This window comes from Acinetobacter haemolyticus (assembly GCF_003323815.1).
In the GTDB taxonomy this organism is placed as follows: Bacteria; Pseudomonadota; Gammaproteobacteria; order Pseudomonadales; family Moraxellaceae; genus Acinetobacter; species Acinetobacter haemolyticus.
In genome coordinates this window covers 1,038,085-1,268,770 of the sequence record NZ_CP030880.1, presented here as the reverse complement: position 1 = coordinate 1,268,770, position 230,686 = coordinate 1,038,085, and the positions used below count along the sequence as shown (strand labels likewise).

Here is a 230,686-nt window from a genome sequence, read left to right as displayed (position 1 = left end):
CTCATGGTCCTCAAGTTCATTCAATTGCGCAATAACAATTGATTCATTTTCTTCTTGATCCTTTACCCTTACCGTGACCTTATTCATATTCATGAGTAATTCTCCCGATTCCCAATTTTATCTGTATAGAACTATGTAAAAATTTCGAATGCTTGTCGACTATGGCGTTGTAACAAGAGTTATAAGTATTATATTTTTATTGCCAACCCACATAAGGCATTGAATTTTATTATTTAAAAATAAAATAAGTTGTATCTTTATTTAACCATCGGGTTACAAAGAAATGCTTTGTTTCACAAACACAAAAGTACATCCCTAAACCATATATCGATGCAGCTAACTTAATTCAACTTATGGAGTGACGATCAATTTTTCTTATCTAAACGAGTAATCGGCTAGATGCAATCTCCATATAACCAAGGCCATCGTAATTCAAAATAATTCATAGCAATAACAACAATGTCCGCAAATACAAACCCAAAGAGTTGAAAGTAATCTTTTCCATAATCATAAAAAAGGTCAGGAATCCTGACCATTAAAAGAGCTTATTTCCGCATTTGTCTTTTGACAAATAAGTATTTTCTGACAAATGGTAAAATCAGAAGCAATCCTGACATCACCCACAAGCCTATACTTATATTGCTATCCCACAGAATGTTTAGCTCGCCATGAGAAATAGAAAGAGCACGACGTAGATTGGACTCCATTAACTCACCAAGGACAAAGCCTAAGATTAAAGGAGCCAATGGAAAATCAAATTTTCTTAATATATAGCCGACAACACCTAAACCAATACACAGTAATAAATCAAAAATCGTACTATGAATTGCATAAACACCGACGAAACTAACTGTTGCAATTACAGGGATAAGAATATAGTTAGGAATATTAAGTAGTTTGGCAAAAAAACCAACTAATGGTAAGTTTAAAACTAAAAGAATAATATTCCCAACCATCAGTGAAGCAATCAAAGCCCAGACTAATACAGGTTGTTCTGCAAACAGTTGAGGGCCTGGTGTAATGTTATATAACGTCAAAGCTCCCATCATAACGGCTGTTGTACCCGATCCAGGTACACCCAAAGTTAGCATGGGAATAAATGATCCACATGCAGCGGCATTATTTGCACTTTCTGGGGCAGCCAATCCTCGTAGGTCTCCTTGACCAAACTTACCTTTTTCACCTGCCAGCTTACGCTCAGTGGTATATGCCATAGCACTCGCTACACTTGCCCCCGCCCCAGGTAAAATTCCTGAAAAAAATCCAATGAATGAACTTCGAATAATGGTTGCTAATGAGCTCAATAACTCTTTTAAATTAAATAAAGATCTTTTGCCTTGAGCAAGTACAACTTTTCCAACGGTTGTTCTTTCCAATAGTAGAAGAATTTCACTGACACTGAATAAACCAATTACGATGGTTGTAAAAGCAATACCATCACTTAACCCCACACTATCAAAAGTAAAACGATATACGCCTGTAATTGCATCCATACCAACCGTGGACAAACCCAACCCAATCAAAGCCATGATTAATGTTTTAAAGGGCTGCGTGCTCACCAAACCAGTTAGACACACAATCGCAAAAACCATCAAAGCAAAGTATTCTGCTGGCCCAAATGCAATCGCCCAGTTCGCTAAAATCGGTGCAAAAAAAACAATTCCAATAAAAGCAACCATACTTCCAATAAATGAACTCACTGAGGAAAGTGATAAAGCAATACCAGCTTTACCTTGCTGAGCTAAAGGATAGCCATCCATCGTGGTCATAATGGCACCAGCATCACCTGGAACATTAATTAAAATTGCCGAAATTCGCCCTCCATACTCACAACCCAGATAAACTGCAGCAAGTAAAATTAATGCGCTCTCAACTGGCAAACCCAATGCATATGCAAAAGGTAAAAGTATCGCAACACCATTAATTGGCCCCAAACCAGGAAGCAATCCCACAATAGTTCCAACAAATGCACCAATAAATGCAATTAATAAATTTTGTGGCTGCAGTGCAACTTCAAAGCCAGTCATTAAGAAACTTAATACGTCCATAAATTTGTCATCCTTAACCCAGCAATCCCATTGGTAATGGCACATCTAAAACACGATCAAATAAGTAGTAGGTTGTTACACCCAAAATACAGGCGGTGATAATGGTTGGTCTTGTTTTTCCTTTGAATAATTTGCCTATAGCTATTGCCATCAATGTTGTTGCAATAATGACCCCTAGTAACTCAAATAAAGCTGCATATAAAGTCAACGCAAATACACATAATGTAATTCTAAAAAGCAAATGCTTAGTCCAGCCTAACTCAACAGGTTCAAACATGATCGTGGGTCTAACAGTCAAATAGACAGCACTCACCGTGATCAGTCCCATAATCAAAAGAGGAAAGGCTTTTGGTCCCACAGAGTCATAGGAGATTGGCGCATCAAAGTTACTTGCATAAATCACCAAACCCAAACCACAAAGGGCAATAATCCCCGTTAGGATACGTTCTGATTTCATTGTTATTCCTTAACACGACGAAAAGTGCCAAATCATCGATTTGGCACTCATTCATTGATTATTTAGATAATTTATATTCAGCAGATAATTGACGCATTTGATCAGTTTGCTTATAGACATAAGCTGTGATCTGATCGCCAGTCAGTGCAAATGGCAACAAATCCTGATTATTACGAACGGTTTCAAATTTTTTGTTTTCCATCATTTTATCGAATGATTTTTTCCACCATTGATAAGCATCATCACTGACTTTAGGTCCCATGTAAAAGCCACGAATCACAGGCCATTCAATATCATAACCCTGCTCTTTCGCAGTTGGTAAGTTTGAAAATTTGCCTTGTAAACGCTCATTTGCAAATACAGCAAGTACTCGTATTCTGCCAGCTTCTAAATTTGAACTGACTTCACTAATATTTCCAACTGCCACTTTGACATGCTGACCTAAAAGTGCAGTTAAAACTTCGCCCCCTCCCTCTAAAGCAACAAAACTCATTGTCGAAGGATTTATTCCTGCTTTTTTTGCAAGCATTGCTGATTGCATCCAATCCTGACCACCAACACTACCAGCTCCACCAAAACTGATTCCCTTAGGGTCTTTTTGTAGATCTTTTATCAGATCACCCAAGGTTTGATAAGGCGAATCTTTATGTACGGCAACTAAACCATAATCAACCGCAACACCTGAAAGCCATCTCACATCTTTTTCTGTGAAATTTCCAAATTTACCTTGGGCTAGATTGAGTAATGATCCAGTGGAAAATGCAACTACAGCTTCATTATTTGAAGAATCATTGCTCACAATTTTATTGTAGGCAACTGCACCTACTCCACCTGGCATATACGTTACGCGGATTGGATCATTTAAAACCTCTGTTTCTTTCAAACCTGCTTGGATTAATTTACAAGTCATATCCAGACCACCACCAGGCTTTGCTGGGGCAATGCATTCAGGACGTTTAGGTTGCCCTACCTCTTTTGCACCACTAGTATTACATCCAGTGAAAATCAGACTCGAACATGTAACTAGAGCAAATGAAAGTTTTTTCATTACAAAAATATCCTTATTGTTTAAGTGATCCATTAAAGTTTTCCCTACTACCATTGCAGAACCTCCTTGGTCGTTGTTTAGCCTTGGTGATTTGAAAAATTTTTATAAACAGCGAGTTTCAATGTAAGTGTTGTGAGATAGAGCCTCACCCCAAGAAAAACCTACGTTATTACATAACTTTAGACACAATCTAAGACAGCAAACACGATAAAATTCGTATGCATTTCAAAACTAACTTGTTGTTATTTTTAGATGAGAATTCAAACCCAATTCATGTGATGATGAATATTCAAAAACAAGCAAACATTTCTGATACAACGCGGCATTCCTGTTGCCAACAATGAGAACATCGTCCATCGATCTCACTCCTCTCAAATTTTCCTTACTTTAATTTGAAACAGCGAGCTGCTGTGATAGCGAAGAATTAAAGGGGTATTTAATTATTTTAAATAGTATTGAATTTCAGAGTGTTTTAGCTCCAAATTGCATATACGTAAAAAACAATTTAAACCATTGTTTTGATTGAAATAAGATTAAAAACACTTGCTAAGGTATTTAAAAAAAATATAGGCTAAATCTTTAAAACTCAGAATTACGTTCTCTCTCCACCCAAGATCAATATATTTTTTGCTTGAATAAGCATTAATTTTGTAGACACTATTAAAATAATATTACTTGATATGTTTAGTAATATTTTTAGAAATATTCAACATGGATGCTTAGAGAACTTTTTCATGGAAATTAAACAAATAAAATACTTTTTAACGGTAGTTGAAGCAGGAAGTATTGGAAAAGCAGCCCAGAAACTTGATATTGGTGCTTCGGCGATTAGTCAGCAAATTAGTAAGCTTGAGCAAGAATTAAGTATACGTTTATTACAGCGAAATGCTTTTGGAGTATCGCCAACACCAGCAGGACTCGCATTTTTAAAACATTCACAATTAATTCTAAGACAGATCAACTTTGCAATTGATGCAGCACACTCAGCAAGGCTCTCAGGTCATGTCAGTATTGGTTTACCCCCCACAATTACAGCATTATTGGGCATACCATTAATGAAATTGATGTCAGAACGCTATCCTGACATTCGTCTTGAAATGATAGAAACCCTATCTGGCAATCTGATACAAGCAATTAACTCACGTCAACTTGATCTCGCTATTATTTTTACCAATGAAGTAGACAGGCAATGGTCTATACAACCGTTAGTTCGAGAGCAAATGTATTTAATGGGACGTAGAGAAATCTTAGAAAAACATCATCTTCATGACTGCCTCAAGAGCGGTGTGATTCAGTCTCAATACATTGGTGATATTCCCTTAGTTCTACCTCGCCAAAGACATAGTTTGAGAAAATTCTTAGAACATAAGATTGGTGTAGTAAAGGTTGCTTATGAGATTGATGGGTTACATTTACTCATGGATAGTCTGATTCACCTAGATCTTGTAAGTATTCGTCCTGGGAGTGCTTGTCTACAAGAATATAAACATAAATTACAGCTACTTAAAATCGTAGATCCAGAAATTGAACGTATCAATTATTTAGTGAGCATCGCCGAAGAACAATTATCACCTGCTGCGTTAGCCGCTAAATCAGCAATCAAAGCCTGTGTTAAAGCGCTTGTACAGAACAAAAGCTGGCCATGTTCTGAATTAATTTTCTAGAACGCCATTAGTTTTTTTAAATACCTCATTAGATTTGACCTATCACTCCTTACTTTTATTTGGGTTTACATTCTTTATTGAGTCAAAGAGCTATTTCTAATTATTGAAATATTGATGGCATGTTCATCCTAAGCATAAAACATCTCTCTTCTACTCAAAAGATTATCTTTGATCTCAGCTAAGTTGAAACTAATTAACTAAGAACCAGATCAGGTAAAACATAACAATATAGAACAAGGAGGTTTCTAAATGCCAATATATAAGAACTCAAGCTAATTTCCAGTCTGTGTCAGATCTCACACCTATTTTTCTTGTGCTATTCCATAACAACAGCGCTATGTCATAACATCGCCCAGAAAATAGCATCTGAAACAAGAAATTCTTTATTCATCAACAATATGGTGCTCTGTAGTCATTTTCCATACTGTACTCAATTTAAGCGATCTAACATGAAAAAATCTCCATTCTTAACAATTGTTTGCTTAGTAAGTTTTAGCTTCAGTCCGATTAAAGTTTATGCAGATACACTCAAAGTAATTAGTTCTGGTGGGTTTTATTCTTCTATGGAAAAACTCATCCCTCTTTTTGAGGAAAAAACAGGTCATAACATTGAGCTATCCTCAGGTTCATCTATGGGAGCCTCAAGTACATCTATCCCAAATCGGCTGGAGCGTGGCGAACAATTCGATGTCGTCATTCTAGCCTCACCTGAACTCAACAAACTAATAGACAAAGGTTATCTCAACTCAAATACGCATGTAGATTTAGTCAACTCTAGCATTGGCATGGCGATACCTAAAGGTGCCAAAAAACCAGATATCAGTTCTGCTGAAAATTTTAAAAAAGCATTATTAGATGCACGACAAATTGGATATTCTGCAAGTGCGAGTGGTACACACCTTGAAAAGGATGTTTTCCCAAGTTTTCAGCCCGTGGAATATAAAGTAATTCGTGCTAAAGCCGAAAAGGTTGTCGGTGATCGAGTTGCTAAACGTGTTGCGGAAGGACAATTTGACATTGGTTTCCAACAAATCAGTGAAATCAAACCATTTACAGGTAAATATGGACAGGTTGAATTAGTAGGACCTATTCCAGCCCCCTATCAAAAAGTGACTATATTTTCTGCAGGTATCGGGAAAAACTCTAAAAATGAAGTATTGGCTAAGGAGTTAATTCAATTTGTGAAATCACCACAAGCGAAACATATTATCGATGATCAAGGTTTAGAGCAGATCAAATAAAATTTTATGATCTTGGACAAAATCAAGGTTAAATTAAAAGGACTGAGCCCTGTAGAGTACAGAGCTCAGTCCTCAGAATAACCATCCAGCTTATTAGGCTAAGTCCAGATCGGGTTTTATAGCTGATAGAATTTAATTTATATCTACAATATCAACAAATTGGTAAATACGTCCATCTTTAGGGTTTTCGAAAAGTAATTCCATATTCGGTCTTAAGATTTCCCCTTCAATTTCAATATGCTCTATGCGCTTGAATAAAGGAATGTCTTGTTCATTCACTTTTTTAATAAACGCAACTGCAATATTTTCGGTTTCAAATTGGTCCTTCACTTTAATTTGTATATTATTCATTGAAACACTTCCTTTTTTAAATTAGAAAAACATAACTGCACTGAGTCTAAATGGTGTAATTGCCACAAAATGTATCGCAAAGTAAGAGAGTTACCGTAAAAGCAGTTATGCGTTATAAAAGTACACCGCTAACAACAAAAATAAGATGTACTAAGTTTTTGCTAGCAAAATATGACAAATATACAATAAGTTTGTCGACAAAAGCCTTGTAACCAAAAATGTAAAAAACAATTAAAATATTATAAATCAAATCTTTATAATAAAAACTATAGCGTACACTTTATGAAGAATTTGCTTAAAGTTAAATTTAGATGAGTAAATAACACGCATATTGTCAAACCCATTTTTACCTTATCTCTCTTTTTGTTGTTTATTTCTTCAGCTGAACAAGGAATCTTTTTTTGTGAATCCAATCCGATTTGCTAAGATGTCAAACATGAGAAAATCACCTCATTTCTCATACTCGGTTGAAGAGTTTTTTGACATAAAAGAGGTACACTAAAACGTAAACTTTTTTGTTTTTGTTTATTCATATGTACATCAAAGTTATTCACGTTTATTAGAAACCAAAATCTCATACTCTCATATTGACGCTTTATTTTTAAGGATTTAATACGCATGAATAGTGACACAGTTATGGCTGATCTTTCATCCCACACGCCGATGATGCAGCAGTATCTTACATTTGATATTAAACAACTTTTCCACAAAACATATAAAAAGGTATACAAAAAGGTACACTAAATTAAAATTTATAATTTACGTATTTAATTTTTCAGTTCGACAGAAGCGGTGTCCGTCTAACAATAATCCTAAGCAATCCAAATAAATATTATAAACAGATATATTTCAATGTTTTAACATTTTAATCATCCTAACACATCTTGTCTCATTCTACCAGTTCCAGTATTTTATGAGGGGTAGGTTGTGGGGTAAAAAAACATGCCAAAGAAATCTAAAGAGCTATCTGCTCTAAGTGTAGCAAAAATTAAGGCGACTGGACGACATTCTGTTGGCGGTGTTGATGGCCTCTGCCTGAACGTCGAAGGTAATTCTCGTGTTTGGATTTTGCGTGCTGTTGTTGGCAAACGGTTAGATAAAGAAGGAAAACTAAAACCTCATCGACGTGATATTGGCATTGGTCCCTACCCTGAAGTTTCTTTAGCCGAAGCCCGTGCCAAAGCAACCGAATTGAGATTACAAATACGAAGTGGCATTGATCCTATTGCACACAAACAAGAACAGCTTGAAAAGCTTCTTGTTCAGCAACTACGGAACAAAACATTCATGGAATGTGCGAAAGTTGTTATTGCCAATAAAACCCGTGAACTCAAAAATGAAAAGCATATTGGGCAATGGTCATCAACACTGGAAACCTATATCTATCCAACGCTGGGTGATCTCACTATTGGCACCATTACCAAAGTAGCTATTGCTGAAGCTCTCAAACCGATCTGGATTGAGAAGAATGAAACAGCCAGACGTATTCGTGGTCGTATAGAAACCATCTTCGATTATGCTAAAGCGATGGGATATTTTGTGGGTGATAACCCAGCCGCTTGGAAAGGTAATCTTGAGCCTATCTTAGGTAACTTAAAGCAAGAATCCCGCCCACACCCATCCCTACCTTATGAACAGGTTGCTGAGTTTATCCAGCATCTGAGACAGAAAAAAGGAATTTCACCAAAGGCACTAGAATTTACAATTTTAACTGCATGTCGTTCTGGGGAAGTTTTTGGGGCCAAATGGCAGGAAATTGATTTTAAGAATAAAGTTTGGATCATTCCTAAAGAGCGTATGAAAGCAGACAAAGAACACCGTGTGCCCCTATCTCAAGAAGCGATTAACTTACTTGAATCCATCCAAGAATATACTCAGCCGCAAGATTTTATTTTTCCAGCACCACGCAATGGCAGAATGCTATCTGACATGTCATTGACTACTCTGATCAAGCGTATGCATGAACAAAAGCTTAAAGAAAATGGCTTAGGCTATATTGATCCTAAGCAGAATCGTGTGATTACTACACATGGTTTTAGATCAACCTTCCGAGATTGGTCAGCAGACAAAACCGATTACCCTCGTGAAGTTTGTGAACATGTACTTGCACATAAATTGCCAGATGAAGTTGAAGCTGCTTATTTACGCGGAGCTTATCTTGAAAAACGTAAGAGTTTGATGGCAGATTGGGCTAATTTTTGCACTTAAACCAACTTAATGTATTTAAAGCATTAAAATTAAAGCAAGTCAGGCACTCTAATCAAACTAAATCGAGTGATTTCCTCAATTGATCAATACAATTAACTTTCAATACGATATTGGAAAGTATTTTTAACATTCAACACGCTAGTCGGTTTGCCATCGACGAGACGAGGCTGATATTTAAAAGTGAGAGCAGCCTGAATCGAAGGTCGTACAAACATCGGATGGCAGTCGCCTTGTGCCTTTGGATTTTCTACCCGTCCTTTTTCGTTCACGCTATACACCACCGTACAATCCCCCTCCAGCTTACGATCCAAAGCTTGTTCAGGATAAGCTGGTGCTATTTTTGTAACAGGTTGATAATTTTTAACATCAAATGATTCAGGATGAGTTTGTGCTTTAGGTTCTACTGATTTCTGGGTCTTGGTCTGAGTTGGTATATCCGCTTGAGACTGCGTATCTACTGTTTTCTGAGATTCCGCTACTGCCGTTTGCTTTTCCGTCACGACTTGCTGTGTCGGTTTAGACGCTGTAGGTACAATTTTGTTGCTCTGTGACTCTACAAACTTCTTGGTGGTTTTCGGTTGGACTTCAGTAGGTTTCTCAACCTGTTTCTTGACAGGCTCATGTAAGGGTTTTTCTTCGACTATCGGCTCAGGCTTTTTAGGTTCAGGTTGTTGTTTGGCTGGAGGGGGTATTTGCACAAATTGTAATTGAATGGTTTTCGGCTTGGGTTCCGCCAATGTTTCATGCATCTCAACCGTACATAACCATGCAATTAGCGCAATATGCAATCCAGCCGTGACCGAAAGTGCTAGGCCTTGATCACGAAACCTAATTTTGGAAACGGTTGTCATCATGATTGTGGTTCCTCTGTCACTAGCCCCAAGTTCGTTACCCCACTTTTTTGCAAGGATGCTATGGCCTGTGCAACCAGTTGATAATCAGCATCCTGATCGGCACGTACATAAAACTGTAAGCTTTTATCTTTTTGAATAATCGGAACGAGCTTTTGTTGCATAGTGGCTAAATCAATGGCCTGATCCGTAACTTTCTCGGTATTCACTTCTGATCCAATATTCCAGTAATACTGGCCATTGGCTTGAATAGATAAGGTTACAATACGCTGCTGTTGTGACGCGGGCATGACATTGGCATCCACTTTAGGCAAATCAATTTGAATGCCTTGCGTCAACATTGGTGCAGTCACCATAAAAATTACCAACAACACCAACATGACATCAATATAAGGAACCACATTCATTTCAGCATTGGGTTTTAATTTTTGAGGACGCTTAATCATGGTTCTTGCTCCTTAACGCGAAGTGCGCTCAGTGTGCCCCAACAAACGATAAATACGCGTTTGCAACTCATTGGCAAAACCGTAATAACGACTGGAAAGCTTGTCAGCACGTGCCGAAAAGCGGTTATACGCCACGACCGCAGGAATAGCGGCAAATAAACCAATAGCTGTCGCAATCAGCGCTTCTGCAATCCCTGGTGCAACTGTATTGAGGGTTGCCTGTTCAACGGCAGACAGTCCAATAAACGCATTCATAATGCCCCAGACCGTTCCAAATAAGCCTATATACGGGCTGACTGAACCGACTGTTGCAAGAAAGGTCAGATTTTGCTGAAGCTTTTCTTCTTCTTCACTGATGCTGCTGAGCAAACGACGTTCTACCCCATCAATCACATCACTTGTAGTGAGTTGGTCATCTTTGATCAATTGATGGTATTCATCCACCCCATGTTGAAAAATGCTGACTACGCCTTTCTGTTGTTCAGGCTGTTGGTAATCTTGCTGTAAAAGATTGAGATCTTTTTGCTGTCTAAAATTCTTTAAAAAGCGGTTCCAAAGCTGCTCTTGTCCACGAAGTAACATACCGTGACGCACGATTAAATACCAACTTACGACTGAGGATAAAACCAAAATCAACATCACTACTTTCACCAACACACTGGCATGGCTAATCAACATCCAAACCGACATTTGATCCATTGTTGCTTGCATAACGCACTCCAATTTTTTACTGCATGGTGCAGTACATGTATATTTTTAAAATGGGCTGTGACTCTTTGCCCCAGCCTATGTACTAAAGCGCTATTTAGTCCAAATGCAGGGCTTGAGCGATTTTTTCCCACGGCACATATTTAAAGTTCTGATTGGTTTCAGGCATCCGTTTACGTCCATCTTGCACCACCAACATGCCTTGCTTCCATTTGCCACCAAAATTTAGGGAACTCACATCTAGTCCATCTGTTTCAGACACAGCGTCAATGCCTTTGTCGATATTGATGCCTACACGAAATGCGCCACGAACCGTATAAGGTGCTGCGGCATCAAGCACCACAAAGCTGTCATTGCCTTGGCTTGAAACTACCAAATAACTTTGCTTTTTACCGTGATAAAGTCCCATTCCCTCAATGTCATCATGCATCACCTCTCCTACACCTATCACCTGCTGCATAGGGAGCTGAGTTTTTGGATTGAGATCTTTTACCCACACCGCGACATCTTCTTCACCCAAGAAAATACGTCCTGTGGCATCGTCTACGACACAGCCTTCAGGTTGGGTTTGAACTGAAAAACGTTGTACTTCTTCAGCCCGTAATTTTTGCTGTGCAGCCGTGATGTGGTATTGAACAAAAGTCCCGTTTTTATCGTTGGGAATGGCATAGATTTCCCCTTGAGCATCGCGGTACATACAAATGCCATAAATATCATCCAATGTAGTTGCTAGCTCGCCGAGCACAGAAACCTTGCCCGTTTTGGGTTGAATCGCAAAGAGATGCAGACTGTTATGATCTCGGTTCGATGCCACAGCCAAATCGACCGTTTGATTGCCCCATTTAAAACCGTAGCGTACATCAACATTATTCAATCGCCCTACTGGCAAATACTGCACGGTTTTGCCCTGTAAATCGTTAACCTGTAAACCACCTTGTTTATCTGTCGCTAAAATGCGGGATTGACTCGGTTGTGTAGCGTTATGCCAAATCGCAGGATCATCAGCCGCGTCACCTGTACTTGGCACACCCTCCGTCTGCACTTCTGCTGGAATGGTGATGATATTCTGAGCTTTGGTCTGGGTCTGAGTTTCCCATTCCGCATCCGCCACTTTTACGGTTTTATCATCTAAAATCAGCAAGGATTTGTCGGTTAAATTACCTTGAACACTCAAAGTCTCTGCTTCTTTCACCGTGTCTAATTGTAAAGGTGGCTGTGCTTTCCATTGCTTATCTTGCTTTTGATAACGATAAAGCAAAGGTTTTTCTGCATCGAGTACAGCGATATGATCATCTACAATCGCAATTGCAGAGGGTGAACCTTGCATCGAACCAAAGGGTTGCACGAGATCTACCGCTTGACGCACCATGTCAGCTTCAGAATGTGCTGGATATGCCCAAACCCCAACATTCTCTTCATTAATGAACAGCTCTGCGGTGCTATCATTCACTTTGCATACACTGCTGGCAGGTGGAAAACTAAGACGACGTACCAACTGTGGTTGAACCAAAGCCTTTTCATGCTGAGCCACCAACCATTGCTCACCAAGCCCCTCTTCACCCACTAAAAAAGCAAAACTCAGCCCTTGAGCATCGGTATATAGGCAAACATCTTCAGACTTAAATGAACGCTTTGGAATGAAGCTAGGTTTGTCCCATGCTTTATTTTTTAAGTTCATGCTCATCAGTTGAATTTGCTGTTGTTGCACATTTGACGCAGCAATCAATAATCGCTCCGAACCAATCCGATAATCAAAACGCCCAAACTGACCTTGAATTTGATGTAGTACATTTTGTTGATCATCTAAAATTTGTAGCCCTTTATTTTTACTGCTCAACAGTGCGGCAACTTCAGGCCATGCACTCAAGGTTAACCATTGCACATCCTCAGTTTTCGCCCCATTCATGTCGACTTCACGTAATTGCAACTTCGCTGCCATGGGCTGATCTATTGGTATTTCAACTGGGCTTAACAACTGGCTACTCTGCGTAGGCTGAGGCATACTGTGTTGACTACATGCTGCTAGTAACAGTAAGCAACTGCTTAAAGCAGACAATTTAAAAGATGAAAATTTCATAGAGACACTCAAAATTGGGCAAGGAAACTCAGGTCTGCTTCTGCTGAGCAAACCTGAGAACTAAATTTAATTCGACTTAAAAGTGGGTGTAGGTCAGTGCAAGTTTGTATGCTGGGCCATATTCTTCATATTGAGCGTTATAAGCCTTAGAGCCTGCATAGTTGTAATAAGTTTCATCGGTGATGTTTTGCACATCAAACTTCAATTGTAAGTTTTTAGATAAATTCACATGACTACTGAAATCAAGGAAGATTTGATCATCGGTATAAATGTCTTTTTCTGGCGTGTCGATATCACCTAATGCATACAAATAGTTCGATTTATAATTTGCTGAAAGTCGTACACCAAAGCGCTCATTTTCCCAACCAATCATGGCATTACCGACCACATCCGACTGGTTTGGTAAATGAATACGACGGCTCAGAAGTTCGCCATCTTTCATCGAATCAATATCTGCTTCTGACTTACTAAAGGTCGTATTAAAGCCCAGCAAGAAACCATTCCAAGGCGCTCCTAGATGGTCAAACTTTTGTGAGTAGGCAAACTCCATCCCGTACAGTTTTGCTTCATTACCATTTTTATAGGTAATAGCTTCATCAAAGTCAGCCCATTGCCCTGTTCCTGCAATATTGGTGTTATAAATAAAGTTATCGATATCTTTATAAAATGCGTAGAAACCCACCATACTGGCTTTGCCAAAATACTTTTCTACACCCAGATCAAAGTTAGAAGACTCTAAAGGCTTTAACATTGGGTTACCAAACTCAGCTTCATCACCATCGATATAGACACCTGGTGCACTTTGCGCAAAGCTTGGACGGACCACACTATTGGTCCAAGCGGCACGGAGGTATGCGTTATCGGCCAATTGATAACGCAAATGTAAACTCGGCAACCAATGATCATAGTCATTTTCATATTTAGTCGCAGTAATCACATCATCATTGAACTCAAAACCACGTGCTTCAAAGTTGGTATTTTCATAACGTAAGCCTGCAATCACACGCAGTTGATCCAAATCAACGGTATTCATGACATAAGCCGCTTGTATGTCTTCATTCGACTTAAAGTCATTAATGATTGAACCGTCAGCAACCACATAATCATTTGGATTTAATCCACTGATTTTATCTTTAATAGCGTTTTTATTAATGGTTGGACCAAACTGACCCAGTTCATAATGGCTGTTTGAATTGAAATCTGAACTTGACGTACTGAGATCTTCATATTTCCATTCATCGGTATTGTTGGTTTTTTCACGTTGACTGATTTTTCCGCCGAACTTCAATGCAGCAGCATAATTCCCCAGCATATAGTCTTTCAAAAAGTCTAATTTACCGTTGTATTCTTTATCGGTGGTTTTAGATTTTTCCCACGACACCGAATCTAACTCATAGTTGGCCGCATCATAAAAATCTTGGTCTGCCGTAATTACAGGTTTTTGCGTATTATTAAATCCAACATTACTAAAATCACCTTGGTATTTTGCCCCCGAAATTCCCCCTGGATTTTCCTCCGATGCTTCGCTATAACCGAGCTGACCTTCCACCGTCCACGTGCCAAAACCTTGCTTACCTCCGAGGACAAAAGACTGTATTTCTTGTGTTTCTTCACGGCTCTTCAGTGAACGAGTCACTTCTGCATCACCACGCTGGCCTGCAAGTTGTGGATCAGAAAATTCAGCCGCCACTTCCTGACGTGATTCAGTGTCTTTAAAGCGACTATATAAAGTTCTTAAATAGTATTCGCCTGTGTCATTCGGACGGTAATCAAAGTTTAAACCCGCACCAATGCGCTCACGTTCGATGTCATATTGACGCATTGCGGTTTCTTCAAGTGCGTCACCATCCCAAGCCCCACCCGTTTCAACATTGTCCGAGCCAAATTTTCGGTTTTGATAACTCAGTGCCAGTGCCACCCCAAGGTTGTCTTGCCCCTCACCAACACTGAAACGATTACTGATAGCACCAGATGCTTTAGGGCTATATTTTTCCCGTTTTTCATCATAACCACCTTCAATCGTTCCCGTATAAAACAAACCGTCATGGTCAAAAGCCGATAAACTTTCAACCTGCACCGTACCACCTAATGAGTTGGCATCCATGTCTGGTGTCAGCGTTTTCACCACAGCCAATGACTGTACTAGGTCTGAAGGTAAGACATCCAATGCTACGCCACGGCGATCGCTTTCAGGCGCGGGAACCAAAGTACCATTGATGGTTACTGCATTTAAGTCAGCGCCTAAACCACGAACGGAAACAAAACGTCCTTCGCCTTGGTCACGCTCTGTAGATACACCTGGTATCCGTTGCAACGCTTCTGCGGCATTGTCATCGGGTAATTGTCCAATGCCATCGGCATGTACCACACTGCTGATTTGGTCGGCACGTTTTTGTTCTTTGAGTGCTTTATCCATACTTGCGGCTTGTCCAATGACCTGCACGTATTCAACATTATTTTCTTCCTGCGCATAAACATGTGTCAGGCTTAACATTGACAAGACCAGTGTGCTGAGCTGAAAGCCCGCACGTTTATTTCTGCCTAAACGGCTATTCAGATTGCTCATTGTATTCTTCCCCTCAGGCCAAAGTGGCATGGTTTGAGCGCACAATAAAAAGTGAATATGAACATGATGTGACAGTGCCTTTTACGATCTGCCCTTTTTATTTGTTTTTGGCCATTTTCAGCAAAAAGTGAGCTAATTTGATCTGTATAGAGAAAATACTGAGCATACAGAATGATGCATATTCACCTCAAAGATAGGGTTTTTCAGCATTTTTATTCTTAAAAATCAAAAATACACTGATCTATTTTGACCCTAGCCATTGCCATCAAACTGTCATCTAAATCTGTTTAGCTTGGGCGAAAATAAATCATTTCAAAAAATGCTATGCCTAAATACTTTGCTTACTACCGCTGGCCTTTATTATGTGTAGCGACTGCCTGCAGCTTATCCCTTTGGTTGTTTATCTTACTTGGGCAGAGCAAGTCATTTGCTGAATGGAACTGGGTCGATATTTTAGGTGAAGGGGGAGCAACTGTTTTTATTGGTATTTGGATTTTCTTTATTATTAAAAGCCGTCCTTTGGGTCGTGTAACCAACTATATCTTTTATGGACTGTGTTTTATTTTTTTCCACATGTGGATGGACAGCTTAGATGAGTTTATTCGCCTGCCTAAAGAAATCATGTGGGATGCATGGCTTGAGTCCATTCCTTTTCCAATTGGACTGTATCTATTTACCATCGGGATTTATTTTTGGCATCAAGAAGAACAGGCAATTTCTAAACACATGCAAAAACGAGAACGTATTTATCGGGATCATCGCTTATTCGATGCACTCACCCCTTTGGCCGATGCTCATTATTTTAAAACACAGCTCAAAGCCGCAATCGAGCAAAACTCGCATGAACCCAGCGACATGTCCGTCATACTGCTAGATATGCATAATTTTAATCAGATTAATCAAGCACATGGCTTTGATGAAGGCACATCTATTTTACAACATGTTTCACAATTGATTAGCTTAAACTTACGACCACAAGACCTGCTCTGCCGCTTCGCAGGAGATCGTTTTATTATGCTGTTACCAGAGACGAAGCTACAACAGGCTGAAAAAATGGCTGCTCAACTTGAACGCATGCTTATGGTCAGTGCTTATTATCAACGTGATTTGTCCGTGCACATTCCTCTAAAAGCACTCACGACCTGCTGCGCTGTCGGACAATACCAAACTGCCCAACAACTCTTGAGTGCCTTAAATCAGCAATTGCTCCAAGTGAAGCAGTACTACTCACCGAAGCGAGTCATGGTATGAGCTTTGAATGCGACTACAGCTACATTCCTGCGCATCATCAATTGTCTATTTTAATTGATTTGGCAGCGAGTCATGAAGTCGAACATCACGTCCTGCTCAGTGGCAGCAGTATTTTCTTAGAAGATATCTTTTCGGGGCAAAAACTAATTAGTCAACAACAGTTACAACAGGTTTTAAAAAATGCTGAACAGTGTTTTCGCAATCAGGACATCAGTTTTTTATTTGGTCAACGCAGCCTAACCACCCCCTTTAATGACGCCATTAAATCCATGCTTTATGCATCGACCTTCGATGAGGCACTTAGCCGTTATTTAACATTTTCCGCGTCCGTTTCACCTTGGTTATGCCCTCGACTCATGTACAGTCAAAGCCATATTCATATTTATTGGTTAGATGAAAACAAGCTTGAAAATCGCTTTTTAATCGAAAGCGCAATGAGTGCAGTACAAGCGTTTAGCCGTCAACTGTACCAAGCCAAATTAGCGTGGAAATTCGAGTTTAATTTTTCTGAACCGGATTATATTGAACAATATTGGACACATTTAGGCAGTGCTTTAGAGTTTAATCGCCCGATCAACATGATGAGCCTACCTCGCGATTTGATTTATGAAAAACTTCCCAATGCCTCTTCGATCTTAGCTTCAATCAGTTATCAATATGCGCTGAAAGAAATGACAGCTCAAAATATTCAACAGAGTTTTTTGCTCAGTTTGCACCAATATTTAATGCAGAATATTCAAAATAATATTCAACTTGAACAAACCGCTGACTATTTTCAAATGAGTTCTGCCACCTTAAAACGTAAACTGAAAAAGCATCAGACCCATTTTCAGGCACAACTCGATCAAAGTCGTTTGCATACTGCCATCATTTTATATCGTGTACATGGTTTTAAAACTGAACAGATTTCTCAGTATTTACAAATTAACGATGCCACTAATTTTCGACGTGCGTTTAAGCGGTGGAGTGGTTTAACCGTACAAGCGGCACAGTCCTAAGCGCTTATTTTTCCCAAAAAAATCACGGGTATTTCTATTGTAACGTCGAAATTAAAAGTCAAAAACTCATCGGCTAATCACTAAAGTCTGCATAGTCACGTTCGCTGTATTTTTCTGTTTGTGTCCAAGGTGTAGCAACATGTTGGCCAATTTTGCGCACGGTAAAGGTTTTGGCATAGCCTGAGGTCGGTTTGAGCAATTCATATTTTTGAACCAGTTGATCCTGTTCACTCCATATAATATTCAACGTTTGCCCAGCACTGCGTATTTGATAATGCACTAACTTCGGATCACGTTGAATCAATTGTGCTCGCTTTAAAATGTCAGGATGAATCAAACTATATTCACAGCGCCAACAGTTTTTCATCCCTAGCATTTCTTGATCGACATCCTGCAATTGCACCCGCATTTTTTCATCTGGCAAAATATAAAAACGCTGAAACGGACTTTCTACGTTTGCTTGCCCGACTACATCTTTGCGCTGCATCCACTGAATTGCACTGTCAAAACTCACATGCTCATGGGTGTCTGTTTTGGCAGACACATGAGCGTTGCTATGTGTCTGGGCTTCGTCAGCATGCGTTTGTGTGTTTAAACGTTCAATCCAAATATTTTGCTCATCTCGAATTATTTTCTCACTGTATTTTTGAATTGTCGTGACCCCATTGGCATCCAACCGTTCAATCTGATAATCAATACGATATTCATCGGCCGACCATACCCATGGACTGAGCAAACTGAAAGACAATGCTAAGAATTTCATTTTGAATTTGAACGGCCGTATAAATATTGTATCCATTAGAATCCAAACGCCTTTTTCAATTGCTCAAATACCCATGTATTTTCTTGTGTGCCTTTGAATAGATTTGAATTCTTTCCTTCAGCAAACAGCATCACATCTCCGCCGCCATGTGTTTCGCTTTTCGTCAGTTGTACCCCGACTTCTTGTTTATAGTCGTCAGCAAAGGCTTGCTCGTTGCTAATACTGTCACGAATATCTAAACGTTTACCCGTACCATTTCCAAAAACAAGCGTCGTTCCTGTTGCCCCATTTACATCGCGGTATGGATTATGTACTTGGCCATCAGCCAGCACTTTGCTGTAAGCATTTTGCTCTTTTGCAATATTATAGTCATAGCTCAGCCCCAAAATACCTGGATTAGTTTCCGTCGTTTGACCCGTTCGTGCGGCATAACCATTAAAGGTCATCACATGGTCATGGTCTGCCGTCACTACAATCAAGGTATTGCTCAAATCCACTTTATCCAGTGCAGTTTGAATTGCATCATTAAATGCCTTGGTTTCCTGCAATGCCCGTTTGGCATTATTGGCATGTAGCGCATGGTCAATACGCCCACCCTCAACCATCAAGAAATAGCCTTGTCCATGACTCTGTGCTTGCAGTGCATCAATCGCTTTACTGGTCATCGCCGCCAGACTCGGTTCAGTCTCTATATTCTTCTTGAGTCGATCCAAATCAAAATTTAAATGCGACTGTGTGGAGAATACGCCGAAAATTTTCTGAGTATTGACCGTCTGTGCCAAATCACTTTGGCTTAAAACGGTTTGATAACCCTGCTGTTTAAACTCTGCCAATAAATCACGACCATCCAAGCGCCCTTTGGGGTTAGAGACTGCATCATAAGGCGTCCAATGATTTAAGCCGCCTCCCATAAGGACATTAATGCCATCCAATAAGTTTGGATTATAAGCTTTACCTTTTGGAACAGCTTGAAGCGCGATATCGTATTGCGCATCACGGTGACAGATATGTGCATAGGTTGCCGCAGGTGTGGCATGGGTGAGTTCGGTCGTCGTCACTACGCCAACCGCTTTACCCTGCTTTTTTGCCAGTTCTAAAATACTTAAGGCAGGCATCCCTGCGACCATACTACTGCCCTGTTCTGGACAACGGTTGATGGCTTTCGCTAAGCTTTTGCCATTCGGCAATTTTCCTTCTTCAGGTTCGACCGCAACCGTTCCTGTTGTCATGGCAATCACTTCATTTTTATTTTTCTGCCCAGTCATATAGGCGCCCATAGAGGGAGCGCTATCTGTGGTTTGACCATCCTCAGAATAGGTTTTAATCCTTGCTGCGTGCTTCATGCTGTCCATGGCCAGTTTGCCATTTTCCCCCACAGCATAAATACGACTTGCCGTCACTGTGGTTGGTCCCATGCCATCGCCTAAAAAGAATATAACGCTTTTCGTCGGTGTAACTGTGGTGTCCGCAGCATACAAAGCACTTGAAGAAATCGACGCTGTAAGCAGAAGCATCATGTATGGGATGGTTTTTAAAGTATGTTTCATGTGATATCCCTCTGCTATAAGCCTGTGATCTTACGAATGAGGTGATTGACCTCAATATTTTCAAGGCTACCTGAGAACTGATCGGCTCCCTGACCAATCGCACCTAAAAACACATCTGCACCGCCATGCGTTTCTTTATCTTTATAGCCCGTTTGAATCACAGCTTCTTGTTGGAAATCATCCGCAGCAGTGCCCGTACACCAACCCGTTTCAGCCAAAGGATAAGTGAAACTATATTTTTCACCTTGTGGTGCCCTTGGCCCTTGTACAGGATGACAGACATCAGTGTCTTTTAAGTTCAGTACCAAGTCATCCATACGGTTTTGAGTGGGGCGTTTTTTGCCCGTACCAAAACCGATAATCGGATAAGGTTGACCATGAATATCTTGAGCAAAGCCCGCTTGATCATAGTTTTTTACCAATCCAAGCACACTGGTTTCCTTACCTTCGACGTATTTTCCTGTACGCTTGGCATAACCATTTAAAACCAAGGTGTGATCATGGTCGGCTGTGATTACAATCAGTGTATTTTTAAGTTCAGGATCACTTTGTTTAAGCTTTTGAATGGATGCTTCTAAAGCATCATTTAAGGCAATCGTGTCTTGTAAAGCACGTTTGGCATTGGTGTCATGCAGCGCATGATCTATACGCCCTCCCTCCACCATCAGGAAAAAACCTTTTTTATTTTGCGTCAGGATGTCTAAAGCGGACAGCGTCATTTGCTTAAGACTCGGCTCTACCAAGTTTTTCTTGGTGCGATCCAAGTCGTAATTTAAATGGCTGTTATTAAATAAACCCAATAATTTTTCATTTTTCGCCAGTTGCACTTGGGACAGTTGGTTTTCATCAAAAACCACGCGGTAGCCTGCCTTTTGCATCTCGGTAATTAGATTGCGCCCATCAGTACGTTCTCCACCTGCATCTTTAGGCAAAAATTGACGCTTACCTCCACCTAAAACCACATCGACTCCATCTTTGAGTTTGAGGTTATAGCGTTGATAATCATCGCCTTTTGAACTCGGGACCAACTGTGATGCAATGTCATTTTCAGCATCACGGTGGCATATATGCGCATAAGTCGATGCTGGTGTGGCATGCGTGATCCGCGTTGTGGTCACAACCCCTGTCCCCCAGCCCTTTGCTTTGGCTAATTCAAGTAAAGTCTGTGTGTTTTGCTTATTTTTGTTTTGTGGGTTACTAGCGCACTGGTTATTCCCTACTGAGTCAGGTTCAACCGCAATTGTCCCTGTCTGCATCGAGATCACCTCGTTTTTCATCTTCACACCGGTCATGTACGCGCCCATCGAAGGTGCGCTGTCCGTGACTTGCGCATCTTCAGAAAAGGTACGAACAAAAGCAGACTCAGGCAGCCGATCAATCGCCAACTGACCATCTTCACCAACAGCATAAATACGTGAAGCGGTAAGCGTGGTGATGCCCATACCATCACCCAAAAAAAAGACCACACGTTTCGGTTGTTGGACTTTTTCTTGTTGGAGCTGTTGCTCTGTATTGGCTTGTTGATTTCGCGTTATCGTAGTAGTTTGACAAGCGGTAAGCAATAAAGCGCTGAAACTTATACATACCACGCTGATTGTTTTTAATTGGAATTTTTCAAGAGAACCGAGCATGGCATCAACCCATCTAAAGATGGCTGAACCATACGCCGCAGATATTTAAATAAGATGACATTTAACTACTTTTTCATTTACTTGCTAAAATAGTTCAATCAGCTTCCATATACTTTCTATATTTGACTGAAAATACTGTCTGAAACATATTTAATAAAATTGATCAAACCAATGCATAAATTAAAAATCAAAGAAAATAGCTTAGGCGGTACTATCCCCAATGACATTCGTTTGCATGGTTCGAACAAATGAGATTTTATTGGTAAAACGAAGATTGCGATCTAAGATTTGGAAATCTACAGGTTTTACTTCAGTACGTTGTTGTGTCAGTAATGATCTAAACTCTAAAACAGGTACACAAACTTCCTGTAATGATGCACCACAATGAACAAATTTCTCACCACCGACAAAATGGAAACGCTGAGTCCTGTTTGGCGCATATTACACGCAGATTTTTGTGATCACAGATCGGAATTTAATTTTTACTAAAAACTCAATATTATTAGATCCAAATCAGAGTGCAGGGTTTAGTTAAGCAATAGAACACTCTACGTATATGTTTAAGGTGAACACAGATCCACTTGATATACATGGTTTAGATGGTTTTGATCAAGAATTTGTCAAGCAGTCATTTCAACAGTTCTTATCGAGTTATCTATATCTCTACTATCACTCGAAAGAAATTTCACCAGACATCATCATCGTGAAGTGACTATAAGAAGGAGGCGAAAGACTCCTTTTTCATGTTTTACTCTTTATATCGCATTTGGCTTGTGGCAAAGTAACCGCATTCTAAAACAATGATTTTGATTGATTTTTAACATGACCCAAGTACAGCTTCAAGAATTGCAAAAACGATTATGGAACATCGCAAATGACCTTCGAGGGAAAATGGGGGGCAGATGAATTCCGTGACTATATTTTAGGATTAATAGACCTCTTGCGAAAGTATAGTTTTATCTAATTTTTGAATTGGCTAAAACCTTATTAAATATAGCTTTTGACTGCTTAAAATTTGACTAACGCAAGAAGTCTAATCTTCTATAATTACTTGTCTGAAAAAGTTTTAAATAGTGCAAACCATGAGCTAAAAGAAGAAGGCTTACAGTTTACTGATTTTGAATGCCGAGAACGCAGAGCATCAAGAATTCTCAGAAGCACTATTTAATTAGAAGCCAGTGTATTTACAGGTTTCTGATGACTATTTTAATTCAATGATGCAATCAATAAAAATGTTAGGTGTATATGATGTTAGATTGGCAAAAATGGAAATACGAAAATCGATACAAAATTCAGCATATCGTCGGATATGAAGAAAAATTTGTCGATGAAATTTTAAGCCAAATCCCAGAAATTACGCCCAATGATGTTGTTGCTCAATTTCCATTTAAAGACAGTAATGCAGGTAATCGCTATATCGATTTCATGATTATCAACGAAACAAAAGGTTATAAACTACCGATTGAACTAGATGGTTATGCCAAAATCAATAATAAAGGTTATGAAAAGTTTAACGATTTCCTAGAACGCCAAAATGATTTGATCCAACGGTTTGGTATTGTGTTGCGTTATACGAATAAAAAAGCATTTAACCAACAGCAACGAGTCATTTCTGAAATACGTCAAGCTTTAAAAACACAAGCAAATCGACAAATTACTGATGCTTCAAAGCAGAAGCAGATTCAAAGTCTCATTCAAGAATATGAAGCAAAAATTGCAGAATACGAAAGACTCCGAGTCAAAGACAGTCAAGATCAATCAGTTGATATAACAGGTGAGCTGGGCCAAGTCCGTAGTGGGCTTAACACCTTCAAGCAGAACCATATGAAAGAGCTCGAGAGAGTTCGGAAAGAATTAACGGATATCAAAGTTCAACAAAATGAACAATTAGGCTCAGTCAAAAAAGAAATACGTAAGTATGTTCTTATGGGTGCTGGCGTAATGGCGTCAATTGTACTCGGTGCTGTAGTCTATGTTCAGTCAAAAACAACAACTCCAAACAATGAGATTTTAGCACTTCAGTCTTCTGATGGTTTTTCAGAACAGGAAAATGACTTAAGTGCTCATCGTCCTGCTCAGAACTATATTGAAGCTTCACAAAGCTCACAATATGTCGGTGAGCATAAAGTTGTGTGTGGTCAAGTTGCACAATACAAAAAATTCTCTAAAGGGGTCTATTTGAATTTTGATCGACCTTATCCTAATCCGACCTTTACTGTTGTTATTTGGAATAATAATTCGGATGTCAGCCAACAACTTCAAAACGTAGAAAATAATACACTCTGCGTGAAAGGGATGATTGAAGAGTACAAGGGCAAACCACAGATGATTTTGAATTCTTTACAGCAGATTATGTAGAGGTATGTGATGGGTGTAATAGGTACGATAGTCGTTATCTTTGTGGTTCTCTTTCTGATATCTGTTTTTGCACAAGTTGAGCATGATAATGAGCTCGAGAACAAAAAGAAAAAGGATGATTTAGAACTGCAAAAAAAACAAAAAGAATATGAGCTAGAGCTTAAGAGAAAAGCTGGGTTAGATCCACTCTATCAAGAGCAAATGCGTAAGAATAAGCAATACAAGGCTATGATTGCTTGCCTAATTTTTTTCATCGTTTTGATAGTAGGTTACTTGATAGTTTCGAAAAGTGATTCGAGGTCTGAAGCAGATTATGGTACTTCTTCCATAGATGATGAAATTAATACTCTGTCTCAAGAAGAATCATCAATTGGTCAGGAAAATCCAAATTTATCTGAGAGATTTACTCCTATAGTAGCCAATAAACATGTAGAAAGTACACCATCTGAAATTCAACCAGTCGCTAAACCAAGAGAGATTGTTGAACCAACTGTCGCAAATTCATTTGAAGGAAATATGAACGATACAAATTTATCGTCATCCAGTCAGATTTCAATCTATGAAGCCGATGCACACATTGGGGAAAATACGACAGTCTGTGGTGAAGTCAGTCAAATTTCACAAACAGCAAAAGCAACATATATCAATTTTGGTGGACAATATCCAAAACATAAATTCAGCGCGGTGATGTGGTCAAACAACATCATGCCAGCATCAGAGGGTAGCAATATTTGTATCTCTGGCTTAATCGAAAGCTACAAAGGCATTCCTCAAATTGTTATTCGTTCTCCAGAAAATCAGGTTTCTAATCATTAAATAAGTAAGGTGTATCTCATGCTAAAAAAAATTTTAGTCACGTCTCTACTGTCTTTAGCAAGTGTCAGCACTATCGCTCAGGAAGCTAAAATTGAGGCAATTAAAGCACCGTTCCATGTTGGTAAGACAGTCATGGCTTGTGGTCAATTGGCAGAAGTTAAACATTTTGAAAATCGCCATTATTTGAATCTTGATCGAAAGTATCCGAATCAAACGCTAACGCTTTTAGTTTGGGACAATAACTACAAATGGTTTGAAGAGCGTTTTGGTCGCATTGATGGCATGGTTGGTAAACGTTTCTGTGCTCGAGGAACGATTGAAGAATACAAAAATAATCTGCAAATGAAGGTGAACAATCCTCAGTTCTTACGCTTGATGAAATAGTGGATTTTCATGTGTCTGAGTTGTGGATTCGAATAAAGCAGGTCTTAGCAAAGGCTTGGGAAATCTTCCAAATGCTTGTAGGATTGGCTTTTATCCTCTTTTTGTTGGTTTCATGTTTTTCATCGGACGATAAAGACGATGATTATCAAAAAGATAATTATGAGCCTTATAGCTATGAGCATAACGATGTATATCAAAATGAGCCTTATTACGAGCAGGATACGTATTATGATCAGGATGATGACGAGTATCCTAGTTATGAAGAAAAATGGTCTCCTGAAGGTGACTATATTGGGTCATGAATGATAGAGATTAAAAAAATCAGAGCTTTAGAGCTCTGATTTTTTATCGTTCTATTGAGAGCGTTCAAAATTCTGTGTAAGCCTAATTGGCTAGAGTTTAATTGATCCTAGACAAAATAATGGACAGCACGTCCCTCTAAAGATAACGTAACTTTAATCTATGGAGATTCAAGAAATGGCGAAACGCTTTAGCACCGAATTTAAACAACAATCGATAGAGTACGCACTAGCAAACACACATGAACCATTAGCTGCCATAGCTAGGAAGTTAGGTGTGGGGTATTCAACACTAGATAAATGGGTACGTGAAACGAATCTGGCTGGAACCAGTAAACGACAACTTACACCAGAACAACAACGTATTGTTGAACTTGAGAAGGAAAACAGACAACTCAAGGAAGCCAATGATATTCTAAAAAAGGCGCATGTGTACTTTCTGACCGCCGATCAAACCAAGAAAAGTACACGGTAATAGCGGATTTAACGATGAAAAAGGCAGTCACTATATCTTCCGCCTGTAAATACTTAGCCGTCAGCCCTTCTGGTTATTATGCTTGGCGTAAGCGACGAGTTGATACTGCTCAGAAATATACTGATTTAAAAGCAGTGTATTGGCACCATCATGCTCGCTTAGGTGCCCCATCACTCGTTCATGATATGCATGATTTGGGTTATAACCTGAGCGAACGTACGGTAGGAAGAATGCTCAAGCATCTCGGGTTACGCAGTAAGATTTCCCGTAAATATAAACATACGACAGATTCAAAGCATCGTTTGCCTACAGCTCCCAATCTATTGGATCGCCAATTTACCGTCACAAAGCCGAATCGGGTATGGACGACAGACATTACCTACATTCGAACCAAAGTAGGCTGGTTATATTTATGCGTGATGTTAGATCTATTTAGCCGTCGTATTGTGGGTTGGCAAACCAGCTATCGAATAGACCGTCAATTGGTGTGTGACGCATTTAATTATGCAATGGCACGTCAGGGTTATCCAAAGGGTGTGATGGTTCACTCGGATCAAGGCAGTCAGTATTGTAGTCGTGATTTTAGAGCGATACTATTGATGAATGGATGTATTCAAAGCATGTCACGCAGTCTTGCGCAGTACACTGCTCATGTTGGGATAATGCTGTAACCGAAAGCTTCTTTCATACATTGAAAGGTCATGTGGTACACGGTAGTGTGTTTACTACCAGAAAAGAAGCCAATGCTGTTTTGTTTGAATATATTGAGATTTACTACAATCGAATCAGGCGACATTCTGCCAATGGTTAGTTAAGCCCAGAAGCTTTTGAGCAGAAATATTTTAGAGCTTTAGAGGGATCGACTGTTCACAATTCTGTCTAGGATCAGAGACATAGTTTTCCCCTTTATAATTATCAAATAGGCTTTGTTGCACAAAGCTATTCTTGAAGGCTTCTTCAGTAATATAATTTCCAGATGAAGAAGCCTACACCTAAAATCTATCGTACAACCAATTGGTCCTCGTATAACCAAGCTTTAATCAAGCGAGGAAATATTTCAATCTGGTTTGATCCTAAGACGCAATGGTATGCACAACCACAAGGCAAGCAAGGACGAAATCAAACTTATTCCGATACAGCGATTCAATGCTGTTTAATGATCAAATCTCTATTCCGTCTTTCTTTACGTATGGTTACTGGCTTTGTTCAAAGCCTGATTAAACTCTGTGGCTTGAATTGGACAGCACCAGATTACTCCACCCTTTGTAGACGACAAAAGCATATTGATATTGCGATAAGCTATCAGAAAAGTCATGATGGGTTACACCTACTTGTCGACTCTACGGGTTTAAAGTTTTTAGGTGAAGGCGAATGGAAGCGTAAAAAACATCAGCCTGAATACCGTCGGCAATGGCGTAAACTGCATATTGGTATAGATGCTGAAACACTGCAAATACCTGCCGTTCAGCTTACGAAAAATAATGTCAGGGATTCACAATTACTAGGTGATTTACTGGATCAGATCCCACCAGATGAGCGAATCTGTATATACCGATGGGGCGTACGACACGAAGTGCTGCAGACAAGTGATTTTTAGATCATCAAGCACATGCAGTAATTCCTCCCAGAAAGAATGCCAAGCACTGGAAAGATTCTAAAATCAGTTCAATAGAACGAAATGAGTTACGTGAAACGGTTAAACATTTAGGCAGAACACTATGGAAAAAATGGTCGGGCTATCACTGTCGAAGTTTGATGGAAACCAAAATGCATTGCATCAAATTATTAGGAGATAAGCTGACGGCATGACCTTTTCAAAGTCAGGTCAATAAAATTCATGCGCGTGTGGCAGTTCTGAATAGGTTTACGGAATTAGGTAGATCTCATACCCAAGTTGTCACTTAAATTTGAATAGATTGGAGAAAACTCAGCTTTTGAATGTTTATGCATCAAAGCCACACTCATTCATGATAATAAACTATGGATAGGTCATAAAAGTGGCAATATTAAATTCAAAGTACCTAGTCACTATGAATTTGAAGAAACATGCTACTAGCAGGACCATACTGGACAAAAATGACCTAGTTTTGGAATTCTTTATTGGTGTCACAATCTTGAACATGCCAAACGGTATGAAGAATTGATCTTGTACTGTAATTATAATTAGCAAGATTCTCCCAAATATAACAATTATGATGCAATTGACATCTACTTAGGGATTACAATATTGACATTGCCCCTGCGTCGCTCTGGTATCGATAGTTTGAATCTGCTCAAACTGGCAAAGTGGACAATGCCACACCGAGGCTTTGGGCATGGTGGTGGGCAGGTGACAATATTCACAGAGTGCGCCTGCAATATGCTTTGTGATCGCAAATCCCGCGGCATGGCATTGTGGACAGGCACAATTTAATTTTTGTGCCAGTGCCTCGGCACAGCGTGCAAGCATTAGTCTGCGTGTAGGGTTACGGTTGGCACGCATGTCCGTGTTTAAGTCAATAGGATCGCCGCTTAGTAATAATGGGGTCAGATAGGCTGCTAACGCTGCATCGCTATTGAGGTCTTTATTAAAGATGGGTTGGTTAGCCTGACCCACAATAATACCATGCGAGGGAAAACCGATCCTGTTGGCAAACTGCTGTGCCTGCTGCATGGTGGTTACTGTGGTATGGTTATAGTTTGTTTGTGCACCCTGCACCCAGCCATAAATCGCATAGTTGAGTTCTGCATCCCAAAATGCGAGCACTTCAGTACCCCACGGTAGCATCCCCAGCATGGGGTCAGCACCAAAACAGCCTTCACTGCCTAGTCCAAAACGGTTGCCACTAAGCTCACAGGCCATCTGTGCTTTTTTAAGTGCCGTGTCTGATTGCGAGTCAAGCCGTGCAATTTCGCCAGTAAAAGTACCAAATGTATCAGTATCAAAATCGTCAACCTCATACACCAGATACCCCGTATTAGCCAGTGCAATAGCCACCGCCTGCTGTTTACGGTGCTGAGTTAAAAACGCTAGAGAAAGCATATTAAAAGTACCCCTCTTGTTTTTTCTTTTCCATGGAACCAGCCTGATCATGGTCAATCATGCGGTTTTGTCTTTCACTGGTGGTACTTTGCAGCATTTCACAAATAATTTTAGGCAAGGTATCTGCGCTGCTGTCCACCGCACCCGTCAGCGGATAACAGCCCAAAGTACGAAAGCGGACTGAGCGGGTTTGAATGGTCTGCTGCTCTTTAGGACTTAAATGGCTTAGAATCCGCTCGTCATCAATACAAATCCAGGTATCATCCTTCCATACCACTTGCCGAGGTTTGGCAAAATACAGTGGCACTATGTCAATATTTTCCAACATGATGTATTGCCAGATATCAAGTTCTGTCCAGTTGGATAAAGGAAACACGCGAATATTTTCACCTTTGTTCAGCTTGCCGTTATAAATATTCCATAATTCTGGACGCTGGTTTTTGGGGTCCCAGCGCTGTCTATTATCCCGAAAGGAAAAAATACGCTCTTTTGCACGGCTTTTTTCTTCGTCACGGCGGCCACCACCAAAACAGGCATCAAACTGATAGAGGTCAAGTGCCTGTTTTAATGCTACCGTTTTCATCATGTCGGTGTATTTGCTGGAGCCATGTTCAAAGGGGTGAATATTTTGTGCAAGGGCTTCGGTATTGACGTGCACCAGAATATCAAGCCCCAGCGTTGCGGCAAGGCGGTCACGAAACTGTGCCATTTCAGCAAATTCCCAAGTTGTATCCACATGCAGCAAGGGAAAGGGAACTTTGGCGGGGAAAAAGGCTTTGCGTGCCAAATGCAGCATTACGGTAGAGTCTTTGCCGATAGAATAAAACATGCACGGATTACTAAATTCGGCGACTACTTCACGCATGATAAAAATAGCTTCTGCTTCAAGCTGACGTAAGCACGACAGCCGATGAAGGTCAATAGGTGCCAAGTCTGGAGCGCGTGGTGCGGGTTGCTTTAAATTCATCATTCATTGTCCTAAAGCAGAGTTTTAAATAATCAATATATTAGTGTGTTAGACAGCGCTTCATAGTCTCATACCACAAGATGATGTTGCGTATGCCATTGCCATGTATGATTTTCAAACATCAAACGGTCAATTTGACCGCCATCAGGGTCAATAGCGTTTAGATAGAGCCACTCACCCGCCACCAGTTGCTGTAGGCTGGTATGCTGTTGCACAACTTCCAAAATGTTGGTTTTAGGGGCTTCCACCCACACGCATAGGCGCTGCGGCGTATGTATCCACTGTTCGCCATCATGTAGTGATTGCATGGGCAACCCAAGGCGCAAATCGCCGCCATTGCCTTCAAATACCCCAATATTACCGCCAACAATGTTGTGCAATACCTTATTGCCGCTGCCCCAGTGCTGGTTATCCACGGTTGAGGTGTAATACTGCATGTTGATCCAGTGCGCCACGATCATGGGTGCGGTTAAAATCAGCTCAAGCAGTTTTAAATCGCTATCGGTTTGATAATTATAGTCATGTAAAAAGCAGCGACCTTGTAGGTCAATATGCTTGCTACGCTGACGTGGTGCGGCAATAAAGCCTGCATTGTTAGCCAGCCCCCATTCTGGTCTTACCTGTGCCCAGTCCTTTGCCCGTTGTTGCAACTGCGGTAGCAATGACGTACCTGTTTTTAATTTAAGCTCACTGCTACGTTCTATCCGTACCAGCTCGCACGCCTGATCAAGCCAGCCAAGCAGTTGTTGTAACTGTTGCTGGGGAAATTCGGCTGGCACATCAAAAAGCTGGATATGATCGGTGGTGGTGTCGTGCAAGGCAGCAATAAACTGCGTTGAAGCCGGAATGTTGATGTGATGATTGTATTTCAGCGTCACCTGAATATCGGGATGATTGAGCAAACTGGCCAGCAAGCGTACGTTGACTTCACCACTATGACCACAACATGCTCCGCAATCCAGTCCGGCAGCATGCGGGTTGTTGGTGCTGCTGCTGGCATGTGCCGTTAATAATACCACAGGCGCAAGCTGATGGTTTAAGCCCATGGCGACCAGAATATTGGCACATAAAGCCGCTTTATCCTTTAGATCAAGGTCATTGAGTGCAGGTGCAGTTGCCGGATTGCTGATGGAAGCTAATGACTGAGCCGATTGTCTGGAAATGCTGCGTTGAATTAGTTTGAACGCATAACCCAACCCCAGCGTTTCTACAAAGCCAAAACCGCTACTGGCAGATTGCTTAAACTGCCGTAACAGAGCAAGCTGGCTGGCTTGAGTTTCTCTATACTGCGACAAGTCATGCAGGTGTGTCACTGAGGTGCTATGTTCCTTCACCTGAAGGCTTGCGCTCAACAAACCTGGCAGTTGCGGGCTAAACTGGCTGGCACCTGCTGCCTTGTATTCAATCGGCAAACCAAAAAAACCAGCAAAACCATGAGTACTAATCGCAGATGATTGTTGTTCAAGTGCACGCCGTACCCGCTCAGAGCGCACATCAATACAGAATACGGCTTGCAGTGCGACTGCTGTGTTAGCCTGTAGCGTACTGGTTGGCGCCAACAGTTGCAAATTGATGTCCTGCTGCCAGCTTAATTCCAGTGCGGTCTGGTATAACCACTGGGTTTTTGCCTGATCGACAGGTGGGCAAGACAGCTGATCGTACCACTGTTGTAATAGTGGCTCGCTGGCGAGCTGCTGTGACAAAATCCAGTCCCATGCCAGCCGCATCGCCAGTAAATCAATTAACGTCGATGGTGGCAAATTTGATGGTTGCAGATGGTCTAATGGTAAATTCCCGATTACATTACCTGCCTGCTGATCGTGATAAGCGGCAAAACTGGCCCAACCCTTAATACTCAGCAATAACGCCATAAAATAAGGCATTAGCTGGTCGGTATTGAGTTTTAGCTGCTGAATCACGCTAACAATCAGGCTGCCCGGTTGTTGGGGTAAATGAGCAATGCATTGACCAAGATCATCTATGCCAGTGCTTAGGGCCAGACCTGCATCATGCTGTGCGGTGACTTGCCACGCCTGATACAGTGAAAGATGCGCATTATTTTTCCACAATGCCTGCCCTTGATCAAACCATGAACCACAGTGCTGGCCAATATGCTGTAAACCCAACTCGGTTAAGGTGCTTAAGCGCTTATGTGGGCTGTTTTGATCCAGCCACTGGCTGATCAGCAAGTTTGACAATGGATTAACATTTTCAGGGTATGGATAGTTGTCCTGCTGTTGCTGTAGTCTGGCAACAATGGCTGGTTTAATTTTTCCTTTACGCATAGCCTGCTGATACCATTCAGGCGACATGGTGCATTGCCCTCCATTCCACTGCATCAGATTTGTTGCAGCCTGCGTGAGTGGCTGGTCAATCAGTCCCCACCAGGGGTTAACCGCAATAAAGCGGTCAAGTGGCCAGGTGGGTGCAATCCGTGCACAGGCTTGATAGGCGTGCTGTAAAATCTCATGGGCACTTACACAAATATTGGCTTGCAGGTTAACAGTCGTATTCATGTGAGCACTCCATTTTTTGCTGAATAGTGTTTTGCTTAGGATCATTTGGCTTAGGGCTGGTTTGTTTAACGCTTAACCCATACAGGCTGTAGCGAATAATCGGCGAGATGATTCGGGTGATGTATTCATCCAGATAAAATCCTGCAAAGGCATGTGGATGTAACCAGCTTGCTAGCTTACCCTGCGTGCGTAGTAATACACTTTGTTGTAACCAGAGCAAAATGCCAAAACCAATCAATGGCAACACCAGATGAATGATAGGTGGTGTAAGGGTTGAAGATGTAACTACTTCGGCAAAGATAAAATGCAGCAAACCATAACCGATGATGGCAACAACTGCCACGAGGATAACAGTTTGCATGGTGATCTGGTGCTTGGCATGGCGGCTATGCTGGCTGGTCAGTACCGAAACTAGACCTGCCGCAAAACACAGACCAAGTACCTGACTGGCTGCACTGATAGGTAAGTACCAGATAAGCAAGCCTGCCACCAGCAGAACAATCAGGCTGCCTGCAAATGTCTGTAACTCTGTCTTTAACTGGCTCTGTACCTGTAAAGGTGACTGGTTTAAAGGTGCACCAGAATCACGTTTTTGATAATTGTTTAAATGGCTGACCTGCTGGCTGGTTTGACCTGCATCCAAAAATGTATAAGCCTTATAAAGTGCATGAGCAATCAGGTGTAGTAGTGCCAGTGAATAAGCACCCAGCCCGATTTCCAGTAGCATAAATCCCATTTGCGCACAGGTTGACCATGCCAGCATGACTTTGACGCTGATGCGCGTCATCATGACCAGACTGGCAATACATGCCGTTAGCGTTCCACTGGCTACCAGCAACAACTGCACATCAGGCAAATGATCAAGCACGCTGCTTAAGCGCAACAACAAAAAACCGCTTAAATTAATAATACCCGCATGCAGTAGTGCCGATACAGGAGTTGGTGCTTCCATTACCTGTAACAGCCAACCATGCAAAGGCAACGGTGCACTTTTAAGCACCATGCCAGCAAATAATGCGAACAATCCGATATGCGTGCCAAGCGATAAGTGAGGCAAGCCTTGCAACTGCTGCAACAATACATCAATGTGCAGGGATAAGCCTTGCTGAAGCAGCAACAAAGCGCCACCAAGCATCAAAGCATTGGCAAACATGCAAAATATAAGGCGCTTGGCAGCCGCCACAGCCGCCGCTTGACGTTGGCGATAAAAGGTCAGTAGCCGATGCAGCGCCAGATCATTGACCAGCCATAACAACACCAGCACTAGCACATGATTACTGATAACAATTAACCAGATACTTAGCAAAGTCAGGGTTAAGGCATTTAAGTACTGTTCAAGCTGTTTTTCACCCTGCAAATAATGATCAGAAAATCTGGTAATCACCCAGCCAATTAAACTGGTTAGCGCCAGCATTAGAGAGCTTAATGTATTTAACTGAACCAATTGCAGCCAGAGGTCAACTGGCGCTAAAACATGCGCTGCACGACCAAAAAACAACGATACGATGGCAAGCCCAAACATGCTGAGGCAAAACACCGATAACACATGGCATTTTTGGGCAAAACCTATACCGCGTTTGGCACTTAAACCAATGCTTATGGCGCATAGCAACACGATTACCAGTGCGCCATAAGCCAGGAGTTGACTGGATATAAATAACTCATGTGGCACAATGCTTAGCATGATCAACTTCCTATTCTTGACATTTGATTAGTTTGAGATCATTTTTTTATTCTGTAAAATTCATAATAAAGACCAAAACGTTCTTTTTATTAGAACAATTAGGAGACCGCATGGCTTACTTAAATTATCATCACTTAAATTATTTTCGTGTTGTGGCAAAAACAGGGCACTTGAGCCGTGCTGCACAGCAATTACATATTGCCCAATCGGCACTATCGAGTCAGATTAAACAGCTTGAGCAGCAACTAGGACAGGCTTTATTTTTACGTCAAGGCAGACGGCTGGAACTTACCGAAGCTGGACGGATTGCGCTAAGTTACGCCGAAAATATTAACGCGCAAGGCAGTGAACTATTATCCCTGTTTCAGGAGGGTGATGCAGTCACGCGGCAAATCCTGCGTATTGGTGCTGTTGCCACCTTAAGCCGCAATTTTCAGGAAAGTTTCATTGAACCTTTATTGCACCGGCAGGATGTCAGGCTGGTCATGCAATCAGGCGGCATAACTGACTTGTTAAATCGTCTTGCTGCCCACCAGCTTGATGTTGTGTTATCCAATCGGGAGGAGTATGCCAGTAGTGTGCAGGCGTGGCGTTGCCAGCGTATTGCCAGACAAACCGTTAGCCTGATTGGCAAACCTCGATCGGTTAAAACTCCATTTTGCATCACCAGTGATCTACAACATACAACATTGATTGTGCCGGGTCATGAGAACGCCCTGCGCGGTCATTTTGATTTAATGTGTGAAAAATTGCAGGTTAAACCAACCATTTTGGCGGAAGTGGATGATATGGCCATGATGCGGGTGCTGGCACGCGCCAGTACTGCCGCCATCTTGGTACCCCCTGTGGTAGTACGTGATGAACTCAAACAGGGGGCTTTACAAGAGTACACTGTGTTTCCTGATTTATATGAAGATTTTTTTGCTATTACTATACAGCGCCAATACCAGCATCCGCTGCTGACCGACCTACTAGCACGCAGCGAAAAAGATATATTTGGTTAGATGGGTACAATCATGCTATCTATTGATATTTGCACTTTACTGATATTAACGATATTAAATCGTAACCGCACAAAAATATAATAATCAATCACTTATAGCTAGAAAAAGCCGAGATTAACTCGGCATTCTTGTACAGAAATCAATAGCGAAATCAGATTCATCTCTAGGATCAGTATTATAAAATTTAAATCCTAAACATTTAATCTCTTTATAACCATGCGATTTGACTTCATTTAAGAACTCAACGTAGTTTTGTGAATCATCTTGTTCTGCATCAAAAGCAATTTGGCTTTCATCATCCAAACTAATCAATACTTCCTCTTTCCATGTATCCTTTTCAAGTAAATGACCGCCTTTAGGCTCAATTAAGCATTGATAGTACATTTCACTATTTTCAGCATCATTAATGATCAGCATGTAGTCAGGGCTGAATCTTCGGCCATCTTTAGGACTAAACAACCAATAATCGAGTTCATTGCGAATAAGGTAAATCTCTGCACCCTTGTAGCGTGATTTAAGCTCATCAATTTGAGTTGCAACAAACTTAACAAAGCGTTTTTCTTCACTTGTGCCATAGTTTTCACTGTAGGCATACCAATCGGCAGTTTCAACATCAAACTGTAGATCTGGATTGTCATGGCTTGACTGTGGTTTTGCACGTTCATCAGGTGCATGATCACTTGTTTCGCTATCTAAGTCTTGGATAGGGAAGGAAACCAAGTAGATGTTCTTTTCTTGCTGAAAGATGGACGATAGTGATTTGGGTTTAAAAATATGACTACCTGTAATCTTCGGCATGTGCCGATCTATGGCTTTACGTACTTCGGGTAGAATCACACCGACCAATAATTGCAGTTTTTCATGCGCTTCAAGTTGATGAATGTCCTTGCCTTCTGAATAAGAATATTTAATTTCATATAAAGGGAGGTATTTTTCAATCAATTCATCAATGCTTTTTATCCCGACAATATGATTTTTCAGATGGTTAAATCGAAAGAAATTATTTTCCGCTGACATTAATGCCTTACGGATGATCAACGGTGAAAAGTATTCATCGGTTAAATGAATGGTTTTATACTGAATCCCTGCCTGAATTTTATTTTGCTCTTTGTCCGTTAAACTTCTTGTGTGAAGTCGGTAGGTACTGGCTTTGATTTCCTTTTTAAAAGTGGCATCAATTTCTGTATCCGTTGTTTTACTGCGGTATAGTTGCTGATTCACCAATACAAAACCTTTTTTATAGGTTTCACTATTGAGGAATTCGGACTTGAGCTTAATCGTCCGTTTTTCCATACTTTTATTGACAATTCCCTCATCGAGTAAGGCATATTGCAAGTTATCTAAGAACGTACCTGTTTTAACAAAGTGGTAGAAGAAAGTTTCTAAAATACGTCCATGCTCATGCGGTGCATTATCAAATTTACGTTTGAATGGATCGAACTCATAACTATGTTCTTCATCAAATAGCCCTCCACTTTGAGATATCTTATAAGCTCTTGGCAGTTTGTATGGACACAATCTTGCACCACGACCAATCAACTGAATATCTTGTAGCGATACTTTTTTTGTTTCTGAAATATCAAAATGAATAATGTCAAATAGGCTAAGTACATCCCAACCTTCATTAAGGGCATTAACAGAAAAGATTGCCCGAATGACATTTCTTGGGCTATCTAATAAAGGTAGTAAATCGGCTTTCTCTTTTTTCTGACTGTTATACGTCATACTGTTGTCTTCACGGAAACGCATCTTAATTTCCGCAATAAATGCATTTAAACCATTAGGGTCTTGAGTTGATACCAATCCTGATTTTCGTGAAGCAAGCCAACTGAACATTTGAGAGATAAATCGGTTTCGATCTTCTTCTATGAGGGATTGCTGTGTGCCTGAACTTAAGTTTTTTAAATGATCTAAATCACTTACTTTGAGTGAACTAATCACTTTATGGAAAAACGCCCGATCTTCCTCACTCTTGGCAATTTTGGTTGATTTAATCAAAATAATAGGATTAACCTGAACATTCATTTCTCGTTCAGCTAGTAATCTACGGTATTCACTCATCACGACTGCATTGATAACCAATAAACGCTTTTGATCTTCAATCTGTGTTTCTTCGTTATAGAGGAAGCCGACTTCTTTACTGTATCCATCCTTATTGAATTGCAGAAAATCGTAACGATGAATCAACTTATCACGGTATTTTTTATGAATGAGTGGATTTTCTAAATCTACGGTAGCGGTAAACTCTAACAGTAAATTATCGGGACGAGCATAGATTGCAGATTGAACAGCCGTTTCCCAATTGCGAATATCTTCGTCTTCGGTTTTCTTGAGTTTTTTACGGGTATCCACATTTAAACGGTGTGCTTCATCGGCAATAACAACAACAGCATTGTCCGCAAAATCCTGGGAAGTCAGGCTATTTTCATTGTATTCTGTCAGGCGATTATATAAAAGTGCTGTGCTGAAAAACATGAAGTTAATCGCATCTTTTTGGGCATCTTGAAACCGATCAATCGCACGAATATTAATGGTTTTACCGTTTAATTTAACCCCTTTAGGATTAAATAGATATTTGGCAAACTTATAATCTGTGAAGTTTTTTACCGCCTGATTTTTAATTTGCAACTGGTGTACCAGGAACACAAAATTGCGATAGCCTTTTTGATATAGATACAGGATAGCAGCAGCCATTGTGAGCGTTTTACCTGTACCTGTCGCCATATTAAACAACAAATGCTTAGCTTGACTTGGGTCTTGCTCAAATAGCCAAATAAAGTGCTTGATGGCAACTTCCTGATAATCTCGTAATGTCTTTGAAAGATTATCGGTGATGTAAGTCGGGAGTTGATAATCTCTGACCCACTCCTGATATTCAGGATTCGATTCAATTTGATTAAACAAGAACTGCGACAATGTATCCTTGACTTTGGTTTTTGTGCTTTTAGTCATTGTTCGCCCCATAGAATAGATCGGTTAAAGCCATTTCTTCATCTGTGACATGGTAACGGCTATCACGCATATCTGCATGATTCAGATAAAGTTGGTTTTCATCCAAAATGCCAATCAGTAATTCTTTGCGTTGATCTAAATCTAGTGAACGGAAGTTTTCATCTTTTTCAAATTCGTTTTTCTCGAACCAAAACTTCAAGAAGGCATTTTTAGCCATTTCATTGTAGACTTCATCTAGCTCACCTTTACTATTGGCAATCATGATTTTATCTAAAAAGTCTTGGTTATATTTTTTAAGCTCAAAATAAACAAATGAACCACCACCTTGCCAATTCAAGGCCTTAGAAATACCGCTTTGCTCACCGTCAATAACTTTTGTTAATCGCTGTAATGTAGTGTCTTCGATATAGTCCATTTGTTCAATGCCAATCCAGCGACGATTCATTTTGTGGGCGACAGCACACGTTGTTCCTGAACCTAAATGGTAGTCAAGAACGATATCGCCTTCATCAGTTGCTAGTTCTATTATTTTCTTAAGTAATTGCTCTGGTTTCTTTCCATTAGGGAAAAGAACGTCACCTTCTTTTGTTAGGTTATTTAGTGGAAATCCATCCCAATAAGTTCCTAATTTTTCTAATTTGATAAGTTGTCCATTTTTCTTAACAGCTACATCTTTAAGCCATGCAATGAGGTCACAATTATTTCCTTTATAATATAGAGTTGTTCTTTTTCCTTTACTTTTCCCTGATATTGGAGTGTAGTCAATACTTACGAAATCATATTCACCATTAATAGCATCCATTACTCTTGTTCTAATAGAGCTTTGAGCATTTGTATCACGGAATATAAAATCAAAATATTTCAAATAACATTCTTCTTCTGAAATATTTTCTTCTTTACTTATTTTAGATATTGGTTCAATAACAACATTATCGTGTGTGTATAAATCAATAGGTTGACCTGAACCATCATGGATGGTCTTTAAGAGTTTTCTAGTTCCTAAGCTCTTTATTACTCTGGTATATTTCCAACTTTTACCTTCATCACGCATTTGCTTAATTACGCTAAAGAGGTCTTCTTCTTCATACACCTCATTAAATTTCTTAAAACCCGAATCACCATCCATGTTTTTTGTATAGATAATAATATACTCAATATTTTTTTTTAACTTTTTGTCCTCACCACCACCTGATGCGCCTGAGGTTTGTTTCATTTTTACTGAAATCTGGTTTAAGAAATTGCTACGTCCAAAAACCTCATCCATTAACACTTTTAAATAAGCTTGTTCATTGTCATCACATTGAACAAAAATTACGCCTTCTTCTTTTAGTAAATCTCTTGCCACTTCAAGGCGATTTTTCATAAAAGTTAGCCAAGATGAATGGTTAAAACTATCATTATATGTAAAGCTATCACTTTCAGTATTATATGGTGGGTCGATATAAATTAACTTTACTTTACCCGCTAATCGTTCACGTAATGAATATAAAGCAAGTAAATTATTACCTTTAATTAATAAATTCTGTTGTAAATTTCCATTTTCATCAAAAAAAATTATTTTATTTTCAGATTCGTCTGTGCTGTGCTGTGCTGTGCTGTGCTGTGCTGTGCTGTGCTGTGCTGTGCTGTGCTGTGCTGTGCTGTGCTGTGCTGTGCTGTGCTGTGCTGTGCTGTGCTGTGCTGTGCTGTGCTGTGCTGTGCTGTGCTGTGCTGTGCTGTGCTGTGCTGTGCTGTGCTGTGCTGTGCTGTGCTGTGCAAGGGTGCGAATAATATTGGAAATTAGTCAATGCTTTTGGTTCAAATAAAGTATCAATATCAGAACCATCAGCTTCAAGATGAAGAAAACGTTCTTCACGCCCTAAATCTTCTTTGTTCATTCCAGCTTCAAGAACAGCATCTTTAAAGGGAAAGCTAAGTACAACATCATTATTATTGCTTAAAAAGCCTATTCGTTCCTGGCTGGTTGAATAAAGCCCAATTTTGTTGCTGTGGCGTGTATATCTGCCTTTTTTCAGTGAATTATCAGTCATGAAGAATATCCTATTTAGGTGTGGTAAGTGGTTATAGTCGAATTTCTTTACAATCAATCGCTTTAAGTATCTGAAGCATAAAAATAGCCCCAAATGTACCACGATTGATCTTATTGCTAATGTTTTGTGGTGTTTCGGATATACCCATTACTTCAAGTTTTTTGGATAGATCAATAAGACTTATATTTTTTCGGGCAATTTCTGCCTTAATTAAGCCTTTGGCATATTCTTTCCATTCATCGTCACTCACGGTTTGACCTCATAAAAAATTAACGACATAATATGTCGCTATAATATTTTAAATCATTATATTTGATGATGGCTTTGTTGCATAAATAAATTTCATCCCCATACATGTTAGATGAATACAGAATCAAAAAGCCGATACAAAACAACGAACTGGTCTGAGTACAATCAGGCTTTACGTCAACGGGGTGCTTTCACCATTTGGTTTGATCCCCAAATGCAATGGTCTGCAACACCTACTGGAAAAAAAGGACGTCAACCTACCTACACTGATATAGCAATTCAATTTGCCCTCACGATACGAAACCTGTTCCAACTGGCTTTACGCCAAACACAAGGTTTCATTCAAAGCCTTTTTCAAATGGCTCACCTCGACTGGAATGTTCCAGACTTCTCAACATTGAGTCGGCGAGCAGATAAGCTCCAGCCACTTCTACATAAATCAGCAAAAAATCCACAGGAAGACTTGCATATTTTAGTTGATAGCACAGGGATCAAAGTTACAGGTGATGGGGAATGGGTGCGTAAAAAACATGGCGTAAACCAACATCGTCAATGGCTGAAATTACATCTTGCGACAGATGCAAACAGTGGAGAAATACAAGCGGTTGAAGTCACGACCTGCCAATATGGTGATGCTGAAATCCTCCAACCTCTTTTAGATCAAATTGATGAACCCATTGCATCTGTCACGGCTGATGGTGCTTATGACACAGTGAATTGTTATGATGCGATTTTAAAACGGCAAGCAAATGTAATTATCCCTCCTCGTTCCAATGCTGCTTTATGGGCAGAAAATGAAATTGGTAAAGCAAGGAATCATGCAGTACAAGGCTGTTGGGACAAGGGTCAAAAGCAGTGGAAACGAGATATTGGTTATCATCGACGATCCCGAATAGAGGCTAAAATGTTTGCCTTGAAACGACTTGGACAAGGTGTATCTAGTCGATGCTTTAATCGTCAGGTGGTTGACTTGCAAATAAGAGTCGATATTTTGAATAAATTTACTCAACTTGGTACAGCTAAAACGGTGGCTGTTGCATAAATATCTGAAGATTAGAACAACTCTATCTTTCGTCTATTTGTGCAACAAAGCCAATTTAAAGTATTGATTGTCTTCTGGGTCTACACCTATAAACAAAGAAGGTCTAGAATTTTCTAAAATCAAAGCTAACTCTCGATTAGAATTATTTCTAAATCCAACTATTTTCTTAGTTGCTTCCTTAATTTTCTGATATTTTGTTTTTAAAAAATTGTAAGCTTCTAAAGTTGTAAAATAGTCTTCTACTTCATAATTTACAGGGTATAAATCTTCACCTGAATAATCTAAGTCTAACTCCTCAGTGAATGTCTTTACCTGATCTAGCCAGTCCTTTAAATTTAATTCTTTTTGTACAGATTGATCATATCCTTGTGGTAGGACATCCTCATCAACACGTAATAATCTATATGTTTGATCTGCGATGTACAGTATAAAATTTCCATTCTTTTCTAAATGAAGTACAAATAAGAAATCTTCTACTCTCTTCGCTTGAACTCTTTTTCTACCAAAACCTAAATACCCATACTTAGATGCTCCAGCATGGTAGATATCAATATTTGGAAATACTTGCTTTATTTCCATCAATTGTTCCCAAAACCAATTCTTCTGTGATTCCGATAAAAGTGCTACATAATCGTTAATACGAGGCAAGTTAAACTTCTGCTTAAATTTTTCTAATTCCATGAATTCAATAACCTTTAGCTTTATCTATTGTCATCTTGTTTTTTGCTGACTCACCAACACATCATAAATAATATTGGCAAACTGCTTCATTTTGGCTGGATCACTCATCAGCTGTGTCATTTGTTCAGTATGCGCAGTATTACTATCAAGTACCGCATCATCTAAAGCACTATCAAACTCCCCCAACATCGCTTGTTCACGGGTATTGTTTTGAATCTGCTTCATCATTTTGGTGTTTTCAGACATCTTGTCTGCCACGGTGTAGACATAATTAATCATGTCCTGATCTGTCAGCTTATCGGTAATAAAAACATCATTTACACGCTGTAAGATGACCGATAAAAAATCCTCTTGTTTATTTTTTGCTTTTGCCGAACCCAGATCATTGGCTGGTTCTAATTTATGTTCAGTACTATCCGCTTTAAGTTGAATATCCTGTTGACGGATTTTAGAGAGCCGATAATGACTCATTGCCACATTACTCAAATCAATCACATCTTCATCTGCCGCTTGCTCACGTAATAACGGACGCAAAGTACGGGCAAACAAACTGATTTTTTCGAGTTCTTTATCATCATATTCCACAATTTGTGACATAAACTCATAAAAACGACTAAAACTACCTAAATCCTTTTTAAAGATTTCTAGTGCATCACGTGCCTTTTTCGCTTCTGCAAATTCATTTTCAGCATTTGCAATCAACACAGGTTCACCTGTTCGTTTGGTAATTTCCAAACGATTCTTGGTCACGTCATAATCATTGATTGCTTGCGTATAACGTTGCTGCCAACGTTGCATCGCTGGTTTACAGATATTGGCAAGTGCTGCATTAGATTTGTTTTTGCTATAGAAAGCATCAACAAATTGCTCGACTTCAGCCATAAGAAAAATGCGTGCAGCTTTCAACTTTTCAGCAAGGTCATAGACAATATCAGGATTAGAAACATCTGCCAGTTCAGCTGTTTGGTAGTAAGGCTGGAATGCATCCAAGATTTCTTGTGGTTCGTTAAAGAAATCTAGAACAAATGTGCCTGATTCTGCTTTGCCAGGATAGGTTCGGTTTAAACGCGATAAGGTCTGCACGCACTCAACACCACCCAGTTTTTTATCGACGTACATAGCACACAATTTTGGTTGGTCGAAACCTGTTTGAAATTTATTGGCAACGATCATCACCTGAAAGTCATCGCTATCAAATGCCTTACGCATTTCACGCCCTTTCAAATTTGGATTCATATTAGTTTCAGTAAACTTCTGCCCGACCAAATGGCTGCTGTCCGCATCATGATCAGCAAATTCGACTTCACCAGAGAAAGCCACCATCGCTTGGATATTGGCATAGTTTTGCTCTGCCACATATTTATCAAAGGCTTGTTTGTAGCGTATGGCTTCTTTACGTGAACTAGTCACTACCATGGCTTTGGCTTGACCACCTAATAAGCCCATCACATTCTTTTTAAAATGCTCAATAATTACACGCACTTTTTGCGAGATATTGTGGTCATGTAGTCGTACCCATTGATTGAGCTTGATCTTGGCTTTTTTGGCATCGACCTGATCGTCTTTTTCTTCGATCTTTTGTTTGAGCTTATAAATCACTTTGTAGTTGGTATAATTTTTTAAGACATCCAAAATAAAGCCTTCTTCAATCGCTTGGCGCATTGAATAGACATGATAGGCTTCAGGCTTATTGGTCTTGGATGGAGGTAGTTCAGGATTCGGCAAACGCCCAAACAGTTGTAATGTCTTATCTTTTGGTGTTGCCGTAAAGGCGTAGAAACTTAAATTCTCACTCCCTTTACGTGAAGCCATCACCGCATCGAGTACATCTTCTGAAGTCAGCTGATCATCCTCATCACGCTCCTCAAGCATCAGCGTTTCTTTGAGCTGTCGTGCTGTTGAACCACTTTGCGAAGAATGTGCTTCATCTGCAATTACAGCATATTTACGTTCCTTTAAGCTGGTACTGTTTTCAATTGCGCGTAATACATAAGGGAATGTCTGAATAGTAACAATAATAATCGGCTGTGCCATTTCCAATGCTTTTGCCAATTTTTCAGATTTAGAGCCATCGCCCTCTTTATTGTTAATCCGCCCCACCACGCCATCCGCGTGTTCAAACTGATAAATCGTGTCCTGTAACTGTGCGTCGAGAATAGTTCGGTCTGTGACTACAATCACCGAATCAAACATTTTGTTATTGTTGGCATCGTATAAGCTAGACAGTTGATGTGCGGTCCATGCAATTGAATTAGATTTACCAGAACCTGCACTGTGTTGGATCAGATATTTTTGACCTGTGCCTTCTGCTAAGGAGTCTTCGACTAATTTCGTCACGACTTTCCATTGGTGATAACGTGGGAAAATCAGGCTTTCTTTTTTATATTTACGCCCTTCCCAGTCTTCTTTTTCTTCAATCTGTAAGTGAATAAAATTACCAATAATATTCAGTAAGCTGTCTGGGGTTAGAACTTCATTCCACAAATAACCTGTGGCGTATTCATTCACATCTTCAGGCACATCATTGCCTGCACCCTGTTCTTTAGTGCCTTTGTTAAAGGGCAAGAAATAGGTGTTGTCGCCATTAAGATGGGTTGCCATATAGACTTCATACTGACTCACCGCAAAATGCACCAATGCACCACGTTTAAAAGTCAGTAATGGTTCTGGTTTATTGGTTTCAGGGTCTTTTGGCAGGCGTGTTTTTTTGTACTGTGCCATAGCATTTTGCACAGCTTGTTTAAACTCTGACTTGAGTTCCAGCGTTGCCACAGGAAAGCCATTAATAAACAGCACTAAGTCGATGCGCCATTTTTTTGCTTGTTTACCTGTGGCTTCGAGTTCGGCTTTGTTGGCATATGGGCTATACACCAACTCAGGTACAACACGGCAAATATTCTGTTTGTAAATTTCATTGAGTTCAGGGTTTAGACCATGTTCAGGTTTAAACTGGCAAAATGAAAAACGTGTACCACGGGTTTTTAGCCCATGACGTAATACACCCAAAGTCCCATAACTACGAGATTCAATATCGGTGGCATTAATATCCGCCTTTTTAAGCTGCGCCACCACAGTATCTAAAAAATGGCGTTCAGTATCATTGGGGAAAATGCTTTTAAATTTCTGCCATTCTTTGTCTTGAGTGTTTTGTACAAAATCCAGAACATCTTGTTCATATAAGGCTTTTTCACGGTGATAGCCTTGCGGTGAACCGACCTGCCAACCGTGGCTTTGCATTTGCGTAATAATATCTTGTTGAAAATTCGTTTCTAACGTTACATCAGATCTCATTTTTCCCGTCACCCCTTTAAATTCTAAATATTTTTTCTATTTTTTAATCTGCCAGATTGGATAAGTTTGCCAATCTTCAGGAAAGCCCATAAATGCTTTTGATATGTTATTATGCGACAACAAAAGGTCTATCAAACGCTGACGCCATGTATGTTGTAGCGTAATTTTATCCATAAAGTACAGTAGAAAAACCAAGCTATTATACAATTTACGATCTGCCGAAGTCGTTTGATCAAAATTGCACTGCTGCGCCAAGCCCAAAGGTTTGTTTCGAGGTTTCGCAATGGTTTTGGTAAATTTACGATTCCATAGCCGCGAGTGATGTGCACAAGTATTTCGCAAATATACGAGATGCTGTAATAAACCTTCAAATTGCTTTTCATCGCAATCAAAATGACTCGAAATTGCTGCGCGTGTTTGTTTGGGAGCAAGTGACTGATACCATTTGGAAAGCTGACCAAAACTCATCACCTCACAAGTTGCCCAAATCGGTGGTAGCTCTGGATCATCATAAGTACGTTGATAATGCTCGATAAACACTTCATCGGCTCGGTCTATTTCTCCCTCTAACGACTCTAATAGCTTTTCCCATCTACGCAGCGGTTTAAAATATTGCGGATGCATAAATGCATGCGCACCATGCCGATGCGCAAGTTCATAGGCAAATCGGGTTCGAATAGCCACTTCAATCCGTTCGATTGCATCGAGTACCAATAGTCTGAGTTCACGGTCAAAAACATAGATTTCCCACACCTGTTCAAAATGAGTATTTGCTTTAAAATAATGGGGTGAATGGGTCTGTTCAAAGGGTAGCCAATAGGCACCTAAACGGTAATAGTTGACTTGGGCTAAATGAAAAATGGCATTTTTTTCATCAGAAACGACCATACCACGAGATTTTAAAATCTCTAGTTGTTCGGAAAATGTTTTAGGGGATTTATTAAATGCTTTCATATGGCATGACCTGCACATCGAGGTAATTGCCTGCATGTAGAGCTATTATTATGTTTTGGTATAGCAGAAAAAAGTAACCCGACAGTTTGAGGATGCAATTGCTTGCCTAGCCTTGTCGGGTGTTGTTGAGCGTATTGTGCAACTTTGTGCGTTTTTGTGCAATGACTTTTTGTTCGCATTTGCGACCAGATTTGTATAGGAGGAGTAGATAGAGTCATGCACTTAACTCCACATCCGCTTCATTCTTTTGATTCGGATGTTGCCAGTTACGGACATCTATCTTGCCTGTCACGGCGGCTGAGATAAGTGCTGTACGGCGTTCTTGCATGAGTTGAATTGCTGATTCAGCTTTATAAATTAGAGTATTGAACTTATTTTTTTGATATTGAATAAAATTATAAATTTCGTCCTGCTCTAAACAAGGAGGAATGACTGCAATAATCTCATTCAATATACCAATATTAATGACCCCCATAGTCCCCCCTCTAGACAATTGCTCAAACTGTTTAAAGACAGCATCACTTTTAAGATACTCTCTAAAAAAATTAGGATTGAAATTATTAGATACTGTTGCTTTTATTAGACGTGGATTAATAATTCCTTTTTCTGCATTCTCTGGAAATACAGCAATTTTTCCAAATGTACCCACACAGCTAATCAAAATATCTTTTGGGTACACTGCATAACGGTTTAATTCTATGTAGTTTTTCTCTGAAATATAATAGTCCCCAATTTCAAAATCATTAGGAATTACTTGTTCTTGACCGTAAACTTTAAAGCCACTTGGTACATACATATCTTTTGTAATACTCGAACCAAAAGGCCCTGCGATAATATTTATACAGACATATTTAAACCTTGAGACATCCCAATGCTCAGGCACTTCTCCCAACCATTCCACACCTGAATTTTTCATCGGTACATTTGGATTTAAACCTTTTATTACCGCATGACTAATCACTGCTTGGCGTTTTTCTTTCAGCAGTTCAATCAACTTTTCTTGTTTGGCAATAAGGTTGTCTATTTTTGCGGTTTCGTGGTCGAGGAAGTTGATAACTTGCTGAATATCTAGAACTGACTTTGGTAAAGCAATTTTAATATCACCAACTGTGTCAGTATTTAAATTAAGTTGCGTTCCCATTTTACCAAGCCCTTTATACGCTTGTTCGCCTGCAAACACATAAAATAAATATTTATTTGGAATTTTTAGATCAGGAAAATATACAAAACCATCGTGAATGCATGCCTTAATTTTATTAATACATGGTTTGCCTACAGTTCCAGCAATGCTCAAAAATAATTCATTAGGTTCTAATTTTACACTCAAAGAGCTACCTAATTCAGACATAGTTTGTGTAGTCTTTAAAAGATATATATCCGAGGCTGAAACATCTGCAATTCTGACCCAAGCATATTCACCATCCTCATCAAAATATTTGGGATCATCGATTGGTCGTGGACTTGCACCTCTCTTCACGGAACTAAGGTGCTTAATTTTAATAACATCCCATTCTTTAGGCACTTGTTCTAACCACTCAACACCCGAATCTTGATATTCAGCATATTTCTGATACTTTGCCATTACGAATGCACCTCTTGCAGAAGCGCCATAATTTCACGGCTCACCGCATCCAAGTCCGCATCAATCTCCGCCAAATCACGCGGCGGCTCATACACATAAAAATGACGGTTAAACGGAATCTCATAGCCCACAATGCCAATTTCGCCATCCTGAGCATCACGCTTATCGGCATTGATCCACGCATCTGGCACATGTGGTTGTACTTCACGCTTAAAGTAAGACTCAATTAAATTGGTGGTGTTTTGGCTTGGGTCAAGCGCAATATTTTCCGCATCACGCAAGTCACCATCCTGTACAAACTCAACCACTTTGCCTTGGTAGCTAAACTGACCATATAGCGGATTTTCTTTCGCTTTAACAACCTTATTCATCACAGGTTCAGCTTCATGATTTTTCCAAGTCACCGCATCCAAGAACTGCTTTTTCTCTTTGGCTTCGAGTTTAATGCTGGTGTCTTTTAAAGTCTGTTTGAGCAGCTCATCAAAGGCATTAAAGTCATCATGCTGCGCCGTACCAATTTTAGCTTGCAAGGCTTCTGCTTTACGAATTAAGGCCCGTTGTTCTAACCAAAGTTTTGGCTCTAGTACCGTTTTAATGTCTTTTTCTTTGAGTTCGCTAAATTCAGCTTTGATCAATGCACGAATTTCAACGTGTTGATCATCACTCAATTGACCATAGCTTGCTTCAGTCCACTCTTTGCCATAGCTGTCATAGATTTTTTGCATCACCGTATTAAATGGCTTTGGTGCAAAACGTAAACTCGCAATTCGTTCATCAGACAATTGAGCAGATAAACGTAATGGGCGTTCAATGGTGACGCGACGGTAGCCAAATTCATAACTATTAAAAATTTTGCTTGAGAATGGTTTTTGCTGTTCACTTTCACCATCTAAAGTCAGCGTATCTACCGCTTCAAATGCACCATAGTTTTGGGTAATGGTCTTAATTTCTGCATCAGTCAGGTAATTACGCTTTGAGCCAAGCGACTTACGCATTTTCGAACTAAGGCTCGCGGCATTAATTAAATGTACTTTGCCTTTACGCTCAATATCTTTTTTATTACTGAGCACCCAAACATAGGTCGCAATGCCTGTGTTATAGAACATATCAGTTGGTAAGGCGATAATCGCTTCGAGCAAATCCGCTTCTAAAATATAACGGCGGATTTCACTTTCACCACTGCCCGCACTGCCTGTAAACAAAGGCGAACCATTTAAAATGATACCAATTCGACTGCCTTGACCTGTGCTATCCACATCACGCATTTTACTGATCAAATGCATTAAGAATAATAGCGAACCATCAGAGACACGCGGCAAACCTGCACCAAAACGGCCATTAAAGCCCTTTTGTTCATGCTCATCTTTAATCTCTTGTTCGATCTTTTTCCAATCGACACCAAATGGCGGATTTGACAGCATATAGTCAAACTTTTCATAGGCAAGCTGGTCATTAGACAATGTATTCCCTAACTTGATACGACTGACATCTTGCCCTTTAATCAACATATCCGCTTTACAAATGGCGTAGGATTCTGGATTCAATTCCTGACCAAACACACGCATCACTGCTTCTGGATTATGCTCATACACATATTCCGTACCTGATGATAGGAAACCGCCTGTCCCAGCAGTAGGATCATAAATCGTTCGAATCACACCTTCTTTATTAAGGGCATCATCATCTTGGCTAAAAATTAAACCTGTTGTGAGTCGCACAATATCTCGTGGGGTAAAGTGTTCTCCTGCTGTTTCATTTGAACTTTCAGCAAAACGACGAATCAGCTCTTCAAACGCTAAGCCCATATCATGGTTAGAAATCTTCTGTGGACTTAAATCAATTTCAGGTTTTGTAAAATATTGTACTACTTTATACAGTAGATTAGCGTCATCAAGTAAACCAATAAACTCTTCAAATTTAAAGTGTTCAAAGATTTCACGCGCATCTTTTGAAAAGTGTTGAATATAGCTGTTTAAATTAGCTCGAATATCATTCTTACCCAATTTGGTTAAATCAAGCTCAGAGGTATTAAAAAAAGTTAGACCCTCTGTCGCCTTTAGCAACATTTTTTCTTTTGCTTCTTCTGGCAAAGGCATTGCCTTCACTTTTTCATTCGCTTCAAGCACTTTAGCTTTGCTTGGCTCAAAAACACACTCTAAACGACGTAATAAAGTGAATGGTAAAATCACACGTCCGTATTGAGATTGTTTAAAGTCACCACGAAGTAGGTCTGCGACTGACCAAATGAAAGCTGCAATTTGAGAAAAATTGTTATTTGTCATTGAAATATACCGCTTGCTTTACAGCTTGAAACTTAAAATTTATGCGGCTAATTGTGCCTGATTTACAATGGGTTTTACCACCCGTAAAATAAGTTAAAAATTAACTAATTCGTATAAAAATGGGCTTTCTAAGTATTATCGAAGAAAAAGAAATTTATAGCTTTATGCTTGATGATGAACAATGGTCAAGATTAAAAGAGAAATATAAAAATCTAAATATGTATATGCCATGCTGCGATACCAAAGCAATTCCCAAAAAAAATAAATTGGGTACTCAGTTTTTTGCTCACCATCCATCAAGTACATGTGAGTTTAGCTCAGGAGAAAGTCGTGAACATCAACTTTGCAAATACTTGATCCTAAAGCATCTACATGAAAATGGTTGGAAAGTTTTTCCTGAATATCGAGGTCAAACACCTGATGGTGAAATATGGATTGCTGATATTTATGCAGAAAAAGAACAATCAAAAATTGTAATTGAAATTCAATGGTCCTACCAAAGTATAGAAGAAACAGAACGTAGACAAGAAAAGTATAAAGCTTCAGGAATCCGTGCAATTTGGTTCATGCGCACAACTTTAAAAAACAAATGGGATGTAATAGATTATCAAAGTTATGAATTGCCTATCTTTTCAATTTCCTTGGACAAAGAATCTCACCAACTTATTGCAAGTGGTGCTTTTAAAAATTGTGACAGTTTTGATTTAGTAGAAAAAGAATTTATTCAGTTCTTCCAGCACCTTATGAGCGGTGGTATTCAGCACTCATTAAAACCCAACGCTCAAAGATTTTTACAGTTAGGATTGAATCAAGTCAGATGTTGGAAATGTAACCAATTAACCAATACTATTATGGAAATCAACTACTTCATACATTACAAATCAGACTTAACCAAAATAGCTGAATTAACTATCGAACACCTCTCTAATTCTCATAGTGAAATTTTAAATAACCCTAAACTTATGCAAAAATATACATATGGTTTTATTATTAAACGTTTTAGTAAAACACGTGGTACAGCCTATTTATCCAATGGCTGCTTTCATTGTGATGCTTTACAGGGGGCTTTTTTTGCTCACCATGAAAAGGACCCTAATAAAATGAAATATAGTGAATATATAGAGGTAAGATTAGATAAGGATAGTAAGGTTGATGATCTTTGGTACTACCTTTAAATAAGTTAAAGAATTAATTTATATTACTCCAAAAGAGATATCCATTCTCCTTTGCCTGACTATACGCCCAACTTGCAACACTATGTGATCTTTCAATATTTGCAAGAAAACCCAGCTTTGATAACTGCTCTGTAATGAGGTGATCAAAGTTTTGGTTGCGCTCTTGCCATTGGAACAAAAACTCTTCTGACGCCAAGAAATCACTTTTTGCCGAATTGCATTTTTCATCTGCAAGCACAAAATTATGACCTGTATCTGCTGGGTACATTGCCCAAGGTATGAAATGATCCACAGCCCATTTATTTTGTTTAATTGGCTTTTGGCAGTAAAAGCACTTATATGCTTGTAGGTCAACTAGGAACTTCCCTACTTGTCGAAGCTGATTTCGGCTTGGCTCAAACATGAATGTTGCAAGATCAGGTAAACCATCCAGAACCAATAAATTACATTTATTTAATCTGACAAAATCAACCCATTTTTTCTGACATAACTCTTCAATGATTTCGCTAAACTGACGTAAGCAATACATGACATTTGGCAAAAGTATAAGTTGTTTTCGAGAATCTTCTAAACGATATAAAAACTCAACATTTTGACCTTTCAAATTCTGTAGGTAAGTTACAGGCATTTTCTTTACGATATCTGCTACTTTCTTTTTCAATTGTAGCCAGTACACATGATCTCGTCTGGCTAAGGCAAGGGATTTATAACTTTGCTGAGCAGTGTAAATTAAGCTGATAATTCCTGCTTGCTTGCCATTATTCTGTTGTAATAGGAACGGTTCATTTTCATTAAAATGAAATGGTAGAGTCTGTTTCCAATATAAATCTATGAATTTCTCTGCAATATCCAGATAGTCTAACGTTAAGCTTTCCCCAGTATCATCTCCTTGCTCAATCGCTAAGCGAGAAAGACTCATCAACAAAGCAAATTTATAAGTGGAAGAAAAACTTCCTGAATGTAAAATTTGCTGGATCTGTTTCAGAAACTTGAGTTGCTGCTGTGGTGTAGGTATGGATACTGACATTATTTATTCAAATTCGTTTTTGAAATACGATATTGAGCCAATCTTCATTATGATTGGGACGTTTATCAATCGTAATCCATTGTTGTAACAGTAAAATATTATCAAATTTTTTTAATAAACTCTGTGTTTGTGATTCATCCATATCGGTAAATTGTCTTCCATCCTTGTAACGGTCCCCCGCACCATATTTAAATGACATATAGCAGATACCATTCACTTTTAATGCTTTCAGTATTTTTTCCAGTACCTCCGGCAAACGTTTTCTTTCACAATGTAATAGTGAAGCACATGCCCAAATACCATCATACTTATTTAGCTCAGACAACTCATAGAAGCTTTCAAAACGTACGTTGATTCCTGTCAATTGACATGCTTTATCAACCAGTTCTTTTGAATAATCTGTTGCTGCAACCTGATAACCTTTATTATTAAAAGCTAAGGTATCTCTACCTGAACCACAACCTAAATCAAGTATAAAAGCCTTATCTGGTAGGTAACGTAAAAATGGTTGGTATAGACTCTCCATATCTACCCTAATTGTAGACTCAAAGAACCCCAGTGCATTTATATCGTAATAATCTAAAGTTTGTTTCATTAATATCATGAATAGTTTTTCTCAATTCTATCAAAAAAATAAGGGAGCAAAAGCTCCCATTATTCTCATTCTTCCATCTTAGACTTAATCCTTTGATGGATTTCCCAAGCAGACCAACCGAAATGCATCTCTTTTAACCGTATCGGCTGAGGAAATGTCGGATCATAATATCTTGAATTTTTTTTAATCGCCTCTACCCTCTTTTATCTTTCAATAACTTTTGATTCAATCCATGCATTTACTTCCCTAGCTATCCATCCCACGCGGTTTGCTGATAATTTGATTTGCTTTGGGAATGTAGAATCATAACTAACGTTTTTAGGATCTAGCATATTGTAAATAGTAGCCCGACCTAACCGCGTAATTTGCATGACATCTTTCAAGTTTAGTATCTGATTCATCTGAAAAGTTTGACCTGTGATCGACGCATTCATGATGTTTTCTCCTAATCATTGATGCGAGCGCGTATTCGCTCAGATGATAGGTCAGTCCAATAAAATTTTACGCAGTCCAATGTTGTCTAAGCCCTGCTAGTTCAAAGCCTGTACTGACTGCTGTAACCCTTTCTGGATATCCTGCATATGGTTCAGGTCATGGAGTTGTTGAGATGATTCTTGTTTGGATTCCTCCGTATAAAACTCCTCAACAATATCCAAGCCCTCTTCACCTCCCACCTCAAAGCTGGCATTGCCATAGCCCTGCCTTGCTACATGATCTAATACTTCTTGATAAAACCCTGCTGATTTGCTCTGTTCATTGATCTGTTTGGCAGAGCTAATCGCATCTTTCAGGTTTGTGCCATCTCGTAGGGTTAAATCCACATAGTAAATCGGGGTACGGTAGCTTTGGGTGGTGCTTTTGCCTCTTAGCGTTAGTTGCAGTGGTAGGCATGACAACAGGTCACCCGATGCTGCATGATAGTAACGCAGCCGAGCTGCCAAAGTGCGGATGCTGTTAAAGCCAGTGGTTCTAAAGATGAATGTGCCAAACTCATCCGATTCATCCAGATTGACGTAAAGCCGTCCGTAGGGTTTGCACAGCCCACCTTGCGCCAGTGGACATAAATCAGGTGATGGGCATGGATGTTGTTCAATGCCATTTTGCCCAAGACGCTGACAGCTTTCTCCATTGCCTGAGCAGATTAAGCGTCCAGTCTGGCGGTCAAACAGGCTGTACTCTGCTCTTAAATTCAATTCAGGATCATTAAAGATCATACGGACTGGAATGGTTCTGAGTTTCTGATTTTGTGCCTTGGCACGTAACTGTTCATCTAATGGATGTCTAATCCATCCGTCTTTCCCTTGAATTTGACTAGTAATGGTAAATTGATCATCTTTTTCAGGGACACGCTTACCATTCTTTTCGACAATCTTGCCGATACTAATACGACCCAGTACGGGTGGTGTAATTGCTAAACCTTTAATCATAATGAATTCCTTTAAATAAAAAATGGACATAAAAAATCCCACACCTGCTGGGGTATGGGATCGATTGGTTTTAGTTTGGTAGTGTTAGGTAGTAAATGTGGATAAAGAATGAGTTATCCACCATTCGGATAAATCTGAAAACGCCGTGTACCTACTTTGGTTTGTGGGAACTGCTGTAGATATTCAGGGTATTGTTTCAATAAAGCCTTAGTGTCTAAGCTGATAGAGTCTTGTGATTTCTTCCATGTCACTGAGCCACCTGTAAACACAGCTCGCTCGGCATCTTTCATCAACATTTGTATTTGATGTTTGAGTTCATCGAAATACTGTTGGTGTTGCTCAAGTCTATGTCGCTCTTCTAAAAGCTGGTTAAAGAGGTAGTTGGCCTGTTCGTTTTGAGTCAGGTCTTCTACGGTTAATGGGATTTGCTCTGGATAAAGTTGTTGTAAAGCTTTGGCAGCAGATTCCGAGGCATCGACACTCGGTGGAATACCCGATTCAACACATTGCCAGAAGTGACGTTCGGCATTGATGATGTGTTGAATCACCGTTTCATTACGGGTCACTTTATAGATTTTGGTTTCATGTCCACAGATCAGCGCACAGATATGTGCCGCTTGTTTGCCAGTCACTGCCAGTTGATGTTGTACCTGACACAACACATATAAAGGCACGCCATCTCGCCAAAGTTTTGCACCATACTCTCCGACGGTTTTACACTCTAATATTTGAACTTCATCGCTACCAACAACGACATAATCCAAATTCGCCAACATAAAGTGTTTGTCTTCATCGGGGTGTTGTAGCACGGCATTGACACGACGCACTTTATGATTGGTATGCATACTGTAGTATTCAGCCACCAAAGGTTCAAGCTGTTTCCCCCAATACAACGGTGCATAGCCTGCACTTTCATCTTCGATGTTTTGCTGCATGCGTCCTGTTTTAATCATCCATAATTCGAGCATCGACATATAGGGATTGAGACCACAGGTCGTTGCAGCATCACTGCTGCCAATCCCTTGCTTTCTGACTTCAAGCCATTGCTGGTAATTGAGTTGCTTGGTGTTAGCTAAGCGTTTAGCAACTGGTGTTCTGCTTTTGCGAGGCTGTTTAGTTTGAGCTGGATTGGATGAATGACGTTTACTTCGGGTGCCTACTTCGACCTGTTGGGTTGGTGGGTTTTGGTTTGGATTAAGCTGAGGTACATAAGGCAATAAGGGTGGATGGTTTAAACTGTTCTGAATATGGGTATGACTCTGCATGGTGTATTGATCCTATCGTTATGAAATATGTAAAAGCTGAATTTTGGGCATAAAAAAAAGCCACATCTGAGGAATGTGGCGAAGGGTGTTATTGCTTAGGCTAATATAGCTTGCTTAACTGAAACTGAATTTATGCCACCATTCTGAGTGCTTGTTCTAAGCCGCGTTGTTTAATCGCAGCCCCCGCTCCGAACCATGCTGAATCGAGTCGATGATCGGTACTCATCGCTCGTCTTTCGTGGTCAGTGAATTCCGTGATTGCGCACAGTAAACCATAGGCTGTGTCTTTGGCTGAACTGAGTTCAGCCCCTCGTCCATGTCCATTAAACATAGTCATGACTTTTGACATCGCACGTCCATTCGGTTCTGTTTTATTGTCGGCTTTTGATGAGTTTGTTTGATTCGGCATGGCTGCATTTCGATAAAACTGAATAATGCTTTCATCCTGTTCAGCGATACTCAGATTAGTGTTGTTAAATACAGCATCAAAGTAAGCAGCTGCTTCTTGTTGCGTTACTTTACGTTGACTGAGCTGCTTCATTTCATACATGTGTTCATCCCATGCTCTGACTGATACACCCAACTGTTGTTTGACTTTATCCGCATCGAAACGAGTGCTGTGCGGGACTTTGACCACACCTGTGTTGTTCGATCCAGCGTTTTGTGCTTTGAGTGCAATGGCTAAGGTGTTATTACAGACCACACGAATAGAGGTGAATTGTGCGGTAGTCGCCAAGGTACCATCACACGCCGTCGCTAAAAGAATGTAGCCATTACTGACATCTTTGCCTTTCAGTGCTGAGGTCTGTCCAGTTTTGGCTAATGCCCAGAATTTCTTCCCGCCTTTGAGCACCCCAGCAGTTTCCAGCTCAAAGCCTGATTGTTCAGTCAGGTCACGATAAAACTCTAAAATGTCTTTGGGTTGTACTTCTTGAAAGCGTTGACTGACCACCGATAAAGGTGCATGGGTATCAGAACGATACAGCACCCTTTGTTCTTCAAAAGGTAAGATGATGTTTTGTCCGCGTTGGTTTTTCGCCATGTAACTGACATCAGAGGATTCGATACGCCAATCCATACCTGCTTGTTGTGCCCAGACTTCGATGGGTTGATTGGGTGTGAGTTGATTCCCCAACCCATGCCAAGGGGTTTGACCCGTGAATGCCATTGTTTCAACTAAATGTGCCATGAGCAGAATTCCTCTATAAAAATAAAGATGTGATGTTTAAAACTTAAAATGCAGTGTGCTTAGGGGTGTTAGAGCTAGGATTGTTGCAGCTCGGGTTGTTGCAGCTAGCGTTGATACAGAGATGAATGCGGTAATTCTTTAATCAGCCACTGCAAAGCTTTGTCCGCAATGCAAACATTGGTAATGTTGAGCCGCGTGGTAATGTCGATAAAAGTAATGTTGACTGACCAAGATCAATACGCCCCCTGCAACTACGCCAATCAATCCACCGACATAGGGGGGAATGCCCGCACTTCTTGCCAACTTTATTCCGAGTACAGCCATCGTGAAGGGTGAGAAATTTTCTAGGATTTTTTCAAAATATTGAGGGCCATGCGCTTGTGTGGCTTTCAAGATCACTTGATCTGAATGGCAATAAGGACAATGTACGGGATTCATCATGAGTGTCCTCGCAGTGAGTAAAGTGATGACAAGCATTCTCTGTAGACATAAAAAAACCATGCCCAACATGGGCATGGTTGTTTGCTTGCTTTTGCGCTATACAGTGATACTCGTCCTGAGTTTTGCCGTGTTATTTAAAGCGATAACTTGCTGCACCTTGATCTGTTTCAATATCAACTTTCACAATCGATTCGTAAGAGCAGTTTAAATATAACTCTAAGGCTTGGCCCATTTGGAAATGTGCTGGTAATTGAATGGGATTACGGTAGCGTGCGGTATATCCACAACGTCCATTATTCACATCCACTTTATTCAGTGTGATTGGATTTGCATCGAGTGAACGGATGGTGAGGATCACATAAGTCCGATCGTATAATCCGCCTGGGCTATATTCCGTATTGAGCGTAACTTCCATTCGTTCAGGATTAAATTCAGTACCACATCCCGATAAGCTCAAAGGAAGTATGAGTAGTACAGGCAATAGGAAAGTCTTCAATCTATTCATCATTATTTTATCCTCTATTTGATAAGGCTTGATTTGTGTTTGGACAGTCGTCAGCGGTTTATTGCGTTCGCTTGGTGCTGGTTGTTCAAATAGGTAATATGTATCTGAAATTTCTTTATATTGATTTTCCGTCAAAATGACGCTAGCAGTGCTTCTAAACAACTGCGTGCTTGATTGATCTGCTGCGCCTGTTGTTCAATCAATTGCCTCACTGCTGGAGGTAATTGTTGGTATTGGTCAGGATGGAAGTCAGCCATCTTACGACGGTAGGCAAGCGTGAGGCTTGGTCGATCTAATTGTTCAGGGGTGATATCAAGTAACTCACAGGCGGCGAGTTGTACGGGTGTCAGCTGATGGATCGGTATGGAAGATTGAGGAGCATGCTGCTTAGCTTGGGTATCTGTATATGCAGGATACTTGGTCAGTATGGCGAATGCTGTTTGTTGCTCAACATTCAATGCTGTACTGATCTGAAAGAAATGGCTGCGTGTTGTTTCAGCGTCAAAGTTTCTTTTATTCATTAACACCAATACTTCTTCGAGCAAAGCAAGGCTTAACGAAGGAGGTAGGCTGTGCTGAATCAGTGTGATTTCATCCAAGATATCAAAAAAGTCGAATGGATGATTCTGTTGCATCATCTGTTTGAGAAACTGTTGGTCATTGGGATGAACCAAGTCTCGGTCAAACAATTGTGTCATCAAAGTTCTTGTGGATTGGCTCCACTCTCCTCTCCACCCCAACAATAGGTAGGCATAGAGCTTCATGATCGGTTGTAGATTGGCAATGGTGTCTTGGCTTTGAGTCTGCTGCTGATTCTCATGTATAAAGTCTGAGGAATTCTTCTGCGTTTGAGCTTTAGCGAAGGCACAATACTGATTGAGGAAATCGGCCAAGAGGCGTATTCCTGCTTTTTCAGGTTGAGCCAAGCTGACTTTGACTGTGCCATTGATCACCAGGTGTTTGCTGAGCAGTCCCATCGAATAGCCAACCGAGCTAATCGATTTCAAGGGATAGGCATTTGCACTGGCAAAGGCTTCTTTGAAGTAGATGCCTTGATCGGTTAAGCACAAGCCATTTTTTCCCTGTCCAAAGACGGTTTCATCGACTAAGACCAAGACTTCTTCTGCTTGGGTTTGTGCAGGTAAATAACTCATCGCACCCAGAATCTTATTCATGGGAATCTGTGGAGCGACATAAATGTTTGGGTCAGCTTGCAGTAAAGCCAACTGAGCAAACTGTTGTTTAAACTGATTAAAGTCCATCATCGATTTTTCACTCTTGTTCCCATGAAGGCCTGATCAAAATATAAATTTCAGTAATTGAAACGGCCACATGATGGCGCGTCCAAAAAGGTAGGCTGCGATTGGTCCACTGTCTTCAATCCGCCAAAGCAGATAAAACCAATACAGCACCGCAATACTGAGATAAGAGATCACTATTTCTTTATTCATGTTTTTTTCTTCGCTTTATCTTTGTTTTAACTATTCATTCGGTGCGATCAGTTGCCAACCAATATCGGAATCGAAGGGCCGTAGATAGATCGTTTGCTCTTGGATAAACGATTGCTTATATTCATCGTCAAAGCGTTCAACATGCACTTGGCAACTGTAGAGGTCATATTTGGAACTAGTGCCTGTCTGCCCTGCAAATAAATTACCGACTTGGCATTGTTGTAACTTGATCTGTATCACCGACTGATCTTGGGCATGCAATAACTGAAGTATGGCATTTGCTTTAGGAATTTCCCGCGCTGCATCTTGTACTCCACAACCCGTTAAACTCCCCAGCAATAACAAGCTGCTGACGACTCCAGTGCTGATACGAGACTTGAGTTGAAATGGTTTGAACATTTTATAGTGCTCCCTCAGTTTCACTCGATGCAGCCTCTAAACTCAGTTGAGTGAGTTCTTCTTCTGTTGGTGGTCTAGATTCCAAGATGGGTTCTGGGGCTTGTTGCTCAGGGTTTCGGTAGTTTTTTAGGCCAAATTGAAACGGTAGTTTTTGTTGAAGTGGATATGGCTGTTTGGAATTGAGACTTTGATTAGATTCATCTGCAATTAATGGACGGGTGCTTAAATACAGTTGTGAGGGATTGATGGTAGCTAAGCGTAGGTAGCGGTCATCATTGTTGTTGTGTTGATAGAGGATGACTTGATCGATGCGGAGTTGTCCTTGTTGCACACTGAAGATAAAGCCCAGATAGTTTCGTTTATCTCGTTCATCTCTCAAATTGCCGAGTATGATTTCGGCATCCTTCACTGAGGCACTAAAGATCAGATTTAAGGTCGAGACCACTGAGGAATAATAATCCGCTGTGGTGGTGGATGAGGCTTGGATGTGCATCACTTGACGATCTACATCATATTGCGCTGAATCTTCCGCTGTGGGACTCAGTACATTGATTGGGATCGGTGCAGCCAAGTAATTTAAGGCATCTTCGAGTCGCCCTAAGTCGACGTTGACCTGAGCCGTGAGTTTTTTATGTTTAGCATTTTCAGCGTCTAGGCGTTTTTGGTACTGCTCCGTGGTTTCAAACTCACCTTTGCCTTGCCCTTCAACAGGAGTTTTAAGAAAACGAGCATGGTTAATCACGAGATCATTCGCACTGGCAAACAGGTCATTGTTTAGAAATTCCTGTAAGGATTGCTGTCCTGGTTTTTCTACTCCCAGCACCAAGATTTGATTTGCTTTGAGTTGGAGTTTGTCTCGGAACTGTTGCAGCGCAGATCGATTGCCTTCTTGAGCATGCAGATAATCGCGGAAACCTGAAACATCAGCTTCGGCTAGTTGTTGTTTTAAAAATGGTTGTAGAAATTTGGCCTCGACCAGAACAGGTCGATGTGTTGGTTCAAGTCGTTGGCTGAGTGCTGCATTTTCGTCAGGGCGTAAAACTTCAGTGGAAGCATTTTTATTTCCACAGCCGATCAGTAAAAATGATCCGAGCACACAGACAAACAGAGGATGGAGATCCTTCATTTGTTTACCCCAGATAAAATTATTGTTTTATGTATGCTGTTATTGGTTTAGTGATGACAAAGCCATACACAACACTGGGGTAGATTCAAATCAGGAAATTTTAAAAATTGTAGACGCATGAGGCGACTCCTTTGTTTATTAAAGAAGTTCTACCGAATCACTGTCAATTGATTATGGTGGTAGAACGAAAGAGGGTTGACAGACTGGTAAACAAAGAAACCAGCACGCGCAAGCGCGTCCCCCTAACGTCCTACCATAAAGAGAAAGGGGGACGAACGGGTTCACAGCACATAAAAGAGTACTTTTATCTACTGTCTTTGTTATTTCGAGTCTGTCAAAACCCGCTAGCAATGTAGGCCAGCATCGAAAGGATAGCCCCCACTCTGTCTGCCGTCAAGCAGACAAAGAGGAGCAAATGGATTGGTGTAGAATTGATAAGCAAGGTATCGCAGGATTCTGGTATTTTTATAAATTATAACTTTTGATTGGCTTACCCAAAAATTGTTGAAATTTCCTTGGACGCACCCTTAAACGGGTTGCTTTGTCACCAACATTATAAAATTCACTATTAGTCATGCCATTTAGATCGTCACAAGCATCCTCCATGTCCTCAAACATCGCTAAAAAATCATCACTCCGTTCTTCCCAAGGTAAATCAGAATCTACATCCAGTACCAAGCCGTAGTTGTTAGTCGCATCTAGCCATTGTTGTTTCAACTGCTGATACAAGCCATCACCACGATTAAGTAAACGTTCATTAAAGCTAAGGAAATAGGCACATACATACTGATTCTTTTCAGGGACACGGAATACTTTGCGATAAAAATACAGACATCCCATTTTGACCAATACGTTTCTCTCAACTTTTCTTTCAAATTCTTTTATGTGTTTAGCAAGGTCAAAGATTGAAGCGAAAGGATGATAATCCGCTTGATAGGTGCAATATAGTCGTACCGTATTAAGGTGGTGTTGATATTTAGTCACTTCCTCATACTGCATTCTATATTTACGAATATGTTTATCATGTTCTTCTTTTTCTTTCTTAATGCTTTCAAAGAAGTTGACACTAGCAAAAAGATCACACAACTTTTTTAGTAGTAAATCGATAAATTGTTTGACCTGCTCTACATCATCAATTTCTAAATACATCAACTGAAGATCATAAAGGGTGCATTGATAACAATAAAGAAAGGCTGAAATCCAAAGATCAAACTCGAGCTCACGAAACAGCATCAATGGCTTCCAGTCAGGTAGGGTTTTTATAAATAACTCTTGCCAATACTGCATATCTAATTCAGATCTTCGAAAACGGACTTGTTGATAAAGAGCTAAAAGATTTTGTTCGAGTTGTGGAGCATATTCATGCTCAATCTTTGAGATATTCATTGCAAAAATTCCTATGCTGTTTTAATTGCATAGGAAGGTGTTTGACATATTTTTTTATTCTTTCTTGATCAGCTCCATACCAATTTTAGTCACTAGATGTAACTTACTTCACCTTGTTGGTTCTAAAGTGGCTACAAGCATACGCTTCAAAACCATATGACTTAATGCGCAGATATTGATTTTCACAATCTGTGCCAATCTTAGTCAGATAAGGAGCCACATAATTCATCAATATTTTTACGCGTTCAGTATCTTTGCGATCAATAACCTGACCATTGATGTAATGTTGCATAGGATAACGAATATTCTTTTTATTTTGGACAGATAAATAACCATTACCCTCTGTAATCTGATGCCAGATTTTTGTAGCAGCTTGATGGAATCTATAGGGTGTTTGTAGATGCTTACCATCTAGGATTACCATAAAATGAATATGGAAATGTCCGTATTTCTTTCCTTGTTCAACAACTCTAGCGTAGAACAAAATCTCTAAATCAACTTTGTTTCGATCTACCTCTGTCAAAACATAATGCTCAGGCTTATTTATCTCTTTTACAAATCGCTCAAGGTGAATTCTGAGTTCAACACTACTCACTGAATATGCATAATTTTCACGATAGTACAACTCAAAACGAAACGGTAACAACCTGGACTTACGCGCTGAGAGTTGCTTTAGTTTCTCTGATATATCTCTCTCCCTTACTTTTGCCTGATACTTGCGATCTGATCTAATACGACTGTAAGAAAGCGATAATAACTTCTTAGCAAAGTTCAAAGTTATCATCAAAATGACAGTAAGTGGAATTTGCAAAAGAACATTATTTTGGTTAAGTTCAGGATATTGTTCAAAATACTCGGTTACGCATTTAAAAAACAATGAAATACGAGGGCAATATTCTCGATCAGGCAAATTCAGCAACCAGACCCACTTTTGCCTCTGCCCAATAATCTCTTGGAGCCACATGGAACTAAAAAGGAAGTCTACAAAATCCTTGTCGGTCCAACTTTTGACAACACGTCGAGATAAGTCCTTCTCAAAGTTGCAAATTAAATAATCGAAGCCAAAAGAAACTTCAGATTCAGAATAACTATGATTCAACACTATACTCTCCTATAACACTTTCAAGTCATAGGAAAGATACTTCTGTATTTTTTTATATTCTTATTGGAAACTTAGTACACTACCTAGGAACTATCTCATCCATCAAGCAGTCTAGTAACTATATTTTTCATTAAGATCTTTTATGATATGTAATATTTATTTTATATATCATAAATATATACACCATATGCAATATACAAAATACGTGTTTATTTAGGGCTTTACCCCTATACTATGTTCAAATTGCCAACTCTGAATTGAATTTTTTTAGCTGAGATTTTTGTACTTTCTTTCGTTTTTTGTAACTCGCAGATCCCTTAATTGCTCTTTTGCTATATTCATCAAGAGTCGACTTCAAGTACAAAGGCTTTTGGCTCACATAATGGAACCATGCTAAAATTGAAATTTTTTCCTCTCCTTGCAATGGCTCAGATCTAAGCCTTTTTATGATGAGCGTAGAAAACCTATCTTCTGTTAATGTTAATTCAACTTGATCGTTACTCTCCATTTTTTTGTTGTTATATTTTTCGCATACGAATGTCAACTTAGACTGAAAATGTTTAATGAAATCCATTTCTGTAGCAATATCCCTTTTAGAAATTGAAAAGAGAAGTGTTATTTTTGCTGATTTGATATGAGAAGAATAGCCAAGCATATCCCAACAACCAATATAAGCAAGTATCTCTATAGCTGTATCTTTGTTCAATTTATCAATTACAGTTTTAAAAATTCCGTCAATATCCTTAAAATTTGATGCAAAATTAGCGCATTGTACTTCAACAGAAATAAAGATATTCGCTCCAGTAAATGCTTTTTTTTGCGTCCAATAGGCGTGATACTGACTTTTTGCTCTGCGTGCTTGCTCTAAATTTGACTCAATCAGTCCTCTTAGAGTTTTTGCTTTTTTAGCACTTTCTTCTAAACTTTGGATATAAAGTCTTATACTAGAAAGAATTTGTTTTTTAAACTCAAGATTTTGAACTTGTCTTAAGCTATATTCTAGATGATTAGTAAAATCACTGAGTGAACCATCAAGTATTTTTCGGATATCAGCACAAAACCTAACCAACTGCTCATCAGAATACTTAATAAACTCCTGAAATTTAAGCTCATTTTCAATATTGCTTAAAGCGATATAAGCAATTAATAAATATGGATTAAAAACTAAACCGAACTTAGCAAATAAGATTTCAAAAAGTCTTTTTTTATTCAGGACTTTCTTAAAAATTATTGTATACAACTGTTTTAAGTCGCCACTAGGATAAAAAGTCTTTGAGTTTACAGATGATTTTTCAGGATTTAATGGCAATTCTTTCCATTTTGCTAGCAAGTAAACAAATACTTCAGCCTCTGCGAGAAATTGCCATACTGGTTTTTCAATCTCAGGGTACCGTTCTAGCAAATTCTCATACATGAATTCAATATTTCTTATATGCTTCTCTTCAACTTTTCTTAACTGGATTTGTTTAAAATATTTCAACAAACCAAATTCAAACTTTTCAGCGATAGGTTCTATTCGCTTTCTTAATTTTTTGGAAGCTTTTGATTGCGATTTTTCAACTTTTGGCTCAATTGGAAGTTGCTCATTGTGAAAATGATAGAAATAATTACATTCAACGCCAGCTATAAAAAATTCAAACAACTTTGAAGAGTTGACAACATAATTTAAAGTTGTTCTTATAAATAAATTATATTTATCAGTATTTTTTTCAATAACACCAGTAGTGATATTTCCTGAGATATGTTTGCAACAAGGTGTATAATCCAAATATCTATACTGATCAGTGTTATAAATTGAACACTCATTTCCATAATTTAGTCGAGTTGTTTGTTCCCAACGTTCAAGTTTTGAAAATGTAGATTGCCATATGTTTTGTATTCCATCGACCAAACTCACCATAGATTCTGTCTTGTGATTTTTAAAAACGAATATACCAAAAACGGTAAAATCATAATTTGAACTAAAATCAAGTTTTAAAAAACTTGTAAGTATCCGTTTATCATGCTGAAGCTCCTTTACAAAAATATTTAAATGATTTAAGGCTCTATTCTTAGACCATTCCAGATGTTTATCATTTATTTTTTTTGGGTCTATTTCTGGATCTAAATGATATCCAAGCTTTAAACATACAACCTTTATTTTATTTGAATTAATGAAACATTCATCAATTTTTTTCTGGTAGTATTCGAGGCGCTGATAAATTTTCAACCAATAATTATCTTCCATAGGTGGAAAATTATCTAACCAGTTTGTAATAAATATATCGATTTTCTCTTCAACATCTCCTTGATGTAAGAAAATTTTCGAATGAATAAAATCAATGGAATAAAAATATTGTTGCCAGATTTTAGGTAAAAAAATGAGGGCGTTTAATCTTGAATTATTTGGGTTAAACGCATGAGCTATATATCTTAGTTCGCTTTTAGTGTACGGGTTTTCTGATAATGGTTTTTTTACATTTTCGTTGATGTAATTAAGTTGATTCGAATAATTCCCTCCTATACGAAGTAAATAATTCACAAATTTTACTAAAAATTTCTTTCTATTTTCTGGAATATCTTCACCAAACTGTCGTCGTAAAGAAAGTTCATAAAATGCTTCGATTGCATAAATAATTTGAGAATTTCCTGTACTCGGATTCAGATAAAGAAATATTCTTAAGATATCAGAGATATCGTTGATACGTTGATCGACATTAATTTTTGTAACTTCCATGCCAAAAATTCCTAATTTTTTCTATACTATTGGTAGAATATACATGTCCTCTCTAACAAAAACACATCTATTTTCACTTTGTCATAATTTTTTATATAAAAAACTCTTATCATCAGAAACTACAAGTAAACTATTTTCATTAACAAATAATAATTATTATCAAATTATTTGATCTCTAAATTTTCTTATTCTTGTAGAATTTCAGTGAAAAGATGAAGTATCCCATTTGCATTAATTTTTTCAATATTATTACTTTCATTTTCACGTTTTTATAGATATTTTTAACTTTATGAATAGTACATATAGACACATTACAATTCGGTATAATTAGAATTAATTTCCAAATTATCAACAAGTAAATCTTGGAAATCACGCTCATAATTAATAATCCAAAATAAAATCTCTTTGATTAATTTAAAAACCTTAAATCCAACCTAAATAGATAAATCACTAAACAAAGTTTATTATTAATTAATAGACTTCTTGCAAAAATCAAAAAACGATCAACGTTTTGTTTGTTTTTTATCCACATTAAAAAGTCATGTTCTACTATCATGAGTACATGAAATATGAAAAAGTAAAGATGCTATCAAATAGTCAGTTTAAACGACTGATTGGAATACAACCCTCAACCTTTTTAGAAATGCTTGAAGTATTAGAGTCAAGCCAAGTCAATACTCAACGAGGTAGACCTTCGAGTCTTTCACTTGAAGACCAACTGTTAATGACGCTAAGTTATTGGCGTGAATATCGCACGCTCTTTCATGTTGCTATGAGTTATGGAATCCACGAATCAACTGCGTCCAGAATTATTCATAAAATAGAAAATATTTTAATAAAATCTGATAAATTTCATTTACCTAAGAAACTACCGCATGGTGCAGGGATAGATTGGAATGTTGTTATTGTCGATGCAACTGAAATGACAATTGAGCGTCCAAAAAAAACAGAAAAGATTCTACAGCGGTAAGAAAAAACGACATACGATCAAAGCTCAACTCATCATTCATTATGAAACGATGCAGATTATTTCATTAGGTCTTACACATGGGAGTACACATGATTTCCAGTTGTTTAAGGCTCAACGTAAAAAGCAGAGATATCAAGCCTTTATGCTGATTGATAAAGGTTATTTAGGTTTAAATCGTTTGGGGATAAAATGCCTGATGCCATTCAAGGTAAGTAAAAAGAAGCCGTTAACTTTATTACAGAAGCAAATAAATCGGGAAATTAGTAAACGTCGTATTCGAATTGAACACGTCAATGGAAAATTAAAGACCTTTAGAATTCTGGCTACACGTTATCGAAATAGGCGTAAACGCATGGGTTTACGTCTGAATTTAATTGCTGCAATTTACAACATGGAGTTGGTTAAAAAATGATTTTTGCAAGAGGTCTAATACTAGCTTCTAATTAAAAGATTTTACTAGTGTCAACAGAGATCTAATTAGGTTGCTAATATTTTTTTAATTTTTCCAAATAATCACTCCATTTTTGCAACCAAATAGCGCATTCATTTTCATAAGTATGCAAATTATAAGTACCTTCTATACCTTTTTTTGAATGACCTAGAACGGCTTCAGCAACATCAGTTGGACAGCCTAATCTTGATAGATTTGTTCGTAAAGTTCTTCTTAAATCATGAGGATTCCAATCCTCCATTTCTTTTGGCCATAACTGTTGTGGTTGTAAATTATGATTTTTAGCTCGCCCCTCTCCTTTTAATTTCCACTTAGCTTCAGTTAAAGTTTTCTGTGCAATTGGTTTTCCAGTCCTAAATGAAGGAAACAAATAAATACTGTTTAGACTAGGTAACCCTTTAAGATGAGCTACACATTGCTTTGATAACTGCACAAAACGTTCAGAACCATTTTTTGTCCCCTTTAAATGCCAAGTTGCCTTTTCAAAATCGATGTCCTTCCACTCAGCAGAACAAATCTCACCTGTACGTGCACCAGTCCAAAGGGCTATCATCAATATACTTTTATGATGTTTTGAAAATCCTGATTCTGGCAGCCATGTTAAAACATGCTTTAATTCCGATTCAGAAAGTACGCGAGTACGCTTATTTGAAGTGAGTTTCATTCTGGTTTGTTTCAAACTCGATTTAGCGAGCAAAGCTGGATTAGCAAAATGCTCAGTGAAATAATCCAAACCAATTGCATAATCATAAGCTGCTATTAGTTCTGATAGTACTCGCCCTGCTTGAACTTGTGCACCTCGATCTATGATTTTCTTTATAAACTCAACAATATCTTTTCTTACAATGCTATCGGCTTGTCTATCACCGAACACTCTTACAGCATCTACATACAAGGTTCTTCTAGTTTCATGTTGTCCTTTTGAATTACGAGTACCTCTTATAATTTTTTTCACACCAGTTCGTTGGTCAACAATCACCCGATCATCAATTACCTCAGTCAAATAAAGATCAACAACTTCCTTAAGAGTCAAAATCTTAGGTGCAAGCTCAATATTTTGTTTATTTTTTTTGATTTCAAGCTTTTCTTCTTTCTTTTCTGAAGCAGGACAAACACCTTGCGATCTCAATAATTTTAAACGCTGAAGTTCAATTCTTGCCTCAGCCAAAGACATATTCGGATAATTACCTAATGTAATTTTTTTTAAAGAATTATCAATTGGACTTCTATACCTATATACAAAACTTTTTAGCCCAGTTTTCCCACAGACTACCCTCAAACCCAAATATTCTCCAATATCACTTTTATCAGGATCTCCAATTTTCATCTTATCAATTGCACGTGCTGACAATGCAACTTTCTTTTTGTTGTTAATTTCCTCATTCATTTTAGGAATCCTTTTTGTCAATCAAGCTCAATTTGTTAAGATGGCAACCGTGAGAGTATGTTCAAAACTCTCACACACTGTTGACTCAATTTTGACATAAAAAAAGGTACACTAAAAGGTATACTTTTTTCTTAGATTAAGTCAGATTTACATAGATGTTGTTAGAATTGGTTGGACAGCCAAACTTTCAAGGTTTACTTATTTATTGTTTAAATTTAAGGATTTAATATACATGAATAGCACAGAAACAATGGCTGACTTATCTTCACATACACCTATGATGCAGCAATACCTCAAGGTCAAGATGGAATATTCACATGCGCTATTGTTTTATCGTATGGGTGACTTTTACGAATTATTTTTCGAAGATGCTCACCTAGCCGCCAAACTTTTAGGTATCACGCTAACCCATCGTGGGAAAGCCAATGGTCAACCTATTCCAATGGCTGGTGTGCCTTATCACTCAGCAGAAGGTTATCTAGCACGTTTAGTTAAAGCTGGTCGTACTGTTGCGATTTGTGAACAGGTTGGTGAGGTTACAGGTAAAGGTCCTGTTGAACGCAAAGTCGTACGTGTTCTAACACCTGGTACACTCACTGACGATGCCTTGCTCGGAAGCTACCAATCTTCAAATCTTGTCGCGCTTTGCATCCAACAAAATCAAATCGGGATCGCTTTACTTGATCTCAGTGCCAGTATCTTTAAAGTACAACAACAAGACTATAAACCTGAACAACTCGCAATTGAACTGGCTCGTTTAATGCCAAGCGAAATCTTAATTGATGAGGATTTAATTGATCAAAACATTATTGAACATATTAAGAAGAACCTAGATTGCTCTGTCACCAAACGTCCCAATGTTGATTTTAATCTCAATAATGCCCAAAAAACTTTGTGCGATCAGTTCGCAGTTTCAACCTTGTCCGGGTTTGGTTTAGACTCATTGCCTCTTGCTAAAGCTGCCGCTGCTGCATTGATTCACTATGCGAAAGAAACTCAAAAAACAGCATTACCTCATATTCGTTCGATTCAAATTGAGCAAAGTACCGATTTTATTGCACTCGACCCAATTACACGTCGCAATTTAGAAATTATCGAACCGTTATTTGAACATGGAACCTCATTATTCCAATTGATTAATGACTGCCAAACAGCTATGGGTGGACGTTTACTCAGTCGTACACTCATGCAACCTATTCGTGATACTGCGATTCTCGATGCACGACTGGATGCAACCGAACAATTGCTCAAAGGCTACCATGAGTCTCCTGTCCGTTTAGTATTGAAAGAGATTGGAGATATTGAACGTGTGCTCAGTCGTGTTGCGTTAGGTAGTGCACGCCCTAGAGATTTAGTACAGCTTCGTCAAGCTTGTGCACAGATTCCATTTTTACGCCATGCTTTAGCACCTGTTTTAAAAATACAGCAATCTAAGTTACTTCTTCAGCTTGATCAAGAACTTGGAGACTTCAAAAACCTACATGAACACTTGATGGCTGCGATTGTAGAAAGCCCACCTGTATTACTACGTGATGGCAATGTAATTGCAGAAGGTTATGATGATGAGCTCGATGAATTACGTAAAATCCGTGATCACGCAGGACAATTCCTCATTGATTTAGAAATTAAAGAGCGTGAACGTACGGGTATTAATACGCTAAAAATCGGCTACAATCGTGTGAGTGGCTACTATATCGAACTCAGCCGAGCTCAAGCAGAACAAGCACCTGCTGACTATATTCGCCGTCAAACATTAAAAAATGCTGAACGCTATATCACACCAGAACTAAAAAGCTTTGAAGATAAAGTTTTATCAAGTGAATCACGTGCCCTCGCCCGTGAAAAGCTTTTATTCGAATCATTATTGGATGAACTGCGCCAAAATATTGCCCAATTACAAATGATGAGTGCGGCGATTGCTTATATTGATGTATTGGCTAATTTTGCCCACCAAGCAAGATTAAATAATTGGGCAAGACCAGAATTTACACCTGAAACTTGCATTAAGATTCACGCAGGACGCCATCCTGTTGTCGAGGCTCTTAACAAAGCACCATTTACACCAAATGATACCTTTCTTGATCCTCAACATCGCATGGCGATTATCACAGGGCCAAATATGGGAGGTAAATCAACCTTCATGCGTCAAACGGCGTTAATTAGTCTTTTGGCATATTGTGGAAGCTACGTTCCTGCTAAATCAGCAAAATTAGGTTCAATTGATCGAATTTTTACCCGTATTGGCTCAGCCGATGATCTATCGACAGGTAAATCGACCTTCATGGTTGAAATGACTGAAACATCACAAATTTTACATCATGCGACCAGCCAATCTTTGGTACTCATGGATGAAGTTGGACGCGGAACCAGTACCTATGATGGACTATCTTTAGCTTGGGCCTGTGTACTCGATCTAACTAAACGCGTGAAATGTTTATGTCTATTTGCCACCCACTATTTTGAACTGACCGAACTAAGTAGTGAAACAGGTATTGATAACTACCACGTCACTGCACAAGAGTTAAATGGCAATCTCATCCTACTTCACAAAGTCCAACAAGGACCAGCGAGTCAAAGTCATGGCTTACAGGTTGCAAAACTGGCAGGTATTCCAGCAAATGTCATTAAAGAAGCACAAAAGCGATTAAAAATCTTGGAAAAACAGCAACACCAACATTTGCAAAATACGGTTCAGAATGATTTGTTTAGCTCAATCGAACATGAGATTGAAACTCAAGTGGTTGAAAAAATTGTTGAGGTTGAAGTAACCTCGCCTGCATTAGCCCTATTACATCAAATCGATGTTGACGATCTGACACCTCGTCAGGCACTTGAACAACTTTATTCGTTAAAAGCTGCTCTCAAATCCTAAACAGCAAGCTCTCAGTGCAAGACAGCAATGCTTGTCTGAGAGCTTTTTCGAATAAGATAATCCCTTATATGATCTATAAAATAGACGAAGACATCAATCGAAGGAACAAATGCTTAATATTGTGCTTAGAGAACTTAATACTTCAGAAATCGATTTAATTTGGCAGCAGATTAACCGCCGTGAATTGATCACTCAAATGTACGTTCAACAGGGGCAAGATTTAGATTTAATTGATTGTTTTTATGATGTTGAAAATTGGGATGCTTATCATCTAGAAAATGATCCACCATTATTAAAACAAATCTGCCAACAAGATGGATTATGTATCGGAGCATTTAACTCAGATCACCAGTTAGTTGGCATACAAGTTGTTTCCAACCAAATGATCGTAGATTATCCAGACGCAAAATTATTGCAATATTTTTATGTTGATGCAGATCACCAAGGTCAAGGAATTGGAGCACAATTGATGTATTCTGCTATAGCGTCAGCGAAACGGTTGGGTGCAAAACAACTCTATATTTCAGCAACACCAAGTAAACGTACTGTGGACTTTTACCTCAGACATGGTGCCAAATTATTAACACAACCTGATCATCATCTATGGGAATTAGAACCAGAAGATATTCACCTTATTTATTCAATATAAACATTGATCAAAAATAATTCTCTATTAACCCTTAAAGCAAAAGATAAACCAATTCATCATCAATACTTCTGTATATTATGTCTTTAAAATCAATGCACCAGCACAACATATTTAAACTTATCAATTAGTTACTATATTTTTCACATGTATAAATAAACAATATCAATAAAAGCAATTGTTTGTTTCCCCTATTTTTGCCTACAATAGCCTATTCCAAACAAAAACCGTATTTTTAGGTAGCTGTCGCCATGACCTTTGTTGTCACTGAAAATTGTATTAAATGTAAATATCAAGATTGTGTTGAAGTATGTCCTGTAGACTGTTTCTATGAAGGTCCAAACTTCCTTGTTATCAATCCAGATGAATGTATTGACTGCGCATTATGTGAACCAGAATGTCCAGCAAATGCGATTTTCTCTGAAGATGAATTGCCTGAAGGTCAAGAAGTCTTTATCGAGCTCAATGCTGAGTTATCTGAAAAATGGGCTGGCAACAACATTACTCAAATCGGCGAACAACCTGCTGATCGTGAAGAATGGAATGGCAAACCAAACAAATTGCAATATCTAGAAAAATAATGAAAAAGACCAGTTAATCTGGTCTTTTTTAATACTCGAAACACACATTTCTTTGCAATTGATCCATTATATATGGGCTGTTTTGCATTAAAATAATGAGCCTATAGATTGTGAATTGCCGTTTATGTTGCGAAAAAAATTACAGGGTTTTTTATCATTCTTTATCGTCCCTGTGATGATGGTCGGTTGTGTTAGTTCTAAAACACAAGTAAATCAAGCTAAAAGAATTTATATTCCTCAGGAGCAGGTTACTCTAACACGCCCTGCTCCAGATAAAGTCGAACCTGCATCTTATCGTCAATGGTTAGGACAAGGTGATAACTACGCACGTGTTCGCGAATACGAACAATATTTAGCTCGCAATCAAGTCGCACATATTATTCCAAGTTTTGAGCTCTTACGTACTGCACGAGATTGGCAAAAGTGTGGTCGTTCTGAATACGCTGTTCCAAATCGTGAATTATGGGGCAACTCACTCTCTACATTACGTGTTTTCAAATATCTCATTTCAGCAAAAGTCCTCACCGATTTCGAAGTGACTTCTGTCTATCGTGACCTCCCCTTAAACGAATGTGCTGGTGGAGCAAGTTCATCGCGACATTTGTTTAATTCCGCAATCGATTTTCGTATTGGTCCTCAATATCCTCAACCACAGGATTATGCTTATATTGAACAAACAAAATTTAAGCTCTGTCAGTTTTGGATACAACATGGTCAAAGTCTAAATCTTGGTATTGGGCTGTATCGTTCAGGTCAGATCCATATTGATACACAAGGATATCGAACTTGGGGGCCAGATCTGAGCCGTAATAGCTCGATGTGTAATCTCTAATTTGAAACACTAGACTTAAAGAGATCATCTGATCTCTTTTTCTTGCTGATTACAATGAATAATTCAGCAATCAAATTGCACTCTGAAGATAAATGTTTAAAATGCAGTTAACAGATTCAAAGGTAACATTGATTATGCAACAGTTGTGGACTGACATTGATGACTATATCAATTCGCATTTAATTCCCACAGATCCAAAACTTCAACACGCATTAGATAATACAGATACACAAGGATTCTCTAATCATTTGGCTGTTGCACCTAATCAAGGTATGTTTTTACAAATGTTGATTCAAATGAATCAGTGTAAACGGGTATTGGAACTTGGAACTTTTGCGGCATATAGTACGATTTGGTTAGCGAAAGCTTTGCCTGAAGATGGTTATTTGTTGACAGTTGAAGGTCGAGACACTCATGTAATTATTGCGCAAGAAAATATCGATTTTGCCAAGATGCCTACCAATATAGAGCTAAAAAAAGGGCGCGGCGCTGATGTGATGAATCAACTCATTACTGAGAATAGTGAACCTTTTGACCTCATTTTTATCGATGCAGATAAACAAAGCTATCCTGAATATTTAGAACTTAGCTTACAGTTAGCTCATTCAGGTACGATACTTGTTCTCGATAATGTGATTCGTGCAGGTGATATCTTGGATGATAATAACAAAAAGCCAAGTATTGAAGGCATTCGTGAAACCTTTGCTGCACTTAAAAATCACCCAAAGCTTTTATCATGTACAGCATTACAAACTGTTGGTTCTAAGGGACATGATGGCTTTGCTATTGCTATCGTAAAATAGAGATTAAAAAACAACCTATTCAATTTAATTTTTAAATATCAATAAATTATCTTTATCCCCAGTGCTTTTCCATATAGTTATCCACAGTATTTGCGGATAACTATATGGAGTAAAATGAATCACTTAGCGACAAGTAAGGGCACATTAGCATTACGGAAAATCGTTGTGGTAATACTACCCAAGAAGAACTGGTGGATTTTACTATGACTAAACGCCCCTAATACGATTAACTGTATGTTATGTTCTCTTTGATATTCCAGAATATTTTGTGCCACATCACCATAACGATAGATTGACATAACTTCTAAACCCGCATCAGTTAAATACTTCTCAGGCTCAGCCAACATTTCTGGATGATCACCCACATAGAGCAAATGACATTGCAATTTTTTTAATAAATCACTCTGCGCAATGCGTTGCAACATTTTTTGGCAAGTTGGGGAATATTCATAAGCAAATATAAAACGTCTTGGTGGCTCAAAATGCTCACCCACCGTGATCACAGTACAATTTGCGCCTCGAATGAAATTTTCAACATTACTTCCGATCGGCTTATTCTTCTCGGCCGCACGTTCCCCAACACGTCCAATAATCACAACGTCATTTTCGTTCAATAAGTTAAAACTTTGCTCAAGAAAATCCCCTTTTTCCTGAATCTTACTGCTGGTTAGACCATACTGTTTCTCAATCAAATCAGAAATATGATTCAGTAAATTATTACTATAATCCAGCGCTAATTCGCTTTGCTTCTGTTCTAATTCAGCCAGTTCTTTGAGCAGCATTGCGTTGCTCTCAAAACCAATAACACCACTGATTTCACCTAAATGATAGCTTGCAGGATAATAATCCAAGATTTGCAACAGTACTAATTCTCTTTGCGTTTGCTTCGCAACCCATACCGCAGCTTCAGCAACAGCATCAATGCAGGGTGAAGAATCAATACATGCAATTACGCGCTTCATGTTCGCCTCTCTTTAGGTTTAGCACCTTAGGTCTTTTACTTATTTTTAACTTAACACAGAAAAAAGCATGATGGGTTAAATTTATGTATCGAATCTCACAAGATTTTTAATGCTTTTTATTCAGTCCGATAGCGAATTAATTTTGCTGGATTCCCTGCGACAATCGCGAAATCGCCAACGTCTTTAGTGACCATGCTATTCATTCCAACGACCGCATGATGACCTATTTTCACGCCATCTTTAATTCCAACATGGGCGCCTAACCATACATCTCGCCCGACTTCAATTCCCTTCGACGTAACTGGTTGCTGATATATGGCTCGATCCATTTCCATACCATGATCAAATGCGTATAAATGACTATAAGCCGCGATCCTAACCTGATCATGTAATTTAATTCCGGCACGTCCACCATCCAAGATACAGTGGTGATTGATCGCCACTTCATTACCAATCTCTAAAGGACCATGTAAAGTACAATCTGCTGCAATAAAAGTATTATCGCCGATACTGATTTTTCTACCAGGTTCAGCAAAAATATGTGCTAAAGGAGAAATAAAACAGTTCTTCCCAATTTCAACTGTTTCCATCTCCATCAAATAAGCCTGATATTCGGCTTGCCATACCTCCGCCCATTCACGATGCTTTGGTTTCAATGACCAATACAACCAAGGCATATAATTTAAGCGCTGCTTATGCTGCTCACGATATTTTAATAAAGGATCATGCATCGTTTTGCTCCTCTATTATTTTTAATTGTTCACGTCCACGCGTAATATCCTGAAGTTTGTTATTTAAAGCATCTATCTGGTGAACCTGCAAACGTGCTTCAACCAAAACACCTGTTTCATTATAACTTTCAACATATTCGATCTGGTGTTGTACTAAATCATATTGAAGGATTGCCCACTCATTAAACCAACAAGCAAATTGAATCTGCTTTTTCTGAATCAGCTCAATTTTCTCAGCCAGCATCAAGCATTGACCAGCACAACCGCCATAAGCACGGACCAAACCTCCTGTACCGAGTTTAACACCACCATACCAGCGGTTGACCAATACAATTACATTGGTTAAATCATTTCCTTCAATGGTGGCAAGAATCGGTCGTCCTGCGGTACCAGAGGGTTCACCATCATCATTGAATCGGACATTGTGCCCAATCTTCCACGCCCAGCATTGATGCGTCGTAGATAGATCCTTATTTTCTTCCAAAAAGTTTTTAACTTGTTGTTCATTTTCAACAATTGCAGCAATCGCTTGAAAACGACTTTTTTTAATTTCTTCTTCAAAAGTTACCGAAGTGGCAATGGTGAAAGGCATAAAACTAAAATACAAACTTAAAAACTGATTATAACGATTTCTAGCATAAATAAAAAACCTCGCCTAAGCGAGGTTTAGAGAGAAGAATAGAGATTAACGTTCGCGTAAAGCTTCTTTGGCTTTATTAAACGGTTTCAATAGATAATCCAATACCGTTTTTTGTCCAGTACGAATATCAACAGTGGCAACCATACCTGGTGTGATACTAAATTCTTTACCAGATTTATTATACAAACGATCAGAATCGGTGCGAATATAAACACGATAGTAGAATTGGTCTTGCTTTACTTCATCACGTATCGTATCTGGTGAGATCACTGTCACTTTACCTTCTAGACCACCATAAATCGCATAATCATAGGCTGTGATTTTAACCAAAGCTTCTTGATTAGGACGAATAAAAGCAATATCTCTAGGAGAAATACGAGCTTCAATCAACAATTTATCCTCTAAAGGAACGATGGTCATAAGCTTACCATTTTGTGGTACAACGCCACCTAAAGTAGTGACATCAATTTCTTTCACAATACCACGAACTGGCGCTCTAAAAACTGCACGCTGCAAGCTATCGGTTCGACCTTTAACAACTTGTTGTTGTGTTTGAATATCCGTATTGGCTTTAGAAAGTTCTTCACGTGCCTTTACATAATATTGGTTGCGGATGTCATTAATTCGATTTTGTAAGTCATTGGCTTCACGTCTTAAACGAAGTACTTCAACTTCACTTGCCGCACCTTTCGCCACCAGTGGTTCTGTCATCGCCAATTCTTGTTGAACTAATCTCAGTGCTTGCTGATTACCAGCAATAGATTCTTCTAAGTTAGCACGACGTGAATAATAAAGTGCTGTCTCCTCTTTCACCAATTTCGGCTCTTTTAGTACCTCTTCTGGGAAAGTCAGTGCAGTACCATTCACTTCTGCACGTAAACGTGCTGCCGTGGCCATAGCTGACATAAGCAAAGACTGTGATTCACCAACATTTGAAGCAAAACGAGTCGGATCTAACTGCGCTAAGATTTGCCCACTTTCAACAATGTCCCCTTCCTTAACATCTAGCTTAGTTAAAATCCCGCCTTCAAGTGACTGAATAATCTGCTCTTTTGAAGATGGAATAACTTTACCTGTACCTGTTGAAACTTCTTCTAAACTAAATACCCATGCCCAAACGAGCAGTACCACTAAACCAATTCCAATCAACCATACAATGATGGATGAACTCGGCAATTTTGGCTCCTTATAAGTCACATTCATGGGACGGCTGCTTGTTTGTTCTTGATCACTCATGAATTTTCCTCTTTAAACTGTTTTTTGTTTTGCAGCTGATTGTTGTAATACTTTATCTGCTGGCCCATCCATGACGATTTTTCCATCATTCATGACGATAATACGGTCAACTAACTCCAGTACCGCACGTCGATGTGTTGCAACAATTAAAGTACGATAACCCAGCCAACCCCTTAAATGATCAATCAATTGTTTTTCTGCAACATCATCAATTGCAGCCGTTGGCTCATCTAACAATAAAATATTTGGCTGACGAATGAGTAAACGCGCTAATAATAATGCTTGTCGTTGTCCCCCAGAGAAACCAACCCCACCTTCTAACACCAAGTGGTCCAAACCTTCTTTCTTTTCATGCACAAAGCTTAATGCACCTGTAACTTTCAAGGCCTTTAAAATGTCTTCATCACGTGCTAATGGAGCACCTAGCGTTAAGTTTTCACGGATCGTTCCATAGAACAAATGCGCATTTTGATTTAATAAGCCCATATCACGACGCACATCCGCAGGATCAATCAAGCTAATATCTAACTCATCTAGATGTACTGAACCAGAGTTTGGCGTCTGCATTGCAGAAAGGATTTGCAGTAAAGTCGATTTACCAGCGCCATTACGCCCTAAAATTGCAATACGCTCCCCTGCACGAATTTTTAAATGTGGAATCATCAAACTTGGTCGAGGATCATCCTCGCCATATTGGAAGACTATATTTTTAAGCTCATAATCACCGTGTAATACTTCTTTATGCACAAGATGTGCATGGTCAGCTTGATCTACAGGACGCTGCATCAACTCATCCAAACTTTGTTTGGCAACTTTGGCTTGCTGCAAACGCCCTAATATACCTGTGATTTGAGAAATAGGTGCTAACATACGTGATGACAAAATAGAACATGCGACCAATGCACCCGTGGTCATTTCACCTTCCATTACCGCAAAACATCCGACGAGAACTACAATCGCATAAGTAAGCCCTTGTAGCTTTTGTGTCCATGCGGTAAGAACCCCTACAATTTTACGTTGCTGCATACTAATATCTGCAGAAACTTCATTCATATGATTCCATTGGTTTTGGAAACGAGATTCAGCACGTAACAGTTTAATATCTTCAATTCCCTGTACAGCCTCAACCAAAATTGCGTTGCGAATTGAAGATTCACGCATACCTTCTTGTGCAAGTTTAGCCAATTTTTTCTGTACTAAAATTCCAGGTAAAATCATTAAAGGTACAATCGCTAACATTACCCAGAATAAGTTTCCACCAATGATTGCAAAGATAAATAAGAATAAGAAGAAGAATGGAAGATCTGCTATCGCCCCTAAAGTGGTAGAGGTCACCAACTCTCTGACACCTTCGAGCTCTCGAATTTGAGAGATAAAAGTACCCGTTGACTTCGAACGTTCACTATTTTTAATTCGAAGTGCATGACCAAAGACACGGTCTGATATCCTTAGATCTGCACGTTTTCCAATAATGTCAGAGATATATACTCTTGAAATACGAAGTACGAACTCAAAAATCGCTGCAATCAATACACCACCAGCCAGTACCCACAGGGTAGGTATCGACTGCGAAGGAACGACACGATCATAAACCTGCATCGAAAATACAATCGTTGCCAGAGCCAATACGTTTGCAATCATAGATGCAAACATAATATCGATATAGCGCTTCCAATCACTTAAAACAATCGACCAAAACCAGCTCGGTTGGTAAGGCTTAATATATTCATCAATACGGGCATCTGGGACTGACTTTTCTGGTCGTAGAATAAATACATTTTTAACAATATGTTTTAAAGCACCTACAGCAAACTTTTGAGCTAATCCCTGATCACCACTCAGTTGAATGCTGACATGCCCAGTACCATCTGCTTTATCAATGACGCCAACTTGCCCATCAGCCAGTTCAACAAGCACAGGCAAACGCCAAGGGTTAATAACATCATTGCTAAATTTCACTCGTCGTATACTTAAACCGACTTGGCGACCAATCAAAGTCAGAACCTCATCAAGATTTTGATTTTGATTCCAATCTAATTGTAATCGAACACGTTCTTCAGATGGTTCGATACGGTAATGCTTCGCAATGGTTAATATCGCCTGTAACCAAGGTTGGTAATCTACTTTTGTTATCATGGCTGCACCTCAAAACCTTGAATTTTTATATTATTCAGGTCATAGGCTTGGCGAGAACGCCCTGTGGCGGCAATATATTGGGCAATGCTGCTATAAATATCATAACGCGCTATTTCTACTTCTGAATTTGCACTATGAATAGCTTGCTCAGCATTTAATAAATCGACAAGTGTACGAGTTCCCAGTTTATATTGTTCTTGATAAAGCTCTTTGGTCCGTACAGTTGTAGCTTGTTGACCCGCTAATACCTGCAATTGACGCTGCTTACTCTCGATTTGTTCTCGACTGGTTCTGATCTGATCCAATACTCTTAAATATACCGCATTTACCTGTGCTTTGGCTGCTTCTTCTGCAAAACTCGCAGCTCGCAAGCGTGAAGTGGTAGCACCGCCTTGATAAAACTGACTACTTGCCTCCAACATAATTGCACTATCAAAACCACCTCGTTTGTCATTATTCGGATTTCGACCATGCAATGCTTGGCTGACCTCACCCTTTACTGACAAAGTAGGATAATTACTCACCTGCGTCTGTCTTTTTTGATTTTTCGCAACTTCAATCCCCGCATACGCTGCAATCATTTGCGGAATGGTATTAAATTCAGGCTCTACATATAAATCTGATTGTTGAACAAAATCCTGCGGAATGGCCCATTGCACACTTCGCGCATCAAAACCTAATAAAGTATAGAGCCGCTGTTGCAATTGACTTAATATTGACTGCTGAGCAATTAAAGCAGACTGGGCCGATTGCACATAGGATTGTGCTTGCACAGGATCGGCTTGACTACTAATGCCTGCATTGGCTCGTAAGTTTGCCATTTCCTGAATACGTTTGATTCCAGCGATTTGCTGATTTGCAATCCTAATCAGCCTTTGTTGACGTTGAATATTAATAATAGTTTGTGCTACATCTAATGAAATATCATCCACTTTAACCAACACATTGGCTTGTTCCAGCAGAAGTTTGGCTTCCTCAGTGGATACACCAGATTTCACCTTTCCAAAGTCATAAAGCATTTGAGTTGCATTCAAAGCTAATATTTGCCGCCCCCGCTCACCTTTTCGTGTCAGATCTCCAGTATTTACCCCACCTGATATCTGAGGGTAATAACCTGCTTTTGCGACGTCAATGTTGGCATTTTGAGCAGCTAGTGTTGCTAAGGTTTGAGAAATTTCGGGATTGCGTTGAACCGCAAGCTGTATTGCATCCTTTAAAGTTTTATTCTGATTTTGCCATACAACTGCAGGCGCCGATGTATCCATTGGACGTCCCGATCCAACAACGGGTAATTCAGTTACAGTTGAGTTAACCGAAAAGTTACTCAACTTTTGCATATTAGCTGTTTTAAACTCATCACTACTCTTGGGTGAGAACAATTGAGATACGTTGTTCTTTAAAGAATGGTATTGCTCACTTGGTGTTGAGGCCTGCGTAACGGGCACAGATGATAAAGTCGCTACACAAAATAGCCACTTAAAATCCATACATGCTTTACGTGTTCCCTCATCTATATCTTTATTAATGCTCATATTCTTATCATGTAATTATCGCCTAAAGCAAAACCATTCTACTCTTATTCTTGTGCAAAACACCACGTTTTAGATGCAAATTCAGCCAGTTATAAATGTTTATTTTTTGTAAATTAGGTCACACTTTATTGAAGTCAGATGCAAAAAAAAGAACCCATTCTGGGTTCTTCTAACGCTGATATGAATCATTTTAAACTACGAAATCATCGCCAAGGTAAACCTTACGAACCTGCTCATTGTCTAAAATTTCTTGTGGTGTTCCTTCTGCGATCACTGAGCCTTCACTTACAATATAAGCTTTCTCACAGATTGCCAGAGTCTCACGAACATTGTGATCCGTAATTAACACACCGATTCCACGATTTTTCAGTGTTTGAATAATTTCTTTAATATCACCCACAGAAATTGGATCTACCCCTGCAAAGGGTTCATCCAATAACATAAATTTCGGATCAGCAGCCAATGCTCGCGCAATTTCAGCACGACGACGTTCACCACCAGACACACTCATACCTAATGAGTCTTTGATATGACTGATTTTAAAATCACCTAACAACTCATTCAAACGTTGCTGGCGTTGCTGCTTGTTTAAATCTTTCCGTGTTTCCAAAATTGCCATAATATTTTCGGCAATGGTTAGCTTTCTAAAAATTGAAGCTTCCTGTGGTAAATACCCAATACCTTTACGAGCACGCTCATGCATTGCGAGATCAGATAAATCCAAATCATCTAAATGAATTTCGCCTTTATCCATTCGAACTAAACCGACAACCATATAGAAGCTCGTCGTTTTACCTGCCCCATTCGGACCTAATAACCCCACAATTTGTCCACTTTGCATGGTAAAAGACACATCTTTTACCACCCAACGTTTACTATAGTTTTTGGCTAAATGCTTAATACATAAGGTTTGTGGTTGTTGCAGCGATTGTTCCATTAATCACGCGCCCCTGGAAAACTTTTTGAACTAGATGGTGGAATGATAATTTGCACTCGATTTGATGAAGACCCTTGAGCTTCCACATCACCTTTATTCATACTATATTTTAGACTTTCACCACGAATGCTTGAGCCATCCTGATACAGATATGCACGCCCTGTTAAAGTCAGAATACCTGTGTCAGCATTGTAAACAATCTGTTGAGCCTCACCACGTGCCAAACCACGATTTGCATCAATTTGTTGTTGAAATTTAGCCAGTTGACCTTTGGCAGTGATGGTTTGGATTTCTCTTTTACTATTTAAAGTGGCTACGATTGAATCAGCTTGTAGTTTCATCGTACCTTGTTCAATCACAACATTACCAGTATATGTCGTAACACCTGTTTTATCATTATAAGTTGCACGATCTGCAACCAGCGTCAATTGTTGATTACGATCTGAAGGCAAAGCAAAGCTTGTAGCAGAAGATAAAGCGATGACAGCCATACATGTGAATTGCTTTAAGGAAGTAAAGCGATTATTAAAATTAAGAGTTTGGCGCATACTTTCCTCGAACTTTAAAAAACTCATATTGCCCATCATTCAAATTGGCCTTTAAACCTTGGCTGATAAACTCTGACGATGGCGATTGGATAATCACTTGATGTTGTGTTTCTAACTCTCTAGTTTTTGGATAACCTGTAATTTCATCGGTACGAAATTCCATGTTACCTTGATCAGACAAATTGGTAACAACCACATCTCCTGTCAATATAATTTTATGGTTATCATCATAGCCATTCGCCTGTCGAGCCGAAAAAGTCGCATCCGCTTTCCCTTGCTTGTACATAACTGCGCTCAGTTGATCAATCTGAGAGGTTTTTTGCTGCATATCTTGCTGTAATTGCTTAATTTCAGCACGGACATACAAGTTCCCTTGCTCATCTGTTTGAGTTAAATGAACACCATGTGCTGAATAAGTCATATTCTTAGCAGCATCGACATCTAACTTTTTTGCTTTACCGCTAAAGTAATAAAAACCGCCGCTGACACTCGCAACGGCTATAGCGATAACGTATAAAACTTTGGTATCCATAAACAGGGTTACCTAACCTTGAGCATATCGACTCTATACTTGTATTAATGTGGCACAGCAAGATATTTTTCAAGCAGTTCTTGGTAAACACCTTTTGCCGTCAATAACATATCACATACTTCTCGAACTGCTCCACGACCACCCATCGCCTGTGTGACAAGATGTGCACGGCGACGAACTTCTTCGTGACCATTCGGCACTGTCACACACATACCAGAGATTGAAAATGCAGACAAATCTGGCCAATCATCTCCCATATATAGACAATCTTCCGGGAGAATATTGAATTGTGCACATGCTTCTCGCAATGCAACACCTTTGTCCTCACGACCTTGAAAGACTAAGTCAACACCTAAGTCTGACATCCGTTTTTCAACAATGTTACTCTTACGACCAGTAATGATGATAACTTTCATACCCGCTTTTTGAACCAATTTCATACCTAAACCATCACGAATATCGAATGATTTAATTTCATCGCCTGAATTGGTCAATGTCACAAAGCCATCGCTTAAAATCCCATCCACATCCAGCACTAAGGCTTGTAAATGACGTGCTTGTTCTTGTAAAGCATACGATGCCATGGCTTAATTTACTCCAGCTTCAATAAGGTCGTGCATACTAATAACACCAATCACTTTTTTAGCATCATCAACAACAACGAATTGGTTAATTTTCTTCTCATGCATTTTTTCTAAAGCTTCAACCGCACGAGCCTCTTGAGAAATCGTAAGTGGATTCGCTGTCATCACATCAGCGACCACAGCAGTTACATCAAACCCTTGTTGTCGATCAATCATACGACGCAAGTCACCATCGGTAAAAATGCCTAACAAAGTATCTTGTTCATCTACGATCGTCGTCAAACCCAAACGTTTATCAGAAATTTCGTATAACACTTTATTCATCGGTGTATCAGGCTTTACTTTCGGTAATTCAGAGCCCGTATGCATCAAATGCTTCACATGTAACAACAATCGTTTACCCAAAGCTCCAGCAGGATGTGAACGTGCAAAATCATCAGCGGTAAAGCCACGTGCTTCTAATAATGCAACCGCTAAAGCATCACCCAAAACCAGTGTAGCAGTAGTACTAGACGTCGGTGCCAAACCTAAAGGACAGGCTTCATCTGCCAAACCCAAGGTTAAAGCGACATCTGCATTCTGTGGCATCGGACCTTTATCATCACGACTAATCGTAATTAAAGGTACTTCCAAATGTTTGATCAATGGCATGAGCATCATAATTTCATCACTCTTACCAGAGTTTGAAATCGCAATCAGCACATCACCACGAACCAACATACCAAGATCACCATGACCAGCCTCGCCAGGATGCATGAAAAATGAGGGGGTCCCCGTAGATGCGAATGTCGCTGCCATTTTACGTCCGATATGGCCTGATTTTCCCATACCAGTAACAACGACACGTCCTGAACATTGCAATAGAATTTCACATGCACGATCAAAACGTTCATCTACCTGAGTTGCAAGCACTTCGATTGCTTGTTGTTCAATACGCAAAGTTTCCAATGCACTTTTCTGAAAATTTATAGCTTGTGACATGCGAGTCTGACTCAAAGTAATACTCTATCCACTTGATGATGGATGATTTTAATCGAAAGAATTGTGGAGATTCTAGCACAACTGTAAGTTATACACGTTTCCAAATGTATAAGTTTTCAAGGAAGATGGAGAGACATCTTTTCCAAAAATGAATAATCATAAATGATCAATCTCCCCTATCCATCGAATTAATCTTTTTTCTCTAGACAACTTTATGAAAAATGATGCATACGTTATGATGTAACGCTAATTTTGTAGAGTGTTTGAAAACCCTTATGCAACCTTTTGTTTTATATAACTCTGAGCAACGTAAAAAAGTTGAATTTGTCCCACGTAATGAAGGTCAAATCGATATCTATGTCTGTGGTATGACCGTATACGATTACTGTCACATTGGACATGCTCGCGTTATGGTTGCATTTGACTACATTATCCGTTTCTTACGTAGCCAAGGCTGGAAAGTACGCTATATTCGCAATATCACCGATATTGACGACAAAATCATTGCTCGTGCAAACGAAAATGGTGAAAGTATTCAACAACTCACCGCACGTTTCATTGATGCAATGAATGAAGATGCAGCGAACTTAGGCTGCGTTGCACCTGATGAGGCACCAAAAGCAACCGAGTACATCGATCAAATGCAAAATATGATTAGCACTTTAGTAAATAAAGGTGCTGCCTACCCTGCAAGCAATGGCGATGTCTATTTTGAAGTAAGTAAATTTGAAAAATATGGTCGACTTTCAGGTCGTAAACTCGATGATATGCAAGCAGGTGCTTCAGAACGTATCGATGTTGAAGTTGAAAAGAAACATCCCTTTGACTTTGTGCTTTGGAAACATGCGAAGGAAAATGAACCTGCTTGGGCATCACCTTGGGGTAAAGGTCGTCCAGGTTGGCATATTGAATGCTCTGCAATGTCAACCTGCTGCTTAGGCAATCATTTTGATATTCATGGTGGCGGCTCAGATCTCATGTTCCCTCATCATGAAAATGAAATTGCGCAAAGCGAAGCAACTACTGGCGAACAATATGTAAATTATTGGATGCATGTTGGATTCATCAATGTCGATGGTGAGAAAATGTCTAAGTCTTTAGGCAATTTCTTTACGATTCGAGATGTGATGGAAAAATTCCATCCTGAAGTGATTCGTTACTTTATTGTCTCATCACATTATCGTAGTCCAGTCAATTTTTCTGATGTTGCTTTAAAAGAAGCTAAAACTGCGTTGAGCCGTTTCTATCATTCATTCAAAGCCTATCAACAAGTGTATAGTCAAAAAACTGTTGATGCTTTAGAGCAAAGTTTTGTTGAACGCTTTAATGATGCAATGTGTGATGATTTCAATACTGCTGAAGCGATGGCTGTTCTTTTTGAGCTGAATAAAGAATTAAATCGTGCAGTGAAAGAAGAACAAGCAGAACAAGCAACGGTTCTCTACTCAACTTTACGCCAGCTCACAAATATTCTAGGTTTAGTTCAACACAATGTAGATGAATTCCTTAAATCTGATATTGGTCAAGATGCTCTTGCGCTTTCTGATACGGATATTGAGGACTTGATCCAACAACGTGTAGATGCAAAAAAAGCCAAAGATTTTGCAAAAGCCGATGGCATTCGTCAATCTTTATTGGATCAAGGTGTGGTTCTAGAAGATACACGTCAGGGAACAATCTGGCGACGTGCTGATTAATTCAACACTTAGCATTACAGAGAGTTGACAGTTGAACGAAACTCTCTATAATGCGTCCTATTGCGGGAATAGCTCAGTTGGTAGAGCATAACCTTGCCAAGGTTGGGGTCGCGAGTTCGAGTCTCGTTTCCCGCTCCAAAATTCAAAAAGCCCTAATCTTTTGATTAGGGCTTTTTTATTGTAGATAAATATAAAATCATAATATTGATCTTAGATCTGTTTAGCGAATTTAATAGTAGCGATCAAAAATTAAAATACTCCATGTTTACCAAAGGTTAAATAAACTTACATTCTCCAACTACCCTTTCATTTTAAAATCCCATAAGTTAAGACACGAGCATTTCTCGTTATAAGGTTCAATTTAAAATGAAAAAATCAATTATAGCTCTATCTCTCGCTTCTGTTTTTTTAGTTGCATGTAGTAAAAACGACAACACAAAGAACGAGGAGCAGATGCCAACCACTGCTGCCAGCGAAGCAATTGCAGCAGATAACGCACATACAGCAGAAAACTCTTTAGATTGGAATGGCACCTACAAGGGTGTATTACCTTGCGCTGACTGTGAAGGAATAGAAACAGAACTTGAGCTAAATTCAGATAAAACTTACGAATTAAAAGAAACTTATCTAGGTAAAGGTGATGGTAAACCATTTGAAAGCAAAGGTAGCTTCACCTTCAATAGCGCTAACACATCAATTATTGAGCTTGATCAATCAGGTGATGGACGTAAATATTTCGTTGCTGAAGGTTATTTAAAAGCCCTAGATTTAGAAGGTAATGAAATTACTGGTGAGTTAGCAGATAAATATCAATTAAAGAAAGAAGCTGAGTAGTAAATTTTTAATAAATTAAATTTTCTGAATACTCAATAAAAAAACCCTGCTTATGCAGGGTTTTTTTGAATCAATCAGAAGCGATTAGCCACCGAATTGGTTCATTGTGTTTTTGCTAGCGTCACCAGCTTTAAGTGCATTTTCACCAGCAAAGATTTCTTTATGATCATCACCGATGTCAGAACCAGCCATTGCTTGGTGTTTAACACATGCGATACCACCGCGGATTTCTTTACGTTGTACGCCAGCAACATAAGCCAACATACCTTCTTCACCGAAGTAACCTTTAGCAAGCTCATGAGTAGAAAGAGCAGCTGTGTGGTAAGTAGGAAGAGTGATCAAGTGGTGGAATACACCTGCTTCACGTGCAGCATCAGCTTGGAAAGTACGGATCTTCTCATCAGCATCAGCAGCCAATTCAGAAGCATCATACTCAGCGCTCATTAATTTAGCACGGTCGTAACCAGAAACATCTTTACCTTCAGCAACCCAACGATCGTAAGCTTGTTGACGGAAGTTTAACGTCCAGTTGAACGATGGAGAGTTGTTATATACAAGTTTCGCATTTGGAACTTGTTTTTTGATGTCGTTTACGAAACCAGCAATACCAGCAACGTCTGGAGTTGGAGTTTCGATCCAGATCATGTCAGCGCCGTTTTGTAAGCTAGTTACACAGTCAAGTACAACGCGGTCGTGCTGAGTGCCTTCGCGGAACTGGTATAAACCAGAAGCTAAACGAGTTGGACGGTGTAATTTGCCATCACGCTTGATCAGGATTTCATCGTCAGCAGCTTCAGAAATATCAATTTCTTTAGTGTCTAAGTAGCTGATGTATTGAGAAGCCAAATCACCTTTCTCTTTAGATACAGGGATCTTTTGAGTTAAGTCAGCGCCTTCAGAGTCAGTACGTGCAACGATAACACCTTCGTCAACGCCAAGCTCAAGGAATGCATAACGTACAGCATTGATTTTAGCTAAGAAGTCTTCGTGTGGTACAGTTACTTTACCAGCTTGGTGACCACATTGTTTAGCGTCAGAAACTTGGTTTTCGATTTGGATTGCACATGCACCCGCTTCGATCATTTGTTTAGTTAACAAATAAGTTGCTTCTTCGTTACCGAAACCAGCATCGATATCAGCGATGATTGGCACAACGTGAGATTCGAAGTTGTCGATTTGAGAAATGATTTCAGCAGCTTTAGCAGAATCACCAGCAGCTTCAGCTTTTTGTAAAGCACGGAATAAATCGTTTAATTCTTTCGCATCAGCTTGACGTAAGAATGTATAGATTTCTGCGATCAATTTAGGTACAGAAGTTTTTTCGTGCATAGATTGGTCAGGAAGTGGACCAAATTCTGAACGAAGAGCAGCAACCATCCAACCAGAAAGGTAGATATAACGCTTGCTTGTAGTACCGAAGTATTTTTTGTTTGCAATCATTTTTTGTTGCGCGATAAAACCGTGCCAGCAACCTAATGATTGAGTATATTTGCTATTATCAGCGTCATATTCAGCCATATCTTTACGCATGATAGCAGCTGTATATTTAGCGATGTCTAAACCAGTGTGGAAACGGTTTTGAACCATCATACGAGCAGCATCTTCTGGGCGAATCGCACCCCATGTGCCACCTAATTTTTCTTTAACGGCACGAACGTGCTCTAAAGCTGATTGATATGTCATGATATTTTCCTTTAAGGGATTGGCATCGATTGGACGCTGAAAATCATGCTTCTAATGTCGGCGAGATTTCGAGCAATGCATCAATATGAACACAGCTTAGTCTTTGCCAAGGGATTAATCCAATATTCTAGCTTAATTTTCGGTATTTTCTTAAAAAATATATGTGAGGGCATTTTTCAACACCACATAAAAATACAAAATAAACATCTGTTTTTAAATTAATTTCAGAAATACGAAAAATCACTTTTTAGGCTAAATTAGCGTTCATTTTTTTATTTCCAAACATTTTCAGCTTAGTCTCTATGCTTACAATGACACTAAAACTGCGTTGTTAAAGCTAAGCTCCCCCCCCTATTTCCGCATTAGGCCAGACTCAGATGCGTCATCCAATAGACTTATCGCCGTCAACGTAAGTAGAAATTTCTAGCTTATTTGTACATCATCATTCAGCTGTTGTTTTTTGTAGTATTAAGTTACACAAATGACTTGAGATATGTCATAATTCATCACAATTCAAGGATTTTATTTTCGGTATTTTTTTTATGAATCTGGAGCGAGTCGATCTTAATTTATTAATTTATCTTGACGTACTTCTTCGTGAAAAAAATGTCACCCGAGCTGCTGAACAACTCGGTGTCACTCAGCCAGCTATGAGTAATATTTTACGTCGATTACGTAATTTATTTAATGATCCACTCTTGATTCGATCATCTGAAGGGATGACCCCGACAGAACGCGCATTGGAATTACAACCTCGTATTCGTGATGCGCTGTCTGATCTTTCCATGATTCTTGAGCCTCGAACTGAATTCCGCCCATATACCAGTAATCGTGTGTTCCGTATCATGACATCTGATTATGCCGAGGCGACTTTAGTTCCACGTTTAGTTAAAGCATTACGCTCAGAAGCCCCGAACGTGGTACTCGACTTTTTAACGCCAAGTGATGTGTCCTACCGTGATATGGAACAAGGTAAAGTTGATTTAGCGATTAACCGCTTCAATGAAATTCCGCAAAGTTTCCATCAAGTTTTGGTATGGCGTGACAGCTTTAGTTGTATTTTAAATGATAAGCATCCTGCCGTTCAGCATTTAAATCTTAAAAGTTATTTAGATGCGCAACATATTTGGGTATCAAAAACAGGTATGGGCGTCGGTTTCGGTGTCAATCCTGATAAACAAGCTGGTTTAGGTTGGATTGATCAAGCCCTTGAGCGAATTGGGCAACGCCGTAAGATTTCCGTGTTTACACGACATTATCAAATGCCAGCACTCTTAGCGCAAAATGTAGATCTGATTGCAACCTTACCAACTCGTATGGCACAGCTTCAAACACAAAACCCAAGATTGGTCATCAAAGATCCTCCTTTTTACATTCCTGAATTCGAATTAAAAATGGCTTGGTGTCCTTTACTTCATCATCACCCAGCCCATCGCTGGTTAAGACAACTGATTTTATTCGTAGCTCGCCAAATGATTGAGGAAGAAAATCGAGAATTTTTATTAAATAACTCTCAATTTTCACAGTACTAAAATTAACGATAAAAGATGAACAACGTCGAGTTAATCTAAAGATTAACTTGACAACTTTTTTATGTTAAAACATTAATATAATAATGATTCAAATTCAGGTGACGTGTGAGTCTCGTTCAAAATATCATTATCATCGCAATGCTGATTATTGCAGCTGGTTTCTTATCTCTCACCGAAATTGCACTAGCAGGTGCGCGAAAAGTTAAGCTTAAAATTCTAGCCGAATCAGGTGAACATCGTGCGCAAAAGGTTCTGGATCTGCAAGAGCAATCCGCAGACTTTTTTGCTGCATCTCAAATTGGATTAAATGCAGTTGCAATCTTGGGCGGTATTTTAGGTGAAGCTGCCTTTCGCCCTTTTTTCGTAGATTTGATTGGTCGTTTTTATACAGGCGCATGGTTAGAAACCATAGGTTTTGCACTCTCTTTTACATTCGTTACTTCACTATTTATTTTATTTGCTGATTTAATGCCGAAACGTCTGGCAATGATTGCACCTGAAAAAATTGCAATTAGTGTGATTGAACCTATTCAAATTTTTATTAAAGTTTGCAAACCCTTGGCTTGGGGAATTAATGCCATCGCAAACCTATTGTTTAGGCTATTTAAGGTAAATACCACACGCGATGACAATATCACTTTTGATGATATCTCTGCTGTCATGGATGCAGGTGCTCAAGCAGGCGTTTTACAAAAGCAAGAACATCATTTCATTGAAAATGTATTTGAACTCGAAGAACGTACTGTACCCTCGAGTATGACCACACGTGAAAATGTTGTGTACTTTACACTCAAAGAAAATGAGAGCAGTATTCGCCAAAAATTAGCTGAGTACCCTTACTCAAAATTTTTAGTATGTAATGAACACATTGATCAAGTCATTGGTTATGTTGATACCAAAGACATTCTTGTGCGTATTTTAAATAATCAATCCTTACTTCAGTTAAATGAATCAACGATTCGTAACGTTCTGATTATTCCAGATACTCTCACTCTTTCTGAGTTGCTCGACCGTTTCCGCTCGACTAAGGAAAAGTTTGCTGTCGTCATCAATGAATATGCACTGGTTGTGGGCGTGATTACGCTCAGTGACATCATGATTACCGTGATGGGTGATTGGGTTACACCTATGGAAGAAGATCAGCAAATTATTAAGCGCGATAACCATTCGTGGTTAATCGATGGAAGCACACCGATCGAAGATGTGAAGCATGTCTTAGAGATAGAGGAGTTTCCCGAAAACGAGAACTATGAAACGATCGCAGGCTTCATTATGTATCGTCTTCGTAAAATTCCCCGTCCTGCGGATGCCGTCGAATATGCTGGCTTCAAATTTGAAGTTGTTGACATTGATCATTATAAAATTGACCAATTGCTTGTCACGCAAATTCTCCCTAGCCAAGAGAGTGACAGGCCTGCCATAAAAGAAGAATAGACATTTTAACAGCAAGTCTTTTCTTTAAACTTGCTGTTTTTATTGCATCACAAACCAAATCAAAATGACCAGTATCAGAAAAATCACAACAAAAACTTTTAACCCACTTCGACTACGCTGAGTTAATTGTTCCTGAATTCTCGTTTGTTCTTGAGGATGATCATTTAGATATTGATCAATAAGATCTTTGGATTCTTTTAACCCCAGTCCAGTTTTCTCACGAGTAATCTTAATCGCGTGTATTAATTGCCCATCGCGCAGCATTTGCAGCGCTTCTGGAGGAATTTTATGAGGTAAGTTCATAAAGTTAACAATCCTTGTTATTTTAAATGAATCACTTATCGTCGTATGTTAATTCCCGCCATATAGCGAGATTAACTCATCTAAAGTGGCTTGGTAATGAATCAATATATCTTCAGCCAAAATTTTATAAGCATTATCAAATTGAACCATTGGCCAGCCTTCTTTCCAAAATGGGAAAATATTATGCAAACCTTCGGTAACGATTGCGTCTTCTCGTGTGATTGCTTGTGCGATTTGAGCCAATACTTGTGCCGTTTCTGCTCCGTCAATTGCGAGATAATCGATACCACGTACTTTTAAAATGCGGATACGATCTTTCTTATAACGAATCTTTTTAGCCTGCCCTGCATTTAAACCTAAAGCTAAAGTAACAGCTTCAACAAATTTTTCTTCAAAGCTTGTATTTAATGCAACCAAAGCCAGTTTGTGCGCTTCTTGGCGACCTGCTTTCCCCCCATTACGAATGATCTCTTTGGCTTCAACATCTAGCTCATCTTTTTTCATAGACTGTAAAATGTCTAAAATTTCGATATCGCTTAAAGATTCGGGAGATTGCTCAGTCATGGGAGTCCAAATACAAAAAATATGAACTGATATTGTCTCATAAAAGCAACCGTAAAAGAAAATTAAAAGGTCAAACTTCTCGCTAAAATAGGTCCTCTACTTATTTGATCTATTTTATATATTTCCTCACCGTCAATTCAGGATCAAAAACAAAAAAAGCCCACCTAAATGGTGAGCTTTATTAAACTAACTTAATCAATTAAAGACGAACTAATTCGACTATTTTATCAGCAGCCTCTTCAGCAGTTTCAGCAGCAATATCGGTATCAGTTCCTTCAACAGTCGTAGTAATCACAACCACACCTGTTTCACGTAACAGATTGATTTGATCAACAGTTAAATCCGCTTTTGCAATCGCAACCACACCTTGTTGGATCAATAAGCTTTCTAATGCTTGAGCATTCTCGATTAACTGTGCAGAAACACCAATCACAGCAGGTTTCTGACCTAAACGAGCAGCACGATCTTCTGCAGTAACTGGATTGCTATGCGCAGTCCACTCAACAGCAGCTTCAACCATACCTGCACCAACGGTCACGTTGCTTAAACGGTCAATAAAGATAAATGAACCTGTATAACGACTGTCTTGGTATTGATCAAATACAACTGGCGCATCAAACTCAATCACAACATCCGCAATTGCATTCAACTCAAGCTCTTCAACCTGAGTGTGCTCAAGTGTATTTACATTGACACGGAAATTAATTGCAGTGACTTTTGCAGGAACAGTTTGAGTGCCGATTTTGACGTTGTAGAGCTTACCTTTAACCAAAGGGTGCTCGGTCATCCAAACCACTGATGCACGAACACTACGAGAAATTAAAGGTTGCTCACCCGTACGAACCAATACATTACCACGTGAAATATCAATTTCGTCATTTAAGGTTAAGGTAATAGCTTGACCAGCACCAGCTTTCTCAAGATTGCCATCAAAAGTCACAATCTCTTTAACTGTTGATTTCTTCCCAGATGGAAGTGCAACAATTTCATCACCAATATTAATTTCACCCAATGCGATCGTGCCCGCAAAACCACGGAAATCAAGGTTTGGACGATTCACATATTGAACAGGGAAACGAAATTCATGTTTATTCGATTCACGCTTAATTTCCACTGACTCAAGAATATCCATCAGCGTTTGACCTTTGTACCAAGGTGTACTTACAGATGGATTAACAACGTTATCGCCATTAAGTGCTGAAATTGGAACAAAGACAATATTTTCAGGACGACGGTTACCTAATTGATTTACAAACGCATCGTATTCAACTTGAATTTCATTGAATCGAGCTTCCGAGAACTCGACTAAATCCATTTTATTAATCGCAACAACGATATTTTTAATACCGAGTAAACTTGCAATAAAGGTATGACGACGCGTCTGTGTTTGCACGCCATAACGAGCATCAATCAAGATAATCGCAAGGTCAGCAGTTGAAGCACCTGTTGCCATATTGCGGGTATATTGCTCATGGCCCGGTGTATCGGCAATGATAAATTTACGTTTTTCAGTCGAAAAATAACGATACGCGACATCAATGGTAATGCCTTGCTCACGCTCTGCTTGTAAACCATCTACAAGCAATGCTAAATCAGGTGCCTCGCCTGTCGTACCCACTTTTTTACTATCACGCGTTACCGCTTGCAATTGATCTTCGTAGATCAATTTTGAGTCATAAAGTAAACGACCAATAAGCGTTGATTTACCATCATCGACGTTTCCGCAGGTCAAAAAGCGCAGAAGGTCTTTATTTTCGTGCTGTTTTAGGTAGGCCAAAATATCTTGGCTAATAAGATCTGATTGATGAGACATTGCTCAAAACTCCACAAAATTTGAAATCGAATTTCCTAAACGAAATTAGAAGTAACCTTCCTGCTTTTTCTTTTCCATCGAGCCAGCTTCATCATGGTCAATCATACGACCTTGACGTTCTGAACTCGTCGCTAAAAGCATCTCTTGGATAATTTCAGGTAATGTATCCGCCTCAGACTCAACTGCACCTGTTAATGGATAACAGCCTAATGTACGGAAACGTACCGATTTCATTTGTGGGACTTCACCTTCTTTCAAACGCATACGCTCATCATCCACCATGATAAGAGTACCACTGCGCTCTATCACTGGACGTACGGCAGAGAAATAAAGAGGAACGATTTGAATATTTTCTAGATAGATATATTGCCAAATGTCTAACTCAGTCCAGTTAGATAATGGGAATACACGAATGCTTTCGCCTTTGTTTACTTTACCATTGTAAAGATTCCAAAGTTCTGGACGTTGGTTTTTAGGATCCCAACGATGCTTCGTATCACGGAATGAATAAACACGTTCTTTCGCTCGTGATTTTTCTTCATCGCGACGTGCGCCACCAAAAGCAGCATCAAACTGGTATTTATCCAAGGCTTGTTTTAAGCCCTGAGTTTTCATGATGTCTGTATATTTAGAGCTACCATGATCAAATGGATTGATGCCTGCCTCACGCCCTTCAACATTTTGATGAACGATCAGATCAAAGCCATGCGTTTTCGCCATGTTATCGCGAAAAGCAATCATGTCCTTAAATTTCCAACCTGTATCTACATGTAGTAATGGGAATGGGAGTTTCGCAGGATAAAATGCCTTAAGTGCAAGATGCAACATCACTGCAGAGTCTTTACCAATCGAGTAAAGCATCACAGGATTTTCGAATTCAGCCGCGACTTCACGAATGATATGAATACTTTCAGCCTCAAGTTGCTTGAGGTGCGTTAATCTATTCTCAGTCATGTACACTTACCTCCTTATCCATGTTACCCATAAAATCTATAAGTGGTTTTACACCACCACTTGGAAGACCGTGTGGAGGAACGAGTGCCATAACAACTCCAATTTTTCATGATATCAATATGCTTACTAACTTACTTTTTCATCAGCTAGCAAAGTTTATTCATTATAATAATTTAGAACGAGTTCTTTAGCTTGTTTTTTCATATAAATATGCAAAATTGTGATATGTAAAGAATAATAAAATCTACAAAATACTCCCCAATTCACATAATCCACTCCAAGCAAAAAAGAGGCCTCTATAGGCCTCTTTCCGCAATACTTTCAAATTAGAAACGGAACATATTTTTTTCTAATGGAATTTCTACACCAACAGAAACACCACCATCACTACCATTCACATCAGAATCACTCACCCAACCATTTACCTTTAATGGGATTGTTGGTTTGACATAATGAGTCCAAGTGATATCTAAACCTTTGATCTTATCTGATTTAGGGAAAGCAGCATTATTTAACTCTACACGCTGAGTTTGACTAACGTTTGCGTACATCACTCGCCCACTTAAGCGATTCATCGTATCAAAACGAATATCCCCACCAACGGAATACATTTGTCCATCACCACCCATAGCATGCCCTAATGGGAAACCATGTTGGTAGTAGCCATCTCTGTAAATATGATGATTATAGGAAATGCCTTTTGCCTCTCCATTTGTACGCGTATCTGCCCATTCTGCATATAACTGGTACGGCATATTGTTATAGCTTGATGAGAAATCAGCACCACCTAGATACAGATATTTTGCAGGTAAACCACCAGCTTCATCTTCGCCAACGAATTGGGTATAGAAGCTAATTGGTACACCCCATAACGGCTGTAAGAACAAACGAGCATCAAAGCCTGCAATCTGATTGGCAGGATCAGGTTTACCTCGACCACCGTTATCTCTCGTTCCTAACATTGCATCCCATAAAGAACTAAAGCTCTCAGGACGCCCATCCCCACCCCATTGGATTGCACGTGAAGCACCAATTTCCAGAGCTTGGAACGGACGCGCTGTGAATCGAAGACCGATTAGCTTTGTATCTGGAATTGCTTCATAGTCATCTAATTGTCCTGCAAAGGCTTGATATTGCCATGGCCCAATCCAAGATAGCCATTTTGTTTCAAATGCATTTTGTACTGCACGTTGAACCGTGACACCGTAAACTGGACGGCTGGCATCACCACGAATCAAGCTACCATCGTGTCCTGGTCCCCAATATGTTGGGATTTGCCCAGCAATGACCCATTGATTCCAAAGCTTTCCTGCAATATATGAACCTTCAACGTTGACATCATTACCATTGTCAATCAAAGGATCTTTTTCAGCATTCACCCGGATTTTTGCATCCCAATTTTCACCACCTGCATTAAACTCTAACGCGGCTTGATACTGGGACTTTTGACTGTCACCAAAAGCTTGAGGTATTGTTTTAAGATCAGTACCTGCATGTAATCCTACTTTTGCTGTTGCATTGTCCGCAGCAATCGCATGCATAACAGAGTCGATAACATTCTGTTGTGCTTTATTGGTTACTTGAGCTTGTGATAAAGCGCGTTTAATCTCATCTCCACTCATTGGCCAAGTTGAAGTACTGATTTGAATTACGCCTTGTTGGTTTAACCAATTCAAGTCAGTGCGTAAGTTTTCATCATTTAACACAATACCTTGCGCAAATACAGCGGAAGAGAGAGACGCCAATAATGCGACATAAAGCGATTTTTTTAAAAACATATCCAGACTGTTCTCAAATTTATTTATGAACACATCATCGTTTTTTTATAGGTTGTTTTCAATCACCAAACTGAACAATTACATTTCTTAACGTAGAATGCAAAAAAGACCACTTATAAAAGTGGTCTTTGGTGTTCCGCATAACTCGAAAATTAGTCTTTACGGCGCATATGTGGGAATAACAACACATCACGAATACTTGGTGCATTAGCGAATAACATCACCAAACGATCAATACCAATCCCTTCTCCCGCTGTTGGAGGTAAACCGTATTCAAGCGCTTCGATAAAGTCCGCATCGTAATGCATTGCTTCATCATCACCTGCATCCTTTTCTGCAACTTGTGCTTGGAAACGTTCAGCTTGATCAATTGGATCGTTTAACTCTGAGAAACCATTCGCCAACTCACGACCGCCAATAAAGAACTCGAAACGATCAGTAATATGCGGATTATCATCATTACGACGTGCAAGTGGTGAAGTTTCCGCAGGATATTCTGTGATGAACGTCGGTTGGCGAAGTTTCGTCTCAACCGTTTCTTCAAATACGATTGTCTGCAACTTACCCAAACCAAAACCCGGCTTAACTTTTTCTTTTAATACATCTTGAGTAAATTTCGCCAAGAATTCACGATCATTGACATTTTCAGGTGTGAAATCAGGGTTATGCTCAAGAATCGCATCGAACATTGAAATCTTCTTAAATGGACCTTTGAAGCTATAAACTTCTTCGCCATAAGGCACGTCAGTTGTACCCAAGATATCAATTGCCAATTTCTCAAGCATATTTTCAGTAAGTTCCATCAAGTCCTTATAATCTGCATAAGCTTGATAAAACTCAATCATGGTAAATTCTGGGTTATGACGCGTTGAAACTCCCTCGTTGCGGAAGTTACGGTTAATTTCAAACACACGCTCAAAACCACCAACAACCAAACGTTTTAAATATAGCTCTGGCGCGATACGTAAATAGAGTTCCATATCTAACGCATTATGATGCGTCACAAATGGTTTTGCAGAAGCACCACCTGGAATGACATGCATCATCGGTGTTTCTACTTCCATGAAACGCTCATTGGTTAAAAATGCACGAATACCAGCGACAACTTTGGCACGAATCTCAAAAGTTTTACGTGTTTCTTCGTTTACGATCAAATCCAGGTAACGCTTACGATATTTCGCTTCAGTATCTGTTAAACCATGAAATTTGTCTGGGAGTGGACGCAATGATTTAGTCAGCAATTCAAAAGCTTCAAGGTGCACATATAAGTCCCCTTTACCTGAGCGACCAATATAGCCTTCAGCTGCGATAATATCGCCAAGGTCTAAGCTTTTAATCGTTTCTAAAATATCAGCTGGTAGACCTTTACGATCCACATAAAGTTGGATACGACCTGTCATGTCCTGAATCACAATAAATGATCCGCGATTGAGCATGACACGACCCGCAACTTTTACATAAACTTTTTCAGCACCTTCGATTTGTGCCTTATCTTGATCTTTAAATTGTTCTTGTAGATCAGCTGTATAATGTTCACGTTTAAAGGTATTTGGCCAAGGGCTCTTGCCAGTCTGTTTTGCAGTCTCTTGGATTTGCTTTAATTTGGCATGACGCTGTGCGATTAAATCGTTTTCGGAAAGTGTTTGTTCAGAAGTCGATTGAGCGTTTTGTTGCGTCATCTCTGCCTCGGTTTAAGTAAAAATAAAGGCACATAGAATAGCAGATCGCAAAACATTTTCGTATCTTTTCGACCTGACATTCTTAAAAAAGCCTATATTTATCAGTTTTTCTTGTTTTTTCCACGAGGATTTTTAGCGATATCTATACCCTAATTTCACTTAACTTTCTGACATTTGTTTAATCGCTTCCAAGCCTTGCTTAAACCCTTTATCCATCATTTCAATGTATTCAGGTTGCACATCCACTTCGACATGTAGTTCAGTATCTGCACCTGATTCAAGCAGAAAATATTTTTCCAAAGTTCCAGCCCATGACTTTACCTCATCACTCTCTAAGTCTTCTTGACCATTTTGAATGATACCGAGATGCTTAAAGATCAATTGTTTCGGTTCTTCAATGCTTGCAATTGTTGAAATCATTCCATTGCCTTCTCCATCTAAGAAATAAGTCTTACCATCAACCTTCCAATCACTTTGCATCGTTGAACTGGGTGAAAAGAATTTTGTCCAAGCCTGATAACTGTCAAGAGTCCAAAGTACATCCCATACTTTTTGTTGAGAGGCATGAATTTTTATGCTGTATACCAAGGTTTCCATATGTTTAATTCTCTAATAATTAACACTCAAAATATGATACCGCTTGTTCAAATGTTTATTTTTTATTCACACCAATTTTATACGTTTCGATATTTTCAATTACATTCACGAAGAATGACACGAATAAATTTAGAGCAATTGCTCAAATAACAAGACTTTCGGCTTGAATTGCCATATCTCTTTTTTAATAAATGATTAAACTCTTGCATTTACTTTACTTAAATGTCGTTCTGCGTAAAAATCTAACTCCCGATCAACACAAGTTAGTACTATATTGCAGCGATCGTAGCGACATTATGGAACAGTTTTACTGAAAGGCAATTTGAGCATACCTATCAGTTTGGAGAGTCACATGAAAAAATATCAATGTATCGTTTGTGGTTGGATTTACGACGAAGCAGAAGGTTGGCCACAAGACGGCATTGCAGCAGGTACTAAATGGGAAGATATTCCTGATGATTGGACTTGCCCAGATTGCGGTGTTTCAAAAGCTGATTTTGAAATGATTGAAATCTAAGATTGTCAAAAAGACCTCTAGGGGCTGTGATCACTTTATAAATGGGTTGCGTTGCAGGCTAAAAATTCATCAGACAAGACATGAAACGCAGGTAATGGCTATTTCCTTGCCAAGTTTCATAACGAAGTATGAGGGATTTTTAGCCACAACCCTACGGGACAGGGAGATTTTTTGACGCTACTACGTTATGTCTTATTCATTTAGAATTACTAAATTTCACAAGCCATGCCTTGTATCGCCTAAAAAATATCTTCTGTCGCAACCATAGATCAAGTGGTCACACCCCCTCTCTCATGGTCTTTTTTCTTTAGTTTAATTTTTATATAAAAAATGTTGGAGAATCTCATGCATCCTATCGTCATCATCGGATCTGGTATGGCTGGTTATACCGTTGCTCGTGAATTTCGCAAACTGAGCCCAGAACAAGAACTTGTTATGATCTGTGGAGATGATGCGGTAAATTATGCAAAACCAACATTATCCAATGCTTTCGCAGGCAATAAAGCACCTGAGCAAATTGCTTTAGGCGATGCTAATAAAATGGCAACTCAACTCAATATGCGTATCGAGGCAGAAACGTGGGTCAAAGAAATCCATGCAGAAGCACATGAAATCGTTTTAGAAAAAAATGGTGAAACGATTACGCAACCCTACTCTAAACTTGTCCTTGCAGTCGGTGCGAATCCAATCCGTTTAGCTATCTCAGGTGATGGCAGTGATGATATCCATGTCGTTAACTCATTGATTGACTATCGTAACTTCCGTGAAAACCTTGCTCAACGTAAAGATAAACGCGTTGTTATTTTAGGTGCAGGACTAATTGGCTGTGAATTTGCCAATGATTTATTACATAGCGAATATGATATTACGGTAATCGATCTTGCCCCACAACCATTGGGACGTTTATTGCCTAGTCATGTTGCAGACTTATTCAAAAACAACTTAGAACAAGCTGGAATTAAATTTGTCCTTTCAACAACAGTTGAAAAAATTACCAAAATTAATGATGGTGAAGATTACGCTGTAACACTTGCAAATGGACAAACCTTGATTGCGGATATCGTTTTATCAGCAATTGGTTTACAACCAAATACAGCCCTAGCAAAATCAGCAGGGATTCAAACAAGTCGTGGCGTCATCACCAATACTTTATTAGAAACCAATCAAGCAGATATCTACGCGGTTGGTGACTGTGCTGAAGTCAACGGAACTTTACTTCCTTATGTAATGCCAATCATGCAACAAGCTCGAGCATTGGCTAAAACTTTAAGTGGTCAAAACACTGCCGTACACTATCCAGCGATGCCTGTTGCAGTAAAAACCCCTGCAGCACCACTCACTGTTTTACCTGCCCCATTAGATATTGATGTGACTTGGGAGATGGAAGACTTTGAAGATGGAATGTTAGCAAAAGCAGTTGATGCAGAAGGCACATTAAGAGGCTTTGTACTTTTAGGTGCAACAGCTGCAAAACAGCGTTTGACACTGACCAAACTTGTGCCTGACTTGATTCCTGCACAAAATTAAGGTTTATTAAATATAGCGAGTTTGTTGAAAAATGAGGTTTCAATAAACTCAATACCGACAAAAATAATTCAACTTGGAACGAGCAGCATGAACAGTGCCCTTCAATTTAATGTGTCGCCTTATACTGCATTTATGCAAGAGACCAAAGTAAGTTTGGGCAATGGTATCGAACTCCATGTTGAAATCGGCGGAAACCCTGAACATCCAACAGTTCTGCTCATCATGGGATTAGGTGCACAAATGTTATTTTGGCCTGATTTCTTTTGTAAAGCGCTGATTGACCAAGGGTTTCGTGTGATTCGTTTTGATAATCGTGATATTGGTTTATCTTCAAAAATTAGAAATAAAGGTAAAAGACTCAATACAATGAAACTCATGGGACGTTTCATGTTTGGGCTTGGCAATGAAGGTGCGCCCTATACACTGTATGATATGGCAGATGATGTCGCCATGCTCATTGACCAATTAGGTATTGAAAAAACCTATCTACTAGGTGCATCGATGGGCGGCATGATTTCTCAAATCGTTGCGGCGAAATACCCTGAAAAGGTAGAAAAAGTTGGACTATTGTTTACGAGTAACAATCAACCTTTCCTTCCTTTCCCTTATCCAAAACAACTTTTCAGTTTATTGGGAAGGCCTCCAGCACGTGATGAAGAGTCAATTGTTAATCATAGTCTAAGAGTATTTCAAATTATTGGTTCACCTGGTTATGTGAATCAAGTTGAAGCAATTCAAACCATTCGAAAATTATATCGCCGTAGTTTTTATCCAGCGGGTGTACTTCAACAATTTTTAGCAATATTATGTACAGGTTCTTTGTTACCATTGAACAAGAATACCACTCAGCCCACTTTGGTTGTGCACGGTTCAAAAGATCGTTTACTACCACCAAGTCATGGTAAAGCGGTTGCAAAAGCAATTACGGGTGCTAAGTTTGAATTAATTCATGGAATGGGGCATGATATTCCTGCACATTTCATCCCGCAACTTAGCGATTTGTTTGTTCATCATTTTAGATCATCACACTAGGACACTATGGCTGCATTACCCTCATTAAGACAGCTATCATATTTAGTTACGTTGTCAGAAACATTACATTTTACTGAAGCAGCACGCCGTTCGTTTGTTACCCAGTCCACTTTATCTGGGGGAATCATGGAACTAGAGCGTCTGCTAGGTGGCGTCTTAGTTGAACGTGATCGTCAAAACGTCCGTTTAACCCCTCTAGGTGAACAAGTTGTTGCTCGTGCACGTGTGTTATTAGCTGATGCACAAGATCTTATGCGTTTAAGCCGAGAAATGAGTGAGCCGCTAACAGGTGACCTGCATCTTGGTATTATCCCAACAATTGCACCTTTTATCTTGACGCAACTCTTGGATGAAGTGCATCAACAATTGCCAAAAATTCAACTCCATCTACATGAAGCACAAAGCGAAAAGATTGTAGAAAAACTGGAACATGGCAATCTAGATATGATTGTTCTTGCACTGCCATTTGATACACGTGGTTTAAAAGTTGCTGAAATCGCAAAAGAGCATTTATCACTGGTTTACAATAAAAATGACAGCAATGCTGCCAATGCAAACTCTTTAGATGATCTTGATCTGTCACGATTGATGTTACTTGAAGAAGGCCATTGTTTACGTGATCATGCATTGAGTGCCTGCCCTGTTGGTGAACGCAAAAATGATCATCGCTTAAAAGCAAGTTCACTACCAACATTGGTCGAAATGGTATCTTCTGATTTAGGTTTCACACTTTTACCTGAAATTGCGATTAAAAATAGCATGTTGAATGGTAATGAAACGATTTCTATTAAATCCATCGAAGATGCTCCAAGTCGTACTTTAGCTTTAGTGACACGCAAAAGCACTCCACTTCAAAGTGAGTTTGATGTGATCTTGCAAATCTTGCAGAAAATTACAGCTCATTTAGCATAATAAAAAGCCTGTAATTCAAATCGAATTACAGGCTTTTTCAAATACGCAAATTCTGGTTATTTAATCTCTAACAAATTTACTTGTTCAACTTGTACATCGCTCATTCGCTGACCGAGATCAAGTAATTGATCAAAATAGGCTTCAACGACTTTTGCCTGATCCGCGGTACTTTCAACCTTGTACATATTCTGCCGAAATTCATTACTTGAACGTAAACCCTTGGTGTACCAAGCAATATGTTTACGGGCAATACGGCAACCTGAATATTCACCATAAAATTGATAAAGTTCAGATAAATGCCCCAACAAAACGGCTTTAACTTCAGCGATGTCAGGCGTAGCGAGATGTTCACCTGTTTTTAAGTAATGTCCAATTTCTCTGAAAATCCAAGGTCGGCCCTGTGCTGCTCGTCCAATCATGATGGCATCTGCGCCAGTATAATCTAATACATATTTTGCTTTTTCTGGACTATCAATATCACCATTCGCAATCACTGGGATGCTGATGAGTTGTTTCACCTGTTTTATGAGTTCATAGCGAGCATGATTTAAATACATATCTTCACGCGTACGCCCATGCAAAGCCAAAGCAGCAATCCCCGCCTCTTCAGCTCGTTTCGCCACACGCAAAATATTTTCTTGACCATTTAAAAAACCAAGACGAGTTTTTAATGTTACTGGAACATCAACAGCAGCAACGACTGTATCCAAAATACGTGCAACCAGATCTTCATCTTGCAACAAAGCAGAACCCGCCAGTTTGTTACAAACCTTCTTTGCAGGGCAGCCCATATTGATATCAACAATTTGCGCCCCATTGGCAACTTGATAGCGCGCAGCCTCAGCCAATTGCTCAGGATCAGAACCCGCTATTTGTGCTGAAATTGGTGCTAATTCACCATCAAAATTTGCACGATACAGACTCTTTTTGCTCATACGCAAGGTTTTATCAGCAGTCATCATTTCACTAACCGCGTGCCCAGCACCAAAGTATTTACACAATGTTCGAAATGGTCGGTCTGTAACCCCTGCCATCGGAGCAACGATCAAATTATTTGACAGTTGATATGAACCAATATACATATATTTTCTTACAATTTCTGATCGCCATAGTATACTTCATTCGCCCATTCGACTCATCTTTTTATGTGGTGTTGTCCTGATCATGAACAAATCATACTCATCTCGTCCGCTATTAAAAACACTTAGCCTAATCATCAGCTGTGCCAGTCTCACCGCTTGTGGTGATTTTGCATGGTGGGCAAATGATAAAGAACCTGTACTGAAAGCAGATCAGATTAAAAGTGTGATTCCAGCACGTGTACGTGATCGTGACGCTTGGGCACAAGATATTCATGACATTATGCAAGAACTTAATATCCCTCAATCTAAACAGAATGTATGCACGATTGTTGCCGTGGTGGATCAAGAGTCAAACTTTGTTGCAGACCCACAAGTCGCTGGTTTAGGTGAAAAAGCAGTTCAGGAAATTAATACACGGTTAAATGAAAAATTCGAAGCAAAACTTGGGGAGACAATCGGTGGTACCGTCGCAGGTTACTTCGAGGAAGTCCTAAAAAATCAACCCTCTCCTGAAGACAACTATATGCGCCAAATGCGTAGAGTTAAAACAGAACGTGAGCTTGATCTACTTTATCGTGAAATTTTTGATTACATGGCAAAGCATTACCATATTAGTGCTTTAACTGGCGCTGCAAAACTTGTAGGCCAAGATATTAGTGAGAAAATGAATCCGATTACCACCCTAGGATCGATGCAAGTTCATATTAATTATGCCAAAGAACATAAACGTATCGGTATGAGCACTGCAGAATTACGCAATGATCTCTATACCCAATACGGTGGCCTATATTATGGCATCCATCGTTTAATGGTTTATCCTGCAGATTATGATCGCGCAATTTATCGCTTTGCTGACTATAATTCTGGCATGTATTCCAGCCGTAATGCAGCATTTCAAAGCATGTTAGACGCATTAACTGATATTGAAATTGATTTAGATGGTGATCTACTTATCTATAATAAAGAAGGTAATGTTCGTCCAACTCAAAGCCAAACCGAAAAAGCTTTGATTTCAGTATTTGCTGAAAATGGGGTTTTAGTTACCCCACGTCAAATTCGAAGTGACTTGAAAAAGGAAAAATCAAAGAAATTCGAAAATACACAGACTTATACTGCACTACAAAATTTATATCAAAGCAAAACAGGCAAAGATGCAAAATATGCGATCATGCCTCAAGTCGTAATTTCCGGTCCAAAATTGAGCCGTGATTATAATACCAATTGGTTTGCAAGCCGTGTAAATGGACGATATGAAACATGCATGCAAAGAGCAAAACAACTAAAACTGTAAATCTTGCTTTATTTGATTTTGATGGCACGCTTTATCCCAAAGACAGTTTTACCCGATTTATTTTTTTCGCCCTCCCGAAACATCATGTTATTTTAAAAGGCTTGAAAATCCTTCCTTGGATTCAGGCCTACTATCTAGGTTTATATCCTGCACATGCGATGAGACCTCGATTATTTCAAACGATGTTTAAAGGCATGACAGCGAAGCAAATACAAAATATCGCAATCAATTATGCACAACAAATTATTAAAGAATTAGATCCAGATCTACTTCAACAACTTTATTTACACCAACAACGTGGCGATCATGTTGTGCTTGTTTCCGCTTCAATTGACTTATATTTAGCGCCGATCTGTGAATTATTAAATATCGAATTGATTTGTACAGAAACAGAAATTGTTAATGGCACACTCTCTGGCCATTACCAGTCTTTGGATTGTAGCTGTGAACAGAAAAAAATTAGAGTACTGCAACAATACAATCTGAATGAGTACCATCAAGTTTATGCCTATGGTAATAGCCATGAAGATCTTGAAATGTTCAGCTTGACAGATCACGCTTACATGGTTGGACAAGATTTAACACTTCCACACGTTATACATCCACAACATGTTGATGAAAAGCAACCGCAAAAGAAATTAGAAAAAGACTCTACATGAGAAGAATTATTAGTTATTATTTGCTCAAATAAATTGTACTGTGAATTGACCATGAATGCTCATACTGCACCTCAGGCCAATGTCTTAACCATCCAACAATTGAGCAAGCAATATGGAGCTCGATTTGCGGTCAATCAGGCAACATGGTCTGCTACTCGCGGACAGATTATCTGTTTACTCGGACATTCAGGTTGTGGCAAAACGACGATGCTACGGTTGATTGCGGGTTTAGAAACGCCTAGCAGTGGTTCAATTCAACTTGAACAAGACATTTTATGGAATGCACAACAACAAGTGCCGGCAGAAGAGCGAAATATTGGCTTAGTGTTTCAGGATTATGCGCTGTTCCCTCACCTAAGTGTGTTGGAAAACGTCATGTTTGGTTTAAGAAAATTACCAAAACAACAGCGACAAACGATTGCAGAACAAGCATTGAAACACGTCTCTATGCATCATCATCTACATAGTTATCCATATACCCTATCCGGTGGTGAGCAACAACGTGTTGCTTTGGCACGTGCTCTTGCACCCAAACCGCAAGTTCTACTGATGGATGAACCCTTTTCTAATTTAGATCATCGTTTGCGTGATCATATTCGCCAAAGCACCATCGAAATCTTAAAGAAGACAGCTACAACGACCGTCATCGTAACCCATGATCCAGAAGAAGCCCTGCAAATCGCGGATCAAATTATTTTGATGCATCAAGGCAAAATTATTCAGATCGGAACACCAAAACAGCTTTATTTACAACCTAAAACCTTATTTGCGGCACGTTATTTTTCTGCACTCAATGAAATATCTGCACAAATAGAAAATGATCAACTTCATACAATTTTTGGGGCAATCCCAAAACCTCAACACTTAAAACAAACAGAGCAAGCAATTCAATGTTGTTTTCGTCCGCACCAGATTTACATTTTCAAAGAAGCTGCTGAGAATAGATTGCCTGCAAAAATCATTTCTTCAAGTTTTATGGGACATACTCAACAATTACGTCTACAAATTGAGAATGAAAATAATATCTTATTGGCACAAGTTGACTATCAACAGAATTTTAGTACAGCAGAACAAGTGTATATCCACGTAGATTTAACGACATGCTTCTTCTACGCTTTAGATGATCAAACACCGATCGAAAATATTCGCACCAAACAAACGTTCAATGTTTAAACTTTGTGATTAGGGATGAAATAAATGAAACAACTGTCAAAGCTTCATATTGCTTTAGCTGGACTAGTGGCATTAGGAAGTAGCTGGGCTAATGCCGCTCAAGTAAACCTATATACCACTAGAGAACCTGTTTTAATTCAACCACTTTTACAAGAATTTAGTGAAAAAACAGGCGTTAAAGTAAATACTGTTTTTATCAAAGATGGATTACTTGAGCGAGTAAAAGCGGAAGGACGACGTTCGCCTGCTGATGTGATGCTGACTGTTGATTTTGGTAATTTAGTTGATTTAGTTGAAGGTGGGTTAACTCAACGTATTAACTCAAAGGTCCTGAATACTGCTATTCCTGGAAACTTACGTGCGGCAAATGGTCACTGGTATGCATTATCAATGCGTGCACGTGCTGTTTATGCATCTAAAGAACGCACGCCTTTAACTGCAATCAATTATGAAGATTTAGCTGATCCAAAATGGAAAGGAAAAATCTGTATTCGTTCAGGTAGTCATGCATATAACACCAGTTTAATTGCAGCTTATATTACCCATCACGGCGAAAAAGCAACCGAACAATGGCTTCGTGGTGTGAAAGCAAATTTGGCACGACCAGCAAGTGGCGGTGACCGCGATGTAGCCCGTGATATTCTAGGTAAAATCTGTGATATCGGGGTAGCGAATACTTACTATGTTGGTACGATGCGTACTGGAGATGCTGAGCAACAACGTTGGGGCAATGCCATCAATGTCGTATTACCACGCTTTAAAAATGGCGGTACACACGTCAATGTCTCTGGAGCTGCTGTCGCTAAATACGCGCCGAACCCTAAAGAGGCTGTTCAATTACTTGAATTCTTAGCTTCTGACCATGCTCAAGCAATTTATGCACAAAGTGGCTTTGAGTACCCTGTAAAAGCAGGTGTTAAAGTTGATCCAATTATTGCGAGCTTTGGTAAACTGGAAGTCGACAAAATTCGTTTAAGCGATATTGCACGTCATCGTAAAACAGCCAACCTTTTAGTCGATAAAGTTCAATTTAATCACTAAGCCTCGCAATGCGTAAACAGGCGATCATCAAGATTGCCTGTATACTGATTTGTTTTGCCTTTTTCTCACTTAGTCCCCAATATCCTCGATGATCAAAAAGAAAGACTCACCTCGTTTACTATTTTCGCTTAGTGGTATTTTGACCCTACTGGCTTGTTTACCTGTACTGGCACTAATTTGGACAGCATTACAAGGCAATAGCGATATTTGGGGACATTTGCTGCGCTATGTTCTTCCACCAACCTTAGTTGATACCACTCTCCTTTTATTGGGGGTCGGTCTACTGACCATTTTAATCGGGACTGGTAGTGCATGGCTGGTGACGGCTTATCAGTTTCGAGGACGTGCTTTTTTAGATTGGGCATTGCTACTTCCACTCGCTGTCCCTACTTATATTATTGCCTATAGTTATATTGATATTCTGCATCCAATTGGTCCTGTACAAACGGTCTTAGGTGCTTGGTTTGGTTGGGAAGCACAGCCTTGGTGGTTTCCCAATATTCGATCAGTTTGGGGTTGTATTTTCCTTTTAAGCTTTGTGTTATATCCCTACGTATATCTCAGTACGCGTGCCATGTTCTTGATGCAATCAGCCAGTCTGATTGAAGTCGCACGAAGCCTAGGACTAAAACCCAATCAAGTTTTTTTAAGAGTTGCCATTCCTCTAGCTCGACCTGCGATTGCTGTTGGCGCAAGTTTGGCATTGATGGAAACCATCAATGATATTGGAGCAACCGAATTTTTAGGTGTTAAAACCCTTACGTTATCCATCTACTCTACATGGATAAACCAATCCGATCTCGCCAGTGCAGCACAAATTGCTATTTTCATGCTAATGATCATTACTTTATTGGTGATCGTAGAACGACTTGGACGACGTAAGCAACGCTATATGAATTCGGCCCAACGTAGTCGATTGATGCCTGCACAACAAGTCACAGGAAGCAAAGCATGGCTATTTCTAGGTTTAGGGTTAATTCCAATCTGTATCGGTTTTCTGATTCCGATTAGCCATCTACTCGTAGAATCATATAAACGATTTCAATATGCAGGGTTTTCTGATTATCTATTACAAGCCTCAATCAACACGCTAAGCCTAGCCAGCATCGCAACAGTGATCACTATTTTTATTGGTTTTCTCATCGTCAGTGCGGCTCGTTTTACTCAAAATACATGGTTTAGCCGTATTTCCAGCTTAGGCTATGCGATTCCTGGAACTGTCCTTGCAATTGGACTCATGCTATCACTAGGCAAAATAGATCATGCTGTTGCCGACTTCTTGGAATTTAAACTTGGAATTCACACGGGCTTATTATTTCTTGGTACTACATTTACCTTGATCTATGCATATTGCGTCCGTTTTCTAGCAATTGCCATCGGTGGAATAGAATCAGGTTATAATCGTATTCATGGCGTCTTTGACGACGCTGCACGTAACTTAGGGCAAAATCGTTTTTCTATTTTATGGCGTGTACATTTACCTTTATTACGTCCTGCCATTATTTCAGCAGCACTCCTTATTTTCGTAGATTGCATGAAAGAACTTCCTGCAACCTTATTGCTCAGACCACTCAATATGGAAACGCTGGCAACTCAACTTTATGCTGAAGCAGCTAGAGGAACGTATGAAGATGGTGCGATCGCAGCTTTGCTAATTGTCTTAGTTGGACTGATTCCGGTCATTTTACTGGCAAGAATGGGTAAGAATATTCAACAGCAGAAATAATTTAAAAGCTCAAATAAAAAAGACTTCCCGAGAGAAGTCTTTTTTGTTTTATAGGGTCGAGACAATGTTTGATCAGTAAATCGCCATATGATTACGGTGAATCATTTCCAAAGAACGTGCCTCACCTAAGACCTGATGGACTTTATCTGATGACAATCCTTTTACAAGATCAGCAGAGCGTGAACTAAAATTGACACGTCCAACTGCGATACGTTGTCCTTTTTTATCCACACACTCAACCACATCACCGCGATCAAAATGCCCTTCTATCGCTTTCACGCCTACGGGTAATAAACTACGATGTTTCAGTTTAATCGCCTCTACAGCACCATCATCGATGACCAAACGTCCAGCAGTTTGTAGATGAGCCGCTAACCATTTTTGGTGTGCGGTAACACGATCATTGTCCGTTGTGAATAACGTACCCATCATCTCACCCGACATTAAACGAGCGAGTACATTTTCACTTTCACCACTTGCAATCAATGTTGGACAACCAGAACGAGCAGCTAAACGAGCAGCACGAACTTTTGTCACCATACCGCCACGTCCTAACACGCCACCACCACCTGCCATTTCAAACAAGCGATCATCAAGTGCGCGAACTGAAGAGAATAGCTTGGCATTTGGATTATTGCGTGGATCTGAGTCAAACATGCCTTGTTGATCCGTTAAAATAATCAACAAATCAGCTTGCACCTGACCCGCAACCATTGCAGCTAAAGTATCATTGTCGCCGAAACGGATTTCATCTGTAGAAACCGTATCATTTTCATTGATGACAGGAATCACACGCCAATCAATCAAGTTTTGCAATGCATCGCATGAGTTGAGATAACGACGGCGATCAGCAAGATCATCATGAGTCAAAAGAACCTGAGCAGTGCGGATGCCATGTTGATCTAATACACTTGACCATGTATGGATCAAGCCCATTTGACCGATCGCGGCACAAGCCTGCAAACTGGGTAGATCAGTGGGTCGACTCGCAAGTTTCATGCGTACCATCCCTTCTGCTACTGCACCAGAGGACACTAAAATAATTTCATGTCCAGCATTGTGTAGATCCGCAATTTGTTTCGCCCAATGCGAAATTGCCTGTAGATCTAAACCTTGCCCATTTGCAGTCAGTAAAGATGATCCGATTTTAACAACGATTCGTTTACACGCATTGAGCTGACGTTGCCCATCGACCACTTCTATCATTTTTTCCTCAAATTATTTTTCCTGTTGCACAGCGACGATTGCTGTACAACAGGAATTAAAAGGGAGTTTAACAGTCTAATTAATCACGAACGTAGACGCTTTCTACGCCGCTATCATCATCTTCATCGTCAAAATCATCTTCGTCATCTTCTAGTCCTGCTTCACGCTGGGCCTTACGCAATGCACGATAAGCTTCTTTTGCTGCGATGGTTTGTTCACGTGTTTCAGCTTCAAGCTGATCACGGAATGCTTTAACTTCTGCTGCGTACTCAGGATCTTCAACTTCACGCTCGCGTTGTTGCTCGATTTGATCCATGAGGTAATACACAACCTCCTTGGTTCCTTCAGACATAAGACCAGAAGTTTTAAATACTGGACCTTTCCATTGCAATTCATCAAGAATGTGCTGACACCATTCTTCTCGTGACTCTTCTGGCAATTGATCTAATTTATTCAACACCAACACCACAGGAAGCTTCGCCAATGTTGGAGAGAATTTCTCTAACTCAGCCAAAATCGCTCTGGCATTGTGTGCTGGATCAGATCCGTCGATCGGCTGAACATCAACAATGTGCAAAAGAATACGTGTACGCGCCAAATGCTTAAGGAAACGAATACCAAGACCTGCACCTTCTGCAGCACCTTCAATCAATCCAGGAATATCGGCCATCACAAATGAGCGATGACGATCTGCATCAACGACACCTAAGTTTGGCACCATTGTTGTAAATGGATAATCGGCAACTTTTGGTTTTGCAGCACTCACCGCACGGATGAAAGTTGATTTACCCGCATTTGGCATACCCAGTAAGCCAACATCAGCAAGCACTTTTAACTCTAAACGTACTTCACGATATTCACCTTTGATACCATGCGTGCATTTACGCGGTGCACGGTTCGTTGATGATTTAAAGTGTGTATTGCCTAAACCACCATCACCACCATTGGCGACTTTGACACGCTGACCATCTGCAACCAAGTCACCAATAATGTCACCAGACTCAGTATCAACAATCGTGGTACCTACAGGCACTTTTAAAATGACATCTTCACCGCCACGACCAGAACAGTTCGCACCCGAACCATTCTTACCACGTTCTGCACGATAGCGACGTGTATATCGGTAATCTACAAGTGTGCTGGTATCATCATCTGCTTGGATGTAAATACTTCCGCCACGCCCTCCGTCACCACCATCTGGGCCACCAAAAGGGACAAATTTTTCACGGCGAAAACTGGCTACGCCATTGCCACCGTCGCCAGCCTCTACGGTAATGACTGCTTCATCAACAAAGCGCATGTGCCAATCCTCTAAATTCTTTAAAACGGGCTATTTTGCCACATTTTAATAAAATTCTCGAATAGAAAAATCAGCAAATAGGATTTTGGCTTTAAAAAAACAGATTTTATTGGCTTTAAGGTCTTACATTTCTTAATGGCAGGTCCATTTGCATTTCTAAATTTGCTTTTGTGTCTTGCACTGAGTTAAACATGATTGCATTGAACGATGAAATCGAACTCATATTCATTTCATCATTGATATTTAAACGTGGATAGAACTGATGCTTCACCGGCAAATGAATAGACTCATTAAATGCAAAATGTACAGGTCCTTCAAACACGATTTTGACGGGAACGGTATAACTTCGTTTGAGTTCAAACGGTATGTCTAGCTTTACGGGTATATTTAGACTTAAAGGGAATTTAGGCAGTAACTTATTCTGATAAATGAGATCAGTGGTGGTCTCTATCGGCATGACTTCATCTACTTTAAGCATTGTTTGATAATCAATATCCACTGTAATCGGCGTTTCAACTTCAAAACTTAAATCTGCTAAATATTTGCCTTGCAATGGTAATTCCAGAGTACGATCAATGAGTAGATCCGTGTTTAACTCACCTTTGGATCTTACTTGTAAATGCTGCCCAACTTGGATCTGAGTGGCTAAAGATTCGGGCAAACGTATATCCGCCTGCTGTGCTGAAACCATGACCGATGCTTGAATATTCAAATAAAACCAAAACAAGATTGCGACCAATGTGGTCAAAATCACAAAACTAATAAAGGCGCTTTTGTATGTTTTAAGCATCTGACTCATTCACCTACTTTTATTTCTGTTTTATGAGGTGTCTTTTCACTCGTTGTAGAAACAACGCGATCCAGATACATACTTGATAGCGGAATCTTGAGTTCACCTTCTGCGATTTTGACAGGTAAGGTATTTTTGACATCTACAGCTGCATTCAAGTCAGAAGTGATTGGAACATTCAGCTTGCCTTGTACAGGAATATTGGCATTGAGCTGTGTCTTCAATGGAATATTTAGATTTTCTTTCAATACTGTTTTTACAGGCGCATCAAACTTTAAGTGCACTTTTTGTTGTAGCGGCACTTTGATATCAATCGGCACATCAAGCTGTAGTGGAATAGAACCTTTTAAAGGTAACGTGACGTCTCTACCAAGAATCTTTACTTGAACTTTGGTATCGATTGGGAGCTCTTGATGAACCTTTATAATTTCCTGAACAGGAATAATCGTGCTGATTGGGACCTGACTATCAAAGTAAACACGGGGAGTTAATGTTTGAGTTAAAGGCACACTAAGTTGTTCGTTAATTGGAATTTTTGCATCAACACGACCATTTACTTCAACATCCAGTGCTTCCTTCACTTTGACTCGAACCTGTAACGGTTCTTGTAAATCAATCGCAACTTTTTGATCTTTTAATGGAATGTAAATATTGAAATGCTTAAACACCCACATTGCGATATAAACGCCACACAAGTTAGCAACAACTATCAAAGCAAAAACTGCAAACAAACGTCTAAACTGCAACAATGAAGTATTCCTAACCAAATCTTTCCCTTTGTCGTTATTCTCTTCGATTTTTTTGTTTTAATCTGCATAGATTCTGTACAGTCAATAAAAAAGCCCAGTGGGAACTGGGCTTTTTTTGTATAGCTTTACTAACAAATATTATGCATTTGTTTCAGCTGGAACTTTTGTATAGCTCACACCACACATTTGTTCAGCGATACGCAATACTTGGCAGCTATAACCTACTTCATTGTCGTACCAAACATAAGCAGTTAAACGTGTACCAGAAGTAATGGTTGCTTGCGCATCAAATACGCCCGCAGTACGAGAACCAATGAAGTCACTTGATACCACTTCAGATGAGTTGGTATAGCCAATTTGACCTTGTAAGTTAGAGTTGATTGAGATTTGACGAATGTATTCGTTCACTTCTTCACGATCAACTTCTTTCTCTAAGTTCAAGTTCAAGATTGCAAGAGAAACGTTAGGTGTTGGAACACGTACAGAATTACCTGTTAACTTACCTTTAAGTGCAGGCAATGCTTTAGCAACTGCTTTCGCTGCACCAGTTTCAGTAATTACCATGTTCAGTGTTGCAGCACGACCACGGCGATCTGCTTTATGGTAGTTATCAATCAAGTTTTGGTCATTTGTGAACGAGTGAACAGTTTCCACGTGACCATTTAATACTTTGTATTTATCGTCTAAAACTTTTAATACAGGTGTAATTGCATTTGTTGTACAGCTAGCAGCAGAGATGATTTTGTCTTCATCTAAGATGTCAGCATTGTTTACACCGTAAACAACGTTTTTCATTTCACCTTTACTTGGTGCTGTTAACACTACGCGTGCAACACCTGGGCATTTCAAGTGTTGGCTTAAACCTTCAGCATCACGCCATTTACCAGTGTTGTCGATTAAAAGTGCGTTTTCAATACCGTATTCTGTATAGTCAACTTCACTTGGGCTAGATGCATAAATCACTTTAATGAAGTTACCGTTAGCAATGATTGCTTCGTTTTCTTCATCAACAGAAATTGTACCAGCAAAAGTACCGTGAATAGAGTCACGACGTAATAAAGAAGCACGTTTCGCCAAATCACCGTCAGAAGACTTGCGTACAACAATTGCTTTAAGGCTTAAACCACGACCTAAACCTGATTGGCTAATGATTAAACGAGCCAAGATACGACCAATACGACCAAACCCGTAAAGAACTACATCTTTAGACTCAACCGCAGTTGCCTTACCTTGAATCGAAGCAACAGCTTTAGCAACAAAAGCGTCTACATCACCGCCTTCATTTTTATATTCAACCGCGAGTTTACCGATATCAACTTCCGCAGAACCAATGTTTTCTACTTTCATCAACGCTTCCAAGATTGGGAAGGTATTTACAACTGAAAGCTCAACATCAAGCATACGTGTACGGCGATGTGATTTTAAGATTTGGATTACTGAACGGTTAATTAAAGAACGTCCGTAAACAGAAACAACAATATTTTTCTCACGGTACAATTGACCAATCAAGGCAATCATACGTTCCGCGATTTCCTCACGATTTTTCCAACGACCTTGGTGTTCTGCATGTAGGGCAACGATAGTGTCTTTGCTCACAGTTACGTCCTCTAATTTAATATCTATACTGGGCGTGAAATTTTAAAACGCCATAATTGTAATGGAATTATCATCAAGATTGAATCAAAAGCTGCTAAACGAGCTAAGATTTTGTCCCAATTGACTATAAATTCATAAAATACCTATAATTATTTTTGTGATTTTGGTTAAAAATCTTTCTCTATCATCGTAATAGCCATCCCTATAAAAATGCTTGATGATCATTTTACAAATATGATTGCGATTTTTGGGTTAATCTTCCGCATTATTAAGCCGCTTGGGATAATGTTTTAGATTTAACTCAAGCTGCTGTTTTCGTCGTTTTTGCTGGACAAGATGATTAGCACCTTCAATCACGAGTACCAAGACAGCCAACCAGATAAGAATATACGTCAACCACTCTTCTTCACCAATTTTTTCACCAAGTGCAAATGAGACCAATGCCAACAAAACGGGTTCCAAATATCCCAACAAGCCAAAAAGAATTAACGGCAAATAGCGACTCGCCAAAAGATAACAACCTAGACCAATCGCACTAAACAGGCCAAGTCCCATCACGACCAAAGCTAAACTTGGTTGCTCTAGAAACTTGAAATATGGTGTATCGCCGGTTTGAGTGAAGAAAATCGCAACAGGTAGAATAATGATCATATCCCACCAAAATCCACCCAAGTTATCTGTTTTAATTTGCTTTCGAATCACAAAATATGCGGTATAACCAATCGCAACTAACGCTGTCTCCCAAGCAATACTGCCCAGTCTCCATATTTCATGCCCAACGCCCAACATAGCAAGAAATACAGCAAGCGCCTGAAACTTTGAAAGCTTTTCCCCATACAGAACACTCCCCGCTAATACCAACACTAAAGGCAAGAGAAAGTAACCTAAAGATACTTGCAATCCACGACCATGCATCGGCCCCCATAAAAATATCCATAATTGCACGGAGGTGAGCGCAGAGGTAATCATCAAAAGTAATAATAAACTAGGGGCGGCAATCACTCTTTTTAAAATGGCTTTGATATGAAACAAATCGCCACTAAACCACATAAACAAAGTTAAAAATGGCAAGGTCGCAATAATACGCCAACCAAAAGTTTGTTCGCTATCAAAGGCGCCAAGCAATTGAGTATAGTAGTACAGAACCCCAAAAGTTACAGATGCCAAAACTGAATAAGCAATTCCTTTAAACATCATAAACCTCTAAACTGGGGAAATTTTATAAAGAACTTGATTTATCCACTATATGAAAATAAAAAAACCATGCAAGCATGGTTTGAATAAATTTAACGTCTTTAACGATGCTCTGGATAAATGATATCGCCAATATCATAACCAACCGACTTTGCATAATTTAAATATTCAAGGATAACTTCTTTATTTGGATTTGGGGTTCTTGATAACACCCATAAATATTTTCGACGTGGCTCACCTACCAGTACCGTTTGATACTCTTCATCTAGCTTTAGAACCCAATAATCGCCACGACCTATTGGAATCCACCGTACCCCTTCGGGTAAAAAACTGACTTTTAACTTACTATTGAAAGGTGCATTCGCAACAAAGGCTTCCCCTAAACTTTGTTGTAAATTTCCATCACCGTCATAACATTTATTATCAACAATAATATTACCGTTTTCATTGACTGTATAAGTGGCGGTAATGTTATAGGCGCATTTTCGCTCAAAATAGATAGGTTTCCGAGCAACTTCATACCAAACCCCGAGATACTTATCTAATTCAACTTTTTCAACGGTTGCTAAGGGCTTAGCTTGTGCGTAGGCAATTGTGCCTGCGGCCAACCCTGTTAAAACAACACCACCGATTGCGATTTTTGCTAGACGCCAACTGGCTTTTGGGAAATTTTTAATTAATGGCATGAGAAATCCTCAAAACAGAATTTGTTATAAGTAGTCATATAGTTAACTAATAAAACTAGTCTATTTTATAAACAAAAACTGTTGAGATATGTATCACTTTTGAGGAATTCGCTTCACTGTTTAAGATTTCAACATGTGTGCTTTCAAACGAACAATTTCATCACGTAACCTAGCGGCTTGCTCGAACTGTAGCTCTTTCGAGGCTTTCAGCATTTCCTTTTCCAATTTGCCGATATGTTTTGCAAACAACTTTGGATCAGAAAGTAGATGTTGTTCATCTGCACTGATTGATTGAGCTTGTTGTAGTGCATTTTCATCAATTTGATCATCTGTGAGAACTTCACCTGTATCGATTTCTTTGATGGTTTGACGCACTGCACTTCGCGGTGTAATGCCATGTAACTCATTAAACTCAATTTGTTTGTTACGGCGTCGATCTGTTTCATCAATCGCTTTACGCATAGAGTCGGTAATACGATCTGCATATAAAATGGCTTTACCTTTTACATTACGCGCAGCACGCCCTATCGTTTGAATCAGTGAGCGTTCTGAACGTAGAAACCCTTCTTTATCTGCATCAAGAATAGCAACCAAAGAAACCTCAGGCATGTCCAAACCTTCACGCAATAAATTAATTCCTACGAGGACATCATGCACACCTGTCCGAAGTTCGTGAATGATTTTAACGCGTTCTACCGTATCAATATCTGAGTGGAGATAGGCAACCTTTACACCATACTCTTTCAGATATGAAGTTAAATCTTCAGCCATGCGCTTGGTTAAGGTTGTAACCAAAACCCGCTCATTCAACTGTCTGCGGATATTAATCTCAGACAATACATCATCTACTTGGGTCAATACTGGACGCACTTCAATTTCAGGATCAATCAATCCTGTTGGACGCACCACCTGTTCCACCACCTGCTCAGATTTTTCTAGCTCATATAATGCTGGTGTTGCACTCACGAATACGGTTGTCGGAACAATACGCTCCCACTCTTCAAACTTCATCGGACGATTATCTAAAGCACTCGGCAAACGGAATCCGTAATTCACCAAATTTTCTTTACGTGAACGGTCACCTTTATACATTGCACCGATTTGTGGAACCGTCACATGCGATTCATCAATAATCAATAAGGAATCTTCTGGTACATAGTCAAATAAAGTAGGTGGCGCTTCACCTGCTGTACGACCAGAGAGGTGTCGTGAATAGTTTTCAATACCGTTGGTATACCCCAACTGTTGCATCATTTCTAAATCATAGCGTGTCCGTTGTTCAATACGCTGAGCTTCAAGCAATTTATCATTGTCTTTAAAAAATTTAAGCTGATCTTTCAATTCATCTTTAATTGTATCAATGGCACGAGTTAAGTGATCTTTGGGTGTAACATAATGACTCTTAGGATATATGGTCACACGCGGAACTTTACGAACAAGCTTTCCGGTCAAAGGATCAAACCAACGAATCGAATCGACTTCATCATCAAACAATTCAACCCGAATAGCATCTTGATCCGATTCCGCAGGGAAAATATCAATAATCTCACCACGAATACGATATGTACCACGTAAGAACTCCAACTCATTACGGGTATATTGCATTTCAACTAAACGACGAATAATGTCATCACGGCTCACGCGATCACCTTGTACAATATGCAGAAGCATCTGCATATATGCATTTGGATCACCCAAACCATAAATCGCTGAAACGGATGCAACGATGATCGCATCACGACGTTCTAATAATGCGCGTGTCGCTGAGAGTCGCATTTGATCAATATGATCATTAATTGCCGAATCTTTTTCAATGAAAGTATCTGACGAAGGGACATACGCTTCAGGTTGATAGTAGTCATAATAACTAACAAAATATTCAACAGCATTGTTGGGAAAAAATGCTTTGAATTCACCATAGAGCTGTGCAGCAAGTGTTTTATTGTGTGCCATCACAATCGTCGGACGTTGCGTTTTGGCAATCACGTTCGCCATGGTGTAAGTTTTACCAGACCCTGTAACCCCCAGTAGCAATTGATTACGAAAACCGTGCTCAATACCATTCACCAATTTTTCAATTGCTTGGGGTTGATCACCTGCAGGCTGATAATTGGTGACTAATTCAAATGGCTGACCAGTCTCTTGTTCTTGCATATCGTTCATCTTGCTACACTCTTATCGTTCTATGATATTGAGATTAATCTTGCAGATACAACCCTAAATCTTAATGTGGCGAAAAATTGCTACAATTTTCAAGCAACCTTACACTCTCCTCGTTATAAAATTTGGCTAACGTTTTTTTAACTTTGATCAAGCCAACGTGCCACACGTCAGATTTTCAACTCGAATTAACGTTGATCACTAAAATATCAACCACATCTAATAAGTTGATCTAACAAAACAATTTCAAAAAACGAGACGCAATATACATTTTGGTTAAATTAATGTTACAAATTGCCGATTTATACAATTTTAGATCAGCTTATGATCACAAGAATAATAAATATCACAATGCGCTTAGAAATGAGAAATCGCATAAGCATGGAGGCTTATCTTGAAAACAAAATATAAGATTGCTATGGCTACCACTATACTTGCTGTAATTACTTTTGCAGCAACCCATAAAGCTCCTGTCAAAATACTAAACACTGATGCTCAAACCAATGCCGTTGAATTTCATCATGAATTATTAAAACAAACTAAACTTACAGAAACTTTACAACAAATCCGCTCAACCTCTCAGCCAACTCCTTTAGCATTGCGACATTATATCGTTGTATTTAAAGACCAATCAGGGCAATCCGCTCAACTGTCCCAAACCATCCAAACACAGTACGGCGGTCAGACGAGATATCGTTTTGATCAAGCACTCAAAGGTATCGCGATTAGCATACCAGAAGTTGCCAGTCAGGCATTTATAAATGCCATGCTACGCCATCCATTGGTCAATTACGTTGAAGAAGATCAAGTCATTCAAATCAGTGCAATCCAAAGTAATCCTTCATGGGGACTCGATCGAATTGATCAACGATCACTTCCGTTAAACCAAAGTTATCAATATGAAAATACAGGTGCTGGGGTAAATTTATATGTTCTTGATACGGGAATTTTAGCAACCCACCAAGAGTTTACAGGTCGAGTAAAAAAAGGCTTTTCAGCGATCTCAGACTTTAATGGTACTAATGATTGTAATGGGCATGGTACGTTTGTCGCGGGATTGGCTGGAGGTACAACCTATGGTGTCGCCAAGCAAATTAATCTGATCCCTATACGAGTCGTCGGTTGCTCTGGTTCAGGGTTGATGAGTAATATGATTGCAGGAATTGACTGGATATTGAAAAATGGGCAAAAACCAGCCGTTGTCAATATCTCCATGGGAGGGCCTGCATACGAACCGTTGGATACAGCAATCAATAATCTATCTACTCAAGGCTTTATCCCTATTGTTGCCGCTGGAAATTCCAATACCAATGCATGTGATCTGTCTCCTGCACGTTCGGCAAATGCCATAACTGTTGCTGCAACAGACAAAACAGATACTCGTGCCAGCTATTCGAACTATGGTGCATGCGTTGATATTTTTGCCCCAGGTAGTGGTGTTACTTCCGCTTGGAACAGAAGTAACAGTTCAGTTGGTACAGGCAATGGGACTTCAATGGCTGCACCTCATGTTGCAGGTGCTGCTGCTCTGATTTTGCAGCGAACCCCAACCGCTACTACAAAAATGGTTACTGATCAAATCCTTGCGACGTCTACACCTAATGTTGTCAAAAATGTAGTAGGTAGTTCAAACCGTTTATTATTTACTGCAACTGCATCTGATAGTACGCCGTCTAACCAAACAATACAGCAATCTACCAATACTCTAGCGAGCATTAACCAACTGATCGGCGCTACTACTCGAAATTGGTTATTTGGCACATGGAAAGCAACGGTCAACGTTAAAGTTGTCGATCAAAATCAAAAAGCTGTCAGTAATGCCACAATTACTGGAGGATTTAGTGTTGGTGCCTCTGCCATCAGTTGTATAACCAATAGTATTGGGGAATGTCAGCTAAATAGTGGAACTCTTTCTCGAAACGTAACCAGTACAACATTTAACGTGGTAAATATAACTGGTACAAATCTAACTTATGCAGCAAATCATAATCAGGTCAGTCATATTACATTGACCCCTTAAAATCACTTGACCCATACCAGAAACGCATTCAACATGAGCTGATACTTAATTACTTATGATAAAAAATATGTCTTACCAATATCATGATGAAACGATTGTCACTGAACTCCCAGAAGATACAGTATTTGTTTTTGGTAGTGATTTAGCAGGAAGACATGACAGTGGCGCTGCTCGTGTCGCTGCTCAGCACTTTGCGGCAGTAAAAGGTGTCGGTCGTGGATGGGCTGGGCAAAGCTTTGCGATTCCAACGCTGAACGAACATATGCAACAAATGCCCCTGTCACAAATAGCTCATTATGTCGATGATTTTAAGATTTATGCAAAGAATCATCCCAAAATGAAATATTTCTTAACGGCATTAGGTTGTGGTATCGCTGGATATAAAGTCTCTGAAATAGCGCCTTTATTCAAAGGCATACATTCAAATGTGATTTTCCCTGAATCATTTCGTCCATTTATCGAAGAAGATGCTGTATCAAAATTTCCAGATCTAACGGCCGAAATCGTCCATGCTTTTATCAAAGATGAAGTTATTTTTTACTTCGACCATGGATATGAATCTTTCGAAGAAGCATTATCCGAAACAAATTTATCAGCCAATGAAAAAGCAATTGCTTTGATTGTACTGAATGAAGAACTTTATCCACGTGACCGCTATGGGCGCGGTAGAGAACATGAAATTAAAGATATTTTGGGTAAGCTAAATGGGAAAATATTTAATTTTCAAAGCAATTCCGAAGGTGCCATGATTTTCGTCAGCGTGATCATTGCACTGATGGAACTGTACGATATCGACGAGCAAGACTTTATTAAATTATGGCGTGGTGATTTAACCATTCAACACCCAGTTAATCGCTGCTAAATCCACATAAACCACTGAGCAAAAGGAGATAAAACTAAAAAAACTATAAATTGATAGGATAGAAAAAATAAAAACTCAGTACAGAAAAACAGACATCGTATAAAAATGGAGATTCAAGTGAATATTCAGCAACCTTTATTTGCCTTAATTTTTACGACTTGCGCAAGCTTTACTTTTGCAGCCCCAACCACCCCATCATCCAAACATGGTCCAATCAAAGATCAATACATTGTAACCTTTAATAAGGCACAAACATCATCTAAAGACTTAGCAGCGACACTGGCCAAATCTCATGGCGGAAAAGTTTTACATACCTATGAATCTGTACTAAAAGGATTTGCAATTTCACTTCCCAGCAACGCAGGTCAAGCATTTGTGGAAGCTATGAAAAAGAATCCCAATGTACTGTCTGTTGAACCAGATACTGTAATGAGTATTCATAGTAACGTTCAGAATAATGCAGTGTGGGGATTAGATCGTACTGACCAAAAGAATCTCCCACTTGACTCCAATTATAGCTATACCCAGACAGGTGCAGGTGTTACAGCTTATATTGTAGATACAGGCATACTTACTTCTCATCAACAATTCTCAGGTCGAGTCAAATCAGGATATACCGCGATCAGTGACGGTAAAGGAACTACCGACTGCAATGGACATGGCACACATGTAGCTGGCACAGTCGGTGGAACAACTTATGGTATTGCGAAAGATGTAACCTTAGTACCAATTCGTGTTTTGGGCTGTGATGGTGCGGGTACGTCCAGCGGAGTTTTGGCTGGGTTAGATTGGGTCGTCCAGAATGGTAAAAAACCAGCAGTGGTTAATATGTCACTAAGTGGTGGCGTCAGCTCATCTTTGGATAATGCAATCGTCACACTTTATGATCAGGGCTATACCCCTGTCGTTGCTGCGGGTAATTCAAATACGGATGCGTGTAATTCCTCACCTGCTAGAGCAAGCAAAGCGATTACCGTTGCGGCAATCGACAATACCGATACGCGAGCAAACTTCTCTAACTATGGCAGTTGTGTGGACATTTTTGCGCCTGGAACACAAATTACATCGGCTTGGTACGATAGCAATACTGCAACCAAACTCTCAAATGGCACTTCTATGGCGACACCGCATGTAGCTGGTGTTGTTGCTGGAATGTTACAAAGCACCCCCACTGCATCACCGCAAACAATTACAACCAATTTGCTGAAACTAGCAACAACGAATATCGTTAAAGATCCAGCGGGTAGTCCAAATCGTTTGCTTTATAAAGCACCTTAATTGAATAACCCTTAAGAAAAAAGGATATCTTTTAAGATATCCTTTTTTCTTCGATTTAACGTTTTCCCATCGAACGGCGCGTGCCACGCGGTGGCATCCAAGTTCGATCTGCATATTGCTCAGGTTTTGGACGCACCTGATTATGCGTTGCATCTTCAGAATCATCCTGAGCAGATGGCATCGGAAATGGCAATTTAACCAAAGCTTTTTTTGCCTTGGGTGATTGAGTACTCATTGAAATTCTCTCGAAATCTAAATTTCTAAACGCTATTGTAATAGATTTTTTATGATTTTTATAAAAATAAAATGTGTAAAAACAAAAGCTGTCTTCCACCCTATAATTTGGTAACTTTTTATACGATTAAGGCAAGTTTTGACCACAAAAAGTTCTATTTAAGCTAAGATAACCTGCTTTTATTTTTTAATCCCATAAGAAGGAATAATGCCGTGGACGTACGTCTCTCTGATCGTGTCAATGCCATCAAACCGTCCCCTACACTTGCAGTAACCAACAAAGCTGCTGAGCTTAAAGCTGCGGGTAAAAATGTGATTGGTTTAGGCGCAGGCGAACCAGACTTTGATACCCCTCAACACATCAAAGATGCTGCAATTGAAGCGATTAACAACGGCTTTACGAAATACACGGCTGTCGATGGCACTCCAAGCCTCAAAAAAGCAATTATTGCAAAATTGAAACGTGATAATAACTTGGACTATCAAGCAAATCAGATTTTGGTTTCTTGTGGTGGTAAACAAAGTTTCTTTAACTTAGCACTGGCTTTACTCAACAAAGGTGATGAAGTCATCATCCCTGCGCCATTCTGGGTAAGCTATCCTGATATGGTGATTATTGCTGAAGGTACACCAGTGATTGTGAAATGTGGTGAAGAACAACGCTTCAAAATCACACCTGAACAATTAGAAGCTGCGATCACGCCAAATACACGTTTAGTGGTATTGAACAGCCCATCGAACCCGACAGGTATGATCTACACCAAAGCTGAGCTCGAAGCTTTGGCTGAAGTTCTTCGTCGTCACCCACAAGTTTTTGTCGCTTCTGATGACATGTATGAACCAATTCGCTGGGAAGATGAGTTCTACAACATTGCAACCGTTGCACCAGACTTATATGACCGTACTATCGTTTTAAATGGTGTATCTAAAGCCTATGCAATGACAGGCTGGCGTATTGGTTATGCGGCTGGTCCTGCAAAAATCATTGGCGCGATGAAAAAGATCCAGTCTCAATCAACCTCTAACCCAACGTCGATTTCACAAGTTGCAGCAGAAGCCGCATTGAACGGTCCACAAGACGTTTTACAACCAATGATTGAAGCATTCAAACGCCGTCATGATTTAGTTGTGAATGGCTTAAATGACATCAAAGGTATTTCATGCTTACCTGCCGATGGTGCATTCTATGCGTATGCAAACATCCGCCCATTGATTCGTGCCAAAGGCTTAAAATCTTGCACAGAATTCTCTGAATGGTTACTTGAGGAAACTGGCGTTGCTGTTGTTCCAGGTGATGCATTTGGCTTAGGTGGGTTTATGCGTATCTCTTACGCAACTGCTGATGAGGTTCTAGTCGATGCTTTATCTCGTATCAAAAAAGCAGCTGAATCTATTGATGGTGTTGATGCCGCAATTGCATCAATCAAAGCTGAAAAATAATAAGCTTAGTTAAGATGAAGAAGCTTCAAAATGAAGCTTCTTTTTTTATATTCTAATTTTAATTCATATCTCAGCTTTCCTATTATTCTCCAGCCTCACCGTTAAATAACGCTACCACTTCAGCCTCGGTCATTTTCTTAGTTGAATTTTGGAAAGCATAAAATTCAGGTTTATTATCAATAAAAATTTCAAGATCTAGCTTTAAATCTTGAGGTGATTCATTTAGAGAAAACACGTTGATATTGCAATAGTTCTGATCCTTGGTACGCCAAAATATATTGGTACCACACGCATTGCAGAATCCACGTTCTCCCCATTCTGATGAATTATAAACTGTAAGATGATCTTGCTTTAAAAACGCTAGACTCCCTTGTTCTACATCAACCGTCATAATCACACCACTGGTCTGTCTGCGACAGATAGAACAATGGCAAACATGAACATCATGGTTTTTTAATTTCACCTCAAAAGTAGTTTCACCACAAACACATTGTCCATTCATTTTAAAATTTACCTTTTGTTTAAATTATTATTCAAGAATAAATAGATTAAAACACTTCGTCTCTTTCGCAATGAATAATTTGTAAATATAGTTTTAGCTCATCATCAACTTAGCTTTACCAAATAGGGTTGCCCATATGCTTCTAACATTGCTTCAGAGCGATGAACCTTAATGGTAACCTATTGCCCCCTTCCCCCAAAATCCTCAATTAATTGCAACAGCTAAAATGATCAATCGTAGCAATAGATTGAGAGTTTATTGAAGGCAAATATGGATGGATCCCCAGATTAAATTTTAGGCTTATACAACTACAACTTGCATGATCATATGACCTTAAAAACTTAAAAATAAGCTAAGGCAATTATGCAATTGCCTTACTACTTTTGACATGTTTTGGGCGATCACATAAATGACTAAAAACGGCGTATTGCCAAATACTTTTCACATGTACCGTAACCACTTTCTGCTCAGCAACAGACCACGCTAGCGCAGTATTAGCACCGAGGATGAGTTCTCCACCCAGTTGAAACAAATATAATGGAGATTGAACACTGACTAAAAGTGGATTCTTTTGGCTTAATAAGTTACGAGCGTTCTCAATTTTCCACTTATTTCCAAACCATAGCTGTAGCAAATCACCTAAATACAAAGCATTTTGCTTAAAAGGAAAAGTATTTAAAAATGCATTTTCTACAGGCGTGTAATAACGCTCAGGATCCTGCAAAATATCGAGATAGTTTTGTTGATAAAAAGAGAAGTTTGAAAAAATAGTTTCAATATTTAGAATAGTCATTTCGACCTCCGATTTAGCCATTTTAGTGCTGGCAAGTAGGGTTAAATCCACACTGTTTAGGTCTTACCTAAACGCTCTTTCTGATTCGAATCTAGCAACAGCCAAATCAAAGTTCAAGTTTTTTTTGCTTTTTGCTATCAATTGTGCAAATAAAAAGCATATGGCATCAAAATGAAAGAAACATGACATTTTTAGCTTGACCGATTTCAAAAGCTGCCTATAATGGCTCTCAGATTCTCCCATAGCTCAGTCGGTAGAGCGACGGACTGTTAATCCGCAGGTCCCTGGTTCGAGCCCAGGTGGGAGAGCCAAGATTCAAAAAAGCTCATATCAATGATATGGGCTTTTTTACGCTTTAAATTTAATGCAAAAAATACCCCTATCGATTAGAGGTATTTTCTCTTCCAAGAAGCTAAGCGATAACCTTCGCAGGTACACCACTATGAAAACGGAAAGTATCATCTGGGCTTAAAATCAAGTTCTTTTCGACTTCACGAATGTGATCAATCCGTTGTTGAATATTTTCTTCTGGATCTTTAAGTTTAGCTGTTTTTGCAACATCCAAAGCCAAAGCCAAATAATCTTCGAAATGACGAGATTCCGATTTAAGCAAATAGCGATAATAACGCCCTAGCTCATCATCGACTATGGGCGCAAGCGAATAGAATCGCTCACAAGAACGCGCTTCTACAAATGCACCAATGATCATGACGTCAATTAAAGCTTCAGGTTCATATGTACGAATTTCTTTACGTAGTTCGCCCGCATATCGACCTGCGCTTAAACCTTTCCACTCTTGACCACGTTTGGTCATAAATTCTAAAACTTGCTCATAATGCAGCATTTCTTCACGCACAAGCTGTGCCAACTTCACTTGTAAGTCAGTAAAAAAGCTATAACGAAACATCAAATTCATTGCTGTTCCCGCTGCTTTTTTCTCACAATTCGCATGATCCTGCATGAGAATATCTAAATTATTGATGGCTTCATCTAACCAAGCCTGAGGTGTAGTGCAACCTAAAAACTTGATTACAGGTTGCATCAACTCATCATAATTCACACTACTCATTTACTTATCTCGCAGCAGCCTGAATCGCTGCTTTCATATCTTTCACGGCCTGGGTCAAACCAACAAATACACTATCAGCAATAATTGAATGCCCAATGTTGAGTTCATGAATTTGTGGAATTGCGGCGATAGGTGCCACATTGTTCAAGTTTAATCCATGACCCGCATTAACCACTAAACCTTTAGAGGCAGCATATTCCGCACCTTTGATAATCCGTGCCAATTCAGCTTGTTGCTGCTCATCTGTTTCAGCATCTGCATATGCGCCTGTATGGATTTCTATTGTTGGCGCGCCACATGCCACCGCTGCATCAATTTGAGCAAGATCAGCATCAATGAAAAGTGACACATCACTACCAATTGCTTTCAATGCTTCTGTTGCTGCCTTAACTTTTTCAAAGTGTCCCACCACATCTAATCCACCTTCAGTGGTGACTTCTTGGCGACGCTCAGGAACGAAACATACATGTTGTGGCTGAATCTCTTGAGCAAATGCGACCATTTCGTCGGTGACAGCCAATTCAAGATTCATCCTTGTTTTTAATAATGGGCGCATACGACGAACATCGTCATCTTGAATATGGCGGCGATCTTCGCGTAAATGCAAGGTAATCCCTTCTGCACCAGCTTGCTCACAAACCAAAGCCGCTTGTACAGGGTCAGGGTAGACAGTACCTCGTGCTTGTCTTAATGTTGCAACATGATCAATGTTTACACCCAAGATTGCAGCCATATAAATATCCTATTATTTATCAAATTAAAGCAATCAATACTTTAAATAGATTAAGTTTGTGTATTTTGAATCCAAAGTTGACGACTTTTTAGTGGTCGATCACCCAACAAAGAACTGATCATTTGGCGGTATAGTTTAGCCAATAATTGCAATTGTTCGTGAGTAAAATCTTGCCCTTGCTCATAATTTTGCATAGTCGCAATAAGCCGTCCAGACATAGATGAGCGTGACGCTTGAGCAACAGGCATAAAGCCATCATTCAATTGAAACTGATAATTTTGTTCATGCTGGATAACTTGTTGATTAGCATCAATTGAAAAATCAATGGCATAACCTAGTTCTTGCAATAACACATGTTCAAACTGTCGTAAAATTTGTCGAAGAAACAACGGTGCGTGTTCATGCGTTGCCAATAATTGAAGTTGCAAAAGAATTAACTGATATTGTTGAAAAGTTTGCGGCATCGCCTCCTCTAAAGGACAAAGACGCAACACAATTTCATTTAAATAAAAACCTGCAAAAAAAGCATCACCATGAAAAAATACGGGTTGATTCAAAATTTCCAGTTTAGTGAGATTTTTGAGCTCTGATTTTCCTGTCGCTTGCAAACGAATCGGCTGATATTGTGGTGGAGGAATTTGTCTTAAAATTCCATCCACCCGACCATATTCTTGCGTAAATAAATGCACAATATGGCTCTTTTCCCGATATCTACGATGATGAATCAAATAACCATGTAGGACTTCATTACGCATCATAAGACGATACTAATCCTTCTTTTTATGGTCCTTTTTATCCTCATCATCACCATCGGGAATGACGGCACCCACTACGGCAGCCGTGCCCTTCACAACACCTTTGGTGGTCTTATAAGCGACTTTAACAGGCACAGTGACAACTTTATGAATACAGCCTTGTAGCATAGACATACAGACTACAATTACGAATACATGGATTGCTGTTTTCATACCTGACCTGTTCAATTAAATATCGCTATAACCTAGGCTTTTAAGAGCACGCTCATCATCAGACCAACCACCTTTCACTTTTACCCAAAGCGTTAGCATGATCTTTTGTTCAAACATTTTTTCCATGTCTGCACGTGCATCCATCCCAATACTCTTGAGTTTGGCGCCTTTATCACCAATTACAATCGCTTTTTGACCTTGGCGCTCTACAAAAATTGTCGCATCAATATATGTACAAGGTGGTTTTAGACGACCTGTTTTTTCATTGACTGTGGCTTCTTCCGTCTTAAATGACTCAATTTGCACAGTTAAATCATATGGAAGCTCTTCACCCAACTGACGCATGATTTTTTCACGAATGATTTCACTCGCAAGGAAACGCTCAGAACGATCAGTGATTTGATCTAATGAGTACAATGGCGGCTGATAAGGAAGGTACTTTTCAATCGTGTCACGCAAATGTTCTAAATTTGCACCACGCAAAGCTGACACAGGAACGATTTCAGCAAAGTTCATTAACTTGGCACGCTCTTGAATCAAAGGTAAAGCTTCATTTTTATTTTCAAATGTATCTAGCTTATTAATCACCAAAATGACTGGCATATCTGCATTTTTGAGTTTTTCCAAAACGAGTTCATCATTTTGAGTCCACTTCTGAGCATCCACCACAAATAAGACTAAATTTACATCTCGCAGTGCTGAATGTGCGGCGCGATTCATCATCTTGTTAATCGCACGCACTTCTTTTTTATGCATCCCAGGTGTATCTACAAATACAGCCTGTGACTTCTCACGTGAATCAATACCAACAATCTTATGACGGGTGGTTTGTGGTTTACGCGATGTAATTGATAACTTTTGACCGAGTAAGTGATTCATCAGGGTCGATTTACCCACATTTGGGCGACCTACAATTGCAACAAAACCGCTCTTAAAATCAGAAGGAATGGTAGTTCCTTGAGAACTAAAGAATTGATCAATTAAGTTATTGCCGTCTTGCTGTTCAGTTGCTTCTGGCTTATTGTCATTTGAATGAGACATCAGGTTATTGCTCCAATAATTTTAAAATTTCAGCCGCTGCCGTTTGTTCGGCGAAACGACGACTTGAGCCCTCGCCTTGAATTTTCGGCAATCCATCAACCAAGCATTCCACCTTGAAATGTTGATTTGGTGCATCGCCTTGAATATCTACAACCTCGTAAACTGGGAGAGGTTTTTTACGTGCTTGTAAATACTCTTGTAGCCGTGATTTTGGGTCTTTCAGTTGGTCCGTCGGTTCGATATGGTCAAAGTAAGGTTCATACCATTTTAACACAATGCCTTGTAGCAAGTTGAGATCATTACTGTCTATATATATCGCACCGATAATGGCCTCAACCGTGTCAGCGAGAATAGACTCACGATGATGACCACCTGATTTTAATTCACCAGTGCTTAAAATTAATGACCGACTCAATTGTAAGTCATTCGCTATTTTACCTAGTGCCTCTTGTCGAACCAAAGTTGCACGCATACGCGTCAAGCGACCTTCGTTTTCAGTGGGGTAAGTATGATATAAATAATTTGCAATGATCATCCCCAATAACGAATCGCCTAGAAATTCTAGGCGTTCATAATTGTGTTTATGACTAACAGAGCGGTGAGTTAAAGCCAATTTCAACAAATCAATTTGTTGAAATTGGTAACCTATCCTTGCTTGCAGTCTTGTATCATTGAGCTTGTTTGGCAGATTTTTGGTCAAAAGTCTTCTCAAAAGTCATCACTAAACTGATATTCAGCATGAAAGGCTTTCGCACTTCATACTTTTTCACGACGATCAAATCATCTTTATATGTAGCTTGTGCGATATCCTTAAAACGAAGATCTCGTACACCATTCATATCCAAACGTTGATCCATCTGAGATGCAAACTTGGTTGGCGTCGTATTTTGAGGACTATCTTTCAATAAGCCTTCAATCTGACTGTCAATAATTTTGTCATCCCAATATGCTGGCCATATTGCAATCGCTGCTTTCACAGCAATTGCAAATAAAACCACCCCAAATAAAATTGCAATATACGAAGTCCCCTGCTGAGATTTACGCATTTTTTCTTTCCTATGTGTTTTTATTTATTAATCAATTTTACCATTTCGGCTAAAACTTGGAAGTTTTAGACCAGGTTCTTTATGCATCCATACATAAAAAGCACGACCTGTTAAATTCTGTTCAGGCACAAAGCCCCAAAAACGACTATCTGCACTTTGATCACGGTTATCACCCATCGCAAAATACTGACCTTCTGGTACAGTTACATCCCAATCACGCCCTTGTGTATTAATAAATACATCATTGGTTTTTGCAACAAATGGAATAAACGAATCCGCACCTTTAGCTTGAGCAAACTGATACGCTTCAACAAGTGTATTACGTCCATCTAAGTAGCGCACTGAATACTGATGATCACCTAAAGTTTCTTTAAAATATGAAACTGCTGGTGTCTCTAATGCGTCTTTCTCACGGCTCACCTCAGTTACAACTTTAGCAACACGTTCACCATTTACGACCAATTGACCATCTTTAAACTGAATATGATCACCAGGTAGACCAACCACACGTTTGATATAACTGATACTAGGTTGTGGTGGGTAACGGAAAACAATCACTTCACCACGTTTAGGCTCACCAACATCAATAATCTTGGTATTAACAATCGGTAAACGCACCCCATAATCAAATTTATTCACCAAAATAAAATCACCTGTCTCTAAGGTTGGTACCATCGAGTCAGAAGGGATATTAAATGGCTCATACAAGAAAGAACGTAAAACGAGCACAACCGCCAACACAGGCCAAAAATCATACGCCCATGTAATGATAAAATTTTCTTGGTTACGCCCACGATTTGCACGTTGTTTGAGTACAAACTTATCAAGCAACCACACCAAGAAAAAAATCAGTGTCGCTGGTACTAGAATCAAATTAAAATCAAAATCCACAAACCCTCACTCGCAGCCTGACTGCTCGTCTTAGGGCTAGGTTAAGCAATGCTTACCCAGCCTGATCTTTCTTTATCTATCTACTTTCAATACAGCTAAGAAGGCTTCTTGTGGAATTTCTACACTTCCCACTTGTTTCATACGCTTCTTACCTTCTTTTTGTTTCGAAAGAAGTTTCTTCTTACGAGACACATCGCCGCCATAACATTTTGCTAAAACGTTTTTACGCATCGCTTTAACAGTAGAACGAGCAATAATTTGCGCACCAATTGCCGCTTGAATCGCCACATCATACATTTGACGAGGGATCAGATCCTTCATCTTTTCGACCAAAGCAATACCACGATGACGAGCATCTTGACGGTGACAAATCATCGCTAAGGCATCTACCTTTTCGCTATTAATTAGCACGTCTACCTTAACTAAGGCTGAACTTTCAAAACGTACAAAATTGTAATCAAGTGACGCAAAACCACGTGAGCAAGATTTCAATTTATCAAAGAAATCCATCACAACTTCAGCCATTGGGATTTCAAAAGTAACAGAAACTTGGTTCCCTAAAAATTTCATGTCTTTCTGCACACCACGACGCTCAATACATAGCGTCATCACATTACCTAAGTATTCCTGCGGTACAAGAATATGGCATTCTGCAATCGGTTCACGTAGATCTTCAACCGTTGAGCCATCTGGCATTTTTGATGGGCTATCAATGTAAATAATGTCGCCTTTTTTGGTTAAAGCTTCATAAATTACAGTAGGTGCAGAGCTAATTAGATCAAGATCATACTCACGCTCTAAACGCTCTTGTACAATCTCCATGTGCAGCATACCTAAGAAGCCACAACGGAAGCCAAAACCTAAAGCATCTGAACTTTCAGGCTCAAAGAATAATGCCGAATCGTTGATCTGTAGCTTTTGCAAAGCTTCACGGAACGGTTCAAAATCACTTGAATCAATCGGGAACAGACCTGCATAGACCTGTGGTTTTACCTTTTTAAAACCTGGTAAAGTTGCAACTTCAGGTGTAGATGCAAGCGTAATGGTATCGCCGACTGGCGCACCAAAGATATCTTTAATCCCTGCGATTACGAAGCCAACTTCACCCGCTTCAAGGATGTCAGTTTCAGTATGCTTTGGATTAAATACACCCACAGAAGTAACAGGATGAGTCTGTCCAGTTGACTTGACCAACATTTTATCACCCTTACGGATGCGACCTTGTTTGATTCGAACCAACGAAACAACACCAAGATAATTATCGAACCATGAGTCAATAATCAAAGCTTGAAGTGGCGCATCACGATCACCTTCAGGTGCTGGAATCACATCAACCAAACGCTCTAAAACGCCTTCAACACCTAAACCAGTTTTTGCAGAACAGGTAGGTGCATCAGTTGCTTCAATTCCAATAATTTCTTCAATTTCATGGATCACACGCTCAGGCTCTGCTTGCGGCAAATCAATCTTATTTAAGATCGGTAATACCTCTAAGCCCTGTTCAATAGCGGTATAGCAGTTTGCTACAGATTGAGCTTCAACACCTTGTGCAGCATCAACGACCAATAAAGCACCTTCACATGCTGCTAAAGAACGTGATACTTCATAAGAGAAGTCAACGTGTCCTGGGGTATCAATAAAGTTCAACTGATACTCTTGACCATTTGGATGCGTATAATACAACGTCACCGATGCAGCTTTAATGGTAATCCCACGCTCACGCTCAAGCTCCATAGAGTCTAGTACCTGAGCTTGCATCTCACGGTCTTGTAGACCACCACACATTTGAATAAAACGGTCAGCCAAAGTCGACTTTCCATGGTCAATATGAGCAATGATCGAGAAATTGCGTATATTTTTGATATCTACGGATTTTTTAGCTTGCGCCATGGGTTACCTTGAGAAAATAAATCGCCCTATACTTTTAAAAAGTTATGAGCCAAAACGGTTTAACAAAATTGTTGGCGATTATAACAGAACGACCATTCAAAGTATTCAAAATAATTATTACCAATCTAAACCACGCTGTCATGATTTTATGGTTTATATTTGCTCATATAAAACGGAAAAATCCAAGGGATTTAAATCAGTTGGAATCGGTTGATAAGCTTGGATAAAACTTGGGGACATACGTTTTGGACGACCAGTAGCAATCTCAATGCATGCCCACTTGGTATTTCCCAAAAATAAAATGCTTTGATCTTTTTCACGATAAAATGCGTACTGCCTAAAAGAATACAGCGCATTAATATCATCTAGCCAAGTGCGTAGAATAATTTCGTCACCTGCAAGCGCAGCTTTACGATATTGAACATGATGTTCCACCGCAACCATAGCATGTTTAAGCTCCAAATATTGAGCCACACCTAAACCCAAAGTTTCAATATGTGCTGCCGCTACATCCTGCATCCATTGAACATAGATCACATTATTCACATGACCTAGAACATCAATATGTTCAGGTTGAACGCTTATTCTTAAATCAAAAATCGTACTCATTTCTTGCCATACTTGATTTACCAATCTGCTGCATACAGTATTAGAAACAAATCTAGATTACAAAATAAAAACCACTCAAAATAGAGTGGTTCTTATGACTTTATACAATGTTACTGTAGACGTAGGCCTAAGATCGCACGTTGTCCTTGACGGATAATCGCCACACGAGCCACGCTGCCTTTTGGCAATCCAGCAATTACTCTAGCAAAACCTGCACTATCATTAATTGCAGTGCCATTAACTTGTAAAATAACATCACCAGCTACGATATTAGATAGAGATGCTAAGCCACCACGCTGTACTTCTTGTACGAGAATACCTCCACGAACATCTAAACGAGATTGCTCAGTTGGCGTGAGGTTTCGGATGCTCATCCCTAATCCACTGGTCGGACTATTTTTATCACCTGTCGCAGGGGTGTCATCAGGTGCTGTACCTAATGTTGCAGAAACAGTACGAACTCTTTCATCACGCAAAATTTCTAATCGAATGGTTTGATTCGGAGAAATACGATTCAAGGTATAAAGTAAATCACTGGTACGCGAAATTGGCGCACCATTAATTTTCAAAATCACATCCCCAGATTTCAATCCCGCTTTTTCAGCAGGTGACTTCGGTGCAACTTGAGTAATTAATGAACCCTCAGGTTTTGGTAGTTTATAAGCCTCGGCTAGGTTGCGATCTATATCTTGCAGCATAATACCAAGATAAGAACGAGTCACTTTACCATTAGCTTTCAGTTGCTGAACAACATCCATCGCAACATCAATTGGGATAGAGAACGACAATCCCATATACCCCCCCGTACCACTAAAGATACGAGAGTTTACACCAACAACCTCACCTCTTTGATTGAATAATGGACCACCAGAGTTACCCGGGTTCAAAGCAGCATCTGTTTGAATAAAGGGAACAGATGTTTCACCACTCATATTCCGTGACTTCGCACTTACAATCCCTGCCGATGCAGAATAATCGAATCCAAATGGTGATCCAATTGCGAGAACAGGCTCACCTACTCGCAATTGATTAACATCCCCTACTCTTAACTCTGGGAAATTCGCCCCTTCAACTTTTAGTACGGCGACATCGGTACGCTCATCGCTCCCGACCAAAGTTGCATCAAATTCACGACGATCATTCAACGTAATACTGATACGTGACGCATTGGCAATCACGTGATGGTTGGTCACGAGATAGCCATCTTTACTGATAAAAAAAGCACTACCAAATGCAGTCTTCTCTTGAGGTCCTTGTCGCTGTGGAATGATGACTTGATTGCCAAAAAAGCGCCTTAAAATCTCTGGTACTTGTTGCTGCAACAACTCTTCCTGAGTCATTTTTTTCACAACATTGACACTCACAACAGCAGGACTCACCTGCTCAACGAGATTTGAAAAATCCACTGGCGATGCAGCGTTCACATGAGCAGCTGCAACCGTAAATACCGCAGCATACATTCCTTGTTGTAAATAGCGACTTTTCATGAAGCAAGAACCTACAGATGAATAATCAAAAAATTTAGACTATGTTTTTAGCATAAGCCCAGATTTTTTTTCGTAAAAATATGTTTATATTTTCAATGCATACAACAGAATGCAGCAATCAAATATGAATAAATTATGGAGAAGCCGAAGTTTATAAATGCCAACCGATAATGTATTAAAACAATTTGTTAATTTTTCTAGATTTATTTAAGAAAATATTGATATTGGATGTACCACTATCTCTCGTTTCATTTGCTAAAAAATCACTCAATTCTAGGCAGATTAGCTCTTGCCTTTTTAGTCAAAAAGCGTTGTCATTAGCAAACGTTTAAAACTGAAGCAGATTGACATGCCTGATTTAAAAACAATTCACCATTTTGATGTGATTATTGTGGGCAGTGGCGGTGCGGGTTTAAGTCTTGCGCTCTCTTTACCAAGTCATTACAACATTGCGATTTTAGCAAAAGCAGCCTTGACAGAAGCCAGTACTTTTTATGCACAAGGTGGTGTCGCTGCGGTATTAGACGAAACAGACTCCATTCAACAACATATTAATGACACTATGATTGCAGGCGGACATCTATGTGAATTAGATGCTGTCAAACATACAGTTGAAGGCGGCAAACCTTCTGTTGATTTCCTTCTTGGACAAGGCGTGCAATTCACTTTAGACGATGATGAACAACTTCACCTCACTCGTGAAGGTGGTCACTCTCAACGTCGTATCATTCACTCTGCCGATGCAACAGGTAAAGCTATCTCAACAACCTTAGTTGAGCGCGCTAAAGAGCGTGAAAATATTACAATATTTGAAAATTACATTGCGATTGATTTAATCACCCTGCACAAACTGGGTCATCAAGATCAAAAGAATCGTGCGATTGGTCTATATGCACTGCATGAAGATAGCGAACAAGTTCATACCTTTTTAGCACCATTTACTGCCCTCGCCTGTGGCGGTGCAATGAAAGCATATCTGTATACTTCAAATCCTGATATTGCAACTGGTGATGGTATTGCAATGGCCTATCGTGCAGGTTGTCGTGTAGCCAATATGGAATTTAACCAATTCCATCCAACTTGTTTATATCACCCGAAAGCGCGTTCTTTCTTAATTACCGAAGCAATGCGTGGTGAAGGTGCATATCTGCGTTTACCAGATGGCGAACGTTTTATGCTGCGTTTTGATGAACGTGCCGAACTTGCACCACGTGACATTGTCGCGCGTACTATTGACCATGAAATTAAACGTTTAGGTATCCGTCACGTTTGGTTAGACATTACGCATAAATCACCTGAATTTATTACCGAACACTTCCCTACACTGTATGCACGTTTGCTTGAGCTTGGAATCGACATTACCAAAGACATGATCCCTGTGGTGCCTGCGGCTCACTATACCTGTGGTGGTGTCGTCGTCGATGAACATAGCCAAACTGATTTAGATGGCTTATATGCGATTGGTGAAACCTCTTATACTGGTTTACACGGCGCAAATCGTATGGCGAGTAACTCATTGCTTGAATGCTTTGTCTACGGCATGAGTGCAGCAGAAGATATTCAGAGCAAACACAACACAAGCTTTGAGTTTCCAGATGTCCCTTCTTGGGATGAGTCTCAAGTTACCGATGCAGATGAAGATGTAGTCATTCTGCAAAACTGGGATGAATTGCGTTCAACCATGTGGAACTATGTGGGTATTGTTCGTACGACTAAACGTTTACAGCGTGCTTTACACCGTATCGAAATGTTGAAGCGTGAAATCAATGAATACTATCGAGATTATCGTGTCAGCAAAAACTTGATCGAATTGCGTAACTTGGTTCTGGTTTCGGAAATGATTGTACGTTGTGCGATGGAACGCAAGGAATCACGTGGTTTGCATTACACACTGGATTATCCTGAGCTTTCTAATGAAATTCGCAAGACAGTGTTGACGCCACCAAATTTTAAGGTGGAACAGCCGTTGGTGAATGAATAACACCCAATTTATTCATCTATTATTTTTTAATTGGTACTGCCTCATATAAACAGAATAATTAGATCTCGTTTGTATAGGCAATACATTACTTTGAAGGATCAAAGTAATCAAAATCCCTTGTTGGGCAGAGGGTACATCCTTGTTACCCCTGTCCAACTGGCGGCATCCATGCCGCCGATCTCGATAGTGAATAACAACTTGAATTCAAATACTAAAAATCAGGCTATTTTCAGATTTACTATTGCTTAACGTCTATTTCAAATATTGCAGCGCCTCTCCAAACACAACATCCGCATTCTGTGTTGCATCCAAACGTTTGATCCGTTCCGGCTCTGCTTGCCACAAGGTCTCATAACCTGCACGAACTTTAGCAAAGAAACTCAGTTTCTCTTGCTCAAAACGATCCAAGGCACCACGCTCTCGCGCACGGGTCATGCCCAATTCAATCGGGGCATCCAGCCAAAAGGTAATATTCGGCATTCTCGCGACAAAGGTTTGATTTAACAGTTGCAACTTTTCCTGACTTAAACCTCGTCCAGAACATTGATAAGCAAAACTGGCATCTGTAAAACGATCACTCAATACAATCTTCCCTGCCGCTAATGCAGGTAAGATCACTTGTTGTAAATGCTGTGCACGTGCTGCATAAATCAATAACAGCTCAGTATCATGACTCATTTGTTCTTCATGATTCACTGCCAATAATAAAGAGCGAATTTGTTCCGCCAAAGGCGTACCACCCGGCTCACGAGTTAATACGACTTCTTTACCTTGCTGTTCAAAATACTGATGAATTTTACGAATCAGCGTGGTTTTACCTACGCCTTCGGTACCTTCAAAGCTAATAAACATTTACTGTTGCTCCTGCTTCTTGGCACGTAAAACCGCCAAATACTCTTGTACTGCACGATTATGATCTTGCAAATTGGTTGTAAATTTATGCCCACCTGTGCCTGTTGCAACAAAATAAAGATTCTGCGAATCATCAGGATGCATCGCCGCTTCAATTGCTTTTTTACTTGGTAAAGCAATTGGCGTTGGAGGTAAACCGAAAATGGTATAGGTGTTATATGCTGTTGGTGTCCGTAGGTCATTACGTGTGATATTACCTTTGTAATTATCTCCCATACCATATATGACGGTTGGATCAGTTTGCAGGCGCATGCCTATTTTTAATCGACGAACAAACACGCCAGATACTTGCTGAAGCTCACTATCTAAACTGGTTTCTTTTTCAATAATCGAAGCCATAATTAATGCTTCATATTTATTTTTATATGGAAGATTGTCAGCTTTATTGGCCCATGCTTCATCCAGTGCTTTCATCTGACGACGATAGAGATCTGATAAAATTTTCTTGTCTGTTTCACCTTTCGCAAAAAAATATGTATCAGGTGCAAATAATCCTTCAGGATGAGCATAGGAAATATCTAAAGCTTTTAGTAATTGATCTTGAGGCAAATCTAAAATTGTATTGGTCACATTCGGATCATTTTTCAACTTCTGTACAAGTTGCTTGAAGTTTGTCCCTTCGATGACCAATATTCGATTCATTTGGGCATTATCTGCATTGGCAAGCATATCCAGCACTTGACGAACACTCATCCCTTTAGTTAGCTCATATACACCAGCTTTCATACTGTCATGTATCATAAATTTCTGATAGAGCTTTAAAATGATCGGGAAACTTACCTTCTGTTCTTCAGCCAATCGATCAATGAAACGAGAATATGTATCTCCAGATGAAATCACTAATAATTGTTTTTTATTCTCCATTGGATAAGGCTTAAATAAATTTGCCCATATCACGCCAAAGACCACCATCGTAAAAACACAGATAAATACAAGAAATGCTTTAAAGGTAAATCTTGATTTCGGCTTTGCTTTTGGTTTTTTCTTACTTTTGCTTGAGTTTGGTGGCTTTGGCATATTAATCAATCTGGCTAAGTTTTAAAGTTTCAAATAAATCAAGGTAAGGTTGTTGCGCTAACGCGCGATCATTCAATCGTACAACCGCTCGCATCGGATGCAATGCATTACAAAAAAACAGGTTTTGAATACGATCAAACTCATCCATGCCAATACAACGTTGTTCGCATGACACATTGTATTGTTGCATTCGAGATAAGATTTTGGCTCGCATCACACCGTGGACGCCATTATAACGAAGTTCAGGCGTAATCCACTGATCATTTATACGAATAAAACAATTACTGCTCACCCCTTCTACGATATAACCCTGCACATCACTAACTAAGGCTTCTAGCCACCCCCGTTGATCCGCTTCTTGCTTAAGCAAAACTTGTTCAAGACGATTCAATGTTTTTAAACCTACAAGGTGTGGCATGTTTAAACCCAAGGCATGATTGAGTAAGCCACTCTCAATCCATTCAGGCTGAAAAGCTTGCATTACTTTAGGGTAATACCACACATAAAGATCAGCAGCATGTAAAGGAAAACTGTAACCACGATCACCTTCACCGCGGCTAATCACAACTTTGAGTGTGCCATTTAGGCTTTGAAATTGCTGTTGTAATTGTTCAAAAACCATGTCGATCAAGGATAAATCAGTTTTTAGACTCAAATGCTGGCAAGCCAGTTGTAAACGTGCAAAATGCAGTTCTTTTAACTCAAAACACCCATCAAAAATACGCGCAGTTGTAAAACAACCATCTCCATAATGAAATGCCCGATCAAGTAAAGGAATGGAATCAATTAAGTGTCCATTTTTATAGCATTGCATGATCTAAGCACCTTTTTCAGTTTATGAGAATCAAAGTTTAAAATTGAATAACTCTTTGATTTTAAAAAATTATAACAACTAAAACACTGAAATAAAAATTTATTATTTATCAACGATTCAGCATAACTTATCACATTTATATATTTCTTTTTTTTTCATAACAAATGCTTTTTTTATTATTTTTTTTGCAAAAAAACCAGCGTTATGCTGCATCCATATTCTAAATGCTTATGTAATTTCAAGGGGTTTTTATGCGTTTATCTCAACTCAAAGTTGGTCTTTTGGCTGCTTTACTTTCAGCATCCAGTTTGGCTGCTCAAGACTTTTTAAATGTCTCTTATGATCCAACACGCGAGCTATATACAGATTTTAATAAACAGTTTGGTAGCTTTTGGAAACAACGTACTGGACAAGATATTAATTTCAAACAATCACATGGTGGTTCTGGTAAACAAGCACGTGCCGTTATTGATGGTCTAAATGCCGATGTCGTAACTTTAGCTTTGGCTGCGGATATTGATGAAATTGCTAAAAATGCAAAATTGCTACCTAATGATTGGCAGAAAAAATTACCTAATAACTCAACACCGTATACGTCTACCATCGTATTTTTAGTACGAAAAGATAATCCTAAGCAAATTAAAGATTGGGGTGATCTGATTAAGCCAGGCGTAGAAATTATTACGCCGAATCCAAAAACGTCAGGTGGCGCTCGTTGGAATTATTTAGCAGCTTGGGCTTGGGCAAAACATCAACCCAATGGTAACGATGCCAAAGCACAAGAATTTGTCCGCCAAATCTATAAACAGACCAAAGTACTTGATTCTGGTGCACGTGGTGCAACAACCACATTTGCTGAGCGTGGCATTGGTGATGTTTTACTGGCTTGGGAAAATGAAGCATTCCTTGCAATACGTGAACAACCAAACAAATTTGAAATTGTGGTTCCTTCGCTCTCAATTTTGGCAGAGCCTCCCGTTGCAGTGGTAGAAAAAAATGCGACTAAAAATGGCAACCTACAAATTGCACGTGGTTATTTGAACTACCTCTATTCACCAGCAGGTCAGGAAATCGCTGCACGTCATTTTTACAGACCACGTAATGCCGATGTGCTGAAAAAATACCAAAGCGTATTTAAGCCGCTCAAACTGATCACCATCGACAAAGAATTTGGCGGCTGGACCAAAGTGCAGAAACAGCATTTTGATAATGGCGGGATCTTTGATCAGATTGTTAAGGCAAACAGCCGATAAGAATTACTTTTAGAAGAAATTCTCAGGAGAGCAGACATGGTTCACACTTTAATTGTTCCGGGTGTAGGTGGTAGCGAAGCACAGCACTGGCAGTCTTGGTTACAGCAACAACTGGTGTCTAGCTCTCGTGTACAACAAAAATATTGGGATCGACCAGTATTAAGTGAATGGGTTACCGAGTTTCTCAGCGCATTAGAAGCAATCAACTCTCCAGTCCAAGTTGTTGCACATAGTTTTGGTTGCTTAACCAGTGTCGCAGCACTTGCAGAACATCCTGAATTGAAAGCTAAAGTAAAAAATCTAGTGCTAGTCGCTCCAGCAAATCCTGCACGTTTTGGTGAAAGTGGTTTTGCACGCCACAGTTTGACTGACTACAAACAATATTTTCATCAACTTCAAATTGATTTACCGACGACTTTATTGATCAGTGAAAATGATCCATGGTTAGGTTATGTCGATGCTTTACAACTCGCACAAGCATGGAAACTCACCCCGATCAATTTAGGTGCTGTCGGTCATGTCAATGTGGCATCAGGATTTGGTCCGTTTCCAGAAATTCTGAACTACTTATTGCCTGAAAAAAACATGCAACCGCGAACTCGAATGCCTCAGGCAAATTTTAATGTGAAATTTGCCTAACTCTCGCTCCTTATATTTTTATATTTAGCTTATTTGCTTGTTTAGCAAACATTTCTCTTTGAGGAAATATCATGTCGCAGCGTTCCCGAGTGCTGCCTGGGTTTGGCCTATCCTTAGGCTTTACCCTCGCTTACGTGTCTTTAATCGTACTGATTCCTTTATCAGCCGTCTTTATCAAATCTTTTGGAATTGGTTGGGATGGATTATGGGAAATTCTAACGTCTGAGCGAATCTTAAAATCATTACAACTCAGCTTTAGCGCTGCGCTGATCGCTGCTTTTGTCAATGTGATCTTTGGTTTACTCCTAGCTTGGTGCTTAGTTCGCTATAGCTTCCCTGGTAAAAGAATAGTAGATGCTTTAGTCGATTTACCCTTTGCCTTACCTACAGCAGTTGCAGGTATCGCGCTCACCTCACTCTATTCCAAAAATGGATGGATTGGACAATATCTTGAACCACTAGGAATTCAGGTTGCCTATACTCCGATTGGTATCACGTTGGCATTAATTTTTATTGGTCTACCGTTTGTTGTTCGTACTGTACAACCTGTTTTGAGTGATATTGAAACCGAATTGGAAGAAGCTGCTTCCGCATTGGGTGCAAATCGTTGGCAAACCATTACCAAAATCATTTTGCCTATCTTATTTCCTGCCTTACTGACTGGTTTTGCTCTGGCCTTTGCTCGTGGCGTAGGAGAATATGGCTCTGTGATTTTTATTGCGGGCAATATGCCTTATAAAACTGAAATTGCGCCTTTAATGATTATCTCTCGTTTAGAAGAATATGATTATGCTGGTGCAACAACCATTGCTGTGGTCATGCTGATTCTCTCTTTTGCCATTTTATTTTTAATTAATTTAATACAGGCATGGGCGAGCCGTCGCACAGGGAGAGTTGCACAATGAGTTTAAATAACAATAGCAATGCTTTAGCACTCAAATTACAGGCTCGAGATGCAACTCGTGAGCCGACTTGGGTCCGCTATAGCTTGATTGGCATTGCACTTATCTTTTTTCTAAGTTGCTTAATCTTGCCACTCATTTTGGTTTTTGCAGAAGCATTTAAGCAAGGTCTAGCCGTTTATATCAATGCTTTAACCGATGCAGATACCTTATCAGCAGTGAAATTAACTTTATTGACAGCAGCGATTGCCGTACCAATTAATGTGATATTTGGTGTTGCTGCAGCATGGTCTGTCGCTAAATTTCAGTTTCGTGGTAAAGCCATATTAACCACCATTATCGATATGCCCTTTTCAGTATCACCGGTCATTGCTGGTTTAATGATTGTTTTAATTTTTGGCTCACAAGGCTGGATCGGTGGTTGGCTCATGGATCATGACATTAAGATTCTATATGCAGTACCTGCAATTGTCCTCGCCACAATCTTTATTACCGTTCCTTTTGTGGCTCGGGAACTCATTCCATTAATGGAAGCACAAGGTACGGAAGAAGAAGAGGCTGCCATCGTATTGGGTGCCTCTGGTTGGCAAACCTTTTGGAGAGTGACGCTACCGAACATCAAATGGGGTCTTATCTACGGTGTCATTCTGTGTAATGCCCGTGCGATGGGTGAGTTTGGTGCAGTCTCTGTTGTTTCAGGACATATTCGCGGTGAAACCAATACTTTGCCTCTACATGTTGAGATTCTCTATAACGAATATACCTTTAGTGCTGCATTTGCGGTGTCTTCATTACTGGCATTTTTAGCAATCATCACCTTGATCTTGAAAACTTGGTTGGAAATCCGCCAAGAACAAGCAAACAGCCAACCCATTAAGGAATGAACACATGAGTATTCAAGTTAAAAATATTGAAAAACACTTTGGTGCATTCCATGCGCTAAAAAATATCTCTTTAGATTTTCCTGAAGGTGAATTAGTTGCATTACTGGGTCCTTCAGGCTGTGGAAAAACCACATTATTACGCATTATTGCAGGCTTAGAGTCAGCAGATGGCGGTCAAGTGTTACTTGAAGGTGAAGATGCAACCGACATCCACGTACGCGAACGCCAAGTAGGTTTTGTGTTTCAGCATTATGCACTATTCCGTCACATGACTGTTTTTGACAATATCGCATTTGGTTTACGTGTCCGCCCGAGAGCAACTCGACCATCAGAAGCCGAAATTAAAAAACGTGTAACGCGTTTACTTGACCTCGTTCAACTAGGCTTTTTGGCGGATCGTTACCCTGCTCAGCTTTCGGGTGGGCAACGCCAACGTATTGCTCTTGCACGTGCGCTTGCAGTTGAACCTCGTGTGTTATTACTGGATGAACCTTTTGGTGCTTTAGATGCTAAAGTTCGTAAAGAACTACGTCGTTGGTTACGTACCCTACATGATGAACTACATATCACGTCTATCTTTGTAACACATGACCAAGAAGAAGCATTGGAAGTTGCTGATCAAATCATCGTCATGAACAAAGGAGATGTTGAGCAAATTGGTTCTCCCCGTGAAGTCTATGAAAAACCAGCGACGCCATTTGTATTTGATTTCTTGGGTCAAGCAAACCGCTTCGAAGGCGAACATACTGGCGGTATTATCCGTATCGGTGATGATCGCATTCAACTACCAACAACGGTACAAGCACCTCAAGGTAAAGTGATTGCATTTGCAAGACCAAATGAATTGCATATTCACGCTCAACCTCAAGCAAATACCATTGAAGCAACATTTTTACGCGAAGTATGGATTGCAGGTAAAGTCATCGCTGAATTACAAGATCGCAGTGGACGTACTATCGAAATTTTATTAAGTGTAGAGGAAGCAAACTTACATCAATTCAAACCGAATCAAACGGTTTGGATTAGTGCTGCTCAGCTTCATTTATTTGCAGATCAAACAAGCATACAAGTTGCTTAAGAATCGCTCTCCCCACCTTCCGTTGAAAGGAAGGTGCCCACAAAAGCAATAAATCCCATGCTTTTGTGGAATTTTCCCTTTATTAAATGAGGATTTAGGGAAATTTAGAGATAAAATGCTTTCGAATTACCATGCTTTTGCAAGGAACAAATATTTATGAACTTTCAACAACTCAGAATTATTCGAGAAACTGTTCGTCAAAACTTTAATCTCACTGAAGCATCAGCAGCACTTTACACCTCACAATCTGGCGTGAGTAAACATATTAAAGATCTGGAAGATGAATTAGGCGTACAGCTCTTTGTCCGTAAAGGAAAACGTTTATTAGGCTTAACTGAGCCCGGACAATCTTTACTGAATATTGTTGAACGTATGTTAGTTGACGCAGACAATATCAAGCGTCTTGCAGATGACTTTAACAAAGTGGATGAAGGAACACTTACCATAGCCACTACACATACGCAGGCACGTTACGTACTCCCGCCGATCGTAAATCAATTTAAAAAACTATTTCCTAAAGTTCATTTGGTTTTACAACAAGCAAGTCCTGTAGAAATCGCTGAAATGCTTCTTCAAGGTGAAGCCGATATTGGTATTGCCACTGAATCTTTAACCACAGAAGAAAACTTAGCAAGTGTTCCTTATTATGAATGGCACCATAGTATCATCACACCTAAAGATCATCCTTTAAGTAAATTAGACCACATCAGCCTAGAACTGTTGGCTGAGTATCCATTGATTACTTATCATGGGGGCTTCACGGGTCGCTCTAAAATTGATAAAGCATTTGAAGATGCACATTTACATGCCGATATTGTGATGTCTGCCTTGGATGCGGATGTAATCAAAACTTATGTTGAACTCAATATGGGCGTCGGTATAGTCAACGATGTCGCTTATGATGCAGAGCGAGATTATCGTCTTCAACAAATTAAAACTGATATGTTTGGCGTCAATACAACATGGATCGCCGTTCGCAAAGGCCATCTACTACGTGGCTATGGTTATGAGTTTATCTCTCTTTGCTCCCCAACTACAGATATTAAAGCACTAAAAAAAGTTGCTTATCCTGAAGAGTAAATTTGTATAAGTATCTTGTAATTGGAAAAATCAGACATAAAAAAACGAGCATAGCGCTCGTTTTTTTATGATGAATGTATAGGTTAGAACTTGAAGCTCACACCCACTTTAGCCACAGGCATCCATTCATAACGGTCTTTATTCGCAATTTTAGCTTCTTCCGCACTTACTGCTTGTTCTAAAGTTTGGCTTCCTTCAGTAATAGCTGTACCAGAAGATGTTAATTGAACTTTTGGATTACCAGTATAGTAAGCACCTACTTCACCAAATACACCAAAATTATTGTATACAGGAGCATTTAGACCAAAACCTAAATATGGAGCGATGTCATTTTGATAGTCCATTTTACCATCAATTTTCACTCCACCTGCTTGCGCTATAAAGTCTTGATTGTTTACTCGGAATGAACGAGTTGCCCCAACATCACGAGTTAATTTATAGTCATTATCTAGATAAGCAACACCAGCCGCGACATATAAAGCACGTGCAAATGCATTTTGGTTTGCACCCCATGGATAAATTTCAGCGTTTAGGTAAGTGTTGTTGTTATCCATATCGATATCATATTTAGAGCCATTGACTTTAATGTCATCAGACCAAGAGATATCACCGCCGTTATAACCTAAAGTTACACCAACGTATGGATTAACACGGTAAGACACCGCACCACCATAACCAGTGGTACCGACTTCAGCACGTACAGATACTGGGTTTAAAAATGAAGGAAATGCATATGCCGATTCTCTTACGACTTGCTCGTCAGCAAATGTAGTACCCGCAATCGCTGTAAGTACACCTGCAGCAAGAATAACACGCAAAGTTTTCATTGAGGTCTCCTTAAAAAATACTTCTATTTCAATTTCGATATAATTGTTTCTGTGAATTCATATTAAAAGAATGCCTGACAACTTTTTATACATAAACTGATTACTTTTTGTTATTTTCTGATACAAATTAGAAGTAATTGTGTATTCGGAAATAATTTATAAAAAACAACATATTTCATTTTATGACAAATTTATTGCATAAAATTCCAACAATTTATTGTAACGACTTTTTTCAAAGATTCTTCGATCAAATTAGTGTAAAATCTTTAAAATTTTTTTTGGAAGAAGGAAGATCATGTCTCAGCTTTCTACAATCATCGAGCAAGCATTTGAAGACCGTGCCAACTTTAGCGCAGCGGACTGCCCTACAGAAATTCGTCAAGCTGTAGAGGAAGCATTAACAGGTTTAGACAATGGCTCACTTCGCGTTGCTGAAAAAATCGATGGTGAATGGGTTGTTCATCAATGGTTAAAAAAAGCCGTTTTACTTTCGTTTAAACTTAATGATAATCAACCAATCGAAGCATGTGATCTACAGTTCTATGACAAAGTAGCAACCAAATACTCGGGTTGGACTGAAGAACAGTTTAAAGCTGCTGGTGTACGTGTTGTTCCTCCTGCGGTTGCGCGTCGTGGTAGCTTCCAAGCGAAAAATGTCGTATTAATGCCGTCTTATGTCAATATCGGTGCGTATGTTGACGAAGGTACCATGGTAGATACATGGGCAACTGTTGGCTCATGCGCTCAAATCGGTAAAAATGTTCACTTATCTGGTGGTGTTGGGATTGGTGGTGTTTTAGAGCCATTACAAGCGAATCCGACAATTATTGAAGATAACTGTTTTATCGGTGCACGCTCTGAAATCGTTGAAGGCGTGATCGTTGAAGAAGGTTCTGTGATTTCAATGGGTGTTTTCATTGGTCAATCAACCAAAATCTTTGATCGTGAAACTGGTGAAGTTCATTATGGTCGTGTACCAGCTGGCTCTGTGGTCGTTGCAGGCAGCCTTCCATCAAAATGTGGTACCTACAGCTTATATGCTGCGATCATCGTAAAAAAAGTGGATGCGAAAACTCGCGCTAAAACAAGCTTGAACGATTTGTTACGTGCAGACTAATTTGTAATATTTATTGCGGAACTTGATCGTTCCACGGAGCTTCAATTGTTCCTAGGAACTTGATCATTCCTCGTCTCTACGATCAGTCATGGTCGTAGAGATTTTGTTTTTTATATAGCATGCTGCTTATGTAGCATTTGTTTGTGGTAAATGTTTATGGCTTCCTTACGTTCTTCTGCAATTCCTGTCTCTGATCCTGCGGCTGGTTTACGTATCACAGAGATCTTTTATTCTTTGCAAGGCGAAGCGAATACTTTTGGTTTGCCAACAGTTTTTATTCGTTTAACAGGCTGTCCATTACGTTGTAGTTATTGTGATACCACTTACTCCTTTGAAGGAGGTGAACGTTTATCACTAGAACGTATCATCGAAACAGCAAGCCAATACAAAACACCATATATCTGTGTCACTGGCGGTGAACCTCTTGCTCAACCCAATTGCTTAATATTGTTACAGCGTTTATGTGATTTAGGGTTTCAAGTATCACTTGAAACCAGTGGTGCGTTGGATGTATCAAAAGTTGATTCGCGTGTTTCTAAAGTTCTTGACTTAAAAACACCTACATCTAAAGAAGATCATCGTAATTTGCTAACCAATCTCGACTATCTGACCCAACATGATCAAATCAAATTTGTGATTTGTAATCGTGCTGACTACGAATGGTCTAGACAACAACTTGAACAATTCCAACTGCAAGATAAAGTGAGTACAGTTTGGTTCTCACCAGCTTTTGCTGTTGAAAAAGGCGCTGTTGCCCTCCCTGCTTTAGCACGTGATTTGGCTCAGTGGATTTTAGACGACCATCTCCCTGTTCGATTCCAACTTCAGTTACATAAACTGCTCTGGAACGATGAATCAGGTCGTTAAAATTTTAGAAAGGGTTTTTGTGACTTCCACACCCGTTCTTAATCAATATTTTTAGGTTGAATCATGGAAAATAATATGCGTTCTCGTGCCATCGTATTATTGTCTGGTGGCTTAGACTCAACAACATGTCTCGCTTGGGCACAAGCGCGTTATGATTGTGTTGCTATCAGTTTTATGTACGGTCAACGTTCTACCACAGAGTTAGATGCAGCCAAAGCACTAGCACAACGTGCAGGTGTAGAGCATCGTGTCATTAATATTGATTTAGGTAATCTTGGCGGTTCTGCACTTACAGATCATAACATTGATGTCCCAGAACAATTACAAGAAGGTATTCCTGTAACTTATGTTCCAGCACGTAACACAATATTCTTGTCTTACGCCCTCGCTGCAGCGGAAGTTTTTGATGCTGAAGCCATCGTGATTGGGGTCAATGCTGTTGATTATTCAGGATATCCTGACTGTCGTCCAGAATTTATTGACGCTTTTGCCAATTTGGCTCGTCTTGCAACAAAAGCTGGCGTTGAAGGAAAACCTCTTAAAATTGAAACACCTTTGTTACATTTATCCAAAGCGAATATTATACGCTTAGGTATCGAACATGGCGTAGACTATAGTCAAACGGTATCCTGCTACCAAGCAGATGCTCAAGGACGTGCATGTGGCAAATGCGACAGTTGCCGTTTACGTCAACAAGGTTTTATCGAAGCAGGTATTGCGGATCCTACGCGTTATACCAACTAGACGATATTAGGGTAATAATTAGGTACATATATGAAGTTTTTAAAATCAAATCTTATTCTTTCTACAATGATGGCGGCGACTGCTTTAGTTGCAACTGCAACTCAGGCAAATACCAACCCACTCGAAGCTGCATATAAAAGTACCAATGTAAAATCAGCGTTGGTCAACGTATGTAAAGACCAAACGGCTAAAGGCGGTAAATTAACTGCTGCAGAAGTAAGCAAATTCTGTGGTTGCCAAATTGATGCTCAAGGTAAAGTAACTGAAGCACAAAAATGGGAAATCCAAAGCGCAATTAACGCCAAGAAAAGCCCAAGTTCTTTAGCTTTTGTACAGCAACAAAATAAAGACCTACAAGCTTGTTTAGGTGCTCCACTGGTTAACAAGTTAGAAAAGTTAACTGAAGAAGCAATGAAAGCTGCTCAACAGCAGCAGCAAGCTCCTAAAAAGTAAGCTTATATTGCTAAATCAAGCCTGCATTTATGCAGGCTTTTTTGTAACTCTGTTAAAATCGAACTTATCATTTTATTTAAATCGGCTGAACCATACCATGTATGATCAATGGAAAAATAATGCAACCAATAGCCGATCAGTCGTCTCTTTTAGTGGAGGTAAAGATAGCTCTCTCGCTTTGTATCATGCTATGCAAACTGGCACTGTCATCGGGCTAATTGTAATGCTGGAAGTGCAAGGACAACGCTCACGTTCACATGCGATGCCACTCGATATCATCCACGCTCAAGCTAATGCAATTGGTCTACCCGTGTTTATGGCATCTTCGAGTTGGGCTGATTATGAAACTAAATTTATTACACTACTTGAACAAGCTAAACAGCAAAATGCAGAAGTATTGGTTACAGGTGATTTGGATATGCCTGAGCATGGGTGCTGGCATGATCGAGTGACTCAACAAGTTGGGCTAAAACTAGGTATGCCTTTGTGGTTGCGCCCACATCGTGAAGTGGTTGAAGAATTTATTAATTTGGGATTTCAAAGTGTAATCGTCACCGTAAATCTTAAATTAGGAATGAAGATAGAAGATTTAGGCAAAACCTTAACTCTAGAATATATCCAAGAACTTGAAAATCGTGGGATTGATCCATGTGGTGAAGGTGGTGAGTTCCATACAACTGTGATTGATGGACCAATTTTTAACAAAGCTATTCCTGTACGCCGCGGCGATATTGTTTATCATGAAGAATATGCTTTTTTACCACTTGAATTAGACCAAATTGAAGGATGAAACATGTCTGAGACTATCCAACTACCGAATCAAACATTCCCGACCACACATGGTGAGTTAAACCTCACTGAACTCACCAATGAATGGCTAATTTTGTATTTCTACCCTAAAGATTCAACGCCAGGTTGCACGACTCAAGCGGTAGGTTTTTCATGCCTAAAAGATCAATTTGACGCCTTGAATTGCCAAATAATTGGGGTGTCACGCGACTCTGTAAAAGCACATCAAAATTTTACTGAGAAACAAGCACTGACAATCGATCTAATCAGCGATAAGGAAGAAATTCTTTGTAAGCATTTTGATGTGATCAAAGAGAAGAACATGTATGGTAAGCAAGTCATGGGGATCGAACGCTCAACATTCATTTTCCATAATCAAAAATTGGTTAAAAGCTATCGAAAAGTCAAAGCGGCTGGCCATGCAGAACAAGTGTTAGCAGATCTAAAAGCACTTCAGGCTGAAATGTAATCTCAAGCCTTCATAAAGCGGGGGTTAAATCCCGCTTTTTACATAAAGAAGCATATTCAATCTTAATGCCATAAAGTATGATTAAAAAATCATAATAATTAAAGTCTAAGCAATCACATGAATATTTCTAAGCCATCTATATTGATACCATTTGGGATTGTAATCTCAGCTTGTAGCAACTCTGGCACTCCTCATCTGCCAAACAATCAAATTAGCCAAACACCAGTAACACAAACACCCAAAGCAAGTATAAATATCACTTGTCAGGATCTATCAAATCCAGCCTATCAACAGGCAATCATGAATGCGATCAACCAGCTACGCAGTCAATCTCGCCAATGCGGACAACAACATTATGCTGCTGCAAAGCCATTAGCTTGGAATCAACATTTATATAAAACAGCCCTAACGCACTCCAAAGACATGTCAACACACAACTTTCTAGGTCATGTCAGTTCTACGGGGCAAGATTTAAGAACTCGCTTAAAGCAATCCCAATTTAACAGTCGCGGTGGTGCCGAAAATGTCGCCCGTGGACAGAAAAATCTTGAAGAGGTTCTAGCATCATGGCTTAAAAGCCCAGCACATTGCAGCAATATGATGCACCCAAAATTTACAGATTACGCGATCGCTTGTACTCCTGATCAATCACCTCAACAACGTCACTACTGGACTCAGCAATTTGGCATCCGCTAGAAGGTTAAACTATGTACTCTGGATCGATTACTCCTATTTTACGTATTTTTGATATTGATGTAGCTCATAATTTTTATATGGAATATCTCGGTTTCCATATCGACTGGCAGCACAAATTTGCAGATAATTTTCCTTTATATCTACAGATCTCAAAAGGTGACTGCATTATTCACCTATCTGAACATTTTGGTGATGCCAGTCCGCATAGTGCAATCCGCATTTATTGGGAAAATCTAGATGCCCTGCACACAGAGCTAATTCAAAAAAATTATAAGTATGCAAAACCACAAGTCGAAAAAACAGATTGGGAAACACTTGAGTTAAGCATTACAGATCCATTTTCTAATCGGCTGATTTTTTGGGAAGTTGCCTAGACAGCTGATCTAATCAAGCAATTGATAACTAAAAACTTTGCTGATAATTTTCCATTGATCATGATCTAAGGTAAATGTGAGTGCATCATAAAAATACTTAGGCTCAATCACGCATTCAACATGTACGATTGCTAACTGATCATGGATTAAATGAATAGAAATCACTTTATCTTGTCTAATCTGATTTTTTAAAGCAGGAGAAGTTCTGCTTTCAACAATCGAAAAATACTCAGCCATATCCAATCGTAATATGGGCTGTTCAGTTACATTCATATAAATCGCATCGGCATGAAAAACTTGTTTTAAAAGCGCCAGATCACAGAAATATAAAGCATCAAAATATTTTTCTATTTGCTGCTGAATATCAAATATTGCATGTTTCTTCATTTTATTGATCCAAACTTTGTAAGTACTTTTGGCGTATCACAGATACAGATTCACCTGCTACTCCCCAATTATCAGTTTCAACCTCATCAATCACGACAAAGGTCGTGGCTGGATCTTTATCCAGTACATTGACCAGCAAATCGGTTGCACCACGAATCAATTGTTGTTTCTGTGCTGTTGTCACACCTTCTTTAGTGACTTGAATCAAAATATAAGGCATCGCAATTTCCTCATTTAGAAATTATTGGTTGAAATAAACTGGCTAGGGTTATTGCTCATCGTATTATTTACATCAATGTGATTAAATAACCTTTAGATCAAATCATTTTTTACATGGTGTAATAAATGACACAACAACTAAAAAACGTGATGTTGAGTAGTGTTGAATTATTCTGTGCTGTCGCTGAGCATAAAAGTTTTACTCAAGCAGCCAAAATTGCTGGTCTGACACCAGCTGCTGTCAGCCGCTCTATTGCGCGTCTAGAGCAACGTCTCAATACGCAATTATTTGTTCGGAGTACACGTCAAGTTCGCTTGACCCATGCAGGTGAAATTTACTTTCAACAATGTCAACAAGGCTTAACCCAAATTATTGAAGCAGAACAATTATTAAGAAATCAAAGTCAGCAACTCAATGGTCGAATTCGCATCAGCCTCCCTACTCCTTATGGACATTATCGAGTATTACCGCTAATTCCAATTTTTAAACAAAAATACCCAAACATTCAGATTGATCTTCAATTAACCAATAAAAATGTCGACTTCATTGCGGAGGGTTTTGACTTAGCAATTCGTGGCAGATACTTCAAAGACTCCAATCTAATCGTTCGTACCTTAGAACATGCTGAATTAGTTGTGGTTGCTGCAGCAAGCTATATTGATTCATATACAATACCAACAGATATCGCAGCATTAGATCAGCACGAATGCTTACAATTCATCTTACCCAGCACGGGGAAAAGTGTTCCTTGGCTGTTTAAAGTCAACAATCAGATCCATGAATATACCACCAAGGGATCATTACATTGTCTAGATGACATCTTAGGAACAGTTACGCTTGCGAAACATGGTGCAGGATTATTACAAACCTATCGGTTTATCGTTGCGCAAGACATTCAAAATGGACAATTCGTAGAACTGTTGCATCCATTTGCTGGAGCAAGTCGTCCATTTTCTTTAGTTTACCCCTCACAAAAATATGCATCAGCACATATTCGTACCTTCATTGATTTTTTAATAACACATTTAAAAACAGACGTTCTTTAAAGGTTCATCAACTCACTTTATTCAGTGAGGTCTAAATTACTCGTGTCACCTGCCAAAAACTTTTGTTGTAACGCTGCATAAATAGGCGTTTTTTGAAAGTTCTCTAAAAATTGAATACTGCCTTTTGGAAAAGCTTGAGTTTTGATTTCGCCGCGATAATAAGCTTCACGCATCGGTGTTGCTGACATTGAGGCTTTCAAACTCTCAAGTTCAACCATTGTCCACTCTGGAAATAATTTTAAATAATAAGATGATTCATCTTTAAAGTGACCAATTAAGCCAACATTGGAATGCGCAGGAACAACCTGATTTACGAGTTGTTTGACTTGTTTTACCCATTTTTCATCATTATAAACATCAATAACATGCACAAAATGAATACGTTTTTGATCTTCCTCAGAAAAATTAGAAAGAATCATCTGCTCGCGTTCCGTAGCCAAAAATGGATTCTTGGTATTTCGTTCTGGTTGTGCTGAGCCTAAAGCAAGTACCACATGCTGACTCTGTCTCAGTGCAATTTCAATGGTCAGCATATGTGCCAAATGAAAAGGCTGGAAACGTCCAATAAAAACGAGATAGTCAAATGTGTACATAGGCTTAATTTCACTTTTTGTGAACTCATCAGTTGCACTATAAAAATAAATATGCGACATAATGAGACCACTTTAAAAATCAATCTGGATTAAAGCAAGGATAGTACGATGACACTTAGCTGTATTCAACAACCTCATCAACATTTGCAAGCAAATTTAGAAGATGGCGTACTCACCTTAGCCATTAACCGTTCAGAAGCCAAGAATGCACTTTACGGCGAACTTTATCTTTGGATCGCAAAAGCTTTAGATGAGGCAGATGCAAGTAAAGAAGTTCGTGTGGTTATTTTCCGTGGAGCAGAACAAGACTTTACTGCGGGTAATGACATGAAGGACTTCATGGGCTTTATTCAAAAGCCACATGAGGGCAAAGCCGGTGATCAACCACCATTTGTTTTATTAAAAGCTGCAGCTCGTTTTTCTAAGCCACTGATTATTGCGGTGAAAGGTGTTGCGATTGGTATTGGTGTAACGATCTTACTCCATGCTGATCTTGTATATGCTGACAACACTGCCCTATTCCAAATTCCATTTGTCAGCCTTGGTCTCTCTCCAGAAGGTGCAGCAAGTCGTTTACTCGTGAAACAGGCTGGCTATCAAAAAGCTGCTGAGTTATTGTTTACTGCTAAGAAATTTGATGCAGTAACAGCAGTAAAAGCAAATCTTGTAAATGATGTTGTTGAAGATGCCTATGCAATCGCTCAACAAACCGCTCAACAGTTAGCTGCATTACCATTGGCATCAATTAAGCAAAGTAAGGCTTTGATGAAAAAAGACTTAGCTGAAATCATTGAATGTGTTGATGAAGAAGCTGAAATCTTTATGCAACGCGTACGCTCTCCTGAGATGATGGAAGCAGTTCAAGCCTTTATGCAAAAGCGTAAGCCGGACTTCTCACAGTTTAATTAAGCAAATATAAACGGCATAGATGTTTATAAAATGTATCCTCAGAGGAATTTGTAAGATTTTCACCTCGATATCTTTTTGAGCATCTGTTAAAGTTTAAATTAAGAAGCTAAACCATGATTGTCAGAGACATGAAATGGAAATTAGCTTCTTTTTTTTATCTTTGACGTGTGCTGTTGATCGTTTGCAATTGCCTGCGACATATACGGTTAATTTAAAAAAATATCTCTGCTGTTATATCGAAGTATAGACTTAACAGAGATTATTATTTTCATCATTAAAGGATGTTTTATGTTTGTACTTGAGCCACAACATGTACATATGAATCAATCTGCTAAGGATAAGGCAGAAGCTCTCGAATGTTTAGCCAATATTTTGGTTCAAGATCAATTAGTCAAAGCAGATTACTTATCTGGATTACATGCACGTGAAGCTCAAAGTGCAACTTATTTGGGTCAAGGGATTGCAATCCCTCACGGCACTCCGCAATCCCGTGAATTTATTTTAGAAACGGGCATTCGTTTAGCACATTTCCCAAAAGGTGTGGTTTGGGACGGTGAAAACACAGTTTATTTAGCTGTTGTGATTGCAGCAAAGTCTGATGAACATTTACAAGTTTTGCAAATTCTGACTCGTGCACTTTCTCAAGATGTTTCTGATCAAGTCCAACACGCTAAAAATGCAGCGCAAATTATTGAGATTTTACAAGCTCAACCCGAAACATTAGTTTTACATGAAAACCTAATTGAAACTCAAATTCAAGTTACTGATATTGATGATTTTTTATGGTCAGCAAATAAACTACTCAAACAACAAAAATTAGTTGAGGCTGGTTTCATCAGTCAACTTGATCCTAAAAATCTCATCCAAATTCAAGATACGCTTTGGTCTATTTCTGCAAAAAACTATGTTTCACAATCTGCAGTGAGTATCGTGAAAGCTGATCAAACCATCGATTTTAAAAACGGACAAATTCAAACCTTGATTTGTATTGCCCAGCACGAACAATTAGATTACCAACAATTACAACGCTTACTCGATTTATTATTCCAACCACAAATCCAACAACAACTCAATGATCAGCATAATCGTCAAGATATTGCCAAACTGGTTGGCGCGGAAACGATCCCAGATTGGCCATCACAACGTATTGTGTTGGCAAATGCGCATGGACTACATGCCCGCCCTGCAACTCAACTGGTTAATATTACCAAAACTTATCAAGGCGAAATTCGCGTTGCTGTGGATGATGGACAATTCATCTCTGCAAAAAGCTTAACCAAACTACTCGCAATGGGTTGCAAATATGGGCAAACACTTACTTTCATTGCTGAACCGGATACAGATGCTGTAGAAGGTCTTTCGAAAATTATCCAAGCTGTTCAACAAGGTTTAGGTGAAGAGGTCGAAGCAATTGAAAATAAAATTGACGCTCAACAGATCAATACTTTTGAGTTTGAAGAAGAGATTACAACACCAACAACAGGTATTCCTGCATCCACAGGACTCGCTTTTGGCCCAGCTCATGTAATCAAACCGAAACATTTCCAATATGAACGTTTTGGAAATAATGTAAAAGCAGAAAAGGAAAAACTAGAAATTGCACTACATAGTGTAAAAAACACACTCCATCAACTCATAGCCAAAACTGAAGCCAATGAAATCAAACAAATCTTTATGGCACATTTGGAAATGCTGGATGACCCTGATCTCATTCAGCAAGTTCACCAGTCTCTGAATCAAAATCTAAGTGCACCTGCAGCATGGCATCAATATATTGAAAAAGCAGCTCAAGCCCAAGCTGCTCTACCCGATCGTCTGCTCGCAGAACGTGCCGCTGATCTGCGTGATATTGGTGACAAGGTCTTAGCTGTTTTATGTAATGAGGTTGCAGCTCAAGAACCTGAGCAACCCTATATTCTAATCATGCATGATGTAGGCCCAAGCGATGTTGCACGCCTGAATAAAGACCGTGTCGCAGGTATTCTGACTGCTGTGGGTGGTGCAAGTGCACATAGTGCGATTGTTGCCCGTGCTTTGGGAATTCCGGCTATTGTGGGGGCAAGTGACGCGGTGCTTAACATCACACCTCATACAACGGTATTAATTAATGGTGATACGGGTGCATTCGAAATCAATCCATCTCAAGCACAGATTGACGATGCCATCCAAGAACGTGAGTTACAACATCAACGTCGTCATGAAGCTGAGCAACATTGTCACGAGCCAGCGATTACCTTAGATCAGCACCAAGTCGAAGTCGCGGCCAATCTCGGCAAAATTTTAGATACTGAAAAAGCAGTAAACTATGGGGCAGAAGCAATTGGTTTATTGCGCACTGAATTAGTCTTTATGGCGCATCGCCAAGCACCAGATGAAGATGTACAAGAAAAAGAATACCGTCATGTATTAGATACGTTGGCTGGTCGACCATTGGTGGTACGTACTTTAGATGTCGGTGGTGATAAACCATTACCGTACTTACCAATCGATGCCGAAGAAAACCCTTTCTTGGGCGTGCGTGGTATCCGTTTAACCTTACGTAAACCACAACTATTACGTCAGCAACTCACTGCTTTGGTTCGTGCTGCAGATGATCGCCCTTTAAGAATCATGTTCCCGATGGTCGGACGTATTGAAGAATGGCGCGCGGCTAAAGCAATTTTGGATGAGGTTTTGCTCAAGCATCCCTGCCCAAATCTCGAAGTCGGTATTATGATTGAAGTTCCATCAGCTGCATTAATCGCGCCCTTGCTTGCAAAAGAAGTCGACTTTTTCAGTATTGGTACCAATGACTTGACCCAATACACCTTAGCGATCGATCGCGGACATCCAGTTTTGTCTGGCGAAGCTGATGGGCTCCACCCAAGTATTTTAATGTTAATTGATCAAACTGTACGTGCAGCCCACGCACAGCAAAAATGGGTCGGCGTCTGTGGTGAGCTTGCTGCAGATCCCAAAGCTGTGCCTGTTTTACTGGGTTTGGGTGTGGACGAACTCAGTATGTCAGCGTCCAGTATTCCGCTAGTGAAAGCACAAATTCGTCAGCTTAATTTTGCTGATTGCCAACAGCTTGCCCAACAAGCACTCAAATGTGAAAGTGCATTTGCCGTTCGATCATTCGTGGAGCAAACACATGGCTAAAATTTTAACCATTACTCTCAACCCTGCCATTGATGCCACCATCGAACTTGAACAGTTACGTATTGGCGAGGTCAATCGTCAGCAGAACATTCAATATCACGCCGCAGGTAAAGGGCTCAATGTTGCTCAAGTGCTACATGATTTAGGGCATGAGTTAATTGTGTCTGGTTTTTTAGGTACAAAAAATCAAACGCTCTTTAAACAGCATTTTCAAACTATGCAGTTTGATGACCAATTTATTTATATCGAAGGTGAAACCCGCCAAAACATCAAAATTGCTGAACAGTCTGGACGAATGACCGACATTAATGGTCAAGGCTTTCAGGTGTCTACTAAAGATAAACAAGCATTGTTCAAACGTATTCAACAATGTAGTGACTCAGTAGATTATGTGGTGATTGCGGGTAGCCTACCGTTGGGCTTTGGCGTGGATGATTTAAAACAGCTCATTCAAATTCTACACCTACAAAACAAACCTGTTGCTGTAGACACGAGTGGCAAGGCTTTAACTGTTGCGATCGCTATGAATCCGTGGATGATCAAACCCAATACCGATGAATTACAAGAAAGTTTTGGCGTGCTAGCTGAAAGCCTTGACGATCAACAACAATTATTTAAATCACTCAATTCTCAAATTGAACATATCGTCATTTCAATGGGTGAACATGGCGTACATTGGCTTCATCAAAACAAAGCTTATGCTGCCCACCCCCCACAAGTACATGTGAAAAGTACTGTAGGTGCTGGAGATTCTCTTTTGGCAGGCATGATTCATGGGCTAGCATGTCAGTTATCGACAGATGATATCCTAGCAACAGCAACGGCGATTGCCAGTCATGCCGTAACTCAGGTTGGCTTTCGTGTTCCAACCCCTGAACTTTTAGCTGATTTAAAACAACACACCACGATCAAAATCTTGAGTGAATCTGATGCAAACCCTTAACTCTATCTTATTGGTCATCAATCATCCTCAAAATCCTGTTGATGCATTGATTCTGACAAAAAAATTAGCGCAACTTGCGAAACAACAAGGTTTTGAAAGTCATACTATTTCAGTAAAAGATCAAATTCCTGACATTGCATTTAATAAAGTTATTTTTATTGGTCAGACACCGACTCAACTTGACCCATTTAAAGCTTATCCAGTCGTCACCATTTCACTGGAACAAGCGAACCAAGATATTCAGCAGGCCTTTGAATACGCTTTAACGCATGCACAACCGATTGATCAACTCAAAGCTGAAACTCAATTGAATAACACACAGCAAGCGCAACGTTTTGTTGCGATTACCGCTTGTCCAACGGGTGTTGCTCATACGTTTATGGCTGCCGAAGCATTGCAACAAGGTGCAAATAAACTTGGCTATCAGATTGATGTTGAAACACAAGGCTCTGTAGGTGCAAAAAACATCCTCACAGATGAAGCCATTGCTGCAGCTGACATTGTTATTCTAGCCACTGATATTGAAGTAAATACCGATCGTTTTGTAGGTAAACGTGTTTATCGCTGCAGTACAGGCTTTGCCCTCAAGCAAACAGATAAAGCATTTGCCGAAGCAATCAGTGAAGCAACCGTTCTCGAATCATCCAAACAAAGTAAACAAACGGCAGAAAATAAAAGCCAAGAAAAAACTGGCGTTTATAAGCACCTACTGACTGGTGTGTCTTTCATGCTGCCTATGGTCGTGGCAGGTGGTCTTTTAATTGCGCTATCACTTTGTTTCGGGCTGAATGCAGCAGAAGAAACAGGAAGCTTAGCTTATATATTAAAGCAAATCGGTGCAGCAGCATTTACCTTAATGGTGCCAATGCTGTCGGGTTATATTGCCTATTCAATTGCTGACCGTCCCGGTTTAGCACCAGGTTTGATTGGTGGATTAATTGCCACACAACTTGAAGCTGGTTTTCTTGGCGGTATCGTTTCAGGTTTCCTTGCAGGTTACATTGCCCTATTTCTCGCCAAAAAAATCAAATTGCCAACCAGTTTGGAGTCATTGAAACCTATTCTGATTGTTCCGCTTTTAGGCACATTATCAGTAGGTCTAATTATGTACTATGTGGTTGGACAGCCAGTCGCACATATCTTTGAGATGATGAAAGATTTCCTCAACAATATGGGCACAACCAATGCTGTTTTAATGGGAATTGTACTCGCATCAATGATGTGTATTGATTTGGGCGGTCCAATTAATAAAGCAGCTTATGCCTTTACCGTAGGACTACTCACGACAAATACCTATATGCCAATGGCGGCGACCATGGCTGGCGGTATGGTTCCAGCCATTGGTATGGCGATTGCCACCTTGTTAGCAAAAAATAAATTCAATCAAAGTGAACGTGATGCTGGCAAAGCGGCCTTTGTACTAGGTCTATGTTTTATTTCGGAAGGTGCAATTCCCTTTGCAGCTAAAGATCCGATGCGTGTGATTCCTGCTTGTATTTTAGGTGGTGCTGTTACAGGTGCATTGGTTGCCTTATTCCACTGCGAACTGGTTACACCACATGGTGGCGTATTTGTTTTACTGATTCCAAATGCGATTAATCATGCGTGGCTATACCTCGCTGCAATTACAGCGGGGAGCTGTATTACAGGCATTAGTTATGCATTACTCAAACGTCCTGAGCCGAAACTAGAAACCGCCCCTGCCTAAATCGTCCTTACATTCTGATTTTACAAGCAAGTTATTCCCATCGAGTAACTTGCTTTTCTATTTAGATTAGCTTTGATTCTAAAAATTTAATGATTCTATATTTTATAAAAAAGTAACTTCTACACCTCATCAGTTGGTTTTTTCAGATACATCCCAATAGAAGAATAAACATTTTGGAAAATATCGAACTCATGACCACTTCAAATGCAACCGCCGAAAAGAAACGCTACTACGAACCAGCCCCACAAGATATTGATGTTGCCAATTTCCGCAAAGTCGTTGAAAGTCGTCGTTCAGTACGTAAATTCACTGACAAACCGATTCCAAGTGAAATTTTAGATGAATGTTTAGATTTGGCACTGCTTGCACCCAACTCATCAAACTTACAGCCTTGGACGTTTTATGTCGTACAAAACCCAGCCAAGAAAAAACAACTGGTTAAAGCGTGTTTAGGACAACTTGCTGCTAAAACAGCATCTGAGTTGATCGTCTGTGTCGCTCGAACGGATCGCGTTGATGAAATGGCAAAATTGAATATCAGTGAGTTCCCATTTCCCGAAGCACCACCAGCGGTTCAAAAGTACTACCGCTTTATCCCATACAACTATAAAACAGGTTATTTCAATGCATTAGGTAACTTTAAAAAAGTTGCATTTAAAGTTGCCCGCACACTCGATAAACAACTTCCTGTGACTGCATTTAACCCTGCCGATGCCAAATTATGGGCGACTAAAACCACAGCGCTTGCTTGTGAAAACCTGGTATTGGCGTTACGTGCCTATGGTTTTGATAGTTGTATGATGGAAGGTTTTGATGAACCTTTAGTACGTAAAATTTTAAAATTAAATGATCAACAACATCCTGTGATGGTAATTGGTGCAGGTGAACGTGCCAAAGATGGTGTGTTCTTCCCGCAATACCGTTTCGATCGTGATTTATTTATTCAAAAAGTATAGATTATTCAATTTCTAATATTTGGATAAACTCAAAGGCAGGCTCTTCATAAGGATGGCTTGCCTTTAATGCCTTTGCCACAGCACTGGCTTTTTCTTCAGGCACAATCGTTTCAACACGCCATTCTTCGAGTTGTTCTAGTTCATCTAACTGCCCTAAAAATGGATTTGCACCTTTAACCGGCTTAAATTGCCCGATGCCTTTCACTTGCCATGCACAGTGTTCATAATTCCCTATCCCACCTGCACCCGCTTCAAAGATAGCAAGTTTAGTTGATTCAAGATGTGATTCCGGCACGTAATAAATAAGTTTTAGCATAAGTTGAATGGCTGAGTAAGTTAAGCTGTACTCAAATCATAGCTTTAAAAAAGGTTAAGAATCAAAGTTAAATCTTGATTAGGACATAACTCAAACTTATGAATAAGATTTGGAGAACCACTGTTAAACCAAACCAAAACCAGCCTTTTCCTTTGCTATGGATCGTCCTCATGTAATTTTCGTTTTTCATCATGTTGTTCTCCGATTTTTATGATCATTATTGAGAAAGCAAAAATTGAACCAGTTTTTTAAAAGCAAAATTGATCTGAAGCTATACTTCTTAAATAAACTATGCCAAGTTATATTAATAATATATTACTAAATTCTTCGATTTCAAAATATGAGCACCTCATTTCAATCTCAATGGGATCAACTCTATCCCAACAAACTCCCATTTTCTCACCTACTTAAACACTACTTTCCGCAATATTGGTTTAGAATTCATAGCTTGCCCGAATCAAAAAGATATGCTAACACTCCTGAAGAATACGAATTACTACTAAATCGACATAATGAAATTATTACAGATTGTTTTGGGGAAAATACCTCTATCTTTATAGTTTCAGGTCACTATTTTAGTCAGTCCTCTAATGATGAATATTATGAACCTGTATTTGTGCTTCCTCCTTACCTAGTTCATGCAGAAAAAGGCATTAATCTAAAACAAGTAAACCCTGAAGATTTTTATGAAGAAGGTGAAGATTATTTTTTTAGACCATATTCGATAGAAACAACTTGGCAACCCAACACTCACGATGAGTTATTGAAAAAGATCGCTGATGATGAGGTTCGAGCTTTTATGCTTTCTTTTGAGCAGAACATCATTGTTGCTCCCTATGATGGTGGTATTGATTTTATTATTTTTGACGATGTAAAAAGGCAAGCTTTAAGGGATAAATATAAAGATTGGCTTTCACCAAGAGAAGATGGGTTATAGATCCGTATAATTGTCAAATAATACATCTGTACTCATTAACGATTTTTTAGGAAGTTCCAATGGGAAATTATTATTTCCCATTATTTGGTGACTCTCTATCGGTAGTGAATCTATATAATTTCTTTGCTCTAACCATTGAGTATGAGGCACACAATACCCCTCACTATATCGAAAAAACTTTCTAGTATACGAATCAATAAGTATCACTCTGACTTGGAAGTAATCACCATATAAAGTTTCTACCGACATTTTATGATCTTTATCAAATGCAATTTTGATCATTGCCTCAGCTACATCATCTCTTTTTTTATTATGTATAAGCAAATAGTCATCTAAATATTTTGAGAATTTATCATTTATTTTCTTTAAAAACTCATCATTTTCGAAGCATTTCTGATTTAGAAGATCGAAAGTTAAGGAAAATTGATTTATATCCTTACAGTGACTATATAAAACACCTATTGCCCAAAAGTTTTCATAATCATGATAACGATTAACAAATTTATCTAATACTACAGTCGCAGTATCTAACAGTCTTTTTTTCATTTGCTTAGAATCAATAAAATAAAATGGAAAACTCACTAATATCAAATATATCATAAAACAAAAAAGCCACCTTTCGGTGGCTCTTATGGTTAAGTCACATTAACCAATAAATTTACGTGCATTGCGGAACATACGCAACCAAGCACCATCTTCAGCCCAATCTTCAGGCTTCCAAGAATGCTGTAAAGCACGGAAGTTTCGTTCTGGATGCGGCATCATGACTGTTGCACGACCATCTTTAGACGTTTGACCTGTAATCGCTTCAGGTGATCCATTTGGGTTCAACGGATAGTGTTGAGTTGGATTACCCAAGCTATCTACATAACGTAACACCACTTGGTTCTCAGCATTTAAAGCTGCAAGTTGTTGTTCAGTCGCAACTAAACGCCCTTCACCATGCGCAACTGCGATCGGTAAAATTGAACCGTGCATATCTTCAAGCAACACAGAAACAGATTTCTCTACACGAACGTTCACTGCACGCGCTTCAAAAACTTCTGACATGTTACGGTGGAAACGACCCCAATGCTCTGCGCCCGGAATTAGTGGTGCAAGTTGTGACATCATTTGACAACCGTTACATACGCCTAAGCTGAATGTATTTTCACGATGGAAGAATTGTTCGAACTGATCACGTAATTTCGCATTGAACAATACTGATTTCGCCCAGCCACCACCAGCACCCATCACGTCACCATATGAGAAGCCACCACATGCGACTAAACCTTCAAAGTCACTTAAGCTCACGCGACCTGCAAGCAAGTCACTCATGTGTACGTCGATGGTATTGAAGCCCACTTTGTCAAATGCAGCAGCCATTTCCACATGACCATTTACACCTTGCTCACGCAAAATTGCCATATTTGGACGACGTGTATTGATAAACGGCGCTTCAACTGGCTCATTTAAGTCATAAGTTGGTTGAGCAATTAAACCTTTGTGGTTTTTATCTGCAATTAAGGCAAACTCTTGATCAGCTGTTTCAACGTTGTCACGTAAACGTTGGATCTGGTGAGATACTTCAGCCCAAGCTTGTTGTAGTTCAGCACGCTCAAGTGTTAAACCATTTACAACCAATTGATCAGTTGAATTCACACGACCAATCACTGCAATGGCATCTTTCAAGCTAGATGCTGCAACTTCAACTTCTAACTGCGCCCAATCAGCAGCCGTAATTTGCAGTACTGCACCAATTTCTTCAGCAAATAAGCTTTCAGTTGATTGATTTTCTAGAGCAACACCTAAGCGCGAAGCAAACATCATTTCCGCAACAGTCGCCAATAGACCACCATCACCGATGTCATGGTAAGCCTTGATCACGCCACGATTGTTCCAGTTTTGAATCAAGGCAAAGAATGCTTTGAAGTCATCAAAACTATCAACATCTGGGGTAACCGAACCGATTGCTTTATATACTTGCGCAAGGATCGAACCACCTAAACGGAATTGGCCTTTAGACAAATCAATACGTACAAGTACTGAATCTGCTAAGTCCTTAAGTTCAGGTGTTAATGTTTTACGTACATCTAAAACAGGTGCAAACGCAGTAATCACGCCTGTCATTGGAGAAGTAACGGCTTTATCTTCGCCATCATTCCAAGTGGTACGCATTGAAAGTGAGTCTTTACCAACAGGAATGGCGATACCCAAAGCAGGACACATTTCCATACCAATCGCTTTCACACCTTCAAACAAGGCTTGGTCTTCACCTTTTTGACCAGCAGCAGCCATCCAGTTTGCAGAAAGTTTGATATCACTAATTTGTTCGATGTTGGCACACGCAATATTGGTAATTGCTTCCGCAACTGCTAAACGTGCAGATGCAGCAGGATTTAACAAAGCAACTGGTGGACGTTCACCCATCGCCATTGCTTCACCTGTGAAGCCTTGCAAGCTGGTGGTGGTTACTGCTGCATCTGCAACAGGAACCTGCCAACGGCCAACCATTTGATCACGTGCAACCATACCGGTAATTGAACGGTCACCAATCGTGATCAGGAATGATTTAGACGCAACTGTTGGATTTTTCAATACGCGGAAAATCGCATCTTTCAAATCAATTTTTGACGCATCAAAGTCATTGCCTTGACGTTCAATCGTTTCATAAGAACGTTGCATACGTGGTGTGCCACCCAACATGACTTGCATTGGGATGTCGACTGCATTGTTTTCAAATAATGGATCTTCAACCGTCAAATGACGTGCTTCAGTCGCTTCACCAAGTACTGCAAACGGACAACGCTCACGAGCACAAATTTCTTCAAACTGTTCTAAAGATTCTGGACGAATTGCTAACACATAACGTTCTTGCGCTTCATTTGACCAGATTTCCATCGGGCTCATACCTGGCTCTAAAGATGGAATCTTACGAAGGTTCAATACAGCACCTAACTCGTGATCATTCACTAGTTCAGGCATCGCATTTGATAGACCACCCGCACCCACGTCGTGTACAGACACGATTGGGTTAAAGTCTTCTAAGCGCCAGCACGTATCAATCACTTCTTGGCAACGGCGTTCCATTTCTGGATTTTCACGTTGTACCGAAGCAAAGTCTAAACTCTCGCCCATGGTACCGCTGTCTACAGATGATGCAGCACCACCACCAAGACCAATTAACATGGCAGGACCACCCAATACAATGAGCAAGTCACCCGGTTGAATCGCATCTTTTTCAACGTGGTCAGGACGAATATTGCCGTAACCACCAGCGATCATAATTGGTTTATGAAAGCCTTTCACTTCACCATTTACATTCTGTTCGAAGGTACGGAAATAACCATTCAATGCAGGACGGCCAAACTCGTTGTTAAACGCCGCACCACCCAATGGACCTTCAATCATGATTTGTAATGGCGATGCCATACGTGAAGGCTTACCATAGTTTTCTTCCCAAGGCTGTTCGAAACCTGGGATATTCAAGTTTGAAACGGTAAAGCCTGTTAAACCTGCTTTTGGTTTACCACCACGACCTGTTGCACCTTCATCACGGATTTCACCGCCTGAACCCGTTGCAGCACCAGCAAATGGAGAAATTGCGGTTGGGTGGTTATGCGTTTCGACCTTCATTAAAATATGAGCGGCTTGGCTCTTATATTTATAAACAAAGTGACCATTTTCATCCGCTTTTGGATAAAAACGCATGGTGTCATAACCCACGATCACAGAGGCATTGTCTTTATACGCCGACAATACATCTGTTGGAGATTCTTTATAGGTATTCTTAATCATTTGGAACAATGATAATGGTTGTTTTTCACCATCAATTGTCCATTCAGAACCAAAGATTTTATGACGACAGTGTTCAGAATTCGCCTGAGCAAACATCATTAACTCGATGTCATTTGGATTACGACCAAGCTTAGTAAATGCTTCGGTTAAGTAATCAATTTCTTGCTCAGATAAAGCAAAGCCAAACTCATTATTCGCTTTAACTAATGCTTCTTTACCTTGACCCAAGATATCAATTGAGTTGAGTGGCTTCGGCGCAGTTTCTGAGAATAAAGCTTTTGCCTCTTCAATTTGAGCAAAAACTGTTTCCGTCATACGGTCATGAAGTACTTGTTTCACTTCATTCGTAATTTCAGTCACACCTTTTAACGTGAATAAAAGACCACGTTCTAAACGGTGTACTGGTGTATTACAGTTTTGGAAAATATCAGTTGCTTTAGACGACCACGGAGAGATTGTGCCAACACGTGGAGTTACTAAAATTTGGATTTCATCACTTGCAGCTTGGCGAAGTTCGAAAGATTGACCATCGTTTAAAAGTTGTAATGCCGATTGATGTTGCTGCTCGTTGAGCGCTTGATCAAACAAATAAACCCACTGGCTGTCAAAAGATTGAACAGAACTCATTGACGCTAAACGGTTTAAGAGTTGAGCTTTCTTAAAAGAAGAATGTGCTGATGCACCGGCCACGATAAACATGTTGACTTTGGCTCCACGGGCAGATCGAACAGACCCACCGCAATGTGACTTATGAAAGAGCGCATATTCTACTGTGAAAGCCTCTTTTCAGCTAGCCATATCCAACTTAAAAATCAGAGTTTTCGACGATGAATGCCCTATTTCTGTCTCGCCTGATCTATTTTACTTTATTCGTAACAATTCTTTTATTTTGCAGAACAAATCACATTTCAGTTTTTTAAATATTTGACCGATTATTTTAGTGATTATTCTGATTTAGTTTTGTATCAACAAGACAATCTATGTCGCGCTACGCTAGTGCTTTAATCTTTTTTTTGGCATGATGAAGCGAACTTAGTTTGAATAATGATAAATGGAACAAATGCGTTGGTTGGAATTGCTATCTGCAATTCGTTTAGGTAGTAAAAAAAGCAGCAATGAGTTGGCTCGAAGCCCATTCCACAAAGACTACGACAGAATTATATTTTCCCAAAGTTTTCGTCAACTGAATAGAAAAACACAGGTTCACCCTCTGACTCAACATGATGGGATTCATACACGTCTGACTCATTCACTTGAAGTCTCTTGTATTGGTCGTTCACTCGGTATGCTAGCTGCAGAAAAAATCAAAGATGAATTACCGATGTGGATTTCCCCTGCCGATGTTGGTGCAATTATTCAAGCAGCATGTTTAGCTCATGACATTGGAAATCCCCCTTTTGGTCATGCAGGTGAATATGCCATTCGTGAATGGTTTGATGATGCCTCACATCGAGACTTTCTGACCAAACTGACTCCAGAAGAAGAAGCTGATGTAAGACAGTTTGAAGGCAATGCTCAAGGGCTACGCTTACTCAGTCGTATTGATTATCACCCTAATGATGGTGGTATGCGCCTCACCTGTGCCACACTAGGTGCTTATCTCAAATATCCGTGGTTATCCAAAACCATTAATGAACAAGGTGACACACCTTCACATCAACGGGCAAAATTCGGTTGTTATCAATCCGAAAAAGAAATCTTAAAACAGCTTGCGGAACAACTCGGTTTGATTCAACTCGGTGACTATCATTATTGTCGTCATCCATTGACCTACTTATTAGAAGCTGCTGATGATATTTGTTATGCACTGATTGATTTAGAAGATGGCATTATTCTTAATATGTTGGATTATGATGAAGTTGAACCTATCTTTCTGAATTTAATCGCCGATTTTGGTCGCCCAGAAGAACTGCATTTACCACATACCACTTGGCAACAAAAAATTGCCGCTTTGCGTGGGCGAGTCATGAAACGCTTAGTTGACGAAGTAACGACTGCTTTTGCAAAGCATCATTATGAGATTATTACAGGTCAACTCAAAGGTGGTCTTTTACAATATTGTTCACCAGATATTGAAGCAGGCATCCAAACGGCAAAAAACCTTGCACGCGACCGTATTTTTGAACATCCACAAAAATCTGGCTTAGAAATTATTGCGCATCAAAGTTTGCAAACTATTTTGGATGCTTTTGTTCCACTAACAATGCCTCATAAAACATTAAGTTTTAAAGAACAGCGTTTACTTTCTATTTTGCAGCACTCAGGCGCAAACTTCCAAAGCAACCATTATCAAAATATCATGCAGGTTTTGGATATTATTAGTAAATTCTCTGATCACCAAGCTTATAGCTTAGCGCAAGAATTGAAAGGTAATAAAGTTGGATTCTTTTAATGTCTCGATTTATTGATAAAGGTATAAGTAGCGTATCTCTTCTCAAACCAGAAGTTTGGGTACATTGTCCAACATGTCAAATGCTCGCAAAAATTGTCGAAATAAAGGAGGAGGAATCAGAAGGAGTAAAGGTTTTTTGTACTCAGTGTACATATCGCAAATCATTACAGCATATTCGTACCCAAAGTTATGACTATATGAGTTATTACTTTAATTTAAATCAAAATATTGATGAATGGAGAGGTACATGTGAAGTCGAAATAAATACGAAATGTACAACATGTAGAAAAGGGAAATACAAATATCTTCAGCAATATGCCCGTAAGTCACTTATTCCAATAGAAATAACTATAAGCTGTAATTTCTGTCTACGAGAAAATACATTTGATGACTCTATCTATACTTTAAGAAAAGTTAGCGACTCCAAAGAAGGCTTAGATTCTTTTTACTCATATCAATTATTTTTAAATATTGCTGTTCGACAAGGTCAAATCTGTGTTTACAACCCAACTCATTTAGAAATATTGAAAAACTTTATTCAAGCCGATCTAAGAGAACGTGAATTTTCAAATTATAATCGCAGTTATTTTTCACGGTTACCGACTTGGATAAAATCCACGAGAAATCGTAAAGAAATTCTAAAAGCCATTTTGCGTTTAGAACAAATGGCATCTACTATTCAACCATCAACAACTAAGTGAAAAGACTCAATGATCGGATGTTTAATTGGCGAAGTGTTTGCCTTAGAAGCCCCAACCGTCTTACTCAATGTAAATGGTGTTGGCTATGAAATAGATACGCCACTTTCAACATTTTGCCAATTACAAAAAGGACAGAAAGTGACTTTATGGACACACCTTGTGGTTCGTGAAGATGCCCAACAACTTTATGGTTTTAGTGATGCACAGGAAAAGACAATTTTCCGTACCTTACTTAAAGTCAATGGCGTTGGTCCTAAAATGGCTTTAGGTATCCTATCAACATTGAGTGTTGAGTTACTGATTCATACCATTGAGCATGATGATATCAATACACTGATTAAAGTTCCTGGTGTCGGTAAAAAAACTGCCGAGCGTTTAATGATTGAATTACGTGATCGTTTTAAAGCTTTGGCAAATTCAACTGGCGGCACAACAAATACGGCAGCTGCTCAAATTCAATTTATGGCAAACTCACCTGTTGCCGAAGCAGAAGCCGCATTACAATCGTTGGGTTATAAACCTGCTGAAGCACAAAAAGCTGTTGCTGCTGTAAAAGCAGACTATACTGAGTCTGCCGATATTATTCGTGCTGCGCTTAAATCCATGATGAAGTAATAGATATATGCAAGATCGTCTTATTAGCGGAACAGAAAAACCAGAAGATCATTTTGATCGCGCCATTCGCCCTACGTCATTGGCTGACTATATTGGTCAACCTGTAGTCCGTGAGCAAATGGAAATCTTCATCGGCGCAGCTCGCGGTCGTGGTGAGGCCTTAGACCATACCCTGATTTTTGGTCCACCAGGTTTGGGTAAAACCACACTGGCAAACATTATCGCGCGAGAAATGGGTGGCAATTTAAAGTCAACCTCTGGCCCAGTACTGGAACGCGCTGGTGACTTAGCAGCAATGCTGACCAATCTTGAAGAAGGTGATGTTCTGTTTATTGACGAAATTCATCGTCTTTCACCCGTAATTGAAGAAATTCTCTATCCGGCAATGGAGGATTTTCAACTCGATATTATGATTGGTGAAGGTCCTGCTGCCCGTTCAATTAAGCTTGATTTACCACCATTTACACTCGTAGCTGCAACTACACGCGCTGGCTTACTGACCTCTCCTCTACGCGATCGTTTCGGTATTGTACAGCGTCTTGAGTTTTATTCTGTCAAAGACTTAACTCATATTGTTACTCGTTCAGCAAACCTCATGGATGTGCCAATCACGCATGATGGCTCAATGGAAATTGCACGTCGCTCACGTGGTACACCTCGTATTGCCAACCGCCTGTTACGTCGAGTTCGTGACTATGCTCAAGTCAAAGGGACTGGTGAAATTACTCAAGACATGGCTCAACGCGCCTTAGATATGTTAAATGTCGATAAAGATGGCTTAGATACATTAGACCGCCGTTATTTGTCTATGCTTTTAGAACGTTTTGAAGGACGACCAACTGGTGTTGAAGCTTTGGCAGCGGCAATGGCTGAAGACAGTGGAACACTGGAAGATGTGATTGAACCTTATTTGATCCAGCAAGGCTATGTGATGCGTACTGCACGTGGTCGTATTGCAACCAATATGGCTTATTTACAATTTGGTATGACACCGCCTGAATAAGCTTTCAAGCGAATAAATATCGTGTTAATACGATATTTATTCCAATATAATATCAATATTTTTTAAATTTATAATTTGCTGTTATAATTTATCGTCTTAAAATCAAATTACACATCTAAACTAACCAAAACTTAATATAAGGGTAAGAAATGAAAAACAAATTATTAATTTCTACAGTATATTCAGGAGCACTATTATTGACCGCATGTGGAGGTGGTGGAGATAATAGTCAATCATCATTCAATAGCAAAGAAAAATTAGACTTTGCAAAGAAAGAGAATATTGAGATTATTAATGAAAATGTAGTTTCTATTTCAAATGAATATGAAAATCCAATAATTGAAATTAGCACTATAGCACTAGAAATTCACAATCAAATTAGCAAAAAAAATCCTGATCTCCACACTGCTTCTTGCCAATCAGGTAGTGCGATATTAAACAATGATAATAGTGTGACCTTAAACAATTGTAAAAATCTCACTATTTACTCCAATAACGGATCATATCCAATCTTTGGGCGAGATGAAGTAGTCATTGTATCTGGGACAATTCAAACTAAACTCACCCAATCAGAAAATTCTGAAAAATCTGATTTAACTCTAATTAATTTTAATATTGATTTAGCAGATGAACTTCATACGGTTAATGGAAAATTAACCAAAACCTCCACTTCGATCAACAATGATATCCATCGTGATTTATTTGAAGCAAATCAATTCACTTATAAATCTTTAGATAAACTCGACAAAACCAACAACTATCAGTTTATTATAAATAATTATACTTTGACTTCGAATTATTCAACCTCTAAAGGGGAAATAGATAGTAATGCGAAAGGTCAATTAACTGGGGAAGTTAAAGCAAAATTTTTCTCTGTCAACTTTAACTCCAATTTTGCATTTAACAACCTTCAAGATCTTGAAAAAATGGAGCCAAGCCAAGCTAAATTAGACATCGAAGATATCAATAATAAACAAAATTCAATTGTTATTACTAGGACCACCAATGGTCAGGCATTAATTAATGCCTATGCCAATAATCGCAGCGTTGCAGGTTTCCCTCAAACAATCGAATGGATTGAGTTCTATTAATTTCTGCTTAAACAAAAAAAAGCCCTACTACAGGGCTTTATTTTTATCTAATGCTCTCCAATATGTTATTTATTACTATTTCCATCGCTAGCTCGAAACCCTATCATTCCACCATCGCCCGAAACACACTGAAATAGGTTAAAGGACATGGCAAATCATTTTGAATTTAATATCCGTGTATATATTGAAGATACAGATGCAGGCGGTATCGTCTACCATGCCAATCATATTCGCTTCATGGAACGAGCGCGTACCGAATGGTTGCGTGCAGCCGGCGTAGATCACTACTGGCATCAACAAGACTACAACTTCGTCGTACACCAAATTCAAGTCAAATATGTACGCCCTATATTAATGGATGATTTGATTACCGTTACAGCGCGTGTTATTTCGTGTAAAGCTGCATCTTTTGTATTGCAACAGAATATATATCGTGGTGAAATCTTGCTGGCTTCTGGTGAGGTTGTGTTGGCATGTCTAAACAAAGAATTGATGCCTCGACGCCTTCCTCAAGAAATTCGTGATCTGATTCAAAAAGAATTAGCACAGGACGAAAAATAAACTTTTGGCACAGTGACTTATGGCAACTAATTTAGAATCTTCAATGCACATTTCTGACCTTATTTTACAAGCAAGCCCTGTTGTACAACTGGTCATGCTGATCTTATTACTTGCCTCAATCTATAGTTGGTATGTGATTGCTAAATTGCATATGAGCTTTAAAAAAACGGGGCAAGATGATGAGCATTTTCAAAAAATGTTCTGGTCTGGTGCTGAGCTAAATACCCTATATAACAATGCCCAATTGAACTCTAAACGTAACGGTTTAGAAGATGTTTTTTATCAAGGTTTATCTGAGTTCTTTAAACTTAAAAAACGTAAAGCTGACACAACTCAAACCATTGAAGGTACTGAACGTATGTTACGCGTTGGTCTAAGCCGCGAACAAGGCGGTTTAGAGCAAAACCTAGGCGTATTAGCAAGCATTGGTTCTGTCGCTCCATACATTGGTTTATTCGGTACCGTTTGGGGCATCATGAATGCCTTTATTGGTCTTGCTGCAGTTGATCAAGTGACTTTGGCCACTGTTGCCCCAGGAATCGCAGAAGCATTAATTGCAACTGCAATTGGTCTATTTGCTGCGATTCCGGCAGTACTTGCATTTAACCATTTTACAGCGAAAGGTGAAGCCATCTATTCAGATCGTGCTCTTTTTGCGGAAGAAATGGTGGCGCTGTTACAACGTCAATCGATTGGAACGGCTCAGGAAGATGCATAATGGCAATTCAACGATCAGGGCGTTTTGAACGCATCAAAAAGCCGCTCAAAAGCGATATGAATGTCGTTCCTTATATTGACGTCATGCTTGTGCTGTTAGTCATTTTTATGGTTACAGCACCGATGATTACCAGTGGAATCAAGGTTGATTTGCCACAAGCCAATAACAATCCAATTGAGTCAAAAGAGCGACCACCAATCGTTACTCTCGGTAGCAATGGCAATATTTATTTAGAATATAAAGAGCATGATAAAAATCAGGTTCTGTCATTTCAAGAGTTAGAAAGTATTCTAAATGATGCTCAAACCCAAGCCGAGCAAGAAAATAAAACGCTGACCGTTTTGGTAAATGGTGATCAATCACGTCCTTATGGTGATGTGATTGCTCTAATGGCAAGTTTACAAAATGCGGGTCTAACTGAAGTCGGCCTGCTGACTAAGCCGTTAGAATAAACTATGAAAAAATTCCAAAAGCCGCCTTTTAAAGAAAAACAAAATGCGATCGCACTAGCTTTTACGCTAGGTATTCATGCTGTGGCTATTGTTGGTTTGTTGTACTTAGGTATGAGTAAACCTCTTGAGCAACCAAAAAAAGTAAAAACGATTTTGGTTAATCCAGATGACCTACCTCAAACAATCGATTATGAAACCACAGCTGAAAATCAAGCCGAAGAGATTCAAAGCCCTATTGTAGATGAAACGTTGCCACAAAATTTACCAGCAACGCCATCACAGCCGACTGAACAACAGCTTGCAGCTGAAAAACAGAAGGCAGAACAAATCCAACAAGACAAACTAGCTGCTCAACAACGTCAAGCGGAAGCAGATGCTAAACGCAAAGCTGAGGCAGATGCTAAGCGCAAAGCCGAAGCGGATGCAAAAGCCGAAGCGGATGCTAAAGCAAAAGCCGAAGCAGATGCCAAAGCAAAAGCTGCCGCAGATGCTAAACGTAGAGCAGATGCCAAAGCAAAAGCCGAAGCAGATGCCAAAGCAAAAGCCGAAGCAGATGCTAAACGCAAAGCCGAGGCAGATGCTAAGCGCAAAGCCGAAGCAGATGCCAAAGCAAAAGCTGCCGCAGATGCTAAACGTAGAGCTGAAGCAGATGCCAAAGCAAAAGCCGAAGCAGATGCTAAGCGCAAAGCCGAAGCAGATGCTAAGCGCAAAGCCGAAGCGGATGCTAAAGCAAAAGCCGAGGCAGATGCTAAGCGCAAAGCCGAAGCGGATGCTAAAGCAAAAGCCGAAGCAGATGCTAAACGCAAAGCCGAGGCAGATACCAAAGCAAAAGCCGAGGCGGATGCTAAACGCAAAGCCGAAGCAGATGCCAAAGCAAAAGCCGAGGCGGATGCTAAAGCTGCTGCCGCAAAACAGGCGGAACAAGAGGCAGCCCAGAAAAAAGCTGAATCTAGACGTATTGCTTCAACAGCTAAACGTGATTTCGAACAGAAAATTTACCGTGCTTGGAATATGCCATTAGGCTCATCAGGTCAAAGAGCTAGTGCCCGTGTAACATTAAGTGATAGTGGTGCGGTCTTATCTGTTGTTGTAACAGCAAGTGATCCTGATGTTAAAGCTAGTGTTGAAGCAGCGATACGAGCAGCAGCTCCTTATCCGATGCCAGAAGATCCAGATGCAAGACGTGAAGCTCGAAGCTTTACTTCAAATTTCACAGCAAAATAGTAATAAATGGTTAACGTTACATGCTTGTAATAGCACAAAGCATGTAACTATGTTAAATAATCAACAGCCACAAAAAAACGAGAGCAAGTAATTGTAACTATGGAAAAGACTCGTAAGCATCTCATCGCAATTGCCGTTTTTACTGCAATTAGTACCACTATTCCGATGACAACTTTTGCGCAGCTTCAATTGGAGATTGCAAAAGCACCCGAAAAAGCGCCAAAAATCGCTATTGTTCCATTTACAAATGACAATGCGATCTACCCTATTGTTGAAAGTGATCTGAATCGCTCTGGTCGTTTTACCAGTGCGTCACAGAATTTACCTGCAACTGCCAGTATGAATCAGATTCAGGCAAGTGATTGGCAAAATGCGGGTGTTCCATATGTTGTGGTTGGTCAAAGTAAGGCTATAAATGCCAATACTTTTGAAATTCACTATCAGCTTTACGATGTACAAAAACAACAATACTTACTCAATGAGGTTTTGACTGTCCCTGCTGGTCGTGTACGTCAAGCTGGGCATATGATCAGTGATGCTATCTATCAAGCTCTGACAGGCATCCCCGGTGACTTTAGTGGTCGTATTGCTTATGTACTCCGTAATCAAGCAAATCCCGCACAGCGTTATACTTTACAAATTGCTGACACCGATGGTGAACAACCGAAAACCGTACTTTCATCACGTGATCCTATCCTCTCCCCAACTTGGACGCCTGATGCGAAGAAAATTGCTTACGTTTCGTTTGAAACCAAACGTCCAGCCATTTATTTGCAAGATCTAGCGACTGGTCAACGTGAAGTACTTGCAAGCTTTAGAGGCTTAAATGGCGCGCCGAGCTTCTCACCTGATGGTCAATCGATGTTATTTACAGCATCCATGCATGGTAATCCTGAAATTTACCAAATGAATTTGAATACACGTCAAGTACAGCGCATGACCAATGATACTGCGATTGATACTGAAGCACGTTATTCGCCAGATGGTAAATCATTTATTTTCACGTCTGATCGCGGTGGTTCTCCACAAATTTATCGCTATACCTTTGCAGATAAATCAGTACGACGACTCACCTTCCGCGGTGCTTTCAATGCACGTGGGACCTTGAGTGCGGACGGAAAAAGACTCGCTCTAGTACATCGCCCAAGTGGAAGCAGTTATAAAGTTGCACTCCAAGATATTAATACAGGGATTACAAATATCTTAACCCCAACCAGCTTAGATGAATCACCAAGCTTCTCACCAAATGGTCAAATGGTTGTTTATGCAACACGCGAAGGTAATCGTGGCTTGCTGTCAATCATGTCTACTGATGGTCGTTTCCGTATGAATTTACCAAGCGAGCAAGGTGAAGTTCGTGAACCTGCTTGGGCACCAAAATAAATTTACTTGATTGGAGAATCACATGAATATGAAATATCTTAGCCTTCCACTCATTGCTGCAACGCTAGTATTTACTGGTTGTGCAAGCCGTAAACCAGCAACAGACATTACTGCAGGAAATACACCAACAGGTACGACAGTAAGTACTGAAGGTTTGAGCGAAGATGCAGCCTTAAATGCACAAAACTTAGCTGGTGCATCTGCAAAAGGGGTGACTGCTGCAAATAAAGCATTCTTGGCGAAACGGGTTGTTCATTTTGACTATGACAGCAGTGAGTTATCTAACGAAGACTACCAAACATTACAAGCACATGCGCAGTTCTTAGTTGCAAATGCAAATTCACGTGTAGCTTTGACTGGACATACTGATGAACGCGGTACCCGTGAATACAACATGGCATTAGGTGAGCGTCGTGCAAAAGCAGTTGAAAGCTTCTTAGTAACAAACGGTGTAAATCCTCAGCAGCTTGAAGCAGTTAGCTATGGTAAAGAAGCTCCTGTAAACCCAGGTCACAACGAAGCAGCTTGGAAAGAAAACCGTCGTGTTGAGATCAACTACGAAGCTGTGCCACCTTTATTAAGATAAATAAGTTTAATAAAAAATGCTCACATCATGTGAGCATTTTTTATGTTTGAGATGAGGTATCATCATCGTTAGGTTGCATTGATTCTATCAAGTCATGCTTATTAAACTTTTTATATTCAGGCTTTGCCTCATACTCTTTCCAAGCATCCTTGACACATTCTTTAGAAATTTCATCTAAATTAATTGGCTCACCTGCAGTAGGTGTTGCCTCAAAAGTCTTAGTTGACATTTTCGATCTCCAACGTCCTGTTTAATATCCAATCAACATAGCATGTAATGCCATACTTGTAATCATAAAAGCAACATAAATAAAGTAAGATAATTTTTATTTTATAGCGATCTCATCTAGAATAGGTGCATTCTTTTTTATCCATTTCTGACACAGCTAAATTGGAGCTATTAAAAATGTCAAACCTAACTTTGTCTCAATATTTAGAACAACAAAATGGGAATTTGACTCCAGAATTGGCTCAAGTCATCGCAACAATTGCTGAAACCTGCAAGACTATTGATCAAGCATTACAAAAAGGCGCTTTAGCTGGAATTCTAGGAAGTGCAGGCAATGAAAATGTTCAAGGTGAGACTCAAAAGAAATTAGATGTAATTTCTAACGATTATTTAATCGATGCGTTAAAAGTACACCCTCAAGTCGGTGGGTTAGCATCTGAAGAGTTGGACGATTTTACCCCTGCTCAAGAAAATGGAAAATATTTAGTGTTATTTGATCCACTAGATGGCTCTAGTAACATCGATATTAATATGTGTGTTGGTACGATCTTCTCGATCTTACCCGCAAAAAATGCAGTAACTCAGTCTGCCGACTTTATGCAAGCTGGTATCGAGCAAGTAGCTGCAGGCTATGTGCTTTATGGTCCATCAACCATGTTGGCGCTTACAGTCGGTGCAGGCGTGGTGTTCTTTACTTTAGATCCAAACTCACAGACATTTTTATTGACCACTGAAAATGTACAAGTGTCAGCGGATACTCAAGAATTTGCAATCAATGCATCAAATCAACGTCATTGGGAAAATCCTGTAAAGCGTTATATCGATGAGCTATTAGCAGGGAAAACATCAGTACGTGAAAAAGATTTCAATATGCGCTGGGTTGCATGTATGGTAGGTGATATTCATCGTATCTTATGTCGTGGTGGGATTTTCCTTTACCCATATGATTTGAAAGATCCGAAAAAAGCAGGACGTTTACGTCTTATGTATGAAGCCAACCCGATGAGCATGTTAATTGAGCAAGCAGGCGGTGCTTCTACAACAGGTCGAGTTCGTATTATGGAAATCCAGCCAACTGAGCTTCATCAGCGTGTACCTGTTATTATTGGTTCTAAAAATGAAGTTCAACGTGTAACGAGCTATCATTCATAACTTAATTACTTTGGGCATCATTATATTGATGCCCTTTCGGATGTTCTTCTTATGGCGGTTATCTTTTTAGAATCAAAAGACAATGCAAAAATTAAACATTTGCGTGGCTTAATTGAACTCAATAGTGCTCGAAAAAAACACCAACAAACCGTTTTAGAAGGTAGTCACCTTTGCATTGCATGGTTGCAACAACAGAAAAAAATATTTTCTTTATTTACAACTGAACAAGCGCTTGCACATACAGATCTACAAAAAGTGATGGAGCTACATCAAGGTCATGTTTTCGTGATTAGCGAAGTACTCTATAAAGATCTAAGCACTCTAGGCACGACGCTTCCCTGCTTAGCCATTATTGATCTACCTAAAACAGCATCAACAATTGACTTTGGTGTTGATACCTTGATTTTGGAAAATATCCAAGACCCTGGAAATGTGGGGACATTATTACGTTCAGCAGCCGCAGCCAATATCAAACAAATCATTTGTACGCAAGGCTCTGCAACACTTTGGTCTCCAAGAGTGCTAAGAGCTGGCATGGGTGCTCATTTTAGTTTGAATTGTTTTGAAAACTTTCAGCTCAATGAAATTCTTCCAAAATTTCAGATCCCTGTTTTTGTCACCAGCTCACATAGATCTACAAGCCTATATTCCAAAGATTTGACCCAACCATGCGTATGGATTTTAGGGAATGAAGGTCAAGGTGCAAGTGAGTATGCACTTGAACATGCTCAAGCTGTAACAATTCCTCAACCGGGGGGACAAGAATCTTTAAACGTTGCAATCGCAGGTTCAATCTGCTTTTTTGAGATGGTCCGTCAACGTCTATAAAACGTTAAATTACATTAAAGCCGATTTTTTTGTTGGAAAAATCTATTACACTACAAAAAATAATTGCTTAAGTTGTCAACGCATCCACCATTTTCAACGTTATATGATTAATGAATTGATAATAATGGTGGGTTTCCATGACAGGATTTTCCATCTCTATGGATTTAGCACCGAAACAGGCTCAAACTGGCAACAGTACTGATACCAGTACTGTTGAACAACGTCTTCGTTTTTTTATGCAAGATGTGACTGGTCGTGCGCTTGTAATGATGGAAAGTGCTACACAAGGGCAACAAGGGATCGCAATGGATTTAGTGCAAGAAGCATTTATTTCTTTGCATAAATCATATGCAGATAAAAATACTGAAGAATGGTACCCGCTGTTCTATACAATCCTTAATAATAAACTACAAGATTGGAGACGTAAGGAAGCACGCCGCGCGAATCCATTTTCTTTATTTAAAAAAATTAATTTAGATGATGATGAAGAAATTACTGATATCATTGATGAATCTACACCGAATCCATTTGAGCTTCTTGATCAAGAAGTCACAATGGATGAAATTCAAGAAGCCATTCATCAGTTACCAGTTCGCCAACAACAAGCATTCATGCTGAGAGCTTGGGAGGGTTTCGACACGATGACCACTGCTCAAATTATGGACTGTAGTGAAGGTAGTGTAAAAACACACTATCACCGTGCAATTCAGGGGCTCCGAGTTGCTCTCGCGCATTTAAATCCACATACGGGAGGATCATCAAATGAATAAAGATGAGTTCACTAAACAAGTGACTTCCAAACTTGATCAACTTGCAAAAGAACAGCAGCACAATAAGCTCATGGTGATGAATCATGTTTTGGATAGTGTCCAAAAGAAACCAACGTCTTATTACAGCATTTGGAAAATGTCTGGTTTTGCATTAGCTGCTGCAATTACAGGTATTGTGATTTTACCAAACTCTTTACAATTGACTGATAAACCACAAAACCAAGTTGTGATTAATCCAAAACTGTCCCCTCAAATGGTTGAAGATATGGAAATGTTAATGGTCTTGGGCGAGGATAAGGTTCGACATGGCAGCTAAAAGATTAGCACTTGTTGTATGTACAGTCGGCTTATTACAGACGAGTTTTGCTGGCTCAGATCGCTTTTGGCCATTTTCCAAGCCAGTTAAAACAACGACAGAAGAAGCATGGGATGATTTATCCCCAGAAGAGCAACGTGCGCTTATAAAGCGATATCAAACGCTTAAAGAGATTCCTAACGATCAAAGCTCTCAACTACAACAACGCATGGAGTGGTTTACTCAACTCCCCGATGATGAAAAACAAAAAATGCGTGATGTATGGCAGAGAATGAGCACACAAGAACGCAGCACCTTACGTAAACGTATGCAAAATGCAAGTTTAGAAGAGCGAGTAAATATTAGAGAAGAATATTTAACTAAATATTCTGAACACTAAACAACTCTTGTTTAGTAAAAAAGAATAGCGCCATATGGCGCTATTTTTACATTGATCTTACTTTCTAAAACGGCGATAAGCTAACAAACCTAGTAGACCAAATAATGATAGAAGTGTTGTACTTCCTCCTCCACTTTTGGCATTACGAGTATCATCAGTTGTCGTTGCAGTACTAATCACCTTGACAGTTCCAACATTAGAAATTGCTGGCGTTTGGTCATTATCATACACTTGATAATTAAATGAGAAATTAAATGGGTTAAAAGCATTTGCTTCTTTAATATAAATATTCCCACCATAGCATTTTTCCTGTTGATCTGGCGCAGGACAATTCCCCTCTCGATCAGCAGTAATAATCAAATTACTAGAGACATTTGATAAACGGATAGGTAATTCTATGCCCTCAGCATTACGCCAAAAAGCAGGTTTATTTGGCTTTAACTGAGGACCTGAACCATTTTTACCTGTATCACCATCATCATTTGCAAAATCTAGCAAATTCAATGTCGCAGTTTCACTTTGCTTATATTTCAATGTTACAGAAGTATCGGTTACAACTGGTTTTATATTATTGAATTCTGCCTGAAGCAAACCTGATGACGTAACACTTTGATCGGATATAGACGTAATTGTATATTTACAGAATGCTTTATCACCAGATTGAGTAATCAAATCATCAATCCTGTAAATCATAATCTGCTCTAAATCTTCATTCCATTTACAGAATAGATTTTCGTCTGTCTTCAATTGATCTTTTGTCAATCCAGTGCCTAGTGTTTCAACATTGACTTTATATAGGTTTGGATCAAAAAATTCTAAAGCATGCGCGCCATCATCTCTACGTACTTCTTGAGGTAAAGTATCCCATAAATCCACGTAAATAGCTCTATACTTTAAGGCATTTTTTCTTGTCTCAGGGTTATTAAAAACGTTTAACTTTTTTTTGTATTGTTCTGCACGAAACTTATAATAAGGTACAAAATCTACATTATTTGGTTTTTTTACCAATTCATCGTATCTATCATATTCTATTTGATAGCTATCTATCATCTGACTGATCGATGAATTTGATAAATCTGGAAAGTCTCTGGCTGTTAATTTCATTAACTCTACAGATCCAATATCACAAGTATTTTTTAATGCAGAACTATCATCAACTATTCTATCAACCTTACGTGCCAACCCTCTTTGATCGAAGTCACTACAGTTTGTATTTGCTCCTGTATCAACCAGAGTTATTACTTTTTCATCTGTGTTTGCTCTATTATTTTTGGGATAATACAACGGAAGAAAAGCTGTATAAGATGAAGCTTCAACACGTGGACTTAATAAGTCAGTTATTAGTTTTCCTGTTATATCAATATTATTTTCTTTTGTAGCATCTGTTTTAAATACTTCATCTGGGAAATCACAAAAATTTGTACCAGAACGAGCAAAAGCATTATAGTTTGCTACTAATCCAACTAGTTTTTCTTCTTTTGCACTCCCTAGCAAATAACGACATGCATAAGTTCCCACCCCACCATTATAAGCAATTACATTAAAATTTAATACTTTTTGTCCAATTTTGTCATATAAAAATGTCGTATATGCATTATTTTCAACAATCGTGTTATTTTTTAGTAGTAATGCACTTTTGTCACTCAAAATACTATTACGGTTATTTTGACCAGATCCAACATCTGTATCGCCTGTAAATTTAATCAAATTCCCATGACTTAAATCTGCATTATTTTGAGAAATTGTATTAGATTCAAATAGAACACTTGGCTTGCCCATAAACTCAAACATACTTTTAGAAATATCTGAGCCATTATTCACAATACTGCTAAACTGAATATTAATATCACGACTGATATATAAATTATCATTAAAGTCATTCATTGCAAGTACACTTCCTATGGGTGCTCTATTGCCCTGAATTAGACTGTTTGATATTGCCAGCTTTGTAGCGTTTGCAGATAAATAAATAGCACCGCCAGCTTGCCCTGCATCCGAATTTAATATATGACTTCTATTTAATACTACATCAGCACCAGCATAAATTGCACCACCTATACTTGCTGTTCTTCCTCCAGTTAAAATCAAATTGTTTAAGTTCAAACTTTTTTGAGAAAAAGCTGTATTAAAAATACGTGAGTTTTCTGCTTTAATTGTTGTTTTTAATGACGTCAGTGCTGGGTATTGATTAACCACATCATTAATTAAAATATTCTGTTCATTCCAATTAACAGGACTTTCACCCCAAATAACAACATTAACTTGCGGGACAAGCTCTTTCTTTAAAATATATTCACCAGCTTTTAACTGAATATGATTGGAATTACTAGTTAAAAAACCAGTTTTTATTATACAACCACCAAAAGACGTGCGTAATCGTGCTGCTTCTAAGGCTTCTCGAAGAGAACATGTATTTGGATTCTCACCATATTCATCATCAAAAGTCGTAACCTGAATCATCTCGCCATTTGTTGAGGCAATCAATGACATCGAAGATAATAATACTGTCGTTAAAAAAGCTTTCTTATATTTTCTCATCTCATCATCCTTGATTATGACTTAAAACGTCGAAATCCAACTAAACTAAATAGTATTAGCATTACTCCAAACCCCACGCTACCGCCACCAACGTTTACCGTTTTACTTTTAAAAGTATTTTGTGGTTCCTGTACGATATTCGTTGGTATTTCAATATATTGAGTAGAAATATCATTAAAACGAGTTATGGTTGTTATAATACGCAACTTAAACTTATCAGCTCCATGCCAATTACCATTTGGTATGTAAGTAACGTTACCGAGTTGATCTATTGTAACAGTTCCTTTAGAAACAGTTTCCGTTTGCTCTACATCTAAGCAACCAGGTTGCCAAGGTTTTCCTTTAGAGTCTGTATTACGTTTCAATAACTCAGTACATATCTTAGGATCTAATAGTTCTCCATCTAACAAACTCTTGGCGATACTAAACTTAGCTAGTTGACCATAGAAGATATCTTGTCCAGCAATTTGAACATCTCCTCTATTAACAATAAGCTCAACAGCACCTAAATCACAAAGCTCATCGTAACCGCTACGGCGCTTATCACGCTGATCAGTGAATTCACAACTAGCAATACCCAAATTTGTTCCATCACTATATATACGACCTTTATTAACAATCAAGGACTCAGAAAGTGAATTATAGGTGGTTAACAACCGTGGCTGAAAAAAACCAAACATACTATCTTCTGGTACTTTATACGGACAAAGCAAACCCTTACTTTGGGGATAATCGCAATGCCCTTCTGTCATACCACCAGCAATTAATTGACTATTACCAAGCATATAGTTTGGTCGACCGGAAGTAGCATTTAGATCACATTCTAGAGTAGTTAAATTACTTTCAACAACTGCTTGATTATCTTCTGATTGAGCACAGTTTTTTATACCATTTTCAGCAATAATACTATTTGAAACATAGGAACTTGGAAGTTCTTCTACTTTTTCCTCTTCTTCACCATTTTCAGTAACTTTTATTTTGGCTTTCCATTTAATCGCATCAAGATACAAACCTGCTGCATTTCGAATGATTGTTATATTATTAAAGATCATACCTTCACGAATATTAGCAACAAACCCACCTTTATTATCAAAGATGGTACTATTTCTGACTCCAACATCTCTATTAATTAACGAACTACCAATTGTCTCATCACTCAGACCGGTGTTAACAAATAACAAGGAACCTTTTAACCCTTCAGCACCTTCATTATTTCTAATTACCGAGTTCCAAATTAAATAGCTTGGCATATCACTATAAATAACAGCACCTTGATTAGCCTTGTTATTTTCTATAATACTATTAAAAATTTCTACTCTACCGATAGTATTTGTTGTTGTAGATTGAATACCCACATTGTAAATTACTCCTCCCTGATTGGCATTACCACCCGATAACCGTGAGTAATGAATTTTTAAATATTCACGATTTAAAATCAGACCACCAAAATTATCTATTTTTTCAGATGACCCCTTTAGATTAAGCTCCTTAAAAACAACATTGACTAAAGCTTTTTCAACATCCCCATCATCGATCACAAATAACCGATTTTTCCCAGTTATACTAATCGTCGCATTATTCAAACCTATCTTCTGATTATTAAAGTCCGTACTTGCAGCTGTTGCTATGGTCATTGGCGCTTTAATTTCTAACTGACTATTTAATTTATATTCTTGATCTCGCTTCAATATGATTGTCGAGTTAGAGTCTTTATTACCACATCCGTTGTAGCCATTTTTATATTGATCTTCAGTTCGATTATTTAAAAAGAATATAGCTTCACGTAATGAACAAACGGAATCATTTTTGTCTTCATCCACTAATGTCGTAACAAGAATATCTGCTGAATATGCATGTCCAGTAATCGCAAATAAAGCACAGGCAAGCGTCCGCTTGAGCATACCGTTCTCCTTCTATTTTCATTTTTCTAGGTATTGCAAAAATCCGATTTTGCAACCACATCCTTTGTGCGTACTTTGTCACAGCTCTCGAAATTACTCAAGAAATTTTATGCTATTGGCGATATTCATCAATCAATGCATAAATTTGTTTCAATGTGGTGTTAGATAGCTTGGTTTTTTCACCTTTCAGCATTTTTTCTAATTGAGCCAATGTCTGTAAAAGAATCGAAGCTTGATGAGGACCATTGTGCAATAAGTAGTCCACAATTTGCTGATCAAAATGAATGCCTCGACGTGTCATCACAGATTGTAGTAATGCCTGTCGATCAACAAAAGAGCTTCCATTTGGCGCTTTTACGCTCACAGCCTGTGTCAATCTTGATTGCAAATCGGGAAGCTCTAATTTCAACTCAATCGGCGCTACTCGAGATGAGAATACTAATTGCCCCTCATGGTTATTCATCAAATGGAAAACTGCTTTTTGCCAATGAGGCACTCCACTAATTGCATCAATATCATCTAATGCCACTAAATCATAAAACTCTAAAGCAGTAATCGCTTCAATTGGTGCATCTAATAAAGCCAGCAAAGAAACCTTTATAGCTGGACGTCCCAGCTCTAGATATGAATCACAAATCGCTGATAATAAATGGCTTTTTCCCGTTCCAGCACCACCATAAATATACAGACGGCTAACCAACCCTGTATGTAGTTGTCTCACTGCATCAACTACAGGTCCCCAACCCGGCCCCGAAAAATCACTAATTCGGGCATCCAGTTGTGGTTCAATATCCAGTTGTAATTGACGCATAGAGTTAATTTGTTCCCCGCTTACTTGGAGTCATCTTTTAGATTAGAAGTCTCTGTATCTTGAGAGTTTTTTATTTCAAGATCAAGCTCTACTTGATCGGTTTCAACACTGATATGTTGTGGCGTACTTTCAACGACAACCATTTCTTGGGGAAGTCCATAGAATCTGCTTTTTTCATAATTGTCTCGAGCATGTCTGAGTAATACAACAATCACAGCCGCGACAGGCAATGCGATCAACATTCCAAGAAAACCTGCGAGTTGCGCACCAGCTAAAACAGCAAATACCACCGCAACTGGAGACAAACCAATTTTATCTCCGAGTAGGAAAGGTTGAAGAATATAGCCTTCCACCATTTGCCCAACAAGAAAAACAGCTCCAACCAAAAGCAGTTGTGTCCAATCTAGTCCAAACTGAAATAAAGTTGCTATAACTGCAGCAATAATCCCAACGGCAAAACCAAGATATGGAATGATACTTGCCAGACCTGCGACCATCCCTATAATCAGCCCCACTTCTAAGCCAATAAGTTGCAGTCCTACAGCATAGATCACCCCTAATAAAAGCATCACTAAAAACTGACCTTTTACAAACGCACCTAATACACTATGGCATTCGCGGATAATTTTTAAAGTAGATGCTTCATATGGACGTGGAATCAAGCGACGTAAACTTTGAAGCATTCTTTCCCAGTCCAAAAGGAAATAGAAAGAAATAATCGGGATCAAAATAATAATCCCACCAATTTGGATAAAATTTAGACCTGATTGTGCGAGACGTAGAGCAAAGGTTTGAATGCTATCTGAGCTATAATTTGTTTGTACATATTCCATCACGACTTTTGAGATTTGATCAGTGTCAATTTCCATTGGAACCAAATCAAAAGTTTCAGACATCCAAGGTAGAAACGTTGCATTTACCCAATGAATACCTGCTGGAATGCTATCCCGTGCATAAATCAATTGTTTCCATACAAGAGGAGCCAGAAACCATAAAACAACGGTTAGTGTCACACCAATACCGATAAATACCACACTAATCGCTAACCAACGTGGTAGCTTGATCTTCACTAAGACGTCAACCAGTGGACTAAAAAAATATGCAATCAAAAACGCACCAACAAACGGGATCACAATTGGCTTGAGTAGATAAAGCACCCAAAGCAATAATGCGATCCCAGCGAGGATAAAGATACGGCGGAGTACCAGATCTTGCATAAAATTTAACCTTTGTTCGTGTAATCGTTATAAATGGAAAAAATTTTTAATAAAGATAGCATTTTCGAGCATAAATAACATAAGAGTTTCGTATATTCAGGTTATAATCTGCCGCCAATGCGGAGACTTCACTATGAGCAACTCAACTTCTACCCCAAATACTGGTTTAAGCTACAAAGATGCGGGCGTCGACATTGAAGCGGGCGACGCACTGGTCGATCGTATCAAATCTGTCGCAAAACGCACCACTCGTCCTGAAGTCATGGGCGGTCTTGGTGGTTTTGGCGCACTATGCAAAATTCCAAAAGGTTATGAAGAGCCTGTATTGGTTTCAGGAACTGACGGCGTAGGTACAAAATTACGCTTAGCCCTCAATCTCAATCGTCATGACACAATTGGACAAGATCTTGTCGCAATGTGTGTAAACGATTTACTGGTTTGTGGTGCAGAACCTTTATTCTTCTTAGATTACTATGCAACTGGACATTTGAATGTAGATGTTGCAGCAAACGTTGTAACGGGTATCGGTAAAGGTTGTGAGCTTGCTGGTTGCGCACTGGTCGGTGGTGAAACTGCTGAAATGCCGGGTATGTATGAAGGTGAAGATTACGACCTTGCTGGTTTCGCAGTAGGTGTCGTTGAACAAAGTAAGATCATTGACGGCACTAAAGTCAAAGCCGGTGATGTTTTGATCGGTGTAGCATCAAGTGGTGCTCATTCAAATGGTTATTCATTACTACGCAAAATCTTAGATGTTAAGAATGTAGATTTAACTCAAATCATTGATGGTCGCCCACTCGCTGATGTTGCAATGGAACCAACGCGCATTTATGTAAAACCTGTTTTAGAACTGTGCAAACAAGTTGACGTGCATGCAATGGCACATATCACAGGTGGTGGTTTACCAGGTAACCTTCCTCGCGTCCTTCCGAATGGCGCTCAAGCTGTCATTGATGAATCAAGCTGGGAATGGTCTGAGTTATTCCAATTACTACAACGAGAAGGCAATGTAGAACGCTTCGAAATGTATCGCACATTTAACTGTGGCGTTGGTATGGTCATTGCGGTTGATCCTAGTGAAGCAGATAAAGCAATTGAAGTCTTAAATGCACAAGGTGAAAAAGCTTGGAAGATTGGTCATATCCAAGAAAATGCTGAATCTGTTGAAGGCGCTGACGAAAAAATTCGTGTGATCTTTGCATAATGAGAATTGCGGTCCTTGTCTCTGGCAACGGTAGCAACCTACAAGCCCTGATAGATGCAAATCTGTCAGGGCAAATCATTGGTGTCTTATCCAACAAAGCTGATGCTTATGCATTACAACGTGCCGAAGATGCCAATATTGCAACCGCAGTCATTTCACATAAAGACTTTCCAACTAGAGAAAGCTTTGATGAAGCTATGCATCAACAATTGATCGCATGGCAAATTGATTTAGTCATCCTTGCAGGTTTTATGCGGATTTTAACACCAAACTTTGTCAGTAAATGGCAAGGTAAGATGTTAAATATCCACCCTTCTCTGCTGCCTTTTTATAAAGGTGTTAATACACATCAACGTGTGTTAAATACTGGAGATCGCTTGCATGGTTGTACGGTTCATTTTGTAACAGCAGAATTAGATGCTGGTCAAAGCATTGCGCAATCTGCAATTCAAGTCAGTCTAAATGACACGGTAGAAAGCTTAGCGCAACGGGTACACCAACTTGAGCATTTCATTTACCCTCAAGTTGTACAATGGTTTTGTACGGGTCAATTAACTTGGCAAAATGGTCAAGCCTACTTCAATCAAAAACCATTAGAACAACCGATTCAGTTTGCCCAATACTAAAAAATAAAAAACACATCCTCGGATGTGTTTTTTATTGGCTCAACGCACCAGACTTTTAATTTTATCAACTGTTTCCAATGGATGTTCTAAGGGGAACATATGGCCACCCTCAACCACAGAAAAAGGAATTCCCAATTTCTTTTGTGCGACTTGAGGAAATTTTTCTTTTAAGAAAACACTGTCACGACCAACCACTAAATGGACTGGAACAGGCGGTTTGGGCATCGGCAACCACCACATCGAAGGTGTAGTTCTAAATAATCCAACTTCATCCGCTTTGGGAATCGTCAATGTCACCCCACCTCTTTGCGGATCATTGGTTAATGCATAGTCAATATATGCTTGAAAACAGTCAGGATCAAAATGTTGGTAGAAACCTCTTGAACCAAGCAATTCGGCAGCTTGTTCACGTGACTCCCAATGATCTCGACGGCGAGCCGATAGACCCGCTGGAGTGATCTTGTCGACTAGTTTAGGCTTAAAAATTTTAGCCAGATGAAAAACAAAAGAAGCCTTACCAATAATTAAAGGTGGATCCAGCATAATCACTTGAGAAAATAACTCAGGACGACGATAAGCTGCCATCAATGTGAGCACCGAACCTAAAGAATGTCCTAAACCAATCACCTGTCGCCCTTGTGCTTGTTGCACAACACTATCAATTACTTGGTCTACCAAATGTGACCAGCCATCTGTGATGGGATAACGCTTATCTGTTCCTATCTCAGCAACATAAATAATGTCGTATTGATTTTCCAATTGGCGAAAAAGCTTTTGATAAACTTTAGATGGAACCCCATTGGCATGGGCAAAATGAATAATAGGTTTCATAACAGTCTTTTTAAGCGTATAGATTGATAAAGTATCTTCCACTTAAACAGTGTAGCAACCAAAAAGGAAGAACTGAGTAGTTATTTTTGAAAAAACTAGGGCTGCAATCAAGTACAGCCCTGAAGATTAAAATATTTTAGCGGCGTTATTGTATTTTTGCGTTTTGTTGAGCCTGAAGTTGATCTGCAAGTGAACTACTAATTCCCTCGCCGATCTTTGCTCCCATACGCCCTAAAATAGACTCGAAAGGATTACGTTGAACAGTATAATCAACTTTTTGACTCACATTTAGATCACGCATTAATGTCGTCATACTACCACTACGGTCCGCGACACCTAAGGCAACTGCCTGTTCACCTGTCCAAAATAGACCTGAGAAAATCGCAGGATCATTCGATTTCAAACGTTTGCCACGACCTTCTTTAACCGCATTAATAAAATGAGCATGTACATTATCCAATACTGATTGCACATGCTGTTTTTGTGCTGGATCAAGAGGTTTAGTCATACTCAAAATATCTTTATTACTACCCGAAGTTAAGGTACGGTCCTCTATTCCGAGCTTTTGAGCTAACCCACTTAAACCATAGTTAGGCATAATGACACCGATTGATCCCACCAAACTCGATGGATTGACAATAATCTCATCTGCTGCTGAAGCAATATAATAAGCACCCGATGCACCCATATCACCAATCACAGCATAGACCTTCTTATCAGGATGTTGTTTCTTCAGGTAACGGATTTCTTGCCAAATTTCATCAGATTGCACAGGAGAACCGCCTGGTGAGTTGATATTCAAGGCAACTGCTTTACTACCACTTGCCTCAAAAGCACGTTTGAGTGCCTTATTTGTATCATCACTGTTTACAGTAGAAGAACCGCTGGAAGAGTCGATCGTTCCAATAATATCCACAACTGCCAAATGATCACTGGTAATATTGGTCGTTGTTTTCGTCGAAGACGTCGAACACCCTTTACCCATTGCAATCAACACGAAAAGTAAATATGCAAAACCTAGGAATTTAAAAAAGATACTCCAACGTCGGCTTCGACGCTGCTCTTCGACAGAAGCCAATACGGCCTTTTCTAAAATCTGCCATTCTTTGCCTGTCACATTATTCGGATTTGTGGGTTCATTTTGTGGTTTTGGTGGCCAATCGGACATAAGACTCCAATCCAATATATTTTAAAAGTGGCTTTATTATATACGCTGATTTGAGCAAAACTGTTTAAATAACTTATTTTAACTTATAATTATTTTTTACCTTATACTCTCACTTTGTAATTTTTCGCATTTAAAATACATGGCTCAATCAAAATCTAGCAACACTAGTTACCATCTAATCAAATTTCTGAGTCGCCAGCCGATTCAATTAGGACGTTTCTTTGCACGTATGCTTGCTGGATTTCTCACGAGTTTTCAACTTTCTAAGATATCAAAAATTATTAGTCTAAATATACAGATTGCTTTCCCGAATATGGATCAACAGCAACGACAACAGTTGACCAAAAAAGCAATTCAAAATGAATTAACCTCATACTTTGAGTTTTTAAGCATTTGGGGAGCTTCCAATCAAAGAAATATTCAACGCATTCAAAATGTATATGGTGAGCAGTATTTACATGAGGCATTGGCTGAAAAAAAAGGAATTGTTTTGATCGTTCCACATTTCGGAACTTGGGAAGTCATGAATGCCTGGCTTTCTCAATACACAGAAATGACGATTCTCTACAAACCTGTTAAAAATCCTGATGCAGATCGTTTTGTGCGAGAAGCGCGCAGTCGTGAACAGGCACATCTAGTACCAACAGATGAAAGTGGTGTCCGTCAAATCTTTAAAGCATTAAAACAAGGCGGCACAACTGCTATCCTACCTGATCACACACCTGATCATGGCGGAGAAATGATCAATTATTTTGGTATTCCTCTCGCTTCAAGTAGTTTGAGTGCAAAGTTAATTCAAAAAACTAAGGCAAAGGCACTACTCATTTATACAATGCGTAATGATCAAGATAGCTTTGATATGTATATTGAGCCGATTGACCCTCAAATTTACCAAGGTAGTGCCGAAGATGGAACATTAATTATTCATCAGACTTTAGAACAATTAATTAAACGCTATCCTGATCATTATCACTGGAGTTACAAACGCTTTAGTGCCAATAAAGAATTAAAAAGAATTTACGATATAGATGAAAATCAAGCATTAGCCAAAGTTGCAGAAGTTCGCCATTTAACTCAGCAAGCATCAATTACTTAGGCTATTTTTGGATAACCATTTTCTTTTTTGTCGATGCTGTAGCAACACCCCATCATGATTATTCATCATAAAGCTAATCGTACCCGCATCTGCTGTATTTAATATTGGAATATTTAAGTGCTGCAATCGTTTCAAAACCTCCTGACTGGGATGTCCGTAACGATTATTAAATCCCGCAGAAGCAATTGTAAGTTTGGGCTGGAGGGTTGCCAAAAATTCGTAAGCAGAGCTATGCTTACTGCCATGATGACCAAGAATTAACACATCGACTTTTAAATCTGGATACTGCTGTAACAATTTATATTCGGTTTCCCAGCCTGCATCCCCCATAATCAAAAAGTTCTGATAAGGTTGAGCATCTAAAAATTGCACATAGAGCACACAAGAATATTCATTTTTCTGATATTTCGCATAGCTCAATTCATTGGCTCGAGGAAATAAAACTTGGATGTTGATGTTTGGAAATAACCACTGTTGTCCTTGTTGGCAAAATGAAAAATTCTCCTTAAATTGCATTTTTTCATGCTTTTCATTCGATTGAACCAAATCAATTTCAAAACTATTCTGAATCGACGTAAATGCTCCACTATGATCTTGATCCAAATGAGATAACACAACGTGTTCCAATCGCCGAATACCTTGCTGACGTAGAAAAGGAATAACCACTCGCTCCCCCATACTGAATTTGGCTTCGTCAAATGATCCACCAGTATCAATCAGGAGATTACCTTTGGTATGTTGCACTAAGACAGCTTGTCCTTGACCAACATCTAATACGTGCAATGCTTCGGGTTGAGTTTTTACACCCCATAATATCGGTAAGAAACAGACAGCAGCCCAAAACTTTGGAACAACATCTCTAGGCAAAAACAATAGAAAAATACCGATAATTAAACTCACCATCATCCAAGGGGTGAAACTTATCCCATACAACTGCGGCGAAATCGATTGAAGTACATCTAAAATTAGCATCAAGAATGACAAAAACACATCATTCATTTGAAATAACCACTGCCCCAATGTAGGAATAATTAACCACACACATGCAGCTAGAATATCCAAAGGAACAATACAAGCACCTAACAATGGGATAGCAATAAGATTAGTTAAGGGGGCAAACCATGAAACTTGCTGAAAGAAAATCAAAACCAAAGGCAATAACGCGACAAAAATTTTCCATTGCGATTCAATCAGAATATGACTGCCCCAGATCATTTTTTGTTTAAATGTTAAATTTACATTTTGTGGTAACTGTATAATCGTCTGATAGATTCTTATCAAAATAAAACACGCGCCATAAGATAACCAAAATGCAGCAGATAAAATGCTAAATGGATCTAAAACTAACAATAAACTCGCACTATAAACCAACACACTAAATGCCTGAATCGACTGTCTTAAGCACATAAAAGTACTGACAATGCTAACAGTTAATAATGTTCTCATTGCTGGAATTTCAAACCCAACAAATGCCACATATAGCAAGACACTAAAGATAAAGGGCAATAATAGTAGTAATTGTCGAGGTTGCTTCAAATAGATGCTTGGGCAGTAGCGCTGAATCAACTTTTGTAATGACCAAGTCAGTATCAATGCAAATACCAACACATGTGGTCCAGAAATAGCCAATAAATGTGAAATCCCAAGGTGTTGAAATTGTTGTTTTACGGCATCAGATAACAGACTCTCATCCCCTGTGAGCAAAGCCAATAGCAACCCTTTATGTTGGAATGCTGATGCCTGTAGCATTTGTCGAAAAGCCAGACGCTTTTTTTCAACAGCTAATAAGAATATGGCCCAATGAGATTGTTGTTGCTGCAAATGATGATGATAACCCAGCTGATAGAGTTCATCTTCATGAATAGGCTGAATATTTCGTACAGAAAATCCCGACTGCACATTTTGTTGTAAAAACCATTTTTCCAGATCGAATGCACCTGAAACAGCATAACTATGGGCGGGTCGAATCTGCCCAGATACACGATAGTAATAACCCAATTGAAATTCTGGCTCTACTTTAGATTTGTCTTTTTCTTTCCTTAAATGAAGAAACCAATTCACACTTTGCGCATGTCGATTCAAAACCTCAGCAACTTGTTTTTCGCCATTTTCATTCAGTTCACTGATCTTTTTGATATAAACAATGGCTTCAAATGTTTCAACATTTTGTTCTTTAAAAATAAGACGTTGTTGTAATTGAATATCAGCATAATGATAACCTGTGCAAAATAATGCCCAAATCGCACTGATTAAAAGCAAGGCTTTATAAGTAGGATAATGAAAATACTGCTTTTTCCAATAAAATCCGAAACCAAAGATCGCAAATGCAATAATCAGCCAAAGCCACCATGTAGATGTAATGATCGGGAAATGCATTCCCATAAGTGCGATACCCGCAACCCACCCCAATAAAATAATTTTTAGCATCAATGATGAATTTAATTTTGATTTTTCTGTGGGCAAAATTAAAGCCCTTTTTCAGGGCTTTAACAAGAGCTTAAATCAATAATTTATGATTGTTCAATCCATAAACCATCTTGCATATGTAAAATTGAATCTGCCGATTGTGCCAATTGCTCATCATGGGTCACAATTAACATCGCCATATTGAGTTCATTTTTCAAGTCCGTCAATAATTCAAAAACACTCAATGCTGTTTTCCGATCCAAGTTACCTGTTGGTTCATCTGCGAGTACAACAGCGGGCTTAGTCACCAAAGCACGAGCAAGTGCCACACGTTGACGTTCACCACCAGATAACTCACCAGGCTTATGATCGATACGATGTGACAAACCCACGCGGTCCAATAAATACTCTGCTTGAGCTTTAGCAGACTTATATTGCACATCACCACGGAACATCAGTGGCATCGCTACATTTTCTAAGGCTGAAAATTCAGGTAACAAATGATGGAATTGATACACAAAACCTAAATATTGATTCCGTTTGAAACCACGATCAGCTTCACCCAAATTATCGAAACGCTGTCCTTGCAAGAATACTTGACCTTGTGAAGGTTGCTCTAAGCCACCCAAAACATGTAATAAAGTACTCTTACCCGAGCCACTCGCTCCAACAATTGAGACAAACTCACCCGCATTTACTTGAAGTGATAAACCTTTGATGACTTCAACTTTACTTTTGCCATCATCAAAATGCTTATAAATTTCTTTAGCTTCTAAAACAATCTTACTCATAACGCAGCGCCTCAGCAGGTTGAACTTTAGCTGCACGTAATGCAGGGTAAATCGTTGCCAAGAAACTTAATAATAGTGACACGATCACGATCACAACCACATCTTGCCATCTGAGATATGACGGTAAGTAATGAACAAAATATGCATCAAATAGATTTAACCCTAAAACAGTGTTAAACCAAGAAATGATGTCACTAATGGTCAATGCTAAAGTCACCCCTAAAATTGTCCCTGCAATTGTCCCAATAACACCAATCACAGTACCCTGCACCATGAAAATTTTAGTAATCATAGACGGCGAAGCACCGAGAGTCCTTAGAATAGCGATATCTGATTTCTTATCAGTCACTACCATCACCAAAGATGAAACGATATTAAATGCCGCAACAACAATAATGAGGAATAGAAGCAAACCAACTAAGGTTTTTTCCATTTGAATCGCATTGAACAGATTCCCGTGGGTATAAGTCCAATTAGATGCGTAAAAATTGCTCGGTAATTCACTAACTATTTCATTTGCTACTTTAGGCGCTGCAAAAATATTATCTAACTTTAAACGAATACCCTGTGCACCATCTGGTAAACGTAATAAAGTTGAAGCATCGTTCAACGCAATATAACCCACCATTGAGTCTACTTCTGCACCCACACTAAAGATACCGACAATCTTGAAACGTTTAAAACGCGGTACCACACCAGCAGGTGATGGTGTTGCTTCAGGAAGAACCAAAGTAACATTATCATTTAGCCCCAAACCAAGTGCATCCGTCATGTCCTTTCCAAGAACAATACCAAACTCACCCTTTTGTAAGGCATTTAAGTCACCTGTCACCATATGATTTTGGATAATTGAAACCTGTTTTTCATATTCTGGTTCTATACCCGTGACCATAATCCCCGCGACCTGCCCATGAGCAGTCAACATCCCCTGCAATTGAGTGAAAGGTGCTACACCCGTGACATGTGGATGACTCTCAACTTTTTTTGCAAGTTCTGGCCAATCTGTTAAAATTTGAGTAGAAGAAACAGTAGCTTGTGGTACCATTCCGAGGACACGAGTTTTTAATTCTCGATCAAAACCATTCATAACAGATAAAACTGTAATGAGAACAGCAACGCCGAGAGTCAAACCAATCATGGAAACCAAGGCGATAAAAGAAATAAAATGATTACTCCGCCGAGCACGAGTGTATCTCAACCCTATATACAGCGAGATTGGCTTAAACATACCATCTAGTCCGAGGTGATTTATTATGGAAAATGCACAACATCATCTTGTTGACGACAACACTGAACGTCGCGTGATGTCTCGTATTGATGCTGTGTTGAGAATCAACTATCAAATCATTCCAGATGATGTTGCACTGAATGATCCGTATGACTCTCATTTTGTATTACCGCGCTATTTTCTACTACTTGCTGAATTAGATCAATTTGATCATGCATTTCGCTACGAATTAGAACAATTAAATGAAAAAGATCAACAAATTGCTCGCATCTTATCCCTTTTTAATCAAAAATTAAATCTGATTACAGGTTCTTTTTACGACAATATCGTACAATCTCAATTGCCTGTACCTGAACAAGTCAATTTTTCGGAAAATGGTTTAAGTTTCTTTAGTGCTCAGGATATTAACGAAGGGACTTATATTCATATTACCTTGAGTCATCCTGAGAACTATTTTCATATCGCTGCGACCGCACAAGTTGCACATAGTACCGCAGATGAACAAGGTAAATTCCGCATCGGTGCGTATTTTATTACTTTAAATCCACAAGACCGTGCAAAACTTGCAGCTAGTATTCAACAAGCGCAACGGGATGAAATCAATAATTAAACTCAAGTGCTTAGTCGCTTGTGTGTTCTTAAATCTTTATAAAAATAAAGCAATAAGCCAAACAAAATAATACTAGCACCCACAAAAACCTGTGCTGATAATTGTTCATGATTTAGATAGGCGCCTATCAAAATCGCAAGCATCGGCGTCATTACTGTGGTTAAAGATAATGTCGTTGCTTGTAGGTTTTGAACCAGTTTGAAATAACAAAACATTGCAATTAACGAAGCCATGATTACCGTATAAGTCAACGCCAATAACGATTTTGCAGATGGAATCTCTGTAGGTGCAAATTGCCAGATCCAAGGCAGTAATAACAAGGCAAAAAATGTCGAAACGAATATCGAACCTGTTGCCTGTGCCATGGGCTGTACAATCGCATTGATCTTTTTGACCCAAAAGATAGAGAGTGAGTAAGAAAAAACACTGAGTAACATCAATAAGATTCCAAGCGGTTGTACATGTTTTTGATTCCCACTCAGACAGATCATCGTTAACCCAATAATTGACGTCCCCATCCCCAACCATTGTAGCGTTGCTAATTTTTGTTGAAAACCAAATCGTCCAATTAAACCCGCCATAATCGGCGCTAGGCCAAACATTAATGCAATCAAACCTGAGCTTAGATAAGCCGTAGCTGCATAAGTAAAAATTTGCGAACCAATCAAACTAAGTGACCCTGCAACATAGCTTAACCACGCCAACTTATGCATGGGAAATTTTACGTTTAAACAAAGTAGAACTGTTATTGCCAATGGCAACGCAATCAAAAAACGTAACAGTAATGCCCACATTGGATGAAGATCAGAGACACTCCAAACAATCGCTAAAGGTGTTGAAGCCCAAATAAAGACCAACAACCCATAAGTCAGCATTAAGTTAAGACGAGATGGCATAGATTGCTCAACACGCGGTTTTGCGTTTTTGTTTTAGTATTGTTTGGTCTAAAGCACTCGAAAATTCGCGTTTATCTCGCTCAGAAATTGGAGGTGGACCACCTGTTTGTACCCCAGCACCACGCAAGGTATCCATAAAATCACGTAAATGTAATCGAGCTTTGACATTTGCAGTGGTATAAATTTCACCTCGAGGATGAATTGCAATTCCACCTTTCTCAATCACTTGTGCTGCAAGCGGAATATCTTGTGTAATGACAATATCGTGCGCTTGCATACGATCTACAATTTCTTGATCGGCGCGATCTGCCCCACTCATCACTTGAATAGATTTAATTCTGATTGAGGGTGTAATCCCTACATTTTGATTGGCAACGAAAGTGACTTCGAGTTGATAACGATCCGATGCGCGTAAAATCACTTCACGTAAAATCTTTGGTAAAGCATCCGCATCTACCCATAATTTAAATGGCAGCACGTTGACAAGCGCTCTCAAGAATAAAAATATAGTTTAGCAGATTACAAGAAAAGTAGAGTTAAGATCAGTGGCTAATCTTAGCATTTCACTATTTTGTCGGATTAAGATCAAAATAAATTAATTTTTGTAGAATTACATATCCAGACTTGAAATATAGCAGTTACCCTCGATTAAATAGATTAAGTTCAATCTTTTTGCATCGTGCTTTATGAAAAATCAAAACAGTCCAGAAACCATTACTATTCAAGATCAAAATTTCGGTAATCATGCTGAGCATTGGAATCTGTTAACAGATACGCCCGAAACGGATGTTCCCAAATGGTTAGGATTGGCACTTGATGCACCGATCATGCCGATGGGACTCTGTGAAAATGAACAGGAAATGGATCAATCATTTTGGTTAATTCGTGGGCCAAGCCATCAGGGTATTTCAATCAACCAAATCATTGCCGTTGAAGATCAAAAACCTCGTGCATTAAAAACAGCATTTCCGAGTTTTGAGAGCCCGTATAAATATGATGCACAGATCGAACGAATTATTACCTGTGATTCTGCAACTCAAGCCGTGTTACGTTTGAACTTAAATAAAAATACAGTGATTTATGCATTTGATAATTTGTTTAGTGTAAATCGCTGTCAATATGACAAAAACCACAGTTATCAAGTTCAATTTAATGCTTGGGCATATGAACTAGAAACCGTTTCCAAAGACGAGAAAATCATTGTTGATGATCCAGCATCAATTAAACACCACCGAGCATTAAATGCAATTCTTGCAGAACATAATGGGATTGCACCTGAAAACTTACAGGAGCTTATTAATGAGTGGGAACCAAAAACACCAGAAGATCAAGAACCTGTGACTGTCGACTTTTCTAAAATGGTTGCCTATTTATTTGGAGAAACATTAGGTCAAGAAGATGAAGCTTGGTTCCAAGGTAATATTGTTGGTAAAACCACTACGCAGTTTATGCAAGATGAATATACCCTTTATGATGTCACTTTAGTTTTAGAAGATGATTTACCTGCAATCCTTATTCGCATCGCAACTAAAAATGATTTGTATAAAAACTTTAACATTGGCGAATATATTCGTGGCAACCTATGGATTCAGGCCAATATTTATGCTAAAAATGCTTTAAAGTGACAAAAAATCACATAAATGGCATTTTAGGCGTTCTAATGAAAATTATACCAGAACAAACGACCACCAGTCTTATTCATTCAAGTGATCAAGGTCTTAAACTTGATGTTGGTGCTTATTGCTTTTTTCTACTGGGTATGTTTTTAGCAGCACTTATTTTTCATCAAGTTGGCTTGTTCTAATTTTTGACCATATTCGTAACATAAAATAAAAGCCCTCAATTCTGAGGGCTTTTATTTTAAATAAGTTTTATTACTTAACCATGACGTTTAGCAAACTCATCCATAAAGCTCACGAGTGCTTGTACACCTTCCAATGGCACAGCATTATAGATACTTGCACGCATACCACCCACTGAACGATGTCCTGCCAAATTAAGCAGATGATTTTCTTCAGCTTCTTTCAAGAAGGTTTTTTCCAGTGCCTCATCTGCCAAAGTGAAAGGAACATTCATCATTGAACGATTTGCTACTGCAATCGGGTTATTATAGAAATCGCTAGCATCAATATAACCGTAAAGTAGTTTTGCTTTTTCTTGATTCACTTTATGAATCGCATCTACCCCACCCTGCTCTAGCAACCATTCAAAAACCAAACCAGCCAAATACCAAGCATAAGTTGCTGGTGTATTTACCATAGAACCATTCTTGGCTTGGTCTGCATATTTTAGAATGCTTGGAATTTCTGGTTTTGCTTGATCCAACAAATCATCACGGATAATCACAATAGTTAATCCAGCAGGACCAATATTCTTTTGTGCGCCCGCATAAATGAGTCCAAATTTGTTTACATCTACGGGTGCAGACAAAATACTAGAAGAATAATCACAAACCAACGGCGCGGTTACATTTGGAACATCTGCGAACTGTAAACCACCAATGGTTTCATTATCAGCATAATGCACATATGCTGCATCATTTGAAAGATTCCAAGTACTTTGTTCTGTGATTGCATGTTTACCATCAATCAAAGTGGCCGCATCTACAACATTTACATCGCCGTAGCGCTTTGCTTCTTTTAATGCCTTCTCAGACCAAATTCCAGTATGGATATAATCAGCTTTGTTATTCTTACCCAACAAGTTGAGCGGAATCGCCGAGAATTGGAGAGATGCGCCACCTTGTAAGAACAGCACTTTATAATTCTCAGGAATATTCATGAGTTTGCGTAAATCAGCTTCCGCTTTTTCCGCAACAGCAACATAATCATTGCTACGATGACTCATTTCCATGATCGACAGCCCTTTACCCTGCCAATCCAACATTTCTTGTTGAGCTTTTTCTAAAACGGCAGTAGGTAATGCAGCAGGACCAGCGCAGAAATTATAAGCACGCATGAATTTTCCCTTGTCAAAGTGAAACAAATTGAGATAGGAATTTAAGCACAGATTGACGTAGCTTGCAGCAGCTTATCCAATAAATATTTCAATCATCTTTGGGTGTTTGACTGATTTTAACAACAACCGTTTCTATTTATTTATGAGCAAATTATCTAATTTTCGGAAAATATATTTAGATTAAAAACTCTACTTTTTACAAATTTGATACACCAACATCGGCAATATAACTATTTAATTAAAAACATATTATTTTAATTTTATAAAAAGAATTTAGACTCACTCAGGATATTATTAAAGTGCGACATACCATAATGTTGAAACGACATAATCGACCGAGTTTTAAGGTCAAACGGTTTCCAAAACAGCTAAGCCTCTGTATTAGTTTAATCAGTTATGCCCTATTTTCTACATCTACACTTGCTCAGACACTCAGCTATAGCGAAGCAGAGAAATTTGTCGTTGAAAATGCTTATTCAACTCAAGCTCAACAAGCACTTCAACAAGCATCACGCTTAGAGATGGAGGCAGTCAAACATTTAGGACTTCCACGCATTGATTTAAATGCGCGAGCTTATTCTTTTCATAGTGAAACGAGTGTTCCTTTAGAGTCGAGTAAGCGTCGATTAGAAAATTCTCTCACACGCGGTTTTGATGACAAATTATCTCAATGGGAAAATGTGTTCCCACCAGAAGTCATCGATCAAGTCAGCCAAGGTTTTGATCAAACCGTCAGTGATGGATTAAATAAAGTACCCAATAATTTAGATGTCACCATTAAAGATCATGATGTTAGAACATCTGTTTCTATGGTCATGCCACTTTATACAGGCGGAAAAATTAGTAGCGCCAAACAAATTGCCAGTATTCAATCCAAGCGTTCTGACATCAGTGAGAAACAGCAACAAGATTCTCAACGTTTTGAAATGATTCAGGCCTATTTTAATGTGCAATTGCAGCAACAATTATTAAGCACCAGTTTATTTAATCTAAATGCAATGCAACAACATTATGACAATGCATTAAAGTTAGAAAAGCAGGGTTTTATAAATAAAGGACAACGCATGCAATTTGAAGTTGCTCGTAATAATGCGCAACGTACCTATCAAAATGCACAATCGAATCTACAAGCGAGTCAGTTTAGTTTACAAAATTTATTGCAAACTAAAGCGCCATTAAATCTCAGCACTCCCCTATTCGTAAATACAGATCAAAATCATTCATTAGATAAGCTACTTGCAAACTACGACCAAAATTCAAGCCTCATCAAAAAACTGCAAATGGACACACAGCTAGCCAATGAAAATGTCCGAATTCAGCAAGCAGCTAAAAAGCCAAGTGTCTTTGCTTTTGGTGAATATGGTTTAGATGAGAAAGAAAATTGGATCATTGGCGTTATGGCAAAATACAATTTATTCTCTGGTGTCGATAAAAATAAAAACGTACATGCAGCAGAACTAAAACGTTATGCGGCAGAACTCATGACAGAACGTACCAAGCAAGAAATTGAAAATGTGCTGTACAAATCCTATAGCGAATTGAATGCTTCGCAAACCAGCCACCAACTATTGACACAAAACACCAAAGCAGCACAAGAGAATCTACGTATTCAACAACTTTCCTTTAAGGAAGGTATGGGAACTGCAACTCAAGTCATCGATGCACAAAATGCATTGAATGCATTGAGAAGTGAAATGGCAATCAATGCATATAAATATATTTTATCTTTAGCAACCCTATTACAAAGCTATGGCTCGATTGACGAGTTCAAGCTCTATGTTAATCAACCACGTACTGATTTTATCCGTTAATTGGAGACATTTATGAGCCAAAATCAATCATCATCCAATTCAGAACGCGATACAGATAACGTGGCAAAAGCGGATGAAACGCAAACGACTAACGTCTTAAATGAGCAAGCATCTTCAACAGAACAAATTGACACTAACGAGACTGCTACGCCATCAAATACTCAGAAACCACCAGCTCAACCACCCCAGAAAGGTAAAGCTAAAATTATTGGTCTAATTATTGTATTTATTTTGCTTGGCTTAATTGCATATGGTTTATGGAAAGCATATCAACCCCAAGCAGTTGAATTACAAGGACGAGTTGAAGCTGAAACAATACACATCAGCACCAAAGTGCCTAGTCGTATCGAAGAATTTTATGTAACTGAAGGACAAGCCGTAAAAAAAGGGCAAGCGCTTATTCGCTTTGTGAGTCCCGAACTTGAAGCCAAAAAAGAACAAGCCCAAGCCGCCTTGCAAAGTGCAATGGCATTCCAGTCAACCGTTTATCGTGGTTCTCAACAAGAAAATATTGAAACTCTGTATGCCAACTGGCAAGCTTTAAAAACGCAAGCAGAACTTGCAGCAACAACCTATAAACGAGGTGAAAACCTCTATCAACAAGGTGTGATTTCTCGTCAACGTCGTGATGAGATGCTTGCGGCACAAACCTCTGCCCGTGAAACTGCTGAGGCGTCATATCAACAATATGCACGCGCTAAACGTGGTAGCACCGAACAACAGAAATCAACTGCCGATGCACAAGTCGCCATGGCACAAGCTGCTGTCAAAGAAGCAAATGCATTGACAGAAGAAACCAAGCTCTATTCACCGGTCGACGGTACTGTATCGAAAACCTATGGCAAACCAACAGAGTTAGTCGCAACTGGTGTGCCTGTCGTCAGTATTATTGAAGACCATGAGATGTGGGTCAGTTTAAATGTCCGTGAAGATATGTATGAAAGTGTATATCAAAACAAAACTTTAGATGGTTTCGTACCTGCGCTGAATCAAAAAGTCACATTTAAAGTGAAGAACATTGATGTTGAAGGAGACTTTGCAACTATTAAAACCACACGTCAAACGGGTGGTTATGATATTCGCAGCTTTAAATTCCACTTAGTACCTGAGCAATCTATTCCAGATCTTAAAGTTGGAATGAGCGTACTTTTTAAAATTAAAGAGGCAAAATAACCAATGTTTGCTGCAATGCTTCGAGAGTTGCGTTATTTAAAATGCCATAAAGTAGATGCATTTATGGCAATCATTATGCCTTTATTGATCATCATCTTTTTTACCAGCATGCTTTCGGCTGGAAAAGCTGAGCACTTACCGATTGCCATTGTTGACCAAGATCAAAGCCAATTAAGCCGACAAATCATTCATAACCTCAGTATTAACCCAAGTCTAAGTGTAAAGACTATCAGTTCAAGTCAAGACGAAGTTGAACGTATGATTAATAGTACTCAGGTTTGGGGTTTTGTTTTCATTCCTGAAGGTGCGGAGCAACGGCTTGTTCAGGCGAAAAATGCTCAAATTAGTATGGCGTATAACCAATCTTTTTTTAGTATTGGTAATACCATTGCTTCAGCAATGCAAAGTAGTACCCTCAATGCCATTGGCGACTATTTAGGTAATAGTTATTTAGCAAATAAAATCCCTTATGCTGAATTCCCTACGCCACATGTCAAAGTCTCGATGCTATATAACCCCAGCATGAGTTATGAGCTATTTTTAGAACCGTTCATTGTTCCCGCAGTACTCCATTTATTGCTGTGTTGTTGTATTGCGTTCGCGATCGGGCAAGAATTTAAACGGCATACCTTTGCAGAATGGTTAGGTTCAACACAGATTGTTTCTCGATTTTTTGGAAAAATTTTGTTTTATGTGCTGATTTTTTGTTTCTGGACATGGTGCTGGATGTTCTGGCTCACCCAAGTCAAAGGCTATTTTATCGCAGGCTCACTTAGCTTTCTTTTGATCGCTCAGTTTGTGTTTTATTTTGCCTATGCCATGATCAGCAGTAGCGTTATCTTAGCTACCAAAGACCTGCCTAAAAGTTTTGGTTTTATCGCACTCTATGGTGGCTCGTCCATGAGTTTCGCAGGTGTCACACTCCCCTTAAATAATGCTCCTGCATTTACACAATTATGGTCAATGATTATTCCATTTACCCCTTACGCAAAATTACAGACTGAGCAATGGGTGATTGGAAGCGATGTCATTATTTCAGTTATACCTTTCATTATTCTGCTCGTTTTTGCAGTGATATTTAGCTTATTAAGTCTTCGTTTATTGAAGAAAAATGTTCAGGAGATTCACTCATGAAATCATTTTTCTTTTATTACAAACAAACTTTCAAAAATATTGTGAAGAATAACTCAGTGTTTACCACACTGATTGCCTCTATTCTCATGTATAGCTTTTTTTATCCAACTGCCTATAAAGCGCAAGTTGCAGAAAATATTCCGATCGTGATTGTTGATGAAGAACAAAGTGTTTTAAGCTCTAAAATTATTAGTCAAACTGCTAGTAGCCCCCATATCCAGATACAGGCTGTCACAGGGAACTTCCTTGAAGCAGAACAAATGGTGAAAAACCAAAAAGCTGAAGCGATCTTATTACTTCCAGAAAACCTGAGTCAAAGCCTCAGACGCGGGGAAATGGGAGGGATTGGGCTTTATTTCAGTACAGCATATTTTTTACAAACTAAAGAAGCTGCTACAGGTCTTGCGACCTCGATCGAATATACACTGAAAGAGCATTTGGAAAAATTTGGCGAAGCCTCCCAATTTGAAATTGAGCTGCCAATCCACGATATTCCGTTATTTAATACTTTGTCAGGTTATGGCAGTTATATTTTCCCTGCTGTTGCCAGTCTAATCATTCATCAAACTATTTTGCTTGGTTTAGCCATGCTCATTGCGAGTTATCGCGAACAAGGCTGGTCTGCTGAACCCTTGGAGTTCTGGGCAATATTTGCAACGATCCTTACAATTAGTGGTTTAGGTAGCCTTTATTTATATGGTTTCACGTTTTGGCTATATGAATATCCACATGGAGGAAACTTTTGGGGCATGCTCCTCGCAGTTCCTATTTATGTAAGTTGTGTTATCGGTCTTGGTATGTTACTTGGTTCGCTGGTGGATATGCCTGAACGCGTTGGACATTTGGTTGTCGTTACTTCAGTTCCCTTATTCTTATTGACTGGCGCTGCATGGCCACACGCAGCTATGCCCGAATGGATGCAGTGGTTTGCATGGACTTTACCATCTACACACGGTGTCCAAATGTTTGTTCAACTCAATCAAATGGGTGTACCCACCTCTATCGTTGTACCTAAACTTATTTACCTCAGCACAGTTGGCGCAGTCTTATTAGCACTATCTTATTACCGTTTGGTGATGATGAAACCAATAAAAAAGGAAGCTATTTAGCTTCCTTTTTTAGGATGAATAGATTTACGCTTCAGGCGTATCATCTTTCGGTTCTACTGCAACTTCTTCTGAAGTTGCTGTTTGCGCCTCTGGATTTTCTACGCCTTCGATCAGCTCTAATTCGTCCTCATCTTCCACTTCAACAGCATCAATTGAAACAACACCAACCAATGTTTCTGCATCACTGAGACGAATTAAACGAACACCTTGAGCATTACGACCAGTCATCGCAACCTCGGCAGCACGAGTACGGACTAAGGTACCACCATCAGAAATCAACATAAGCTCTTTGGTTTCATCAATTGATACCGCACCGACAAGCTCACCATTACGTTCAGAGGTCTTAATCGCAATTACCCCCTTACCACCACGCTTCTTGGTCGGGAAGTCATTCACTGGAGTACGTTTACCATAACCATTGGCACTCGCACACAGCACCTCACCTGTTTCAGGTACCACAACGAGAGATACGATACGGCTCAATACATTTGAATCAGATGAATCATCATTATCATCCGAATCATCATTGTCCAAATCTGCGTCTTCACTATCAACAGCAGCCGCTAAAGTTACTCGCATGCCGCGAACACCTTTCGCAGTACGTCCCATTGCACGTACATCAGTTTCAGCAAAACGAATTGCTTTACCTTCATTCGAGAACAGCATGATTTGCTGATTACCATCAGTAATCGCAACACCAATCAAGGTATCTTCTTCATTCAGTTCAATTGCACGTAAACCATTGGCACGGATATTACTGAATTGTGCCAATTCCACACGTTTCACCGTACCTGAGGCCGTTGCCATAAATACATAGTGATTTTCTGGGAACTCTGTCAACGGCAAGATTGCAGTTACAGTTTCATTCGCATCTAAAGGTAATAAATTAATGATCGGACGACCTTTGGCACCACGAGATGCTTGAGGTACTTCGAAGACACGTAAACGATAAACTTTACCCACATCAGTAAAGCACAAGACAGTTGCATGGTTTGATGCCACAATCAAATGCTGGATGATGTCATCATCTTTCATTGCAGTAGCGGACTTACCACGACCACCACGACGTTGTGCTTGATAATCTGACAACGGTTGTGTTTTAGCATAACCCGTTTGAGACACAGTCAATACAACTTGCTCTTCAGGAATCAAATCTTCACGACAGAAGTCAACACCAGACTCAACAATTTCAGTGCGGCGACCATCACCATACTGCTGCAAGATTAAAGCAAGCTCTTCACGAATCACATTCATCAATAAGTTAAAGTCATTGAGAATTGCGGTTAATTCTGCAATTTGTCCTAAAATCTCAGTATATTCAGCATGTAACTTATCTTGTTCTAAACCAGTTAAACGGTGTAGACGCAACTCAAGAATTGCTGCAACTTGTGTCGGTGATAAACGATAAACATCACCAGTCAAACCAAATGGACGAGCAGGATCTTCACCTTCGATTTCATCTGGGCGAACTGAAATTGCACCCGCTTTTTCCAGCAAGGCAACCACACCACCACCAGCCCACTCACCTGCTTGTAAACGCTCGCGCGCTTCAGCAGGATTGGCTGAGGTTTTGATGGTTTCGATAATCTCATCAATATTGGCTAAAGCAACCGTCAAACCTTCTAAGATATGACCACGCTCACGTGCTTTACGCAATTCGTACATGGTACGGCGCGTCACAACTTCTTGGCGATGACGAATAAATGCCGCAATAATATCTTTTAAGTTCATCAATTTAGGCTGACCGTTATCTAGGCAAACCATATTGATGCTGAATGAGTTTTGAAGCTGAGTATGCAAGAATAAATTATTCACAACGACTTCAGCGTTTTCTCCACGCTTCAAATCGATTGCAATACGCATCCCTTCTTTATCTGATTCATCACGAAGTTCAGAAATACCTTCGAGTTTCTTTTCTTTGACAAGTTCAGCAATACGCTCAATGGTTTTTGCTTTATTGACTTGATACGGAATTTCCGTAAAGACGATGGTCGTGCGACCTGTTTTCTGGTCTTCTTCGAAATGATACTTACCACGGATATGCAAACGACCTTTACCAGTGCGGTAAGCGTCTACAATACCCGATTTACCATAAATGATGCCACCTGTAGGAAAGTCTGGGCCTGTAATATGCTCCATCAAACCTTCTACAGAAATATTCGGATTATTTGCATAAGCCAAACAAGCGTTGACCACCTCAGTCATATTGTGTGGCGCCATGTTGGTCGCCATACCAACTGCAATACCCGTGGTTCCATTAATCAACAGATTTGGAATACGCGTAGGCATGACTTGAGGAATACGCTCAGAGCCGTCGTAGTTGTCTTCCCAATCGACCGTATCTTTTTCTAAGTCTGCTAAGATCTCGTGGGTTAACTTTTGCATACGGACTTCGGTATAACGCATGGCTGCTGCGCTATCCCCATCGACAGAACCAAAGTTACCTTGACCATCAACCAACATGTAGCGCAAGCTAAAGTCCTGTGCCATACGGACGATCGTTTCATATACAGCACTATCACCGTGAGGGTGATATTTACCGATCACATCCCCGACAACACGGGCAGACTTTTTGTACGCTTTGTTATAATCATTGCCCAATTCATGCATTGCAAATAATACACGACGATGAACAGGTTTTAGACCGTCTCTAACATCTGGCAATGCACGAGATACGATTACGCTCATTGCGTAATCTAGATATGAATGCTTGAGTTCGTCCTCAATGGCAATCGGTCTGATTTCCGATACGCTCATGCATACTCCTTGTTTACAAGTAGAAGGCTCTACCTGTTTTTATGTCTTCAATCTTGCAAAAATTCAGCTCAAAAAACTTGAACCAAAAATAAAAAATACAGCGGAGAATTATAGCATAGACAACTGATTAACAGGGAATTTAGCTCAGTGAAATTAGCATTTTTTTACAATAAAAACCATATAGATATTAAAGACTTAAAATTACTAGATTCTAAAAATCACGATAAAAAAAGAAAAAATACCTTTTTGGATAAAAGATCGACAATCCATGTCAGATTAGGCATCCGATCAACAGGATACACATCAGCAAACAATCAACTTAAAATACTAAAAAATGGATGCTTTACTGAGAAAGCTGTTGCGAATTCATAGGTGAAATCGAGATTTTTACTACAGACTTTCTATCTTTCTGCATAAAGTAAAAAGCTGAAAAGAATAGTGCTAAAAGAAACGGGAGCTCATACAGTTCCTCTACAATATCTGGGCTAATTGCACTATTAAATATCCACGTATCAATCAAACGATGGTGCTCTACACTATCTGCAAAAAGTAGTGAAACAACGGCAATAATTAAATACCAAAATGGAAATTTGACTGATTGAAACTTATATTTAATTTCAGCTCGTAATTTAGGTGAAAACAGCATAAAAACCACAGGCGCGATCACAACAATCGAAATCATTCTAAAATACAAATGCGGAACTTCTGGGAAATAATCACGCCCCCAACTAATACTACGCCCAAAGAACATCAACCACCATGCCATCGCCCACAACCAAAACCATTTTTTTTGCTCTGTGAGTGTTTTAGGCCTCATATAAAACCAAGTAAACGGTACACAAATCAATAATAGAATTGCCTGAAGATTCTCTATTAAGTGCACATTCAAGGTGGCTAATAATGAGACATGAGACAAAGCAGAATATAAAATCACCAATAAAAGCGCGCACAAAACCAGCGCTACAGAATTAAAGCGAAAATCAAATTTCATTCGGGGAGAAAACCTATCCAAAACGGATCGAAGTTTCTATTTTAACAAAAGTGTACTCAAAAGTACACTTTTTGGCTTTTGAGTCGCATAGATCAAAAGAAGCGCCCCTGAGCAAAACAGCAAAGCATCGCTTTAGCTGTCTGCGCAGGGGCGCTTTTAAACTTAATTCAAAGAATTAAAGTTTAGATACCAATTCTGGTACAACAGTGTTCAAATCACCAACTAACCAGTAGTCAGCAACGCTGTTGATTGGCGCTTCTTCGTCTTTGTTGATTGCAACAATAACTTTAGAATCTTTCATACCAGCCAAGTGTTGGATTGCACCAGAGATACCGATCGCCATGTAAAGATCAGGCGCAACGATTTTACCAGTTTGACCTACTTGGAAATCGTTTGGTACGAAACCAGCATCAACCGCAGCACGTGAAGCACCTTGTGCTGCACCAAGCTTATCAGCTAATGGATCAAGTACTTTGTGATAGTTCTCACCAGAACCTACACCACGACCACCAGAAACAACGATACGTGCAGCAGTTAATTCTGGACGATCAAGTTTCACGATTTCTTCGCTAACAAACTTAGAAATACCAGCATCGTTTGCTTCAGCAACAGCTTCAACTGCAGCAGAACCACCTTCAGCAGCAACCGCATCGAATGCAGTACCACGAACTGTACCAACGATGATAGCTTCATCAGATTGAACAGTTGCGATTGCGTTACCTGCATAGATAGGACGCTTGAAAGTGTTTGCAGATTCAACAGCAATGATGTCTGTGATCATGCTTACATCTAGAAGTGCAGCAACACGTGGAAGAAGGTTCTTACCAGTTGTTGTAGAAGCAGCTAATACGTATTTGTAACCACCTTTCGCGATGTCAGCAACTAAGCCAGCAACGTTTTCAGCAAGTTGGTTTGCATAAGCAGCATTGTCAGCAAGTAATACTTTGCTTACGCCAGCAACTTTAGCAGCAGCGTCAGCAACTGCTTGAGCACCAGAACCAGCAACTAATACAGTAATGTCACCACCGATTTTTTGAGCTGCTGCAACAACATTTAATGTTGCACCATTCAAAGTTTGGTTGTTGTGATCTGCGATAACTAAAATACTCATGATTTTACTCCCTTAGATCACTTTCGCTTCATTTTTCAATTTTTCAACAAGCTCGTCTACAGACTTCACTTGTACGCCAGCTTTACGTTCAGCAGGTGCTTCAACTTTAATTGTTTTAAGTTTAGTGCCTGTTGCAACGCCAAAATCAGCAGGTGACTTAGTATCAAGCGGCTTTTTACGCGCTTTCATGATGTTTGGAAGCGCAGCATAACGTGGCTCATTCAAACGTAAGTCAGTTGTGATGATTGCTGGAAGACCAAGCTCAACAGTTTGTAAACCACCGTCGATTTCACGAGTTACTTGAACTTTACCACCATCAACTTTAACTTCTGATGCAAAAGTACCTTGACCTGCGCCAAGTAAAGCACCAAGCATTTGACCTACTTGGTTAGAGTCATCATCGATCGCTTGTTTACCAAGAAGGATAAGTTCCGGTTTCTCAGCATCTACTACGCCTTTCAAGATTTTAGCAACTTCTAAAGCGCCAACTTCATCAGCAGTTTCAACTAAAATACCACGGTCAGCACCTAAAGCCATTGCAGAACGAAGTTGTTCTTGCGCATCTTTAGTACCCACTGAAACAACAACGATTTCTGTAACCGTCCCTTTTTCTTTTAAGCGAACCGCTTCTTCAACTGCGATTTCACAGAATGGGTTGATAGACATTTTAACGTTAGTAAGGTCAACCCCACTATTGTCCGGCTTAACACGAACTTTAACGTTGGCATCAACCACACGTTTTACAGCAACAAGAGCCTTCATGTAATCCTCGGCTGTTCTAAGCAAGTAAATGTAGTAAAGAGTATTCTAACTCTTCGAATGAAACTTTTTAGGTGCCCTATCTTGCAATGTATTTGGCATTTCGGTCAAGTCACAATTTCCACTAGCGCAATAAAAAAGATGAAATGCCCAGTTCACTAATTCGAAACAATTATTCATTTAAGAGTTTTAATTTATCAGCAGAATGAATATTACATTTTGATTTTTTTAATCTTTTAAGTAATTCAAAGACCTAAAACAAACTTTATTCTTCAATTTAGAATGATCTACGATAGATCATTTCCCATCACCTTAAACAGTCTTCAACTTTATATAAAAACTGGCAATAAAGTAAGCGTGATAATTTAGTGAGCTTTCTAGAGAAAGTGGAAAATTCATCGACTATTAAACAAGCAATTTTGCAACATAATATATCAAGAATTAGTTTTTTGCGCTCGAGGATGGGCTTGATCATAAACTTTTGCCAACTGATCAAAGTCTACATGGGTATATATTTGTGTAGTAGATAAATTGCTATGCCCTAACATTTCCTGTACAGAACGCAAATCTCCACTCGCTGAAAGCATATGGCTCGCAAAACAATGTCTTAACAAGTGTGGATGTAAGTCAACATTCACCCCTGCGCGCTGGGCTTGTAATTTCACTCGATTTTCAATTTGCCTCGGCATCAAGGCACGTCCCTGTTGTGAGATAAACACCGCCGAGTCCGCCGTAAAACCACCTTGCCAAATGCGATAAATTTTCAGCCATTCAATTAAACTTTGTTTTGCTTTGAGTCCGAAAGGGACGATTCTGGTTTTATTGCCCTTACCCGTAATACGTAATAGCTGGCGATTAAAATCAATATCTTTGATAGTCAAGCCTTGCAATTCTGCCAAACGTAAGCCACTCGAATATAAAAGTTCCAGCATGGCTTTATCTCTCAACCATAGCTGTTGATCAATCAGTTTCTCTGGTGCAGTCTGATCTAAAATTTGATTGACCGTTTCAATATCAATCATACCCGGTAAAGGTCTAGGTTGACGCTTTAGCTTAAAATCAGCGGATGGATTATGCTGTAGGTATCGTCCTTGCGCTGCCCATTTCATAAATTGACGAATAGAAGTCAAATGTCGTTGCAAACTACTAGAGCTCAATTGGTCCTGCTCTACCCGAGATGCCAAGTATTCTCTTAAATCCGATGCTTCAACATCTTCTAACTGTAACTGTTTATATTCACAAAATTTAAAGAAATCAGTCAAATCACGTTGATAAGCGGAAATCGTATGCGCTGACTGATTTTGAATCACTCGTTCTTTTAACCACATTGAAAGCAGCTTTTCAGGAGTTTCCAAGTCATTCTCCATCCTATTTCCTTTATCGTGATATTTTAACAATGTTTGTTCTCAGTATTAAACAAATCTCGAAGATCATCGATCATTGTAATACAATAAATTTCAAGCATTAGACTTTCGCCAACTGTCATGACAACAATTCTAATCCCTTATCTAATCGCAATTACACTACTTACGATCACTCCTGGTCTAGACACAACTTTGATTATTCGTACTGCAACACTCGAAGGCAAATTAAAAGCCTTTCAAGCAGCATTGGGAATTAACTTTGGTTGTATTGCTTGGGGACTCATCGTGGCTTGCGGTCTAGGGGCATTATTAATGACTTCGGATTTAGCTTTCAACATTTTAAAGTGGATGGGTGCATTCTATCTTGCATGGCTTGGGCTCAACATGCTCCTAAAACCTCGCGCACAGCTCACAAATACTCCCACAACGCATTCAACTCAGAACTGGTTTGTGAAAGGTTTCTTAGGTAATTTACTGAATCCTAAAGTTGGTATTTTTTATATTTCGTTTCTACCTCAGTTTATTCCGCAATCAGCCTCACCAATTGCTTGGACGATGGGGTTAGTCATGATTCATGTGGTCATTGGTTTTATCTGGTCAATGTTCCTCATCTATGCCATGCAAACGGTTTCGCATTACTTGAAACAACCCAAATTTATTCGCTATATGGATCGAATTACAGGTAGTATTTTTATTCTGTTTGCACTCAAACTTGCGTTTAGTAAACGTTAATTTGAATCGTGACGATTCAAATAAGTATTGATATATGCTGCGACCTGCTGTGCATGTGTATGAGCAAACTGATGATCACCACCCTCTATAATGTGCAGTTCAGCATTTGGAAAGCGTTGATTTAAATATTCCCCGACAGTGGGTGGACTCAATGGATCTTGGTCTCCCCACAATAACAATACTGGAATATCAATTGAATCTAACTCAGCGTCAAAATCAATATTGGCTGTCACAAACCAATCTGGATATTGTAAATAATGCTGGCTATACCCTTCACGCCAATCTTGAACATCAAAAGGCTCCAGCGGAATACCACCAGACGTGGCAACCAATACTAATCCTTTTACCCATTCAGGTTTCGTTAAAGCAGAGGCCACTGCAAAAATCCCACCCATGGATTGAGCGACGATCACACATTCTTGTTGAACTTTTCCGACCACATAATCAATCAATGCCTCGAAGCTTTCTATATTTTTATCTGCTTCAACACAACCAAATGAAGGATAACCTATAATTTCTTTGTCATATTTATCAGGCAACAAATCACTTACAGGTTGCCAAAAATTTAGATCGCCAGATGCACCCGGTAAAAAAATAATTTTATTCTTCATCAGCAACTTCAAACTATTAAAATAAAAAAGAGCACCATGATCTGGTGCTCTTAAGTGCATTAAGATTGAAAATATCTCAAATCCAAACGCCCTTCATATACATATGCAGTTGGACCCGTCATCCAGACGACATCACCTTCACGCCATGCAATATGCAACTTACCGCCTGCAAGCTGAACTTCAACTTCATTCGCAAGTAAACCACGACGCATACCACTTACTGCAGCAGCACATGCACCTGTACCACAAGCTAAGGTCTCACCAACACCACGCTCAAACACGCGTAAACGCACGTGTTTTTCATCCAAAATTTGCATAAAACCTGCATTGACTCGTTCTGGAAAACGTACATGCGATTCGACTTGTGGACCAATTCCAGCCACATCCGCAGTTAAGACATCAGGAACAATGGTCACTGCATGTGGATTGCCCATATTGACCACATCAATATTGATGCTCTTGTCATCAGCAAGCTCTAAGGAATATAAACCCTCAATGTCTTCATCGACTTGAGTCACAAACGGAATCTCATCTGGAAGAAATTTGGGTGGCCCCATATTCACACGAACCCAACCATTAGCCCCCAACTCAGGTTCTACGATACCCGCTTTGGTCTGTACACGAATCTTAGTTTTCGTGGTTAAACGACGTTCATGCACGAAACGTGCAAAACAACGAACCCCATTTCCACATTGTTCAACTTCGGAACCATCCGCATTAAAAATACGATATTTAAAATCTACATCTGGAAAATCAGGTGGCTCAACAAGTAAAAGCTGATCAAAGCCCACACCAAAGTGGCGATCAGCTAAACGCTGAATCGTCACGGTATCTAAATAAACTCGCTGGGTAATGAGATCAACGACCATAAAATCATTGCCCAAACCATGCATTTTGGTAAATTCTAAAAACATCCAATTTACTCCTCAGGCAACAAACGCTCTTTTTCCCAGAGTGATTCTATTGTTTCGCGCTCGCGAATTAAATAGGCCTGATCGCCATTGACCATTACTTCGGCAGCTCGACCACGACTATTATAATTTGAACTCATCACAAAACCATATGCACCAGCACCCAAAACAGCCAACACATCATTTTCTTGTAGAGCCAAATTACGCTCTTTACCTAAAAAATCACCAGTTTCACAGATAGCACCGACGAGATCCCACGTTTTTACTTCAACATCTGAATTTGGATTAACCGACTGAATATCCATCCACGCCTCATACAACGCTGGACGAATTAAGTCATTCATTGCAGCGTCAATAATCGCAAAGTTACGATGATTGGTTGGTTTTAACAAATCAACCTTGGTCAGCAAAGCACCTGCATTGGCAGAAATACTTCGCCCCGGTTCCATATAAACTTTCAAACCCAGTTTTTCTAAAGCAGGACGCATTGAATTTGCATATTCAGCCACCGTTGGCGGTGTTTCATCTTTATAACAAACACCTAAACCACCGCCGATATCAATATGTTTGAGGTTGATCCCAAGTTTTTTCAACTGCTCAATCATTAAAATGACGCGATCAAGTGCATCAACGAATGGTTTGGTTTCTGTCAACTGCGAACCAATATGACAATCAATACCCACGATCTCTAAATTTGATAAAGACGCTGCATATTGATATGTTGCATCAACTGCATCGCTCGGAATACCGAACTTGTTTTCTTTTAAGCCGGTCGAAATATACGGGTGCGTTTTTGCATCCACATCAGGATTAACACGCAACGATATCGGTGCTTTTTTGCCGAGCTTTGCTGCAACTTTTTGAATTCGATCCAACTCAGCATGTGACTCTACATTGAAGCAAGCAATACCCACGGTTAATGCTTTCTCAATATCTGCTTCAGATTTACCCAGACCTGAGAATACGATTTTCGCAGGATCGCCGCCAGCAGCTAAAACACGCGCAAGTTCACCACCCGTCACAATATCAAAACCTGCACCCAATTTTGCCAAGACATTGAGAACAGCGATATTTGAGTTTGACTTCACTGCAAAACAGATTTGATGATCAATAAAATCAAAAGCACGATCCATATCCAAATAATGTTTTTCCAAAGTTGCTTTGGAATAAACATATAGAGGTGTGCCATATTGCTGTGCGAGCTGGTCTAATGAACATTGCTCTGCATGCAATACTCCATTAATGCGAGTGAAACTCATGAAGATGTCCTTATATACAAACTTAAGGTGAAGTGGTCTGAGATTGAGTCGAAGGTTGTGCGGTTTGGTTATCTACCTTGCTATCCTCTGTATTTACATCAGAAGAAACTTTGGCTGGAGATGTTTCATTCTTGTAAAGCAAGTATTTTGCACGTTTATCATGATTTGGATCAGATGGTAATTGCAATGCACCTGACTGACCACATGCTGTCAAAACAACACAACTCAGTAACACACTGATAGAACAAATGACTGGACGCATCTGAGCACCTAACTTTTACGATTCGCAGCAGTATAGCGTGATCAATCGACAGGCTAAAGTCTAAACATAAAAAAACGCCAATTTCTGAAGAAATGATCCAATACTTTAAAAATAGCTTTCTTTGTTAATAGCATTCAACTCATTGTTACCTGACACGCAAGATCACTTTGGATCAATCCAACACGCTATTTTTATTTTGTCCTGAACGAATATGCTATTTCATTCCACTTACCAATTCATTGCCTATATTCATTAATATTTCAAGTAAAAATCGAAAAAGCAGCCATATAGGCTGCTTTTAAGTAGAACATGAAGATGATGTCGTCAAGACTTAATCTTTTTTCGATTTATTCTTGAGGCGATCTTCCCAGAATGTTGCATTACGGATACCAAGTTTAACTGGATCAAATGTAAATTCAGTTACACCAGCTTTTTGCTGTTTCTCATAATCACGCAATGCTTTAATCGTCGGCTTCCAGATGAAGTAAGTCAAGATAATACCAATGATGTTAATCCATGCCATTAAACCAACACCAATATCACCGATACCCCAAATATAACCAGTTGCACTAATTACACCATAAACAACTGCTGCAATAATGAAGCATTTGGTGAGGAACATTAATGAAGGCGTTTTTGTGATATAGCTGAGGTAAGTAATGTTGGTTTCAGCAATATAGTAGTAAGCAATAATGGTCGTGAAAGCAAAGAAGAATACTGCCAACGCTACAAAGATTTGACCAAAACCACCAAAAACAGTACTGACCGCCATTTGAGTAAAGGCTGGTGAGCCAATCTCAACAGTTGCACCAACGTTTTGAACAATGAATTGACCCGCTTCTAAAGTACCCTGAACATTATACATTCCTGTAATCAGGATCATAAAAGCTGTTGCAGAGCAAACGAATAACGTATCGATATAAACAGAGAAAGACTGTACTAGACCTTGTTGAGCTGGATGCTGAACTTCAGCTGCAGCTGCAGCATGAGGTCCTGTACCTTGTCCAGCTTCATTTGAGTAAACACCACGTTTTACCCCCCAGCCAATTGCAGCACCCACACCCGCCATAGGTGTAAAGGCATCAGCGAAGATCATGCGAATAACATTCGGAAGCTCTTGAATATTAATAAACACAATCACCAACGCCATGATGATATAGCCTAGCGCCATAAATGGTACAACGAACTGCGCGAATCGTGCGATACGTTTAATACCACCAAAAATAATGATCGATAATAAGGTTACGATTACAACAAGCGCGACAAGCTTGTATACACCAACATTACCAAAGACGATCGCACCCTGACCTGTGATCTGCGTAAATGCATTTCCAACTGCATTTGCTTGAATACCTGGTAAGAACAAGCCACAAGAAATAATTGCAGCGATCGCAAATAAAATACCTAACCAACGTTGGCCTAAACCTTTATCAAAGTAAAAAGCAGGTCCACCACGGTATTGACCTTGATATTCTACTTTATAAATTTGACCTAAAGTCGATTCAACATAAGCAGTACTTGCACCTAAGAATGCAACAACCCACATCCAAAATACGGCACCAGGACCACCAAAACCAATTGCTGCTGCAACACCAGCAATGTTACCTACGCCGACACGACCAGAAAGCGAAACAGATAAAGCTTGAAAAGATGAAATCCCCTGTGATGAAGATGTTCCCTTTATTAATAATCTTCCCATCTCTTTGAGTTGTCGAATTTGAACGAACCGCGTAAGAATAGAGAAAAATAAACCTGCACCTAAGCATAAATAGATTAGCGCTGGGCTCCAGATAATACCATTTAACCAATCAACAATTTCTGCTGCACTCATATAAATCAACCTTTTTTATATACGTTGGAAATATAACAACTGTTAAATTCCCATTTGTCTGAGCAAGAGCAATATCTATGCCATTCAACTTAAGTTTCACGACAAGAATTGAACAAACGCTCAAAGACCTTCCATGGAAAAAGTGAACTGAAGAAATATCTAAACTCAAAAACACACTGTATCTTACTTGTAAAAGTCTTATATCATGTTATTTTTCTGAGCACTTCCCTTTAACCAGTAATAGTACGAAAAAACGCCCTTTTTCTTTATCCTTATCAAGAAAAAATGGACTCGACGCATCGTTTTCGTATTTACTTTACTTTTTAACTAATTTACACAAATTTTTCAATTTTAAATATGGCAAAAATTAAAACTGTTTACCGTTGTGAACAATGTGGTGCTGATCATCCGAAATGGGCTGGGCAATGTACTGAATGCGGTGAATGGAACTGTTTGGTCGAAGTACGTATCGAACCGACTGTTACACATCGCGCTCAACCTAAAATCGGTGGCTATGCAGGGCAAGTTGCCAATATTACGACACTTAATCAAGTTTCTGTGTCCCATGAAACACGTTTAGCGACAGGTGTAAGTGAGTTTGATCGAGTGTTGGGCGGAGGTCTGGTCACGGGTTCCGTTGTGCTTATCGGTGGTGATCCGGGTATTGGAAAATCCACAATTTTGCTGCAAACAGCCACTCATATGGCCAGTAAGAACAGTTCCGCGCTCTATGTCACTGGCGAAGAATCTCTTTCTCAAGTTGCTTTACGAGCACAGCGTCTAGACTTACCTACCGATCAACTCAAAGTAATGGCCGAGACTTGTGTGGAACGTATTTGTGAAGTTCTAGCACAAGAACGCCCCGCGGTTGCCATCTTAGACTCTATTCAAACCTTGTATACCGAGACGCTACAATCTGCACCAGGTGGTGTTTCACAAATTCGTGAATCTGCGGCCCTACTCACACGTTTTGCAAAAAATAGTGGAACGGCGTTATTTATCGTGGGGCATGTAACGAAAGAAGGTGCTTTAGCTGGACCACGTGTGCTTGAACATATGGTGGACTGTGTTTTGTATTTTGAAGGGCAAACTGACTCACGTTATCGCATGATTCGTGCGGTAAAGAACCGTTTTGGTGCAGTAAACGAGCTAGGCGTCTTTGCAATGACCGACAAAGGGTTAAGAGAAGTTGCAAATCCTTCTGCAATCTTTTTAAGTCGTTATGACGAAGCAATCCCCGGTTCTATCGTGATGATTAGCCGTGAAGGTACTCGCCCCCTACTCGTTGAAGTTCAAGCACTGGTAGACGATGCACACACACAACCACGTCGTGTTGCACTTGGCTTAGAGCAAAACCGCCTAAATATGTTACTCGCAGTGATGCACAGGCATGGTGGCGTACAAACTGCAGGACAAGATGTATATGTCAATGTTGTAGGTGGATTAAAAATTACGGAAACAGGTTCTGACTTAGCGGTTCTACTTGCCTGTGCTTCGAGCCTACGGGGCAAGGCACTTCCACAACAACTCGCTGTATTTGGTGAGGTCGGTTTATCAGGTGAGATTCGTCCTGTTCCAAATGGTCAGGAACGTCTCCGAGAAGCAGCAAAACATGGCTTTAAATATGCAATTTTACCGCGTGGCAATGCACCGCAAAAAGCAATTGACGGGATTCAGGTGATTGCTGTTGCGCGTTTACATGAAGCTTTGACAGAGGCAATGCAATTGAGTGATGAATTGACATAAAAAAATATACTTTTTTGATTGAAATTCTGCACAAATACCTGCATAAATACACTCACAAATTGGAATTGAATAGGAATTTTCGATGCAAGTACACCAGCGTGGCTTGATGGCAGCTTTATTAATGGCAACTTTGGTTGCTGCACCCCTTGCGGAAGCGAAGCGTGCAGGTGGCGGTAAAAGCCATGGCATGAGCCGTTCTAGTTCAAGTCAATCACAGCCAGCAAATAATCAGTCTTATCAGCAATCACGTCAAGCAACACCAGCACAACAACAACCTGCTACAGCACCACAAAAATCAGGTCCTGGCGTAGGTGGTATGGTCGCTGCGGGTGTCGCTGGTGCAGCACTTGGTGCAGTAGCAGCAAATGCAATGGCTGATGATAAAGACCCAGCACAAACCGAGCAGCAAGCTGTAGCAGCGGAGGAAGAGAAACAAGGGCTTCCAAGCTGGATATGGGTCTTACTTGCAGCAGCAGCCGCCTTCTTTGTGTTCCGCAGATTAGGCGCAAAAAAAAAATTAGCAGCAAATAACCCATACGCTCCAAACAATGGCGGTCCAAACTCGAACCAGTTTAGCCGTCAAAGTTCACAACCAACTGCTCGCCAAACTGGTGACAACACCAATATCTTTGGTCAAGCAGTTGGCGGTGGTGCTGCAACACAATCTCCATTTGGTAACGCACCGACTCAAGCTCCATTTGGTAGTGCAACCATGAGTAGTGGTAATCAATTGCCAGACGGCACTGAACCTGCTGCTTTTTTACGTGTTGCCCGTCAGCGTTTCAACCATATTCAATCTATGAACACAGCAAGCAATATTCAGGAAATTCGCCGTTATTTAACACCTGACTTATATGCGTCTATGTATCAAGACATTATGGCAAACCAAGACCAAGATGTAGCTGAGTTTAGTAATCTCAATGCAATGATTGCAGAAACAGCAACTGAAAATGGTCAGTATGTTGTGAGTGTACGTTTTACAGGCACCGTAAGCGAAGATCTAAACAGTTTACCGCAACCATTTACTGAGATTTGGCATTTTGTTAAAGATGTTGGTTCACAGCAAGATTGGGTTGTTGCTGGGATTCAACAAGCTTAAAGCACTGTAGTTAAAAAGATTAAAAGAGCTGTTTCGACAGCTCTTTTTTATTGTATTAAGTTTCCTAAATCACTCAATCCCTCTATATTTTTCTTACTCAGCTAAAGACTAAGCCCTTCTCTAAATCCCCACTTCGTTTTAACTGTCATTATTCCATTTAACACAAATAGCATTAGATATAGGTACATCAACCGCATCCAAAAGATGCTTGATAAGAGTTACTAAACGATGACCATGTAGCAGATAATATCAAAATACCTTTTATCTAAAGCAAAAAAAGCCTTGCCGTAGCAAAGCTTTTATCATCTTGTAATCACTCAAATTAAGAAACGAATTGTAAGAACAACCAGTATAAACCACCAGATAATGCAATCGTCGCTGGTAACGTAAATACCCATGCCGAAAGAATCGTTCTAATCGTAGCAAAGTTTAAGCCTGATTTATTTGCGACCATCGTACCTGCAACTGCACTGTTTAAAACATGTGTTGTTGAAACAGGCATACCAAAACCATCAGCAGCAGCAATCGTACTCATCGCAACCAATTCAGCAGACATCCCTTGACCATAAGTCATGTGATTCTTACCAATACGCTCACCCACTGTAATAACGATACGTTTCCAACCCACCATTGTTCCTAAACCAAGGGCCAATGCAACGGCAACTTTTACCCAGTTAGGAATGTACTGTAGGAATGAATCCATATTGTTACGATAGTCTTTTACTACTTTTTGCTGTTCTGTGGTCATCACAGGTAGCGCATCTTCTTTATCTAAGCGCTTAAACGTTGTAGTACTTAAGTACATATCATTACGTAATTCAGCAACCCCAGCTTCTGGAATATCTTTAAGATCACCATAAGCTGCAACTTTTTCACCTAAATGCCCAGTCATACTCGCCAATGCAGGTAAAACTTCAGGTGTTTGTTCTTTGGTTTGGATGTATTTTGTCAGGATATCTCGCGCTTTTTCATCAGAAAATTCTTGTTGATCAACATTCAATACCAAAGCAGTTTGAGCTGATAATTGCTCAAAAGATTGTAAATGCTTTTGGTCTAAACTTTTGTTCAGCGAATAAGCCAATGGAACCAAGCCAATCAAGATCAACATGATTAGACCCATACCCTTTTGACCATCATTTGAACCGTGAGCAAAACTCACACCTGTACAAGTGAAAATCAGGATACCGCGAATGAGTGGTGGTGGTGGCTTATTTCCAACAGGTGGTTGGAACAACTCCATTTGGCGTTTAAAGATTTTTTTCACCAATAAGAATAAAACGGCTGCAAAAGCAAAACCAATCATTGGAGAAAATAATAACGCCTTACCGACCTTTAGCACTTGATCCATGTCAATGCCACTGGTTGCGCCAGTTGATGCATTTAACAAATGATTCATAATGCCCACACCTAAAATCGAACCAATTAGGGTGTGTGAACTCGATGCGGGGATACCCAAAAACCAAGTACCGAGGTTCCACAAAATCGCTGCAATCAACAGCGCGAAAACCATGGCAAAACCAGCCCCACTGCCGACATTCATAATCATTTCAACAGGTAATAATGCAATAATACCGTAAGCAACTGCACCACTTGCCACCATAACCCCTAAGAAGTTACAGAAACCTGCCCACATGACCGCTACTGGTGCAGGAAGCGCATTGGTATAAATCACCGTCGCAACAGCATTTGCAGTATCATGAAAACCGTTTACAAATTCGAATGCCAAGGCAATAAATAGTGCCGTAGATAATAAAATAACTGAATATAAACTTAATGGTGGGACATGGGATAAATCAGCACTCACCTGAAAACCAATATAAATCAGTGTAGCAACAATGACTGTTAAGAACACCGGCATAAAAAATTTAGGTGTTGGTACATGTACATTCGTCGATTGGGCTTGCGATTCTGTCGCAACTGGTGAATCCGAAGCAGGGGGTAGATTTGAATTCATGTAGACGGCTGGAGGATAAAAAAATCCCCCATATTGTTTAATTAAATTATGACAATTATATGACAAAGCTTTGTCACATGAACTCAAATTTTCATCATTTCATCACTTTTACACCAATTTTTTGTATCGAAACAGTGCGTTAAATCAAAATTAATCCATATTTTTCAACAAAATAAAGCAATATCAGGGTTAGAATAAATCGTTGTCTGATTTTGCAACAAACGCAAAAAAATATGACTTTTATTGGTCATACTGCGAACGTTTTGCTTTATTTTTAAGCATTATTACCTCGAATTGTTGCACTTTGATGAAAGTTTTATGACATTTTTCAATTTGAATGCGCGGTTCACCGCCTTTTAGATGGAAAATAAGCGCTTCAGCATTGCTTCTGCTACAATGCGTCTGCTTTTTATCTTTGCCATTACTGGGGTTCCTTATGTCCACGCTTGCCACCCTAAAATCTCTTCTCGCCCAACGTATCCTGATTATTGACGGTGCAATGGGAACCATGATTCAACGCCATAAGTTAGAAGAAGAAGATTATCGTGGTGAACGTTTTGCAGATTGGGCTTCTGATCTTAAAGGTAACAACGATCTTTTAGTATTAACTCAACCGCAGATTATTCAAGGCATCCATGAAGCTTATTTGGATGCTGGTGCAGACATCATTGAAACCAACAGCTTTAATGGTACTCGTGTTTCGATGTCAGATTATCATATGGAAGATCTTGTTCCAGAGATCAACCGTGAAGCGGCACGTCTCGCCAGAGCTGCATGTGATAAATATTCAACCCCAGAAAAGCCTCGTTTTGTGGCAGGTGTACTTGGCCCTACATCGCGTACTTGTTCAATCTCACCAAACGTCAATGATCCAGCATTCCGTAATATTACTTTCGATGAACTAAAAGAAAATTATATCGAAGCAACGCACGCCTTGATCGAAGGTGGTGCTGACATCATTTTGATCGAAACTGTATTCGATACCTTGAACTGTAAAGCGGCAATCTTTGCGGTCAAAGAAGTGTTTAAACAAATCGGTTATGAACTTCCCTTGATGATTTCAGGTACGATCACAGATGCCTCAGGTCGTACATTGACAGGTCAAACCGCTGAAGCATTCTGGAACTCAGTGCGTCATGGTGATTTGCTGTCAATTGGTTTTAACTGTGCATTGGGTGCAGATGCAATGCGCCCTCACGTTAAAACCATTGCTGACGTTGCAGATACCTTTGTTTCAGCGCATCCAAATGCTGGTTTACCGAATGCATTTGGTGAGTATGACGAAACACCAGAACAAACTGCAGCTTTTATTAAAGAATTTGCTGAGAGTGGTTTGATCAATATTACTGGTGGTTGCTGTGGTACCACACCAGATCATATCCGTGCGATCTATCAAGCTGTTAAAGATATTCCACCACGTAAAATTCCTGAGACTGTTCATGCTTGCCGTTTGAGTGGTTTAGAACCATTTAATATCTATGATGATTCTTTATTTGTAAACGTTGGTGAACGTACTAACGTTACAGGATCAAAAAAGTTCCTTCGTCTCATCCGTGAAGAAAATTTTGCAGAAGCTTTAGAAGTCGCTCAGCAACAAGTTGAAGCTGGTGCGCAGATCATTGATATCAACATGGATGAAGGGATGCTCGATTCGCAAGGTGCGATGGTGCATTTCCTGAACCTTGTCGCGTCAGAACCTGATATTTCGCGTGTGCCAATCATGATTGACTCATCGAAATGGGAAATCATTGAAGCTGGTCTAAAATGTGTTCAAGGTAAACCGGTTGTAAACTCGATTTCCTTAAAAGAAGGTTATGACGAGTTTGTCGAAAAAGCTCGCCTCTGCCGTCAGTACGGTGCAGCAGTTATTGTCATGGCTTTTGACGAAGTTGGTCAGGCAGATACCGCAGAGCGTAAGCGTGAAATTTGTAAACGCTCTTATGACATTTTAGTCAATGAAGTTGGCTATCCAGCTGAAGATATTATTTTCGATCCAAACGTGTTTGCAGTAGCAACAGGGATCGAAGAACACAATAACTATGCCGTAGACTTTATTGAAGCAACTGGTTGGATCAAACAAAACTTACCACATGCCATGATTTCAGGTGGTGTTTCTAACGTTTCATTCTCATTCCGTGGTAATGAACCTGTACGTGAAGCGATTCACTCCGTGTTCCTCTATCATGCCATCAAACAAGGCATGACCATGGGTATCGTAAACGCTGGTCAGATGGCGATTTATGACGATATCAATAAAGAGCTGAAAGATGCTGTTGAAGATGTTGTACTCAACCAAAACCAAGGTGAGACAGGTCAAGCTGCAACTGAAAAACTCTTAGAAGTTGCTGAAAAATATCGTGGTCAAGCGGGTGCTACCAAAGAAGCCGAAAATCTTGAATGGCGTAATGAGTCTGTCGAAAAACGTCTTGAATACGCTTTAGTTAAAGGTATTACCACGTATATCGACCAAGATACAGAAGAAGCACGTTTAAAATCAAAACGTCCGCTTGATGTGATCGAAGGTCCACTGATGGACGGCATGAACGTGGTCGGTGACTTGTTTGGTTCAGGAAAAATGTTCCTTCCTCAAGTTGTTAAATCTGCACGCGTCATGAAACAAGCGGTGGCATGGCTCAACCCATACATTGAAGCAGAAAAATCAGAAGGACAGTCTAAAGGTAAAGTCCTGATGGCAACAGTAAAAGGTGACGTACACGATATTGGTAAAAATATTGTGGGTGTTGTCTTAGGTTGTAATGGCTATGACATCGTTGACCTCGGTGTGATGGTACCTGCGGAAAAAATTCTGCAAACAGCAATTGATGAGAAATGTGACATCATTGGTCTGTCTGGTTTGATTACTCCATCTTTGGATGAAATGGTCTTTGTAGCCAAAGAAATGCAACGTAAAGGCTTTAACATTCCTTTATTGATCGGCGGTGCAACCACATCAAAAGCACACACCGCAGTTAAAATTGATCCTCAATATTCAAATGATGCCGTTATTTATGTGGCTGATGCGTCTCGTGCAGTGGGTGTCGCAACTACCCTACTTTCTCCTGAAATGCGCGGTAACTTTATTGCAGAGCATCGTGCTGAATATGCCAAGATTCGTGAACGCTTAGCGAACAAGCAACCAAAAGCTGCAAAATTGAGTTATGCAGAATCAGTCGAAAACGGTTTTAAAATTGATAATCACTATGTCCCACCAAAACCAAATGCTTTGGGTACACAAGTTATTAAGAATTATCCACTTGAAACCTTAGTTGAATATTTTGATTGGACACCATTCTTTATCTCTTGGAGTTTGGCAGGTAAATTCCCGAAAATTCTGACAGATGAAGTAGTTGGTGAGGCAGCGACTGATCTTTATAATCAAGCGCAAGCGATGCTGAAAGACATCATTGAAAATAAACGTTTCGATGCCCGTGCTGTATTTGGCTTATACCCTGCTCAGCGTACTGGTGCAGATACCGTCAGCGTATTTGATGAATCAGGTCAACATCGCACTCACACCTTTGAGCACGTACGTCAGCAATCAGACAAAGTGACAGGTAAACCAAACTTGTCTTTGGCGGATTAT

At 39.4% G+C, this 230,686-nt stretch carries 206 protein-coding genes, 2 tRNA genes and 4 pseudogenes (2 of these 212 running past the window's edge); 93 read left to right on the top strand and 119 right to left on the bottom strand.

All coding sequences use genetic code 11. The features are described 5' to 3' along the window. The 4 genes from DS737_RS05690 to DS737_RS05675 form a co-directional block, all read right to left on the bottom strand. A protein-coding gene (locus DS737_RS05690) for a hypothetical protein (RefSeq protein ID WP_026056278.1) crosses the window boundary here: on the bottom strand, positions 1 to 87 show its start. The gene continues 141 nt to the left of window position 1, outside the view; only the first 87 of its 228 coding nucleotides appear in the window; the start codon lies at positions 85 to 87; the stop codon falls past the left edge of the window. A gap of 458 nt (positions 88 to 545) precedes the next feature. Further along, a complete protein-coding gene (locus DS737_RS05685; protein ID WP_005089731.1) occupies positions 546 to 2,048 on the bottom strand; it encodes a tripartite tricarboxylate transporter permease in 1,503 nt (500 codons plus the stop codon). Positions 2,049 to 2,061: 13 nt separating this feature from the next. Beyond that, on the bottom strand, positions 2,062 to 2,505 hold the full coding sequence (locus tag DS737_RS05680) for a tripartite tricarboxylate transporter TctB family protein (RefSeq protein ID WP_004639905.1): 444 nt from the start codon (positions 2,503 to 2,505) through the stop codon (positions 2,062 to 2,064). Positions 2,506 to 2,563: 58 nt separating this feature from the next. Next, entirely contained in the window at positions 2,564 to 3,607 is a 1,044-nt protein-coding gene (locus tag DS737_RS05675) for a tripartite tricarboxylate transporter substrate binding protein (protein ID WP_113997005.1), read from the bottom strand. 680 nt (positions 3,608 to 4,287) lie between these two features. Between DS737_RS05675 and DS737_RS05670 the strand changes: the two genes are divergently transcribed. Further along, positions 4,288 to 5,217, top strand: coding sequence for a LysR family transcriptional regulator (locus DS737_RS05670; RefSeq protein WP_113997004.1), 930 nt, complete (start codon positions 4,288 to 4,290; stop codon positions 5,215 to 5,217). Between the two features lie 449 nt (positions 5,218 to 5,666). Beyond that, the gene (locus DS737_RS05665; protein WP_213068181.1) at positions 5,667 to 6,458 is read left to right on the top strand and encodes a substrate-binding domain-containing protein; all 792 of its coding nucleotides are present in this window, start codon (positions 5,667 to 5,669) and stop codon (positions 6,456 to 6,458) included. 132 nt (positions 6,459 to 6,590) lie between these two features. Here DS737_RS05665 and DS737_RS05660 read toward each other — a convergent pair whose 3' ends face one another. Continuing rightward, the gene (locus DS737_RS05660) at positions 6,591 to 6,809 is read right to left on the bottom strand and encodes a hypothetical protein (RefSeq protein ID WP_004639915.1); all 219 of its coding nucleotides are present in this window, start codon (positions 6,807 to 6,809) and stop codon (positions 6,591 to 6,593) included. 942 nt (positions 6,810 to 7,751) lie between these two features. Between DS737_RS05660 and DS737_RS05655 the strand changes: the two genes are divergently transcribed. Further along, entirely contained in the window at positions 7,752 to 9,017 is a 1,266-nt protein-coding gene (locus tag DS737_RS05655) for a tyrosine-type recombinase/integrase (protein WP_113997003.1), read from the top strand. Between the two features lie 92 nt (positions 9,018 to 9,109). On the opposite strand, the gene DS737_RS05650 is transcribed toward DS737_RS05655, so the two are convergent. The 5 genes from DS737_RS05650 to DS737_RS05630 form a co-directional block, all read right to left on the bottom strand. Then, complete coding sequence (locus tag DS737_RS05650) at positions 9,110 to 9,871, bottom strand: energy transducer TonB (RefSeq protein ID WP_228206848.1); 762 nt, start codon at positions 9,869 to 9,871, stop codon at positions 9,110 to 9,112. After that, the gene (gene tolR / locus DS737_RS05645) at positions 9,868 to 10,314 is read right to left on the bottom strand and encodes a protein TolR (RefSeq protein ID WP_086208627.1); all 447 of its coding nucleotides are present in this window, start codon (positions 10,312 to 10,314) and stop codon (positions 9,868 to 9,870) included. The genes DS737_RS05650 and tolR (DS737_RS05645) overlap by 4 nt, the downstream gene beginning before the upstream one ends. Before the next feature lie 12 nt (positions 10,315 to 10,326). After that, the gene (tolQ, locus tag DS737_RS05640) at positions 10,327 to 11,025 is read right to left on the bottom strand and encodes a protein TolQ (RefSeq protein WP_113997002.1); all 699 of its coding nucleotides are present in this window, start codon (positions 11,023 to 11,025) and stop codon (positions 10,327 to 10,329) included. A gap of 94 nt (positions 11,026 to 11,119) precedes the next feature. Further along, complete coding sequence (locus tag DS737_RS05635; protein WP_113997001.1) at positions 11,120 to 13,099, bottom strand: phytase; 1,980 nt, start codon at positions 13,097 to 13,099, stop codon at positions 11,120 to 11,122. 76 nt (positions 13,100 to 13,175) lie between these two features. Further along, positions 13,176 to 15,665: a TonB-dependent receptor gene (locus DS737_RS05630; protein ID WP_113997000.1), complete on the bottom strand. Its 2,490-nt coding sequence runs from the start codon at positions 15,663 to 15,665 to the stop codon at positions 13,176 to 13,178. Between the two features lie 324 nt (positions 15,666 to 15,989). On the opposite strand from DS737_RS05630, the gene DS737_RS05625 reads away from it, so the two are divergent. Next, positions 15,990 to 16,916 (top strand): diguanylate cyclase domain-containing protein, encoded by a 927-nt coding sequence (locus DS737_RS05625; RefSeq protein WP_113996999.1) that lies wholly within the window; start codon positions 15,990 to 15,992, stop codon positions 16,914 to 16,916. Next, entirely contained in the window at positions 16,913 to 17,914 is a 1,002-nt protein-coding gene (locus tag DS737_RS05620) for a helix-turn-helix transcriptional regulator (protein WP_113996998.1), read from the top strand. Before DS737_RS05625 ends, DS737_RS05620 begins: the two co-directional genes overlap by 4 nt. A gap of 73 nt (positions 17,915 to 17,987) precedes the next feature. Here DS737_RS05620 and DS737_RS05615 read toward each other — a convergent pair whose 3' ends face one another. The 3 genes from DS737_RS05615 to DS737_RS05605 are packed head-to-tail and all read right to left on the bottom strand — an operon-like array spanning position 17,988 to position 21,855. Further along, positions 17,988 to 18,677 (bottom strand): hypothetical protein, encoded by a 690-nt coding sequence (locus DS737_RS05615; protein WP_228206847.1) that lies wholly within the window; start codon positions 18,675 to 18,677, stop codon positions 17,988 to 17,990. A 35-nt stretch (positions 18,678 to 18,712) separates the two neighbouring features. Then, complete coding sequence (locus tag DS737_RS05610; RefSeq protein ID WP_010326316.1) at positions 18,713 to 20,224, bottom strand: alkaline phosphatase; 1,512 nt, start codon at positions 20,222 to 20,224, stop codon at positions 18,713 to 18,715. A gap of 14 nt (positions 20,225 to 20,238) precedes the next feature. Next, a complete protein-coding gene (locus tag DS737_RS05605; protein WP_113996996.1) occupies positions 20,239 to 21,855 on the bottom strand; it encodes an alkaline phosphatase in 1,617 nt (538 codons plus the stop codon). 556 nt (positions 21,856 to 22,411) lie between these two features. Between DS737_RS05605 and DS737_RS15985 the strand changes: the two genes are divergently transcribed. The 8 genes and pseudogenes from DS737_RS15985 to DS737_RS05575 all read left to right on the top strand — a co-directional run bounded on the left by DS737_RS15985 (position 22,412) and on the right by DS737_RS05575 (position 28,092). Then, positions 22,412 to 22,567 (top strand): hypothetical protein, encoded by a 156-nt coding sequence (locus DS737_RS15985; protein WP_162784522.1) that lies wholly within the window; start codon positions 22,412 to 22,414, stop codon positions 22,565 to 22,567. 110 nt (positions 22,568 to 22,677) lie between these two features. Beyond that, positions 22,678 to 23,018 (top strand): annotated as a pseudogene (locus tag DS737_RS16370) (type I restriction-modification system subunit M N-terminal domain-containing protein); the annotation flags it as partial. Between the two features lie 85 nt (positions 23,019 to 23,103). After that, positions 23,104 to 24,213, top strand: a complete 1,110-nt coding sequence (locus DS737_RS05600) for a hypothetical protein (RefSeq protein WP_113996995.1) — start codon at positions 23,104 to 23,106, stop codon at positions 24,211 to 24,213. Positions 24,214 to 24,222: 9 nt separating this feature from the next. Then, positions 24,223 to 25,029, top strand: a complete 807-nt coding sequence (locus DS737_RS05595; protein WP_113996994.1) for a hypothetical protein — start codon at positions 24,223 to 24,225, stop codon at positions 25,027 to 25,029. 18 nt (positions 25,030 to 25,047) lie between these two features. Next, entirely contained in the window at positions 25,048 to 25,413 is a 366-nt protein-coding gene (locus DS737_RS05590) for a hypothetical protein (RefSeq protein ID WP_104489485.1), read from the top strand. An 11-nt stretch (positions 25,414 to 25,424) separates the two neighbouring features. Then, positions 25,425 to 25,715: a hypothetical protein gene (locus DS737_RS05585; protein ID WP_162784521.1), complete on the top strand. Its 291-nt coding sequence runs from the start codon at positions 25,425 to 25,427 to the stop codon at positions 25,713 to 25,715. Between the two features lie 175 nt (positions 25,716 to 25,890). Next, positions 25,891 to 27,070: pseudogene (locus DS737_RS05580) on the top strand (IS3 family transposase). Between the two features lie 93 nt (positions 27,071 to 27,163). Then, a pseudogene (locus DS737_RS05575) lies at positions 27,164 to 28,092 on the top strand (IS5 family transposase). A gap of 307 nt (positions 28,093 to 28,399) precedes the next feature. Here the strand turns inward: DS737_RS05575 and DS737_RS05570 are convergent. The 4 genes from DS737_RS05570 to DS737_RS05555 all read right to left on the bottom strand — a co-directional run bounded on the left by DS737_RS05570 (position 28,400) and on the right by DS737_RS05555 (position 34,376). Then, positions 28,400 to 29,209 (bottom strand): DUF6671 family protein, encoded by an 810-nt coding sequence (locus tag DS737_RS05570; protein WP_111828355.1) that lies wholly within the window; start codon positions 29,207 to 29,209, stop codon positions 28,400 to 28,402. Between the two features lies 1 nt (position 29,210). Beyond that, entirely contained in the window at positions 29,211 to 30,131 is a 921-nt protein-coding gene (gene cysD / locus DS737_RS05565; RefSeq protein WP_228206856.1) for a sulfate adenylyltransferase subunit CysD, read from the bottom strand. Positions 30,132 to 30,244: 113 nt separating this feature from the next. Continuing rightward, positions 30,245 to 32,692 (bottom strand): YbcC family protein, encoded by a 2,448-nt coding sequence (locus DS737_RS05560; protein ID WP_157980307.1) that lies wholly within the window; start codon positions 32,690 to 32,692, stop codon positions 30,245 to 30,247. After that, positions 32,676 to 34,376: an NADH-quinone oxidoreductase subunit L gene (locus tag DS737_RS05555; protein WP_108675648.1), complete on the bottom strand. Its 1,701-nt coding sequence runs from the start codon at positions 34,374 to 34,376 to the stop codon at positions 32,676 to 32,678. The genes DS737_RS05560 and DS737_RS05555 overlap by 17 nt, the downstream gene beginning before the upstream one ends. Before the next feature lie 110 nt (positions 34,377 to 34,486). Between DS737_RS05555 and DS737_RS05550 the strand changes: the two genes are divergently transcribed. After that, positions 34,487 to 35,380 carry a LysR family transcriptional regulator gene (locus tag DS737_RS05550; protein ID WP_108675649.1) on the top strand — a complete coding sequence of 298 codons (894 nt, stop codon included), beginning with the start codon at positions 34,487 to 34,489 and terminating at the stop codon, positions 35,378 to 35,380. Positions 35,381 to 35,494: 114 nt separating this feature from the next. Here the strand turns inward: DS737_RS05550 and DS737_RS05545 are convergent, their stop codons facing one another. The 4 genes from DS737_RS05545 to DS737_RS05525 all read right to left on the bottom strand — a co-directional run bounded on the left by DS737_RS05545 (position 35,495) and on the right by DS737_RS05525 (position 40,612). Further along, complete coding sequence (locus DS737_RS05545) at positions 35,495 to 38,332, bottom strand: DEAD/DEAH box helicase family protein (protein ID WP_108675650.1); 2,838 nt, start codon at positions 38,330 to 38,332, stop codon at positions 35,495 to 35,497. After that, positions 38,325 to 39,773, bottom strand: a complete 1,449-nt coding sequence (locus DS737_RS05540) for a site-specific DNA-methyltransferase (RefSeq protein WP_111828358.1) — start codon at positions 39,771 to 39,773, stop codon at positions 38,325 to 38,327. Before DS737_RS05540 ends, DS737_RS05545 begins: the two co-directional genes overlap by 8 nt. A 124-nt stretch (positions 39,774 to 39,897) precedes the next feature. Continuing rightward, positions 39,898 to 40,362 (bottom strand): hypothetical protein, encoded by a 465-nt coding sequence (locus tag DS737_RS16255; RefSeq protein WP_228206846.1) that lies wholly within the window; start codon positions 40,360 to 40,362, stop codon positions 39,898 to 39,900. A gap of 31 nt (positions 40,363 to 40,393) precedes the next feature. Beyond that, complete coding sequence (locus DS737_RS05525; RefSeq protein ID WP_111828409.1) at positions 40,394 to 40,612, bottom strand: DUF6471 domain-containing protein; 219 nt, start codon at positions 40,610 to 40,612, stop codon at positions 40,394 to 40,396. 111 nt (positions 40,613 to 40,723) lie between these two features. On the opposite strand from DS737_RS05525, the gene DS737_RS05520 reads away from it, so the two are divergent. Then, positions 40,724 to 41,653 carry an IS5-like element ISAba10 family transposase gene (locus DS737_RS05520; protein WP_005274609.1) on the top strand — a complete coding sequence of 310 codons (930 nt, stop codon included), beginning with the start codon at positions 40,724 to 40,726 and terminating at the stop codon, positions 41,651 to 41,653. Positions 41,654 to 41,686: 33 nt separating this feature from the next. Here DS737_RS05520 and DS737_RS05515 read toward each other — a convergent pair whose 3' ends face one another. The 5 genes from DS737_RS05515 to DS737_RS05490 all read right to left on the bottom strand — a co-directional run bounded on the left by DS737_RS05515 (position 41,687) and on the right by DS737_RS05490 (position 50,443). After that, a complete protein-coding gene (locus tag DS737_RS05515) occupies positions 41,687 to 42,334 on the bottom strand; it encodes a hypothetical protein (protein WP_228206845.1) in 648 nt (215 codons plus the stop codon). Between the two features lie 30 nt (positions 42,335 to 42,364). Further along, entirely contained in the window at positions 42,365 to 45,625 is a 3,261-nt protein-coding gene (locus DS737_RS05510; RefSeq protein WP_113996992.1) for a type I restriction endonuclease subunit R, read from the bottom strand. A gap of 36 nt (positions 45,626 to 45,661) precedes the next feature. Then, positions 45,662 to 46,579 (bottom strand): Abi family protein, encoded by a 918-nt coding sequence (locus DS737_RS05505; protein ID WP_113996991.1) that lies wholly within the window; start codon positions 46,577 to 46,579, stop codon positions 45,662 to 45,664. Positions 46,580 to 46,793: 214 nt separating this feature from the next. After that, positions 46,794 to 48,161 (bottom strand): restriction endonuclease subunit S, encoded by a 1,368-nt coding sequence (locus tag DS737_RS05495; protein ID WP_113996989.1) that lies wholly within the window; start codon positions 48,159 to 48,161, stop codon positions 46,794 to 46,796. Then, positions 48,161 to 50,443 (bottom strand): type I restriction-modification system subunit M, encoded by a 2,283-nt coding sequence (locus DS737_RS05490; RefSeq protein WP_113996988.1) that lies wholly within the window; start codon positions 50,441 to 50,443, stop codon positions 48,161 to 48,163. The genes DS737_RS05495 and DS737_RS05490 overlap by 1 nt, the downstream gene beginning before the upstream one ends. A gap of 119 nt (positions 50,444 to 50,562) precedes the next feature. On the opposite strand from DS737_RS05490, the gene DS737_RS05485 reads away from it, so the two are divergent. After that, on the top strand, positions 50,563 to 51,618 hold the full coding sequence (locus DS737_RS05485; protein ID WP_113996987.1) for a competence protein CoiA: 1,056 nt from the start codon (positions 50,563 to 50,565) through the stop codon (positions 51,616 to 51,618). A gap of 13 nt (positions 51,619 to 51,631) precedes the next feature. On the opposite strand, the gene DS737_RS05480 is transcribed toward DS737_RS05485, so the two are convergent. The 15 genes and pseudogenes from DS737_RS05480 to DS737_RS05410 all read right to left on the bottom strand — a co-directional run bounded on the left by DS737_RS05480 (position 51,632) and on the right by DS737_RS05410 (position 66,247). Continuing rightward, complete coding sequence (locus DS737_RS05480; RefSeq protein WP_113996986.1) at positions 51,632 to 52,645, bottom strand: HNH endonuclease; 1,014 nt, start codon at positions 52,643 to 52,645, stop codon at positions 51,632 to 51,634. Between the two features lie 7 nt (positions 52,646 to 52,652). Continuing rightward, positions 52,653 to 53,240: a class I SAM-dependent methyltransferase gene (locus DS737_RS05475; protein ID WP_113996985.1), complete on the bottom strand. Its 588-nt coding sequence runs from the start codon at positions 53,238 to 53,240 to the stop codon at positions 52,653 to 52,655. A gap of 65 nt (positions 53,241 to 53,305) precedes the next feature. After that, positions 53,306 to 53,428, bottom strand: a pseudogene (locus DS737_RS16250) (AlpA family transcriptional regulator); the annotation flags it as partial. A 15-nt stretch (positions 53,429 to 53,443) separates the two neighbouring features. Then, a complete protein-coding gene (locus tag DS737_RS05465; RefSeq protein WP_113996984.1) occupies positions 53,444 to 53,674 on the bottom strand; it encodes a helix-turn-helix transcriptional regulator in 231 nt (76 codons plus the stop codon). Positions 53,675 to 53,770: 96 nt separating this feature from the next. Then, positions 53,771 to 54,667 (bottom strand): recombination directionality factor, encoded by an 897-nt coding sequence (locus DS737_RS05460; RefSeq protein WP_113996983.1) that lies wholly within the window; start codon positions 54,665 to 54,667, stop codon positions 53,771 to 53,773. Between the two features lie 113 nt (positions 54,668 to 54,780). Then, positions 54,781 to 55,932 (bottom strand): YqaJ viral recombinase family nuclease, encoded by a 1,152-nt coding sequence (locus tag DS737_RS05455; RefSeq protein ID WP_113996982.1) that lies wholly within the window; start codon positions 55,930 to 55,932, stop codon positions 54,781 to 54,783. A 130-nt stretch (positions 55,933 to 56,062) separates the two neighbouring features. Continuing rightward, positions 56,063 to 57,121, bottom strand: a complete 1,059-nt coding sequence (locus DS737_RS05450; RefSeq protein WP_113996981.1) for a DUF932 domain-containing protein — start codon at positions 57,119 to 57,121, stop codon at positions 56,063 to 56,065. A gap of 138 nt (positions 57,122 to 57,259) precedes the next feature. Continuing rightward, the gene (locus tag DS737_RS05445; protein WP_031944332.1) at positions 57,260 to 57,559 is read right to left on the bottom strand and encodes a hypothetical protein; all 300 of its coding nucleotides are present in this window, start codon (positions 57,557 to 57,559) and stop codon (positions 57,260 to 57,262) included. Between the two features lie 133 nt (positions 57,560 to 57,692). Beyond that, a complete protein-coding gene (locus DS737_RS05440; protein WP_113997961.1) occupies positions 57,693 to 58,067 on the bottom strand; it encodes a hypothetical protein in 375 nt (124 codons plus the stop codon). Between the two features lie 131 nt (positions 58,068 to 58,198). Beyond that, entirely contained in the window at positions 58,199 to 59,329 is a 1,131-nt protein-coding gene (locus DS737_RS05435) for a J domain-containing protein (RefSeq protein ID WP_407641408.1), read from the bottom strand. A 219-nt stretch (positions 59,330 to 59,548) separates the two neighbouring features. Then, a complete protein-coding gene (locus DS737_RS05430; RefSeq protein ID WP_113996979.1) occupies positions 59,549 to 59,917 on the bottom strand; it encodes a hypothetical protein in 369 nt (122 codons plus the stop codon). Position 59,918: 1 nt separating this feature from the next. Beyond that, a complete protein-coding gene (locus DS737_RS05425; RefSeq protein ID WP_113996978.1) occupies positions 59,919 to 61,043 on the bottom strand; it encodes a hypothetical protein in 1,125 nt (374 codons plus the stop codon). Between the two features lie 465 nt (positions 61,044 to 61,508). Next, complete coding sequence (locus DS737_RS05420) at positions 61,509 to 62,429, bottom strand: hypothetical protein (RefSeq protein ID WP_113996977.1); 921 nt, start codon at positions 62,427 to 62,429, stop codon at positions 61,509 to 61,511. 103 nt (positions 62,430 to 62,532) lie between these two features. Next, positions 62,533 to 63,531, bottom strand: coding sequence for an inovirus-type Gp2 protein (locus tag DS737_RS05415; protein WP_113996976.1), 999 nt, complete (start codon positions 63,529 to 63,531; stop codon positions 62,533 to 62,535). Between the two features lie 238 nt (positions 63,532 to 63,769). Further along, positions 63,770 to 66,247 carry a hypothetical protein gene (locus DS737_RS05410; protein ID WP_113996975.1) on the bottom strand — a complete coding sequence of 826 codons (2,478 nt, stop codon included), beginning with the start codon at positions 66,245 to 66,247 and terminating at the stop codon, positions 63,770 to 63,772. A 562-nt stretch (positions 66,248 to 66,809) separates the two neighbouring features. Between DS737_RS05410 and DS737_RS16365 the strand changes: the two genes are divergently transcribed. Then, positions 66,810 to 67,629 (top strand): IS5 family transposase gene (locus DS737_RS16365; RefSeq protein ID WP_407641401.1). Its coding sequence is split into 2 segments (ribosomal slippage): positions 66,810 to 67,195 and positions 67,194 to 67,629, totalling 822 coding nucleotides; the frame shifts between segments, so codons are not numbered across the junction. Between the two features lie 73 nt (positions 67,630 to 67,702). Here the strand turns inward: DS737_RS16365 and DS737_RS05395 are convergent. Further along, entirely contained in the window at positions 67,703 to 69,055 is a 1,353-nt protein-coding gene (locus tag DS737_RS05395; RefSeq protein ID WP_113996973.1) for a tyrosine-type recombinase/integrase, read from the bottom strand. A 232-nt stretch (positions 69,056 to 69,287) separates the two neighbouring features. On the opposite strand from DS737_RS05395, the gene mutS reads away from it, so the two are divergent. From mutS to DS737_RS05370, 5 genes are all read left to right on the top strand, one after another. After that, the gene (gene mutS / locus DS737_RS05390) at positions 69,288 to 71,927 is read left to right on the top strand and encodes a DNA mismatch repair protein MutS (RefSeq protein ID WP_113996972.1); all 2,640 of its coding nucleotides are present in this window, start codon (positions 69,288 to 69,290) and stop codon (positions 71,925 to 71,927) included. A 109-nt stretch (positions 71,928 to 72,036) separates the two neighbouring features. Beyond that, positions 72,037 to 72,576 (top strand): GNAT family N-acetyltransferase, encoded by a 540-nt coding sequence (locus DS737_RS05385; RefSeq protein ID WP_113996971.1) that lies wholly within the window; start codon positions 72,037 to 72,039, stop codon positions 72,574 to 72,576. 248 nt (positions 72,577 to 72,824) lie between these two features. Next, a complete protein-coding gene (gene fdxA, locus DS737_RS05380) occupies positions 72,825 to 73,154 on the top strand; it encodes a ferredoxin FdxA (RefSeq protein WP_004639922.1) in 330 nt (109 codons plus the stop codon). A gap of 124 nt (positions 73,155 to 73,278) precedes the next feature. Continuing rightward, positions 73,279 to 73,986 carry a D-Ala-D-Ala carboxypeptidase family metallohydrolase gene (locus tag DS737_RS05375; protein WP_100833838.1) on the top strand — a complete coding sequence of 236 codons (708 nt, stop codon included), beginning with the start codon at positions 73,279 to 73,281 and terminating at the stop codon, positions 73,984 to 73,986. A 134-nt stretch (positions 73,987 to 74,120) separates the two neighbouring features. After that, complete coding sequence (locus DS737_RS05370) at positions 74,121 to 74,789, top strand: O-methyltransferase (RefSeq protein WP_113997960.1); 669 nt, start codon at positions 74,121 to 74,123, stop codon at positions 74,787 to 74,789. Between the two features lie 119 nt (positions 74,790 to 74,908). On the opposite strand, the gene DS737_RS05365 is transcribed toward DS737_RS05370, so the two are convergent. The 11 genes from DS737_RS05365 to DS737_RS05315 form a co-directional block, all read right to left on the bottom strand. Beyond that, the gene (locus DS737_RS05365; protein ID WP_004639928.1) at positions 74,909 to 75,751 is read right to left on the bottom strand and encodes a universal stress protein; all 843 of its coding nucleotides are present in this window, start codon (positions 75,749 to 75,751) and stop codon (positions 74,909 to 74,911) included. A 116-nt stretch (positions 75,752 to 75,867) separates the two neighbouring features. Continuing rightward, positions 75,868 to 76,482, bottom strand: a complete 615-nt coding sequence (locus DS737_RS05360; protein WP_004639929.1) for an acyltransferase — start codon at positions 76,480 to 76,482, stop codon at positions 75,868 to 75,870. Continuing rightward, positions 76,475 to 77,074: an IMPACT family protein gene (locus DS737_RS05355; protein ID WP_113996970.1), complete on the bottom strand. Its 600-nt coding sequence runs from the start codon at positions 77,072 to 77,074 to the stop codon at positions 76,475 to 76,477. Before DS737_RS05355 ends, DS737_RS05360 begins: the two co-directional genes overlap by 8 nt. Before the next feature lie 93 nt (positions 77,075 to 77,167). Continuing rightward, positions 77,168 to 78,358, bottom strand: a complete 1,191-nt coding sequence (locus DS737_RS05350; RefSeq protein WP_004639933.1) for an HlyD family type I secretion periplasmic adaptor subunit — start codon at positions 78,356 to 78,358, stop codon at positions 77,168 to 77,170. A gap of 12 nt (positions 78,359 to 78,370) precedes the next feature. Continuing rightward, positions 78,371 to 80,494 carry a type I secretion system permease/ATPase gene (locus tag DS737_RS05345; RefSeq protein ID WP_113996969.1) on the bottom strand — a complete coding sequence of 708 codons (2,124 nt, stop codon included), beginning with the start codon at positions 80,492 to 80,494 and terminating at the stop codon, positions 78,371 to 78,373. Continuing rightward, entirely contained in the window at positions 80,491 to 81,981 is a 1,491-nt protein-coding gene (locus tag DS737_RS05340) for a TolC family protein (RefSeq protein WP_286364013.1), read from the bottom strand. Before DS737_RS05340 ends, DS737_RS05345 begins: the two co-directional genes overlap by 4 nt. A gap of 235 nt (positions 81,982 to 82,216) precedes the next feature. Beyond that, positions 82,217 to 82,963 (bottom strand): LPS export ABC transporter ATP-binding protein, encoded by a 747-nt coding sequence (gene lptB / locus DS737_RS05335; RefSeq protein ID WP_005089712.1) that lies wholly within the window; start codon positions 82,961 to 82,963, stop codon positions 82,217 to 82,219. Next, entirely contained in the window at positions 82,963 to 83,511 is a 549-nt protein-coding gene (lptA, locus tag DS737_RS05330) for a lipopolysaccharide transport periplasmic protein LptA (protein WP_005084650.1), read from the bottom strand. The genes lptB and lptA overlap by 1 nt, the downstream gene beginning before the upstream one ends. Beyond that, the gene (lptC, locus tag DS737_RS05325) at positions 83,495 to 84,043 is read right to left on the bottom strand and encodes an LPS export ABC transporter periplasmic protein LptC (RefSeq protein ID WP_113996968.1); all 549 of its coding nucleotides are present in this window, start codon (positions 84,041 to 84,043) and stop codon (positions 83,495 to 83,497) included. Before lptC ends, lptA begins: the two co-directional genes overlap by 17 nt. Before the next feature lie 44 nt (positions 84,044 to 84,087). Further along, positions 84,088 to 84,627 carry a KdsC family phosphatase gene (locus DS737_RS05320; RefSeq protein ID WP_004639946.1) on the bottom strand — a complete coding sequence of 180 codons (540 nt, stop codon included), beginning with the start codon at positions 84,625 to 84,627 and terminating at the stop codon, positions 84,088 to 84,090. Positions 84,628 to 84,630: 3 nt separating this feature from the next. Then, complete coding sequence (locus tag DS737_RS05315) at positions 84,631 to 85,608, bottom strand: KpsF/GutQ family sugar-phosphate isomerase (RefSeq protein ID WP_113996967.1); 978 nt, start codon at positions 85,606 to 85,608, stop codon at positions 84,631 to 84,633. Between the two features lie 275 nt (positions 85,609 to 85,883). On the opposite strand from DS737_RS05315, the gene cysS reads away from it, so the two are divergent. The 3 genes from cysS (at position 85,884) to DS737_RS05300 (ending at position 88,139) form a co-directional block, all read left to right on the top strand. Continuing rightward, positions 85,884 to 87,305 carry a cysteine--tRNA ligase gene (cysS, locus tag DS737_RS05310; RefSeq protein WP_113996966.1) on the top strand — a complete coding sequence of 474 codons (1,422 nt, stop codon included), beginning with the start codon at positions 85,884 to 85,886 and terminating at the stop codon, positions 87,303 to 87,305. Between the two features lie 62 nt (positions 87,306 to 87,367). Beyond that, positions 87,368 to 87,443 (top strand) — tRNA-Gly (locus DS737_RS05305). Between the two features lie 228 nt (positions 87,444 to 87,671). Next, positions 87,672 to 88,139 (top strand): copper resistance protein NlpE, encoded by a 468-nt coding sequence (locus tag DS737_RS05300; protein ID WP_004639952.1) that lies wholly within the window; start codon positions 87,672 to 87,674, stop codon positions 88,137 to 88,139. Between the two features lie 84 nt (positions 88,140 to 88,223). On the opposite strand, the gene DS737_RS05295 is transcribed toward DS737_RS05300, so the two are convergent. After that, complete coding sequence (locus tag DS737_RS05295) at positions 88,224 to 89,825, bottom strand: isocitrate lyase (RefSeq protein WP_026057263.1); 1,602 nt, start codon at positions 89,823 to 89,825, stop codon at positions 88,224 to 88,226. Between the two features lie 539 nt (positions 89,826 to 90,364). Here DS737_RS05295 and DS737_RS05290 point away from each other — a divergent pair. Further along, positions 90,365 to 91,354: a LysR family transcriptional regulator gene (locus DS737_RS05290; protein WP_005084639.1), complete on the top strand. Its 990-nt coding sequence runs from the start codon at positions 90,365 to 90,367 to the stop codon at positions 91,352 to 91,354. A 105-nt stretch (positions 91,355 to 91,459) separates the two neighbouring features. Beyond that, positions 91,460 to 92,788 carry a hemolysin family protein gene (locus DS737_RS05285; protein WP_113996965.1) on the top strand — a complete coding sequence of 443 codons (1,329 nt, stop codon included), beginning with the start codon at positions 91,460 to 91,462 and terminating at the stop codon, positions 92,786 to 92,788. 39 nt (positions 92,789 to 92,827) lie between these two features. Here DS737_RS05285 and DS737_RS05280 read toward each other — a convergent pair whose 3' ends face one another. The 7 genes from DS737_RS05280 to DS737_RS05250 form a co-directional block, all read right to left on the bottom strand. Then, a complete protein-coding gene (locus DS737_RS05280) occupies positions 92,828 to 93,091 on the bottom strand; it encodes a ribosomal protein L7/L12 (protein ID WP_005089702.1) in 264 nt (87 codons plus the stop codon). 48 nt (positions 93,092 to 93,139) lie between these two features. Next, on the bottom strand, positions 93,140 to 93,655 hold the full coding sequence (locus DS737_RS05275) for a hypothetical protein (protein ID WP_004639959.1): 516 nt from the start codon (positions 93,653 to 93,655) through the stop codon (positions 93,140 to 93,142). A 199-nt stretch (positions 93,656 to 93,854) separates the two neighbouring features. Next, positions 93,855 to 95,468 (bottom strand): sulfate adenylyltransferase subunit CysN, encoded by a 1,614-nt coding sequence (gene cysN, locus DS737_RS05270; protein ID WP_113996964.1) that lies wholly within the window; start codon positions 95,466 to 95,468, stop codon positions 93,855 to 93,857. Positions 95,469 to 95,513: 45 nt separating this feature from the next. Beyond that, entirely contained in the window at positions 95,514 to 96,422 is a 909-nt protein-coding gene (cysD, locus tag DS737_RS05265; RefSeq protein ID WP_113996963.1) for a sulfate adenylyltransferase subunit CysD, read from the bottom strand. Positions 96,423 to 96,748: 326 nt separating this feature from the next. Continuing rightward, positions 96,749 to 98,200 carry a capsule assembly Wzi family protein gene (locus DS737_RS05260; RefSeq protein ID WP_113996962.1) on the bottom strand — a complete coding sequence of 484 codons (1,452 nt, stop codon included), beginning with the start codon at positions 98,198 to 98,200 and terminating at the stop codon, positions 96,749 to 96,751. A gap of 152 nt (positions 98,201 to 98,352) precedes the next feature. Beyond that, complete coding sequence (lysS, locus tag DS737_RS05255) at positions 98,353 to 99,879, bottom strand: lysine--tRNA ligase (protein ID WP_113996961.1); 1,527 nt, start codon at positions 99,877 to 99,879, stop codon at positions 98,353 to 98,355. A gap of 159 nt (positions 99,880 to 100,038) precedes the next feature. Further along, entirely contained in the window at positions 100,039 to 100,476 is a 438-nt protein-coding gene (locus tag DS737_RS05250) for an SRPBCC family protein (protein WP_113996960.1), read from the bottom strand. Positions 100,477 to 100,828: 352 nt separating this feature from the next. Between DS737_RS05250 and rubA the strand changes: the two genes are divergently transcribed. The 4 genes from rubA (at position 100,829) to oxyR (ending at position 104,464) form a co-directional block, all read left to right on the top strand. Then, on the top strand, positions 100,829 to 100,993 hold the full coding sequence (gene rubA / locus DS737_RS05245; RefSeq protein ID WP_000760495.1) for a rubredoxin RubA: 165 nt from the start codon (positions 100,829 to 100,831) through the stop codon (positions 100,991 to 100,993). 345 nt (positions 100,994 to 101,338) lie between these two features. Continuing rightward, positions 101,339 to 102,520 carry a rubredoxin reductase RubB gene (gene rubB, locus DS737_RS05240; RefSeq protein WP_005084622.1) on the top strand — a complete coding sequence of 394 codons (1,182 nt, stop codon included), beginning with the start codon at positions 101,339 to 101,341 and terminating at the stop codon, positions 102,518 to 102,520. A gap of 87 nt (positions 102,521 to 102,607) precedes the next feature. After that, positions 102,608 to 103,552 carry an alpha/beta fold hydrolase gene (locus tag DS737_RS05235; protein WP_004639976.1) on the top strand — a complete coding sequence of 315 codons (945 nt, stop codon included), beginning with the start codon at positions 102,608 to 102,610 and terminating at the stop codon, positions 103,550 to 103,552. A 6-nt stretch (positions 103,553 to 103,558) separates the two neighbouring features. Next, positions 103,559 to 104,464, top strand: a complete 906-nt coding sequence (gene oxyR, locus DS737_RS05230; protein ID WP_004639978.1) for a LysR family transcriptional regulator OxyR — start codon at positions 103,559 to 103,561, stop codon at positions 104,462 to 104,464. 56 nt (positions 104,465 to 104,520) lie between these two features. Here the strand turns inward: oxyR and dusB are convergent, their stop codons facing one another. Continuing rightward, entirely contained in the window at positions 104,521 to 105,546 is a 1,026-nt protein-coding gene (dusB, locus tag DS737_RS05225) for a tRNA dihydrouridine synthase DusB (protein WP_113996959.1), read from the bottom strand. Between the two features lie 82 nt (positions 105,547 to 105,628). Between dusB and DS737_RS05220 the strand changes: the two genes are divergently transcribed. From DS737_RS05220 to DS737_RS05200, 5 genes are all read left to right on the top strand, one after another. After that, positions 105,629 to 106,837, top strand: coding sequence for a DUF1615 domain-containing protein (locus DS737_RS05220; RefSeq protein WP_017396265.1), 1,209 nt, complete (start codon positions 105,629 to 105,631; stop codon positions 106,835 to 106,837). Then, complete coding sequence (locus tag DS737_RS05215) at positions 106,804 to 107,496, top strand: HAD-IB family hydrolase (RefSeq protein WP_113996958.1); 693 nt, start codon at positions 106,804 to 106,806, stop codon at positions 107,494 to 107,496. Before DS737_RS05220 ends, DS737_RS05215 begins: the two co-directional genes overlap by 34 nt. Positions 107,497 to 107,547: 51 nt before the next feature. Beyond that, the gene (locus DS737_RS05210) at positions 107,548 to 108,669 is read left to right on the top strand and encodes an ABC transporter ATP-binding protein (RefSeq protein WP_113996957.1); all 1,122 of its coding nucleotides are present in this window, start codon (positions 107,548 to 107,550) and stop codon (positions 108,667 to 108,669) included. Positions 108,670 to 108,693: 24 nt separating this feature from the next. After that, positions 108,694 to 109,710 carry an extracellular solute-binding protein gene (locus tag DS737_RS05205; RefSeq protein WP_004639985.1) on the top strand — a complete coding sequence of 339 codons (1,017 nt, stop codon included), beginning with the start codon at positions 108,694 to 108,696 and terminating at the stop codon, positions 109,708 to 109,710. 88 nt (positions 109,711 to 109,798) lie between these two features. After that, positions 109,799 to 111,436 carry an ABC transporter permease gene (locus DS737_RS05200; protein WP_113996956.1) on the top strand — a complete coding sequence of 546 codons (1,638 nt, stop codon included), beginning with the start codon at positions 109,799 to 109,801 and terminating at the stop codon, positions 111,434 to 111,436. Between the two features lie 72 nt (positions 111,437 to 111,508). On the opposite strand, the gene proB is transcribed toward DS737_RS05200, so the two are convergent. The 8 genes from proB to uvrB all read right to left on the bottom strand — a co-directional run bounded on the left by proB (position 111,509) and on the right by uvrB (position 121,111). Then, complete coding sequence (gene proB / locus DS737_RS05195; protein WP_004639988.1) at positions 111,509 to 112,642, bottom strand: glutamate 5-kinase; 1,134 nt, start codon at positions 112,640 to 112,642, stop codon at positions 111,509 to 111,511. A 79-nt stretch (positions 112,643 to 112,721) separates the two neighbouring features. Then, the gene (gene cgtA / locus DS737_RS05190) at positions 112,722 to 113,942 is read right to left on the bottom strand and encodes an Obg family GTPase CgtA (protein WP_075315206.1); all 1,221 of its coding nucleotides are present in this window, start codon (positions 113,940 to 113,942) and stop codon (positions 112,722 to 112,724) included. A 115-nt stretch (positions 113,943 to 114,057) separates the two neighbouring features. Continuing rightward, positions 114,058 to 114,732: a hypothetical protein gene (locus DS737_RS05185; protein ID WP_017396263.1), complete on the bottom strand. Its 675-nt coding sequence runs from the start codon at positions 114,730 to 114,732 to the stop codon at positions 114,058 to 114,060. A 5-nt stretch (positions 114,733 to 114,737) separates the two neighbouring features. Further along, the gene (locus DS737_RS05180; RefSeq protein WP_005084603.1) at positions 114,738 to 115,481 is read right to left on the bottom strand and encodes a hypothetical protein; all 744 of its coding nucleotides are present in this window, start codon (positions 115,479 to 115,481) and stop codon (positions 114,738 to 114,740) included. Between the two features lie 138 nt (positions 115,482 to 115,619). After that, positions 115,620 to 117,077: a glyceraldehyde-3-phosphate dehydrogenase gene (locus DS737_RS05175; RefSeq protein WP_113996955.1), complete on the bottom strand. Its 1,458-nt coding sequence runs from the start codon at positions 117,075 to 117,077 to the stop codon at positions 115,620 to 115,622. 252 nt (positions 117,078 to 117,329) lie between these two features. Then, positions 117,330 to 118,271, bottom strand: coding sequence for an EamA family transporter RarD (gene rarD, locus DS737_RS05170; protein WP_113996954.1), 942 nt, complete (start codon positions 118,269 to 118,271; stop codon positions 117,330 to 117,332). A 101-nt stretch (positions 118,272 to 118,372) separates the two neighbouring features. Next, positions 118,373 to 118,957, bottom strand: coding sequence for a lipocalin family protein (locus DS737_RS05165; RefSeq protein ID WP_004639997.1), 585 nt, complete (start codon positions 118,955 to 118,957; stop codon positions 118,373 to 118,375). A gap of 120 nt (positions 118,958 to 119,077) precedes the next feature. Next, a complete protein-coding gene (gene uvrB, locus DS737_RS05160) occupies positions 119,078 to 121,111 on the bottom strand; it encodes an excinuclease ABC subunit UvrB (RefSeq protein ID WP_171287604.1) in 2,034 nt (677 codons plus the stop codon). Between the two features lie 424 nt (positions 121,112 to 121,535). Between uvrB and DS737_RS05155 the strand changes: the two genes are divergently transcribed. The 3 genes from DS737_RS05155 to DS737_RS05145 all read left to right on the top strand — a co-directional run bounded on the left by DS737_RS05155 (position 121,536) and on the right by DS737_RS05145 (position 125,277). After that, positions 121,536 to 123,137, top strand: coding sequence for a S8 family peptidase (locus tag DS737_RS05155; RefSeq protein WP_113996952.1), 1,602 nt, complete (start codon positions 121,536 to 121,538; stop codon positions 123,135 to 123,137). 67 nt (positions 123,138 to 123,204) lie between these two features. Beyond that, positions 123,205 to 123,999, top strand: a complete 795-nt coding sequence (locus DS737_RS05150; RefSeq protein ID WP_017396370.1) for an A1S_2505 family phage non-structural protein — start codon at positions 123,205 to 123,207, stop codon at positions 123,997 to 123,999. A 117-nt stretch (positions 124,000 to 124,116) separates the two neighbouring features. Further along, a complete protein-coding gene (locus DS737_RS05145) occupies positions 124,117 to 125,277 on the top strand; it encodes a S8 family peptidase (RefSeq protein WP_113996951.1) in 1,161 nt (386 codons plus the stop codon). A 55-nt stretch (positions 125,278 to 125,332) separates the two neighbouring features. Here the strand turns inward: DS737_RS05145 and DS737_RS05140 are convergent, their stop codons facing one another. Then, positions 125,333 to 125,512 carry a hypothetical protein gene (locus DS737_RS05140; RefSeq protein WP_004640006.1) on the bottom strand — a complete coding sequence of 60 codons (180 nt, stop codon included), beginning with the start codon at positions 125,510 to 125,512 and terminating at the stop codon, positions 125,333 to 125,335. 212 nt (positions 125,513 to 125,724) lie between these two features. Between DS737_RS05140 and DS737_RS05135 the strand changes: the two genes are divergently transcribed. After that, complete coding sequence (locus DS737_RS05135) at positions 125,725 to 126,951, top strand: pyridoxal phosphate-dependent aminotransferase (protein WP_113996950.1); 1,227 nt, start codon at positions 125,725 to 125,727, stop codon at positions 126,949 to 126,951. Positions 126,952 to 127,033: 82 nt separating this feature from the next. Here DS737_RS05135 and DS737_RS05130 read toward each other — a convergent pair whose 3' ends face one another. After that, positions 127,034 to 127,453 carry a GFA family protein gene (locus DS737_RS05130; protein ID WP_004640010.1) on the bottom strand — a complete coding sequence of 140 codons (420 nt, stop codon included), beginning with the start codon at positions 127,451 to 127,453 and terminating at the stop codon, positions 127,034 to 127,036. A 361-nt stretch (positions 127,454 to 127,814) separates the two neighbouring features. Further along, a complete protein-coding gene (locus tag DS737_RS05125) occupies positions 127,815 to 128,246 on the bottom strand; it encodes a hypothetical protein (RefSeq protein WP_042874396.1) in 432 nt (143 codons plus the stop codon). A gap of 235 nt (positions 128,247 to 128,481) precedes the next feature. Between DS737_RS05125 and DS737_RS05120 the strand changes: the two genes are divergently transcribed. Beyond that, positions 128,482 to 128,557: transfer RNA gene (locus DS737_RS05120), tRNA-Asn, on the top strand. A gap of 101 nt (positions 128,558 to 128,658) precedes the next feature. Here the strand turns inward: DS737_RS05120 and miaE are convergent. From miaE to DS737_RS05065, 11 genes are all read right to left on the bottom strand, one after another. Beyond that, on the bottom strand, positions 128,659 to 129,315 hold the full coding sequence (gene miaE / locus DS737_RS05115; RefSeq protein WP_005084587.1) for a tRNA-(ms[2]io[6]A)-hydroxylase: 657 nt from the start codon (positions 129,313 to 129,315) through the stop codon (positions 128,659 to 128,661). A 4-nt stretch (positions 129,316 to 129,319) separates the two neighbouring features. Beyond that, the gene (gene pdxJ / locus DS737_RS05110; RefSeq protein WP_005084585.1) at positions 129,320 to 130,048 is read right to left on the bottom strand and encodes a pyridoxine 5'-phosphate synthase; all 729 of its coding nucleotides are present in this window, start codon (positions 130,046 to 130,048) and stop codon (positions 129,320 to 129,322) included. Between the two features lie 50 nt (positions 130,049 to 130,098). Continuing rightward, a complete protein-coding gene (gene recO / locus DS737_RS05105; RefSeq protein WP_005084584.1) occupies positions 130,099 to 130,806 on the bottom strand; it encodes a DNA repair protein RecO in 708 nt (235 codons plus the stop codon). Between the two features lie 9 nt (positions 130,807 to 130,815). Further along, complete coding sequence (locus tag DS737_RS05100) at positions 130,816 to 131,016, bottom strand: NF038104 family lipoprotein (protein ID WP_075315184.1); 201 nt, start codon at positions 131,014 to 131,016, stop codon at positions 130,816 to 130,818. A gap of 15 nt (positions 131,017 to 131,031) precedes the next feature. Beyond that, positions 131,032 to 132,057, bottom strand: a complete 1,026-nt coding sequence (gene era, locus DS737_RS05095) for a GTPase Era (RefSeq protein WP_004640023.1) — start codon at positions 132,055 to 132,057, stop codon at positions 131,032 to 131,034. Between the two features lie 4 nt (positions 132,058 to 132,061). Continuing rightward, entirely contained in the window at positions 132,062 to 132,757 is a 696-nt protein-coding gene (rnc, locus tag DS737_RS05090; RefSeq protein WP_004640024.1) for a ribonuclease III, read from the bottom strand. Continuing rightward, positions 132,726 to 133,103, bottom strand: a complete 378-nt coding sequence (locus DS737_RS05085; RefSeq protein WP_004640026.1) for a DUF4845 domain-containing protein — start codon at positions 133,101 to 133,103, stop codon at positions 132,726 to 132,728. Before DS737_RS05085 ends, rnc begins: the two co-directional genes overlap by 32 nt. Before the next feature lie 27 nt (positions 133,104 to 133,130). After that, on the bottom strand, positions 133,131 to 133,994 hold the full coding sequence (lepB, locus tag DS737_RS05080) for a signal peptidase I (RefSeq protein WP_005084579.1): 864 nt from the start codon (positions 133,992 to 133,994) through the stop codon (positions 133,131 to 133,133). Between the two features lie 72 nt (positions 133,995 to 134,066). Then, the gene (gene lepA, locus DS737_RS05075) at positions 134,067 to 135,884 is read right to left on the bottom strand and encodes a translation elongation factor 4 (RefSeq protein ID WP_004640031.1); all 1,818 of its coding nucleotides are present in this window, start codon (positions 135,882 to 135,884) and stop codon (positions 134,067 to 134,069) included. Positions 135,885 to 136,037: 153 nt separating this feature from the next. Then, positions 136,038 to 136,493 carry an acyl-CoA thioesterase gene (locus DS737_RS05070; RefSeq protein WP_113997959.1) on the bottom strand — a complete coding sequence of 152 codons (456 nt, stop codon included), beginning with the start codon at positions 136,491 to 136,493 and terminating at the stop codon, positions 136,038 to 136,040. A gap of 110 nt (positions 136,494 to 136,603) precedes the next feature. After that, positions 136,604 to 137,980 (bottom strand): Do family serine endopeptidase, encoded by a 1,377-nt coding sequence (locus DS737_RS05065; RefSeq protein WP_004640035.1) that lies wholly within the window; start codon positions 137,978 to 137,980, stop codon positions 136,604 to 136,606. Between the two features lie 343 nt (positions 137,981 to 138,323). On the opposite strand from DS737_RS05065, the gene nadB reads away from it, so the two are divergent. Continuing rightward, the gene (gene nadB / locus DS737_RS05060) at positions 138,324 to 139,961 is read left to right on the top strand and encodes an L-aspartate oxidase (RefSeq protein WP_171057130.1); all 1,638 of its coding nucleotides are present in this window, start codon (positions 138,324 to 138,326) and stop codon (positions 139,959 to 139,961) included. A gap of 252 nt (positions 139,962 to 140,213) precedes the next feature. On the opposite strand, the gene tmk is transcribed toward nadB, so the two are convergent. From tmk to pabC, 3 genes are read right to left on the bottom strand one after another with little or no spacing between them, the layout of a single operon-like run. Beyond that, entirely contained in the window at positions 140,214 to 140,813 is a 600-nt protein-coding gene (gene tmk / locus DS737_RS05055; protein WP_005089668.1) for a dTMP kinase, read from the bottom strand. After that, positions 140,814 to 141,890: an endolytic transglycosylase MltG gene (gene mltG, locus DS737_RS05050; protein WP_004640039.1), complete on the bottom strand. Its 1,077-nt coding sequence runs from the start codon at positions 141,888 to 141,890 to the stop codon at positions 140,814 to 140,816. Between the two features lies 1 nt (position 141,891). After that, positions 141,892 to 142,704 carry an aminodeoxychorismate lyase gene (pabC, locus tag DS737_RS05045; protein WP_113996949.1) on the bottom strand — a complete coding sequence of 271 codons (813 nt, stop codon included), beginning with the start codon at positions 142,702 to 142,704 and terminating at the stop codon, positions 141,892 to 141,894. A gap of 251 nt (positions 142,705 to 142,955) precedes the next feature. Between pabC and DS737_RS05040 the strand changes: the two genes are divergently transcribed. The 6 genes from DS737_RS05040 (at position 142,956) to DS737_RS05015 (ending at position 148,540) form a co-directional block, all read left to right on the top strand. Then, positions 142,956 to 143,957: a sulfate ABC transporter substrate-binding protein gene (locus tag DS737_RS05040; RefSeq protein ID WP_005084562.1), complete on the top strand. Its 1,002-nt coding sequence runs from the start codon at positions 142,956 to 142,958 to the stop codon at positions 143,955 to 143,957. 36 nt (positions 143,958 to 143,993) lie between these two features. Continuing rightward, positions 143,994 to 144,596, top strand: coding sequence for an RBBP9/YdeN family alpha/beta hydrolase (locus tag DS737_RS05035; RefSeq protein ID WP_004640044.1), 603 nt, complete (start codon positions 143,994 to 143,996; stop codon positions 144,594 to 144,596). Positions 144,597 to 144,667: 71 nt separating this feature from the next. Then, complete coding sequence (cysT, locus tag DS737_RS05030; RefSeq protein WP_004640046.1) at positions 144,668 to 145,501, top strand: sulfate ABC transporter permease subunit CysT; 834 nt, start codon at positions 144,668 to 144,670, stop codon at positions 145,499 to 145,501. Further along, positions 145,498 to 146,382 (top strand): sulfate ABC transporter permease subunit CysW, encoded by an 885-nt coding sequence (cysW, locus tag DS737_RS05025; RefSeq protein WP_005084559.1) that lies wholly within the window; start codon positions 145,498 to 145,500, stop codon positions 146,380 to 146,382. The genes cysT and cysW overlap by 4 nt, the downstream gene beginning before the upstream one ends. 4 nt (positions 146,383 to 146,386) lie before the next feature. Then, positions 146,387 to 147,460 (top strand): sulfate/molybdate ABC transporter ATP-binding protein, encoded by a 1,074-nt coding sequence (locus DS737_RS05020; protein WP_005084558.1) that lies wholly within the window; start codon positions 146,387 to 146,389, stop codon positions 147,458 to 147,460. Between the two features lie 156 nt (positions 147,461 to 147,616). Continuing rightward, complete coding sequence (locus DS737_RS05015) at positions 147,617 to 148,540, top strand: CysB family HTH-type transcriptional regulator (protein WP_005084556.1); 924 nt, start codon at positions 147,617 to 147,619, stop codon at positions 148,538 to 148,540. 83 nt (positions 148,541 to 148,623) lie between these two features. Here DS737_RS05015 and carO read toward each other — a convergent pair whose 3' ends face one another. Then, entirely contained in the window at positions 148,624 to 149,367 is a 744-nt protein-coding gene (gene carO / locus DS737_RS05010; protein ID WP_113996948.1) for an ornithine uptake porin CarO, read from the bottom strand. A gap of 295 nt (positions 149,368 to 149,662) precedes the next feature. On the opposite strand from carO, the gene dapD reads away from it, so the two are divergent. From dapD to DS737_RS04970, 8 genes are all read left to right on the top strand, one after another. Then, positions 149,663 to 150,484, top strand: a complete 822-nt coding sequence (dapD, locus tag DS737_RS05005; protein ID WP_004640056.1) for a 2,3,4,5-tetrahydropyridine-2,6-dicarboxylate N-succinyltransferase — start codon at positions 149,663 to 149,665, stop codon at positions 150,482 to 150,484. 156 nt (positions 150,485 to 150,640) lie between these two features. Next, a complete protein-coding gene (gene queE, locus DS737_RS05000; RefSeq protein ID WP_113996947.1) occupies positions 150,641 to 151,351 on the top strand; it encodes a 7-carboxy-7-deazaguanine synthase QueE in 711 nt (236 codons plus the stop codon). Between the two features lie 75 nt (positions 151,352 to 151,426). Beyond that, a complete protein-coding gene (queC, locus tag DS737_RS04995; protein ID WP_017394498.1) occupies positions 151,427 to 152,095 on the top strand; it encodes a 7-cyano-7-deazaguanine synthase QueC in 669 nt (222 codons plus the stop codon). A gap of 30 nt (positions 152,096 to 152,125) precedes the next feature. Then, the gene (locus DS737_RS04990) at positions 152,126 to 152,548 is read left to right on the top strand and encodes a hypothetical protein (protein ID WP_004640060.1); all 423 of its coding nucleotides are present in this window, start codon (positions 152,126 to 152,128) and stop codon (positions 152,546 to 152,548) included. Between the two features lie 97 nt (positions 152,549 to 152,645). After that, positions 152,646 to 153,338, top strand: a complete 693-nt coding sequence (locus DS737_RS04985) for a Dph6-related ATP pyrophosphatase (RefSeq protein WP_113996946.1) — start codon at positions 152,646 to 152,648, stop codon at positions 153,336 to 153,338. Positions 153,339 to 153,341: 3 nt separating this feature from the next. Continuing rightward, positions 153,342 to 153,806, top strand: coding sequence for a peroxiredoxin (locus DS737_RS04980; RefSeq protein WP_004640063.1), 465 nt, complete (start codon positions 153,342 to 153,344; stop codon positions 153,804 to 153,806). A gap of 117 nt (positions 153,807 to 153,923) precedes the next feature. Then, positions 153,924 to 154,502, top strand: a complete 579-nt coding sequence (locus DS737_RS04975) for a CAP domain-containing protein (RefSeq protein ID WP_075315166.1) — start codon at positions 153,924 to 153,926, stop codon at positions 154,500 to 154,502. An 11-nt stretch (positions 154,503 to 154,513) separates the two neighbouring features. Beyond that, the gene (locus DS737_RS04970) at positions 154,514 to 154,876 is read left to right on the top strand and encodes a glyoxalase superfamily protein (RefSeq protein ID WP_113996945.1); all 363 of its coding nucleotides are present in this window, start codon (positions 154,514 to 154,516) and stop codon (positions 154,874 to 154,876) included. Positions 154,877 to 154,885: 9 nt separating this feature from the next. Here the strand turns inward: DS737_RS04970 and DS737_RS04965 are convergent, their stop codons facing one another. Next, complete coding sequence (locus DS737_RS04965) at positions 154,886 to 155,263, bottom strand: nuclear transport factor 2 family protein (protein WP_113996944.1); 378 nt, start codon at positions 155,261 to 155,263, stop codon at positions 154,886 to 154,888. A gap of 1 nt (position 155,264) precedes the next feature. Then, a complete protein-coding gene (locus DS737_RS04960; protein WP_017394932.1) occupies positions 155,265 to 155,483 on the bottom strand; it encodes a 2-hydroxymuconate tautomerase family protein in 219 nt (72 codons plus the stop codon). A gap of 125 nt (positions 155,484 to 155,608) precedes the next feature. On the opposite strand from DS737_RS04960, the gene DS737_RS04955 reads away from it, so the two are divergent. After that, a complete protein-coding gene (locus DS737_RS04955; RefSeq protein WP_113996943.1) occupies positions 155,609 to 156,529 on the top strand; it encodes a LysR family transcriptional regulator in 921 nt (306 codons plus the stop codon). 17 nt (positions 156,530 to 156,546) lie between these two features. Here DS737_RS04955 and DS737_RS04950 read toward each other — a convergent pair whose 3' ends face one another. After that, positions 156,547 to 157,122 carry a nicotinate-nicotinamide nucleotide adenylyltransferase gene (locus tag DS737_RS04950; RefSeq protein WP_161401498.1) on the bottom strand — a complete coding sequence of 192 codons (576 nt, stop codon included), beginning with the start codon at positions 157,120 to 157,122 and terminating at the stop codon, positions 156,547 to 156,549. 108 nt (positions 157,123 to 157,230) lie between these two features. Here DS737_RS04950 and DS737_RS04945 point away from each other — a divergent pair, with 108 nt between their 5' ends. The 5 genes from DS737_RS04945 (at position 157,231) to DS737_RS04925 (ending at position 164,779) form a co-directional block, all read left to right on the top strand. Next, entirely contained in the window at positions 157,231 to 158,031 is an 801-nt protein-coding gene (locus DS737_RS04945; RefSeq protein WP_005089648.1) for an enoyl-CoA hydratase-related protein, read from the top strand. A 288-nt stretch (positions 158,032 to 158,319) separates the two neighbouring features. Further along, complete coding sequence (gene ptsP, locus DS737_RS04940; protein WP_113996942.1) at positions 158,320 to 161,172, top strand: phosphoenolpyruvate--protein phosphotransferase; 2,853 nt, start codon at positions 158,320 to 158,322, stop codon at positions 161,170 to 161,172. Further along, a complete protein-coding gene (pfkB, locus tag DS737_RS04935) occupies positions 161,165 to 162,115 on the top strand; it encodes a 1-phosphofructokinase (protein ID WP_113996941.1) in 951 nt (316 codons plus the stop codon). Before ptsP ends, pfkB begins: the two co-directional genes overlap by 8 nt. Continuing rightward, complete coding sequence (locus tag DS737_RS04930) at positions 162,102 to 163,823, top strand: fructose-specific PTS transporter subunit EIIC (protein WP_113996940.1); 1,722 nt, start codon at positions 162,102 to 162,104, stop codon at positions 163,821 to 163,823. The genes pfkB and DS737_RS04930 overlap by 14 nt, the downstream gene beginning before the upstream one ends. Positions 163,824 to 164,014: 191 nt before the next feature. Further along, positions 164,015 to 164,779 (top strand): nitroreductase family protein, encoded by a 765-nt coding sequence (locus DS737_RS04925; RefSeq protein ID WP_113996939.1) that lies wholly within the window; start codon positions 164,015 to 164,017, stop codon positions 164,777 to 164,779. 1 nt (position 164,780) lies between these two features. On the opposite strand, the gene DS737_RS04920 is transcribed toward DS737_RS04925, so the two are convergent. Together DS737_RS04920 and DS737_RS16325 are read right to left on the bottom strand one after the other, a co-directional pair. Further along, positions 164,781 to 165,095, bottom strand: coding sequence for an NGG1p interacting factor NIF3 (locus DS737_RS04920; RefSeq protein ID WP_113996938.1), 315 nt, complete (start codon positions 165,093 to 165,095; stop codon positions 164,781 to 164,783). A gap of 67 nt (positions 165,096 to 165,162) precedes the next feature. Then, entirely contained in the window at positions 165,163 to 165,288 is a 126-nt protein-coding gene (locus tag DS737_RS16325) for a KGW motif small protein (RefSeq protein ID WP_004640092.1), read from the bottom strand. Positions 165,289 to 165,435: 147 nt separating this feature from the next. Here DS737_RS16325 and DS737_RS04915 point away from each other — a divergent pair, with 147 nt between their 5' ends. Next, the gene (locus DS737_RS04915) at positions 165,436 to 166,032 is read left to right on the top strand and encodes a DUF3885 domain-containing protein (RefSeq protein WP_113996937.1); all 597 of its coding nucleotides are present in this window, start codon (positions 165,436 to 165,438) and stop codon (positions 166,030 to 166,032) included. Here the strand turns inward: DS737_RS04915 and DS737_RS04910 are convergent. Both DS737_RS04910 and purL read right to left on the bottom strand, forming a co-directional pair. After that, on the bottom strand, positions 166,027 to 166,578 hold the full coding sequence (locus tag DS737_RS04910; RefSeq protein ID WP_113997958.1) for a hypothetical protein: 552 nt from the start codon (positions 166,576 to 166,578) through the stop codon (positions 166,027 to 166,029). The genes DS737_RS04915 and DS737_RS04910 overlap by 6 nt on opposite strands. A 99-nt stretch (positions 166,579 to 166,677) precedes the next feature. Beyond that, a complete protein-coding gene (purL, locus tag DS737_RS04905) occupies positions 166,678 to 170,508 on the bottom strand; it encodes a phosphoribosylformylglycinamidine synthase (protein WP_113996936.1) in 3,831 nt (1,276 codons plus the stop codon). A 352-nt stretch (positions 170,509 to 170,860) separates the two neighbouring features. On the opposite strand from purL, the gene DS737_RS04900 reads away from it, so the two are divergent. The 11 genes from DS737_RS04900 (at position 170,861) to pal (ending at position 180,535) form a co-directional block, all read left to right on the top strand. After that, on the top strand, positions 170,861 to 172,201 hold the full coding sequence (locus DS737_RS04900; RefSeq protein ID WP_113996935.1) for a deoxyguanosinetriphosphate triphosphohydrolase: 1,341 nt from the start codon (positions 170,861 to 170,863) through the stop codon (positions 172,199 to 172,201). Then, positions 172,201 to 172,902, top strand: a complete 702-nt coding sequence (locus tag DS737_RS04895) for a hypothetical protein (RefSeq protein ID WP_113996934.1) — start codon at positions 172,201 to 172,203, stop codon at positions 172,900 to 172,902. The genes DS737_RS04900 and DS737_RS04895 overlap by 1 nt, the downstream gene beginning before the upstream one ends. A 9-nt stretch (positions 172,903 to 172,911) precedes the next feature. Then, positions 172,912 to 173,517 carry a Holliday junction branch migration protein RuvA gene (ruvA, locus tag DS737_RS04890; protein WP_005089630.1) on the top strand — a complete coding sequence of 202 codons (606 nt, stop codon included), beginning with the start codon at positions 172,912 to 172,914 and terminating at the stop codon, positions 173,515 to 173,517. A 7-nt stretch (positions 173,518 to 173,524) separates the two neighbouring features. Further along, positions 173,525 to 174,520, top strand: a complete 996-nt coding sequence (gene ruvB / locus DS737_RS04885; protein WP_113996933.1) for a Holliday junction branch migration DNA helicase RuvB — start codon at positions 173,525 to 173,527, stop codon at positions 174,518 to 174,520. Between the two features lie 149 nt (positions 174,521 to 174,669). Then, positions 174,670 to 175,611 (top strand): hypothetical protein, encoded by a 942-nt coding sequence (locus DS737_RS04880; RefSeq protein WP_017394834.1) that lies wholly within the window; start codon positions 174,670 to 174,672, stop codon positions 175,609 to 175,611. 147 nt (positions 175,612 to 175,758) lie between these two features. Then, the gene (gene ybgC, locus DS737_RS04875) at positions 175,759 to 176,172 is read left to right on the top strand and encodes a tol-pal system-associated acyl-CoA thioesterase (protein WP_004640100.1); all 414 of its coding nucleotides are present in this window, start codon (positions 175,759 to 175,761) and stop codon (positions 176,170 to 176,172) included. A 19-nt stretch (positions 176,173 to 176,191) separates the two neighbouring features. After that, entirely contained in the window at positions 176,192 to 176,890 is a 699-nt protein-coding gene (gene tolQ, locus DS737_RS04870) for a protein TolQ (protein WP_004640101.1), read from the top strand. After that, a complete protein-coding gene (tolR, locus tag DS737_RS04865) occupies positions 176,890 to 177,342 on the top strand; it encodes a protein TolR (protein WP_004640103.1) in 453 nt (150 codons plus the stop codon). The genes tolQ (DS737_RS04870) and tolR (DS737_RS04865) overlap by 1 nt, the downstream gene beginning before the upstream one ends. Positions 177,343 to 177,345: 3 nt before the next feature. Next, the gene (gene tolA / locus DS737_RS04860; protein ID WP_113996932.1) at positions 177,346 to 178,566 is read left to right on the top strand and encodes a cell envelope integrity protein TolA; all 1,221 of its coding nucleotides are present in this window, start codon (positions 177,346 to 177,348) and stop codon (positions 178,564 to 178,566) included. 99 nt (positions 178,567 to 178,665) lie between these two features. After that, positions 178,666 to 179,949 (top strand): Tol-Pal system beta propeller repeat protein TolB, encoded by a 1,284-nt coding sequence (tolB, locus tag DS737_RS04855; protein ID WP_004641814.1) that lies wholly within the window; start codon positions 178,666 to 178,668, stop codon positions 179,947 to 179,949. A 22-nt stretch (positions 179,950 to 179,971) separates the two neighbouring features. Further along, a complete protein-coding gene (gene pal / locus DS737_RS04850; RefSeq protein ID WP_004641816.1) occupies positions 179,972 to 180,535 on the top strand; it encodes a peptidoglycan-associated lipoprotein Pal in 564 nt (187 codons plus the stop codon). 40 nt (positions 180,536 to 180,575) lie between these two features. Here pal and DS737_RS04845 read toward each other — a convergent pair whose 3' ends face one another. Then, positions 180,576 to 180,764 carry an NF038105 family protein gene (locus DS737_RS04845; RefSeq protein ID WP_004640107.1) on the bottom strand — a complete coding sequence of 63 codons (189 nt, stop codon included), beginning with the start codon at positions 180,762 to 180,764 and terminating at the stop codon, positions 180,576 to 180,578. 176 nt (positions 180,765 to 180,940) lie between these two features. Here DS737_RS04845 and DS737_RS04840 point away from each other — a divergent pair, with 176 nt between their 5' ends. The 5 genes from DS737_RS04840 (at position 180,941) to DS737_RS04815 (ending at position 184,208) form a co-directional block, all read left to right on the top strand. Next, the gene (locus DS737_RS04840; RefSeq protein WP_005084499.1) at positions 180,941 to 181,915 is read left to right on the top strand and encodes a class 1 fructose-bisphosphatase; all 975 of its coding nucleotides are present in this window, start codon (positions 180,941 to 180,943) and stop codon (positions 181,913 to 181,915) included. A 51-nt stretch (positions 181,916 to 181,966) separates the two neighbouring features. Beyond that, entirely contained in the window at positions 181,967 to 182,743 is a 777-nt protein-coding gene (locus DS737_RS04835; RefSeq protein WP_004640110.1) for a TrmH family RNA methyltransferase, read from the top strand. Between the two features lie 158 nt (positions 182,744 to 182,901). Beyond that, positions 182,902 to 183,513, top strand: a complete 612-nt coding sequence (locus DS737_RS04825; RefSeq protein ID WP_004640112.1) for an RNA polymerase sigma factor — start codon at positions 182,902 to 182,904, stop codon at positions 183,511 to 183,513. Continuing rightward, on the top strand, positions 183,506 to 183,829 hold the full coding sequence (locus DS737_RS04820; protein ID WP_004640114.1) for a hypothetical protein: 324 nt from the start codon (positions 183,506 to 183,508) through the stop codon (positions 183,827 to 183,829). Before DS737_RS04825 ends, DS737_RS04820 begins: the two co-directional genes overlap by 8 nt. Further along, positions 183,819 to 184,208 (top strand): DUF3106 domain-containing protein, encoded by a 390-nt coding sequence (locus DS737_RS04815; RefSeq protein ID WP_004640116.1) that lies wholly within the window; start codon positions 183,819 to 183,821, stop codon positions 184,206 to 184,208. Before DS737_RS04820 ends, DS737_RS04815 begins: the two co-directional genes overlap by 11 nt. A gap of 57 nt (positions 184,209 to 184,265) precedes the next feature. On the opposite strand, the gene DS737_RS04810 is transcribed toward DS737_RS04815, so the two are convergent. The 4 genes from DS737_RS04810 to cxpE all read right to left on the bottom strand — a co-directional run bounded on the left by DS737_RS04810 (position 184,266) and on the right by cxpE (position 190,675). Next, complete coding sequence (locus tag DS737_RS04810; RefSeq protein WP_113996931.1) at positions 184,266 to 186,746, bottom strand: CSLREA domain-containing protein; 2,481 nt, start codon at positions 186,744 to 186,746, stop codon at positions 184,266 to 184,268. Between the two features lie 14 nt (positions 186,747 to 186,760). Beyond that, positions 186,761 to 188,647 (bottom strand): rhombotarget A, encoded by a 1,887-nt coding sequence (gene rbtA / locus DS737_RS04805; RefSeq protein ID WP_113996930.1) that lies wholly within the window; start codon positions 188,645 to 188,647, stop codon positions 186,761 to 186,763. Positions 188,648 to 188,759: 112 nt separating this feature from the next. After that, the gene (locus DS737_RS04800; RefSeq protein ID WP_004640121.1) at positions 188,760 to 189,458 is read right to left on the bottom strand and encodes a DnaA ATPase domain-containing protein; all 699 of its coding nucleotides are present in this window, start codon (positions 189,456 to 189,458) and stop codon (positions 188,760 to 188,762) included. A gap of 20 nt (positions 189,459 to 189,478) precedes the next feature. Then, positions 189,479 to 190,675 (bottom strand): chloramphenicol efflux transporter CxpE, encoded by a 1,197-nt coding sequence (cxpE, locus tag DS737_RS04795; RefSeq protein WP_005089613.1) that lies wholly within the window; start codon positions 190,673 to 190,675, stop codon positions 189,479 to 189,481. Positions 190,676 to 190,808: 133 nt separating this feature from the next. Between cxpE and purM the strand changes: the two genes are divergently transcribed. Both purM and purN read left to right on the top strand, forming a co-directional pair. Continuing rightward, on the top strand, positions 190,809 to 191,879 hold the full coding sequence (gene purM / locus DS737_RS04790) for a phosphoribosylformylglycinamidine cyclo-ligase (protein ID WP_017395182.1): 1,071 nt from the start codon (positions 190,809 to 190,811) through the stop codon (positions 191,877 to 191,879). Continuing rightward, positions 191,876 to 192,505 carry a phosphoribosylglycinamide formyltransferase gene (gene purN / locus DS737_RS04785; protein WP_171061179.1) on the top strand — a complete coding sequence of 210 codons (630 nt, stop codon included), beginning with the start codon at positions 191,876 to 191,878 and terminating at the stop codon, positions 192,503 to 192,505. The genes purM and purN overlap by 4 nt, the downstream gene beginning before the upstream one ends. A gap of 39 nt (positions 192,506 to 192,544) precedes the next feature. Here the strand turns inward: purN and DS737_RS04780 are convergent, their stop codons facing one another. Both DS737_RS04780 and sppA read right to left on the bottom strand, forming a co-directional pair. Continuing rightward, positions 192,545 to 193,336: an alpha/beta fold hydrolase gene (locus tag DS737_RS04780; RefSeq protein WP_017395184.1), complete on the bottom strand. Its 792-nt coding sequence runs from the start codon at positions 193,334 to 193,336 to the stop codon at positions 192,545 to 192,547. 145 nt (positions 193,337 to 193,481) lie between these two features. Beyond that, a complete protein-coding gene (sppA, locus tag DS737_RS04775) occupies positions 193,482 to 194,504 on the bottom strand; it encodes a signal peptide peptidase SppA (RefSeq protein WP_005089605.1) in 1,023 nt (340 codons plus the stop codon). Positions 194,505 to 194,643: 139 nt separating this feature from the next. On the opposite strand from sppA, the gene DS737_RS04770 reads away from it, so the two are divergent. Then, positions 194,644 to 195,600: a lysophospholipid acyltransferase family protein gene (locus DS737_RS04770; RefSeq protein WP_113996929.1), complete on the top strand. Its 957-nt coding sequence runs from the start codon at positions 194,644 to 194,646 to the stop codon at positions 195,598 to 195,600. Here DS737_RS04770 and DS737_RS04765 read toward each other — a convergent pair. The 3 genes from DS737_RS04765 to DS737_RS04755 all read right to left on the bottom strand — a co-directional run bounded on the left by DS737_RS04765 (position 195,589) and on the right by DS737_RS04755 (position 200,025). Beyond that, positions 195,589 to 198,027 (bottom strand): DNA internalization-related competence protein ComEC/Rec2, encoded by a 2,439-nt coding sequence (locus DS737_RS04765; protein WP_113997957.1) that lies wholly within the window; start codon positions 198,025 to 198,027, stop codon positions 195,589 to 195,591. The genes DS737_RS04770 and DS737_RS04765 overlap by 12 nt on opposite strands. 83 nt (positions 198,028 to 198,110) lie before the next feature. Beyond that, a complete protein-coding gene (gene lolD, locus DS737_RS04760) occupies positions 198,111 to 198,797 on the bottom strand; it encodes a lipoprotein-releasing ABC transporter ATP-binding protein LolD (RefSeq protein WP_113996928.1) in 687 nt (228 codons plus the stop codon). Then, complete coding sequence (locus DS737_RS04755) at positions 198,790 to 200,025, bottom strand: lipoprotein-releasing ABC transporter permease subunit (RefSeq protein WP_005084477.1); 1,236 nt, start codon at positions 200,023 to 200,025, stop codon at positions 198,790 to 198,792. Before DS737_RS04755 ends, lolD begins: the two co-directional genes overlap by 8 nt. Before the next feature lie 25 nt (positions 200,026 to 200,050). Between DS737_RS04755 and DS737_RS04750 the strand changes: the two genes are divergently transcribed. After that, positions 200,051 to 200,635, top strand: a complete 585-nt coding sequence (locus DS737_RS04750; RefSeq protein WP_113996927.1) for a PilZ domain-containing protein — start codon at positions 200,051 to 200,053, stop codon at positions 200,633 to 200,635. 2 nt (positions 200,636 to 200,637) lie between these two features. Here the strand turns inward: DS737_RS04750 and DS737_RS04745 are convergent, their stop codons facing one another. Continuing rightward, the gene (locus tag DS737_RS04745) at positions 200,638 to 201,531 is read right to left on the bottom strand and encodes a DMT family transporter (protein ID WP_017395187.1); all 894 of its coding nucleotides are present in this window, start codon (positions 201,529 to 201,531) and stop codon (positions 200,638 to 200,640) included. Positions 201,532 to 201,538: 7 nt separating this feature from the next. Continuing rightward, positions 201,539 to 202,009 carry a YaiI/YqxD family protein gene (locus DS737_RS04740; protein ID WP_004640146.1) on the bottom strand — a complete coding sequence of 157 codons (471 nt, stop codon included), beginning with the start codon at positions 202,007 to 202,009 and terminating at the stop codon, positions 201,539 to 201,541. A 208-nt stretch (positions 202,010 to 202,217) separates the two neighbouring features. On the opposite strand from DS737_RS04740, the gene DS737_RS04735 reads away from it, so the two are divergent. Beyond that, a complete protein-coding gene (locus DS737_RS04735) occupies positions 202,218 to 203,156 on the top strand; it encodes a hypothetical protein (protein ID WP_017395188.1) in 939 nt (312 codons plus the stop codon). A gap of 35 nt (positions 203,157 to 203,191) precedes the next feature. Continuing rightward, the gene (locus DS737_RS16150; protein ID WP_004757630.1) at positions 203,192 to 203,335 is read left to right on the top strand and encodes a hypothetical protein; all 144 of its coding nucleotides are present in this window, start codon (positions 203,192 to 203,194) and stop codon (positions 203,333 to 203,335) included. A 74-nt stretch (positions 203,336 to 203,409) separates the two neighbouring features. Here the strand turns inward: DS737_RS16150 and serC are convergent, their stop codons facing one another. After that, entirely contained in the window at positions 203,410 to 204,489 is a 1,080-nt protein-coding gene (gene serC / locus DS737_RS04730; RefSeq protein WP_113996926.1) for a 3-phosphoserine/phosphohydroxythreonine transaminase, read from the bottom strand. Between the two features lie 314 nt (positions 204,490 to 204,803). Between serC and DS737_RS04725 the strand changes: the two genes are divergently transcribed. From DS737_RS04725 to DS737_RS04710, 4 genes are read left to right on the top strand one after another with little or no spacing between them, the layout of a single operon-like run. Next, a complete protein-coding gene (locus DS737_RS04725) occupies positions 204,804 to 206,300 on the top strand; it encodes a TolC family protein (protein ID WP_034428158.1) in 1,497 nt (498 codons plus the stop codon). A gap of 12 nt (positions 206,301 to 206,312) precedes the next feature. Continuing rightward, positions 206,313 to 207,473 (top strand): HlyD family secretion protein, encoded by a 1,161-nt coding sequence (locus DS737_RS04720; protein WP_113996925.1) that lies wholly within the window; start codon positions 206,313 to 206,315, stop codon positions 207,471 to 207,473. A gap of 3 nt (positions 207,474 to 207,476) precedes the next feature. Further along, positions 207,477 to 208,607 (top strand): ABC transporter permease, encoded by a 1,131-nt coding sequence (locus DS737_RS04715; protein WP_113996924.1) that lies wholly within the window; start codon positions 207,477 to 207,479, stop codon positions 208,605 to 208,607. Continuing rightward, a complete protein-coding gene (locus DS737_RS04710; RefSeq protein WP_113996923.1) occupies positions 208,604 to 209,716 on the top strand; it encodes an ABC transporter permease in 1,113 nt (370 codons plus the stop codon). Before DS737_RS04715 ends, DS737_RS04710 begins: the two co-directional genes overlap by 4 nt. A gap of 24 nt (positions 209,717 to 209,740) precedes the next feature. On the opposite strand, the gene gyrA is transcribed toward DS737_RS04710, so the two are convergent. The 5 genes from gyrA to xerA all read right to left on the bottom strand — a co-directional run bounded on the left by gyrA (position 209,741) and on the right by xerA (position 216,662). Continuing rightward, on the bottom strand, positions 209,741 to 212,473 hold the full coding sequence (gyrA, locus tag DS737_RS04705) for a DNA gyrase subunit A (protein WP_113996922.1): 2,733 nt from the start codon (positions 212,471 to 212,473) through the stop codon (positions 209,741 to 209,743). A 343-nt stretch (positions 212,474 to 212,816) separates the two neighbouring features. Beyond that, on the bottom strand, positions 212,817 to 213,464 hold the full coding sequence (locus DS737_RS04695) for a hypothetical protein (protein ID WP_113996921.1): 648 nt from the start codon (positions 213,462 to 213,464) through the stop codon (positions 212,817 to 212,819). Positions 213,465 to 213,639: 175 nt separating this feature from the next. Further along, a complete protein-coding gene (locus DS737_RS04690) occupies positions 213,640 to 214,575 on the bottom strand; it encodes an FAD-binding protein (protein WP_004640175.1) in 936 nt (311 codons plus the stop codon). Positions 214,576 to 214,587: 12 nt separating this feature from the next. Continuing rightward, positions 214,588 to 215,337: an electron transfer flavoprotein subunit beta/FixA family protein gene (locus tag DS737_RS04685; protein ID WP_004640177.1), complete on the bottom strand. Its 750-nt coding sequence runs from the start codon at positions 215,335 to 215,337 to the stop codon at positions 214,588 to 214,590. A 431-nt stretch (positions 215,338 to 215,768) separates the two neighbouring features. After that, entirely contained in the window at positions 215,769 to 216,662 is an 894-nt protein-coding gene (gene xerA / locus DS737_RS04680; protein WP_161984870.1) for a site-specific tyrosine recombinase/integron integrase, read from the bottom strand. A 156-nt stretch (positions 216,663 to 216,818) separates the two neighbouring features. Between xerA and DS737_RS04675 the strand changes: the two genes are divergently transcribed. Next, complete coding sequence (locus tag DS737_RS04675; protein ID WP_008941736.1) at positions 216,819 to 217,430, top strand: LysE family translocator; 612 nt, start codon at positions 216,819 to 216,821, stop codon at positions 217,428 to 217,430. Here the strand turns inward: DS737_RS04675 and DS737_RS04670 are convergent. The 5 genes from DS737_RS04670 to DS737_RS04650 all read right to left on the bottom strand — a co-directional run bounded on the left by DS737_RS04670 (position 217,427) and on the right by DS737_RS04650 (position 222,304). Beyond that, on the bottom strand, positions 217,427 to 218,041 hold the full coding sequence (locus DS737_RS04670) for an alpha/beta fold hydrolase (RefSeq protein ID WP_213068179.1): 615 nt from the start codon (positions 218,039 to 218,041) through the stop codon (positions 217,427 to 217,429). The two genes, DS737_RS04675 and DS737_RS04670, sit on opposite strands and share 4 nt — an antisense overlap. Before the next feature lie 59 nt (positions 218,042 to 218,100). Continuing rightward, entirely contained in the window at positions 218,101 to 218,955 is an 855-nt protein-coding gene (gene dapF / locus DS737_RS04665) for a diaminopimelate epimerase (protein WP_113996919.1), read from the bottom strand. A 5-nt stretch (positions 218,956 to 218,960) separates the two neighbouring features. Further along, positions 218,961 to 220,211, bottom strand: coding sequence for a diaminopimelate decarboxylase (lysA, locus tag DS737_RS04660; RefSeq protein ID WP_113996918.1), 1,251 nt, complete (start codon positions 220,209 to 220,211; stop codon positions 218,961 to 218,963). Between the two features lie 22 nt (positions 220,212 to 220,233). After that, the gene (gene lptM / locus DS737_RS04655; RefSeq protein WP_005086194.1) at positions 220,234 to 220,473 is read right to left on the bottom strand and encodes an LPS translocon maturation chaperone LptM; all 240 of its coding nucleotides are present in this window, start codon (positions 220,471 to 220,473) and stop codon (positions 220,234 to 220,236) included. Between the two features lie 331 nt (positions 220,474 to 220,804). Then, positions 220,805 to 222,304, bottom strand: a complete 1,500-nt coding sequence (locus DS737_RS04650) for an alanine/glycine:cation symporter family protein (RefSeq protein WP_004640190.1) — start codon at positions 222,302 to 222,304, stop codon at positions 220,805 to 220,807. Positions 222,305 to 222,661: 357 nt separating this feature from the next. Here DS737_RS04650 and radA point away from each other — a divergent pair, with 357 nt between their 5' ends. Then, positions 222,662 to 224,050 (top strand): DNA repair protein RadA, encoded by a 1,389-nt coding sequence (radA, locus tag DS737_RS04645; protein ID WP_004640192.1) that lies wholly within the window; start codon positions 222,662 to 222,664, stop codon positions 224,048 to 224,050. Positions 224,051 to 224,132: 82 nt separating this feature from the next. Continuing rightward, positions 224,133 to 225,149, top strand: a complete 1,017-nt coding sequence (locus tag DS737_RS04640; protein ID WP_004640194.1) for a Tim44 domain-containing protein — start codon at positions 224,133 to 224,135, stop codon at positions 225,147 to 225,149. A gap of 322 nt (positions 225,150 to 225,471) precedes the next feature. Here the strand turns inward: DS737_RS04640 and DS737_RS04635 are convergent, their stop codons facing one another. Next, a complete protein-coding gene (locus DS737_RS04635) occupies positions 225,472 to 227,103 on the bottom strand; it encodes an inorganic phosphate transporter (RefSeq protein ID WP_004640196.1) in 1,632 nt (543 codons plus the stop codon). A 436-nt stretch (positions 227,104 to 227,539) separates the two neighbouring features. On the opposite strand from DS737_RS04635, the gene metH reads away from it, so the two are divergent. Beyond that, positions 227,540 to 230,686: the 5' portion of a methionine synthase gene (gene metH / locus DS737_RS04625; protein WP_113996917.1), read on the top strand. It continues 540 nt past the right edge of the window; the window shows 3,147 of its 3,687 coding nt (coding positions 1-3,147); the start codon lies at positions 227,540 to 227,542; the stop codon falls past the right edge of the window.

Bases quoted from the DNA above. Each gene is read 5' to 3' on its own strand.
- DS737_RS05685 (WP_005089731.1), bottom strand. From the start codon at position 2,048: ATGGACGTATTAAGTTTCTTAATGACTGGCTTTGAAGTTGCACTGCAG.
- DS737_RS05680 (WP_004639905.1), bottom strand. From the start codon at position 2,505: ATGAAATCAGAACGTATCCTAACGGGGATTATTGCCCTTTGTGGTTTG.
- DS737_RS05675 (WP_113997005.1), bottom strand. From the start codon at position 3,607: ATGGTAGTAGGGAAAACTTTAATGGATCACTTAAACAATAAGGATATT.
- DS737_RS05670 (WP_113997004.1), top strand. From the start codon at position 4,288: ATGGAAATTAAACAAATAAAATACTTTTTAACGGTAGTTGAAGCAGGA.
- DS737_RS05665 (WP_213068181.1), top strand. From the start codon at position 5,667: ATGAAAAAATCTCCATTCTTAACAATTGTTTGCTTAGTAAGTTTTAGC.
- DS737_RS05660 (WP_004639915.1), bottom strand. From the start codon at position 6,809: ATGAATAATATACAAATTAAAGTGAAGGACCAATTTGAAACCGAAAAT.
- DS737_RS05655 (WP_113997003.1), top strand. From the start codon at position 7,752: ATGCCAAAGAAATCTAAAGAGCTATCTGCTCTAAGTGTAGCAAAAATT.
- DS737_RS05650 (WP_228206848.1), bottom strand. From the start codon at position 9,871: ATGATGACAACCGTTTCCAAAATTAGGTTTCGTGATCAAGGCCTAGCA.
- tolR (WP_086208627.1), bottom strand. From the start codon at position 10,314: ATGATTAAGCGTCCTCAAAAATTAAAACCCAATGCTGAAATGAATGTG.
- tolQ (WP_113997002.1), bottom strand. From the start codon at position 11,025: ATGCAAGCAACAATGGATCAAATGTCGGTTTGGATGTTGATTAGCCAT.
- DS737_RS05635 (WP_113997001.1), bottom strand. From the start codon at position 13,099: ATGAAATTTTCATCTTTTAAATTGTCTGCTTTAAGCAGTTGCTTACTG.
- DS737_RS05630 (WP_113997000.1), bottom strand. From the start codon at position 15,665: ATGAGCAATCTGAATAGCCGTTTAGGCAGAAATAAACGTGCGGGCTTT.
- DS737_RS05625 (WP_113996999.1), top strand. From the start codon at position 15,990: ATGCCTAAATACTTTGCTTACTACCGCTGGCCTTTATTATGTGTAGCG.
- DS737_RS05620 (WP_113996998.1), top strand. From the start codon at position 16,913: ATGAGCTTTGAATGCGACTACAGCTACATTCCTGCGCATCATCAATTG.
- DS737_RS05615 (WP_228206847.1), bottom strand. From the start codon at position 18,677: ATGAAATTCTTAGCATTGTCTTTCAGTTTGCTCAGTCCATGGGTATGG.
- DS737_RS05610 (WP_010326316.1), bottom strand. From the start codon at position 20,224: ATGAAACATACTTTAAAAACCATCCCATACATGATGCTTCTGCTTACA.
- DS737_RS05605 (WP_113996996.1), bottom strand. From the start codon at position 21,855: ATGCTCGGTTCTCTTGAAAAATTCCAATTAAAAACAATCAGCGTGGTA.
- DS737_RS15985 (WP_162784522.1), top strand. From the start codon at position 22,412: ATGTTTAAGGTGAACACAGATCCACTTGATATACATGGTTTAGATGGT.
- DS737_RS05600 (WP_113996995.1), top strand. From the start codon at position 23,104: ATGTTAGATTGGCAAAAATGGAAATACGAAAATCGATACAAAATTCAG.
- DS737_RS05595 (WP_113996994.1), top strand. From the start codon at position 24,223: ATGGGTGTAATAGGTACGATAGTCGTTATCTTTGTGGTTCTCTTTCTG.
- DS737_RS05590 (WP_104489485.1), top strand. From the start codon at position 25,048: ATGCTAAAAAAAATTTTAGTCACGTCTCTACTGTCTTTAGCAAGTGTC.
- DS737_RS05570 (WP_111828355.1), bottom strand. From the start codon at position 29,209: ATGCTTTCTCTAGCGTTTTTAACTCAGCACCGTAAACAGCAGGCGGTG.
- DS737_RS05560 (WP_157980307.1), bottom strand. From the start codon at position 32,692: ATGAATACGACTGTTAACCTGCAAGCCAATATTTGTGTAAGTGCCCAT.
- DS737_RS05555 (WP_108675648.1), bottom strand. From the start codon at position 34,376: ATGCTAAGCATTGTGCCACATGAGTTATTTATATCCAGTCAACTCCTG.
- DS737_RS05550 (WP_108675649.1), top strand. From the start codon at position 34,487: ATGGCTTACTTAAATTATCATCACTTAAATTATTTTCGTGTTGTGGCA.
- DS737_RS05545 (WP_108675650.1), bottom strand. From the start codon at position 38,332: ATGACTAAAAGCACAAAAACCAAAGTCAAGGATACATTGTCGCAGTTC.
- DS737_RS16255 (WP_228206846.1), bottom strand. From the start codon at position 40,362: ATGACTGATAATTCACTGAAAAAAGGCAGATATACACGCCACAGCAAC.
- DS737_RS05520 (WP_005274609.1), top strand. From the start codon at position 40,724: ATGAATACAGAATCAAAAAGCCGATACAAAACAACGAACTGGTCTGAG.
- DS737_RS05515 (WP_228206845.1), bottom strand. From the start codon at position 42,334: ATGGAATTAGAAAAATTTAAGCAGAAGTTTAACTTGCCTCGTATTAAC.
- DS737_RS05510 (WP_113996992.1), bottom strand. From the start codon at position 45,625: ATGAGATCTGATGTAACGTTAGAAACGAATTTTCAACAAGATATTATT.
- DS737_RS05505 (WP_113996991.1), bottom strand. From the start codon at position 46,579: ATGAAAGCATTTAATAAATCCCCTAAAACATTTTCCGAACAACTAGAG.
- DS737_RS05495 (WP_113996989.1), bottom strand. From the start codon at position 48,161: ATGGCAAAGTATCAGAAATATGCTGAATATCAAGATTCGGGTGTTGAG.
- DS737_RS05490 (WP_113996988.1), bottom strand. From the start codon at position 50,443: ATGACAAATAACAATTTTTCTCAAATTGCAGCTTTCATTTGGTCAGTC.
- DS737_RS05485 (WP_113996987.1), top strand. From the start codon at position 50,563: ATGGGCTTTCTAAGTATTATCGAAGAAAAAGAAATTTATAGCTTTATG.
- DS737_RS05480 (WP_113996986.1), bottom strand. From the start codon at position 52,645: ATGTCAGTATCCATACCTACACCACAGCAGCAACTCAAGTTTCTGAAA.
- DS737_RS05475 (WP_113996985.1), bottom strand. From the start codon at position 53,240: ATGAAACAAACTTTAGATTATTACGATATAAATGCACTGGGGTTCTTT.
- DS737_RS05465 (WP_113996984.1), bottom strand. From the start codon at position 53,674: ATGAATGCGTCGATCACAGGTCAAACTTTTCAGATGAATCAGATACTA.
- DS737_RS05460 (WP_113996983.1), bottom strand. From the start codon at position 54,667: ATGATTAAAGGTTTAGCAATTACACCACCCGTACTGGGTCGTATTAGT.
- DS737_RS05455 (WP_113996982.1), bottom strand. From the start codon at position 55,932: ATGCAGAGTCATACCCATATTCAGAACAGTTTAAACCATCCACCCTTA.
- DS737_RS05450 (WP_113996981.1), bottom strand. From the start codon at position 57,121: ATGGCACATTTAGTTGAAACAATGGCATTCACGGGTCAAACCCCTTGG.
- DS737_RS05445 (WP_031944332.1), bottom strand. From the start codon at position 57,559: ATGAATCCCGTACATTGTCCTTATTGCCATTCAGATCAAGTGATCTTG.
- DS737_RS05440 (WP_113997961.1), bottom strand. From the start codon at position 58,067: ATGAATAGATTGAAGACTTTCCTATTGCCTGTACTACTCATACTTCCT.
- DS737_RS05435 (WP_407641408.1), bottom strand. From the start codon at position 59,329: ATGGACTTTAATCAGTTTAAACAACAGTTTGCTCAGTTGGCTTTACTG.
- DS737_RS05430 (WP_113996979.1), bottom strand. From the start codon at position 59,917: ATGTTCAAACCATTTCAACTCAAGTCTCGTATCAGCACTGGAGTCGTC.
- DS737_RS05425 (WP_113996978.1), bottom strand. From the start codon at position 61,043: ATGAAGGATCTCCATCCTCTGTTTGTCTGTGTGCTCGGATCATTTTTA.
- DS737_RS05420 (WP_113996977.1), bottom strand. From the start codon at position 62,429: ATGAATATCTCAAAGATTGAGCATGAATATGCTCCACAACTCGAACAA.
- DS737_RS05410 (WP_113996975.1), bottom strand. From the start codon at position 66,247: ATGGAAGTTACAAAAATTAATGTCGATCAACGTATCAACGATATCTCT.
- DS737_RS05395 (WP_113996973.1), bottom strand. From the start codon at position 69,055: ATGAATGAGGAAATTAACAACAAAAAGAAAGTTGCATTGTCAGCACGT.
- mutS (WP_113996972.1), top strand. From the start codon at position 69,288: ATGAATAGCACAGAAACAATGGCTGACTTATCTTCACATACACCTATG.
- DS737_RS05385 (WP_113996971.1), top strand. From the start codon at position 72,037: ATGCTTAATATTGTGCTTAGAGAACTTAATACTTCAGAAATCGATTTA.
- fdxA (WP_004639922.1), top strand. From the start codon at position 72,825: ATGACCTTTGTTGTCACTGAAAATTGTATTAAATGTAAATATCAAGAT.
- DS737_RS05375 (WP_100833838.1), top strand. From the start codon at position 73,279: ATGTTGCGAAAAAAATTACAGGGTTTTTTATCATTCTTTATCGTCCCT.
- DS737_RS05370 (WP_113997960.1), top strand. From the start codon at position 74,121: ATGCAACAGTTGTGGACTGACATTGATGACTATATCAATTCGCATTTA.
- DS737_RS05365 (WP_004639928.1), bottom strand. From the start codon at position 75,751: ATGAAGCGCGTAATTGCATGTATTGATTCTTCACCCTGCATTGATGCT.
- DS737_RS05360 (WP_004639929.1), bottom strand. From the start codon at position 76,482: ATGCATGATCCTTTATTAAAATATCGTGAGCAGCATAAGCAGCGCTTA.
- DS737_RS05355 (WP_113996970.1), bottom strand. From the start codon at position 77,074: ATGCCTTTCACCATTGCCACTTCGGTAACTTTTGAAGAAGAAATTAAA.
- DS737_RS05350 (WP_004639933.1), bottom strand. From the start codon at position 78,358: ATGAGTGATCAAGAACAAACAAGCAGCCGTCCCATGAATGTGACTTAT.
- DS737_RS05345 (WP_113996969.1), bottom strand. From the start codon at position 80,494: ATGATAACAAAAGTAGATTACCAACCTTGGTTACAGGCGATATTAACC.
- DS737_RS05340 (WP_286364013.1), bottom strand. From the start codon at position 81,981: ATGGATTTTAAGTGGCTATTTTGTGTAGCGACTTTATCATCTGTGCCC.
- lptB (WP_005089712.1), bottom strand. From the start codon at position 82,963: ATGGAACAATCGCTGCAACAACCACAAACCTTATGTATTAAGCATTTA.
- lptA (WP_005084650.1), bottom strand. From the start codon at position 83,511: ATGCGCCAAACTCTTAATTTTAATAATCGCTTTACTTCCTTAAAGCAA.
- lptC (WP_113996968.1), bottom strand. From the start codon at position 84,043: ATGGATACCAAAGTTTTATACGTTATCGCTATAGCCGTTGCGAGTGTC.
- DS737_RS05320 (WP_004639946.1), bottom strand. From the start codon at position 84,627: ATGGCATCGTATGCTTTACAAGAACAAGCACGTCATTTACAAGCCTTA.
- DS737_RS05315 (WP_113996967.1), bottom strand. From the start codon at position 85,608: ATGTCACAAGCTATAAATTTTCAGAAAAGTGCATTGGAAACTTTGCGT.
- cysS (WP_113996966.1), top strand. From the start codon at position 85,884: ATGCAACCTTTTGTTTTATATAACTCTGAGCAACGTAAAAAAGTTGAA.
- DS737_RS05300 (WP_004639952.1), top strand. From the start codon at position 87,672: ATGAAAAAATCAATTATAGCTCTATCTCTCGCTTCTGTTTTTTTAGTT.
- DS737_RS05290 (WP_005084639.1), top strand. From the start codon at position 90,365: ATGAATCTGGAGCGAGTCGATCTTAATTTATTAATTTATCTTGACGTA.
- DS737_RS05280 (WP_005089702.1), bottom strand. From the start codon at position 93,091: ATGAACTTACCTCATAAAATTCCTCCAGAAGCGCTGCAAATGCTGCGC.
- DS737_RS05275 (WP_004639959.1), bottom strand. From the start codon at position 93,655: ATGACTGAGCAATCTCCCGAATCTTTAAGCGATATCGAAATTTTAGAC.
- cysN (WP_113996964.1), bottom strand. From the start codon at position 95,468: ATGTCTCATCAATCAGATCTTATTAGCCAAGATATTTTGGCCTACCTA.
- cysD (WP_113996963.1), bottom strand. From the start codon at position 96,422: ATGACTGAGAATAGATTAACGCACCTCAAGCAACTTGAGGCTGAAAGT.
- DS737_RS05260 (WP_113996962.1), bottom strand. From the start codon at position 98,200: ATGTTTTTAAAAAAATCGCTTTATGTCGCATTATTGGCGTCTCTCTCT.
- lysS (WP_113996961.1), bottom strand. From the start codon at position 99,879: ATGACGCAACAAAACGCTCAATCGACTTCTGAACAAACACTTTCCGAA.
- DS737_RS05250 (WP_113996960.1), bottom strand. From the start codon at position 100,476: ATGGAAACCTTGGTATACAGCATAAAAATTCATGCCTCTCAACAAAAA.
- rubA (WP_000760495.1), top strand. From the start codon at position 100,829: ATGAAAAAATATCAATGTATCGTTTGTGGTTGGATTTACGACGAAGCA.
- rubB (WP_005084622.1), top strand. From the start codon at position 101,339: ATGCATCCTATCGTCATCATCGGATCTGGTATGGCTGGTTATACCGTT.
- DS737_RS05235 (WP_004639976.1), top strand. From the start codon at position 102,608: ATGAACAGTGCCCTTCAATTTAATGTGTCGCCTTATACTGCATTTATG.
- oxyR (WP_004639978.1), top strand. From the start codon at position 103,559: ATGGCTGCATTACCCTCATTAAGACAGCTATCATATTTAGTTACGTTG.
- dusB (WP_113996959.1), bottom strand. From the start codon at position 105,546: ATGTATATTGGTTCATATCAACTGTCAAATAATTTGATCGTTGCTCCG.
- DS737_RS05220 (WP_017396265.1), top strand. From the start codon at position 105,629: ATGAACAAATCATACTCATCTCGTCCGCTATTAAAAACACTTAGCCTA.
- DS737_RS05215 (WP_113996958.1), top strand. From the start codon at position 106,804: ATGCATGCAAAGAGCAAAACAACTAAAACTGTAAATCTTGCTTTATTT.
- DS737_RS05210 (WP_113996957.1), top strand. From the start codon at position 107,548: ATGAATGCTCATACTGCACCTCAGGCCAATGTCTTAACCATCCAACAA.
- DS737_RS05205 (WP_004639985.1), top strand. From the start codon at position 108,694: ATGAAACAACTGTCAAAGCTTCATATTGCTTTAGCTGGACTAGTGGCA.
- DS737_RS05200 (WP_113996956.1), top strand. From the start codon at position 109,799: ATGATCAAAAAGAAAGACTCACCTCGTTTACTATTTTCGCTTAGTGGT.
- proB (WP_004639988.1), bottom strand. From the start codon at position 112,642: ATGATAGAAGTGGTCGATGGGCAACGTCAGCTCAATGCGTGTAAACGA.
- cgtA (WP_075315206.1), bottom strand. From the start codon at position 113,942: ATGCGCTTTGTTGATGAAGCAGTCATTACCGTAGAGGCTGGCGACGGT.
- DS737_RS05185 (WP_017396263.1), bottom strand. From the start codon at position 114,732: ATGCTTAAAACATACAAAAGCGCCTTTATTAGTTTTGTGATTTTGACC.
- rarD (WP_113996954.1), bottom strand. From the start codon at position 118,271: ATGTTTAAAGGAATTGCTTATTCAGTTTTGGCATCTGTAACTTTTGGG.
- DS737_RS05165 (WP_004639997.1), bottom strand. From the start codon at position 118,957: ATGCCATTAATTAAAAATTTCCCAAAAGCCAGTTGGCGTCTAGCAAAA.
- uvrB (WP_171287604.1), bottom strand. From the start codon at position 121,111: ATGCAAGAACAAGAGACTGGTCAGCCATTTGAATTAGTCACCAATTAT.
- DS737_RS05155 (WP_113996952.1), top strand. From the start codon at position 121,536: ATGGCTACCACTATACTTGCTGTAATTACTTTTGCAGCAACCCATAAA.
- DS737_RS05150 (WP_017396370.1), top strand. From the start codon at position 123,205: ATGTCTTACCAATATCATGATGAAACGATTGTCACTGAACTCCCAGAA.
- DS737_RS05140 (WP_004640006.1), bottom strand. From the start codon at position 125,512: ATGAGTACTCAATCACCCAAGGCAAAAAAAGCTTTGGTTAAATTGCCA.
- DS737_RS05130 (WP_004640010.1), bottom strand. From the start codon at position 127,453: ATGAATGGACAATGTGTTTGTGGTGAAACTACTTTTGAGGTGAAATTA.
- DS737_RS05125 (WP_042874396.1), bottom strand. From the start codon at position 128,246: ATGACTATTCTAAATATTGAAACTATTTTTTCAAACTTCTCTTTTTAT.
- miaE (WP_005084587.1), bottom strand. From the start codon at position 129,315: ATGAGTAGTGTGAATTATGATGAGTTGATGCAACCTGTAATCAAGTTT.
- pdxJ (WP_005084585.1), bottom strand. From the start codon at position 130,048: ATGGCTGCAATCTTGGGTGTAAACATTGATCATGTTGCAACATTAAGA.
- recO (WP_005084584.1), bottom strand. From the start codon at position 130,806: ATGATGCGTAATGAAGTCCTACATGGTTATTTGATTCATCATCGTAGA.
- DS737_RS05100 (WP_075315184.1), bottom strand. From the start codon at position 131,016: ATGAAAACAGCAATCCATGTATTCGTAATTGTAGTCTGTATGTCTATG.
- era (WP_004640023.1), bottom strand. From the start codon at position 132,057: ATGTCTCATTCAAATGACAATAAGCCAGAAGCAACTGAACAGCAAGAC.
- DS737_RS05085 (WP_004640026.1), bottom strand. From the start codon at position 133,103: ATGCGTAAATCTCAGCAGGGGACTTCGTATATTGCAATTTTATTTGGG.
- lepA (WP_004640031.1), bottom strand. From the start codon at position 135,884: ATGGCGCAAGCTAAAAAATCCGTAGATATCAAAAATATACGCAATTTC.
- DS737_RS05070 (WP_113997959.1), bottom strand. From the start codon at position 136,493: ATGAGTACGATTTTTGATTTAAGAATAAGCGTTCAACCTGAACATATT.
- DS737_RS05065 (WP_004640035.1), bottom strand. From the start codon at position 137,980: ATGAAAAGTCGCTATTTACAACAAGGAATGTATGCTGCGGTATTTACG.
- tmk (WP_005089668.1), bottom strand. From the start codon at position 140,813: ATGTTTATTAGCTTTGAAGGTACCGAAGGCGTAGGTAAAACCACGCTG.
- mltG (WP_004640039.1), bottom strand. From the start codon at position 141,890: ATGCCAAAGCCACCAAACTCAAGCAAAAGTAAGAAAAAACCAAAAGCA.
- pabC (WP_113996949.1), bottom strand. From the start codon at position 142,704: ATGCAATGCTATAAAAATGGACACTTAATTGATTCCATTCCTTTACTT.
- DS737_RS05040 (WP_005084562.1), top strand. From the start codon at position 142,956: ATGCGTTTATCTCAACTCAAAGTTGGTCTTTTGGCTGCTTTACTTTCA.
- DS737_RS05035 (WP_004640044.1), top strand. From the start codon at position 143,994: ATGGTTCACACTTTAATTGTTCCGGGTGTAGGTGGTAGCGAAGCACAG.
- cysT (WP_004640046.1), top strand. From the start codon at position 144,668: ATGTCGCAGCGTTCCCGAGTGCTGCCTGGGTTTGGCCTATCCTTAGGC.
- cysW (WP_005084559.1), top strand. From the start codon at position 145,498: ATGAGTTTAAATAACAATAGCAATGCTTTAGCACTCAAATTACAGGCT.
- DS737_RS05020 (WP_005084558.1), top strand. From the start codon at position 146,387: ATGAGTATTCAAGTTAAAAATATTGAAAAACACTTTGGTGCATTCCAT.
- DS737_RS05015 (WP_005084556.1), top strand. From the start codon at position 147,617: ATGAACTTTCAACAACTCAGAATTATTCGAGAAACTGTTCGTCAAAAC.
- carO (WP_113996948.1), bottom strand. From the start codon at position 149,367: ATGAAAACTTTGCGTGTTATTCTTGCTGCAGGTGTACTTACAGCGATT.
- dapD (WP_004640056.1), top strand. From the start codon at position 149,663: ATGTCTCAGCTTTCTACAATCATCGAGCAAGCATTTGAAGACCGTGCC.
- queE (WP_113996947.1), top strand. From the start codon at position 150,641: ATGGCTTCCTTACGTTCTTCTGCAATTCCTGTCTCTGATCCTGCGGCT.
- queC (WP_017394498.1), top strand. From the start codon at position 151,427: ATGCGTTCTCGTGCCATCGTATTATTGTCTGGTGGCTTAGACTCAACA.
- DS737_RS04990 (WP_004640060.1), top strand. From the start codon at position 152,126: ATGAAGTTTTTAAAATCAAATCTTATTCTTTCTACAATGATGGCGGCG.
- DS737_RS04985 (WP_113996946.1), top strand. From the start codon at position 152,646: ATGTATGATCAATGGAAAAATAATGCAACCAATAGCCGATCAGTCGTC.
- DS737_RS04980 (WP_004640063.1), top strand. From the start codon at position 153,342: ATGTCTGAGACTATCCAACTACCGAATCAAACATTCCCGACCACACAT.
- DS737_RS04975 (WP_075315166.1), top strand. From the start codon at position 153,924: ATGAATATTTCTAAGCCATCTATATTGATACCATTTGGGATTGTAATC.
- DS737_RS04970 (WP_113996945.1), top strand. From the start codon at position 154,514: ATGTACTCTGGATCGATTACTCCTATTTTACGTATTTTTGATATTGAT.
- DS737_RS04965 (WP_113996944.1), bottom strand. From the start codon at position 155,263: ATGAAGAAACATGCAATATTTGATATTCAGCAGCAAATAGAAAAATAT.
- DS737_RS04960 (WP_017394932.1), bottom strand. From the start codon at position 155,483: ATGCCTTATATTTTGATTCAAGTCACTAAAGAAGGTGTGACAACAGCA.
- DS737_RS04955 (WP_113996943.1), top strand. From the start codon at position 155,609: ATGACACAACAACTAAAAAACGTGATGTTGAGTAGTGTTGAATTATTC.
- DS737_RS04950 (WP_161401498.1), bottom strand. From the start codon at position 157,122: ATGTACACATTTGACTATCTCGTTTTTATTGGACGTTTCCAGCCTTTT.
- DS737_RS04945 (WP_005089648.1), top strand. From the start codon at position 157,231: ATGACACTTAGCTGTATTCAACAACCTCATCAACATTTGCAAGCAAAT.
- ptsP (WP_113996942.1), top strand. From the start codon at position 158,320: ATGTTTGTACTTGAGCCACAACATGTACATATGAATCAATCTGCTAAG.
- pfkB (WP_113996941.1), top strand. From the start codon at position 161,165: ATGGCTAAAATTTTAACCATTACTCTCAACCCTGCCATTGATGCCACC.
- DS737_RS04930 (WP_113996940.1), top strand. From the start codon at position 162,102: ATGCAAACCCTTAACTCTATCTTATTGGTCATCAATCATCCTCAAAAT.
- DS737_RS04925 (WP_113996939.1), top strand. From the start codon at position 164,015: ATGACCACTTCAAATGCAACCGCCGAAAAGAAACGCTACTACGAACCA.
- DS737_RS04920 (WP_113996938.1), bottom strand. From the start codon at position 165,095: ATGCTAAAACTTATTTATTACGTGCCGGAATCACATCTTGAATCAACT.
- DS737_RS16325 (WP_004640092.1), bottom strand. From the start codon at position 165,288: ATGATGAAAAACGAAAATTACATGAGGACGATCCATAGCAAAGGAAAA.
- DS737_RS04915 (WP_113996937.1), top strand. From the start codon at position 165,436: ATGAGCACCTCATTTCAATCTCAATGGGATCAACTCTATCCCAACAAA.
- DS737_RS04910 (WP_113997958.1), bottom strand. From the start codon at position 166,578: ATGAAAAAAAGACTGTTAGATACTGCGACTGTAGTATTAGATAAATTT.
- purL (WP_113996936.1), bottom strand. From the start codon at position 170,508: ATGTTTATCGTGGCCGGTGCATCAGCACATTCTTCTTTTAAGAAAGCT.
- DS737_RS04900 (WP_113996935.1), top strand. From the start codon at position 170,861: ATGGAACAAATGCGTTGGTTGGAATTGCTATCTGCAATTCGTTTAGGT.
- DS737_RS04895 (WP_113996934.1), top strand. From the start codon at position 172,201: ATGTCTCGATTTATTGATAAAGGTATAAGTAGCGTATCTCTTCTCAAA.
- ruvA (WP_005089630.1), top strand. From the start codon at position 172,912: ATGATCGGATGTTTAATTGGCGAAGTGTTTGCCTTAGAAGCCCCAACC.
- ruvB (WP_113996933.1), top strand. From the start codon at position 173,525: ATGCAAGATCGTCTTATTAGCGGAACAGAAAAACCAGAAGATCATTTT.
- DS737_RS04880 (WP_017394834.1), top strand. From the start codon at position 174,670: ATGAAAAACAAATTATTAATTTCTACAGTATATTCAGGAGCACTATTA.
- ybgC (WP_004640100.1), top strand. From the start codon at position 175,759: ATGGCAAATCATTTTGAATTTAATATCCGTGTATATATTGAAGATACA.
- tolQ (WP_004640101.1), top strand. From the start codon at position 176,192: ATGGCAACTAATTTAGAATCTTCAATGCACATTTCTGACCTTATTTTA.
- tolR (WP_004640103.1), top strand. From the start codon at position 176,890: ATGGCAATTCAACGATCAGGGCGTTTTGAACGCATCAAAAAGCCGCTC.
- tolA (WP_113996932.1), top strand. From the start codon at position 177,346: ATGAAAAAATTCCAAAAGCCGCCTTTTAAAGAAAAACAAAATGCGATC.
- tolB (WP_004641814.1), top strand. From the start codon at position 178,666: ATGGAAAAGACTCGTAAGCATCTCATCGCAATTGCCGTTTTTACTGCA.
- pal (WP_004641816.1), top strand. From the start codon at position 179,972: ATGAATATGAAATATCTTAGCCTTCCACTCATTGCTGCAACGCTAGTA.
- DS737_RS04845 (WP_004640107.1), bottom strand. From the start codon at position 180,764: ATGTCAACTAAGACTTTTGAGGCAACACCTACTGCAGGTGAGCCAATT.
- DS737_RS04840 (WP_005084499.1), top strand. From the start codon at position 180,941: ATGTCAAACCTAACTTTGTCTCAATATTTAGAACAACAAAATGGGAAT.
- DS737_RS04835 (WP_004640110.1), top strand. From the start codon at position 181,967: ATGGCGGTTATCTTTTTAGAATCAAAAGACAATGCAAAAATTAAACAT.
- DS737_RS04825 (WP_004640112.1), top strand. From the start codon at position 182,902: ATGGATTTAGCACCGAAACAGGCTCAAACTGGCAACAGTACTGATACC.
- DS737_RS04820 (WP_004640114.1), top strand. From the start codon at position 183,506: ATGAATAAAGATGAGTTCACTAAACAAGTGACTTCCAAACTTGATCAA.
- DS737_RS04815 (WP_004640116.1), top strand. From the start codon at position 183,819: ATGGCAGCTAAAAGATTAGCACTTGTTGTATGTACAGTCGGCTTATTA.
- DS737_RS04810 (WP_113996931.1), bottom strand. From the start codon at position 186,746: ATGAGAAAATATAAGAAAGCTTTTTTAACGACAGTATTATTATCTTCG.
- rbtA (WP_113996930.1), bottom strand. From the start codon at position 188,647: ATGCTCAAGCGGACGCTTGCCTGTGCTTTATTTGCGATTACTGGACAT.
- DS737_RS04800 (WP_004640121.1), bottom strand. From the start codon at position 189,458: ATGCGTCAATTACAACTGGATATTGAACCACAACTGGATGCCCGAATT.
- cxpE (WP_005089613.1), bottom strand. From the start codon at position 190,675: ATGCAAGATCTGGTACTCCGCCGTATCTTTATCCTCGCTGGGATCGCA.
- purM (WP_017395182.1), top strand. From the start codon at position 190,809: ATGAGCAACTCAACTTCTACCCCAAATACTGGTTTAAGCTACAAAGAT.
- DS737_RS04780 (WP_017395184.1), bottom strand. From the start codon at position 193,336: ATGAAACCTATTATTCATTTTGCCCATGCCAATGGGGTTCCATCTAAA.
- sppA (WP_005089605.1), bottom strand. From the start codon at position 194,504: ATGTCCGATTGGCCACCAAAACCACAAAATGAACCCACAAATCCGAAT.
- DS737_RS04770 (WP_113996929.1), top strand. From the start codon at position 194,644: ATGGCTCAATCAAAATCTAGCAACACTAGTTACCATCTAATCAAATTT.
- DS737_RS04765 (WP_113997957.1), bottom strand. From the start codon at position 198,027: ATGCTAAAAATTATTTTATTGGGGTGGGTTGCGGGTATCGCACTTATG.
- lolD (WP_113996928.1), bottom strand. From the start codon at position 198,797: ATGAGTAAGATTGTTTTAGAAGCTAAAGAAATTTATAAGCATTTTGAT.
- DS737_RS04755 (WP_005084477.1), bottom strand. From the start codon at position 200,025: ATGTTTAAGCCAATCTCGCTGTATATAGGGTTGAGATACACTCGTGCT.
- DS737_RS04750 (WP_113996927.1), top strand. From the start codon at position 200,051: ATGGAAAATGCACAACATCATCTTGTTGACGACAACACTGAACGTCGC.
- DS737_RS04745 (WP_017395187.1), bottom strand. From the start codon at position 201,531: ATGCCATCTCGTCTTAACTTAATGCTGACTTATGGGTTGTTGGTCTTT.
- DS737_RS04735 (WP_017395188.1), top strand. From the start codon at position 202,218: ATGAAAAATCAAAACAGTCCAGAAACCATTACTATTCAAGATCAAAAT.
- DS737_RS16150 (WP_004757630.1), top strand. From the start codon at position 203,192: ATGAAAATTATACCAGAACAAACGACCACCAGTCTTATTCATTCAAGT.
- serC (WP_113996926.1), bottom strand. From the start codon at position 204,489: ATGCGTGCTTATAATTTCTGCGCTGGTCCTGCTGCATTACCTACTGCC.
- DS737_RS04725 (WP_034428158.1), top strand. From the start codon at position 204,804: ATGTTGAAACGACATAATCGACCGAGTTTTAAGGTCAAACGGTTTCCA.
- DS737_RS04720 (WP_113996925.1), top strand. From the start codon at position 206,313: ATGAGCCAAAATCAATCATCATCCAATTCAGAACGCGATACAGATAAC.
- DS737_RS04715 (WP_113996924.1), top strand. From the start codon at position 207,477: ATGTTTGCTGCAATGCTTCGAGAGTTGCGTTATTTAAAATGCCATAAA.
- DS737_RS04710 (WP_113996923.1), top strand. From the start codon at position 208,604: ATGAAATCATTTTTCTTTTATTACAAACAAACTTTCAAAAATATTGTG.
- gyrA (WP_113996922.1), bottom strand. From the start codon at position 212,473: ATGAGCGTATCGGAAATCAGACCGATTGCCATTGAGGACGAACTCAAG.
- DS737_RS04695 (WP_113996921.1), bottom strand. From the start codon at position 213,464: ATGAAATTTGATTTTCGCTTTAATTCTGTAGCGCTGGTTTTGTGCGCG.
- DS737_RS04690 (WP_004640175.1), bottom strand. From the start codon at position 214,575: ATGAGTATTTTAGTTATCGCAGATCACAACAACCAAACTTTGAATGGT.
- DS737_RS04685 (WP_004640177.1), bottom strand. From the start codon at position 215,337: ATGAAGGCTCTTGTTGCTGTAAAACGTGTGGTTGATGCCAACGTTAAA.
- xerA (WP_161984870.1), bottom strand. From the start codon at position 216,662: ATGTGGTTAAAAGAACGAGTGATTCAAAATCAGTCAGCGCATACGATT.
- DS737_RS04675 (WP_008941736.1), top strand. From the start codon at position 216,819: ATGACAACAATTCTAATCCCTTATCTAATCGCAATTACACTACTTACG.
- DS737_RS04670 (WP_213068179.1), bottom strand. From the start codon at position 218,041: ATGAAGAATAAAATTATTTTTTTACCGGGTGCATCTGGCGATCTAAAT.
- dapF (WP_113996919.1), bottom strand. From the start codon at position 218,955: ATGTTTTTAGAATTTACCAAAATGCATGGTTTGGGCAATGATTTTATG.
- lysA (WP_113996918.1), bottom strand. From the start codon at position 220,211: ATGAGTTTCACTCGCATTAATGGAGTATTGCATGCAGAGCAATGTTCA.
- lptM (WP_005086194.1), bottom strand. From the start codon at position 220,473: ATGCGTCCAGTCATTTGTTCTATCAGTGTGTTACTGAGTTGTGTTGTT.
- DS737_RS04650 (WP_004640190.1), bottom strand. From the start codon at position 222,304: ATGAGTGCAGCAGAAATTGTTGATTGGTTAAATGGTATTATCTGGAGC.
- radA (WP_004640192.1), top strand. From the start codon at position 222,662: ATGGCAAAAATTAAAACTGTTTACCGTTGTGAACAATGTGGTGCTGAT.
- DS737_RS04640 (WP_004640194.1), top strand. From the start codon at position 224,133: ATGCAAGTACACCAGCGTGGCTTGATGGCAGCTTTATTAATGGCAACT.
- DS737_RS04635 (WP_004640196.1), bottom strand. From the start codon at position 227,103: ATGAATTCAAATCTACCCCCTGCTTCGGATTCACCAGTTGCGACAGAA.